The 227,691-nt window shown below is 63.7% G+C and carries 211 protein-coding genes, 4 tRNA genes, 2 pseudogenes and 2 riboswitches (1 of these 219 only partly in view); of the genes and pseudogenes, 94 read left to right on the top strand and 123 right to left on the bottom strand.

Annotated elements, in window-relative coordinates:
* On the bottom strand, window positions 1-2,808 hold the 5' portion of the coding sequence (putA, locus tag FJ936_RS13010) for a bifunctional proline dehydrogenase/L-glutamate gamma-semialdehyde dehydrogenase PutA (protein WP_140792271.1). The gene continues 801 nt to the left of window position 1, outside the view; the window shows 2,808 of its 3,609 coding nt (coding positions 1-2,808); it begins with the start codon at window positions 2,806-2,808; the stop codon falls past the left edge of the window.
* Window positions 2,809-2,971: 163 nt separating this feature from the next.
* Between putA and FJ936_RS13005 the strand changes: the two genes are divergently transcribed.
* Window positions 2,972-3,424 carry an Lrp/AsnC ligand binding domain-containing protein gene (locus tag FJ936_RS13005; RefSeq protein WP_015317477.1) on the top strand — a complete coding sequence of 151 codons (453 nt, stop codon included), beginning with the start codon at window positions 2,972-2,974 and terminating at the stop codon, window positions 3,422-3,424.
* Between the two features lies 1 nt (window position 3,425).
* Here FJ936_RS13005 and FJ936_RS13000 read toward each other — a convergent pair whose 3' ends face one another.
* Both FJ936_RS13000 and FJ936_RS12995 read right to left on the bottom strand, forming a co-directional pair.
* Complete coding sequence (locus FJ936_RS13000) at window positions 3,426-4,625, bottom strand: cytochrome c peroxidase (protein WP_140661082.1); 1,200 nt, start codon at window positions 4,623-4,625, stop codon at window positions 3,426-3,428.
* 7 nt (window positions 4,626-4,632) lie between these two features.
* Window positions 4,633-5,082 carry a FixH family protein gene (locus FJ936_RS12995; protein WP_041163818.1) on the bottom strand — a complete coding sequence of 150 codons (450 nt, stop codon included), beginning with the start codon at window positions 5,080-5,082 and terminating at the stop codon, window positions 4,633-4,635.
* Window positions 5,083-5,233: 151 nt separating this feature from the next.
* Between FJ936_RS12995 and FJ936_RS12990 the strand changes: the two genes are divergently transcribed.
* Window positions 5,234-6,157, top strand: a complete 924-nt coding sequence (locus FJ936_RS12990) for a sugar kinase (protein ID WP_140714892.1) — start codon at window positions 5,234-5,236, stop codon at window positions 6,155-6,157.
* Between the two features lie 5 nt (window positions 6,158-6,162).
* On the opposite strand, the gene FJ936_RS12985 is transcribed toward FJ936_RS12990, so the two are convergent.
* From FJ936_RS12985 to FJ936_RS12975, 3 genes are all read right to left on the bottom strand, one after another.
* Window positions 6,163-7,185 carry an aldose epimerase family protein gene (locus tag FJ936_RS12985; RefSeq protein WP_140792308.1) on the bottom strand — a complete coding sequence of 341 codons (1,023 nt, stop codon included), beginning with the start codon at window positions 7,183-7,185 and terminating at the stop codon, window positions 6,163-6,165.
* Between the two features lie 85 nt (window positions 7,186-7,270).
* On the bottom strand, window positions 7,271-8,728 hold the full coding sequence (locus FJ936_RS12980; protein ID WP_140792270.1) for an NAD-dependent succinate-semialdehyde dehydrogenase: 1,458 nt from the start codon (window positions 8,726-8,728) through the stop codon (window positions 7,271-7,273).
* A gap of 183 nt (window positions 8,729-8,911) precedes the next feature.
* Entirely contained in the window at window positions 8,912-9,862 is a 951-nt protein-coding gene (locus FJ936_RS12975; protein ID WP_140792268.1) for an AEC family transporter, read from the bottom strand.
* Window positions 9,863-10,289: 427 nt separating this feature from the next.
* Here FJ936_RS12975 and FJ936_RS12965 point away from each other — a divergent pair, with 427 nt between their 5' ends.
* From FJ936_RS12965 to FJ936_RS12925, 9 genes are all read left to right on the top strand, one after another.
* On the top strand, window positions 10,290-10,838 hold the full coding sequence (locus FJ936_RS12965) for a histidine phosphatase family protein (RefSeq protein ID WP_015317470.1): 549 nt from the start codon (window positions 10,290-10,292) through the stop codon (window positions 10,836-10,838).
* Between the two features lie 229 nt (window positions 10,839-11,067).
* Window positions 11,068-11,141 (top strand) — tRNA-Tyr (locus FJ936_RS12960).
* Window position 11,142: 1 nt separating this feature from the next.
* Window positions 11,143-11,207, top strand: a tRNA-Met gene (locus FJ936_RS12955).
* A gap of 357 nt (window positions 11,208-11,564) precedes the next feature.
* The gene (locus tag FJ936_RS12950; RefSeq protein ID WP_181171434.1) at window positions 11,565-12,707 is read left to right on the top strand and encodes a slipin family protein; all 1,143 of its coding nucleotides are present in this window, start codon (window positions 11,565-11,567) and stop codon (window positions 12,705-12,707) included.
* A gap of 175 nt (window positions 12,708-12,882) precedes the next feature.
* Window positions 12,883-13,164, top strand: coding sequence for an acyl carrier protein (locus FJ936_RS12945; protein WP_010909964.1), 282 nt, complete (start codon window positions 12,883-12,885; stop codon window positions 13,162-13,164).
* 55 nt (window positions 13,165-13,219) lie between these two features.
* Window positions 13,220-14,410 (top strand): beta-ketoacyl-ACP synthase, encoded by a 1,191-nt coding sequence (locus FJ936_RS12940; RefSeq protein ID WP_140792266.1) that lies wholly within the window; start codon window positions 13,220-13,222, stop codon window positions 14,408-14,410.
* A 44-nt stretch (window positions 14,411-14,454) separates the two neighbouring features.
* On the top strand, window positions 14,455-15,726 hold the full coding sequence (locus tag FJ936_RS12935) for a beta-ketoacyl-ACP synthase (RefSeq protein WP_140714886.1): 1,272 nt from the start codon (window positions 14,455-14,457) through the stop codon (window positions 15,724-15,726).
* Window positions 15,727-15,762: 36 nt separating this feature from the next.
* The gene (locus FJ936_RS12930) at window positions 15,763-16,791 is read left to right on the top strand and encodes a zinc-binding dehydrogenase (RefSeq protein WP_141906639.1); all 1,029 of its coding nucleotides are present in this window, start codon (window positions 15,763-15,765) and stop codon (window positions 16,789-16,791) included.
* 126 nt (window positions 16,792-16,917) lie between these two features.
* Entirely contained in the window at window positions 16,918-17,901 is a 984-nt protein-coding gene (locus FJ936_RS12925) for a lipid A biosynthesis lauroyl acyltransferase (protein ID WP_181763131.1), read from the top strand.
* 71 nt (window positions 17,902-17,972) lie between these two features.
* On the opposite strand, the gene FJ936_RS12920 is transcribed toward FJ936_RS12925, so the two are convergent.
* The gene (locus FJ936_RS12920; protein ID WP_140714882.1) at window positions 17,973-18,401 is read right to left on the bottom strand and encodes a L,D-transpeptidase; all 429 of its coding nucleotides are present in this window, start codon (window positions 18,399-18,401) and stop codon (window positions 17,973-17,975) included.
* Window positions 18,402-18,616: 215 nt separating this feature from the next.
* Here FJ936_RS12920 and FJ936_RS12915 point away from each other — a divergent pair.
* The 5 genes and pseudogenes from FJ936_RS12915 to FJ936_RS12895 all read left to right on the top strand — a co-directional run bounded on the left by FJ936_RS12915 (window position 18,617) and on the right by FJ936_RS12895 (window position 25,004).
* Window positions 18,617-19,896 (top strand): annotated as a pseudogene (locus tag FJ936_RS12915) (acetylornithine deacetylase/succinyl-diaminopimelate desuccinylase family protein).
* Between the two features lie 162 nt (window positions 19,897-20,058).
* The gene (locus FJ936_RS12910) at window positions 20,059-21,537 is read left to right on the top strand and encodes an ABC transporter substrate-binding protein (RefSeq protein ID WP_140791785.1); all 1,479 of its coding nucleotides are present in this window, start codon (window positions 20,059-20,061) and stop codon (window positions 21,535-21,537) included.
* 34 nt (window positions 21,538-21,571) lie between these two features.
* Window positions 21,572-22,519 carry an ABC transporter permease gene (locus FJ936_RS12905; protein ID WP_140791784.1) on the top strand — a complete coding sequence of 316 codons (948 nt, stop codon included), beginning with the start codon at window positions 21,572-21,574 and terminating at the stop codon, window positions 22,517-22,519.
* Window positions 22,516-23,385, top strand: a complete 870-nt coding sequence (locus FJ936_RS12900) for an ABC transporter permease (protein ID WP_140791783.1) — start codon at window positions 22,516-22,518, stop codon at window positions 23,383-23,385. The genes FJ936_RS12905 and FJ936_RS12900 overlap by 4 nt, the downstream gene beginning before the upstream one ends.
* Window positions 23,382-25,004 (top strand): dipeptide ABC transporter ATP-binding protein, encoded by a 1,623-nt coding sequence (locus FJ936_RS12895; RefSeq protein ID WP_141906637.1) that lies wholly within the window; start codon window positions 23,382-23,384, stop codon window positions 25,002-25,004. Before FJ936_RS12900 ends, FJ936_RS12895 begins: the two co-directional genes overlap by 4 nt.
* Window positions 25,005-25,020: 16 nt before the next feature.
* On the opposite strand, the gene FJ936_RS12890 is transcribed toward FJ936_RS12895, so the two are convergent.
* The gene (locus FJ936_RS12890) at window positions 25,021-25,452 is read right to left on the bottom strand and encodes a TerB family tellurite resistance protein (RefSeq protein WP_015317458.1); all 432 of its coding nucleotides are present in this window, start codon (window positions 25,450-25,452) and stop codon (window positions 25,021-25,023) included.
* Window positions 25,453-25,566: 114 nt separating this feature from the next.
* Here FJ936_RS12890 and FJ936_RS12885 point away from each other — a divergent pair, with 114 nt between their 5' ends.
* Together FJ936_RS12885 and FJ936_RS12880 are read left to right on the top strand one after the other, a co-directional pair.
* On the top strand, window positions 25,567-26,352 hold the full coding sequence (locus FJ936_RS12885; RefSeq protein WP_015317457.1) for a TSUP family transporter: 786 nt from the start codon (window positions 25,567-25,569) through the stop codon (window positions 26,350-26,352).
* A gap of 51 nt (window positions 26,353-26,403) precedes the next feature.
* Complete coding sequence (locus FJ936_RS12880; protein ID WP_023769888.1) at window positions 26,404-26,574, top strand: hypothetical protein; 171 nt, start codon at window positions 26,404-26,406, stop codon at window positions 26,572-26,574.
* A 167-nt stretch (window positions 26,575-26,741) separates the two neighbouring features.
* On the opposite strand, the gene FJ936_RS12875 is transcribed toward FJ936_RS12880, so the two are convergent.
* A complete protein-coding gene (locus FJ936_RS12875; RefSeq protein ID WP_141906636.1) occupies window positions 26,742-28,217 on the bottom strand; it encodes a cobyric acid synthase in 1,476 nt (491 codons plus the stop codon).
* Window positions 28,217-28,831 carry a dimethylsulfonioproprionate lyase family protein gene (locus FJ936_RS12870; RefSeq protein ID WP_140615972.1) on the bottom strand — a complete coding sequence of 205 codons (615 nt, stop codon included), beginning with the start codon at window positions 28,829-28,831 and terminating at the stop codon, window positions 28,217-28,219. The genes FJ936_RS12875 and FJ936_RS12870 overlap by 1 nt, the downstream gene beginning before the upstream one ends.
* 144 nt (window positions 28,832-28,975) lie before the next feature.
* Here FJ936_RS12870 and FJ936_RS12865 point away from each other — a divergent pair, with 144 nt between their 5' ends.
* Together FJ936_RS12865 and mmsB are read left to right on the top strand one after the other, a co-directional pair.
* Entirely contained in the window at window positions 28,976-30,142 is a 1,167-nt protein-coding gene (locus FJ936_RS12865; RefSeq protein ID WP_141906635.1) for an isobutyryl-CoA dehydrogenase, read from the top strand.
* A gap of 26 nt (window positions 30,143-30,168) precedes the next feature.
* Window positions 30,169-31,053 carry a 3-hydroxyisobutyrate dehydrogenase gene (gene mmsB, locus FJ936_RS12860; protein ID WP_140791778.1) on the top strand — a complete coding sequence of 295 codons (885 nt, stop codon included), beginning with the start codon at window positions 30,169-30,171 and terminating at the stop codon, window positions 31,051-31,053.
* Between the two features lie 281 nt (window positions 31,054-31,334).
* Here the strand turns inward: mmsB and FJ936_RS12855 are convergent, their stop codons facing one another.
* The 7 genes from FJ936_RS12855 to FJ936_RS12820 all read right to left on the bottom strand — a co-directional run bounded on the left by FJ936_RS12855 (window position 31,335) and on the right by FJ936_RS12820 (window position 40,862).
* On the bottom strand, window positions 31,335-31,979 hold the full coding sequence (locus tag FJ936_RS12855) for a cytochrome c oxidase assembly factor Coa1 family protein (RefSeq protein ID WP_140791776.1): 645 nt from the start codon (window positions 31,977-31,979) through the stop codon (window positions 31,335-31,337).
* 81 nt (window positions 31,980-32,060) lie between these two features.
* Entirely contained in the window at window positions 32,061-32,426 is a 366-nt protein-coding gene (locus FJ936_RS12850) for a hypothetical protein (protein ID WP_015317450.1), read from the bottom strand.
* A 134-nt stretch (window positions 32,427-32,560) separates the two neighbouring features.
* Window positions 32,561-33,940, bottom strand: a complete 1,380-nt coding sequence (locus FJ936_RS12845) for an aspartate aminotransferase family protein (RefSeq protein WP_140791774.1) — start codon at window positions 33,938-33,940, stop codon at window positions 32,561-32,563.
* 244 nt (window positions 33,941-34,184) lie between these two features.
* Window positions 34,185-36,254, bottom strand: a complete 2,070-nt coding sequence (locus tag FJ936_RS12835; RefSeq protein WP_140791772.1) for a prolyl oligopeptidase family protein — start codon at window positions 36,252-36,254, stop codon at window positions 34,185-34,187.
* Window positions 36,255-36,352: 98 nt separating this feature from the next.
* Window positions 36,353-37,513, bottom strand: coding sequence for an MFS transporter (locus FJ936_RS12830; RefSeq protein ID WP_015317447.1), 1,161 nt, complete (start codon window positions 37,511-37,513; stop codon window positions 36,353-36,355).
* A 96-nt stretch (window positions 37,514-37,609) separates the two neighbouring features.
* The gene (locus FJ936_RS12825; RefSeq protein WP_015317446.1) at window positions 37,610-38,785 is read right to left on the bottom strand and encodes an MFS transporter; all 1,176 of its coding nucleotides are present in this window, start codon (window positions 38,783-38,785) and stop codon (window positions 37,610-37,612) included.
* A 169-nt stretch (window positions 38,786-38,954) separates the two neighbouring features.
* Window positions 38,955-40,862, bottom strand: a complete 1,908-nt coding sequence (locus FJ936_RS12820) for a phospholipase D-like domain-containing protein (protein WP_140791770.1) — start codon at window positions 40,860-40,862, stop codon at window positions 38,955-38,957.
* A 260-nt stretch (window positions 40,863-41,122) separates the two neighbouring features.
* Between FJ936_RS12820 and FJ936_RS12815 the strand changes: the two genes are divergently transcribed.
* From FJ936_RS12815 to FJ936_RS12800, 4 genes are all read left to right on the top strand, one after another.
* Window positions 41,123-42,700, top strand: a complete 1,578-nt coding sequence (locus FJ936_RS12815) for a trimethylamine methyltransferase family protein (protein WP_015317444.1) — start codon at window positions 41,123-41,125, stop codon at window positions 42,698-42,700.
* A 167-nt stretch (window positions 42,701-42,867) separates the two neighbouring features.
* The gene (locus tag FJ936_RS12810; RefSeq protein ID WP_015317443.1) at window positions 42,868-43,353 is read left to right on the top strand and encodes a DUF559 domain-containing protein; all 486 of its coding nucleotides are present in this window, start codon (window positions 42,868-42,870) and stop codon (window positions 43,351-43,353) included.
* On the top strand, window positions 43,350-45,920 hold the full coding sequence (locus tag FJ936_RS12805) for an FAD-dependent oxidoreductase (RefSeq protein ID WP_140791768.1): 2,571 nt from the start codon (window positions 43,350-43,352) through the stop codon (window positions 45,918-45,920). Before FJ936_RS12810 ends, FJ936_RS12805 begins: the two co-directional genes overlap by 4 nt.
* 7 nt (window positions 45,921-45,927) lie before the next feature.
* Window positions 45,928-47,283: a Xaa-Pro peptidase family protein gene (locus tag FJ936_RS12800; RefSeq protein WP_140791766.1), complete on the top strand. Its 1,356-nt coding sequence runs from the start codon at window positions 45,928-45,930 to the stop codon at window positions 47,281-47,283.
* On the opposite strand, the gene FJ936_RS12795 is transcribed toward FJ936_RS12800, so the two are convergent.
* Both FJ936_RS12795 and FJ936_RS12790 read right to left on the bottom strand, forming a co-directional pair.
* Window positions 47,248-48,075 (bottom strand): PhnD/SsuA/transferrin family substrate-binding protein, encoded by an 828-nt coding sequence (locus FJ936_RS12795; protein WP_140791764.1) that lies wholly within the window; start codon window positions 48,073-48,075, stop codon window positions 47,248-47,250. The two genes, FJ936_RS12800 and FJ936_RS12795, sit on opposite strands and share 36 nt — an antisense overlap.
* Before the next feature lie 94 nt (window positions 48,076-48,169).
* The gene (locus FJ936_RS12790) at window positions 48,170-49,180 is read right to left on the bottom strand and encodes a fatty acid desaturase (protein WP_181166283.1); all 1,011 of its coding nucleotides are present in this window, start codon (window positions 49,178-49,180) and stop codon (window positions 48,170-48,172) included.
* 228 nt (window positions 49,181-49,408) lie between these two features.
* Between FJ936_RS12790 and FJ936_RS12785 the strand changes: the two genes are divergently transcribed.
* On the top strand, window positions 49,409-50,266 hold the full coding sequence (locus FJ936_RS12785; protein ID WP_140714851.1) for a helix-turn-helix transcriptional regulator: 858 nt from the start codon (window positions 49,409-49,411) through the stop codon (window positions 50,264-50,266).
* Window positions 50,267-50,361: 95 nt separating this feature from the next.
* On the top strand, window positions 50,362-51,384 hold the full coding sequence (bmt, locus tag FJ936_RS12780) for a betaine--homocysteine S-methyltransferase (protein WP_015317437.1): 1,023 nt from the start codon (window positions 50,362-50,364) through the stop codon (window positions 51,382-51,384).
* Between the two features lie 17 nt (window positions 51,385-51,401).
* Here bmt and FJ936_RS30505 read toward each other — a convergent pair whose 3' ends face one another.
* From FJ936_RS30505 to FJ936_RS12745, 7 genes are all read right to left on the bottom strand, one after another.
* Window positions 51,402-51,671 carry a hypothetical protein gene (locus FJ936_RS30505; protein ID WP_181171379.1) on the bottom strand — a complete coding sequence of 90 codons (270 nt, stop codon included), beginning with the start codon at window positions 51,669-51,671 and terminating at the stop codon, window positions 51,402-51,404.
* 352 nt (window positions 51,672-52,023) lie between these two features.
* A complete protein-coding gene (locus tag FJ936_RS12770; protein WP_140714849.1) occupies window positions 52,024-54,210 on the bottom strand; it encodes a VWA domain-containing protein in 2,187 nt (728 codons plus the stop codon).
* A gap of 2 nt (window positions 54,211-54,212) precedes the next feature.
* Window positions 54,213-54,773 carry an RNA polymerase sigma factor gene (locus tag FJ936_RS12765; protein WP_141906634.1) on the bottom strand — a complete coding sequence of 187 codons (561 nt, stop codon included), beginning with the start codon at window positions 54,771-54,773 and terminating at the stop codon, window positions 54,213-54,215.
* Between the two features lie 120 nt (window positions 54,774-54,893).
* Window positions 54,894-56,072 carry an NAD(P)/FAD-dependent oxidoreductase gene (locus tag FJ936_RS12760; protein ID WP_140791788.1) on the bottom strand — a complete coding sequence of 393 codons (1,179 nt, stop codon included), beginning with the start codon at window positions 56,070-56,072 and terminating at the stop codon, window positions 54,894-54,896.
* Between the two features lie 100 nt (window positions 56,073-56,172).
* A complete protein-coding gene (locus FJ936_RS12755; protein ID WP_140791760.1) occupies window positions 56,173-56,910 on the bottom strand; it encodes a dienelactone hydrolase family protein in 738 nt (245 codons plus the stop codon).
* A 106-nt stretch (window positions 56,911-57,016) separates the two neighbouring features.
* Window positions 57,017-57,697 carry a 4Fe-4S dicluster domain-containing protein gene (locus FJ936_RS12750; protein WP_181171377.1) on the bottom strand — a complete coding sequence of 227 codons (681 nt, stop codon included), beginning with the start codon at window positions 57,695-57,697 and terminating at the stop codon, window positions 57,017-57,019.
* Between the two features lie 97 nt (window positions 57,698-57,794).
* Window positions 57,795-59,369, bottom strand: coding sequence for a trimethylamine methyltransferase family protein (locus tag FJ936_RS12745; protein ID WP_140615930.1), 1,575 nt, complete (start codon window positions 59,367-59,369; stop codon window positions 57,795-57,797).
* A 287-nt stretch (window positions 59,370-59,656) separates the two neighbouring features.
* Here FJ936_RS12745 and FJ936_RS12740 point away from each other — a divergent pair, with 287 nt between their 5' ends.
* Window positions 59,657-60,355, top strand: a complete 699-nt coding sequence (locus FJ936_RS12740; protein WP_015317429.1) for a B12-binding domain-containing protein — start codon at window positions 59,657-59,659, stop codon at window positions 60,353-60,355.
* A gap of 82 nt (window positions 60,356-60,437) precedes the next feature.
* Here the strand turns inward: FJ936_RS12740 and FJ936_RS12735 are convergent, their stop codons facing one another.
* On the bottom strand, window positions 60,438-60,575 hold the full coding sequence (locus tag FJ936_RS12735; protein ID WP_015317428.1) for an entericidin A/B family lipoprotein: 138 nt from the start codon (window positions 60,573-60,575) through the stop codon (window positions 60,438-60,440).
* Window positions 60,576-60,630: 55 nt separating this feature from the next.
* Between FJ936_RS12735 and FJ936_RS12730 the strand changes: the two genes are divergently transcribed.
* A complete protein-coding gene (locus FJ936_RS12730) occupies window positions 60,631-61,260 on the top strand; it encodes a DUF1638 domain-containing protein (RefSeq protein WP_140661054.1) in 630 nt (209 codons plus the stop codon).
* Between the two features lie 5 nt (window positions 61,261-61,265).
* Here the strand turns inward: FJ936_RS12730 and FJ936_RS12725 are convergent, their stop codons facing one another.
* Window positions 61,266-62,186: an NAD(P)-dependent oxidoreductase gene (locus tag FJ936_RS12725; RefSeq protein ID WP_140661053.1), complete on the bottom strand. Its 921-nt coding sequence runs from the start codon at window positions 62,184-62,186 to the stop codon at window positions 61,266-61,268.
* Window positions 62,187-62,306: 120 nt separating this feature from the next.
* Between FJ936_RS12725 and FJ936_RS12720 the strand changes: the two genes are divergently transcribed.
* The 9 genes from FJ936_RS12720 (at window position 62,307) to FJ936_RS12680 (ending at window position 70,725) form a co-directional block, all read left to right on the top strand.
* Complete coding sequence (locus FJ936_RS12720; RefSeq protein ID WP_140791758.1) at window positions 62,307-62,882, top strand: DUF4893 domain-containing protein; 576 nt, start codon at window positions 62,307-62,309, stop codon at window positions 62,880-62,882.
* Window positions 62,883-63,004: 122 nt separating this feature from the next.
* Complete coding sequence (locus FJ936_RS12715) at window positions 63,005-63,787, top strand: formyl transferase (protein WP_015317424.1); 783 nt, start codon at window positions 63,005-63,007, stop codon at window positions 63,785-63,787.
* Between the two features lie 202 nt (window positions 63,788-63,989).
* The gene (locus FJ936_RS12710; RefSeq protein ID WP_015317423.1) at window positions 63,990-64,292 is read left to right on the top strand and encodes a virulence factor; all 303 of its coding nucleotides are present in this window, start codon (window positions 63,990-63,992) and stop codon (window positions 64,290-64,292) included.
* Entirely contained in the window at window positions 64,285-64,899 is a 615-nt protein-coding gene (locus tag FJ936_RS12705; protein ID WP_140791756.1) for a methylenetetrahydrofolate reductase C-terminal domain-containing protein, read from the top strand. Before FJ936_RS12710 ends, FJ936_RS12705 begins: the two co-directional genes overlap by 8 nt.
* Window positions 64,896-65,987 (top strand): methylenetetrahydrofolate reductase, encoded by a 1,092-nt coding sequence (locus FJ936_RS12700; protein ID WP_015317421.1) that lies wholly within the window; start codon window positions 64,896-64,898, stop codon window positions 65,985-65,987. Before FJ936_RS12705 ends, FJ936_RS12700 begins: the two co-directional genes overlap by 4 nt.
* A gap of 81 nt (window positions 65,988-66,068) precedes the next feature.
* Complete coding sequence (locus FJ936_RS12695) at window positions 66,069-67,043, top strand: methyltetrahydrofolate cobalamin methyltransferase (protein WP_140723911.1); 975 nt, start codon at window positions 66,069-66,071, stop codon at window positions 67,041-67,043.
* Window positions 66,994-69,123, top strand: coding sequence for an ASKHA domain-containing protein (locus tag FJ936_RS12690; protein WP_140791754.1), 2,130 nt, complete (start codon window positions 66,994-66,996; stop codon window positions 69,121-69,123). The genes FJ936_RS12695 and FJ936_RS12690 overlap by 50 nt, the downstream gene beginning before the upstream one ends.
* 177 nt (window positions 69,124-69,300) lie before the next feature.
* A complete protein-coding gene (locus FJ936_RS12685) occupies window positions 69,301-69,486 on the top strand; it encodes a hypothetical protein (protein ID WP_140615922.1) in 186 nt (61 codons plus the stop codon).
* A 228-nt stretch (window positions 69,487-69,714) separates the two neighbouring features.
* The gene (locus FJ936_RS12680) at window positions 69,715-70,725 is read left to right on the top strand and encodes an alpha/beta hydrolase (RefSeq protein WP_140615920.1); all 1,011 of its coding nucleotides are present in this window, start codon (window positions 69,715-69,717) and stop codon (window positions 70,723-70,725) included.
* Window positions 70,726-70,746: 21 nt separating this feature from the next.
* Here FJ936_RS12680 and FJ936_RS12675 read toward each other — a convergent pair whose 3' ends face one another.
* Window positions 70,747-71,646 carry a LysR substrate-binding domain-containing protein gene (locus FJ936_RS12675; protein WP_015317416.1) on the bottom strand — a complete coding sequence of 300 codons (900 nt, stop codon included), beginning with the start codon at window positions 71,644-71,646 and terminating at the stop codon, window positions 70,747-70,749.
* A 219-nt stretch (window positions 71,647-71,865) separates the two neighbouring features.
* On the opposite strand from FJ936_RS12675, the gene FJ936_RS12670 reads away from it, so the two are divergent.
* The 3 genes from FJ936_RS12670 (at window position 71,866) to FJ936_RS12655 (ending at window position 73,979) form a co-directional block, all read left to right on the top strand.
* Complete coding sequence (locus FJ936_RS12670; protein WP_023769849.1) at window positions 71,866-72,051, top strand: hypothetical protein; 186 nt, start codon at window positions 71,866-71,868, stop codon at window positions 72,049-72,051.
* Window positions 72,052-72,502: 451 nt separating this feature from the next.
* Complete coding sequence (locus tag FJ936_RS31155; RefSeq protein ID WP_013894968.1) at window positions 72,503-72,637, top strand: hypothetical protein; 135 nt, start codon at window positions 72,503-72,505, stop codon at window positions 72,635-72,637.
* 403 nt (window positions 72,638-73,040) lie between these two features.
* Window positions 73,041-73,979, top strand: a complete 939-nt coding sequence (locus tag FJ936_RS12655) for a GlxA family transcriptional regulator (protein ID WP_263485819.1) — start codon at window positions 73,041-73,043, stop codon at window positions 73,977-73,979.
* A 6-nt stretch (window positions 73,980-73,985) separates the two neighbouring features.
* Here FJ936_RS12655 and FJ936_RS12650 read toward each other — a convergent pair whose 3' ends face one another.
* The 14 genes from FJ936_RS12650 to FJ936_RS12585 all read right to left on the bottom strand — a co-directional run bounded on the left by FJ936_RS12650 (window position 73,986) and on the right by FJ936_RS12585 (window position 91,439).
* Window positions 73,986-74,783 carry an ABC transporter ATP-binding protein gene (locus FJ936_RS12650; RefSeq protein ID WP_140615914.1) on the bottom strand — a complete coding sequence of 266 codons (798 nt, stop codon included), beginning with the start codon at window positions 74,781-74,783 and terminating at the stop codon, window positions 73,986-73,988.
* Window positions 74,780-75,553: an ABC transporter permease gene (locus tag FJ936_RS12645; protein WP_015317412.1), complete on the bottom strand. Its 774-nt coding sequence runs from the start codon at window positions 75,551-75,553 to the stop codon at window positions 74,780-74,782. The genes FJ936_RS12650 and FJ936_RS12645 overlap by 4 nt, the downstream gene beginning before the upstream one ends.
* A 68-nt stretch (window positions 75,554-75,621) precedes the next feature.
* Entirely contained in the window at window positions 75,622-76,590 is a 969-nt protein-coding gene (locus tag FJ936_RS12640) for an ABC transporter substrate-binding protein (RefSeq protein ID WP_140791752.1), read from the bottom strand.
* 114 nt (window positions 76,591-76,704) lie between these two features.
* Window positions 76,705-77,553 carry a DUF1194 domain-containing protein gene (locus FJ936_RS12635; protein WP_140791750.1) on the bottom strand — a complete coding sequence of 283 codons (849 nt, stop codon included), beginning with the start codon at window positions 77,551-77,553 and terminating at the stop codon, window positions 76,705-76,707.
* A gap of 94 nt (window positions 77,554-77,647) precedes the next feature.
* The gene (locus FJ936_RS12630) at window positions 77,648-80,209 is read right to left on the bottom strand and encodes an FAD-dependent oxidoreductase (RefSeq protein WP_141906633.1); all 2,562 of its coding nucleotides are present in this window, start codon (window positions 80,207-80,209) and stop codon (window positions 77,648-77,650) included.
* 152 nt (window positions 80,210-80,361) lie between these two features.
* Entirely contained in the window at window positions 80,362-81,120 is a 759-nt protein-coding gene (locus FJ936_RS12625) for an FkbM family methyltransferase (RefSeq protein ID WP_141906632.1), read from the bottom strand.
* Window positions 81,117-82,349, bottom strand: a complete 1,233-nt coding sequence (locus FJ936_RS12620; RefSeq protein ID WP_141906631.1) for a hypothetical protein — start codon at window positions 82,347-82,349, stop codon at window positions 81,117-81,119. Before FJ936_RS12620 ends, FJ936_RS12625 begins: the two co-directional genes overlap by 4 nt.
* 22 nt (window positions 82,350-82,371) lie before the next feature.
* The gene (locus FJ936_RS12615) at window positions 82,372-83,844 is read right to left on the bottom strand and encodes an aspartate aminotransferase family protein (protein ID WP_141906630.1); all 1,473 of its coding nucleotides are present in this window, start codon (window positions 83,842-83,844) and stop codon (window positions 82,372-82,374) included.
* Between the two features lie 60 nt (window positions 83,845-83,904).
* Entirely contained in the window at window positions 83,905-84,912 is a 1,008-nt protein-coding gene (locus FJ936_RS12610; protein ID WP_141906629.1) for an NAD(P)-dependent oxidoreductase, read from the bottom strand.
* Window positions 84,909-85,343 (bottom strand): EamA family transporter, encoded by a 435-nt coding sequence (locus FJ936_RS12605; protein ID WP_141906628.1) that lies wholly within the window; start codon window positions 85,341-85,343, stop codon window positions 84,909-84,911. The genes FJ936_RS12610 and FJ936_RS12605 overlap by 4 nt, the downstream gene beginning before the upstream one ends.
* A gap of 122 nt (window positions 85,344-85,465) precedes the next feature.
* Complete coding sequence (locus tag FJ936_RS12600) at window positions 85,466-86,815, bottom strand: FAD-binding oxidoreductase (RefSeq protein ID WP_141906627.1); 1,350 nt, start codon at window positions 86,813-86,815, stop codon at window positions 85,466-85,468.
* 2 nt (window positions 86,816-86,817) lie between these two features.
* A complete protein-coding gene (locus FJ936_RS12595) occupies window positions 86,818-88,251 on the bottom strand; it encodes a UbiA family prenyltransferase (protein WP_141906626.1) in 1,434 nt (477 codons plus the stop codon).
* Window positions 88,252-88,474: 223 nt separating this feature from the next.
* Window positions 88,475-88,738, bottom strand: a complete 264-nt coding sequence (locus FJ936_RS12590) for a hypothetical protein (protein WP_015317401.1) — start codon at window positions 88,736-88,738, stop codon at window positions 88,475-88,477.
* A gap of 214 nt (window positions 88,739-88,952) precedes the next feature.
* Window positions 88,953-91,439, bottom strand: coding sequence for a mechanosensitive ion channel family protein (locus FJ936_RS12585; RefSeq protein WP_141906625.1), 2,487 nt, complete (start codon window positions 91,437-91,439; stop codon window positions 88,953-88,955).
* Window positions 91,440-91,635: 196 nt separating this feature from the next.
* On the opposite strand from FJ936_RS12585, the gene FJ936_RS12580 reads away from it, so the two are divergent.
* The 5 genes from FJ936_RS12580 to FJ936_RS12560 all read left to right on the top strand — a co-directional run bounded on the left by FJ936_RS12580 (window position 91,636) and on the right by FJ936_RS12560 (window position 98,389).
* Window positions 91,636-92,895: a sarcosine oxidase subunit beta gene (locus FJ936_RS12580; protein WP_141906624.1), complete on the top strand. Its 1,260-nt coding sequence runs from the start codon at window positions 91,636-91,638 to the stop codon at window positions 92,893-92,895.
* A 24-nt stretch (window positions 92,896-92,919) separates the two neighbouring features.
* Window positions 92,920-93,216: a sarcosine oxidase subunit delta gene (locus FJ936_RS12575; protein WP_141906623.1), complete on the top strand. Its 297-nt coding sequence runs from the start codon at window positions 92,920-92,922 to the stop codon at window positions 93,214-93,216.
* Window positions 93,213-96,206 carry a sarcosine oxidase subunit alpha gene (locus FJ936_RS12570; RefSeq protein ID WP_141906622.1) on the top strand — a complete coding sequence of 998 codons (2,994 nt, stop codon included), beginning with the start codon at window positions 93,213-93,215 and terminating at the stop codon, window positions 96,204-96,206. Before FJ936_RS12575 ends, FJ936_RS12570 begins: the two co-directional genes overlap by 4 nt.
* Window positions 96,199-96,786 (top strand): sarcosine oxidase subunit gamma, encoded by a 588-nt coding sequence (locus FJ936_RS12565; protein ID WP_140714808.1) that lies wholly within the window; start codon window positions 96,199-96,201, stop codon window positions 96,784-96,786. The genes FJ936_RS12570 and FJ936_RS12565 overlap by 8 nt, the downstream gene beginning before the upstream one ends.
* A 160-nt stretch (window positions 96,787-96,946) precedes the next feature.
* The gene (locus FJ936_RS12560) at window positions 96,947-98,389 is read left to right on the top strand and encodes an MFS transporter (RefSeq protein WP_140661032.1); all 1,443 of its coding nucleotides are present in this window, start codon (window positions 96,947-96,949) and stop codon (window positions 98,387-98,389) included.
* Window positions 98,390-98,411: 22 nt separating this feature from the next.
* On the opposite strand, the gene FJ936_RS12555 is transcribed toward FJ936_RS12560, so the two are convergent.
* Window positions 98,412-99,116, bottom strand: coding sequence for a nitroreductase (locus tag FJ936_RS12555; protein WP_041163815.1), 705 nt, complete (start codon window positions 99,114-99,116; stop codon window positions 98,412-98,414).
* A gap of 225 nt (window positions 99,117-99,341) precedes the next feature.
* On the opposite strand from FJ936_RS12555, the gene FJ936_RS12550 reads away from it, so the two are divergent.
* The 5 genes from FJ936_RS12550 (at window position 99,342) to FJ936_RS12530 (ending at window position 106,946) form a co-directional block, all read left to right on the top strand.
* Entirely contained in the window at window positions 99,342-99,884 is a 543-nt protein-coding gene (locus FJ936_RS12550) for an XRE family transcriptional regulator (protein ID WP_023769828.1), read from the top strand.
* Between the two features lie 70 nt (window positions 99,885-99,954).
* Window positions 99,955-102,408: an FAD-dependent oxidoreductase gene (locus FJ936_RS12545; protein WP_140788641.1), complete on the top strand. Its 2,454-nt coding sequence runs from the start codon at window positions 99,955-99,957 to the stop codon at window positions 102,406-102,408.
* The gene (locus tag FJ936_RS12540) at window positions 102,405-103,310 is read left to right on the top strand and encodes a homocysteine S-methyltransferase family protein (protein ID WP_140788643.1); all 906 of its coding nucleotides are present in this window, start codon (window positions 102,405-102,407) and stop codon (window positions 103,308-103,310) included. The genes FJ936_RS12545 and FJ936_RS12540 overlap by 4 nt, the downstream gene beginning before the upstream one ends.
* Window positions 103,303-104,484, top strand: coding sequence for a pyridoxal phosphate-dependent aminotransferase (locus FJ936_RS12535; protein WP_140714798.1), 1,182 nt, complete (start codon window positions 103,303-103,305; stop codon window positions 104,482-104,484). The genes FJ936_RS12540 and FJ936_RS12535 overlap by 8 nt, the downstream gene beginning before the upstream one ends.
* Window positions 104,481-106,946, top strand: a complete 2,466-nt coding sequence (locus tag FJ936_RS12530; protein WP_140788645.1) for an FAD-dependent oxidoreductase — start codon at window positions 104,481-104,483, stop codon at window positions 106,944-106,946. Before FJ936_RS12535 ends, FJ936_RS12530 begins: the two co-directional genes overlap by 4 nt.
* Before the next feature lie 48 nt (window positions 106,947-106,994).
* On the opposite strand, the gene FJ936_RS12525 is transcribed toward FJ936_RS12530, so the two are convergent.
* Genes FJ936_RS12525 through FJ936_RS12495 form a run of 7 tightly spaced genes read right to left on the bottom strand, consistent with a single transcriptional unit; the run spans window position 106,995 to window position 113,546 of the window.
* Window positions 106,995-107,582: an NAD(P)H-dependent oxidoreductase gene (locus FJ936_RS12525; RefSeq protein WP_140788647.1), complete on the bottom strand. Its 588-nt coding sequence runs from the start codon at window positions 107,580-107,582 to the stop codon at window positions 106,995-106,997.
* Window positions 107,582-108,163 (bottom strand): NAD(P)H-dependent oxidoreductase, encoded by a 582-nt coding sequence (locus FJ936_RS12520; RefSeq protein WP_141906621.1) that lies wholly within the window; start codon window positions 108,161-108,163, stop codon window positions 107,582-107,584. Before FJ936_RS12520 ends, FJ936_RS12525 begins: the two co-directional genes overlap by 1 nt.
* On the bottom strand, window positions 108,163-109,566 hold the full coding sequence (locus FJ936_RS12515) for an FAD-binding oxidoreductase (protein ID WP_140788784.1): 1,404 nt from the start codon (window positions 109,564-109,566) through the stop codon (window positions 108,163-108,165). The genes FJ936_RS12520 and FJ936_RS12515 overlap by 1 nt, the downstream gene beginning before the upstream one ends.
* Window positions 109,566-110,867, bottom strand: a complete 1,302-nt coding sequence (locus FJ936_RS12510; protein ID WP_141906620.1) for a cytosine deaminase — start codon at window positions 110,865-110,867, stop codon at window positions 109,566-109,568. Before FJ936_RS12510 ends, FJ936_RS12515 begins: the two co-directional genes overlap by 1 nt.
* Before the next feature lie 3 nt (window positions 110,868-110,870).
* Window positions 110,871-111,719 carry an ABC transporter permease gene (locus FJ936_RS12505; RefSeq protein WP_015317384.1) on the bottom strand — a complete coding sequence of 283 codons (849 nt, stop codon included), beginning with the start codon at window positions 111,717-111,719 and terminating at the stop codon, window positions 110,871-110,873.
* Entirely contained in the window at window positions 111,706-112,530 is an 825-nt protein-coding gene (locus FJ936_RS12500; protein ID WP_140788651.1) for an ABC transporter ATP-binding protein, read from the bottom strand. The genes FJ936_RS12505 and FJ936_RS12500 overlap by 14 nt, the downstream gene beginning before the upstream one ends.
* A gap of 11 nt (window positions 112,531-112,541) precedes the next feature.
* Window positions 112,542-113,546 (bottom strand): ABC transporter substrate-binding protein, encoded by a 1,005-nt coding sequence (locus FJ936_RS12495; protein WP_015317382.1) that lies wholly within the window; start codon window positions 113,544-113,546, stop codon window positions 112,542-112,544.
* A 267-nt stretch (window positions 113,547-113,813) separates the two neighbouring features.
* Between FJ936_RS12495 and FJ936_RS12490 the strand changes: the two genes are divergently transcribed.
* Both FJ936_RS12490 and FJ936_RS12485 read left to right on the top strand, forming a co-directional pair.
* On the top strand, window positions 113,814-114,197 hold the full coding sequence (locus tag FJ936_RS12490; RefSeq protein WP_140615865.1) for a RidA family protein: 384 nt from the start codon (window positions 113,814-113,816) through the stop codon (window positions 114,195-114,197).
* A 56-nt stretch (window positions 114,198-114,253) separates the two neighbouring features.
* Window positions 114,254-115,057, top strand: a complete 804-nt coding sequence (locus FJ936_RS12485; RefSeq protein WP_140788652.1) for a creatininase family protein — start codon at window positions 114,254-114,256, stop codon at window positions 115,055-115,057.
* Here the strand turns inward: FJ936_RS12485 and FJ936_RS12480 are convergent, their stop codons facing one another.
* Complete coding sequence (locus FJ936_RS12480) at window positions 115,058-115,567, bottom strand: tyrosine phosphatase family protein (RefSeq protein WP_140788654.1); 510 nt, start codon at window positions 115,565-115,567, stop codon at window positions 115,058-115,060. It abuts the gene before it with no gap.
* Entirely contained in the window at window positions 115,564-116,610 is a 1,047-nt protein-coding gene (gene cobD, locus FJ936_RS12475; protein ID WP_140788656.1) for a threonine-phosphate decarboxylase CobD, read from the bottom strand. The genes FJ936_RS12480 and cobD overlap by 4 nt, the downstream gene beginning before the upstream one ends.
* On the opposite strand from cobD, the gene cbiB reads away from it, so the two are divergent.
* The gene (cbiB, locus tag FJ936_RS12470; RefSeq protein ID WP_140788658.1) at window positions 116,609-117,583 is read left to right on the top strand and encodes an adenosylcobinamide-phosphate synthase CbiB; all 975 of its coding nucleotides are present in this window, start codon (window positions 116,609-116,611) and stop codon (window positions 117,581-117,583) included. The genes cobD and cbiB overlap by 2 nt on opposite strands.
* On the opposite strand, the gene cobO is transcribed toward cbiB, so the two are convergent.
* The 4 genes from cobO to FJ936_RS12450 are packed head-to-tail and all read right to left on the bottom strand — an operon-like array spanning window position 117,580 to window position 119,702.
* Window positions 117,580-118,194, bottom strand: coding sequence for a cob(I)yrinic acid a,c-diamide adenosyltransferase (gene cobO, locus FJ936_RS12465; RefSeq protein WP_140788660.1), 615 nt, complete (start codon window positions 118,192-118,194; stop codon window positions 117,580-117,582). The genes cbiB and cobO overlap by 4 nt on opposite strands.
* A 1-nt stretch (window position 118,195) precedes the next feature.
* Complete coding sequence (cobU, locus tag FJ936_RS12460) at window positions 118,196-118,711, bottom strand: bifunctional adenosylcobinamide kinase/adenosylcobinamide-phosphate guanylyltransferase (RefSeq protein WP_140788662.1); 516 nt, start codon at window positions 118,709-118,711, stop codon at window positions 118,196-118,198.
* Window positions 118,704-119,507: a CbtA family protein gene (locus FJ936_RS12455; RefSeq protein ID WP_141906619.1), complete on the bottom strand. Its 804-nt coding sequence runs from the start codon at window positions 119,505-119,507 to the stop codon at window positions 118,704-118,706. The genes cobU and FJ936_RS12455 overlap by 8 nt, the downstream gene beginning before the upstream one ends.
* Window positions 119,508-119,522: 15 nt before the next feature.
* Window positions 119,523-119,702 carry a CbtB domain-containing protein gene (locus FJ936_RS12450; protein WP_015317373.1) on the bottom strand — a complete coding sequence of 60 codons (180 nt, stop codon included), beginning with the start codon at window positions 119,700-119,702 and terminating at the stop codon, window positions 119,523-119,525.
* Window positions 119,703-119,737: 35 nt separating this feature from the next.
* A riboswitch (cobalamin riboswitch) is annotated at window positions 119,738-119,937 on the bottom strand.
* 143 nt (window positions 119,938-120,080) lie between these two features.
* Between FJ936_RS12450 and FJ936_RS12445 the strand changes: the two genes are divergently transcribed.
* On the top strand, window positions 120,081-121,256 hold the full coding sequence (locus FJ936_RS12445) for an aromatic ring-hydroxylating dioxygenase subunit alpha (protein WP_141906618.1): 1,176 nt from the start codon (window positions 120,081-120,083) through the stop codon (window positions 121,254-121,256).
* A 3-nt stretch (window positions 121,257-121,259) separates the two neighbouring features.
* Here the strand turns inward: FJ936_RS12445 and FJ936_RS12440 are convergent, their stop codons facing one another.
* Window positions 121,260-122,459: an MFS transporter gene (locus FJ936_RS12440; RefSeq protein WP_141906617.1), complete on the bottom strand. Its 1,200-nt coding sequence runs from the start codon at window positions 122,457-122,459 to the stop codon at window positions 121,260-121,262.
* A gap of 236 nt (window positions 122,460-122,695) precedes the next feature.
* Between FJ936_RS12440 and FJ936_RS12435 the strand changes: the two genes are divergently transcribed.
* Entirely contained in the window at window positions 122,696-123,694 is a 999-nt protein-coding gene (locus tag FJ936_RS12435) for a DUF1624 domain-containing protein (RefSeq protein ID WP_140788668.1), read from the top strand.
* Complete coding sequence (locus FJ936_RS12430) at window positions 123,691-124,197, top strand: isoprenylcysteine carboxylmethyltransferase family protein (protein ID WP_140788670.1); 507 nt, start codon at window positions 123,691-123,693, stop codon at window positions 124,195-124,197. Before FJ936_RS12435 ends, FJ936_RS12430 begins: the two co-directional genes overlap by 4 nt.
* Window positions 124,198-124,203: 6 nt before the next feature.
* On the opposite strand, the gene FJ936_RS12425 is transcribed toward FJ936_RS12430, so the two are convergent.
* Together FJ936_RS12425 and mgtE are read right to left on the bottom strand one after the other, a co-directional pair.
* Window positions 124,204-124,590 carry a MerR family DNA-binding transcriptional regulator gene (locus FJ936_RS12425; RefSeq protein ID WP_006203215.1) on the bottom strand — a complete coding sequence of 129 codons (387 nt, stop codon included), beginning with the start codon at window positions 124,588-124,590 and terminating at the stop codon, window positions 124,204-124,206.
* Window positions 124,591-124,729: 139 nt separating this feature from the next.
* Window positions 124,730-126,148 (bottom strand): magnesium transporter, encoded by a 1,419-nt coding sequence (gene mgtE, locus FJ936_RS12420; protein WP_140788672.1) that lies wholly within the window; start codon window positions 126,146-126,148, stop codon window positions 124,730-124,732.
* Window positions 126,149-126,534: 386 nt separating this feature from the next.
* Between mgtE and FJ936_RS12415 the strand changes: the two genes are divergently transcribed.
* The 7 genes from FJ936_RS12415 to lipB all read left to right on the top strand — a co-directional run bounded on the left by FJ936_RS12415 (window position 126,535) and on the right by lipB (window position 132,772).
* On the top strand, window positions 126,535-127,203 hold the full coding sequence (locus tag FJ936_RS12415; protein WP_140661014.1) for a response regulator transcription factor: 669 nt from the start codon (window positions 126,535-126,537) through the stop codon (window positions 127,201-127,203).
* Window positions 127,204-127,326: 123 nt separating this feature from the next.
* Window positions 127,327-128,517, top strand: a complete 1,191-nt coding sequence (locus tag FJ936_RS12410; protein WP_140723999.1) for an aminotransferase class V-fold PLP-dependent enzyme — start codon at window positions 127,327-127,329, stop codon at window positions 128,515-128,517.
* A gap of 11 nt (window positions 128,518-128,528) precedes the next feature.
* Window positions 128,529-129,491 carry a CoA ester lyase gene (locus FJ936_RS12405; protein WP_140788676.1) on the top strand — a complete coding sequence of 321 codons (963 nt, stop codon included), beginning with the start codon at window positions 128,529-128,531 and terminating at the stop codon, window positions 129,489-129,491.
* 21 nt (window positions 129,492-129,512) lie between these two features.
* Window positions 129,513-130,697: a malate--CoA ligase subunit beta gene (locus tag FJ936_RS12400; protein ID WP_015317364.1), complete on the top strand. Its 1,185-nt coding sequence runs from the start codon at window positions 129,513-129,515 to the stop codon at window positions 130,695-130,697.
* A gap of 14 nt (window positions 130,698-130,711) precedes the next feature.
* Complete coding sequence (gene sucD, locus FJ936_RS12395; RefSeq protein WP_015317363.1) at window positions 130,712-131,611, top strand: succinate--CoA ligase subunit alpha; 900 nt, start codon at window positions 130,712-130,714, stop codon at window positions 131,609-131,611.
* 189 nt (window positions 131,612-131,800) lie between these two features.
* Window positions 131,801-131,885, top strand: a tRNA-Leu gene (locus FJ936_RS12390).
* 143 nt (window positions 131,886-132,028) lie between these two features.
* Window positions 132,029-132,772 (top strand): lipoyl(octanoyl) transferase LipB, encoded by a 744-nt coding sequence (gene lipB / locus FJ936_RS12385; protein WP_141906616.1) that lies wholly within the window; start codon window positions 132,029-132,031, stop codon window positions 132,770-132,772.
* Window positions 132,773-132,792: 20 nt separating this feature from the next.
* On the opposite strand, the gene FJ936_RS12380 is transcribed toward lipB, so the two are convergent.
* From FJ936_RS12380 to mce, 6 genes are all read right to left on the bottom strand, one after another.
* Window positions 132,793-134,043 (bottom strand): site-2 protease family protein, encoded by a 1,251-nt coding sequence (locus tag FJ936_RS12380; RefSeq protein ID WP_140615838.1) that lies wholly within the window; start codon window positions 134,041-134,043, stop codon window positions 132,793-132,795.
* Window positions 134,044-134,689: 646 nt separating this feature from the next.
* A complete protein-coding gene (locus FJ936_RS12375; RefSeq protein WP_174361970.1) occupies window positions 134,690-135,418 on the bottom strand; it encodes an ABC transporter ATP-binding protein in 729 nt (242 codons plus the stop codon).
* A complete protein-coding gene (locus tag FJ936_RS12370) occupies window positions 135,370-136,656 on the bottom strand; it encodes a lipoprotein-releasing ABC transporter permease subunit (RefSeq protein ID WP_140788682.1) in 1,287 nt (428 codons plus the stop codon). The genes FJ936_RS12375 and FJ936_RS12370 overlap by 49 nt, the downstream gene beginning before the upstream one ends.
* Window positions 136,653-137,981 carry a proline--tRNA ligase gene (proS, locus tag FJ936_RS12365; RefSeq protein ID WP_015317358.1) on the bottom strand — a complete coding sequence of 443 codons (1,329 nt, stop codon included), beginning with the start codon at window positions 137,979-137,981 and terminating at the stop codon, window positions 136,653-136,655. The genes FJ936_RS12370 and proS overlap by 4 nt, the downstream gene beginning before the upstream one ends.
* A gap of 652 nt (window positions 137,982-138,633) precedes the next feature.
* Entirely contained in the window at window positions 138,634-138,918 is a 285-nt protein-coding gene (locus tag FJ936_RS12360; RefSeq protein WP_023769792.1) for a DUF1467 family protein, read from the bottom strand.
* Window positions 138,915-139,319 (bottom strand): methylmalonyl-CoA epimerase, encoded by a 405-nt coding sequence (gene mce / locus FJ936_RS12355; protein WP_015317355.1) that lies wholly within the window; start codon window positions 139,317-139,319, stop codon window positions 138,915-138,917. The genes FJ936_RS12360 and mce overlap by 4 nt, the downstream gene beginning before the upstream one ends.
* A 126-nt stretch (window positions 139,320-139,445) precedes the next feature.
* Here mce and FJ936_RS12350 point away from each other — a divergent pair, with 126 nt between their 5' ends.
* Window positions 139,446-140,336: an MBL fold metallo-hydrolase gene (locus FJ936_RS12350; protein WP_140615834.1), complete on the top strand. Its 891-nt coding sequence runs from the start codon at window positions 139,446-139,448 to the stop codon at window positions 140,334-140,336.
* On the opposite strand, the gene FJ936_RS12345 is transcribed toward FJ936_RS12350, so the two are convergent.
* From FJ936_RS12345 to FJ936_RS12260, 18 genes and pseudogenes are all read right to left on the bottom strand, one after another.
* Window positions 140,326-141,996 carry a ribonuclease J gene (locus FJ936_RS12345; RefSeq protein ID WP_140615832.1) on the bottom strand — a complete coding sequence of 557 codons (1,671 nt, stop codon included), beginning with the start codon at window positions 141,994-141,996 and terminating at the stop codon, window positions 140,326-140,328. The two genes, FJ936_RS12350 and FJ936_RS12345, sit on opposite strands and share 11 nt — an antisense overlap.
* A 91-nt stretch (window positions 141,997-142,087) precedes the next feature.
* Window positions 142,088-142,909 (bottom strand): biotin--[acetyl-CoA-carboxylase] ligase, encoded by an 822-nt coding sequence (locus tag FJ936_RS12340; protein ID WP_140615830.1) that lies wholly within the window; start codon window positions 142,907-142,909, stop codon window positions 142,088-142,090.
* A 4-nt stretch (window positions 142,910-142,913) separates the two neighbouring features.
* Window positions 142,914-144,350 (bottom strand): NADH-quinone oxidoreductase subunit NuoN, encoded by a 1,437-nt coding sequence (gene nuoN, locus FJ936_RS12335; protein WP_140788684.1) that lies wholly within the window; start codon window positions 144,348-144,350, stop codon window positions 142,914-142,916.
* A gap of 19 nt (window positions 144,351-144,369) precedes the next feature.
* Entirely contained in the window at window positions 144,370-145,875 is a 1,506-nt protein-coding gene (locus FJ936_RS12330) for an NADH-quinone oxidoreductase subunit M (RefSeq protein WP_141906615.1), read from the bottom strand.
* Window positions 145,875-147,848: an NADH-quinone oxidoreductase subunit L gene (gene nuoL / locus FJ936_RS12325; protein WP_140788689.1), complete on the bottom strand. Its 1,974-nt coding sequence runs from the start codon at window positions 147,846-147,848 to the stop codon at window positions 145,875-145,877. The genes FJ936_RS12330 and nuoL overlap by 1 nt, the downstream gene beginning before the upstream one ends.
* A 10-nt stretch (window positions 147,849-147,858) precedes the next feature.
* Entirely contained in the window at window positions 147,859-148,167 is a 309-nt protein-coding gene (nuoK, locus tag FJ936_RS12320) for an NADH-quinone oxidoreductase subunit NuoK (RefSeq protein WP_023798863.1), read from the bottom strand.
* Window position 148,168: 1 nt separating this feature from the next.
* Window positions 148,169-148,789 (bottom strand): NADH-quinone oxidoreductase subunit J, encoded by a 621-nt coding sequence (locus FJ936_RS12315; RefSeq protein WP_015317347.1) that lies wholly within the window; start codon window positions 148,787-148,789, stop codon window positions 148,169-148,171.
* Window positions 148,790-149,025: 236 nt separating this feature from the next.
* Window positions 149,026-149,517, bottom strand: a complete 492-nt coding sequence (nuoI, locus tag FJ936_RS12310) for an NADH-quinone oxidoreductase subunit NuoI (RefSeq protein ID WP_015317346.1) — start codon at window positions 149,515-149,517, stop codon at window positions 149,026-149,028.
* Window positions 149,517-150,560 (bottom strand): NADH-quinone oxidoreductase subunit NuoH, encoded by a 1,044-nt coding sequence (gene nuoH, locus FJ936_RS12305; RefSeq protein WP_015317345.1) that lies wholly within the window; start codon window positions 150,558-150,560, stop codon window positions 149,517-149,519. The genes nuoI and nuoH overlap by 1 nt, the downstream gene beginning before the upstream one ends.
* 2 nt (window positions 150,561-150,562) lie before the next feature.
* Window positions 150,563-152,644, bottom strand: coding sequence for an NADH-quinone oxidoreductase subunit NuoG (nuoG, locus tag FJ936_RS12300; protein WP_140788691.1), 2,082 nt, complete (start codon window positions 152,642-152,644; stop codon window positions 150,563-150,565).
* Window positions 152,645-152,717: 73 nt separating this feature from the next.
* Window positions 152,718-153,413 (bottom strand): NADH-ubiquinone dehydrogenase, encoded by a 696-nt coding sequence (locus tag FJ936_RS12295; RefSeq protein ID WP_140714751.1) that lies wholly within the window; start codon window positions 153,411-153,413, stop codon window positions 152,718-152,720.
* Between the two features lie 65 nt (window positions 153,414-153,478).
* Window positions 153,479-154,783, bottom strand: coding sequence for an NADH-quinone oxidoreductase subunit NuoF (gene nuoF, locus FJ936_RS12290; protein ID WP_140788693.1), 1,305 nt, complete (start codon window positions 154,781-154,783; stop codon window positions 153,479-153,481).
* Window positions 154,784-154,805: 22 nt separating this feature from the next.
* Window positions 154,806-155,807: pseudogene (gene nuoE / locus FJ936_RS12285) on the bottom strand (NADH-quinone oxidoreductase subunit NuoE); the annotation flags it as partial.
* Window positions 155,808-156,998 (bottom strand): NADH-quinone oxidoreductase subunit D, encoded by a 1,191-nt coding sequence (locus FJ936_RS12280; protein ID WP_015317340.1) that lies wholly within the window; start codon window positions 156,996-156,998, stop codon window positions 155,808-155,810.
* Window positions 156,999-157,064: 66 nt separating this feature from the next.
* Entirely contained in the window at window positions 157,065-157,442 is a 378-nt protein-coding gene (locus tag FJ936_RS12275) for a four helix bundle protein (RefSeq protein WP_140714747.1), read from the bottom strand.
* A gap of 34 nt (window positions 157,443-157,476) precedes the next feature.
* Window positions 157,477-158,079, bottom strand: coding sequence for an NADH-quinone oxidoreductase subunit C (locus FJ936_RS12270; RefSeq protein WP_140661000.1), 603 nt, complete (start codon window positions 158,077-158,079; stop codon window positions 157,477-157,479).
* A gap of 4 nt (window positions 158,080-158,083) precedes the next feature.
* Window positions 158,084-158,665: an NADH-quinone oxidoreductase subunit B gene (locus FJ936_RS12265; RefSeq protein ID WP_015317338.1), complete on the bottom strand. Its 582-nt coding sequence runs from the start codon at window positions 158,663-158,665 to the stop codon at window positions 158,084-158,086.
* Window positions 158,656-159,021 carry an NADH-quinone oxidoreductase subunit A gene (locus FJ936_RS12260; RefSeq protein ID WP_010910112.1) on the bottom strand — a complete coding sequence of 122 codons (366 nt, stop codon included), beginning with the start codon at window positions 159,019-159,021 and terminating at the stop codon, window positions 158,656-158,658. The genes FJ936_RS12265 and FJ936_RS12260 overlap by 10 nt, the downstream gene beginning before the upstream one ends.
* A 335-nt stretch (window positions 159,022-159,356) precedes the next feature.
* Between FJ936_RS12260 and FJ936_RS12255 the strand changes: the two genes are divergently transcribed.
* The 8 genes from FJ936_RS12255 to FJ936_RS12220 all read left to right on the top strand — a co-directional run bounded on the left by FJ936_RS12255 (window position 159,357) and on the right by FJ936_RS12220 (window position 169,343).
* Window positions 159,357-160,556, top strand: coding sequence for a winged helix-turn-helix domain-containing protein (locus tag FJ936_RS12255; RefSeq protein ID WP_140714745.1), 1,200 nt, complete (start codon window positions 159,357-159,359; stop codon window positions 160,554-160,556).
* Window positions 160,557-160,585: 29 nt separating this feature from the next.
* Window positions 160,586-160,793, top strand: a riboswitch (cobalamin riboswitch).
* Between the two features lie 37 nt (window positions 160,794-160,830).
* On the top strand, window positions 160,831-161,265 hold the full coding sequence (locus FJ936_RS12250; protein WP_140724204.1) for a DUF1636 family protein: 435 nt from the start codon (window positions 160,831-160,833) through the stop codon (window positions 161,263-161,265).
* Window positions 161,262-162,299, top strand: a complete 1,038-nt coding sequence (cobW, locus tag FJ936_RS12245; RefSeq protein ID WP_140788695.1) for a cobalamin biosynthesis protein CobW — start codon at window positions 161,262-161,264, stop codon at window positions 162,297-162,299. Before FJ936_RS12250 ends, cobW begins: the two co-directional genes overlap by 4 nt.
* 19 nt (window positions 162,300-162,318) lie before the next feature.
* Window positions 162,319-165,858 carry a cobaltochelatase subunit CobN gene (locus FJ936_RS12240; protein ID WP_141906614.1) on the top strand — a complete coding sequence of 1,180 codons (3,540 nt, stop codon included), beginning with the start codon at window positions 162,319-162,321 and terminating at the stop codon, window positions 165,856-165,858.
* Window positions 165,855-167,192 carry a precorrin-3B synthase gene (cobG, locus tag FJ936_RS12235; protein WP_140788699.1) on the top strand — a complete coding sequence of 446 codons (1,338 nt, stop codon included), beginning with the start codon at window positions 165,855-165,857 and terminating at the stop codon, window positions 167,190-167,192. Before FJ936_RS12240 ends, cobG begins: the two co-directional genes overlap by 4 nt.
* Before the next feature lie 2 nt (window positions 167,193-167,194).
* A complete protein-coding gene (locus FJ936_RS12230; RefSeq protein ID WP_140788701.1) occupies window positions 167,195-167,827 on the top strand; it encodes a precorrin-8X methylmutase in 633 nt (210 codons plus the stop codon).
* The gene (locus FJ936_RS12225) at window positions 167,824-168,582 is read left to right on the top strand and encodes a precorrin-2 C(20)-methyltransferase (RefSeq protein WP_140660994.1); all 759 of its coding nucleotides are present in this window, start codon (window positions 167,824-167,826) and stop codon (window positions 168,580-168,582) included. The genes FJ936_RS12230 and FJ936_RS12225 overlap by 4 nt, the downstream gene beginning before the upstream one ends.
* Entirely contained in the window at window positions 168,579-169,343 is a 765-nt protein-coding gene (locus FJ936_RS12220; RefSeq protein ID WP_140788703.1) for a precorrin-3B C(17)-methyltransferase, read from the top strand. The genes FJ936_RS12225 and FJ936_RS12220 overlap by 4 nt, the downstream gene beginning before the upstream one ends.
* Here the strand turns inward: FJ936_RS12220 and FJ936_RS12215 are convergent.
* Entirely contained in the window at window positions 169,307-170,074 is a 768-nt protein-coding gene (locus FJ936_RS12215; RefSeq protein WP_140788705.1) for a cobalt-precorrin-6A reductase, read from the bottom strand. The two genes, FJ936_RS12220 and FJ936_RS12215, sit on opposite strands and share 37 nt — an antisense overlap.
* A 1-nt stretch (window position 170,075) precedes the next feature.
* Between FJ936_RS12215 and cbiE the strand changes: the two genes are divergently transcribed.
* The 8 genes from cbiE to FJ936_RS12175 all read left to right on the top strand — a co-directional run bounded on the left by cbiE (window position 170,076) and on the right by FJ936_RS12175 (window position 176,901).
* On the top strand, window positions 170,076-171,317 hold the full coding sequence (gene cbiE / locus FJ936_RS12210) for a precorrin-6y C5,15-methyltransferase (decarboxylating) subunit CbiE (RefSeq protein WP_140788707.1): 1,242 nt from the start codon (window positions 170,076-170,078) through the stop codon (window positions 171,315-171,317).
* The gene (locus tag FJ936_RS12205; protein WP_140660991.1) at window positions 171,314-171,700 is read left to right on the top strand and encodes a cobalamin biosynthesis protein; all 387 of its coding nucleotides are present in this window, start codon (window positions 171,314-171,316) and stop codon (window positions 171,698-171,700) included. The genes cbiE and FJ936_RS12205 overlap by 4 nt, the downstream gene beginning before the upstream one ends.
* Window positions 171,697-172,461 (top strand): precorrin-4 C(11)-methyltransferase, encoded by a 765-nt coding sequence (gene cobM, locus FJ936_RS12200; protein WP_140788709.1) that lies wholly within the window; start codon window positions 171,697-171,699, stop codon window positions 172,459-172,461. The genes FJ936_RS12205 and cobM overlap by 4 nt, the downstream gene beginning before the upstream one ends.
* Entirely contained in the window at window positions 172,458-173,276 is an 819-nt protein-coding gene (gene cobA / locus FJ936_RS12195; protein WP_140788711.1) for a uroporphyrinogen-III C-methyltransferase, read from the top strand. The genes cobM and cobA overlap by 4 nt, the downstream gene beginning before the upstream one ends.
* Entirely contained in the window at window positions 173,273-174,586 is a 1,314-nt protein-coding gene (locus FJ936_RS12190) for a cobyrinate a,c-diamide synthase (protein ID WP_140788713.1), read from the top strand. Before cobA ends, FJ936_RS12190 begins: the two co-directional genes overlap by 4 nt.
* Window positions 174,587-174,590: 4 nt before the next feature.
* Window positions 174,591-175,367, top strand: a complete 777-nt coding sequence (gene cobS / locus FJ936_RS12185) for an adenosylcobinamide-GDP ribazoletransferase (RefSeq protein WP_140788715.1) — start codon at window positions 174,591-174,593, stop codon at window positions 175,365-175,367.
* Between the two features lie 38 nt (window positions 175,368-175,405).
* Window positions 175,406-176,416, top strand: coding sequence for a nicotinate-nucleotide--dimethylbenzimidazole phosphoribosyltransferase (gene cobT, locus FJ936_RS12180; RefSeq protein ID WP_140788717.1), 1,011 nt, complete (start codon window positions 175,406-175,408; stop codon window positions 176,414-176,416).
* Between the two features lie 86 nt (window positions 176,417-176,502).
* Window positions 176,503-176,901: a hypothetical protein gene (locus tag FJ936_RS12175; protein ID WP_140788719.1), complete on the top strand. Its 399-nt coding sequence runs from the start codon at window positions 176,503-176,505 to the stop codon at window positions 176,899-176,901.
* A gap of 73 nt (window positions 176,902-176,974) precedes the next feature.
* Here the strand turns inward: FJ936_RS12175 and FJ936_RS12170 are convergent.
* Window positions 176,975-177,050: transfer RNA gene (locus tag FJ936_RS12170), tRNA-Lys, on the bottom strand.
* A gap of 106 nt (window positions 177,051-177,156) precedes the next feature.
* Window positions 177,157-178,065, bottom strand: coding sequence for a PhzF family phenazine biosynthesis protein (locus FJ936_RS12165; protein WP_140788724.1), 909 nt, complete (start codon window positions 178,063-178,065; stop codon window positions 177,157-177,159).
* Window positions 178,066-178,166: 101 nt separating this feature from the next.
* On the opposite strand from FJ936_RS12165, the gene FJ936_RS12160 reads away from it, so the two are divergent.
* The 4 genes from FJ936_RS12160 (at window position 178,167) to FJ936_RS12145 (ending at window position 181,751) form a co-directional block, all read left to right on the top strand.
* Window positions 178,167-179,453 carry an efflux RND transporter periplasmic adaptor subunit gene (locus FJ936_RS12160; protein ID WP_140660983.1) on the top strand — a complete coding sequence of 429 codons (1,287 nt, stop codon included), beginning with the start codon at window positions 178,167-178,169 and terminating at the stop codon, window positions 179,451-179,453.
* A 4-nt stretch (window positions 179,454-179,457) separates the two neighbouring features.
* The gene (locus tag FJ936_RS12155; protein WP_015317319.1) at window positions 179,458-180,165 is read left to right on the top strand and encodes an ABC transporter ATP-binding protein; all 708 of its coding nucleotides are present in this window, start codon (window positions 179,458-179,460) and stop codon (window positions 180,163-180,165) included.
* On the top strand, window positions 180,162-181,379 hold the full coding sequence (locus FJ936_RS12150) for an ABC transporter permease (protein ID WP_140615782.1): 1,218 nt from the start codon (window positions 180,162-180,164) through the stop codon (window positions 181,377-181,379). The genes FJ936_RS12155 and FJ936_RS12150 overlap by 4 nt, the downstream gene beginning before the upstream one ends.
* 132 nt (window positions 181,380-181,511) lie before the next feature.
* The gene (locus tag FJ936_RS12145) at window positions 181,512-181,751 is read left to right on the top strand and encodes a hypothetical protein (protein ID WP_140615780.1); all 240 of its coding nucleotides are present in this window, start codon (window positions 181,512-181,514) and stop codon (window positions 181,749-181,751) included.
* Between the two features lie 60 nt (window positions 181,752-181,811).
* Here the strand turns inward: FJ936_RS12145 and FJ936_RS12140 are convergent, their stop codons facing one another.
* The 4 genes from FJ936_RS12140 to FJ936_RS12125 all read right to left on the bottom strand — a co-directional run bounded on the left by FJ936_RS12140 (window position 181,812) and on the right by FJ936_RS12125 (window position 184,405).
* Entirely contained in the window at window positions 181,812-182,237 is a 426-nt protein-coding gene (locus FJ936_RS12140; protein ID WP_140788731.1) for a type II toxin-antitoxin system VapC family toxin, read from the bottom strand.
* Window positions 182,234-182,488: a plasmid stabilization protein gene (locus FJ936_RS12135; protein WP_140615778.1), complete on the bottom strand. Its 255-nt coding sequence runs from the start codon at window positions 182,486-182,488 to the stop codon at window positions 182,234-182,236. Before FJ936_RS12135 ends, FJ936_RS12140 begins: the two co-directional genes overlap by 4 nt.
* Window positions 182,489-182,569: 81 nt before the next feature.
* On the bottom strand, window positions 182,570-183,286 hold the full coding sequence (locus tag FJ936_RS12130) for a hypothetical protein (protein ID WP_140788737.1): 717 nt from the start codon (window positions 183,284-183,286) through the stop codon (window positions 182,570-182,572).
* A 6-nt stretch (window positions 183,287-183,292) separates the two neighbouring features.
* Window positions 183,293-184,405: an endonuclease/exonuclease/phosphatase family protein gene (locus FJ936_RS12125; protein WP_015317313.1), complete on the bottom strand. Its 1,113-nt coding sequence runs from the start codon at window positions 184,403-184,405 to the stop codon at window positions 183,293-183,295.
* Window positions 184,406-184,594: 189 nt separating this feature from the next.
* Here FJ936_RS12125 and FJ936_RS12120 point away from each other — a divergent pair, with 189 nt between their 5' ends.
* Complete coding sequence (locus FJ936_RS12120; protein WP_140788739.1) at window positions 184,595-185,176, top strand: BA14K family protein; 582 nt, start codon at window positions 184,595-184,597, stop codon at window positions 185,174-185,176.
* Window positions 185,177-185,249: 73 nt separating this feature from the next.
* Here the strand turns inward: FJ936_RS12120 and ilvC are convergent, their stop codons facing one another.
* From ilvC to FJ936_RS12105, 3 genes are all read right to left on the bottom strand, one after another.
* A complete protein-coding gene (gene ilvC, locus FJ936_RS12115; protein WP_140788742.1) occupies window positions 185,250-186,269 on the bottom strand; it encodes a ketol-acid reductoisomerase in 1,020 nt (339 codons plus the stop codon).
* Window positions 186,270-186,293: 24 nt separating this feature from the next.
* Window positions 186,294-186,947, bottom strand: a complete 654-nt coding sequence (locus FJ936_RS12110) for a TetR/AcrR family transcriptional regulator (RefSeq protein ID WP_181171142.1) — start codon at window positions 186,945-186,947, stop codon at window positions 186,294-186,296.
* Between the two features lie 148 nt (window positions 186,948-187,095).
* Window positions 187,096-187,554, bottom strand: coding sequence for a MarR family winged helix-turn-helix transcriptional regulator (locus FJ936_RS12105; RefSeq protein WP_140788746.1), 459 nt, complete (start codon window positions 187,552-187,554; stop codon window positions 187,096-187,098).
* Window positions 187,555-187,654: 100 nt separating this feature from the next.
* Here FJ936_RS12105 and FJ936_RS12100 point away from each other — a divergent pair, with 100 nt between their 5' ends.
* The gene (locus tag FJ936_RS12100; protein WP_140788748.1) at window positions 187,655-188,392 is read left to right on the top strand and encodes a glutathione S-transferase family protein; all 738 of its coding nucleotides are present in this window, start codon (window positions 187,655-187,657) and stop codon (window positions 188,390-188,392) included.
* On the opposite strand, the gene FJ936_RS12095 is transcribed toward FJ936_RS12100, so the two are convergent.
* Together FJ936_RS12095 and FJ936_RS12090 are read right to left on the bottom strand one after the other, a co-directional pair.
* Entirely contained in the window at window positions 188,340-189,605 is a 1,266-nt protein-coding gene (locus FJ936_RS12095; protein WP_141906613.1) for an NAD(P)/FAD-dependent oxidoreductase, read from the bottom strand. The genes FJ936_RS12100 and FJ936_RS12095 overlap by 53 nt on opposite strands.
* A gap of 53 nt (window positions 189,606-189,658) precedes the next feature.
* On the bottom strand, window positions 189,659-190,069 hold the full coding sequence (locus FJ936_RS12090; protein WP_015317307.1) for a helix-turn-helix domain-containing protein: 411 nt from the start codon (window positions 190,067-190,069) through the stop codon (window positions 189,659-189,661).
* A 135-nt stretch (window positions 190,070-190,204) separates the two neighbouring features.
* Between FJ936_RS12090 and FJ936_RS12085 the strand changes: the two genes are divergently transcribed.
* On the top strand, window positions 190,205-191,095 hold the full coding sequence (locus FJ936_RS12085; RefSeq protein WP_140788752.1) for an SDR family oxidoreductase: 891 nt from the start codon (window positions 190,205-190,207) through the stop codon (window positions 191,093-191,095).
* A 35-nt stretch (window positions 191,096-191,130) separates the two neighbouring features.
* Here the strand turns inward: FJ936_RS12085 and FJ936_RS12080 are convergent, their stop codons facing one another.
* From FJ936_RS12080 to FJ936_RS12060, 4 genes are all read right to left on the bottom strand, one after another.
* Window positions 191,131-192,171 carry an aldehyde reductase gene (locus tag FJ936_RS12080; protein WP_141906612.1) on the bottom strand — a complete coding sequence of 347 codons (1,041 nt, stop codon included), beginning with the start codon at window positions 192,169-192,171 and terminating at the stop codon, window positions 191,131-191,133.
* A 36-nt stretch (window positions 192,172-192,207) separates the two neighbouring features.
* Window positions 192,208-194,127, bottom strand: a complete 1,920-nt coding sequence (locus tag FJ936_RS12075) for a potassium transporter Kup (RefSeq protein ID WP_140714697.1) — start codon at window positions 194,125-194,127, stop codon at window positions 192,208-192,210.
* Window positions 194,128-194,322: 195 nt separating this feature from the next.
* Window positions 194,323-196,236: a potassium transporter Kup gene (locus FJ936_RS12070; RefSeq protein ID WP_015317303.1), complete on the bottom strand. Its 1,914-nt coding sequence runs from the start codon at window positions 196,234-196,236 to the stop codon at window positions 194,323-194,325.
* A gap of 96 nt (window positions 196,237-196,332) precedes the next feature.
* Window positions 196,333-197,073 (bottom strand): pyridoxine 5'-phosphate synthase, encoded by a 741-nt coding sequence (locus FJ936_RS12060; protein ID WP_140788756.1) that lies wholly within the window; start codon window positions 197,071-197,073, stop codon window positions 196,333-196,335.
* A 160-nt stretch (window positions 197,074-197,233) separates the two neighbouring features.
* Between FJ936_RS12060 and FJ936_RS12055 the strand changes: the two genes are divergently transcribed.
* On the top strand, window positions 197,234-197,662 hold the full coding sequence (locus FJ936_RS12055; RefSeq protein ID WP_140714695.1) for an STAS/SEC14 domain-containing protein: 429 nt from the start codon (window positions 197,234-197,236) through the stop codon (window positions 197,660-197,662).
* A 30-nt stretch (window positions 197,663-197,692) separates the two neighbouring features.
* Here the strand turns inward: FJ936_RS12055 and FJ936_RS12050 are convergent, their stop codons facing one another.
* The 9 genes from FJ936_RS12050 to FJ936_RS12010 form a co-directional block, all read right to left on the bottom strand.
* A complete protein-coding gene (locus FJ936_RS12050) occupies window positions 197,693-198,820 on the bottom strand; it encodes an ATP-dependent RecD-like DNA helicase (RefSeq protein WP_140714693.1) in 1,128 nt (375 codons plus the stop codon).
* Window positions 198,821-198,946: 126 nt separating this feature from the next.
* The gene (locus tag FJ936_RS12045) at window positions 198,947-199,312 is read right to left on the bottom strand and encodes a nitrile hydratase accessory protein (protein ID WP_181171144.1); all 366 of its coding nucleotides are present in this window, start codon (window positions 199,310-199,312) and stop codon (window positions 198,947-198,949) included.
* Complete coding sequence (gene nthB, locus FJ936_RS12040) at window positions 199,299-199,958, bottom strand: nitrile hydratase subunit beta (protein ID WP_140788758.1); 660 nt, start codon at window positions 199,956-199,958, stop codon at window positions 199,299-199,301. The genes FJ936_RS12045 and nthB overlap by 14 nt, the downstream gene beginning before the upstream one ends.
* Window positions 199,955-200,560, bottom strand: a complete 606-nt coding sequence (nthA, locus tag FJ936_RS12035; RefSeq protein ID WP_140788760.1) for a nitrile hydratase subunit alpha — start codon at window positions 200,558-200,560, stop codon at window positions 199,955-199,957. The genes nthB and nthA overlap by 4 nt, the downstream gene beginning before the upstream one ends.
* A gap of 77 nt (window positions 200,561-200,637) precedes the next feature.
* The gene (locus FJ936_RS12030; RefSeq protein WP_141906611.1) at window positions 200,638-203,799 is read right to left on the bottom strand and encodes an efflux RND transporter permease subunit; all 3,162 of its coding nucleotides are present in this window, start codon (window positions 203,797-203,799) and stop codon (window positions 200,638-200,640) included.
* The gene (locus FJ936_RS12025) at window positions 203,796-205,058 is read right to left on the bottom strand and encodes an efflux RND transporter periplasmic adaptor subunit (RefSeq protein WP_140788764.1); all 1,263 of its coding nucleotides are present in this window, start codon (window positions 205,056-205,058) and stop codon (window positions 203,796-203,798) included. Before FJ936_RS12025 ends, FJ936_RS12030 begins: the two co-directional genes overlap by 4 nt.
* Window positions 205,059-205,293: 235 nt before the next feature.
* Window positions 205,294-205,890, bottom strand: a complete 597-nt coding sequence (locus FJ936_RS12020; protein ID WP_140788766.1) for a LysE family translocator — start codon at window positions 205,888-205,890, stop codon at window positions 205,294-205,296.
* 423 nt (window positions 205,891-206,313) lie between these two features.
* Window positions 206,314-206,889 carry an acetolactate synthase small subunit gene (ilvN, locus tag FJ936_RS12015; protein ID WP_013894763.1) on the bottom strand — a complete coding sequence of 192 codons (576 nt, stop codon included), beginning with the start codon at window positions 206,887-206,889 and terminating at the stop codon, window positions 206,314-206,316.
* Between the two features lie 79 nt (window positions 206,890-206,968).
* Window positions 206,969-208,765 carry an acetolactate synthase 3 large subunit gene (locus FJ936_RS12010; RefSeq protein ID WP_141906610.1) on the bottom strand — a complete coding sequence of 599 codons (1,797 nt, stop codon included), beginning with the start codon at window positions 208,763-208,765 and terminating at the stop codon, window positions 206,969-206,971.
* 445 nt (window positions 208,766-209,210) lie between these two features.
* Between FJ936_RS12010 and FJ936_RS12000 the strand changes: the two genes are divergently transcribed.
* On the top strand, window positions 209,211-211,019 hold the full coding sequence (locus FJ936_RS12000) for an NAD(P)/FAD-dependent oxidoreductase (RefSeq protein WP_141906609.1): 1,809 nt from the start codon (window positions 209,211-209,213) through the stop codon (window positions 211,017-211,019).
* On the opposite strand, the gene FJ936_RS11995 is transcribed toward FJ936_RS12000, so the two are convergent.
* Genes FJ936_RS11995 through FJ936_RS11985 form a run of 3 tightly spaced genes read right to left on the bottom strand, consistent with a single transcriptional unit; the run spans window position 211,007 to window position 212,962 of the window.
* Window positions 211,007-211,201, bottom strand: a complete 195-nt coding sequence (locus FJ936_RS11995) for a hypothetical protein (RefSeq protein ID WP_140724120.1) — start codon at window positions 211,199-211,201, stop codon at window positions 211,007-211,009. The genes FJ936_RS12000 and FJ936_RS11995 overlap by 13 nt on opposite strands.
* Window positions 211,202-211,229: 28 nt before the next feature.
* Entirely contained in the window at window positions 211,230-211,814 is a 585-nt protein-coding gene (locus FJ936_RS11990) for an HD domain-containing protein (protein WP_140788772.1), read from the bottom strand.
* Window positions 211,811-212,962 (bottom strand): gamma-butyrobetaine dioxygenase, encoded by a 1,152-nt coding sequence (locus FJ936_RS11985; protein WP_140788774.1) that lies wholly within the window; start codon window positions 212,960-212,962, stop codon window positions 211,811-211,813. The genes FJ936_RS11990 and FJ936_RS11985 overlap by 4 nt, the downstream gene beginning before the upstream one ends.
* A gap of 118 nt (window positions 212,963-213,080) precedes the next feature.
* On the opposite strand from FJ936_RS11985, the gene FJ936_RS11980 reads away from it, so the two are divergent.
* Window positions 213,081-213,962, top strand: coding sequence for a LysR substrate-binding domain-containing protein (locus FJ936_RS11980; RefSeq protein WP_140788776.1), 882 nt, complete (start codon window positions 213,081-213,083; stop codon window positions 213,960-213,962).
* An 11-nt stretch (window positions 213,963-213,973) separates the two neighbouring features.
* On the opposite strand, the gene FJ936_RS11975 is transcribed toward FJ936_RS11980, so the two are convergent.
* The 3 genes from FJ936_RS11975 to FJ936_RS11965 are packed head-to-tail and all read right to left on the bottom strand — an operon-like array spanning window position 213,974 to window position 215,422.
* Window positions 213,974-214,504, bottom strand: coding sequence for a GNAT family N-acetyltransferase (locus tag FJ936_RS11975; protein ID WP_140788778.1), 531 nt, complete (start codon window positions 214,502-214,504; stop codon window positions 213,974-213,976).
* A gap of 41 nt (window positions 214,505-214,545) precedes the next feature.
* Entirely contained in the window at window positions 214,546-214,854 is a 309-nt protein-coding gene (locus FJ936_RS11970; protein WP_015317285.1) for a hypothetical protein, read from the bottom strand.
* 4 nt (window positions 214,855-214,858) lie between these two features.
* The gene (locus FJ936_RS11965) at window positions 214,859-215,422 is read right to left on the bottom strand and encodes an XRE family transcriptional regulator (RefSeq protein WP_140788780.1); all 564 of its coding nucleotides are present in this window, start codon (window positions 215,420-215,422) and stop codon (window positions 214,859-214,861) included.
* A gap of 154 nt (window positions 215,423-215,576) precedes the next feature.
* Between FJ936_RS11965 and FJ936_RS11960 the strand changes: the two genes are divergently transcribed.
* Window positions 215,577-217,409 (top strand): ATP-binding protein, encoded by a 1,833-nt coding sequence (locus tag FJ936_RS11960; protein WP_140615730.1) that lies wholly within the window; start codon window positions 215,577-215,579, stop codon window positions 217,407-217,409.
* Between the two features lie 252 nt (window positions 217,410-217,661).
* Here FJ936_RS11960 and FJ936_RS11955 read toward each other — a convergent pair whose 3' ends face one another.
* Entirely contained in the window at window positions 217,662-218,456 is a 795-nt protein-coding gene (locus tag FJ936_RS11955; protein ID WP_041163809.1) for a GGDEF domain-containing protein, read from the bottom strand.
* A 105-nt stretch (window positions 218,457-218,561) separates the two neighbouring features.
* A complete protein-coding gene (miaA, locus tag FJ936_RS11950; protein WP_140788793.1) occupies window positions 218,562-219,527 on the bottom strand; it encodes a tRNA (adenosine(37)-N6)-dimethylallyltransferase MiaA in 966 nt (321 codons plus the stop codon).
* Between miaA and serB the strand changes: the two genes are divergently transcribed.
* Entirely contained in the window at window positions 219,517-220,404 is an 888-nt protein-coding gene (serB, locus tag FJ936_RS11945; RefSeq protein WP_015317280.1) for a phosphoserine phosphatase SerB, read from the top strand. The genes miaA and serB overlap by 11 nt on opposite strands.
* A complete protein-coding gene (locus FJ936_RS11940) occupies window positions 220,401-220,973 on the top strand; it encodes a GNAT family N-acetyltransferase (RefSeq protein ID WP_140714668.1) in 573 nt (190 codons plus the stop codon). The genes serB and FJ936_RS11940 overlap by 4 nt, the downstream gene beginning before the upstream one ends.
* Before the next feature lie 41 nt (window positions 220,974-221,014).
* On the opposite strand, the gene FJ936_RS11935 is transcribed toward FJ936_RS11940, so the two are convergent.
* From FJ936_RS11935 to FJ936_RS11910, 6 genes are all read right to left on the bottom strand, one after another.
* Complete coding sequence (locus FJ936_RS11935; protein ID WP_140788782.1) at window positions 221,015-222,532, bottom strand: DegQ family serine endoprotease; 1,518 nt, start codon at window positions 222,530-222,532, stop codon at window positions 221,015-221,017.
* A 144-nt stretch (window positions 222,533-222,676) separates the two neighbouring features.
* Complete coding sequence (locus tag FJ936_RS11930) at window positions 222,677-222,865, bottom strand: DUF2065 domain-containing protein (protein ID WP_015317277.1); 189 nt, start codon at window positions 222,863-222,865, stop codon at window positions 222,677-222,679.
* 6 nt (window positions 222,866-222,871) lie between these two features.
* Window positions 222,872-223,825 (bottom strand): protease modulator HflC, encoded by a 954-nt coding sequence (locus FJ936_RS11925; protein WP_140615721.1) that lies wholly within the window; start codon window positions 223,823-223,825, stop codon window positions 222,872-222,874.
* Entirely contained in the window at window positions 223,825-224,940 is a 1,116-nt protein-coding gene (gene hflK / locus FJ936_RS11920; RefSeq protein ID WP_140660953.1) for an FtsH protease activity modulator HflK, read from the bottom strand. The genes FJ936_RS11925 and hflK overlap by 1 nt, the downstream gene beginning before the upstream one ends.
* A gap of 149 nt (window positions 224,941-225,089) precedes the next feature.
* Window positions 225,090-225,614 carry a dihydrofolate reductase gene (locus FJ936_RS11915; protein WP_140794164.1) on the bottom strand — a complete coding sequence of 175 codons (525 nt, stop codon included), beginning with the start codon at window positions 225,612-225,614 and terminating at the stop codon, window positions 225,090-225,092.
* On the bottom strand, window positions 225,614-226,627 hold the full coding sequence (locus FJ936_RS11910) for a DUF4424 domain-containing protein (protein ID WP_140794162.1): 1,014 nt from the start codon (window positions 226,625-226,627) through the stop codon (window positions 225,614-225,616). The genes FJ936_RS11915 and FJ936_RS11910 overlap by 1 nt, the downstream gene beginning before the upstream one ends.
* Before the next feature lie 164 nt (window positions 226,628-226,791).
* Here FJ936_RS11910 and cobF point away from each other — a divergent pair, with 164 nt between their 5' ends.
* Entirely contained in the window at window positions 226,792-227,553 is a 762-nt protein-coding gene (gene cobF / locus FJ936_RS11905; RefSeq protein WP_140794160.1) for a precorrin-6A synthase (deacetylating), read from the top strand.
* Window positions 227,554-227,691: the final 138 nt, after the last annotated feature.

The following is a 227,691-nucleotide window of genomic DNA, read 5'->3' as shown; positions in this document are numbered from 1 at the left end:
GTGCAGGCCGAAGGTCAGGCCGTAGCCCTTGCGGTTGATGGCGGCGATGACGCTGTCGATCTGGTCGGCGTCGAAGGTCGCGACGTGCAGCACCGGACCGAACACTTCGCGCTCCATCTCCTCGATGCCCTTGACCCGGAAGACATGCGGCGCGACGAAGCGGCCATCCTTGGGCGCCTCAAGTTTAGCGATCAGCCGGCCCTGCAGGCCCATCGTCGTGCAATAATCGCGGATCGAACTTTGCGCGTCATCGTCGATCACCGGACCGACATCGGTCGAAATCCGCCAGGGATCGCCGACATTGAGCGCCTCCATGGCGCCTTTCAGCATCTCCAGCATCTTCTTCTCGACGTCTTTCTGGACATAGAGCACGCGCAACGCCGAGCAGCGCTGGCCGGCACTCTGGAAGGCCGACGCGAGGATGTCACGCACCGCCTGCTCAGGAAGTGCCGTGGAATCGACGATCATGGCATTGAGGCCGCCGGTCTCGGCGATCAGCATGGCGTCCGGCGCCGCGGTCTCGGCCAATTGCTTTTCGATCAGCTTGGCGACCTCGGTCGAGCCGGTGAAGCAGACGCCGGCAATACGCGGGTCCGCTGTCAGCGGACCACCGACCGACGGGCCGTCCCCGGGCAGGAGTTGGATGACGTCTTCCGGCACGCCGGCCTCGCGCAGCATCTCGACGGCGCGGAAGGCGATCAGCGGGGTCTGCTCGGCTGGCTTGGCGATCACTGAATTGCCAGTGACAAGTGCTGCCGCGATCTGGCCGGTGAAGATGGCGAGCGGGAAATTCCACGGCGAGATGCAGACGATGGCGCCGCGCGCTTGCGTGCCCGTTTCGGCGTTCGCCGCCTCGGTGGCGTAATAGCGCAGGAAGTCGACCGCCTCGCGCACTTCGGCGACGCCGTCGGCCAGCGATTTGCCGGCCTCGCGCGTGGCGAGCGCGAAGAACTCGACGGCATTGGCCTCGTAAAGATCGGCGGCACGGTTGAGGATAGCGGCACGCTCGGCGACCGGGCGTTTTGCCCACGCCGGCTGCGCCTCGACAGCGATGCGCACGGCGGTTGCGACCTGCTTGGCGGCGGCCTCGTGAACCGTGCCGACCACCTCGGAAGGCTTTGCCGGATTGAGGATCGGGCGCTGCTTGCCGTAGCCGGCGGCGCGCGTGATCGGCTTGGCGTGCCAGCGATCGGGACCCGCAAATGCCGCTCTGGCCTGCTCGATCGCCGCCAGCGTCACCGTGTCGGTGATGTCGAATCCCTTCGAGTTGCGGCGCCCGATCCCAAAGATCTGGGAAGGCCGGGCAATCGCCGGATTGGCGGCGGGACCCTGGCTTTCAACCGTTTCCAGCGGATCGCGTGCGATATCCTCCGGCTCGACCTCCTCGTCGGTCAATTGGTGCACGAAGGAGGAGTTGGCGCCGTTTTCCAGGAGCCGGCGGACCAGATAGGCCAGCAGGTCCGAATGCGCGCCGACCGGCGCATAGATACGGCAACGCGTGCCTTCGGCCTTGCGCACCGTTTCGTGCAAAGCCTCGCCCATGCCATGCAGGCGCTGGAATTCGAAGGTGTCGCGACTGTCAGCCATCGACAGGATGGCGGCGACGGTGTGCGCGTTATGGGTGGCGAACTGCGGATAGATGCGGTCGGTCATGCCAAGCAGCTTTTTCGCGCAAGCCATGTAGGAGACGTCGGTGTTGGCCTTGCGCGTGAACACGGGATAACCGGCAAGCCCGAGTGTCTGCGCCCGCTTGATCTCCGTGTCCCAATAGGCACCCTTGACCAGCCGGACCATGATGTTGCGATTATGCTTGTTGGCCAGGGCATAGAGCCAATCGATGGTGAAAGCCGCGCGCGGACCATAGGCCTGCACGACGACGCCAAAGCCGTTCCAGCCGGCGAGTTCCGGCTCGGCCAGCACCCGCTCGATCACGTCGAGCGACAGGTCGAGACGATCCGCCTCCTCGGCGTCGATGTTGAGCCCCATCCGCGAATGCCGTGCGGCCAGGGCCAGCGACAACAGCCGCTCGGCCATCACAGGCAGCATCTCTTCCTTTTGCGCTTCTTCGTAGCGGGGATGCAGTGCCGAAAGCTTGACGGAGATGCCATGGTTCTGGCGGATATCTGGCCCGTTCGAGCCAGCATCGAGCGAGGAGATGGCGTCGGCATAGGCCTTGTGATAGCGCAGCGCGTCCGCCTCGGTGCGGGCCGCCTCGCCCAGCATGTCGAAGGAGTAGAGGTAACCCTTCTGCGTCATTGGCCGGCCGCGCTTGACGGCTTCCGCGATCGTGCGGCCAAGCACGAACTGCTCGCCCATCTCGCGCATGGCTGCGGCCACTGCCTTGCGGATGACCGGTTCGCCCAGCCGGCGCACCATCGAACGCAGCGTGCCTTCGATACCGCCCTCACCTTCATCGAGCACGCGGCCGGTTAGCATCAGCGCCCAGGTCGAGGCGTTGACGAAGATCGAACTCGAACCGCCCGAATGCGCCGACCAGTCGTGCGGCGCGATCTTATCGGCGATGAGATCGTCCATCGTCTCTGTGTCGGGTACGCGCAGCAGCGCCTCGGCCAGGCACATCAGCGCCACGCCTTCCTTGGTGGAGAGGCCGTAGGCCGAGAGGAAGACTTCCATCAGCCGGGGATCGGACGAACCGCGCACCGCCCGCACCAGGTCGGCCGCACGCGCCGAGATCGCCTTACGGTCTCCGGCCGAAAGCCCGGCCGCCTCGGCTAATCGCTTAACCGCTGCGTCTTCGTCGGGCAAATAATTGGCGCGGATCTGCTGGCGGATGGCGTCGAGCGGCATGGCGGTCCTATGAGCAAGCACAAGGGAACGGGCCGGCGGTCACCGGACCGAATGGCGCAAGCTAGCACAAGTGCCAGATTTCAGGCGGTCTGAAAAAATCGACAGGGCAGCTCAATTGATCTATCATGTTGCCGAAAAATTGCTCATTCGGGCTGCAGTTTCGATGACAGAAGATCAATTGGACCGCATCGACAGGAACATCCTGTCGGCACTGGCCGGCAATGGCCGGCTTTCCATGTCGGAACTGGCGGTCAAGGTCGGCCTGTCGAAGACACCGGTGCAGGCGCGGGTGAAGCGGCTGGAGAAGGACGGCTATATCAGGGGATACCAGGCGATCATCGACCGCGAACGCATGGGCGAAGGCCATGTCGCCTTCGTGCAGGTGAAATTATCGGACACCCGATCCGCCGCGCTCGATGCCTTCAACCGCTCCGTACAAGCCGTGCCGGAAATCGAGCAGTGCCACATGATGGCGTCGAGCTTCGACTATCTCCTTAAGGTCCGCACGAAGGACATCGCCGCCTATCGCCGCGTGCTCGGTGAGCGCATCTCCGCCCTGCCCCACGTCGCCCAGACCTCGACCTTCGTGGCGATGGAGACGGTCAAGGACAGGTAACCTATTCCGATAGCGTCTTCAGGAACGCCACCAGTGCGGCGCGCTCGCGGTCCGAGAGCTCCAGCGGGTGAATTTCAGAACTGCCCTCGACGCTTGGCGCAGCCTTGGCATAGTGAGCGACGACCTCGTCGAGCGATGAAAACTGCCCGGCGTGCATGTAAGGCGGCCGCGTCGCCGCACCGCGCAGCGACGGCGTCTTGTAGGCGCGCACAAGTTCCGGCGCATCCTTGACCATGAAGCGCAGCTCGCCGCAGGCACTGGCCTCGCCATCGCGATAGGCTCCGAAGCAGTTGAACGGGTCGGCCTCGACCTGGGCCACCGCATCGACGCGCCCACGATCCGCCGGCAGGCCGGCAGCAGGCGGTACACCCGTGTTGTGAAAACCGTTGTCGCTGAAGCGCGGGCCGTTGTGGCAGCTCACGCAATTGGCCTTGCCGACGAACAGTTTCAACCCAAGGATTTCCTCCGTGGAAAAGACGGCATCGCCTTTCGGCTCGGCGCCTGTCGCAAGGTCCAGCGCAAAGCGGTCAAAGCGTGTCGGTGCCGGCTCGATCGAGCGTTCGAAAGCGGCGATCGCCTTGCCGATATTGGCATAGACGCCGTTGATTGCGTCGCGCTGCGCATCGCTCATCGCGTTCCAGGCGGTTTTTTCGGCATCGCTTCCAAGCGGGCTGGCATTTGGCGGAATGCTGGACAAATCAGGCAATGGCCCGAAGATGCGCTCATAGCGTTCGCCGAAACGCGCCTTCATGTAATGCGCGTAGGCAGCACGGTTTCCCGCCTGTTCCAACGGGTTTTCGAGCGGTGTCAGCGCCTGCGCCCACAGGCTGTCGCGCCGTCCATCCCAGAAGAACCAGGGGTCGCGCGCCACGCCGGCCAGCGGCATGGTGCGCCGGTTGGTGTGGCCGACTCCGACCGCCTGCGGCAGGTCGTCCTGGAACTGCCGGTCGATCTTGTGGCAGGTCGAGCAGGACACCGTACCGTCGCGGCTCATCCCGACGTCGAAGAACAGCGTCGAGCCGAGCGCCGCCGCGGCCGGCTCATCGGCGAAGCGGTTGGTGGTATCAGGCTTCAGCGCCGGCAGCGTATTCAGCGCGAGCGATGCAATCGTCTTCTTCTCGGCATCGGAAAAATCCGGCTTGCCACAACCGGCAAGGATGGCTGCCACCGTCAGTGCCAAAAAGCAGAAAAAGCGCCTCATCGACCGCTCACAGCACCACGTTGAACAGCACAGTGTCGGAGCCCGCGCCGGACGATATGGCGAAACGCAGTTGCCACCAGCCGCTCATGGTGAATTTCACCCCTTCGATGCGGTAGCGTCCCTCGCCTAGATAGTCGGTCGCCTGCGGGCTGGTCGGCAGACCGTGATTGTGTTGCGGCATGCCACCGGAGATGGCAATCGCGGCTCGCTCCACCGAGGCCCCCGTCTTTGTCTTCAGCGTCAGAAGCCAGGATTCCAGTTCGCCCTGCCGCACGACGCCCCGTTCCGGCACGAAACTCGCTACGTACAACCCGTTGTCGGTTTTTTTCGTCCGCGAGACATCCGGGCCGGCGGGCTGTGCCGAATGCGGCGCGGTCAGATAAACGGCCGCGAGAACGCCGACCAGCAAAGCAGCCAGACCAAGACCTGCCAGGAGATAACGCCATAACGATGCCAAACCGGTTCCTCTTTCGCAGATAACGTCCTGCCGGGCGGATCGCATCCCGCCAGCCTGTGGGAAAACGCTGTGGCGGAAAAAAGCCTGCTTGCCAAGCATGGCGCTGCGTTCGGCAAAAAGCTACAGCACCGAAAGCACTGGAGGATTGCAGATGGTGGGAAACGGCGTCGCCTCGATCGGCGAATGCATGCTGGAACTGTCGGGCCAGACCGGGCCGAACTGGCGCATGGGCTTTGCCGGCGACACGTTCAACACGCTGTGGGCGCTGCATGCCCTAAGCGCTGACCGGCCGGCAACCTATGTCTCGGCCTTCGGCGACGACCCTTTCTCGCAGGGCCAGATCGACTTCTTAGCCGAAAACGGCATCGGCATCGGCTCCAGTCCGGTCATACCGGGCGCGCGCCCCGGCCTCTATGCCATCGCGCTGACCGGCGCCGAGCGCTCCTTCACCTACTGGCGCGGCGACGCCGCCGCCAGGCAGCTCGCCTCGGACCCGGCGGCACTGGCGAAAAACCTGGAAAATCAGGCGCTTGTGTACTTCTCCGGAATCACTTTGGCAATTCTCGATGAGGCCGCGCGCCAGACGCTGCTGGCCGCAGTGGCAAAGGCGCGCGCGGCGGGCTCGCTGATTGCCTTCGATCCCAACTATCGGCCGCGGCTCTGGCGTAACCGCGAGGACGCGCAAGCAGCGATTGCCCGGGCGCTTGCGGTTACCGACATCGCGCTGCCGACGTTCCCGGACGAGCAGATGCTGTTCGGCGATGACACACCGCAGGCGACCGCCGAGCGCCTCGGGCAATTGGTCAAGGAGGTCGTGGTCAAGAACGGCGAGGCACCGGCGTTGATTGGCAAGGGTGGAGCGCTGCGGGAGGTCGCCGCAATCCACGTGCCTGCGCCCGTGGACACGACCGGTGCCGGCGATTCCTTCAACGGCGGCTATCTCGCCGCACGGCTTGGCGGGATTGCCCCGGCGGACGCTGTCCAGCGTGCGCACCGCGTCGCCGCCGCCGTCGTGCAGGTCCGCGGCGCATTGGCGCCGTTCGAGACGCTACGGGCGGCGTTCGGCCAGTCCTGAAAAAGTCAGCCCTGCCGGAACCGATATTCCGTCACGTGGTGGTAGATCGCGCCAGGCCATAGCGTCGCCTGCGGGAAATACGGCCGGTTCGGCGCGTCGGGCCATATCTGCGGCTCCAGACAGAAGCCGCTGAAGGCCTTGTAACCCCGCCCTTCCAGGCCGGTGCGTGGCGTCACATATTGCCCGGTATAAAGCTGGACGCCGGGCTCGGTGGTCCAGACTTCCATCTCGATGCCGGAACTCGCCCCTTGCACCCAAGCTGCCTGCTTGAGCGGACCGCGCGCCGCGGCCAGGCAGAAATTCTGGTCGTAGGGTAACTGTTCGCCCTCGGTCTCCATGCGCAGCGGCCGCGCCTGGCGAAAATCGAAGGGCGTGCCGTCGACCGGCTTGACCACGCCGGTCGGGATCATGTCGCCGTCGACAGGCAGATAGGCGCCGGCGTTCAGCATCATCCTATGGTCGAGAATGTCGCCGGCACCGCCATCGTCGAGGTTGAAATAGGAATGCTGGGTGAGATTGCACGGCGTCGGCTCCTCGCAGGTCGCCGTCAGTTCGACGCTGAGCGTGCCGGGAATTTTCAGCCGGTAGGTGCAGGTAACGTCGAGCGCTCCGGGAAAGCCCATCGCGCCATCGGGATCATGCAGCGTCAGCGTGACGAAGTCCCTGCCATGCAGCGAAACCGTCCATGGCCGGTGGGAATAGCCTTGCGAGCCGCCATGCAGCATATGCTTGTCCAGGAAGTTGCGCTCGGTTTGATAGCGGTTGCCGCCAATTGTGAAACGAGCGTCGCCGATGCGGTTGGCGTAGCGCCCAACCACCGCCCCGAAGAAGGCAGTATCGGTCTCATACGCTTCCAGAGTGCTGTAGCCGAGAACCAGCGGCGCGTCATGCCCGGCCAGGCGCAGGTCCTGGACGATGGCGCCGAGCCCGATGATGTTGGCGGTGAGGCCGCCGCCCCTGATCGTGAAGCGGCGGACCGGTTCGCCTGCCTGCGTCGTGCCGAAAACCTCGCCGTCCTTCATCATCATGCCCGCAAACGTCAGTGGATCCAAGGACTTCGGCTGGTTCTTCAGCCTCGAGGCAGGTTTACGAGCCTGCCTCCGGACTAGCCTATCAGAGGCCGAGGCCGCCGATGCACACATATTTGGTATCGAGGTAATCCTCGATGCCCTGATGTCCGCCTTCCTTGCCAAGTCCGGATTCCTTGACGCCGCCGAACGGTGCTTCAGGTGTGGTGATCAGCCCTTCATTGACGCCAACCATGCCGTATTTCAGGCCTTCCATGACCCGGAAGGCGCGGCCGAGATCGCCGGTGTAGAAGTAGCAGGCAAGGCCGAACTCCGTGTCGTTGGCGAGCGCCACGGCCTCTTCCTCGGTCTCGAACTTGAACACGGGAGCGACCGGCCCGAAAATCTCTTCCTTCATAAAGCGCATTTTCGGCGTCGCGTTGGCGATGACCGTCGGCTGGAAGAACGAACCGCCGAGCGCGTGGCGCTTGCCCCCGGCGACGACCTTGCCGCCCTTCGCCGTGGCGTCGGCAATCAGCTCCTCGACCTTCTCGACCGCTTTCTCGTCGATCAGCGGCCCCTGCTGGACGCCCTCTTCCAGGCCGGAACCGACCTTCAGCCCGTTGCTGGCCGCGGCGAGTTTCTCGACGAACTTGTCATAGACGCCGGCCTGGACCAGGAAGCGGTTGGTGCAGACGCAGGTCTGGCCGGAATTGCGATATTTGGCAGTGATCGCGCCGGCCGCGGCACGCTCGATATCGGCGTCGTCGAAAACGATGAACGGCGCATTGCCGCCGAGTTCCATCGATACCTTCTTGACGGTCACCGACGATTTCTGGATCAGGATCTTGCCGACTTCGGTCGAGCCGGTGAAGGTGATCTTCTTGACCAGCGGATTGGCGCAAATCTCGTCGCCGATCTCGCCGGCGGCGCCGGTCAGGATGTTGACGACGCCCTTGGGAAAGCCGACTTCCTCGGCAAGCGCCCCCCAGGCAAGGCCGGAATACGGCGTCTGCGAGGCCGGCTTGACGACAGCGGTGCAGCCCGCGGCAAGTGCGGGACCGAGCTTGCGGGCCAGCATCGAGGAGGGGAAATTCCACGGCGTGATGGCGGCGATGACACCGACTGGTTCTTTCGTCACCAGGATGCGGCGGTCCGCCCATGGCGAGGGCACGACATCGCCATAAGTGCGGCGGCCTTCTTCGGCGAACCACAGGATGTAGGCGGCAGCCGAACCGATCTCGCCCTTGGATTCGAACAGCGACTTGCCCTGCTCGATGGTAAGCAGTTCGGCCAGCACGTCCTGATTGTCCATCATCGCGTCATGTAGCTTGCGCAGCAGTTTCGAGCGCTCGAGCGCGGTCGTCTTGCGCCAGGTTTTGAAAGCTTCATCGGCGGCCTCGATGGCGCGGCGAGTTTCTGCCTTGCCCGACTTCGGTACGGTGCCGATCTTGAGGCCTGTAGCCGGATTGTTCACATCGACCGTCTGGCCGCTGTCGGCCTGCACCCATTCGCCGTTGATGAGATTGGCCTGCCGCATGAAATGGCTGGTTTTCTGAAGCATGGTCTAGCCTCCGTTCGGCGCTCACGGGCCGCTATCTGGATGTCTTCGGTAAAGCGCAGGCAGGGCCGCGCGCTGGAGCCATTGCTCTTAACCTAGGGAAAGCCCCGCAAGCAATCGCAAGATGGCATATAGGGGTTGGACCAGCACAAGACGAGAGCGCGTTGGCGTACGGCGTCGCCAACCTTATCCGAAAACATGCAGGACAACCGTCAGCCAGAAAGCGGTGGTGATCGCCGCGCAGGCCGTGGCGATGGTCATCTGGTTCGATGCCAGCGCCTGGCCGGTGTTGAACTGCACCGCGATGAGATAGGAATTGATGCCGGAGGGCAGCGCCGCCACCACGACCGCCACCTTGGCGGTCAGTGGCGGCAGGCCGAGCAGCCAGACGAAGGCAAGAACCAGTGCCGGCATCAGGAACAGTTTGAGCGCCGAAAGCGCCAGCGCCGGCCGGACATTGCCTGATATCCCGAAGCGGCGCAGGCTGAGCCCCATGGCAAACAGCGCCACCGGCCCGGCCGTATCGGCCAATGCATCCACCAGGCGCATGGCGAGACCAGGCAGCGGGACGCCGCTGAGCCGCCATGCCAGCCCCAGGACAATGCCGATGATCAGCGGATTCATGAACAGCCGCCTGAGGAAACTTCTGATAACGCGCAAGGGATGCACGTGTTCGCCGCTGCCGCGCCCGAACATCTCGAACAGCACGATCGAAGCCATCATCATGATCGGCAGATGCACCGAGACCAGCAGCGACAGCACTTCAAAGCCGCTCGGACCGAATATGCTAAGGATGAAGGGAGCGCCGAGCAGCACGACGTTGGAGTAGGCAGACGACACCCCGCCGACGACCCCGGCGCGCGCATCGCGACCGAAGATCCGCGTGGTGACGACATGGCCGACGGCCCAGGTGATCGCCACGGCGGTGAAATAGGCCCCCCATAGCGGCCATGGCGCCACGCCATGAAAATCCGCCGTCACCATGGTCTGGAAGAGAAGCAGCGGCATGGCCACGCTGACGGCAAAGTCGGATATCCCCTCGCCGCTCGCCGGTCTCAAATAGCCCGTGAGCCCGGCGAGATAGCCGAGCGCGACAAGACTGAAGACGAACAGGACGGTTTCGGTAAGCGGAGACATTTTTCAGGGATAGGCGAGCCACGGTCGCTGCGCAATCGCACCCTCGATGCCTGCCGCACCAATCCGTTTCCTGCCGATGCCATGGGTGCGGCGTGCGCCAACCCACTCGGCCGAGCCGATCGGAACTGGCGGGCTGGAACCGCAAGGCCAATGCGAGCCTCGGCACGGTGATCGGCTTCGCCGCGGAACCGACCGTTCGGCGATGTATGGCGTCGCTGGTGAAAACAGCCCTACGCGGCGGCTCTGCCGCATCATCTCGCGGCGATGAAGAGTACCGAGTTCCGCTCGGTGATCGATCTGGTGAAGCAGCAGCTCGCTAAAAAGTGAGGCGTGAGACGTGGCTGACGCCCGGCTTGTCTTTGTGCCTGCTTTCCAATCCTTATATGCGAATGGTTGGAGCCCGACACGGGAGCATGGAAGGGTGGCGATGATCCGGTTAGCCTTGGCGTTGTTCCTGCTTGTCGTCCCCGCCGCCGCGCACGCGACGGACGCCGGCTGGGCGCTGCTGCGCGATGGCGGCCATGTCGTGCTGCTGCGCCACGCTATGGTCACCGGCACCACCGACCCGGCCAATTTCGACATCGGCAATTGCGCCACCCAGGTCAATCTGTCGGCGCGCGGCAAGCAGCAGGCAAGCAAGATCGGCGCCCTGTTTGCCGCCCGCGCGGCTCCCATCGAGCGCATTTTGTCCAGCCGCTATTGCCGCTGCCTCGACACCGCGCGCACCGCTTTCGAAGCCGAGCCGGAGCTGTTCGCACCGCTCGATCTCCTGAAGGGTGACGATGCGCAGAAAGCAGCGCAGATCGCCGCCATCATGAAGGAAATCCGCGCCTATTCCGGCTCCGACAATCTGGTCCTGGTCACCCATCTCGAAAACATCGTGGCGCTGACCGGCGTGTCGCCGCGCGAAGGCGAAGCAGTGGTGGTCGAGCCGCAAGGCGACGGCTTGCGCGTACTCGGCCGCGTCACCTTCTGAGACAACTGCTCCCGAACGCGGGCGCGGCAATGAGTGTTGCCGAAATGCCACCGCCGAAAGAAGCCGCGAATTCGGCACGACAATGTCGCTTGCGACAACCCGTCGCAGGGGCTATAGGCGCGCTCCCGGTCACGAAAACCGAAGCGAGCACAACGGTTGGAGCTTTCGTCTCCGCCCGTGCAGACGGCTTTGCCGCCCTGTATACGGCGCCGCTTTGGGGATTGGGATCGCGGATGTAGCTCAACTGGGAGAGCGCCGGACATAATCCGGAGGTTGTGGGTTCGAGTCCCGTCGTCTGCACCACGGATAGCTCAGTTGGTAGAGCATCAGACTCATAATCTGATTGTCGAAGGTTCGATTCCTTCTCCATTGGCTCGATAAGCCAGCACCCTGCCAGGTGTTATCTGAAACGGTCCGGGGACTGGAATGCTGAAGACGTGACGGACGGCCGAAGCCTTCGGGCCAGGACGTATCGAAAGGTCCGATGCCATCGGCTCGCGGCCAGGCTCGCGGTGATGGTCAAGGCGCAGTGTCGCCGGCAAGGGAGGCTCGCCTCCGGCGCCCGCTTCGCTGCCCCGCGATCCGCTCCCGCAGGCCCGCCGCGCATCGATGCCACCAGTCCCCGGATCATTCGTGTCCGGAATTGGAAGTGAAACGAGAAACGAAGGGAAGATCGACGCATGACGTGACGCCTCGCATGGGGCCATGCCCGACAGGAGTAAGACAATGACTATTCTCGATACAGTTCTTGGGCGCGAGCGGGTCCTCGTTAGGGAAAACGAACGTGCCCTCACTCTCTACAAGGGAGAGATCAAGGCTGTCCTGCTGCCGGGTGAGCACTGGCTCGCCAACCGGAACCAGAGCCTTGAGGTGTCCCGGCACGATCTGAAGAGCCCGGAATTCGTTTCGGCGTACGAGAAGGCGTTGTTCGACAAGCTCCCGGACGTGGCCGCGCGTCATTTCACCGTCGTGCGCACCGGGCGCACGGAAGTTGCCGTCATCGAGCGTGACGGCAACCTGCATTCCGTGCAGGCCCCCGACCGTAAGCTGGTACTGTGGACCGATGCCGGACCGTGGAAGGTGACGGTGATCGACACCTCGGCCGATCTTGCCATCGATCCGGCTGTCATGCGCCGGCTCGGCCAGGCTCGGAAGGCGGAATTGATGTCCGTTCACCCGGTTGTCGACGGCCAGGCCGGGCTGCTGTTCATCGACGGTGTCCTTGTGCGGACGCTTGCCGCTGGCGTGCACGGCTTCTGGAACGTCGGACGGATGGTGCAGATCAAGGTCGTCGACCTCAAGCGCCAGTCGCTCGATGTCGCCGGGCAGGAAGTGCTGACCAGGGATCGCGTCACGATCCGCGTCAACATCGCGGCCGAATACCGGGTCATCGACCCGGTCAAGGCGGTGAGTGCGGTGAAGGACTTCTCCGAGGCCCTCTACCGCGCCCTGCAGTACGCGTTCCGCAAGACGCTGGGCGCGCTCACGCTCGACCAGATCCTCGAAAAGAAGGTGACGGTCGACGAGGAAGCGGCGGCCAAGGTCCGTGCCGACATGGCCGAGATCGGGGTCGAGGTCAGCGATATCGCGCTCAAGGATGTCATCCTGCCGGGTGAGATGCGCGAGATCCTCAACCAGGTGGTTTCGGCCGAAAAGCAGGCCGAGGCCAACGTCATCCGCCGCCGCGAGGAGACGAACGCCACGCGTTCCCTGCTCAACACGGCCAAGGTGATGGCGGAGAACCCGGTGATGCTGCGGCTGAAGGAGCTCGAGGCTCTGGAAACCATCGCCGGCAAGGTCGAGCGGCTGACCGTCCACAACGGAACGGTCGGGCTGCTGAACGACCTTGTCAAGCTCCGCGACAGCTGAGCTTACGTAGCGTCAACGGAAGGGCCGCCGAGTCGACCGGCGGCCCTTCTTGCGTTTCCTGGGCATCCTACCCATCTGCGCCCGGCTTAACAGGCCTTTTCCTGCCGGGAAAAACCGATTAGACAGCGCCCAAACGAATGCGGACAGATTCCGCCCGCAAAGAAGGAAAAGCCCCTTGTCTACAACGTTCGACAAAGTCGCCAAGATCATTGCCGACACCAGCGAGATCGATATCGACACCATCACGCCCGAGAGCCACACCATTGACGATCTCGGCATCGACAGCCTCGACTTCCTGGACATCGTGTTCGCCATCGACAAGGAATTCGGCATCAAGGTGCCGCTGGAAAAGTGGACCCAGGAAGTCAATGACGGCAAGGCTTCGACCGACGATTACTTCGTCATGAAGAACCTGTGCGCCAAGATCGACGCGCTGGTTGCCGCCAAGACCGCCTGAGGTCATCAGGGCGCGTGACTTGACGCGCTCCGTCACCTGACCCACAAAGCCGCTCATGAGCAGCCCCCACCACGTCGTCATCACAGGTATCGGCCTTGTTTCCTCGCTGGGGGAAGGTCCCGACGCCCATTGGCAAAAGCTGGCGCAACCGGGCCGGGAGCCGGTGCTCGAGGCCGGGCGCTTCGCGCCCTACACGGTTCATCCACTACCCGAGATCGACTGGAACCTGCAGATCGCCAAGCGCGGCGATCAGCGGCAGATGGAGACATGGCAGAGGCTCGGCACCTATGCGGCGGGCCTCGCGCTCGACGACGCCGGCATCAAGGGCAATGACGAACTCTGCACCACCATGGACATGGTTGTGGCGGCCGGCGGCGGCGAGCGCGACGAAGCGGTCGACGCCGACATTCTAGCCGCTTCGGAAAACCGCAACGACCGCGACGTGCTGCTCAACGAGAAGCTGACCACCGAATTGCGACCGACGCTTTTCCTGGCGCAGCTTTCCAATCTGCTCGCCGGCAACATCTCCATCGTCCACAAGGTGACCGGCTCGTCCAGGACCTTCATGGGCGAGGAAGGCGCTGGCGTCGCCGCCGTCGAGACGGCAGCCGCGCGCATTCGCTCCGGCCAGTCGACGCACATCCTGGTCGGCGGCGCCTTCCAGACGGAACATTCCGACATGCTGCTCGGCTACGAGCTGGCCGGTTACCTGCATCGCGGCCCGTGGAAGCCCGTCTGGCAAAGGCAGGGCGCCGAGGGCGGCGGCGTGGTCTCAGGTTCCGGCGGTGCCTTCCTGGTGCTTGAGCAGCGCGAACACGCGGCAAGCCGCGGACGCAAGATCTACGCTGAACTCGGCCCCGTCGTCTCCGGCCGCGCCAGGCGCGCGCGCGGAGAACTCGACGCCGAGATCGCTCTCCTGCTCAAACAGGCGCTGCCGCTGAACGGCAAGCTGCTCGCCATGTCGGGAGCATCAGGCGCGCATGCGGCAACATCAGCCGAAAAGGCGGCGCTCGACGCCAATCCGGCGATATCGGCGCGCGGTTTTGCAACGTTGACCGGGCACATGAAGGAAGCGCAGTTTCCCTTCGCCGTGGCGCTGGCGGCACTGGCGGTCGACCGCAAGGCCGCCTACCCTGTCTTTGACGCCACGGCCGAAAAGCCATTCGAAGGCATTCCCGCGAGCGTCCTTGCAACGGCGATCGGCTATCACCAATTCGAGGGCATGGCGCTGGTCAACGCCGCTTGAGGCGGCGTCTGGCGAACGCACTGCAGAGATAAGAGGGCTCCCGGATGGCCAATTTCAGAGATCACATGGGCAGGCCCGTCGTTGCCGTTACCGGTATCGGGGTGGTGACCTCGCTCGGCGTCGGCAAATCAGACAATTGGGGCGCGCTGACCTCGGGCAAGTCGGGCATCCACCCGATCACCCGCTTCCCGGTCGATCACCTCAACACACGGATCTCCGGCATGGTCGATTTTCTGCCGTCGAGCTCCAAGGGAGCAAGCCTCCTCACCTATGAACTGGCGGAAACCGCGGCGCAGGAGGCTGTTGGCGAAGCCGGCCTGAATTCCGGCGATTTCGGCGGCCCTCTCTTCCTCGCCTCGCCGCCGGTCGAACTCGACTGGCACGACCGCTTTTCGCTCTATAATTCCGACAAGCAGGATTCCGGCGCCGAAAGGCTGCTGCGCGTGGCGCGCGGCCTGAAGGAACTCGATCTCTTCGAAACCACCCAGTTCGGCTCGATCGCCGACCGGCTCGCCGACCGGTTCGGCACGCGTGGCCTGCCGATCACGCTCTCGACGGCTTGCGCCTCCGGCGCCACCGCCATCCAGCTCGGCGTCGAGGCGATCCGCCGTGGCGAATGCGACCGCGCGCTGTCGATCGGCGCCGACGGCTCGGCGACCGCCGAGGCGCTGATCCGCTTCTCGCTGCTGTCGGCGCTTTCCACCCACAACGACAATCCGGAAAAGGCTTCCAAGCCGTTTTCCAAGGACCGTGACGGCTTCGTGTTGGCCGAGGGATCCGGCGCTCTGGTACTGGAATCGCTGGAGGCGGCGCTTGCCCGTGGGGCCGCCGTTCTCGGCATCCTCAGCGGCTGTGGCGAAAAGGCCGACGATTTCCATCGCACACGCTCCAAGCCGGATGGATCGCCGGCGATTGCCGCTGTCCGGGCCGCACTTGCGGATGCGGGTCTCGGCGAAGACGAGATCGACTATGTCAACGCACACGGCACCTCGACGCCGGAAAACGACAAGATGGAGCACCTGTCGCTGTCGACGGTGTTTGGCGAGCGCATCGGCTCAATGCCGATCTCGTCCAACAAGTCGATGATCGGCCACACGCTGTCGGCGGCGGGCGCGGTCGAAGCGGCGTTTTCGCTGATGACGATGCGCGAAAGCGTCATTCCTCCGACCATCAACTATGACAATCCTGACCCGGCGATCGTGCTCGACGTCGTGCCGAACAAGAAGCGCGATGCGCAGGTTCGCTCCGTTCTGTCGAACTCCTTCGGCTTTGGCGGCCAGAACACTTGCCTTGTCATGGCGCGGGAACCGGTCTAAGCGAGCCCTTTCCGCTTAACAGAACCAACAGGCTCCATGCGCGCACTGCAACTTATCGAGGACCGCCGCCTTGAAACGGTGGACCTGCCACCCCCGCCGCCTCCCGCGGTTGGCGAAGTGACGCTGCGCATCAAGGCGGTGGCGCTGAACCACATCGACGTCTGGGGCTGGCGCGGCATGGCCTTCGCCAAGCGCAAGCTGCCGCTGGTCGTCGGCGCCGAGGCCTCCGGCGAGGTAGAGGCGGTCGGTCCCGGCGTTTCCAGCCTGCTGCCCGGACAATTGGTATCGATCTACGGCGCACGCACCTGCGGCCTCTGTCGTGCCTGCCGCGAAGGCCGCGACAATCTGTGCGAGCATGTTTCGGGCGTTCACGGCTTCCATCTCGACGGTTTCGCGCAGGAGAAGATCAACCTGCCGGCGCGCCTGCTGGTCCCCGCCCCGCCCGGTGTGACCGACATCGGGGCCGCCGTGGCGCCCGTTACCTTCGGCACCGTCGAGCACATGCTGTTCGACAATGCCAGGCTGCAGCCCGGTGAGACGATCCTCGTCCATGCCGGCGGATCCGGCATCGGCTCGGCGGCCATCCAGTTGGCCAAGCGGATGGGCTGCACGATCATCACCACAGTCGGCTCCAACGACAAGATCGACAAGGCCAAGGCGCTCGGCGCCGACCATGTCATCAACTACCGCGACGATCGTTTCGAGGGCGTCGTGCGCAAGCTGACGAAGAAGAAAGGCGTCGACGTGGTGTTCGAGCATGTCGGCACCGACACCTTTGCCGGTTCGATGCTGTGCCTGAAGCGCGGCGGTCGCCTGGTGACCTGCGGTTCGACCTCCGGCGTGTCGACTCAGATCAACCTGATGCAGCTCTTCCAGCAGCAGTTGAAACTGCTCGGATCCTTCGGTTGCCGGATGGAGAACATGGCCAACGCCATGCAGAAGATGGCCGCTGGACAGGTCGCTCCGGTGATCGACACCGAGGTCGGCTTCGACGATATCGATGCCGCGCTGAAGCGCATGGAAGGCCGCGACGTCTTCGGCAAGATCATCCTGCGCGTCGCCTAGAGTCGTATGATTTCAGGTCGAATCGACCTGAAATCTGAATCCGCCTCTAAATCAAGGAATAGAGCATGATGTCATCCGAAAACCGCTTCACACTTTTCGGCATCATGCTCTAGAGCCTCGATTTCCGTGCTCAAGAAGCTTCGCCGCGATCTGAAATTTCGCTATGGCAGACAATTGCGCCAGGTGAATTACTGGTTTGTTGCGCGTCTCGCGATGGTCATCATGTCGCTGCTGCGCCTGCTGCCGGTCGACAGCGCGCTGAATTTTGCCGATCGCACCGCACGCCTCATCGGTCCAAGGGTCGGACGCCACCAGGTCGCCCTCGACAATCTGCGCAAGGCCTATCCGGAAAAGAGCGAGGACGAAATCCGGGCCATCGCCTCCGACATGTGGGGCAACATGGCCCGCCTTGCCGCCGAATACATCTTCCTCGACGCCCTGTTCGACTATGATCCAGCCGCCGGAAAGTCCGGCCGTATCGAGGTCAAGGGAACAGAGCATTTCGTGGAGATCGCGGCCGAGAAGCAGCCACACATCGTCTTCACCGGCCATCTCGGCAATTTCGAGCTGCTGCCGGTGGCGGCCGCGACCTTCGGCATGAACATCACGGCGCTGTTTCGGCCGCCCAACAACCCCTACCTCGCCGACTACATCCTTTCGACAAGGCGATCGACCATGGGAGGCTTGCTGCCTTCGATGGCCGGTGCCTCGTTCGCGCTGGCGGGGGTGTTGGAGAATGGCGGCAATATCGGCGTTCTCGTCGACCAGAAATTCTCCAACGGCCTGGACACGACCTTCTTCGGCCGTCCCTGCCAGAGCAACCGCGTGCTCGGCACCCTTGCCCGCCACTATGACTGCGACGTCTATCCGGCGCGTTGTATCAGGTTGCCGGGCAACCGCTTCCGGCTCGAGATCGAGGACAAGCTGGTTCTGCCGCGCACCGCCGACGGCAGCGTCGATGTCCACGCCACCACCCAGATGCTGAATGACGTCGTCGAGCGCTGGGTCCGAGAGGATCCAGGCCAATGGATGTGGTTCCACAAAAGGTGGGAGATCAGCAACTGGCGGCGAAAAAACCGCACCAAGCCGGCTCCCGTCTCAAACACCTGAGCAAGCCGCTGGCGGGAACGTGCGTTCCTCCGCCAGCAAGCAAAGCCCAGTATCAACAAATCGCCAATTGCCTAATTGGTGACGACAATGCGCGTATTGCCGAAGCCCACTTCGCGGACCATCGAATAGAAGGCCGCGGCATTGGCCGTATGCAGCCTTACGCAGCCATGCGAAGCCGGACGGCCGAGCTGCCTGACGGCGCCCGTTCCATGGATGGCATAGCCGCCACGGAAGAACACCGAGTACGGCATCGGCGACATGTCGTACTTGCGCGAATACCACATCCGCGCCGTGCGCTGCGGCCGGTAGGTGCCGCGCGGCGTGAAATAGCCCGGACGGGCGGTCGAGACAGCCCACCGATAGACAGAATCGCCATAACGAACCGTCATCGTCTGCGACGACACGTCGATGTTCGCCACCAATGTGGCCGCCTGACTTGCCGCCGATGCGCCAAACAGCGCAACGACCAATACTGCTGCCTTGAGAAATGACATTTTCATGCGATCAAACCCCTTTGATTGCCCTTGCCTGCTCGCCATCACGTTGTTTTTCACCTTTTTAATGGCGGTGAACAGATAACACACAGTCTTTGACCAATTCGCCAATCCAAAGCAGTGAATTTGAACGATTTCCCGCGATAGTTGCCACAACGACACGTTGCACGGGTTTGATCACGGGCTTGCAAAACCACTGGGATCGCTGCTCAACTCGCGGCATGAACGGGCGACTCCTCAAGGCAATCGACATCAGGCGCGACGAGTTGGTGGCGCTGACCGCCGACCTGATCCGCTTTCCGACCATAAATCCACCCGGCGAAGCCTACGGGCCATGCGCCGACTATATCGGTGCGCGGCTAAGGAAGAGCGGCTTCGAGACCGAGTTCATCCGCGCCGACGGCACGCCCGGCGACACCGATCGCTATCCGCGCATCAATGTCGTTGCGCGGTTTGATGGACGGTCACCTGGTGCCTGCGTCCATTTCAATTCGCATATCGACGTTGTCGAAGCCGGCGACGGCTGGACCGTCGATCCGTTCGCCGGCATCGTCAGGGATGGCAAGGTCTATGGACGCGGCGCCTGCGACATGAAGGGGGCCTCGCCGCCTCCATCATCGCTGTCGAAGCCTTTTTGGAAGTCTTTCCCGATTTTCCCGGCGCCATCGAGATCTCGGGAACGGTCGATGAGGAATCCGGCGGCTTCGGCGGCGTCGCCCATCTGGCCGGGCTCGGCTATTTCTCGAAACCCAGGGTCGATCACGTCATCATTCCCGAGCCTCTCAACAAGGACCGCATCTGCCTCGGCCATCGCGGCGTCTGGTGGGCGGAGATCGAGACCAAGGGTGAAATCGCGCACGGCTCGATGCCGTTTCTCGGCGACAATGCGGTGCGCCATATGGGCGCGGTGCTGCAGGCATTCGAGGACGAACTGTTCCCGGCACTCGACCTCAAGGTCACGCGCATGCCAGTGGTGCCGGAAGGCGCCAGGCGCTCGACCATGAACATCAATTCCATTCACGGCGGCCAGACCGAGGATTTCCGCCCCGGCCTGCCCTCCCCCAACGTGCCCGATTCCTGCCGTCTGACCATCGACCGCCGCTTCCTTCTCGAGGAGGATCTGACCACGGTCAAAGCCGAAGTGACCGGCATTCTCGACCGGCTGAAGCGCGAGCGCAAAAAATTCGACTACCAGATCCGCGATCTGATGGAAGTACTGCCGCTGATGACCGAGTGCGACGCGCCCGTCGTCAAGGCGGTGGCGCAAGGCATTCATGCGATCTTCGACCGCGAGCCCGACTACGTCATTTCGCCCGGCACCTACGACCAGAAGCACATCGCCCGCATCGGACATATCCACGACTGCATCGCCTATGGCCCGGGCATTCTCGACCTCGCCCATCGGCCGGACGAGTGGGTCGGCATATCGGACATGGTGGAATCGGCCAAGGTGATGGCGATCGGGCTCAACGTGCTGCTGCGCGGCACGGCCACGGGATAACCCCTGCATCGCGATAAGCTTCGGCCCGCCGACAGGGCTGGCACGACAAAAACATTCCCAGCCATCCTGCCTGGCAGCACGAAACGCAATTTACTCCCACGCGAAATCACGCTTCTATCGCCCGGCTTGAGCACGTGTCCTGAACGCATGGGGAGTTGCACGATGAGATTGTGGAAAACCATTCTGGCCGCCGCGGTTCTCGCATTGGCCGCTGGAACCTCCGCCTTTGCGGCCCGAACCGACCTGGTCATCGGCATTCCGCTCGAACCGCCGCATCTCGACCCAACCGCTGGTGCCGCTGCGGCGATCAAGGAAGTGCTCTACGCCAATGTCTTCGAGGGCCTGACCCGGATCGGACCCAATGGCGAAGTGCTGCCGGATCTGGCGGAAAGCTGGACCATTTCCGATGACGGCAAGGTCTACACCTTCAAGCTGCACACCGGCGTCAAATTCCACGACGGCGCCGATTTCAGCGCCGATGACGTGAAATTCTCGCTCGACCGTGCCCGCGCCGACAATTCGGTCAACGCGCAGAAGGGCCTGTTCGCGGCCATCGACAAGGTCGATGTCATCGATCCGGCGACGGTGAACGTCACGCTGAAAAACCCGCAAGGATCCTTCCTTTACAATATGGGCTGGGGCGACGCGGTGATGGTGTCGCCGAAATCCGCCGCCACCAACAAGGAAAACCCGGTTGGCACCGGCCCGTTCAAGTTCCAGAACTGGGCCAAGGGATCATCGATCACGCTGGTCAAATCTGGCCATTACTGGGGCGCTCCGGTGTTCCTCGACAAGGTCGAGTTCCGCATCGTGCCCGATGCCGCGGCCTATGTGCCGGCCCTTTTGTCCGGCGACATCCAGGCCTTCCCCTTCTTCGATCCCGACAGCCTCGCACAGGTCAAGGACGATCCGCGTTTCAAGGTGGTGATCGGTTCGACCGAAGGCGAGACCATCCTCTCGATCAACAACAAGAAGCCACCTTTCGACAAGCTGCAGGTCAGGCAGGCGATCTCCTACGCGCTCGACCGCAAGGCGATCATCGACGGCGCCTCGGCCAGCCTTGGCCTGCCGATCGGCTCGCATATGTCGCCGGCCAACAAGGATTATGTCGACCTCACCGGCCTCTATCCGCACAATGTCGACAAGGCCAAGGAACTGCTGAAGGAGGCCGGGCTGGAGAACGGCTTCAAGGCAACGCTGAAACTGCCGCCGCCCAGCTATGCACGGCTCGGTGGCGAGATCATCGCCTCGCAACTTCGCGATGTCGGCATCAACCTGGAGATTATCCCGGTCGAATGGGCGCAGTGGCTGGACCAGGTGTTCACCAAGAAGGATTACGACCTGACCATCGTCTCCCATACCGAGCCCAACGACATCGATATCTATGCGCGCAAGGACTATTACTTCAACTACGACAATCCGACCTTCGACAAGGTGATCGCCGACCTCAACCTCACCTCCGACGAGGCCAAGCGCAAGCAACTGCTTGGCGAGGCCCAGAAGATCCTGGCCGACGACGCCGTGGTCGGCTTCCTCTACGAATTGCCTAAGGTCGGTGTCTGGGACGCCAAGCTGCAAGGCCTGTGGGAAAATGCGCCGATCCAGGCCAATGACCTGACCAAGGTGAAGTGGAGCGAGTGAGGTTCGTGGTGCGCGCGCCACTCCCTCGCCTTCCATGAACGCCTACCTCCTCAAGCGCCTCGCCGTCGCCTTTGCCACGCTGGTGCTTGCCTCGATGGTGGTGTTCGCCGTGCTGGAGATCCTCCCCGGCGATCCGGCGCGGCTGATGCTGGGCATGAACGCCAGTGCCGACCAAGTGGAGCTCTTGCGCAACCAGATGGGCCTCAACGCGCCGATCGTCCTGCGCTATCTGCACTGGGCCGGCGGCTTGCTCACCCTCGATTTCGGCCGCTCCTATACCTACTCGGTCCCGGTCATCGATCTCGTGCGTGAACGGCTGGCCGTCTCGCTGCCGCTGGCGCTGATCGCGCTCGCGCTCTCCACCTTGATCGCCATTCCGGTCGGCCTGTTTTCGGCCAGCCGGCGCGGACGGGCCGGCGATACGATTTCAATGGGCGTCGCGCAGCTTGGCGTTGCCGTGCCCAATTTCTGGTTCGCGCTGATGCTGATCTATGTCTTCGCCGTCTGGCTGCGTCTGGTCCCGGCCGGTGGTTTTCCTGGTTGGGGCGCCGGCGCCTGGCCGGCACTGAAATCGCTGCTGTTGCCGGCGGTGGCGCTTGCCTTGCCGCAAGCGGCGATCCTGGCGCGCGTCACCCGCTCGGCGCTGATCGAGGTGCTCAACGAGGATTACATCCGCACCGCCCGCGCCAAGGGCCTGCCCTATCGAGCCGTGCTGTGGCGGCACGCGCTGCGCAACGCCATGATCCCGGTGCTGACCATCCTTGGCCTGCAGTTCGCCTTCCTGCTCGCCGGCACCATCCTCATCGAAAATGTCTTCTATTTGCCCGGGCTCGGCCGGCTGGTGTTCCAGGCGATCACCCAGCGCGACCTGATCGTCGTCGAGAGCGTCGCCATGCTGCTGGTCGCCGCCGTCGTTGCCGTTAACCTCGTCGTCGACCTTTCCTATGCGGTGGTCGATCCCCGCCTGAGGACCCGGCAATGACGCTGCGCATCGACATCCCCGACGAGACGTTCCGCGGCGTCATGGCCAAGGCGTTTGGGAATACCGCTTTCGTTACCGGTTTCGTCATCACCGTGCTGATCCTGGCGATGGCGGTCGTCTCCTATGTCTGGACACCCTACGATGTGACGAGGCTGGTCATTGCGGACAAGACGCAAGGTCCCTCGCTGGCGCACTGGTTCGGCACCGACCATTTCGGCCGCGATATCCTGTCGATGATCATGGTTGGCGCCCGCAACTCGATCGCCGTGGCGCTGGTCGCCGTCGGGATCGGCATGGGTGTCGGCGTGCCGCTTGGCGCCTTCGCCGCCGCGCGCGGCGGCCTCGTCGACGAGGCGCTGATGCGCATCAACGACCTCGTCTTCGCGTTCCCCGCGCTGCTGTCGGCCATCATGATAACAGCCATCTTCGGGCCGGGCGCCGTCAATGCCATCATCGCCATCGGTATCTTCAACATTCCGGTGTTCGCCCGCGTCGCCCGCGCCGGCGCGCTGGCCGTCTGGCCGCGTGAATTCATCCTTGCCGCGCGCGCCGCCGGCAAGAGCAGCACGCAGATATCGATCGAACACGTGCTGCCCAACATCGCCACGCTGCTCCTAGTGCAAGGCACAATCCAGTTCGCGCTGGGCATCCTGGCCGAAGCCGGGCTTTCCTATCTCGGCCTCGGCGCTCAGCCGCCGATGCCGAGCTGGGGCCGCATGCTGTTCGACGCCCAGACGCGCATGGTGGTGGCGCCGTGGATGGCGATCTTCCCCGGCATGGCGATCGTCGTCACCGTGCTCGGCCTGAATCTTCTGGGCGACGGCATCGCCGACATTATCGACCCGAAATCGCGGCGGCGGCGATGAGCCTGCTCGAAGTCGATAATCTGTCGCTGGTCATCGGCGACACACAGATCCTGAAAGACATGGAGCTCTCCGTCGCGCCCGGCGAAGTGATGGGGCTGGTCGGCGAATCCGGCTCCGGCAAATCGATGACCGCGCTGACGGTGATGCGGCTCCTGCCCCATGCCGCACGCGCCACCGGGCGCATTACATTCGACGGCATCGATATTCTCGGCGCGACCGAGGACCAGATGTGTGCCTTGCGCGGCGACGACATCGGCATGGTTTTCCAGGAGCCGATGACGGCGCTCAATCCGGTCAAGACGATCGGCGAACAAGTCGCCGAAGGCATACGCTGGCACACCAGGGCAAGCCGTGCCGACGCCGAGGAGCGGGCGCGAAAAATGCTCGACCGCGTCGGCCTGCCCGAAGCGAAATTCCCGCTGTCGCGCTATCCGCACGAATTGTCGGGCGGCCAGCGCCAGCGCGTCGTCATCGCCATCGCCTGCGCGCTGAAGCCGAAGCTGCTGATCGCCGACGAGCCGACGACGGCGCTCGACGTGGTGCTGCAGGCACAGATCCTCGACCTCCTGCGCGATCTCGTGACGGAGAACCGCATGGGCCTGCTGCTCATCTCGCATGATCTCGCTGTCGTGACAGAGATGGCCGACCGCATTACCATCCTGCGCCATGGCGAGGTGATGGACGCCGGCGACACGGCCCGCACGCTCTCGGAACAGTTCCATCCCTATACGCGCCAGCTGGCGCAGGCCTCGATGCATGTTCCGGCGCGCGCCAAGCCTCATCGTGTCGGGATGGACCAACCCTTGCTGCAGGTTGAGGGCGTCAGCCGCGACTACCCCGGCCGCCGCATCGCGCTGTTCAGGCGCGCGCCCGACATACGTGCGGTCGACGATGTCTCCCTGTCGATGGCGCCGGGCCAGTCGGTGGCGCTGGTCGGCCGCTCCGGCTGCGGCAAGTCGACCCTTGCCCGCATGATCCTGGCGTTGGACCGGCCGAGTTCGGGCGTGATCCGCTTTCGCGGCGAACCCATCACCGGCAGGAGCGAGGCCGAGCTGAAGCCGGCCAGGCGCGATATGCAGGTTGTCTTCCAGGACCCCTACGGCTCCTTCGATCCGCGCCAGAAGGTCGAAAAACTGGTCGCCGAACCCCTGCATGTCCTGGAGAAAAAACCGACGCGCGCCGAGCGCCGCGAGATGGTGGCGCATGCGCTGCACGAGGTCGGCCTCGACCAACGCGACATGCACAAATATCCGCACGAATTTTCCGGCGGCCAGCGCCAACGCCTGTCGATCGCCCGCGCCATCATCACGCGCCCCAAGCTTGTCGTCGCCGACGAGCCGGTCTCGGCGCTCGATGTTTCGATTCGTGCACAGATCCTGGACCTCTTCGCCGGACTCAACCGGAAACTCGGCATCGCCTATCTCTTCATCACTCATGACCTGGCCGTCGCCCGCGCCATCACGGATGAGGTGCTTGTCATGCATGACGGCGAGATCGTCGAGCGCGGCAGGACGAGCGAAGTGCTCGATCAGCCACAATCAGAGGCGGCCAAGGCGCTTGTCGCTGCGGCGCCGGATCTGCGCCGGGCGATCGCGAAACGGATGCAGGAACAGGGGTGAGTTGCCGATCCGCCTGCTACTCTTCCGGCTTCACCACATCGACCGGGCTGATGTCGAGCAAATCGAGCGTGCGGCGCAACAGGCGCACCTCGGTCTCGGCCAGTTGCGAATCCGCCTTGGCGATTTCCGCCATGTGCTGCGCCAATTGCTTGCGCCGCCCGACGTCGAGGTCGCGAAACAGCGCGATCGCCTGCGAGCCGTTGGTCTCGTAGCCGAATTCGTTGAGATATTCGATGACCGCGTCGATGCTGGTTTCCGGAATGCCGAAAGCATCCTTGCAGATGCGCCGGAAGGCGATCATCTCGCTCTCGCTCACCGTACCATCGGCCAGGATCATCCGGAACAGCATCAGCAGTTCCGCCGACAGGACGGGATCGTCCGCGACCTTGCGCACGCCCGGGTCGCCGTCGAAGATCGAGCGTATCTGGTCCAGCAATGCGAATGCCATGAACGGCCCCTTTCCGATTCCTCGTCAACAGAATTAGCGCGGAATCGGCCTTGCGCAAACGGGGTGGCCGTGGTCGAACGCGCGCTGCAGCCGACGGACATCTCGACGTATCAGATGATCGACCTCACCGCCCAGACCATCGCCATGCTCGCTTTCGCCGCCTTTGCCGCGGGCTTTGTCGATTCGATTGCCGGCGGCGGCGGGCTGATCACCATTCCGGCGCTGCTGCTTGCCGGTTTTTCGCCGGTCGAGGCGCTTGGAACCAACAAGCTGCAAGGCATGTTCGGCTCCGGGTCGGCGACGATCCACTATGCCTCGAAAGGCCATGTCGACCTGCGCCGGCAGTTGCCATCGGCGCTGCTTGCCCTCGCTGGCGGCGCCATCGGCGCACTGCTGGCCACGATCGTGCCCGGCGACCTGTTACGCGCGGCCCTGCCGCTGGTGCTGATTGCCATTGCGCTCTACTTCGCGCTCAAGCCCAACATGAACGATGTCGACCGGGCCGAGCGCCTGTCGCCCTTCCTGTTCGGCGTGACCGTGGTGCCGGCCATCGGCTTCTATGATGGCGTATTCGGGCCGGGCGCCGGTTCCTTCTACATGCTGGCTTTCGTGACGCTCGCCGGCTACGGCGTGCTCAAGGCAACGGCGCACACCAAACTGCTCAATTTCGCCTCCAACATCGGCGGCTTCATCATCTTCGCCGCCGTCGGCGTCATATCTTGGAAGATTGGCCTGATGATGGGCGTCGCCCAGTTCCTCGGTGCCCGCGTCGGCGCGAGCTTGGCCATGCGCATCGGCGCCAAGCTGATCAAGCCGCTGCTGGTCATCGTCTGCGTGGCTCTGGCGGTGAAGCTGCTTGCCGATCCGGCCAACCCGTTGCGCGTCATGATTGGTCTGTAATCACGCGCCTGTTACAATGCTGATGTTCGAATCATGTTGGAGGAGCCAGACATGAATCTCAGCGCGCCTACCCAGATTGTTTTCATCATCTCCGTTGTCATCGCCATCATCGGCATTCTTGCCGCGCTTGGCGTCCTTGCGTTCATTCCGATCGCATCGGTGTGGATTGTGCTTATCGCCTACATCGTGCTGGCCGCCGGCTGCCTGATGCGCGGCGCCTGACAAGTTTCCCTCGACAAGCGGGGACTGAGAGCGCCCGGCCAAGCCGGGCGTTTTTGATTCTAATGCGGGCTCTGCTAGATTCGCTTGGCGGAAGGATGGGCAATGCCAATCGAGATGTCTGGTCGTTCGGCACGTACTGGCCGAAGGCCAGCGAGAAGGCCTGACCTTCAACGCGCCAGCGAAAAAATCGCGTCGCAGTCGAGATGGGTCTCCAGCTCGGCCGCGACTTCGTCCAGCGCCCGCTCGACTTCGGCACGATAGTCGAGGTCACCGCCCTTGATGCCTAGGCTTTCGAGGAATTTCCCGCGAAAGCCGTCGGCGCCGAACAGGCCATGCATGTAAGTGCCGATCACCTTGCCGTCTGCCGAGATCGCGCCATCCTCGGCGCCATTGATGATCGCCGACGGCCGCCTGGTGTCGGGGCCCGTGGTGCGGCCGAGATGGATTTCGTAGCCTTCGAGCGGCAGGTCGAATTGGATCGAGCGCGCGCTGACATTGCGCACCGTCTTTTCGGGCTCCATCACCGTCTCGACATCGAGCAGGCCGAGCCCCTCGGCTTCCATGACGGAGCCTTCGATGCCGTCGGGATCGCGTACCATGCGGCCGAGCATCTGGAACCCGCCGCAGATGCCGACGACATGGCCGCCGCGCTTGCGGTGCGCCGCAAGATCCCGATCCCAACCATTCTCGCGAAACTTCAGGAGATCGCCGATCGTCGACTTGGAGCCGGGAATGACCACCAGCCCGGCATCGGGCGGCAGCTTCTTTCCCGGCGGCACGAACACCACTTCGACCTGCGGTTCGGCCTTGAGCGGGTCGAGATCGTCGAAATTCGCAATGCGGCCAAGCATCGGCACCGCCACTTTGAGCGCGCGCGCCTCGCCGGATGCCAGCCGCTCCAGCACCACGGAATCTTCCGAGGGTAGCCGTGCCGCGGCCTTCAGCCACGGCACGACGCCGAAACAGCGCCAGTCGGTGAACTTCTCGATCGCCTTGATGCCGTCATCGAACAGCGAGACATCGCCCCGGAACTTGTTGATGAGATAGCCGACGATCATGCGCCGGTCTTCTTCCGGCAGGATCAGATGCGTGCCCGCGACCGAGGCGATGACGCCACCGCGATCGATGTCGCCGACCAGCACCACCGGCACATCGGCGCGCGTGGCAAAGCCCATATTGGCGATATCGCGGCTGCGGAGGTTGATTTCGGCCGGCGAGCCGGCGCCCTCCACGATGACGAGGTCGGCGCCCTCGCCGACCTTGCCCCAGGACTCCAGCACTGCATCCATCAGCCGGCCCTTCAGCGCCTGGTAGTCGCGCGCCCGCGCCTCGCCGAACACCTTGCCCTGGACGATGACCTGCGCGCCGACATCGGTCTGCGGCTTGAGCAGCACCGGGTTCATATGCACCGATGGCGGCACGCCGCAGGCGATCGCCTGCAGCCATTGCGCGCGGCCGATCTCGCCGCCACCGTGGTTGTTGTCGCCGGGGATATCGGCGACGGCGGCGTTGTTCGACATGTTCTGCGGCTTGAATGGCCGCACCTTCAGGCCACGCTTTTTCGCGGCGCGGCAAAGGCCTGCGACCAGCACCGTCTTGCCGACATCCGACCCTGTGCCTTGCAGCATGATTGCCCTGGCCATCAGCCTCTGACCTGCGTCGCGGTGCCGGTGATCGTGGATTTTTGCGCCAACGGCCCGCCGCGCCAGATATAGAGCGCCAGCAGCGGCTCCTTGCCCGTTCGCATGGCATGGTTGACGTTGGAGGCATGGTGGACGACCTCGCCGGCCTCCCGCCTGCGAAAACCGCTTTCGCCCATGCGCCATTCCGTACCGCCGGTCAGCGGAATATAGATTTCCTCGGCGACGTGATGATGGTCGGGGTAGACGATCCCGGGTCCAAGAATCAGCAGCCCGGCGGCAGCCTCTTCGTTGACGAAGTGCCCACGCGTGCCGAAGATTTCCAGCCAGCCGTAATTGTCGATGAAGGCCCTGCCGAAATCAGCCTCGGTGTAGGTCTGTCCCCAATGCAGTTCGTTGCGCTGCTCGGCCAGCAATCGCACCAGCGGCCTCGCATCCGGCGGTGCCAGTCCGGCCCCGCGATCAAGATGGCGCAGGCAGCCAAGCGCATGCGGCTCCAACTTTCGGGCCGGCATGTCCCAACCTATGCGTGCCACGGCGTCGCGCACCAGAGCGTCATCGACGGAAGCGAGATAGGCGTGGAACTTTTCCAGCAGCTCATCGAATTTTGTCGTCACATCTTGCTCCGGGCATGCATTGGTGCACAGCCGCTCCGCGATAGGTCGGGTTGCGCGGCGGCATCATTGGTCTAGATTGATGCGCGCGCAAAGCCAAAAACGACAGGCCAGCGGGCTAGCTGGCCAGCCTACAGGGAGCACGCCATGGACGCCGCGGTCGATGCGAGCACCAGCCAGTTCGAACTCAATGAGGAACAGCGTGCCATCCAGGAGATGGCGCGGGCCTTCGCCGCCGATCGCGTGGCGCCCAATGCGCTCGACTGGGACCGCAGGCGACATTTCCCCGCCGATGTGATTCGCGAGACGGGGCCGCTCGGCCTCGGCGGCATCTATGTCAGGGACGATGTCGGCGGTTCCGCGCTCGGCCGGCTCGACGCCGTACTGATCTTCGAGGCGCTGTCGCACGCCGACCCGGCCTTTTCCTCCTTCATCTCGATCCACAACATGGTGGCCTCGATGATCGACCGGTTCGGCAATGATGAGCAGCGCCAGCGCTTCCTGCCGAAGCTCACCTCCATGGAATGGCTGGCGAGCTATTGCCTGACCGAGCCTGGCTCGGGTTCGGATGCGGCGGCGCTGAAGACGCGCGCGGCGAAAAGCGGCGGCGATTACATCCTCAACGGCGCCAAGCAGTTCATCTCCGGCGCCGGCGACAGCGATGTCTATGCCGTCATGGTGCGCACCGGCGCCGACGGCCCGAAAGGCATCTCCACCATCGTCGTGCCCAAGGATGCGCCCGGCCTCTCCTTCGGCGCCAATGAGCACAAGATGGGCTGGCACATGCAATCGACCCGCCAGGTCATCTTCGAGGATTGCAAGGTGCCGGCGGAGAACCTCTTGTCGGGCGAAGGCGCCGGCTTCGGCATCGCCATGGCCGGGCTCGACGGCGGCCGGCTGAACATCGCCGCCTGTTCGCTGGGCGGCGCCCAGTCGGCGCTCGACAAGGCGCTGTCCTATACCGCCGAGCGCAAGGCATTCGGCTCGAAGATCAACCAGTTCCAGGCGCTGCAGTTCAGGCTGGCCGACATGGAGACAGAGTTGCAGGCGGCGCGCATCTTCCTCTATGCGGCGGCCTCCAAACTCGACCGCAAGGCGGCGGACGCCGGCAAATGGTCGGCAATGGCCAAGCGCTTCGTCACCGACACCGGCTTCAACGTCGCCAACGACGCGCTGCAACTGCTCGGCGGCTACGGCTACCTGCATGATTACGGCATCGAGAAGCTGGTGCGCGATCTCAGGGTGCACCAGATCCTCGAAGGCACCAACGAAATCATGCGCGTCATCATCGCGCGCGCCCTGATCGGCCGCTGACGCCAGCAAACTCCGGGAGAGAGACTATGACGACGATCGCCTTCATCGGCCTCGGCAATATGGGCAATCCGATGGCCGCAAACCTGGTCAAGGCTGGGCATGCCGTGCACGGTTTCGACCTGATGCCGGAAAACCTCGCGGTCGCGCGCGAACATGGCGTCGTCGTTATGGCCAATGCGCTCGCGGCGGTGAAGGATGCCGACGTGGTCATCACCATGCTGCCGGCCGGCAAGCACGTGCTGTCGGTCTATGGGGACATTGCTCCCAAGGCCAGGAACGGCGCGCTGTTCATCGATTCCTCGACGATCGACGTCGAATCGGCGCGCAAGGCGCATGCGATCGCAGCAAAGCACGGCCTGCTGTCGATCGACGCGCCGGTTTCGGGCGGCACCGGTGGTGCCACGGCCGGTACATTGACCTTCATGGCTGGGGGAGCCGACGATGCCTTCTCGGCCGCCGAGCCGATCCTGAAGCCGATGGCCGGCCGCATCGTCCATTGCGGCGGTGACGGCGCCGGACAGGCGGCGAAGATCTGCAACAACATGATCCTCGGCATTTCGATGATCGGCGTCGCCGAGGCGTTCGTGCTGGCGGAAAAACTCGGCCTGTCGCATCAGGCGCTGTTCGACGTCGCCTCGACCTCGTCGGGCCAGTGCTGGTCGCTGACCACCTATTGCCCCGTGCCTGGCCCGGTTCCCACTTCGCCCGCCAACAGGGATTACAAGCCCGGATTTGCGGCGGCTCTTATGCTGAAAGACCTGAAATTGTCGCAGGAAGCAGCGCTTGGCGCGGGCGCGGTGACACCGCTTGGCGCAGAAGCGGCGCAGCTCTATGCCCTTTTCAACGCCCAGGGCCATGGCGGCGCCGATTTCTCCGGCATAATAAATTTTCTGCGCGGCAACTCGGCGTAAGCAGCGGATTTGGTTTAGTTTTTTTCGGGTTCTTCGGACCAAGGGCCGCAAATTTAGATTTGCTTAAGCTCTCGATAACTCCGCGGTAACGATGTCCCTATAAAACAGATTGCGAGGCGGACATATCGCATCCGCCCGGCGCTCCGGATCAGGTCTCGCGTACCGGAGCCCGTAAGTTTCGCAAGTGTCTTCGTAGCGAAACGCCATGCGTATCTGGCAAAGCCGCGTTCCCGATGGGGCGCGGTTTTTGCGTTCCGACCCCTTTATTACCGACGATCCGTCTATATGCCGATCGCCGCACCCGGGATCGGCACATGGTCTTCATTGGTCAGCACGATCGGTGCATCGACGCCGTCGACGCGGACCACGAGCAGGCGCGTACTCCATGTGCCGGCATTGCGAACCAGATGGGAATATACGGTGCCCTTGCCCTTGGCGCCGTGGACGGGAATGCTGAACTGGGCGTCGCCCGCGCCATTCGCATTGACGTTGAGATGACCGCCGACCCAGAAATTGTCGGCCAAATCGTCGCCGATGGCGGCCTTGACCCGACCATCGGCGCGGACGGCGTCCATGGTCATGCGGTAGGCGTCGCTGCCTTTGAGCACGAAAGGGATGCTGCCGACCATCGTCGCACAACCGCCGATACTGACCACCCATACGGCAAGGCCGGCAATCGCCCAATTGCGCTGCGTCTTGCGGAACTGCTCGGCGTCGCGCCAAGCCCGGTTTTGCCAAGCCCAGCGGCTGCCGCGCGCGCCAAGCACGAAGATCATGATGAGGTTGACGACCGGGATCAGCGCCAGCAGCGCGATGAAGGTGCTGTTGCCGATGCCCCAAATCCAGTTGAGGAAGAAGGCGCCCCAGTTCCAGCGATCGAGTTCGGCTGGAATTTCAGCCGGTTGGTTGAGCGGTTGTCCGGCCATGTTGTTCCCCATCGGCGTGTATGCCGATTGGTTCTAGCGCAAGACTTCGACGATGCGCAAAAAAGTTCCGGGGCTTCCGCCTCAACCCTTTGTGGAAAGGCGGCGAAAATTTGCCCTCACCGCGCGGCCGGCCGGCTTCAGCGCTGCGCTGATCGACCGTTCGGCCGCGACGCCGTTGAACAGCGACGGCGTTCGACCCGAGAGAACCTCCGGCCAGAAACGTGACGCCGATTGCAGGAAAGACATTTGCGCCGCAAGCGCGCCCTCGGCCATGGCGACGGTCTTCTCGCTGACAGCCATTGCCGTCTCCGCGCTCCAGGGCTCGCCGCTTCGCGCCTCCATGGCCATCAGCGGCAGCCGCATCATCACCACCAGCGGCGCCAGCATCAGGTCCGCGCCAAGGCTGGCCGCCTCTTGCACGCGTCGGCTTTTGCCGGTCTTTCTCATGTGGGCAATCCCCTGTCGCGGCCGGATCGGCCGCCCCTTACATTACGCGCCGAAGGCGAAATTCGTTCCCGCTCATAGCGCATATTTCCGGGATTGGGCGTTTCTTCGCAAAAACGCCCAATCGAGGTTTGCTCCTATCGCTTGCGCAGGTCCGCCTGTGCCAGGTCGAGCGCCTTGCCGATGCGCTCGCAAGCCATGTCGATCGTATCGCGGGTCCAGATCAGCGGCGGCGACAGGATCATCGTGTCGCCGGTGGCGCGCAGCATCATGCCGTTGGCGATCGCGTGGTCGCGCACCGTCACCGCGGCACTCCCCGACGGCAGGAAGCGCTCCTTCGTCGCCTTGTCCTTGACGATCTCGATCGCGCCCATCAGGCCGATCGAGCGCACCTCGCCGACCAGATCATGCCCGGCAATACGCTCCTGCAACGCGCTAGCGAAATAAGGTCCGGTGTCGTTCCTGACACGGTCGACCAGCCCTTCCCTCTCGATGATCTCCAGGTTCTTCAAGGCCACGGCGCAAGCCACTGGATGCCCCGAATAGGTGTAGCCATGGTTGAACTCGCCGCCCTTCTCGACCAGCGTCGAGGCAATGCGGTCGCCAACCAGCAGCGCCGAAAGAGGCTGATAGCCCGAGGTCAGCGCCTTGGCCGTGGTGATGGTGTCCGCTTCGATGCCGAAGGTCTGCGCCGCGAACCACTCACCTGTGCGGCCATAGCCGGTAATGACCTCGTCCAGCATCAAAAGCACATCGTATTTGCGGCAGATGCGCTGCACTTCGGGCCAGTAGCTCGCCGGCGGTATCTTGACGCCGCCCGCGCCCATCACCGGCTCGCCGATGAAGGCCGCGACCTTGTCGACGCCGGCCTCGAGGATGGCGTCCTCGACGGACTTTGCCGCGCGCAGGCCGAAATCGTGGTCGCTTTCGGCCGGCAGAGCCAGCTCGTAGGCATAGGGCATCATCACATGGACGATGTTGGGCACCGCACCGTTGAGCTGCTTGTGCATGGCATCCATGCCACCGAGCGAAGTGCCGGCAATGGTCGAGCCGTGATAGGCCATCTTGCGCGAGATGACGCGGTTCTTCTCCGGCTTGCCCTCAAGCACCCAGTAATGGCGCACTAGGCGCAAGGCGGTGTCGTTGGCCTCCGAACCGGACGAGCCGTAAAACACCTGGTTCACGTTGCGTGGTGCGATCTCGGCCAGCTTCTTCGACAACAGCACCGGCGTCGGCGTGGAGCATTTGAAGAAGGAATTGTAGTAAGGCAGTTCCTTCATCTGTGCATAGGCGGCCTCGGCCAGCTCGTCGCGGCCGTAGCCGATATTGACGCACCACAGGCCGGCCATACCGTCCAGCAGTTCCGTCCCTTCGGAATCGTAGATGAACGGGCCATTGGCGCGGGTGATGACGCGGGCGCCTGCCTCACGCAGCTCCTTATGATCGGTGAAGGGATGCAGGTGATGCGCGGCGTCGATCTGCTGAAGCTGCTTCAGCGAATAATTCTGATAGGTCATTGATCTGGTCTTTCCTCTGAAATCATTCCGGCGGTGCCGGGGCGAATTCGTCAGAGGACGGCAGGCGGCGAATAGCCGATGCGGGCGCACAGCCGCAAAAGCTCGGCGCGCAGCGTGCGTGACGACGGTGTCACCGCGACCCGGAATGCGCGAGCTGATAGTCTAGCGAGAGCCATGAAGGTACCTTAGAGCAAAGGGCGGTCGAGGTGAACCACCCTTTGCTCAGGGGTGCCATGGAATGAGGTCAGGCTTTTCCGCCCAGTGCCCGCTGCAGGAAGACATACTTCATCGCCGTCTGCGCCGCCTGCGGCCGGCGGTCGCCGCGCCCGCCATGTCCGCCCTCGGTCTCCTCGAAGAACAGCGTCCTGCCGTGTCCTGCCTCCTGCAGGCGGGCCGCCATCTTGCGCGCATGGCCGGGATGGACCCGGTCGTCGGCGGTCGAGGTCGTCAAGAGCACCGGCGGATAGGCGGCATCAGCCTTGACATGTTGATAGGGCGAATAGGCGGAAAGCCACTTGGCGTCTTCCGGCTTTGACGGGTCGCCATATTCGGCCATCCACGAAGCGCCCGGCGGCAATTCGGTGTAGCGCAGCATGTCGAGCAGCGGCACCTCGATGATGACGGCGCCGAAAAGCTCGGGATGCTGCGTCAGGGAAGCGCCGGTCAGCAGGCCGCCATTGGAGCCGCCTTGGATGCCGAGCGATTGAGCCGTGGCAATACCGCGCCTGACGACATCTTCGGCCACCGCCGAGAAGTCGTCGAAGCCGTTCTGGCGCTTGCCTTTCAGCGCCGCCTGGTGCCAGGCCGGTCCGAACTCGCCGCCGCCGCGAATGCAGGCCTGCACATAGGCATTGCCTTTCTCCAGCCACAGCCTGCCGCGCACGCCGGCATAGCCGGGCAACAGCGGCACTTCGAAACCTCCATAGCCGTAGAGTAGCGTCGGCACCGGACCGTTCTGGTCGCGCCGCCTGACGACGAAATATGGGATCATCGTGCCGTCCTTCGAGCGCGCCTCGAACTGTTCCGAGATCAGTGGCGAGGGATCGAAGCGGGCCGGCTGCGATTTCACGGTCGCCAGCGTCTCGCCATTGTCATCGGACCAGATGATCGAGCTTGGCGTCAGGAAATCGGTGAAGGAAAAGGAGACGGTGGAGCCGAAATGCTCGGCATGGCTGATACCGACAGTGCCGTTTTCAGGCAGCACGAGGGGTTTCAGCGACCAGGCACCGCGCTCGCGCTCGCAGACGAGAACCTTGCCGCGCACATTGTCCATCAAGCTGATGAACAGGCGGTCCTGCGTTCTGGCGAGCCCGGCAATGGAAACCCGGTGCGCCGGCGCCAACAAGGTTTCGATGGCGCCAAAACCGCCGGTTTCGATCCAATGCGCGAAGTCGAAGGAGTAAAGCCCGTCCGGCTGGCATGCGGTGCCGTCCGGTGCTGTCCATGGCGTGCGCACTCCGAACACCAGTTGATCCCTAAAGAGCGAGGTGTCAGTGACGTCGTCGGGCAGCGGGATGCGGCGGTTCTCGCCCGAAGGCAGGCGCAGGAAACTGTGTGATGCGAAGAAGTTGAGTGTCCTCGCTAGAAACAGGTGACGCTTCTCGCCGTCGAACTCGACACCGGCGCCAACGGCAAGATCCTCGATCTCTCCCGCGAAGATCGGGGTCGCCTCTTCCAGCCTGGTGCCCCGCTTCCAGAGCTTGACCACACGCGGATATCCGGACTCTGTCTTGTCGGCCTCTTCGAAAGCGGCCGAGACGATGACCGTATCCTCGTCCAGCCAGCCGAAGCCCGATTTCGACGCCGGCGCCTGAAAACCGCCTTCCACGAAGGACTTGGCCGCGATGTCGAACTCGCGCATCGCGCTGGCGTCACCGCCATCGGGCGACATCGAGACCAGGCAGCGGTTGAAATCGGGGTAGAGCCTGACGGCGCCGCCGAACACCCATTTTATCCCCTCCCTCGCAGCCAGCTGGTCGAAGTCGATGATTGTCTCCCAGTCGGGCTTGTCGGTCTTGTAGGAAGCGACTGTCGTGCGGCGCCACAGGCCGAGCGCATTGGTCTTGTCCTGCCAGAAATTGTAGACATGACCGGCGATCGCCGCGCCAACCGCGATATTGTCCTCGGCCGTCATCAGGTCGAGCGCCGTCTGGAACGACGCCTGATAGGATGGATCGCCCTGCAATTCCGCCACCGTGACCTCGTTCTGGCGATGCACCCAGTCGAGCGATTCCTTGCTTGTCCTGTCCTCCAGCCAGAGGAACGGATCGCCGGTCTTCTGAAAGGGCTGGGCTCTGGTTGTCGAAGCGGTCATGCAGGTCTCCGGGATTTTGAACGGCTTCGCCTACATTGCGTTGGCGGCGCTGACATTCAAGGTGCGATACGGCCTTTCGCGGCCCTTGCGGCGTTGCTTCACCGCACCCGCCGACGGATAATCGTCGCCAACGCAAGCGCGGCGCAGATCGCGCCGAGCGTCAGCGGCAGGCCGCTCGCACCGGTCACATCCATTATGCCGCCCGCTAGCGGCGGGACGACAATGCCGCCGACACCCCACATCAGGGAGAATGCCGCATTGCCGGCAACCAGCGCCGAACCGGTGAAGCGCTCGCCAAGTTCGATGATGGACATCGTGTAGATGCCGTAGGACACAGCTCCCCAGACGAAGACGCAAGGCCAGATCAGCGGCGTTTCGATCAGCATCGGCAAAAGCACGCAGCCAAACAGCGTCAGCAGGACGCAGATGAAGCGCACGAAACGGGCCGTCAGCCGCTCGGCCAGCAGGCCAAGCGGAACCTGCATGGCGATGTTGCCGGCGATCATGACCGATAGCAGCGCCGACATGCGAGCCTCCGCGATGCCATAATGCGTGCCGTAGACGGGCAGCAGCGCCAGCACCGCCTGCTCGAAGCCCGCGGCTACGACCACCGCCGACAGAAGCAGCCAGGCGAGCGGCATGAAACCCATCACCGAAACCTGATGCCCGGCCTCGTCTACTCTGGGCAGCCGTGGCAGAACCGACGCCAGGCAGATGCCGCAGAGCACGAAGGCGCCAATGCCGACAAGGAACGGCGGCCAGCCTTCTGTGCCAACGGCGAGCAGACAAAGCGGACCGGTCGCGAAGCCGGCGGAAATGATCGTCGAATAGAGGCCCATGATGCGGCCGCGCCGGGCCGGCGGCGCCAGCGCGATTACCCAGATTTCGCTGAGCACATAGAGCGGGTTGGTCACGACGCCGATCAGCAAGCGCAGCGGAAACCAGAGATAGACGTTCTGCGTCCAGCCGATCAGCGCCAGCACGACAGCCGAAAGCGCCGCGCAAGTCAGAGCCGTGCGCCCTGCTCCGAACCGCCTCGCCAGCGCTGGAATAATTGGCGACGAGACGATGAACCCGATCGGCGTCATCGCCGCCGACAGGCCGATCATCGCGGGCGAGACACCCTGGCGCTGCAGGATGAAGCTCAGCAGCGGATAGGACAGGCCCTGCGCGATGGCGAAAACGGACACGGTCGCGATCACACCGGTGATCGCTGCCCATTGCATCGTCTCGTCGCTTCTCGTATCCACCAGGTCCATGATCCATAACGCTGTCGCGGTTGCAGACTTAGCGGTTCGGCCCGGCGGCGGTAAGCCCCGCGGCCCGGACGGATGCCCGGCTCCAGCCAGACCCTGTCAGGACCCTCCGCGGTTGGCCGATCTATAAAGCGCGAACGCGACCAGCAAAGCGTCGAGGCCAATGATCACGGTTGGCAAACCCACCGGCCCGATCGCCTGCATCAGCAGGCCCGCGCCCGGCGGACCAACGATACCGCCGACACCCCATAGCAAGGCGAACGCCGCATTGCCGGTGACCAGCAGCGAACCCCTGAAGCGGCTGCCGAGTTCGACCAGCGCCATCGTATAGACACCGTAGCCCACCGCGCCCATCACCAGAAGCACGCCCCAGATCAGCGGTGTGGTAATCAGCAGCGGGAGCAGAACAGCGCAAACGGTCGTCGCCACCGCGCAGGCCAGGATCATCGGTCGGCCACCGAAGCGTTCGGCGAGCAGGCCGAGCGGGATCTGCAGAAGGATGTTGCCCAGCGACAGCGACATCACCAGCGCGGCGAGCACCGCCTCCGGCAAGCCATAGCCGGCCCCAAACACGGGAACCAGGGCATAGGTGCTTTGCTGGACGGCGGCCGAGACCAGCACCGCCAGCAGCAGCGCCGGCGCCAACCGGGCAAAACCGACAAAGCTGCCGGCAGGCTGGCCGTCATCTTCGAAACCGGCGAGCTTCGAGGAGACAAGGCGCAAAATGACGGCGCAAAGCACAAACCCGCCAATGCCGACACTGAAAGGTGCCCAGCCCTCGATACCGACCAGAGTGAGCGTAAAGGGGCCGGCGGCATAGCCGGCGCCCATCAGTGTGTTGAACACGCCCATCACTCGCCCGCGCCGCGACGGCGGCGCCAGCGACAGCGCCCAGACTTCGCCCAGCACATAGAGCGGGTTGATGACGATGCCGATGATGAATCGGATGACGTACCAGGCAACCCAGTCTTGCAGACAGAAGATGGCCAGGAAGCACATCGCCCCAATCAGCGAGCAGCCAACCGCCAGGTTTCGCGCCCCGACCAGCCGCACGGCAGCCGGCACGAAAGAGGCCGAAAGAATCAGGCCAACCGGCATCATCGCCGCCGACAAGCCGATCAGGGCGGGCGACATGCCTTGCTTCTGCATCAGGAGCGTGAACAGCGGCGAGCTCAACCCTTGCGCCGCTCCGAACATGGCTAATGCGGCGGTGACGCCCGCGAGCGCCGCCCATTGCGTTCCCGCTTCGCCTTCGCTCGAGCCGGTCGCGACCATGCCGTCATCCATGTCAGTGCGGCCACCGGCCAGCAAGCACGACTAGCTACTGGTTCGACCAGAGGAAAGGAAGAGCCGAACCGGAGATCCGCTTGCACCACGGAAATCGACCGGCCGACCGACGCCAATCGGCCTCGAATGAACGAACCTGCGATGCAGGACGCGACGGCTATGGGAAGTAGCGGGCGATTGCACCTTTCTTGCCGTCCGCATAGGGCTTCAGCCACTTGTCGTTGATGGCAATCCCGTCCGCGTCGGAAGGCCCCTTGCCGATCGTCCTGCGCCAGGCCCGGAACTTATAGTGGTCGAAGACGTCGAGCATGTGCACGGCATAGGCCGCGGCAAAGGTCTTGTCGCCTTCCACGATGACCAAATTCTCGTCGTTTTCGTAGGACGCCTTGTAACCGAGGTTGTGGCTGCCGGTGATGACGGTGGCGTTGTCCTCCATCGGATCGATGATAACGATCTTGTCGTGCACGATCGCGTGGCCGACGGTGAGCACTTCGGCCTGGAAATCCGTCGCGATCGTGGCCCCGGTCAGGTTCGCCGCCCGTACGATGGAGACATTCGGGGCCTCCCAGACCTTCTCCGGATAGACAAAGGGCGACTTGCCGTCCTTGTTCGACTTGTGGGTGACCGGATCCCTAGTCGAAGCGACATAGTTGGGCATGGCCGTCTCGTCGCTGATCGCGCCCTGCACGATGAGGTTCGGATCGGCTTTCGCCGCCGCAACCGCCTGGTCTACGATCGAATTTTCGCCGAGCAGCGAAGGGTTGAACACCAGGAACAGAACGGCGCGCTTCGCCGCTTTGATGCGGCCAAAGACGTCTTGGAGGTCGACCGGACGTACCGAAATGTCCTTCTTGTTGCGGTTCGGGTCGTTGGGCGAAAACCACACCGTCATGCCGTCCAACACCGCCGAGGCGCCGTTGAGCGGGTTTCGCATGTGGTTCTCCTTGCGGAACGGCACGCCCTGCGTCTGCGCGACGTGGCCGGCAGCACTTTCCGAAGCCGGTGGCGGAAACCCATCGGCTTTCATGCGTTCCCAATAGCCGTCGAACACCTCCGCCATCGCCGGATCGTCGCGGACAAAAGCGTTGTTGGACTGGCCGCATATGCCGGTCGACGTCCAGTTGGTACTGCCGGTCATGACCGCTTGCGGGTTGCCCTGGATGTCGCGGTAGACGGCGAACTTGTTGTGGCCGATATGGTTGTTGTTGAACAGGCGGTCCGTCACCACGACGCCCGCATCGTGCAAACGCTTCCTGTAGGGTGCGTTGCCGGCATCCCAGGCCTTGGTCTGGTCATCCCTGCCCGAATTGGAGAGGATGACTTCGACTACATCCCTGGCCGCGATGATGGCGTCGCACAATTCGTCGTCGCCGAGCTCATAGAGCGCAAGCCTGACCGTACCGCCTTCGGCCTTGGCCCGTTTCAACAGGCTGGTCAGCACGTCAGGCACGTCGCCATGCAGATAGGCGCGGATCTTGCTGGTCGGGTCTTGCAGCACCGCCCTGATCTTGTCGCGCTGGCCGACCTTGATGCCGGCTTCCGCCAGCGCATGCGACATCCATTGCGTCGAAAGCACGCCGTTGGTGAAGGCAACGCGTGCCTTGCCGAACATTTGGCCCAGGAAGATTGGCGGACTGACCGCGCCCTGCCCAAGATAGCCAAGGGGCCGCGCCGGTCCGGTATAGGCGGGTTTGCCGTCGACGACCTGATCGGGGCGCACCGGCACGGGATCGAGGCCCGCCTTCATGTCGCCAACGGGACGCACGCGGTAGGCGATCATTTCGCCGTCCGGCCTGACGTCTATGCTGTCGCGGCGGCGCCTGACAGTCAGATCGCGCCAGAATGTCTTCTGCACCGGCCAGACACCGGTATCCTGAGGAATCCATCGGGGATTGCGCTGACCCTTGAAGGGCACCCAGGACGCAAGGCAACGCTCCTCGCCTGTATCGGGATAGAGGCGCACGATCTCGAAACCGAGGCAGCCTGGGATCATCCCGTCAAGATCCCAGGAAAGGAACGCGACTTCGTTGTTTGTCGCGGCACGCACTTTGACGACGTCAGGCATGGCGTCCCTCCAAAAACAGTTCAACGCGCAAGTATGTCAGAAGTAAAAGACGGTACTGTAACGCCTCTTTAAATCTGCACCATCCGACGGCCTCACTCAGACGCCTGCCGGCGCGCCGGCGTGGCCAGGGCGGATGTCGCGCCCACCTGGCTGCCGTTCCGGCATGTCGCTTCCCTCGCTCTAGTGGTCGCCGCCTCCGCAATGGCCGGAGGGGCGCCGGTCCATTATGCCGCCCGTTATCGCATCCTACGAGGACCATCATGACCGCCGCCCTACAACCCTCAGAACCGGCATTGGCGCCCGACCGTGCCCGCCGCGGCGGTCGCGCCGGCAAGCGCGCCGGTGGCTCGGCCGCGTTCGAGCAGCCGGCTTTCCGCCAACTGAAAAATCCGCTGACGCCGACCAAGCTGGTGTCCGAGGACGAGCTGGAATCGATCCACCTCGCCTCCTTGCGGGTGTTGCGCGAGATTGGCGTAGACGTCCTGCACGACGAAGCCCGCAGCATCATGAAGGCTCATGGCGCCGACGTACGCGAGGGCTCGGAGCGCGTGCGCTTCGACAGCGACATGATCCTGGAGCTGGTGTCGAACTGCCCGTCCGAATTCACCATCCATGCCCGCAACCCCGAGCACAATGTGCGCTTTGGCGGTGACAATCTGATCATCTCGATGATGGCCTCGGCGCCCAATTGCTCCGACATCGATCGTGGCCGCCGGCCCGGCAACCAGCAGGATTATCGCAATTTCCTGCGGCTGGCGCAGATGCACAACATCCTGAATTGCACGGGCGGCTATCCAGTCGAGCCGACCGACATCCACCCGTCGGTGCGCCATCTCGAATGCATCCGCGACCTCGCCACGCTGACCGATAAGGTGTTCCACATCTATTCGCTCGGGAAGGAGCGCAATGTCGACGGCATCGAGATCACCCGCATCGCGCGCGGCATCAGCCATGAGCAATTGCTCGCGGAACCGTCCGTCTTCACCATCATCAATACCAATTCGCCGCTCAAGCTCGACGTGCCGATGATGGAAGGCATCATCCAGATGTCGAGCAAGGGCCAGGTCGTTATCGTCACGCCCTTCACCCTCTCGGGCGCCATGGCGCCCGTCACCATCGCCGGCGCGCTGGTGCAGCAGAATGCCGAGGCGCTGTCCGGCATTGCCTTCGCCCAGATGGTCAGGAAGGGGGCGCCGGTCGGCTATGGCGGCTTCACCTCCAATGTCGACATGAAATCCGGCTCACCGGCCTTCGGCACGCCCGAATACATGAAGGCACAGCTCGTCGGCGGCCAGCTCGCCCGCCGCTACAACATCCCCTACCGCACCTCCAACACCTGCGCCGCCAACACCGTCGATGCGCAGGCAGCCTATGAAAGCGTGTTCTCTCTGTGGGGCGCCGTCCAGGGCGGCGGCAACCTGATGATGCATGCGGCCGGCTGGCTGGAAGGCGGCCTGCGCTGCTCCTACGAGAAGACCATTCTGGATATCGACCTGTTGCAGATGGTGGCCGAATTCCTGACCCCGCTTGACCTTTCCGATGAAGCGCTCGGCTTCGACGCCATCCAGTCGGTCGGCCCCGGCGGCCACTTCTTCGGCACCCAGCACACGCAGGACCGCTACAAGACCGCGTTTTATTCGCCCATCCTTTCGGACTGGCGCAATTTCGAGACCTGGGCGGAAGCCGGCTCGCCAACGGCAATGGAAAAGGCCAACAAGGTGTGGAAGGAGCGGCTGGCCTCCTATGACGAGCCCTACATGGATCCCGCCATCCGCGAGGAGCTCAACGCCTTTGTTGCGAAGCGCACAGCCGAAGGCGGCGCGCCGACCGATTTTTGAGCGGCAGTGTTCGTTTTGATGAGCCGATCATTCGTATGGATTCGATGAATAGTCGACCCCCACTCCGTCGAGCTTCGCTCGACACCTCTCCCCCGATCGACGGGGGAGAGGAAAAGCGCGAGCCTAGCCCAGTTGGCTCCCTTCCTCTCCCTCCGGAGGGGGGAGAGGTGGCGCTGCGAAGCAGCGACGGAGTGGGGGAAGGCGCTCCTCAAACGCGCAGTCGCCGAAAAACAGGCACAACCCAGAGAGCCAGAAAACTCAGGCAAGGCGACAATCAAGCGGAAGCACTGCTTTGGCTCGAACTAAAAGCCCGCAAGCTTGGCGGCTACAAGTTCACGCGACAGTTCTCTATCGAACCCTACTACGCTGACTTCGCCTGCCGCGAAAAATGGCTTGTTGTCGAAGTCGACGGACACCAGCATGCGGACAGTCCCTATGACCGCCGCCGCGACGACTTCATGCGCGCTCAGGGCTATTCGATCCTGCGCCTTTGGAGCCATGACGTCGTGAAACATCGCACTTCCGTCTGTGAAACCATCCTTGCCGCGCTTGACGGCAAGCTGATCGAAAACATCGCTGTATCCGACCTCCGCTTTGTCTTCGTGTCCCATTCCTCCGATTCAATCTCTTCAAAAACGGAACTATCCTCATGAAATCCCATGCAAAAGCGGTTGTCATTGGCGGCGGTGTCGTCGGCTGCTCGGTGCTCTACCACCTGGCCAAGGCCGGCTGGACCGACATCATGCTGATCGAGCGCTCGGAGCTCACCTCCGGCTCGTCCTGGCATGCGGCCGGCGGCTTCCACACGCTGAACGGCGATCCGAACGTCGCCAAGCTGCAGGCCTATACGGTCCAGCTTTACAAGGAGATCGAGGAGATTTCGGGCCAGTCCTGCTCGCTGCACCTGACCGGCGGCGTGATGTTGGCCGATACGCCCGAGCGCATGGACTTCCTGCGCCTTGCCCACGCCAAAGGCCGCTATCTCGGCATGGACACCGAACTGATCACGCCGTCCGAGGCCAAGGCGATGTTCCCGCTGATGGACGAGACCAATTTCGTCGGCGCCATGTGGGATCCGGTCGAAGGCCATCTCGACCCCTCCGGGACCACCATTGCCTATTCCAAGGCGGCCAAAAAACTCGGCGCCGAAATCGTGCTGCGCAACCGCGTCGTCGACCTGACACAGCAGCCGGACGGCACCTGGAACGTCGTCACCGAACAAGGCACGGTTCACGCCGAACATGTCGTCAACTGCGGCGGCCTGTGGGCGCGCGAGATTGGCCGCATGGTCGGCGTCGAGCTGCCGGTGCTGGCCATGGAGCACATGTATCTCTTGACCGAGCCGATGCCGGAGGTCGAGGAGTTCAACAAGTCGACCGGCCGCGAAATGATCGGTGTGCTCGACTTCAAGGGCGAGATCTACACCCGCCAGGAGCGCAACGGCATCCTGCTCGGCACCTATGAAAAGGCCTGCAAGCCGTGGTCGCCGGTCAACACGCCGTGGGACTTCGGCCATGAACTGCTGCCGCCCGATCTCGACCGCATCGCGCCGTCGCTGGAAATCGGCTTCAAGCATTTCCCCGGCATCGAAAAGGCCGGCATCAAGCAGATCATCAACGGCCCCTTCACCTTCGCGCTCGACGGCAATCCGCTGGTCGGCCCGGTGCAGGGCCTGACCAATTTCTGGTGCGCCTGCGCCGTCATGGCCGGCTTCAGCCAAGGCGGCGGCGTCGGCCTGGCGTTGTCCAACTGGATGGTGCATGGCGATCCGGGCTTCGACGTCTGGGGCATGGATGTCGCCCGCTTCGGCGAATGGGCTGGGCTGCGCTACACCAACGCCAAGGTGCGCGAAAACTATTCGCGCCGCTTCTCGATCCGCTTCCCCAACGAGGAACTGCCGGCTGCCCGCCCGGCGCAGACGACGCCGCTCTACGACACCATGCTCGCCAACAATGCCGTGATGGGCGACTCTTGGGGTCTCGAAACCCCGCTCTGGTTCGCGCCTAAGGGCAGCGAGCCGAAAGACGTCGTCTCCTTCCACCGCTCCAACGACTTTGGACCGATCGGTGAGGAAGTGCGCGCCACGCGCGAGCGCATCGGCGTCACCGAGATCGCCAACTTCGCCAAATACGAAGTGTCGGGGCCGGGCGCGGAAGAGTTCCTCAACCGGCTGATGACCAACCGCATGCCGAAGACCGGCCGCATCGTGCTGACACCGATGATCAATGAGTTCGGCAAGCTGATCGGCGACTTCACCATCGCCAAGGCCGGTGAAGACCGCTTCATGATCTGGGGCTCTTCGGCAGCGCAGAAATACCACATGCGCTGGTTCGAAAAGCACCTGCCCAAGGATGGTTCGGTGCGCATCCACCGTTTCGACCAGACACTCGTCGGCCTGTCGATCGCCGGCCCGAAATCGCGCGACCTCCTGCAGAAGCTGGTCGATATCGACATCTCGACCAAGGCTTTCCGCTTCATGGATTTCCGCGAGATGGCGGTCGGCGGCGCGCCCTGTATGGTCAACCGCATCACCTATACCGGTGACCTCGGCTACGAGATCTGGATGGCGCCAGCCTATGAGCGCCTAGTCTACAAGGCGATCAAGGACGCCGGCGAGGAATTCGGAATCGTCGATTTCGGCATGCGCGCCTTGCTGTCGATGCGCCTGGAAAAGAATTTCCCGACCTGGTTCCGCGAGTTGAGGCCGATCTACGGGCCGTTCGAAGGCTCCATGGACCGCTTCATCAAGCTCGAGAAGAACGACTTCATCGGCCGTGAAGCCGCCGCCAAGGAACAGGCGCAAGGGCCGAAACTGCGCCGCGTCTCCTTCATCGTCGATGCCGCCGATGCCGACGTGATGGGCGACGAGCCGATCTGGGCCAAGGTCGACAAGGATTACGGCACGGTTGAAAAGCCGCATGGCTACGGCGCGCCGCGCTTCGACACGTCAGGCAAGGAAATACGTGGCTCGAAGGCCGCCGAAGGTGCGTCGGCCGTGCGCGGCATCGTCGACGGCGACTGGCGCGTGGTCGGCTGGGTGACATCGGGCGGCTATGCGCACTACGTGCAAAAGTCGATGGCGCAAGGCTATGTGCCGGCCGCCCTTGCCGAGGATGAAAGCGCGGGGCTGTTCGAGATCGAGATTCTTGGGTCTCGGCGTCCGGCCCGCATCAATGTCGAGGCACCCTTCGACCCAAGCGGCGAGAAGATGCGGACCTGAGGACGGGATGGACAGCGGGGCGCCAAAGGGAAGCTTCGGCCGACACCGCAAGATCATGCCGTTTGTATCAGGCTCGATCGAGGCGCTGCGCGACGCCTCCCGCGAGAAGGCGGCTTCGCTCAACCAGCATGTGCTGGGCTATGGCGCGCAAGCCGAAGCGGAATGGGCGGCGGCGGGTGTTAGCGCGCCCGACCTGCCGACAATGCGAAAATACCGGCTCGAGCGCATCCGCGCCGAGCTGAAGCGCCGCGGCTACGCCGGCGCCTTGCTCTATGATCCCGTCAACATCCGCTATGCGACCGACTCGACCAACATGCAGCTCTGGGTCGCGCACAATCCGACGCGGCATTGCTTCGTCGCCACCGAGGGTCCGGTGGTGCTGTTCGACTACTTTTCCTGCGAGCACCTGTCCGATCATTCCGGCATCGTCGACGAAGTTCGGCCGGCCGTGTCGTGGATGTATCTTTATGGCGGCGAGCTGACCGAGCAGAAAGTCCGCCGTTGGGCCGCCGGTATCGCCGATTTGATCAGGGAGCATGGCGGCGGCAACAACCGCATCGCCGTCGATCACATCAACCCGGAAGGCGTTGAAGAACTCCACCGCCTCGGCATTTCCATCGGCAATGGCGAGGCGGTGATGGAAAACGCGCGGCTGATCAAATCGCCTGATGAAATCCTTGCCATGCGCCGCGCCATCGTCGCTTGCGAGGCGGCGATGGGCGAGATGGAACAGGCGCTCAAGCCCGGTATCTCCGAAAACGAATTGTGGGCGCAACTCCATCGCGGCAACATCGCGCGCGGCGGCGAATGGATCGAGACGCGGTTGCTGACGTCGGGACCGCGCACCAATCCGTGGTTCCAGGAATGCTCGTCGCGGATCATGGAGGCCGGCGATCTCGTCGCCTTCGATACCGATTTGATCGGCCCCTACGGCTTCTGCGCCGATCTCTCGCGCACCTGGCTCTGTGGCGATACAAAGCCGACCAACGAACAGCGCGACCTGTTCCGCATCGCCGCCGACCAGATCGAGTACAACACCGCTTTGATGCAGCCCGGCGTTTCGTTCCGCGATCTGGTCGAACGCTCGGCTGTACCGCCTGGAGACTGCTTCCCAACTCGCTACGGCGTGCTCTACCACGGCGTCGGACTGGCCGACGAATATCCGACCTTGCCGCATGCCAGCGACTGGACATCCGATACACCCGACGGCCTGCTGGAACCGGGCATGGTGCTGTGTGTGGAGAGCTATATCGGCCGGCTTGGCGGGCGTGAGGGTGTCAAGATCGAGGAACAGATCCTGATCACCGACACCGGCAACGAAAAGCTTTCAACCTACCCGTTGGATTCGAGGCTGCTCGGCTAGCCCGGCAAGCGCTTCGCGCATCGCGCGCACGGTCTTTTCCGGCGTCGTCCTGGCGGTGATGTAGGGCAAGCCTTTGCGTCGCGCCGTCCAGCCGACGATCACGATCTTGCGCGCCGCCGGCTCGAAACGCCGTGCCAGCGCCCAGCTTTCGCAATCGATCGCGGCGACGTCCGCTTTGCCTTCGGCGACCGTCACGATCGAGTCGCGATGGCCGCCGCTTTCGCTGTGCGATGAAAATATGTCCAGGTTTTCGCCGGCCGCTTTCAGGTCGCGCGTCAGCGCGATGATGCCCGACATGGAATCGAGGCTGTTGAAGGTGAAGCGCCTGCCCCGGATGAGATCGAGCGGCAGCAAGGCCTTGCCATCGGTGGGCGACCGAACCTCCGGCCCCTCGCCCGACCGCATCACCAGCGCGCTCGAATAAAGTTCGCCCTGCCCGCCTTCATAGGCGTCATAGCTTGGCTGACCGACCACCTGCACATGCCGGGACAGACCGAGTTCCATCGGCCCCCAGCAGGTCTGCGCGAACAGCAGCGCCGGATGCATCCAGAGCTTGTGGAAATCGAGGTCGTCCGGCGGCAGCGTCGCCGGATCGGGCGCGACGAGTTTACCTTCGCCGTCCCGAATGCCGCCCGGCACCGGCGGCAGGTCGCCATTGCGGCGCACGATGGATTGCGGCGCATCGATACCCCTTCGCCGGAATGAATCGCGCAACGACGCCCATTGCGCGTCGACCTCGTCGCGCGCCTCCGGCCAGTCATACATCGGCAACGCCGCAATCAATTCGCTCATGCCGATATCAAACCACCATGCCGGGACAAAGGATCGCAAAAACGCGGCGCCCAATCAGAATTGGCCGACACGTTATCCACTCTACACGCGGATACTATTCCTTGGGCGGTTCGGCGGGAACCGGCGCGCTGCCAAGCCCACTGATGCTGCGCGCCCTGACGCGCGGCTTGAACGCCCTGCCCGGCTCGGGCGCGCGCCGCAGAACCGGATGCACGATCGGCTCCTTGGCCTTGAAGGCATAGGATCTGAGCAGCGCGAAATAGTTCGGATAGGCATAGCCATTGTTCATCCGCAGCCATTCCTCACGCCGGTCACGAAACAGCTTCGGCAGCCGGTACCAGGCGATGGTCGGGCTCTTGTGATGGACGAAGTGCAGATTGTTGTTGAGGAACAGGAACGACAGCGGCGAGCGCTCGACAATCACCGTGCGGCCTTCCGGATGCTCCGACCACTGGTGCTCGGCATAGGTGCGGATCGAGATCAGCGACTGGCCGAGCCAGACCGGCACCAGCACATAGAGCCAAACCGGCATGCCGAAGCCGAACTGCACGACCGGCAGCACCACGGCAAGGCCTATCGCATGCAGCAGCCAGGCCTTGCGGATCGCCTTGTCTCCGGCAATCACGTGCTTGGCGTCATCGATGAAGAAGCCGATGCAGGACAGCCATGGCCCCAGGACGAGGCGACCGGCCATGGTATTGTTGACCTTCAGCACGAATTTCATCAGCGGCGGCATTTCTTCGTGCATCCAGAGCGCCTGGTAATAGCTCTCGGGATCGTCGAGCGGATCGGTCAGCCGCTCGTCCGCGTGGTGGCGCAGGTGAATGGTCTTGAAACGGCGGAACGGCCAGGCAAGGCCGATCGGCAGGAAGACGAAAGCTTCATTGACGAGGCCGTTGCGGGTCGGGTGACCATGCAGCACCTCGTGCATAATAGAGGATTGCAAAGCCAGCGTGACGGCCATGACGATCAGTGCAGCTATGGGATATGACGGCCAGAGGAAGAAGCCGGCGGCCAACCATGTGCCGTAGCAGAAGAAAGCGAGAACCACGGTCGGCCATTCGATGGCCGATCTGCTGCTTCGACGGATGCTCTTGCCAGTCATGCTATCGACCACTGTCCTCAGTCGCCGGAACCCCAACCGGTTCCTGACAGCATTGTGTCAGGAGATATGATTCCACTCAACGCGACAAAGTGCACAAAATGTTGCGTCTGCGCATTCTTGGCTGCATATGTTATACATTGTAAACAGTCTTAGGGATTCGTTTACGCCTGAAGCGCTTCTTCGGCCGCTTCGGCGAAAAATTTTCCTCCCGATCCAAGGAGTGAGATGATGGACAAGCGCGACTTGTCGGCAATCTTCCGGGAGCGTCTGAAGCTCCTCCTGACACGCTCCGACCTCAACCAATCGGCTTTCGCGTCAGCAGTCGGCATCGACAGGTCGGCGCTGTCGCAACTGATGTCAGGTGCCTCGACCCGCCTGCCGCGCGCCGAAACCTTGCTCAACATCGCCGCCGAATTCAAAGTGTCGCTAGACTGGCTGCTTGGTCTTAGCCAGGACGAGGGCGTGACCGGCGAAATCCGCGAGAGCCTGGAGATCGAGGAAGCGCCCGACGGTTTCGACCGCACGCTGCTCGCCAAATGGTTCGCGGAAGCGGCGGGCACCAAGATCCGCTATGTGCCGGCTGGCATTCCCGATCTCCTGCGCACCCACGCGCTCGTCGACTACGAAGCCAACATCACCAACAGGAGCCGACTGGCGCAGGCCAGCGAAACGCAATACCGCATCGAGTACAACCGGCGGCCGGAAACCGACATGGAAGTCTGCATGCCGCGCCACACGCTGGAGATCTTCGCCCGCGGCCTCGGTGTGTGGGACCGTTTCCCGGCGGCCGACCGCCAGCAGCAGCTTGCCCATATGGCGACGCTGCTCGACGACCTCTACCCGACCTTCCGCCTGTTCCTTTATGATGGCCGCATGCGCTATTCGATCCCGCTGACCATATTCGGCCCCTATCGCGCGGCGATCTATGTCGGCGACATGTATGTGGTGCTGAACGCCACCCAGCCGGTCCAGGCCCTGACCCAACATTTCGACAATCTGATCCGCGCCGCCGACATCAATCCGCACGAAGCGGCCGCCTTCGCGCGCAACCTGGCCGGCATGTCGTTCGCATCAGGCTCTACCTGAGCGCTCAGCACCGCATTTTCATTGACTAGACATAAAGACTTCTTTATATCCTTATTCGAATTCTAAGACATGTTCAGGACACGAAAGCCAATCCGATGACGACGAGCAATCCGATCGATGCGCTGCTGGCTGAAAAGGGTGTGCTGCTGGCCGATGGCGCCACGGGCACCAATTTGTTCGCCATGGGTCTGGAGGCCGGCGAGGCGCCGGAACTGCTGAACGAAACCGCGCCCGACACCATCACCAGCCTGCACCAGAATTTCGTCGACGCCGGCGCCGACATCATCCTGACCAACTCGTTCGGCGGCACCCGCCACCGGCTGAAACTGCACCATGCGCAGGACCGCGTGCACGCGCTGAACAAGCGCGCAGCCGAGATCGCCCGCGCTGTCGCCGACAAGGCCGGCCGCAAGGTGATCGTCGCCGGCTCGGTCGGTCCGACAGGGGAATTGCTGGTGCCGCTTGGCGCCATGACCTATGACGAAGCGGTCGACGCCTTTGCCGAGCAGATCGAGGGTCTCAAGGAAGGTGGCGCCGAAGTCGCCTGGATCGAGACGATGTCGGCGCCCGACGAGATCCGCGCGGCGGCCGAAGCCGCCATCCGCGTTGGCCTGCCCTACACCTATACCGGCTCGTTCGACACCGCCGGCCGCACCATGATGGGCCTGCTGCCGAAAGACATCCACGGCGTCGCCGACGGCCTGTCGCAAGCGCCGCTCGGGGTTGGCGCCAATTGTGGCGTCGGCGCTTCCGACATCCTGGCCTCGCTGCTCGACATGACCGAGGCCAAGCCGGAGGCGACTGTCATCGTCAAGGGCAATTGCGGCATTCCCGAATTCCGTGGCACCGAGATCCACTATTCCGGTACGCCGGAACTGATGGCCGATTATGTCCGGCTCGCCGTGGATGGCGGAGCCAAGATCATCGGTGGCTGCTGCGGCACCTCGTTCCAGCATCTGGCCGCGATGCGCAAGGCGCTCGACGCCCACACCAGGGCGGATCGTCCGACCGTCGAAAAAATCGTCGAGCGCATTGGCCCGATGCGCAACAAGGTGGCGACGGCAAACACCGCCGAGACCAGCGAAGCCCGCCGCGAGCGGCGGCGCAGCCGCGCCTGACGCGATTCTTTTTGCGGTTATTCACTATTGTCGGCGTAGCTTGACTGCGCCGACTTGAAATCGACCACGTTGTCGCCGCGCATTGTTGCCAGCGCACCGGATGCGCTCGGATCAGAAATCTGCTCCAGCATGACACGGAAGCGGTCATTGGTCAGCGCCGACATGGCGGTGTGGCGCGCCTGCGCGACATCGTCGCTGATGCGTCTGGATTCGGCTGACGGGGCTGATAAACCCGCCGAAGCATCACGTGCCGGCGGAGTCGGGTTGGCGATGGTTGTGATTTTCAATTCCGGCTCCCTCAAGCCTTAGACATGACCGGTGTAGCGAGAGGAAATTGCGATCCGGTACCGGAAATGCCGAGCAATTTAACGATCCTGCGCGCTGCTCCTGGATCGGTTGAGATTCAGGTCAGGCCGAGCCGAAAACAGTGACTTCCGAGAACCGGAGCGGAGCGTACTTAAGTACGTGAGCACCGGAAGCGCAGGAAGCCACTGTTTGCAGGCCGGTCTCACCTGATTATCGAACCGATCCGAAAAAAGGCCGGCAAGGGCAAAGATCCCTCGCCGGCCTGCCTCACCCGCCCGTGGGCCGGTTATCAGAACGATCCCATCATCTGAAAGAAACCGGCCGTCATCGCCACTACCGGTTGCCGCCCAGCGCCGAGGCAAGGCGCACAAGCGAAAGGAACTCGGACCTGTACCCAAACGGGTCGGCTCCTCGGGCGGCAGTGGCAATCTCCATGATCTTGTCGTAGCCGAACTTCGCGGTCGCATCCTCGTCGCGCAGCTTCTGGCCGAAGGCCGCGACGGCGACGGAGAAACGCTGGTCGGTACTGGCCTGATCGAAGGACGCGACCTCGTTGGCCGAGGTCACCGGCGTGGTGATCAGCTTTGAGACGTCCTCGTTGGGCAGCTTGTAGCGGATCTTGACGAAGGCATATTCGTCCGCATTGGCGACGCCGCCATTGTTGACCGTCGCCTGGCCGTAGCGCAGCGGATCGATCTGCTCGCCGCCACCGCCTTTGGACGTGATCTCGTAGATCGCGGTGACCGAATGGCCCGAGCCGATATCGCCGGCATCGACGCGGTCATTGTTGAAATCCTCGCGGTTGAGCGCCCGGGTCTCGTAGCCGATCAGCCGGTATTCCGACACCTTGTCCGGGTTGAACTCGACCTGGATCTTGACGTCCTTGGCGATGGTGAACAGCGTCGAGGAGGCATCTTCGACCAGCACCTTCTCGGCCTCGGCCAGCGTGTCGATATAGGCGGCGGTGCCGTTGCCGTTCTGGGCAATGGTCTGCATCATTTCATCGTTCAGATTGCCGCGGCCGAAGCCGAACACCGACAGGAACACGCCGGTCTTGCGTTCGCTCTCGATCAGCCGCTTCAGGTCGTCATCATCGGTCTGGCCGACATTGAAGTCGCCGTCAGTGGCAAGCATCACTCGGTTGACGCCATCCTTGATGAAGGACTGCTGGGCAAGCTTGTAGGCTTCCTTGATGCCGGCCTCGCCTGCCGTCGAGCCACCGGGCTGCAGATTGTCGATGGCATTGAGGATCTTGTCCTTCTCGGCAACCTTTGTCGGCATCAGCACGGTGCCGGCATCGCCCGCATAGGTGACGATCGAGATGGTGTCGTCGGCCTTCAGCTTGCTGACCAGCAGCCGGAACGCCGACTTGAGCAGCGGCAGCTTGTCCGGTTCGTCCATCGAGCCCGACACGTCGATCAGGAAGACCAGATTGGCCTTCGGCTGCTCGGTCGGCTTGATGTCGAAACCCTTGATGGCGACGTGCATCAGCTTGGTGTGCGCGTTCCACGGCGTCGGCATGACGCTGACGGTCGAGTTGAACGGCGTTGAGGCCGATTCCGGCCCCTTCCAGTCATAAGGGAAGTAATTGATCATCTCCTCGACGCGGACCGCGTCGGCTTGCGGCAGGTAGCCCTGCTTCAGCGAGCCGCGCACGAAGGAATAGGACGCGGTGTCGACATCGATCGAGAAGGTCGAGACCGGGTCTTGCAGTGCCGCATGCACGGGATTGGTCTTGAAATCCTGGACGCGATCGCGGTTTTCCTCCTGCGGCGCGATCTGGTCGGCCGGGATGGCCGCCGGCTGCTGCGGGGCCATAAGCTTGGGCTCGGCAGCCTGGACGCGACTGGCCCGCGCGGCATTAGGCGCGTTTGGCATGAGGCCGGCACTCTCCCGTGAAACCTCACCACTGGGTGCGGGGGCCGGCCTGGAGGTTGGCAAAGTTCCATACTCCACCTCCTTGCCGCTGTAGGTCTTTAGGTCAAACCTCGACGATACAGTGGGGCTCACCGGCGCGCCCGGTTGTGCTGCGCCACCGGCGGCATCCGATTCGGAGTTCGGCGGTGCGGCCGGCGCAAGAGCATTGCTGGCGTCGCGGCTTTCCACATCCAAGTCTGCCTTCTTGTCCTTCTCCAGCGCCGTGGGAGCCTGTTTCGGCTCGGCGACGGTTGGCTTCTGCGTCGCCGGCTTGTCGGCCAGCGTCTCGGTGATCTTCTCGTCGCCGCCGAACGGCGACGGCTGTTCCCTCAGCAAATGGAAGGTGGCGTACCCAGCGATCGGCAGGGCGACGAGCCCGGCAAGGGCCGGCGTGGCAATGAGTTTCTTTTGCATGATCTCGCTCCAGAGCTTTTGTGCTCGCTCCGTGAGACGAAGGCCGCCAACCGATCCTTGGGTGACGGCGGAAATATTTTCCTGATCATAGGCGCGCAGGGCAGCTTCGAAGGCGCGTGCCTTCGCGCTCTCGCCCGGCGCCGGTACCGCTGCATTGCGCAGCTTTCTGAGTTCGTTGTCGTCGACCATGGTCACACTTCCCCGGCTGAACGCATCAACGTCTTCAGCCGTTTCTTCGCTTCATGGATGTGCCAGGAAACCGTCGTCTCCGAGATCGCCATCGCCTCGGCGGCGGCCGCGTGGCTCAAGCCTTCGCCATAGACAAGCATTACGGCACCGCGCTGCTTGTCCGGCAATTGCCGCACCGCCGCCCACAACGCCTCGGTCGGGTCTTCACCCTCGGCCGGGCCTTCGCTCGAAATCAGCGCGTGGACGCCATAGGCCTCGGTCTTGACCGTCTCGCGCTGGGTGTTGCGCATCGTGTCGCGCGCGGCGTTCATCGTCATGGTGTAGAGCCATGTCGTGAATGCGGCGCCGCCGCGATAATCGCGGATCGCCTTGCCCAGCCTGACACAGACTTCCTGGGCGATGTCTTCGGCATCGGCCTTCCTGCCGCACCAGCGATAGGCGGCGCGATAGACGAAGTCGTAGTGACGCTCCAGCAATTTGCCGAAGGCCCCCCTGTCTCCGCCCTTCGCCCGCCCGATCAGTTCGGCGTCGGAGGCTTCGCTCTCATCCAGCATCATCGCCATCATTTGCCTGTTGGACGAAGGCTAATGGCTAATCCTTGGGGTGATGGAAAGATTTTTCTCGAATTTGGACGTTCGCGTGTAGGGCGTGGCGAGTGAGGTCAGGCCGGTCTCACCTGAACGTCAACACGCCTGGCCCGCAGCCCAGCCAGACGACCACGCCCATTGGAAATTATAGCCGCCGAGCCAGCCGGTGACGTCGACGACCTCGCCGATGAAGAACAGGCCCGGCACCAGCTTCGCCTGCATCGTCTTCTGGTCGAGGCCGTTGGTGTCTACCCCGCCGAGCGTCACTTCGGCCGTCCGGTAGCCCTCCGAACCGGCTGGCTTGATGCGCCAGTCGTTGACCGCGGCCTCGACGGTTTTGATCTGGGCCTCGGAAAGATCGGCGAGGTTACCGTCCAGCCCGGTTCGCTCGGCTATCGCCTGTGCCAGCCGTTTCGGCAAATGGTTTGCCAGCACGGTCTGCACCGCTTGCCGGCCATTGCCACGCCTGGCAGCGCGGATGAGTTCAGCCACATCCATGCCCGGCAGCATGGCGATGCGGATCTCATCGCCCTCGCGCCAATAGGAGGAGATCTGCAGGACGGATGGCCCGCTGACGCCGCGATGCGTGAACAGCATCGCCTCGGAAAACCGCGTCTTGCCGCAGGCAATCTCGGCGTCGACCGCGTTTCCGGCCAGGGGCGAAAACCGCTCAAGCGTTTTTGCGTCGAAGGTCAGCGGCACCAGGGCAGGCCGTGTTTCGACGACGGCAAGGCCATACCGTTCCGCAAGCTCGTAGCCGAAGCCCGTCGCGCCCATCTTGGGGATCGACTTGCCGCCACAGGCCACGACCAGGGACTGGCAGGAAACCGAGCCCGTGGAGAGAGCGAGTTCAAACCCTTCCTCGGTTCTGCCGATAGCCTCGACGCGGGTCGACAATACCAGCTCGGCGCCCCTGCTCCGCATTTCCGAGACCAGCATATCGATGATCTGGCGCGCGGAGCCGTCGCAGAACAGCTGCCCCAATGTCTTCTCGTGGTAGGCAATGCCGTGGCGTTCGACCAGCGCAATGAAGTCGCGCTGCGTATAGCGGCTGAGCGCCGAGATGCAGAAATGCGGATTCCTCGAGATGAAATTCTTCGGGCTCGCATGGATGTTGGTGAAATTGCACCGGCCACCGCCGGAGATGCGGATCTTTTCGCCGGGTGCCGCCGCGTGATCGAGGATCAGCACCGAACGGCCGCGCTTGGCGGCTTCCACGGCGCACATCATTCCGGCGGCGCCGGCGCCGATGATCACGACATCATAGGATTGCATCAGGTTGATCGTTCCCGCGCGGCTCCCGCTCATTCAGCGAGACCGCCCTGATACCGCGAACGGATCGGGCAGCCAACAGGCGGGAATAGCCGCGCGAGACTCAGGTCAGTGTCTCGGCAAACAGCGCCGTCAGCCGTTTCCAGTGACGCTCGGCTCCCCCTTCGTTGTAGACACTGTGGTCGGGCACGCACCAGCCATGCGCCATGCCGACATAATTCTCCAGCAGATGGTCGACTCCCGCCGTCCTCAGCGCCTCGGCCAGCTTGGTCGACTGCTCCGGTGGGAAACTCCGGTCGACGCCCGCCATGCCGACATACACACGCGCCTTGATGGAGGCCGCCTTGCGGTGCGGGCTGTCGGCGGCATCGCTGGCGAGGTTGCCGCCATGGAAACTGGCGGCGGCCTTGACCCTGTCGGGGTAGGTTACAGCGGCGTTGAGCGCCCGCGCCCCGCCCATGCAATAGCCGACAGTGCCGATCGGTCCCGTGACGCCTTCGCCGGCGAGCGCGTCGACAAAGGCGGCGCTGTCGCTGATGGTCATTTCCTGCGTCGTGCCGGTGACCAGCGCCATCAGCGGCGCCCTGGTCCTTTCTTCGACAAAAGCGGTCTTGGCGTCGAACGGGCCATAAGGAGCATTGCGGTAGAAGAGATCGGGCACCAGCACCGCATAGCCCTCGCCCGCCAGCCGTTCCGCCATCAGGTCAAGCGCCGGGCGCGGACCGAAGGCGTCCTGGTAGAGAATGACGCCAGCCTTGGCTGAAGAAACCTTGGCCGAGCGGAACAGGCCTGCCTTCGCCACACCGTCACGGGTCTTGATGTGAAGGTCCTGCTTCATCATTGCGTGCTCCGTTTGCCAGATGCGCGATACATATCCGCGCAAGCCGCCACGGCAAGGCGTTCCCTGAGCCAGGCGGTCAACATTTCGTGCGGGATCGCGTGATGCGCTAAAGACCAGCGAACGCAGCCATGTGGAAGGCCTGGACCTCCGGCGGATAGCGATAGGACGCGCCATAGGGGCAGGCATTGCGATCGAGGCAACCGCCACTGCGGCACGGCTCGCCATTCGCCCCCCGCACATGCGCCAAGCAGGCCTGGTAGGCGAAACCATCCGTCGAATAAGCGGCGACCGGACAGGATTTCAGACAAGGTTTGTCGACGCAGGTGTCGCAAAGATGGATCGTCTCCCGAAATTCCGGAAGCGTTATCTCGTCCTCGAACAGCAGCGCGCCGCGATAAGCATGCCAAAGCCCGTATTGCGGATGCATGAGGATGCCGAGCGGCGACGGCCTCAGCCCTTCCGCCCGAACAGCCCATTGCTGGAACGGCAGGTAAGGTTTGTCCGACGGCGAAACGACGCGGGCACCAAACTCTTGCGCCACCTCGCCGATGACCTCCCGCGACCAGGTGTCGAGCGGATCGGCGATCGCCTGTGGCTGCTGGTCCCGCCAGCGCAGGAAATGCGGCCAAGTCGCGGCGCCCGCCTGCCCTACCAGCAGGACAGACTTTGCCGGCTCACCCGAGGCGCCATCAGGGCCACCCTCGTCATCGGGAAAGAGAAAGCCGCCACGCAGGATGAGGCCGTTGGCGCCAAGCGCGGCCGTGATCTCGTCGATCATGCCGCGCACGCAATCATCCCTTCTTGTCCGGATCGGAGAAGGCGCTCCGCCAGACTTCCTTGTGGATGATGTTGGCGACTTTAGCCCCGCCTGACTCGGGCTCCTTTCAGGTGAAGGCGTCGGGCATCGACCCCTTCTTCTTGGCGATGAAATCCTTCAAGGCTTCATCGATGCCTTCATCAAGGTGCGGCGCTTCGTAAGCCTCCAGCCAGCGCCGCGCCAGATCGTTGGCGCGCTGCGGTGCGGTCTTCTGGCCCTCGGCCAGCCACTGCTCGTAGGAGTTGTTGTCGGCGATCGACGAGCGGTAGAAGGCGGTCTGGAAATTGGCCTGGGTATGGTCGCAGCCGAGATAGTGGCTGCCTGGGCCGACCTGGCGGATGGCGTCCATCGCCTGGCCGTTCTCCGACAGGTCGACGCCCTCGGAGAATTTCTGGGTCATGCCGAGCTGGTCGATATCCATCATGAATTTTTCATAGCAGGAGGCCAGCCCGCCTTCGAGCCAGCCTGCCGAATGCAGGACGAAATTGGTGCCGGCGAGAATGGTCGAGTTCAGCGTGTTGGCGCTCTCATAGGCTGCCTGTGCGTCCGGAACTTTCGAAGCGCAAAGCGAGCCGCCGGTACGGAACGGCAGGCCGAGCCGGCGGGCCAGTTGTGCAGCGCCATAGGAGACCAGCGACGGCTCCGGCGTGCCGAAGGTCGGCGCGCCCGACTGCATCGAGATCGACGAGGCGAAGGTGCCGAACAGCACCGGCGCGCCCGGACGGATCAGCTGCGTGAACGAGGCGCCGGCCAGCACTTCGGCCAGGACCTGCGTCAGCGTGCCGGCGACCGTCACCGGGCTCATCGCGCCGGCCAGGATGAACGGCGTGACGATGCAGGCCTGGTTATGACGCGAATAGACCTTCAGGGCGCCAAGCATGGTCTCGTCGAACACCATCGGCGAGTTGGCGTTGATCAGGCTGGTCAGCACCGTGTTGTTCTCGACGAAGTCGTCGCCGAAGACGAGCTTGGCCATCGCCACCGTGTCCTCGGCGCGCTCCGGTGCGGTCACCGAACCCATGAACGGCTTGTCGGAATATTTGATGTGCGCGTAGACCATGTCGAGATGACGCTTGTTGACCGGCACGTCGACCGGCTCGCACACCGTGCCGCCCGAATGGTGGATCGACGGCGCCATATAGGCAAGCTTCACGAAATTCTGGAAATCCTCGATCGTCGCGTAGCGCCTGACGCCGTCGAGATCGCGCACGAAGGGCGGACCATAGACCGGCGCGAACACCGTCGCATTGCCGCCGATCTGCACCGAGCGTTCTGAATTGCGGGCATGCTGGGTGTAGATGGGCGGCGCGGTCTTCAAGAGCGAACGGCAGAGCCCCTTGGGAAAATGCACGCGCTCGCCCTTGACGTCGGCGCCGGCCTCTTTCCAGAGCTGCAGTGCTTCGGCGTCATCGCGAAAAATGATGCCGATCTCTTCCAGCACCGTGTCGGTGTTCTTCTCGATCAGCGCCAGGCCTTCCTCGTTCAGCACCTCGTAGACGTTGATCTTGCGCTTGATATAGGTGAGCTGGGTGCCGGGGCCGCCGCCTGAGCGCGCCGCACGCCTGGCCGCCGCTCCGCCACTGGCGCCGCGCCCACGCCGCGCGTTTGACGCTTCCTGGTCGACTGCCGCGTGTTCACTCATGATAGCTCTTCCCTGAATATGGCCCGCCTGACTATGGCTGGTCCGTAACCGTTGCGGCCGCATGACGCGGCTTGCCCGGATCGTAGCCATGCACCCTATTCGAAACGGCCCGTCCGCGCCAACGCCTGTCGCAAAATCGACAAGAAAACCGATAGATTTTCCAGTCGCTTTCCTTTTGCGGGAAGTCGCAAATCAGCTATGGATACCCGCCCGTTGCGGGTTAGGTATGAACACCATTATTTTGTGCCTTGCGACACAGTCGCGATGCCGTGAGGAGCTGGATAAAAATGTCCGACGACGAGATCATCCTTTCCGAGCTTTCCGACGACGAGCTGGTGCAGCAGATGCACGACGATCTCTATGACGGGCTGAAGGAAGAGATCGAGGAAGGCACCAACATCCTCCTCGAGCGCGGCTGGGCGCCCTACAAGGTGCTTACCGAGGCGCTGGTCGAAGGCATGCGTATCGTCGGCGAGGATTTTCGCGACGGCATCCTGTTCGTGCCGGAAGTGCTTTTGTCCGCCAACGCCATGAAGGCTGGCATGTTCATCCTGCGTCCGCTGCTCGCCGCCACCGGCGCGCCGAAACAGGGCAAGATGGTGATCGGCACCGTCAAGGGCGACATCCACGACATCGGCAAGAACCTCGTCGGCATGATGATGGAGGGTGCTGGCTTCGACGTCATCGATCTCGGCATCAACAACGCGGTCGAGAAGTATCTCGACGCGATTGAAAAGCACCAGCCCGACATCATCGGCATGTCGGCACTGCTCACCACCACCATGCCCTACATGAAGGTCGTCATCGACACGATGAAGGAAAAGGGCATTCGCGACGACTACGTCGTGCTGGTCGGCGGCGCGCCGCTCAACGAGGAATTTGGCAAGGCCGTCGGCGCCGACGCTTATTGCCGCGACGCGGCGGTAGCGGTCGAGACCGCCAAGGATTTCATGAAGCGCAAGCACAACGTGCGTGCTTCGGCCTGATCCAAGGCATCAGGGCGACGAAAAAGAAAAGCCGCGCCTTGCAGCGCGGCTTTTTTGTCCCCAGATGAGAGACGGCCGCCGATCAATTGGCGACGGTGTCCTTGACCGCCCTCGCCGTCGATTTGACATCCTTGCCGACACCCCGAACGGTGTTGGCGCAGGCCGTAAGTGCAAGAGCGCAGGCAAGGATAGCCATCGGCGCTATGCGTAGCAGTTTCATGGACGGTGTCTCCCTCGACAGATAAATTAGCCCCACAGCGAAAAGCCGGCTCGACTTGGTCAAGACGAAAAAAACAAAACCGAATCAGACAGACAGGCTGCTCGTCATCGCCTGCGGGATGATTGCGCGCGAGGTGTTGGCCGTCAAGGAACAGCTCGGGCTGGATCACCTCGAATTGACGTGTTTGCCGGCGGAGTTTCATTTCCATCCCGACCGCATCGCGCCGGCCATGGAAAAGGCGATCGAGAAGGCCAGGGCGGAAGGCTATGAACACATCTTCGTCGGCTATGCCGATTGCGGCACTGGCGGCCTGCTTGACCGCGTGTTGGAGAAGCATGGCGTCGAACGCATGGCCGGCCCGCATTGCTTCGCGTTCTATCAAGGCATGGACGCCTATGGGAAGGTCGCCGACGACGACATGATGTCCTTCTACATGACGGACTTCCTGTGCCGCCAGTTCGATGCCTTCTTCATGAAGCCGCTCGGGCTGGATAAGCACCCGGAGCTGATCAAGGACTATTTCGGCAATTACGAGAAGCTGATCTATCTGGCGCAGACCGATGATCCGGAGCTCGACAAGGTCGCGGAAAAGGCCGCCGCCCTGCTCGGCCTCGCCTATGAGCGCCGCTCCACCGGTTTTGGCGACCTGACGCCAGGCCTGGCGCGGGCGGCCGCGAACGCCTGACGGCTTCAGGCCGGGTCTTCGGCTGCCAGCGCCGCCAGCACGTCGGCAAAGCTCGTCCTGCAGGCAAAACCCAGCCTGTCCCTCGCCCGCGACGCGTCATAGATCCGGTCGATCGAGGAAAACATCGTCCAGCCCTTCCTCGCGTAGAGAGCGGGAAATTCAGGAAAATACCGCGCCACCACGGACGGCGCGTCCCTGATCAACGCCTCGCAATCTTCGGGTTGGAACGGCGTCGGCGCACAGATGATGAAGGTGTCGAAGCCGAGCTCCGGTGCCTTCTCCAAGGCGGCGACATGCGCCTGCGCCGCGTCCTCTACCATCAGCCGCCGAAACAGCAGTTCGTTCGCCTTGGTGTTGGCGTCCGACTGCTCGATGGCATGCGCCATGTCGTCGGCCTCGGGGAAGAAACGTGCCGTGCGCAGCACCACCACCGGCAGGCCGTGCTGGAGGTGGTAGAGACGGCAGAGATGCTCGGCGGATAGCTTGGTGACGCCATAGATGTTGCGCGGCTCGGGCGACATCGCTTCCGTCAGCCACGCCGCCTTGCGCGCACCGCCCTTGAAGCCGTCGCGTATCGCCTGCGAGATCATCAGCGAGGTCGTTGACGTGAAGACGAAGCGTTGCACATTGGCCGCCACCGCCGCGTCGAGCAGGTTTAGCGTGCCTTGCACGTTGGCCGCGATGAAATCGCTGTTGGCGTGGCTGTCTATGTTGGGCTTGTGCAGCGCGCCGCTGTGAATAATGGCCTCTATCCGGTTTTCTCCGACGGCACGCATGACGAGGTCACGGTCGGCAATCGAACCGACGATCCGCGTTTCGGCCGATGGAACGGGATCGAGGCCGGTCACGTCATGTCCAAGCTCACGCAGGAGTGGCGCCAGCGCGCTGCCCAGCCAACCCGACGATCCCGTAAGCAAGATTCGCATGCGTCACACCATGAGTTTTGACCGAGACGCTGTTAAGCACGGATGACAGGCGCCAGCGACCCGGTAAGTTATGCGCCAGGCGGCGGCAGCGCCGTTCCAGACAAAACAGGGAATTCTTTGATGATCCTTCGCTCATTGATCGCCGCCCTTGGTCTCCTCTGCTGTACTTTGCCCGCCCTTGCCGACGGACAAGTGCAAAAACTGATCACGCCTGCCGATAAGGCGCGGCTCGACAAATATGGCGACATCCGCAAGGCGGCGCTCGCCGAAGCAAAGGCGGGCAACCCCGCCGAGCTCAAGCAGCTCGACACGCTGTTAGCCAAGCCGCTGGTCGCCTTCTCCGATAAGGATCTCACGGGCAACTGGCGGTGCCGCACGATCAAGGCCGGCGGACTGAGCCCGCTCGTTGTCTATGGCTGGTTCAAATGCAGGGTCACCGATGATGGCTCCGGCTGGCGGCTGGAAAAGATCAGCGGTTCTCAGCGCACCCAGGGCCGCTTCTTCGACGACGGCGACAAGCGCTCGATCTATCTTGGCTCCGGCTCCGTCAACGACGATCGGGCAAAGCCCTATGGCAGCGGCCCGCAGACCGACCAGGTTGGTTACGCCTTCCGAAACAGCGCCAAGGAATGGCGCATCGAGTTCCCCGCGCCCTACTATGAATCGAAGCTCGACATCATGGAGTTCAAGCGCTGACCAAGTCTTCATGCGCTGACCGGGGTCTTCATGGGTTGGTAAGGCTTCCGGCATACCAAGGATTAACCCGCCCGCCCTAAGGTCCGGCCACATCAGCCGGTCCTTGGAGCACGGAAAGATCAATGGCAGCGTCGCAACCAAATCCGCGACCTATTGTGGTCGTCACCGGTGGCGGCGCGCATGTCTGGGCCATGATCAACGACCTCGCCGACCGCGTCGGCCCTGTCAGCGTCGTCCTCGAAATCCCTGAATCTAAAAAGCAATTGCTGCGCGGCCGCGCCCGACGCCAGGGCTGGATCTCTGCCATCGGCCAGCTCGGCACTATGGTGCTGAGCAGGCTCGGCAAACGGCTTAATGTCAAACACGCCGCCCGGTTGATTGCCGAGGAGAAGCTTGAAACGGAACCGCGGCAAGGCCAGGTCATCATCCATGTGGCATCCGCCAACGGGCCGGAATGTCTGCAGGCAATCGAGACGATCAAGCCCGGCGTCGTGCTGCTGAACGGCTGCCGGCTGATTTCCAGGGAGATGCTGGCCAAAATGCCGTGTCCGGTGCTCAACTATCATGCCGGCATCACCCCGAAATATCGCGGCATGAATGGCGGCTATTGGGCGTTGACGTCAGGCGATCCGCAGAATTTCGGCACCACCGTCCATCTGGTCGATGCGGGCGTCGACACTGGTGGCGTGCTGAAGCAGGTGCGCGGCGAGCCGAAACAAGGTGACACCATCTCAAGTTATGCGCTGCGCCAGGCGGCGTTTTCGCGCGACATCTGCGTCGAGGCGGTCAGCGACGCGCTGGCCGGTAAACTCGCAACGTTCGATCCAGGACTGCCATCGAAGCTGTGGTACCACCCGACGATCTGGTTCTACGTCTGGACAGGGCTGAGAACCGGCATCTGGTAACGCATCCAGCGTCCGGAACAGCGCAAATTCCACCGCCATTGCCGCTGCAGTGACCCCGTCGCGGCATGGGGCGCAAACGAATAAACGCACCTTTCATTTTACGACATCCGAATGCGTCGCTTTTGAATGCGCGCGCGTCGTCCCATAACAAGCGGGCCAACTGCGCTTGCGGCAATGCTCGGGGATCGAGGAGCGAGAATTCATGGCCGATCTTATCGTCGTCTACTGGCGCGACATTCCTGCCCAGGTCATCGTCAAGAAGGGCCGGCAGAACGCCAAGCGCGAACTACCGTTGCGCTTCACCGAGGCGATCGACATGTGCGCCATGCGCACCGGCGCCGGCGGCACGGACGACTATCTGGCCGAATGGCGCAAGGCTGATCCAGTTCCGGTCGGTGACGATCTCGAAGCCGAGGTCGAAAAGGCCTTCAACGAGATCGACGCGAAATATGACCGCGAGCGGCTGGTCGCTCTGGTCAAGGCCGGCGGCAAAGAAAATGTCTGAAACCACTCCCGTGAGCAAGGAAAGCGTGGCCATTACGCAGGCCACTCAGGTCAAGAAGGCGGCGCCGAAGTCCGACTACAAGCCGGCCGATGTCTCGCCGCAGCGGCGCGTACAGCGCTCCTTCGCGATACGGCTGTGGTCGATCAGGCATTCGCGCTTGCTCGAATGGTTCTACGCCCGCTTCGCCGACACCTTCTTGCTGCTGCACCCCTTGTGGAAGGGTATCGGCTATGGCCGTGTCGAGGCTCCAATCAAGTTCGTCGAAAAGCGCGTAAAAGGCTTCATGTTCGACTGCCGCATGTGCGGTCAGTGCATCCTGTCCTCGACCGGCATGTCTTGCCCGATGAACTGCCCCAAGCAGTTGCGCAACGGCCCTTGCGGCGGGGTGCGCGCCAACGGCAATTGCGAGGTCGAACCCGATATGCCCTGCGTCTGGGTCAAGGCCTGGGAAGGTTCGCAGAACATGGTCAACTCCGACAGGATCCTCACCGTGCAGAAGCCGGTCGATCAGTCGTTGCGCGAAACCTCTGCCTGGCTGCGGGTGACCGCGCAGGCCGCGGCAGCCCGTGAAGCCGCCGCTGCCGCGAAGACCGGAGCGTCCGCGTGACCGGCCGCCAGCTCGACGAAAATCCGGCCGGCATCCATTTGCCGCTCGATCCCCTGCCCGGCCACACCTCGCGCGGCCGGCTGGAGCGCGTGCTCAGGCGCGGCGAGTTCGCGGTGACGACCGAACTGAACCCGCCCGACAGCGCCGATCCGGAGGATGTCTACAACCGTGCGAAGATCTTCGACGGCTGGGTCGACGCCATCAACGCCGTCGATGCGTCCGGCGCCAATTGCCATATGTCGTCGGTCGGCATCTGTGCGCTTCTGACCCGCATGGGCTACGCCCCGATCATGCAGATCGCCTGCCGCGACAAGAACCGCATCGCCATCCAGGGCGACGTGCTGGGCGGCGCCGCGATGGGCGTCGCCAACATGCTGTGCCTGACCGGCGACGGCGTGCAGGCCGGCGACCAGCCGGGCGCCAAGCCGGTGTTCGACCTCGATTCCATGTCGCTGTTGGAGACCTGCCGCATCATGCGAGACAACGGCAAGTTTCTGTCCGGCCGCAAGCTGACGACGCCGCCGCAGCTGTTCCTGGGCGCTGCCGTCAATCCGTTCGCGCCGCCTTTCGACTTTCGCCCGATCCATCTCGGCAAGAAGATCGCCGCCGGCGCGCAATTCGTGCAGACGCAGTATTGCTTCGACGTGCCGATGTTCAAGACCTTCATGCAGAAGGCACGTGATCTCGGCCACACCGAGAAAGTGTTCATCCTGTGTGGCGTCGGCCCTCTCGCTTCCGCCAAGACGGCAAAATGGATCCGCTCCAACGTGCCGGGCATCCATATCCCTGACGCTATCATCAAGCGGCTGGAGGGTGCCCAGGACCAGAAGAAGGAAGGCAAGCAGCTCTGCACCGACATCATCAACGAGGTGAAGGAAATTCCCGGTGTCTCCGGCATCCATGTGATGGCCTATCGCCAGGAGGAATATGTCGCCGAGATCGTCGATGAATCGGGCGTGCTGAAGGGCCGCCAGCCGTGGAAGCGCGAGATCCGCCGCGACGACCAGATGGTCGCCGACCGGCTGGACCGCATCCTGCACGACGACATTACCGAAACCCAGGTGGACATGGTGAAGACCGCGCATTGACTTGCGCGGAGAGCGACCATTCGCTTGATCGACAAGAGATAACGATATAAAGAACTCTTTATATCACGACGGAGAGATTTCATGACCCGGACCATCGTCGCCTCGGCGACACGAGAAATCATCATCGGCTTCGACCAGCCTTTCTGCGTGATTGGCGAACGCATCAACCCGACCGGCCGCAAGAAGCTCGCCGCCGAAATGGTGGTTGGCAATTTCGAGACCGTCATCAAGGACGCGCTGGAGCAGGCCGCCTGCGGCGCCACCATGCTCGACGTCAATGCCGGCGTCACCTCGGTCAACCCGAACGAAACCGAACCTGGCCTTCTGGTGCAGACGCTGGAGATCGTCCAGGGCCTGGTCGATCTGCCGCTGTCGATCGACAGTTCCGTCACCGCCGCGATCGAAGCCGCGCTGAAAGTCGCCAAGGGCCGCCCGTTGGTCAATTCCGTCACCGGCGAGGAGGAAAAGCTCGAGGCCATCCTGCCGCTGATCAAGAAATACAATGTGCCGGTCGTCGCTATCTCCAACGACGAGACTGGCATTTCAATGGATCCGGATGTGCGCTTTGCCGTCGCCAAGAAGATCGTGCAGCGCTGCGCCGATTTCGGCATCCCGGCGCATGACGTCGTCGTCGATCCGCTGGTGATGCCGATCGGCGCGCTGGGCGATGCCGGCCGCCAGGTGTTCGCCCTGCTGCGTCGGCTCCGCGAAGAGCTCAAGGTCAACACCACCTGCGGCCTGTCCAACATCTCCTTCGGCCTGCCGCACCGCCACGGCATCAACGCCGCCTTCATCCCGATGGTGATCGGCGCCGGCATGACCTCGGCGATCATGAACCCGGTGCGCCCGCAGGAAATGGAAGCGGTGCGCGGCGCCAACGTGCTGAACGGCACCGACGAGAACTGCACCAAATGGATCAAGACCTACAAGGATTATAAGCCGGCCGAAGGCGGCCAGGCGGTGGCGGCGCCGACAGCGGTCAATGCGCCGGGCGAAGGCGGCGGCAATGGCGGCCGCCGACGCGGTGGCCGTGAAGCCCGCATGGGCCGGGGATAAGCGCGCAATCGTGAACTCGCCTGCAAACATAACCGATCCGCTCGTGCTGTTCATGCCGTCAGGCAAGCGCGGGCGGTTCCCTGTCGGCACGCCCGTGCTCGACGCCGCGCGCCAGCTCGGCGTCTATGTCGAGAGCGTGTGCGGCGGACGCGCCACTTGCGGACGCTGCCAGATCGAGGTGCAGGAAGGCAATTTCGCCAAGCACAAGATCACCTCCTCAAACGACCACATATCGCCCAAAGGCCCTAAGGAAGAGCGCTATGAACGTGTGCGCGGCCTGCCTGAGCGGCGCCGCCTCTCCTGCTCCGCCCAGATTCTCGGCGATCTCGTCATTGACGTGCCGCAGGACACGGTCATCAACGCCCAGACCATCCGCAAGGATGCCGACACCAGGGTCATCGCCCGCGATTCCGCGATCCGCATGTGCTACGTCGAGATCGAAGAACCAGACATGCACAAGCCGCTTGGCGATCTCGACCGCCTGAAGATCGCCCTGATGAAGGACTGGAACCTCAAAAGCCTGGACTTCGATTTTTATCTGCTGCCGCAGGTGCAAGGTATTTTGCGCAAGGGCAACTGGGCGGCGACCGCCGCCATCTACAAGGATACGGACACCGAGACAGCGCGCGTCATCGCGCTGTGGCCGGGCCTCAAGAACGAGGCCTATGGCCTGGCCTGCGACATCGGCTCGACCACCATCGCCATGCACCTTGTGTCGCTGCTGTCGGGCCGCGTCGCCGCCTCGTCCGGAACGTCGAACCCGCAGATCCGCTTCGGCGAGGATCTGATGAGCCGCGTCTCCTATGTGATGATGAACCCGGATGGCCGCGAAGGCATGACGGTTGCTGTCCGCGAGGCAATCTCCGGCCTCGTCGATAAGGTTTGCGCGGAAGGCAATGTCCAGCGCAACGACATCCTGGATTCCGTCTTCGTCGGCAATCCGATCATGCATCACCTGTTCCTCGGCATCGATCCGACCGAACTCGGTGGCGCGCCCTTCGCGCTTGCCGTCTCGGGCGCCGTTCGCATCAAGGCCTCCGACATCGGGCTGAAGCTCAACCAGGGCGCACGGCTCTATATGTTGCCTTGCATCGCCGGTCATGTCGGCGCCGACGCGGCGGCCGTGACCCTGTCCGAAGGTCCGCACCGCCAGGACGAAATGATGCTGATCGTGGACGTCGGCACCAATGCCGAGATCGTACTCGGAAACCGCACACGGGTCGTCGCTGCCTCCTCGCCGACCGGTCCGGCCTTCGAAGGCGCCGAAATCTCCGGTGGCCAGCGGGCCGCGCCCGGCGCCATCGAGCGCGTGCGCATCGATCCAGACACGCTGGAGCCGAAATACCGCGTCATCGGCTCGGAACTGTGGTCCGACGAGCCCGGCTTCCTCGACAGCGTGCAGGCGACCGGCGTCACCGGCATCTGCGGCTCCGGCATCATCGAGATCGTCGCCGAAATGTATCTCGCCGGCGTCATCTCCGAGGATGGCGTCGTCGACGGATCGCTTGCCGCGCGCTCGCCGCGCGTCGTTGCCAACGGCCGCACCTTCTCCTACGTGCTGAAGGAAGGCGAACCCAAGATCACCATCACCCAGACAGACGTGCGTGCCATTCAGTTGGCCAAGGCGGCGCTCTATGCCGGCACCAAGCTGTTGATGGAAAAACAGAACACCGAGCATGTCGACCGCATCCACTTCGCCGGTGCCTTCGGCTCCTTCATCGATCCGAAATACGCCATGGTGCTAGGTCTCATCCCCGATTGCGACCTCGACAAGGTCTCGGCCGTGGGCAACGCCGCCGGCGCGGGTGCTCGCATGGCGCTGCTCAATCGCGGCTATCGCCGCGAGATCGAGGAGACGGTGAGCCAGATCGAAAAGATCGAGACGGCGCTCGAGCCGAAATTCCAGGAGCACTTCGTCTACGCCATGGCGCTGCCCAACAAGGTCGACCCGTTCCCGAAACTGGCGGCGGCGGTGAAGCTGCCGCCGCGCAAGACGGTGAGCGAGGATGGCATCGCCGGAGATGCAGCACCGCGCCGACGCTCCCGCGAAGGTCATGCTGCTCGGCGCAGCCGCGAATAGACGCGCCGGCCACTCCCTCGATTTATTTGTATGCAAATGTTTCCGGATCGTCCGATCCGGAAACCGAAACGCTGTTTTCGCGAAATCCAGCAGATACATGCACAGCGCATTTACCCGCACATCGAACGGCGGCTGAGGACAGCCCTTGGCCATCGCCGTTCTTCAAGGGAGATGACAATGACGATGTTCGAAAATTTCGGCCGCTTGGGTGTGGCCATCAGGCAAGCCCACGCCAGGAACAAATCGATCCGCGCGCTGAACAGCTTGCCGGCGCATGTCCAGAAGGACATCGGCTGGCCGGCATCGCCGCCGAACGATCCGCAGGCCTCACTCGCCTCGCTGCTGCTAGGCTCTACGCGGTGACGACGTTCGCCGACAAATACAAATTGCTCGCCGTCCACCGGGGATCCCACACATCCCCGATGGCCACCAGCAACCGATTGCGCACGGCACTTTTGCCGCGGCGCCGACGACGCGCGGATCACACCAGCGTGTGGGCACGCCGTAAATCTTGACATTCTCGGCCAAGGCACGATCTTCGTTACAAGGGGAGTTCTCTTAGTCGGCTGCAGCCGAAGTTCGTGTATTCGCATGCCAAGTTTGAAAAGCCACGTTGTGTCCTTCGTGCTCAGGCACAGCCGCAAGCAAGCCTTTTCCAGCCCGGAAAACCTGCAGCGCTGGATCGTCGCCGCGCGCAAGAGGGAGGATCACCATCCGCCGGCCGCGCTGCATCAGCGTTTCGAAATCCAGACGCGCAGCGTGGACGGTTTTCCGGTCTACGAAATCGCCCCCAAGGCCGGAGAGCACAAGCGGATACTCTACCTGCATGGCGGCGCTTATGTCTTTGAGATCACGCCTTATCACTGGTATCTGATCGCCGACATGGCCGACCGGCTGGGCTACGGCATCACCGTGCCGATCTACCCCATCGCCCCGGAACACGATTTCCACGCCATGTTCGGCATGGTCGGCGCTGTCTACCGCCAGATGCTCGATGAGACAGAGGCGGAAGATATCGTCTTCATGGGCGATTCCGCCGGCGGCAACATGGCCGTGGTGCTGACCATGATGGCGGCGGACGAGGGTTTGCCGGTGCCGTCGCGCCATGTGCTGATTTCACCCGGCCTCGACGTCTCGCTCGCGAACCCCGAAGTGTTTGAGGCGGAGCGGAATGATCCATGGTTGGGCATCGCCGGCGGGCGTGAGGCAATCCGGCTCTATAGTGCCGGATTGGATCCGACAGACTGGCGTATCAGCCCGGTCTATGGCGATCTGTCGATATTGCCGAAGACACTGCTCCTGACGGGCTCCCGCGATCTTCTCACGCCCGACAATCTCATCTTTGCACAAAAAGCCAGCGCCGCCGGTGTCGAGGTGGAGCTGATCTACGAGGAAGGCATGTTCCACGTCTGGCCGCTGATTGACATGCCGGAAGCGCGGCGCGCGCGTCAGCACATCGTCGCGTTTCTCACGGACGACACCTACACTCGGGCTGAAAGGGAAACGGTCAAGTCGTCGACCAAAGCTTCATCCCAGTACACCAACCATTTCGGCCAGACGATCAATCGGCTCGGCGAACGTGACGAGATCGCCGAGCATTGAAACTCGGCCCCACGACATCGATCAGAACTTGCCGGTTTCCCTGAACACTTCGAAGGTCGCGCGGATGTGGTCGGCGACGGCCTTGACCGGCGCGCTGGCGTCCGGCGCCACCACCATGGCAAGATTGTAAGTGCCGATATCGGGCATTCCGTCCTTAGGGCAGAGTTCGACCATGTCGTTGCCCAGGAACGATCTCGGCAGCGGCGCGACCGCGAGGTCGGCCATGATCGCGGCGCGCTGGCCTGCGGTATGGGCACTCATATAAGCGACGCGATAGTTGCGGCCCTCGCGGCCCAATGCCTCGAGCGCGCCGGCCCGCCAGGCACAGCCCTCTTCCCAAAGCGAAACCGGCAGCGGTTCGCGCAGATGCGCGCAGCCGCCCTTGGCGCCGGCCCACACGATCGGCTCGGTCAACAGCACCTCGGCGCCGAGCGCGCTGGTCTTGTACGAATTGGTCAACAGCGTGATGTCGAGCGCCCGGTCATCCATGCGCCGGCGCAGATTGCTGCTCTGGTCGATGGTGACGTCGACGGCGATCGAGGGATGCGACTGCGCGAAACGCTTCAACACATGCGGCAGCACGCGCTCGCCATAGTCGTCAGGTGAGCCGAGCCGCACCACCCCGACAATATCGGGGATGATGAACTTCGACACCACCTCGCGGTTGATCGACAAAAGCCGCCGGGCATAGCCGAGCAGCATTTCGCCGTCCGTGGTCAGCGTCACCGAACGCGCGTCGCGCGCGAACACCGAGCGGCCGAGAATATCCTCCAGCTTCTTGATCTGCATGGAGACGGCCGACGGCGTCCGGAACACCGCATTGGCCGCGGTGGTGAAGCTGCCGGTCTCGGCAATCGCCACGAAGGTGCGCAAAACGTCGAGGTCGAGCAGCGGCAGCGGGTGATTGAGTGGGGCGTTCATGACGATCGACCTTCAATTTTTCTGATACAAAACATCATTCCATTTCGTTTGATTGAACATCAGACCGGGAGCATAGTCAACTCCATCGAAGCAGCATGCTGCCAAAAGCGGCCACGAAACGACCACGGCGCAGACCTGCATTCGACGTGAAATGAAGCTGAAACAGACCTGACGTAACGCATTGCCGGCGCCTGCCGTGCCGTAGCAAAGGAGATCGAAATGTCTATCCTATCGTCCCTCGGCCGCATCGCGACCGAATTCAACGCGGCCCGCGCCCGCTACCAGACCGAACGCGCCATCCGTTCACTGCCGATCGAGCTGCAGAAGGATATCGGCTGGCCGGAAGCTTCCGACGCCAAGACCGGCATTCGCAGCGGCGTCGGATCCTGGGCTGGAGCAAAGTAAATCGTGTGTACCCCGTGCTGAAGGCCTGCCGCGCAGCCCGCCCGGCAGGCCTTCTCTATTTTATTTGTATTCAAACGAATTCATGAGCCATGCCGCCGCTGCATGGCGCATATGAGCAAGCCGCATAGCAGCTCGATTTTTTGATTAACTCTCTGTAAATATTCATAAATCCTAGGCATATTGCTCGTAGCTTGCCAAAATATGTCGCATCCGGTGTCGCTTTTCATATCAAGCGCTTCGCTTTTGCGATTTAGTTCCTGCTCACACAAGCCTATATCACCGTCAGCAAACGAGCTGCCCCACTCCATCAAGCGAAGGCGACCCGTTTAGAGCGACGTGCGTCCTATTGGACGCACAAAGTACGCTCTAACACTTTGAGTCTGCGCATCGTGCTTTCCGAAAATCAATTCGATTTTCGGGCCAATGCGCGAGCAACCGATTGGAGATGATCATGAAGCTTTTTGCCCGCCTCTTCGCCCGCCGCGAAATGAACCTGACCACCGCTCTCGAGCGTCAGCGTCTTGCCAACACCATGCCCGGCCAGACCGGCGCCATGGCCGCGGCACGTCTCGGCTTCGTCGCCTGAACGAGCGCGGTTCCAGGAAAACCGTATTTTCCCGGCCGGAACTGCGTAGAAATCGAAAATACAAGACACCTCCAGAGCCGCGCCCCTGCCGCGGCTTCAGGGTTGACTGCCGCCGCCTCGGTCCGCCGAGGCGGCGTTTATTTTGTTGCGCTTCCATCGCCTTTCACAACCTGACGGTGGCCTGGTTCGAGCAGCACCGCGCGGCGATTGCCCATTTGCGACCCATGTCGCAAATTTAATCTTCCCAAAGCCGTCTAGACGATTGACAGGAATGGTTTTTCCTGATGACGCTATGCTATTCGCGACATCCTGTTCGCGTCATGGCCAGATGAGGTTCCCCGTGAACGCCGTCAAGCATCCGATCAAGCGATCGTTTGTGTTCTTCCTTATCCCCGATTTCACCATGATCGCTTTTGCGACAGCGCTCGACCCGCTGCGCTCGGCCAATCGGATGCTCGGCTACGAGGCCTATCGCTGGCGCCTCGCCAGCATCGACGGCAAGCCGGTGCGCGCCTCGAACGGCGTCGAGTGTGCGGTCAACACCTCGCTGGAGGAGGAACGCAAGAAGATGGCGGGGCCGGATCGCCCCAATATGGCCATCGTCTGCAGCGGCACCAATGTCGAGCGCTACCAGAACAAGTCCGCCTTTGCCTGGCTGCGCGAGGAATACAATCGCGGCGTCGCCGTCGGCGGCCTGTGCACCGGTGCACATATCCTCGCCGCCGCCGGGCTCCTGTCCAACAAGCGCTGTGCCATCCATTGGGAAAACCTGCCCGGTTTTTCCGAAGCGTTCCCGAAGGCCAATGTCTTTGCCGACCTGTTCGAGATCGACCAGAACATCTACACCTGCGCCGGCGGCACCGCCGCGCTCGACATGATGCTGAAGCTGATCGGCGACGATTTCGACGAGAACCTCGTCAACCGCGTGTGCGAGCAGGTGCTGACCGATCGTGTGCGCAGTCCGACCGACCGCCAGCGCCTGCCGCTGCGCGCCCGCCTCGGCGTGCAGAACTCGAAAGTGCTGACCATCATCGAGCTGATGGAGGCCAATCTGTCCGAGCCGCTGTCGCTGATCGAGATCGCCGACCATGTCGACCTGTCGCGCCGCCAGATCGAGCGCCTGTTCCGCACCGAGATGGGACGGTCGCCTGCCCGTTACTACCTCGAAATCCGCCTCGACCGCGCCCGGCATCTCTTGATCCAATCGTCGCTGCCGGTGGTCGAGGTGGCGGTCGCCTGCGGCTTCGTCTCGGCCTCGCATTTCTCGAAATGTTACCGCGAGCTCTACGCCCGCTCGCCGCAGCAGGAACGCGTCGACCGCAAGCAATTGCTGGCAGCCTGATCCCGATCAGGTCTCGGCCGACCGCACTTGCGCCGTCCGCATCGCCTCGACGCGGATGTCCTCGGTCAGCCGCGCCTTCAACGCCGAGAATTCGGCACTGGTCTTCAGCGTGTAGTGCCTAGGATGCGGCAGGTCGATGGAGACATCCGACTTGATGCGGCCGGGCCGCGCCGTCATCACGATCACGCGCGAGGCCATGAAGATCGCCTCCTCAATGTCGTGGGTGACGAACAGCACCGTTTTCTTGCGCCGTTCCCATATGCCGAGCAGCAATTCCTGCATCAGCCCGCGTGTCTGGTTGTCCAGCGCCCCGAACGGCTCGTCCAGCAACAGGATTTCGGGATCGTTGGCTAGCGCCCGGGCAATCGCCGTGCGTTGCTGCATGCCCCCTGAAAGCTGTTTCGGCCAATGGTTCTCGAACCCCTTCAGCCCGACGAGATCGACATAGGAAGCGACAATGTCGTCCCGCTCCTTTTCGGCCATCCCCCGTTCGCGCAGGCCGAAGCCGATGTTTTCGGCGACCGTCAGCCATGGAAACAGCGTGTAGGACTGGAAGACCATACCGCGGTCCGGCCCGGGCCGCGTCACCGTCTTGCCGTCTAGCAGAACTCGGCCTTCGCTTGGCGCCTCCAAGCCGGCGACGATCCTCAACAGTGTCGACTTTCCGCAACCTGACGGTCCCAAAACGGTGATGAAGTCGTTGGCCGCCACCGCCAGGTCGATTGGCATCAGCGCCTTGACGGGTTCTCCACCCCGCACGCCGGCAAAGGTTCGCGAGACACCCTCGATAAGAAGCTTGCTCACGCCAGGCTCCATGGAAAGAGCCAGCGGTTGAACGCCTTGAACGCAAAATCGGACAACAGCCCGATCAGGCCGATGACGATGATGCCGAAGATGATCTGCCCGGTCGCCAGCCGCGACTGGCTGTTGATGATCATGTAACCGATGCCCGACGATGAGCCGATCAATTCGGCCACGATGACATAGGTCCATGCCCAGCCGAGCACCAGCCGTAGCGTCTCGGCGATCTCGGGCGCATTGGCCGGCATGATGACCCGCCTGACGATGCCATTGTTGGTCGAGCCCAGCGTATAAGCGGCCTCGACCAGGTCGCGCCGCGTGGCCCCAACCTTGACGGCAATGATCAGGATGATCTGGAACACCGAGCCGACGAAGATGACGAGCAGTTTTTCCAGCTCGCCAATGCCGGCCCAAAGGATGAGCAGCGGAATGAAGGCCGACGCCGGCAGATAGCGGGCGAAGGAGACGAAGGGCTCCAGAAACGCTTCCACCGGCTTCCAGGCGCCCATGGCGATGCCGAGCGGCACCGCGACGACCGAGGCCAGTACAAAGCCGCCGAAGACCCGCCAGATGGTGATCAGTATGTCGAGCCAGAAACGATCCTCGACCAGCAGCCGCCAGCCATCCCGCAGCATCGACAGCGGATCGGCGAGGAAGATGCGGTTGACGTGGCCGCCAAGCGTGATCCAGGCCCAGAAGGCCACGAACAGCACGAAGAAGGAGATACCGAGCACTGTTCGCAGGCTCGGAGAGACAGGATGCAAGGGGCGCATCTTCGTCCTTTGTCAGCGGCAAGGCGGCGGCGCTCTGCGCCACCGCACGGTGCCCAAGGGTTGAACCGTCAATTCGCCACGGCGCTGGTGTCGGCCAGAGTGGCGACGTCGGGTGCCTCCTTGATCAGCCCCATTTGCAGCAGCAGATCGCCGGCGGTCTTGGAAAAGTCCTGGAATTCCTTGGTGAAGAACTGCTTGTTCTCGGCCTTGTCGGCCCATTTCAGGTACTTTGCCGAATCCTCGAATTCCTTGGCCGACTGTTTCACGTCGGCGCCCATGATCTCGTAGGATTTCTGCGGCTCCTTCTTGATCATGTCGAGGGCGTCGAAATAGCTGTCGGCAAGCGCCTTGGCGGCGTCGGGATTGGCCTTGAGGAATTCGGGCGTGCAGCCGACCGTGTCGAGAACCATCGGGTAGTCGAGCGTGGTCGCCAGGATATGCCCCTGGTCGGCCTTGTCGCGCACGGCCGAGATGAAGGGCTCGTAGGTGACGGCCGCATCGTTCTGGCCGGCGAGGAAGGCTTGCGCCGCCGCGTCGGGTTCGAGATTGACGACCGTGACATCCTTGGTCGACATGCCGTTCTTGTTCAGCACCCAAGCCAGCAGGAAGTAGGGCGACGTTCCAGGCGCCGAGGAAGCGACGGTCTTGCCCTTGAGATCGGCGACTGTCTTGATGTCGTTGCGCACCACAATGCCGTCGGCGCCATAGGATTTGTCGAGCTGGAAAATCTGCTTGGTGGTCACCCCGCTGGCGTTCCAGACCAGCCACGTCTCGACCGTGGTGGCGGCGCATTGCAGGTCGCCGCTGGCGATGGCGAGCGGACGGCTGGCCTGCGGCACCTTCTTCAAGGTCACATCGAGCCCATGCTTCTCGAACAGCCCTGCCTGCTTGGCGAGTGTCAGCGGTGCGAATCCGGTCCATCCGCTGATGCCGATGGTGAGCGATGTGGCGGCCATCGCCGGCGCGGACAAGCCCGCGGCAAGTGTCAATGTCGCGGCAAGTGTCAATGTCGCGGCAAGGACGGTTATTCTGTTCATATCGGTTCCCCTTTTGTTTTTCTGCGGGAAATTGTTCACAGAGGCCGATGGGCTTGTCAATCAACAGGACCGTGTTTGCGCGCAAAGCAGCCGGCAATCCGGTTTGGGATAGCGCTATCTGGCGTCGGGCATCCAGTTGCGGTTGCGCCACATTTTCTCGCCGACCTGGCAGTCGGCGATGGGCTTGTCCTGCGCCAGCACCACTGGCGGATGATCCGCCTCCTCCGCCGCCCATTGCCGTGACGCCGGGCCGGCAAGCTCCAGCACCAGCTTGCGGCGGATGGCTTCGGGAAATTGCGTCCAGTCGTTGACCGGGATCATGAAGGCGCCGGGACCGCCGATGACGCAGTCGCTGTAGTAGCGATCGAGATCGTTGACGTCATAGACGCCGGAAAAGCCGCCTCGGGTCATCAGCGGCAGGCCGTTGATGACTATGCCTTGCCTGACCACCCCGTCGCGGGCGAGATTGACCGGCGCGCCCTGGTTGTTTGGCCCGTCGCCCGAAATGTCGATGACGCGCTTGGTTCCCTGGTAGCCGCTTTCGGCGAAAAGGTCGCTGCCGAACTCCAGCGCGCCGGAGATCGAGGTGCGCCGCGCGCTGTTGGGCGGCTGAGCCGACAATTGCGCCACCACCCGCTCCGCATCGGCCCGGGTCGCGATCGCTGTCCACGGCACGATGACGCGTTGCCAGTTGGTGCCGGCCCATTCGACATAGGTGACGGCGATCTTGCCATAGGCGCCATCGGTAATCGCCTGCAGCACATTGTCGTGCGTCAGCGCCGCCGCGTAGCCATGACGCTGGATCTCGAGCTCGTCGGCTGACATCGATAGCGACACGTCCACCGCCAGCACCAGTTCGACGTCGACCGGCTCGTCTGCGCGAGACATTGTCGTCGGCCAGAGCGTCAGCGCCAGTGCGACGGCGCTCGAAAGCAGATGTCTTGCAGTGCCAAAACCAGACATGCCGCAAGGGTAAGCCAGAATCGACAGCTGAAAAAGAGAAAAGCCCGACCTGGGCCGGGCTCATCCGAACACGCGGGAAATTCTTGGCGAAGGCTCAGCTCCGCGGCTTGAGATTCTCCGCGTCGTAAAGCGGCTTGTAGCCGACGCTGGCGACCTCGACCGGATAGGTCTCGCCAAAATACTCCACGTCGAGCTTGCGGCCTTCCTGGGCATAGGCCCAGGGCAGATAGGCGAGCGCGATGTTCTTGCCGATGGTCGGGCCATAGGCGACCGATGTCGTGAAGGAGCGGCGGCCGAGTTCGTCGACCAGTGTTTCCCCGCTCTCGGGGTCCATCACCGGCATGATGCCGACCGGATAGCGGGCGACACCCCTGGAATCCCTGTTCTCGGTCATCACCAGCGTGCATAGCATCGCCGGCTGGTGCGCGCGCTCACGATACTCCAAGTGCTTGGCCTTGCCGCAGAAATCGTTCTCCTTGACCTTCGGGCGGGCGAGATCGGCTTCCAGCAGATTATACTCGGTCAAGAGGTCGGCGTTCTGCAGCCGCAGGCTCTTCTCCATGCGGCGCGTATTGGCGTAGGTCTCGACGCCGAATGGCATGACACCGGTCGAGCGCAGCGCGTCCCAGACGGCGAGACCATCCTCGTAGCGCATATGCAGTTCCCAGCCCTGCTCGCCGACATAGGAAATACGGAACGCCGTAACGTCCTTGCCGCCGATCCGGACCGGCTTGATCGCCGCGAACGGAAAATTCTCCGGCGAAAGCCCATCCGGGTTCTCGACCACCTTTTGCAACGTCGTGCGGGCATTCGGCCCCCAGATGCCGATGGTGACGTACTTCTCGGTCACGTCGGTGATGGTGACGTCGAACCCTTTGTCCTGGGCCGTGCGGCGCATGTACTGGTAGTCGCGCGGCCCGGCGTCGGCGCCGTCGATCAGCCGACAGCGGTCGGCCATGCGGATCACCGTGAAGTCGGCGCGCACCATGCCTTGCTCATCGAGGAAGTGGGTGTAGATGCCCTTGCCGATGTTGTTGTCGCCGCCGATCTTGGCCGCGCACAGCCATTCCAGCAGCGCGACATGGTCGGGTCCTTCGATGTCATACATCGAGAAATGCGAGAGGTTGACGATACCGCAATCCTCGCTCATCGCCAGATGCTCGGCGTTGGAGACGCGCCAGAAATGGCGGTTGTCCCATTCGTTCTCGCGCACCGGCACGCGGTTTCCATACTTCTCAAGCAGATGCTCGTTGGCGGCATAGCCGTGCGCACGCTCCCAGCCGCCCAGCTCCATGAAATAACCGCCGAGTTCCTTTTCACGCTCCCAGAACGGCGAGCGCCTGATGTTGCGGGCCTTGGAGAAGGGTTCACGCGGATGCACCGCCGGGTTGTAGACCTTCATCGCCGTCTCGGTGCAGCGATCCCAGATGAATTGTTCCTTGGTCTGGTGCGGATAGAAGCGCGCATAGTCGATGGCGTGGTGGTCGATCGCGGTGCGGCCATCCGTCATCCAGTCGGCGATCAGCTTGCCCATGCCGGGACCGTCCTTGACCCAGATGGCGACGGCGTACCACAGGCCCCTCACCTTCTGGCTCTCGCCCATGGACGGGCCGCCATCGGCCGTCACCTGCAGCAGGCCGTTGAAGGAATGGCTTTCGTTATAGCCGAGCTCGCCCAGGATCGGCGTCAGTTCCATGGCGCGCTCGAGCGGCGCCAGGATCTGCTCCATGTCGAGATCGCGCTGCGACGGCGACAGCCGTGCCTGGTCCTTCTCCAGCAGGTCGCGCGGATGGCAGAGGCGCGGATTGGTCTCTTCGTAGTAACCCCATTCGATCTGGCCGCCCTCGGCGGTCTTGGGATCGCCGGTGTCGCGCATATAGGCCGAGTTGCCCTGGTCGCGCAGCAGTGGCCAACCGATCTCCTTGCCGGTGCCGGCAAACTCGGTATACGGGCCGAAGAAGGTCAGCGGATGGTCGATCGGCATGATCGGCAGGTCCTCGCCGACCATCTCGGCGATCAGCCGGCCCCAGATGCCGGCGCAGACGATGACATAGTCGGCCTCGATCGTGCCGCGGTCGGTCACCACGGCACTGATGCGGCCGTCCTTGACCACGAGCGACTTCGCCGGCGTGTTGGCGAAGGATTTGAGCTTGCCTGACGCTTCCGCCTGGTCGACCAGCTTGCCGGCAACGGTCTGCGAGCGCGGAATGACGAGGCCGGCATCCGGATCCCATAGGCCGCCCTGCACCAGATCCTGTTCGATGAGCGGGAATTTTTCCTTGATCTCGGCGGGATCGATCAAACGGGCGCGCGTGCCGAAAGCCTTCGCCGAGGCGATCTTTCGCTTGATCTCATCCATGCGGCCGTTGTCGCCGACACGGGCGACCTCGAGGCCGCCGACACGCGCGTAGTGACCCATCTTCTCGTAGAAATCGATGGAATAGAGCGTCGTCCAGCACGACAGGAAATCGTGGCTGGTGGTGTAGCAAAAGTCGGAAGCGTGCGCGGTCGAGCCGATATCGGTCGGGATGCCTGATTTGTCGATGCCGACAATGTCGTCCCAGCCGCGCTCGATCAGATGATGGGCGATCGATGCGCCGACAATGCCGCCGAGGCCAATGATGACGACCTTCGCCTTTTTCGGAAACTCTGCCATTGCCCGCGACTCCAGAATGCTGTTGCGGGCGGCGTCGGCGCCCGTCTGATCGGCGCACAATATGCAGGCGACGGGGACGGCGCTACCGCCTGTTTGCGACACGCCTCGGATGCCGCGCGACCCCTCCCCAAATCAGGAAAAACATCTACCCGTCAGGCGAAAGCCCAGACGTCCTCGGCCTGGAAGCCGACCTGATAGCCCGCCGTCTTCAGCTTGACCACGACCTGTCCGATCTCCGGCGCGGGCAGCGCACCAACCTCGACCTTGATCATGCCGGGACGATAGCGCTTGAGGTCGAGCTGCTCGAACACGATCCAGTCGGCGCCTTCACAATCGACGAGGAAGGCGTCGATATGGGTGATGCCGTTGCGGTCGAGCAATGTCTGCAAGGTCTCCGACGGCACCTCGATGTCTTTCAGATGCGGCGCGAACTTGTTGAAATTGGCGTCGGCCTCGCCCCAGGCATTCTTGCCCGACATCAGGTTGGTGTCGGTCACCGACGAGCAGCCGATGAACTCGATCGGCAGCGTGCCGGCTTCGAGTGCGGCAGCGTCAAAGGTGTGGACGGTGATCGTGCCTTTTGTTCTCGTCACCGCGACGGGTTCGATGACGAAGCGGCCCGCGTCAGGGTAATTGGCGCGCAGCCGTTTCTGGTTGTACGGGATCGGCTCGACCAGCATGGCGCGGGCCTTTGGAATGCGGTGCAGCCAAGGCGTCACGTCATCGAACAGCGCGCCATCGCAGGCGCCGACATTGACCATCTGGAATGGCCGGCCGCTATCACTGAAGCGTGCCTTCAGCGCGGCCTTGGCGAGGAACTTGGTGCCGCGCAGCGACGGCCCGCGATCGAGCAGGCCGGCGGGAAGGCCGAGCGACAGGGCAATGCGCGCCAGGTTGGAAACTGAACTCATGATTTGTCTCCTGGTATGACGTGCAGGGCGGCGCGGTGCTGGCCGCCGGTGACCGCCGCCCACAACGCCATGAAGGGGGGTGCCAGCAGCAGGAATGGCGGGATCAGATGCGGGAAATAAATGCGCGTGTCGTGGATCGGGAAGACGCTGAATTTGGCGAGCGCACCGAGCACCAGCGCAGCAAACAGAATGCCCGCGCGGCGGCCGAGCCTGAAGCCGGCGCGGTCGGCCGCAAACCACCCGGCCAGCGCCAGAACCGAGACCCCGACCCAGCTGTTCAGGTTGACGGCGCGCAGCAGCGAGGCGGCAAACGCCCGGAGATAGGCGATGACGGAAAAAGCCGGCTCGAACCCGTCCATACTATAGTGCTGCCCGATGCTGGAAAACCACAGATGCGGCCACCAGCCGGGATGATGGGCCCAGTGCGAAATGGCAAAATACGCGGCGAGCGAAGCGGCAAACCCGACCAGCACGCCCCAGGCCTTCTGCCGGAACGGGACCAGCAGCACAGCGAAAACGGCGAGGAAAACTATGTTGTCCGGCCGCACCATGAAGGCGAGGAAGAGGAGGATCGCCGTGGCCACCTCGCGGCCTCGGACATAAGCGAAGAGACCGCCTAGCAGCAGCGCCGAGGTAAGCAGGTCCGGTGTCGAAGCGCGCGCGGCGTCGCCGAAATCGGCCATGATCAGCACCGCGCCGACCACCGGTGCCAACGCCAGTGCCTTTTCCGCACGCAGCCAGAGCAGCGTGATCGCGCCGAACAGCAGGACCGAAAACACCTGCACCAGCCGCATCGCCTCGACCGGCGACATGACGGAACTCAGCGTCGACAGGATTTCGGCATAGAGGAACTTGATCCGGTACATGCCGAGCAACGAATGGAAGTCGGCGGCGTTCTGCGTCATGTGGCTGCGGAAGCCACCGCCATCGTCGGTCAGCGCCTTGTAGTCGGCCGCCGAGACACTCGATTTGACGGTGCTGTAGGCATAATCATGCAGTGCCTGCGCATCGGGGTAGGTGCCCTCCTCCGATATGGCGAGATAGGGCAGCATGTCCCAGTTGGCGTCGGGCATCACCCAGGCCGTGAACGCCGTCAAAAGCATATAGAGGGCGAAGGCAGCCGCACCGATCGGAGCCGCCAGCCGCGCATAGGTCCCCTCGCCCCACGCCAGACCGGCCTCGGCGAGCCGGTCGAGTGGACTTTGCGGAGCGGGCGACTTGGTCAGCATGTCTTCTCGGCGAACGTTCGTTTCAACGGACTTGGCTTTTGACGAAATCCTTCACGATCGCCACGATGCCGCGCGACAAGAGACTGTCGAAGGCATCGACGAAGCGATCGACATGCTCGCGCTGGCAGATCAGCGGCGGCTCGAGCCGGATGACGTTGCGGTTGTATTCGGTGAAGGCGACGAGCACATCGTAGTCGCGCAGCAGCAGCGCGCCGACGAAACCGGACAGCGAACCCTTCAGCTTGTCGTCGAGCACGCTGACGATAGGGCGCAGCACCATCGGCAAGGTCTGCGAGAAGTCGTGAAACTCCAGCCCGACCATAAAACCCTTGCCGCGCACGTCCTTGATGATCTTCGGGTATTTTTCCCTGAGTGCCTGCAGCCGCTGCAGCAGGTACTCGCCGGTGACGGCGGCGTTGTCGATCAGCCCCTCGTCGTAAAGCACGTTAATGCCCTCGATCGCCGTGGCACACGCCTCGCCCATGCCGCCGAAAGTGGCCATTGCATGGATCATCGCCGTCTTCGGCGTGCCGTAGGCCTTCATGTAGATTTCGCGGCGCGCAATCATCGCGCCGACAGCGGCCTTGCCGGCACCCAGCGATTTGGCCAGTGCCGTCACATCGGGCACGACGCCATGATGCTCGAAGGCATAGAAGCGGCCCGAGCGGCCATAGCCGCACTGCACTTCGTCGGCGACCCACAGCACGCCATACTGGTCGCACAGCGCCCGCAGCTTCTGCCAGTATTCAGTCGGCGCCTGAATGATGCCACCGCCGCCCTGGATGGTTTCCAGCACGATGACGCCGATCTCCGGATCGGAGCGGAACAGGCGCTCGACGGCCTCGATATCGGCAAAGGGAATGCGCACCGTGTTGTCGGCCATCCTGAAGTCGGCGCGGTAGAGCTGGCCGTCGGTGATGCCCAGCACACCCTTGGTCTTGCCGTGGAATGAATTCTCGGCATAGACGATTTTCGGCCGCTTCGGGCCGGCGGCACGCTCGGCAAGCTTCACCGCCGCTTCCATCGCTTCCGAGCCCGACGAGCCCAAAAACACCATGTCGAGATCGCCAGGCGAACATTTGGCGATGTTGTGCGCCAACGCGGCGGCATATTGCGACATGAAGGCGATGGCGATTTCCTGCCGCTTTTCCTCCTGGAATTTCTTGCGCACTTCCAGAATGCGCGGATGGTTGTGGCCGAAGGCCAGCGACCCGAAGCCGCCGAAGAAATCGAGGATCTTGCGGCCGTTCTGGTCGATGTAGAACATGCCCTCTGCACGTTCGATCTTGATCTTGTGGAAGCCGAGCAGCTTCATGAAATGCAGCTGGCCGGGGTTGAGATGCGCCTTGAACAGGCCGGTCATCCCCGCGACATCCATCGCCTTGGCCTGCTCGACGCTGATCAGGTCGGGCTTGGCGGTGGTGGCGGGCGACAGTGTCGGCGCGCTGACCAGGGTGCGCGTATTCGTCTGTTCCGGCTTGGCCATGACGGTCATTTCAATCTCCTGTTCGCGCCCGCGACTGGCGTCGTGCGCAATAAACTGTTCGGCGCGCCCCTATTCGGCGGGGACATGTTTGGTGGCGACGGCGGGCCCGGCCTTCTTGGCGCGGTATTCGCTGTAGGCGGCGATCAGCATGTCTTCGTCGCGGTATTGCGGCACCCAGCCGAGCTGCCGTTCGGCCTTGGACACGTCGAGCACACAGTCCTCGTCGGCGATCAGATATTGCTCCGGATCCATGATCGGCATGTTGAAGAGGTCGAGCAGGTCGAGCGTGCGCTTGACCGCCCAGCCCGGGGTAGGCATCAGGATCGACTTCGAGCCGGCATGCCGGATCAGGTCCCCAAGCAATTTCTTCACCGGCGGCGGATTGAGCGACCCGAGATTATAGGCCTCGTTGGGCACACCGGCCTTCCACGCGGCGCGCGCCGCCTCCGCGCAGTCGAACACCGAGATGAACTGATAAGGGTTGCGGCCCGAACCGATCATCGGCACGGGAAAGTTCCAGTCGATCAGCTTGAACAGCTTTTCGAGGATGCCGAGCCGGCCGGGGCCGATGATCAGGCGCGGGCGAAACAGCGAGATCGACATGCCGCGCTTGCGCCATTCGCCGGCCAGTTCCTCGGTCTTCTGCTTCGACCAGCCATATTCGCCGAGCGGCGCGACCGGGTGCTCCTCGGTCATCGGCTGGGTGACGGTGTGACCATAGATCATGTCGGTCGTATAGTGGACGAGCCTGCGGGCACCAGCCTTGTCCATGGCCTGCAGGATGTGCTCGGTGCCGTGGAAATTGACCGGAAAGAAGAAGTCGTGCCGCTTCGCCCGCACCTGGATCGGTGACAGCATCTTGGCCGACAAATTGTAGACCATGTCGTCGGCCTTCAGCCCGACCGCGGCAACCGAGCCTTGGTCGGTGACGTCGCACTTGATGAAGCGGACAGTGCGGTAATGCGCAAGGTCGCTCCTGACGATGTCGGCGACGACAATCTCTTCACCGTCGGCCACAAGCTTCGGCGCTAGGTGACGGCCAACAAAGCCGTCACCCCCGAAAATCACATGTCTCATCGAACGATCTCGTTTGCTTGTATCTTGTCGGGCGTGATGGAAGCGCTCTGATCTTCATGCCCTCGCCCACTTTGCGCGATCAGCACCGTGCCGACGCAGATGCAGGCAATGCCGGCGATGCGCCAGCCATTCAGGTCTTCTCGGAAGACGAAATAGGCAAAGATCGCGACCGCGACGTAAGCCAGGCTCAGAAACGGATAGGCGAAGGAAAGCTCGACCTTGGAAAGCACGTAGAGGTGCGAGGCCATCGAAATGACGAAGGTGCACAGGCCAAGGAAGACCCAGGGGCTGAAGACGATCTGCAACAGCTTGATCAGCGGATTGGTGCCCTCGAATGAAATCGGTTCGAGCGACATCATGCCTTGCTTCAGCATCAGCTGCGCAGCGGCATTTGTCATGACCGTAAACAAAATGAAGACGATATATTTCATGTAGCCCGCCACCCCGTGATATTAGGTAATACAAATCTGAAAAGATTTCGTGAACCCACAAGACATTTTTGGGTAAATCTGGATGTTAAACTTTCGTAAACCACGATTCATTCTAAGTTTACCTATTCGGCTGCCTCTGCATCGCGCCGCCGCGGGTCGACAATCCCGGCCGTGCGCGCCCAGAAGTCGGACATGAAGGCGGGATCGCGCAGCGCTTCCAGCCTCGGCCACTCCGGGAACGAAGCAACGAAGGTTGCAGCACTCATGCGCGCATCCTTGTAAGGGTTGACCGCCCCACCAGCCGCGATCGTCATGCGGTCGAGTTCGTCGAGCAGGGCAAGTGTCGCCGCTCCCCTGTTGGGGAAGTCCAGCGTCAGCGTGTAACCCGGACGAGGGAACGACAGCAGCGCCGGCGAGCGGACCCCACCGAAGCGCTTCAAGACTGTGAGGAACGACCCCTGCCCGGCCTGCCTGGCCGCCGCGAGCAGTGCCGGCACGATTGCGCGGGCGGCCTCTTCCGGGACCACGCTCTGATGCTGGAACAGCCCCTTCGGTCCATAGAGCCTGTTCCAGTCGCGCGCACCGTCGAGAGGGAAGAAGAAGCCCTGGTATTCGACCTGGCGCGGCACCTTGGCCTGCCCCTTTTTCCACCTGTAGGCGGCGTTGAAAGCGGTCAGGAACGGCCGGCTGAGCACGTTGAAAGGCGGCTGGAGCGGAACGGAGAATTTCGCGCTCGCACGCGCGGCCGCGTGCGAGCCGTGCTCGGCGTGGTTGCCGGTAAACAGCAGCCCCCGTCCGCTGTTGCGGCCACCGGCGAGCTGGTCGATCCAGGCGACGGCATATTCATTGGCCTGGTCCGCCGCTTCGGCAAGGTCGAAATATTCGCGGAGGTCGCGAAACCGCGTCGTCTTTTCCACGATATCGAGCGACGGAATCCGCATCAGCCGGATCGAAGCCGAGAGGATCAGGCCGGTGAGCCCCATGCCGCCGATGGTCGCCCGAAACAGGCGCGGATTGTCGGTCGCAGAGCAGCGATAGCTGTGTCCATCCGACCGAAGCAGCGTGAAACTTTCCACATGGCAACCGAACGTACCGCGCCGGTGATGGTTCTTGCCATGGACATCGTTGGCAATGGCGCCGCCGAGCGTGACGAATTGTGTGCCGGGCACCACCGCCGGGAAGAAGCCATGAGGCGCGGCATGTGCAATGACATCCGCGAGCAGCACCCCGGCATCCGCTTCGAGCAGACCGCTCTCGGCGTTGAAGCCGCGAATGCGGTTCAGGGGCCGCATGTCGATGACGGTGCCGAGCTGGTTCTGGCAGGAATCGCCGTAGGATCGGCCGTTGCCATAGGCAAGCAGCGACGCTTGCCTGGCCTGGCCGCCCTTCAGCAGCGCAATGGCGTCATCGGCGTGGATCGCCCTTGCCGCTGGCGGCGTGGCAAGGCCAAAGCTCTGGAAGCGTTCCGCCATGCCTACCAGCCTCCGATGACCAGCAGCACCGCGCCGATCGCCACCACGATCTGGCTGCGCCAGTCGCGAATGATGAAGACGACCGGGTCGTCGTGCATTTCGTCGCGGCGCGCCAGGATCCAGACACGCATGGTGAGATAAAGCACGATCGGCGCCAGCGGCCAGATCAGCCAGGGATGCGGATAGAGTTCGCGCACCGCGACGCTGTCCATGTAGAGCGCCAACACCAGCGCCGAGGAGAACGCCGAAGCCATGCCGGCCTGGGCGACAATCTCCTGGTCTTCGGTGCGATAGCCGCGGCCGGCAATGCGTTCGCCGGGCGGAATGGCTGTGGTGCGCAATTCGACAAAGCGCTTCACCAGTGCCAGCGACAGGAAGAAGAAGATCGAGAAAGCGAGCAGCCAGAACGAGACGTCGACGCCCGTGGCGGCCGCGCCGGCCAGCACACGAATGGTGTAGAGGCCGGCAAGCGTCAGCACGTCGACCAGAAGCATGCGCTTGAACGACAGCGAATAGGCCGTGGTAACGACCATGTAGCCGCCGAGCACAGCCAGGAATTCAAGCGACAGGAACAACCCGGTGCCGACGCCGATCGCCAGCAGCACCGCGATTGCGCCAAGGCCGAACGGAATAGACAGCGCACCGCTGGCGAACGGCCTGTTGCGCTTGGTCAGATGCTTGCGATCGAGCGCAAGGTCGAAGAAATCATTGAGGATATAGATCGCCGACGCCACCGCGCTGAACGAGATGAACGCCAGCAGGCATTCCCAGATCATGTTGGAATTGAAATATTCGTGCGACAGCATCATCGGCACGGCGATCAGCGAATTCTTCAGCCACTGGTGGACGCGCAGCATCTTGACGATGGTCCGCAATGTCGGCTTGGGCGCCGGCATCGTTTCGGCGCCATGCGCCGCCTGCCAGCGCGCGGCATGACGGTCCGGCGCCACCACGATCGCGCTGCGTGCCGCGTCGAAGACCTGGAGGTCGTGGCGGCTGTTGCCGGCATAGTCGAAACCGGCATCGCCATAGGCCGCAAGGAGCGAGGCTCGCTTCTTTCCCGAAGTGAGATTGTCGAGACCCTCGGTGGCCAGTACCCGGTCGAAAATGCCGAGATGGACAGCAATGGCGTCGGCGAACTTACGCGGCGTGCCGGTGGCCAGCACGAGCTTGCGGCCCTCGGCGTGCTCGGTGCGGAGCCGGTCGAGCAGGGGCGCCCGATAGGGCAGCGAGGCGGGGTCGATGTCGATGCGTTGGGCGATCGCCTGCTTCAGCCGCGCCGGTCCGCCGGCCGCCCAGAAAGGCACCAGGAAGAAATAGAGTGGGTTCTTCTTGAGGAGGATGAACAATCCTTCCCACAAAAGGTCCGTCGCGATCAGCGTGCCGTCGAGATCGACCGCAAGCGGTATTGCGTTCCTGTCCGACCGCGCGTCCATGCCCGTCCTGCCCTGCCAGCGTCTGATCCGGAAACCCGAACCCGTTGAGCGCCGTATTTCGGCGTCTTGATGCTGGTATAGCGGGGATCGCCTAGCGAACATTAAAACGTACGGTTGCAAAGGGCTGCCGCCGCGGTATTTCCATCGTCATTGTTAAACAACAGCTACCGGAAACAATAAAAGGCCGAGCAAACGCCCGGCCTTTCCAATCATCACACCGAGATTACTTGATGCGGGCGACGCCGCCTGAAATCTCGACGGTTTCCGAACCGGTCAGGGCTTCAAGGTCGCCATTGGGCAAGGTGACAAAACAGCCGCTCTGGCAGAACTCGACGGTTTCACCGCCAGCCAGCGCAAGCTCGGTCTTGCTGCCGCCCTCGGTCACGACCAGCGTGCGCGTCTCGGCGTCCTTGTTGACCGCGCTGGCGGCATGGGCCGAGCCGCTCACGGCGAGCAAGGCCACGGCAGCGACGAGAGACTTCCACATTTGCAATATCGGTGTTCCCACCGCCTCTGTTGCATTTCCACAAGGCATTCTCGCCTTTGCATGGGAGCTTATATGAGATGGAAGCTGAACCGCAACTGAATGCCGCATTCATGCCGCAATTGGCTTTGGCTTTCGCACATACCCACCCTGTCAATCTGGCCGCGCGGCAATGCGGTGCTCTCGGCAATGGCAGCCCGGCAGGAGGATCCAGAGCCTAGTCCGGATCGGGTTTCTTCGACTTGCGCTGCTTCGGCAGCTTTTTCGCTTCGGCCCCGGCTTGCGCCTTGGCCTCTTCCCGTTCGGCGAAATCGGCCTCGATCTTGTCGTCGTCGGTCGGCCATGCCACGTGCTTCTTGGCCTCGACGACCGCGCGCGGCGTGGACGGGATTTCGATGTGCTGGTCGTCGAATCTTTCCAGCACGGTGAAGCGGACGTCGTTCTGCACGACGTTGCCGTTCATCACATCGGCCAGGAACACGCGGATCTCGAATTCGAGCGCGGCGGGTCCAAAATTGGAAAACAAGACGAAAGGCTCGGGGTTCTTCAGCACCAGCGGATGGCTGCGCGCGATGTCTAGCAGCACCGCGTGGACCTGCTTGACGTCGCTGCCATAGGCGACGCCCACCTTGATGTCGATGCGGCCGAGCTTGTTGCGGTGCGTCCAGTTGCCGACGGCGTTGTTGATCAGGTTCGAATTGGGCAGGATCACCGACTGCCGCTGAAAAGTCTCGATCTCCGTGGCACGCACGCTGATCTTCTTGACCGTGCCGCTGACGTCGCCGGCCACGATCCAGTCGCCGACCTTGAACGGCCGCTCGGCCAGAAGGATCAGGCCGGAGACGAAATTCGACACCACATTCTGCAGGCCAAAGCCGATACCGAGGGAAAGCGCACCCGCGACCAGCGCCAGGCTGGAGAGGTCGATGCCGGCCGCAGAGATGCCGACCAGCGCGGCGAGCGCAACGCCGGCATAGCCGACCGCCAGCCGGATCGAGTTGCGCACTCCGGTGTCGACCTTGCCGCGCGCCATGACCGAGCCGTCGAGCCAGCCCTGGAACCAGCGCGTCAGGAAATAGCCGATGACGAAGACGACGATGCCCGAAAGGATGCCGGTGACCGAAATGGTCACCGAACCGATATTGATTCCGGTTGCGAGCTTGTACGCCCACGCCTCGATATCGCCGGGCTGGAAGCCCCACATCAAAAGGATCAACGGCAGAAACACCAGCACGATCATCACGTTGATGGCGATGCTGACGACAAGACCGAGCTGGTCGAGTGCGGTATCTTCATAGCTGGAATTGGCCGACAGCCAACGCCCGACCGAGGTGTTGGCGAAAGCGCCCTCCTCGCCGATCGCCTGCGCCGACAGGAAGCCGATATAGGCCGTTATCAGCGCGGTGCCGGTGACCACGACTTGCAGCGAGACGAACAGGGCAAGGCCGATATAACCGAGCAGCGCCGCGACGATGGTGAAAAGCCCCAGCCCGAGCGAGGTGTAGCGCAGCCAGGCCGGCCACGGGCGCCAGCTTCCGTCACGCGCCCTGAACGGCCTCAGCATCGCCATCAGGATCAGGATGACGCCGACGATGATGGTGGCCACGAAACTGCGCGCGATGGTCAGCGACAGCGGCGACCCCATCTTGTCGTTGACGACCGACAGGAAGGTGTTGAAGCTGATGACTACGGCCATGGCGGTGGTCAGGCGGACCAGCCAGCGCGCCGGCCCGGTTTCGACGGGGATGAGCCGCCAGTTGGGCAAACGCGGCTCGAGTGCCGCGTTGGTCAGCCGATTGACACAGAACACCACGCCGATGACGGTGGCCAACGCATTGAGGAAGAGGCCGATATCGCCGCGCAACACGTTGTAATAATTGAAAAAGAAGATCGTCGAGCCGAGAAAGGCGGCGACCGCCAGCGTCGGCAGCAAGGTCGACCAGAAGGCCACCGACAGGCGGCTGAGATAGGATGGGTCCTCATTGGTCGGATCGGCCTCGAACACCCGCCCGAACAGGCGCCTCCCGCCGACCAGCAGCACCAGCGCCAGGCCGAGCGCCACGAAGGTGGCGGCCAGGATAGCCTGGAACTTGAACTTGATGGCGAAGCTCAGCCAGGACGACACCGCCTTGTAGAAATTGCCGAACTCGTCGCGCGCGTCGGAAAACACCTGCGGGCTCAGCGCGTCCGAGAGCACGTAGCGCTTGGTCAAAAGATTGCGGAACAGCGCGCTGCGCATGTTGCCGATCTTGTCGATCAGCCCGCTGATGCGGATCGACAAGGATTGAGCTTGCGCAATGACCGCGTTGATCTCGGCCTTTTCGGACGTCAGCCCCTCGCGTTCGGCGCTGACGATGTCGGGCTCAGCCGGTTGGCCGGCGGCGGGTGGCGGCCCGAGCTGTTCGAGCCTGCTGTTGATTTCGCCTAGGCGTGTGCGGAACGCCAGCGCGCTGGTCAGCGATTGCCGTGACAATTCCTCAAGTTGGAGGCGGATGTCGACAAGGTTGCTGTCGTCCTCGCCATCCTGCTGTATCTGCTTCTCGAAATTGTCGGCCTTGGTCGTAAGGCCCTGGATGATTTTCTGCTGGTCGGCGACCAGTCCGGCGGGCGCCTGGCCAACGCCTTGCGCCGCCGCCTCGAACGACAGTGGCGCCGAAACGACAAGCGCCAGGACCAGGATGAGGCGAAGCAATCGAAAAAACATGATGGATTGGCGACTCGCGGGCGGCAAAGGCATTCAAAAAGCCTGTCCTTGATAAAGACGGCCATATCATGGGGCAAGTCACCGCGACGATCGCGCTCATCAAGCGTCGGCCAGTCGAAAGGCGATGGCGCAATATTGGCTTTGTATCAGCCCCCTGCTCTATAGTCTGCCGCATCGCCCGAACCGGATGACAATGATGGCAGAGTACTCGGCCTTTTCGCTGCTTGCGAACGCGCTCAAGGGAAACAAGGACTGGAAGCCGGCCTGGCGCAAGCCGGATCCGAAGGCATCCTACGACGTCATCATCATCGGCGGCGGCGGGCATGGACTGGCGACCGCCTACTATCTAGCCAAGGAACACGGCATCACCAATGTCGCGGTGCTGGAGAAAGGCTGGCTGGGCTCCGGCAATGTCGGCCGCAACACCACGGCCGTTCGCTCAAATTACCTGCTGCCCGCCAACACCCGCTTCTACGAACATTCGATGAAGCTGTGGGAAAACCTGTCGCACGAGCTCAATTACAACGTCATGTTCTCGCAGCGCGGCTGCCTGAACCTGGCGCATACGCCGGCTCAGTTCGACGACTACGCAAGACGCGGCAACGCGATGCGCCATCTCGGCGTCGATGCGGAATTGATGACACCAGCCGAGATCAAGCGCCTGATCCCGGCGCTCGACATCTCCGACGGTGCACGCTTTCCCGTGGTCGGCGGCCTGATGCAGCGGCGGGCCGGCACCGCCCGGCACGACGCCGTCGCCTGGGGCTATGCCCGCGGCGCCGACCGGCGCGGCGTCGACATCATCGAGAATTGCGAGGTCACCGGCTTCCTGCGCGAGGGCGACCGGGTTACCGGCGTTGCCACCTCGCGCGGCGATATCAGGGCCAAGAAGGTAGCGGTCGCGGTGGCTGGCAGCACCGGACGGGTCATGCAACTGGCCGGCGTCGAGACGATGCCGATCGAAAGCCATGTGCTGCAGGCCTTCGTCACCGAATCGCTGAAACCCTTCATCGACACGGTCGTGACCTTCGGCATGGGCCATTTCTACATGTCGCAGTCCGACAAGGGCGGCCTTGTCTATGGCGGCGACATCGACGGTTACAACAGCTACGCCCAGCGCGGAAACCTGCCCATCGTTGACGAGGTGATGAGCGAGATGCTGGCGCTTTTCCCGGGCCTTGCGCGTGTGCGCATGCTGCGCTCCTGGGGCGGCGTCTGCGACATGTCGATGGACGGCTCGCCGATCATCACCATGGGTCCCCTGCCCGGCATGTATCTCAATTGCGGCTGGTGCTATGGCGGCTTCAAGGCAACGCCCGCTTCCGGCTGGTGCTTTGCCTGGACCATCGCCAAGGATCAGCCTCACGATTTCAACGCCCCGTTCACGCTGGAGCGCTTTCATCGCGGGCTGGTGATCGACGACAAGGGCCAGGGTGCAAACCCGAGGCTTCACTAGACAAGGCTTCATTAGGAACATTCCGTGCTGATCACTTGCCCCTATTGCGGCCCGCGCGATGTCATCGAGTTCACCTATCAGGGTGACGGCAACCGCGAACGTCCCGACCCCGCCTCGCAGAATTTCGAGGCCTGGAATGCCTATGTCTACGACCGGCTGAACCCGGCCGGCGACCACAATGAGATCTGGCAGCATTCCGGCGGCTGCCGCGCGCATCTCAGGGTCGTGCGCAACACGCTGACGCATGAGATTTCCAGTGTCGCCTTCGCGCACGGCGACCACGGCTCGGCCGCGCGCCGCAAGGCGGAGGACAAGCCATGAGCCCGCGCCGCACCGATACCGGCGGCCGCATAGACCGGCTGAAGACGATCCGCTTCACCTTCGACGGCGTTGCCTATGCCGGGCATGGCGGCGACACGCTGGCGTCCGCGCTGCTGGCCAATGGCGTCACCCTGTTCGGGCGTTCTTTCAAATACCATCGGCCGCGCGGCCTGCTGAGCGCGGGCGTCGAGGAGCCCAACGCGCTGGTCACGGTGCTGAAGGGCGAAGTGCGCGAACCCAACATCCCGGCGACCATGGTCGAGATCCATGACGGGCTGGTCGCCGTCAGCCAGAACCGTTTCCCCTCGCTTGCCTTCGACATCCATGCCGTCAACCAGCTCGGCGGAAAACTGCTGTCGGCCGGGTTTTACTACAAGACCTTCATGGGACCGGTTGTCGGCCCGCTGAAAGGCACGCGCTTCTGGATGTTCTGCGAGCATTTCATCCGCCGCGCCGCCGGCCTCGGCAGCGCCGGATCGGCGAAGGACCCGGCCCGCTACGAGCGCATGAACGCCTTTTGCGACGTGCTTGTGGTCGGCTCAGGACCGGCCGGCCTGATGGCCGCCAAGGCAGCCGCCGATCAGGGCGCCCGCGTCATCCTGGCCGATCTCGAGCCGCGCTTCGGCGGTTCGGCCAACTGGTCCGGCGAAACCATCGATGGCGCGCCCGCCGCTGATTGGGTGCGACGCACCGTGGCCCAGCTTGAGGCGCGAGACAATGTCCGGCTTCTGCCGCGCACCACCGTCTGGGGCTACTACGATAACAATACGCTTGCCGCGCTCGAGCGGGTCAGCGATCACAAGGCGCAGCCCGCCAAGGGGGAGCCGCGCCATCGCTACTGGGCGATCCGCGCCGGCTCCGTCGTGCTGGCCACCGGCGCCTTCGAAAGGCCGCTGGTGTTTCCCGGCAATGACCGGCCCGGCGTGATGCTGGCGCATGCGGCGGAGCGCTACGCCAACGAATTCGGCGTGCTGCCGGGGCAGCGGATCGTGCTGTTCACCAACAATGACAGCGCCTACCGCTCGGCGCTGGCGCTGAAGCAGGCAGGTGCGGCGATCGTTGCCATCGTCGACGTGCGCCCGCAACCATCCGCCGAGATGGGCGCGCTGGCCGGCGAAGCCGAGGCGGAACTGCTTTCCGGCCATGCGGTGGTCGCCACGGAAGGCGGCAAGGCCTTGTCCGGCCTCAAGGTTCAGCGCTTCGACATGGTCGCGGGCGCGCTGAGCGGCGACGCGCGCAGCATCCATGCCGATTGCCTGTTGATGTCCGGCGGCTGGTCGCCGACCATCCATCTGGCCAGCCAGGCCGGCGCCAAGGCTGAATGGAACGCGGCCCGGCAGGCCTTCCTGCCCCCCAAGCCGACGCAAAGCTGGATCGGCGCCGGCGCGTTCACCGGCAGCTTTTCGACGGGAGAGGCAATCGCCGAAGGGCGCGCCGCAGGCCTTGCCGCGAGTGGCGGCACCGCCACGCCGACGGCGCTGCCCACTGTCGAGGCAGCTCCCGGAGATCCAGATCCCGCGCCTGTGTTCGAAATCAAGGGCAGCGGCAAGAGCTTCGTCGACTTCCAGCACGACGTCACGGCGGAGGATGTCCGCCTGGCGCATCGCGAAGGCTTCGTCTCGGTCGAGCACCTGAAGCGCTACACCACACTCGGCATGGCCACCGACCAGGGCAAGAGCTCCAACGTCCCCGGCCTCGCCATCATGGCGGTAGCGCTGGGCAAACCGATCCCGGAAGTCGGCACCACCCGTTTCCGGCCACCTTTCGCGCCGGTGTCGGTCGGCTCGCTGGCAGCGGAGCGCTTCGGCGATCTCAAGCCCGAGCGGCTGACACCGATGCATGACTGGCATGTCGGCAATGGCGCGACCATGTACTCCGCCGGCCTCTGGTACCGGCCGATGATCTACGGGCTTTCGGGCGAAACCGTCGAACAGGCCTATGTGCGCGAAGCCAAGGCGACGCGCGAAAGCGCGGGCATCGTCGATGTCTCGACGCTGGGCAAGATCGCCGTGCAGGGTCCCGACGCCGCGGCGTTCCTCGACCGTGTCTACACCAACATGTTCTCGACGCTCGCCGTCGGCAAGGCGCGCTACGGGCTGATGCTGCGCGAGGACGGCTTTGCCTTCGATGACGGCACCACATGGCGCCTGGGCGAACAGGATTTCCTGATGACCACCACCACGGCCAATGCCGGCAAGGTGATGCAGCATCTGGAATATTTCCTCGACGTGATCTGGCCGGAACTCAAGGTCCACGTCACCTCGGTGACCGACGAATGGGCGGGAGCCGCCATCGGCGGGCCGAAAGCGCGGCAGATTTTGGCCGCCTGCGTCACCGGCACTGCCGTGGACAATGCCACCTTGCCCTTCATGGGCATCGTCCACGGCGAGATCGCAGGCGTTCCGGTGATGATTTGCCGGCTTTCCTTCTCCGGCGAAATGGCCTTCGAGGTTTATTCCGGCGCCGGCCACGGCACCCATGTCTGGGAAGCACTGGTCGAAGCCGGCAAGCCGTTCGGGCTGGTCACTTACGGCCTCGAGGCGCTGGGCACGATGCGCATCGAGAAAGGCCATGTCACCGGCGCCGAGATTGATGGCCGCACCACGGCGCGCGACCTGCATCTCGACTGGATGCTGTCGAAGAAGAAGCCGTTCATCGGCTCCGCGATGATGGATCGGGAAGGTCTCGTCGCGTCCGAGCGGCTGGAACTGGTCGGCCTGATCGCGCTCGACAACCGGCCGCTCAATGGCGGCGCGCACATTGTCGAGGACGTCGACGAAGCCAATCCGCACGGCTCGATCGGGCACATCACCGCCTGCTGCTATTCGCCGGCGCTCGGCAAGCATATCGCGCTGGCGCTGGTCAAGGGCGGCAAGGCCAGGCACGGCACGCGTGCGCATGTCTCCGATCCCTTGCGCAACCGCTTCGGGCCCGTGGAGATCGTCTCCAACCACTTCTACGATCCGGAAGGGACCCGCATGCATGGCTGAGCGTCAATCGCCCCTCGAGCCGGAGTTCCATGTCGGCTCGCACGGCAATTTCGAACATGGCGTCGAGATCCTGCTCACCGAAACCAGGCCGGGCTCGATCGTGCAACTCGCGGCATGGCCAGGCGAGGAGAAGAAACTGATGGAGGCCATCCGCACCGTCACCGGGCTTGCTCTGCCCGATGGCGCCGGCGGCGGCTCGAGCGACGGCGTGAAAGCGGTATTCGGCTTCGCGCCGGGAAAATTCACGGTGACCGATGAAGCCGAAGGACTGGCCCTAGCATTGACCAAGGCGGTAACGCCGGCGATCGGCACGGTGACGGACCTGTCGCATGGCCGCACCGCGATCCGCATTGCCGGGCCGAAAGCCGAATGGGTGCTGTCGAAATTCTTCGCCATCGACTTCGCCCTGCCTGCCTTTCCGGTCGGCGCCGGCCGCTCGACAACGCATCACGATGTCTTCGCCCAGATCCAGCGCACCGGCACCGACCAGTTCGACATCTATGTCTTTCGCTCCTTCGCGCGCTCGTTCTGGAAGGCGCTCTGCCACGCCAGCGAGGAAGTCGGTTACGAGGTGCAGTAGGCATGCGGTCTTAGAGCCGCGGCCTCTGGCCTCAATGCCGGCTGGTTCTGCCGCTAGAGAATCCTGCCGAAGGCGCCCAAGGTGGAAAACGTGGTCGTCCAACCGGCCCGAGGGGTGAAAATCCCGGTTTAGAGTCGGCATATTTGGTTCGAACATCCCCATGACCGCTGAACTATCCACCGGCGCTACCGATCGCGCCGATGTGCCGGCCAGAGCCGTGCTCCTGCTGCCGCTGACGGTCGCCTGCGGCGTGTTCATGACCAGCCTCGACCAGAATGTCGTGGTGACGGCGCTGCCGGGCATCAGCGAAAGCCTTGGCCGTCCGCCAAGCCAGCTCGGCCTGCTGATCACCGTCTACGTCGCCAGCCTGATCATCTCGATGCCGCTCGGCGGCTGGGCGGCCGACCGTTTCGGCCTGCGCAACGTCTATTGCTTTGCCTTGCTGGTGTTTGCCGCTTCTTCGGCCATGTGCGGGCTCTCGAACGACCTCTGGATGCTGGTTAGCGCCCGCGCGCTGCAGGGCTTCGGCGGCGCGCTGATGGGAACGCTCGGCCAGGTCGTCATCCTGTCGACCTTCCCGCGCAGCCGGACCTTGAAGATCAACATGTACATCTCGCTGGCCGGCCAGTCCGGACCGCTGGTCGGTCCGCTCGTCGGCGGCGCGCTGACCACCTACATCTCCTGGCGCTGGATCTTCTTCATCAACGTGCCGTTCGCGCTCGCGGCCGCAATTCTTGCCGCCTCGCTGTTCCCGACAATGACCAAGCCGGTGCGCACGCGGTTCGATTTTCCAGGCTTTTTGCTGGTCGGCAGCGGCATGGTGCTGCTGGTCTTCGGCATGGACTCGCTGGCGGCGAAAGACGCCGCCGGCGGCATGATCGCGGCCGAGCTTGCGCTGGCGCTCATCATCCTGACGGCCGCCTCCTTCTACTGCCTTCGCGTGCGCAATCCGCTGCTCGATCTCAAGCTCCTGCGCATCCGCACCTTCCGCATCTCGTTTCTTACCGGCGGCGGCCTTGACACGATCGGTCTCAGCTCCGTCGTCTTCCTGCTGCCGCTGATGTTCCAGCTCGGCTTCGGCATGAGCGCGGTGCAGGCGGGATCGCTGACCTTCGTGGCGGCGGTCGGTTCGGTGGGTATGCGTATCTTCATGCCACGCCTCCTCAACCGTTTCGGTTTTCGCCGCGTGCTGGTCTTCAACACGCCCGTCGTTGCAGCCATGGTCGCGGGCTTCGCCTTGGTGCAGGCAACGACCCCGGTCTGGATCACGCTCACCTATATCTTCGTCTTCGGCGTCTTCCGCTCGGTGCAATGGGCCTCAACCGGCAACCTCGCCTATTCCGACATCGCGCCCGAACAGCTCGCCCGTTTCAGCGCGCTCTACTATATCCTGTGGCAACTGGCGGTCGCCATCAGCGTCGGGCTGGCGGCTGCGATGCTGTCGTTTCTCGCCGGCGGCGGGCCGGCCGTCGCCAGCGACTTCCGGATCCTGTTCGTGATCGAAGGCGTCATCACGCTCTGCGCGCTATCAGCCTATCTCAAGCTGACGCCGCAGGACGGCGCCCATGTCAGTGGCCACGGCGCGCACATGAATACGGAATAGCGGGCTTGCGCCGGACGGGAGCCTATTCGCTGAACGTCACCCATTCCTCGAGCGGCTCACGCTCGGTGCGGAAGGCGTTCTCGGGCTTGGAAGTGTCTTCATAGCCGAGCGCCATGCCGCAGACGACGATCTCCTCGTCGGGAATGCCGAGCACCGGCCGGATCTGCCGGTGATAGGGCGCGAAGGCCGCTTGCGGACAGGTATGCAGACCCCTGCCCCGCGCCGCGACCATGATGTTTTGCAGGAACATGCCGTAATCGATCCACGAACCCTGGTTGAGCCGGCGGTCGATGGTGAAGATCATGCCGACCGGAGCGTCGAAGAAAACGAAGTTGCGGTCGTGCTGGGCGCGCATCTTGTCGACTTCCCTACGGCCTATGCCGAGCGCGCCATAGAGGCCGAACCCGTTGGCCCGGCGGCGGGTGAGATAAGGCTCGAAGAACTGGGTGGGATAATAGCGATATTCGTCCCAGTCGGCTTTTTCCGCGCGGATTCCGGAATTCATGATGGCATCCGTGATCCGCTGCTTGCTCCCGCCCTTGGTAACGTAGACGCGCCACGGCTGCATGTTGGTGCCGGAAGGAGCGCGCGCCGCAACAGTCAGTATGTCACGGATCGTCTCGTCGTCGATCATGTCGGGCAGAAATGCGCGCACCGAACGGCGCGACATGATCGCATCGTCGACGATTTCGGCGTCAACCGCGATTCGAGCCTTCTTTTCCAGCATGGGCCGTCCCTTAGCCGTGTTCTCGATCGGACGTCCCCACTCGCCGCTCGCGGCGGAGGCTTTGCATGAACCGTCAAAATCCTGCAAGCAAATCTTGAGCATTGGTGAAAATCTACTTGATTTTTTCATGAGCTTCATTTCTCATGAAATTCGCCTGAAAATTTTCATGAAGTGAGCGATTTGGCCTCCCCTACCGCACGAACATTGCAGGGACCTGGCGAACGAGTGCTGGCCGGCGACATCAGGGCGTTGCGCCGGGTGCGCGGGCTTACGCTGGCCGAGATCGCGCTGAAGCTGGGCCGTTCGGTCGGCTGGGTCAGCCAGGTCGAGCGCGGTCTGTCGACGCCGTCGCTCAGCGATCTCAGGGCCTTCGCCGAGTTGTTCGGCGTGCCGATCAGCCTCTTCTTCAGCCATGACGTGCCCGTGGAAAGCGAGCGCGGCGTCGTGGTACGCGCCGGCAAGCGCCGCACGCTTGGCACCAGCGAATCCGGCCTCGTGGAGGAGCTTCTGTCACCGGACCTCGGTGGTACCTTCGAGATGGTGCGGTCTGTCTTCGCGCCGGGCGCGGAGTTGAAGAACGAGGCCCGCCGGCCGACCGAGGAGGCCGGATACATCGCGTCCGGGCAGTTCGACATCGAGATTGCGGGCGTCTGGCACCGGCTTGGCGAAGGCGACTCCTTCCGCTTCGAAGGCAAGCCTTACCGCTGGCGCAATCCAGGCAGCGAACCGGCGGTTGTCATCTGGGTGGTGTCGCCACCGGTCTATTGATGCATGTCGCCGACGACATGCATCCATAAAGCAAAAGAAGCGCGGCGCGCTTGAAGATTGGGAGAAGAACATGGCGGGTTTGCCGAGCACGGCGCGCGTGGTGATCATCGGAGGTGGCGTTGTCGGCACCTCGTCGCTCTATCACCTGGCCAAGGCCGGCTGGACCGACTGCGTGCTCCTGGAAAAGAACGAGCTGACCTCCGGCTCGACCTGGCATGCGGCCGGCAATGTGCCCACCTTCTCCTCCTCCTGGTCGCTGATGAACATGCAGCGCTATTCGACCGAGCTCTATCGCGGCTTGGCCGACGCCGTCGACTATCCCATGAACTACCATGTCACCGGCTCGCTCAGGCTCGCCCACACAAAGGAACGCATCCAGGAATTCCAGCGCGCCAAGGGCATGGGCCGTTACCAAGGCATGGACATAGACGTGATCGGGCTCGACGAGATCAAGCGCCGCTACCCCTTCCTCGAAACGCATGAGTTGAAGGGCGCGCTGTACGATCCGAGCGACGGCGACATCGACCCGGCACAGCTGACGCAGGCGCTGGCCAAGGGCGCGCGCGACATGGGTGCGAAAATCATCCGGTTCTGCCCCGTGACAGGCGTGCGCCGCGAAAAGGACGAGTGGGTGGTCGAGACACCGCAAGGCGAGATCCGCTGCGAGATCGTCGTCAATGCAGCCGGCTACCGTGCCGCCGAAGTCGGCAGGATGTTCGGCCGCGAAGTGCCGATGATGGTGATGAGCCACCAGTACATTTTGTTCGAGGAAATCCCCGAACTCGCCGCCTGGTCGAAGGAACAGGGCAAGAAGCTGCCGCTGCTGCGCGACGTCGATATTTCCTATTATCTGCGCCAGGAAAAGGCGGGCATGAATCTCGGCCCCTATGAGCGCAATTGCCGCGCGCATTGGGCCACCCACAACGACCCCATGCCGGACGACTTTTCCTTCCAGCTCTTCCCCGACGACCTCGACCGGCTGGAACATTATCTGGCCGACGCCGTCGCCCGTGTGCCGATCCTCGGCACCGCCGGCCTCTCCAAGGTCATCAACGGCCCGATCCCTTATGCGCCGGATGGCAATCCGCTGATCGGGCCGATGCCCGGCGTTCCCAACGCCTTCGAGGCTTGCGTCTTCACTTTCGGCATCGCCCAGGGCGGCGGTGCCGGCAAGGTGCTGGCCGAATGGGTGACGCAAGGCCAGACCGAATGGGACATGTGGTCGTGCGATCCGCGCCGCTTCACCTCCTTTGCTTCCGCGCCGGACTATTGCGTGGCCAAGGGCATGGAGATCTATGGCAACGAATACGCCATCCAGTTCCCGCGCCATGCCTGGCCGGAAGGACGTGACAGGAAACTGTCGCCGATCCACGATCGCATCAAGGCGCTGGGTGCCCGTTTCGACGCCTACAATGGCTGGGAACGCGCCACCTGGTACGCGCGGGACGGCGACGACGTCTCCGAGGAAGCCACGCTGACCTTCCGCCGCGACGGGCCTTGGCAGCAGCGCGTGCGCGAAGAGTGCCTGGCTGTCCGCGACGCTGCCGGCATCCTCGACCTGCCCGGCTTCTCGCGCTTCAATCTCGAAGGCCCTGGTGCCGCCGAATGGCTGAGCCGGCAGGTGACCGGCCTGGTGCCGAAGCCCGGCCGCATCGGCCTCGTCTATTTCTCCGATGACAAGGGCCGCATCGTCACCGAAATGTCGGTGGTGCGCCATGGCGAGGAGTCCATGACGCTGATCACCGCGGCGGTGGCACAGTGGCATGACTTCGAATGGCTGAAATCGCACATGCCCGGGGATGCGGCGTTCAAGCTGATCGACCGGACGGAAGAATTCTCCACGCAGATCCTGGCCGGTCCCAACTCGCGAAAAATCCTTGCCGACGTCTGTGACGCCGACCTGACCTTGCCTTGGCTGACGCATCAGGAAACCAGGATTGCCGGGCGCTGGGCCAGGCTGGTCCGCGTCTCCTTCGCCGGCGAGCTCGGCTGGGAGATCCACACCAGGGTCGACGACACTGCCGCGATCTTCGATACGATCTGCGCTGCCGGGCAGAATCATGGGCTGAAGCCGTTTGGCATGTACGCACTGGATTCGCTGCGGCTCGAAAAAGGCTACCGCACCTGGAAGGGCGACCTGTCGACCGACTATTCGATCCTGCAGGGCGGTCTGGAGCGCTTCGTCAAATGGGAAAAGCCCGATTTCCGCGGCAAGGCGGCCCTCCAGAACGAAAAACAGCAAGGCGTGAAGAAGCGCTTCGTCACGCTGGTGGTCGAAGATCCCGGCGACTGCGACGCACCTTACATGTCGACGCTCTGGCACGACGGCCAGATCGTCGGCGAGACGACGTCGGGGGGCTGGGGCCATCGCGTCGACAAGTCGATCGCGCTCGGCATGCTGCGCGCCGACCTGACCGAACCCGGCACATCAGTGGAGGTCGAGATCTTCGGCGATCGCTTCACGGCGGTCGTGCAACAGGACGAGCCATTGTGGGATCCCAGGAACGAAAGACTGCGTGCATGAAGAACGTTGTCCTCACCGATGGCGGCATGGGCCAGGAGCTGGTGCGGCGCAGCCAGTCCGAGCCGACACCGCTGTGGTCGGCCAGGGTGCTGATCGACGAACCGGACCTTGTGCGCGGCCTGCATGCTGAATTCATCAACGCCGGCGCCCGCGTCATCACCATCAACACCTATTCGGCGACGCCCGAACGCCTGGCGCGCGAAGGTGCGGAAGACCTGTTCAAGCCATTGCAGAAGCGTGGCATCGAGCTCGCCAGGCAAGCGCGCGACGAGGCCGGCGACGCGGCGATCGCCGGCTGCCTGTCGCCGCTCTTCGGCAGCTACGCGCCGGCGCTGACGATCTCCTACCAGGAGACGCTCGACATCTACCGCCGCATCGTCGCCGAGCAGGCGGACGGTGTCGACCTGTTCCTTTGCGAGACCATGGCGTCGTCGGAGGAAGCGCGCGCGGCGGTCACCGCCGCATCGGAAAGCGGCAAGCCTGTCTGGGTGTCATGGACGCTGGCCGATCACGGCACGCCGCGCTTGCGCAGCGGCGAGACGATTGCGTCGTCGGCCGATGCGCTCGGAAATCTGCCGGTGGCGGCGCGACTGCTCAACTGCTGCCGCCCCGAGGCGATCGCGGCGGCCTTGCCTGAACTGATCGAGCTCGGCGGCCCGGTCGGTGCCTATGCCAATGGCTTCACGTCCACCGAAGCGCTCAAGCATGGCGGCACGGTGGATGTACTGCATGCCCGCCACGACCTCGGTCCGGATGCCTACGCCGACCAGGCCATCGGCTGGGTGGAAGCGGGTGCGGACATCGTCGGCGGTTGCTGCGAGGTCGGTCCTGCCCATATCGCCGCCTTGCGCGACCGGCTGCAACAGGACGGCTACGCGATCACGGGAGTCTCACATGCCTAAACCATCATCGCGCATCACCGGCATTGTTCCATCGGGCAAGGACGGCTGGGAAGTTCATTTCGCCGCCTGGGCCCGCAAGGAAGCCGGCGAGGACATTATCATGCTGTCGGTCGGCGACCACGATTTCGACACGCCGTCGGAGACGATCGAAGCCTGCGTTGCGGCGGTTCGCGGCAGCAACCATCACTACACGCCGCTGCCCGGCCTGCCGCGCCTGCGCAAGGCGATGGCGGCGGCCTCCAGCGCCTGCACCGGTGTCGAGACGACGCCGGAAGAGGTCATCGCCACGCCGGGCGGCCAGGCAGCACTTTACGCGGCCGTGCAGGCCGTTCTCGACCCGGGCGACCACGCCATCGTGGTTGCCCCCTACTATGCCACCTATCCCAACACCTTCAGTGCCGCCGGTGCCAGCTTCACCGTCGTCGAGACACCGGCCGAGGATGGGTTCCAACCGCGCGCGGACATGATCCGTGCGGCACTCAAGCCCAACACGCGCGCCATACTGATCAACACGCCGAACAACCCGACCGGTGCCGTCTATTCGCGCGAGCGGCTGGAACAGCTGGCCGAAATCTGCCGCGAGCACGATCTCTGGCTGCTGTCCGATGAGGTCTATTGGACGCTGGGCGGCGGCGAGCATGTCTCGCCGCGCTCGCTGCCCGGCATGGCCGAGCGCACGCTGGTGATCAATTCGATGTCCAAGAGCCACGGCATGACTGGTTGGCGCATGGGCTGGCTGACCGGTCCGGAAAAAATGATCACACTGCTGATCAATCTCAATTTGGTGACGACCTACGGCCTGCCGGCCTTCATCTCCATCGCTTGCACCGAGGCGCTGGAGCAGCACCATGGCGTCAAGGACATCGCCGAACGCTACGCGGCGCGCCGCACCGTTCTGCTCGATGCCGTGCGCGGCATGAACGATGTCACCGTGCGCGGTTCCGAAGGCGGCATGTATGTCATGCTCGACATATCCGATGTCGAACCCGACGACGAGAAATTCGCCTTCGCCTTCCTCGACAAGGAGAAGGTCGGCGTCATGCCGGGCTCGAGTTTCGGCGAAGCCGCGGCCGGCCATATCAGAATTAGCCTGTGCCAGCCCGAACCCGTGCTCAGGGAAGCAGCCGCCCGGCTGCGCCGTTTCGTTTCCAGCTACCGTCGTGAGGCCGCATGACCGCCAGGAGCCTTCCCACGAAAGCCATCCCCACCAAGGCAAGGGCCGTCATCATCGGCGGCGGCGTCTCCGGCTGCTCGGTCGCCTACCATCTGGCCAAGCTTGGCTGGACCGACATCGTGCTTCTGGAGCGCAAGCAACTGACCTCGGGCACGACATGGCACGCCGCCGGGCTGATCGGACAGTTGCGCGGCTCGCAGAACATGACCCGGCTGGCGAAATATTCGGCCGATCTCTACGTCAAGCTGGAAGCAGAGACCGAGGTCGGCACCGGCATGCGCCAGGTCGGCTCGATCACCGTGGCGCTGACCGAAGAGCGCAAGCACGAGATCTACCGGCAGGCGTCGCTCGCCCGCGCCTTCGACGTCGACGTGCGCGAGATTTCTCCCAATGAGGTCAAGGAGATGTACCCGCATCTCAATGTCTCGGACGTGGTCGGCGCCGTGCATCTGCCGCTCGACGGCCAGTGCGACCCGGCCAACATCGCCATGGCGCTGGCCAAGGGTGCGCGCCAACGCGGCGCCACAATCGCGGAGAATGTGAAGGTCACCAAGGTCCATACGAAAAATGGCCGCGTCTCCGGCGTGTCCTGGGCGCAAGGCGAAGGCCAGGGCACGATCGAGACCGACATCGTCATCAACTGCGCCGGCATGTGGGCGCGCGACCTCGGCGCCCAGAACGGCGTGAACATCCCACTGCACGCCTGCGAGCACTTTTATCTGGTCACCGAGCCGATCCCCGGCCTTGGCCGCCTGCCGGTGCTGCGCGTGCCGGACGAGTGCGCCTACTACAAGGAAGACGCCGGCAAGATGATGCTCGGCGCCTTCGAGCCGGTGGCCAAGCCATGGGGCATGGACGGCATCCGCGAGGATTTCTGCTTCGACCAGTTGCCGGAGGACATGGACCATTTCGAACCGATCCTCGAAATGGGCGTTAGCCGCATGCCGATGCTGGCGACCGCCGGCATCCACACTTTCTTCAACGGGCCTGAAAGTTTCACCCCTGACGACCGCTATTATCTCGGCGAGGCGCCGGAGTTGCGCGGCTACTGGATGGCGACCGGCTACAATTCGATCGGCATCGTCTCGTCGGGCGGCGCCGGCATGGCGCTGGCGCAGTGGATCAACGATGGCGAAGCCCCGTTCGACCTGTGGGAAGTCGACATCCGCCGCACTCAACCCTTCCAGAAGAACCGCCGCTATCTCAAGGAACGCGTCTCCGAAACGCTCGGCCTGCTTTATGCCGACCATTTCCCCTATCGCCAGATGGCAACCTCGCGTGGTGTGCGCCGCTCGCCCCTGCACGAGCATCTGAAGGCGCGCGGCGCCGTGTTCGGCGAAGTCGCCGGCTGGGAGCGTGCCAACTGGTTCGCCCGCGAAGGCCAGGAGCGCGAATATCGCTATTCCTGGAAACGGCAGAACTGGTTCGACAACCAGCGCGAGGAGCATCTGGCGGTCCGCGACAAGGTCGGCCTGTTCGACATGACGTCGTTCGGCAAGATCCGCGTCGAGGGCCGCGACGCCTGTACCTTCCTGCAAAGGCTCTGCGCCAACGACATGGATGTGGCGCCGGGCAGGATCGTCTACACGCAAATGCTCAACCAGCGCGGCGGCATAGAGAGCGACCTCACCGTGTCGCGGCTTTCGGATACGGCCTATTTCCTCGTCGTGCCGGGCGCCACGCTGCAGCGCGACCTCGCCTGGCTGCGGCGGCATGTCGGCGACCAGTTCGTCATCATCACGGACGTAACCGCCGCTGAAAGCGTGCTCTGCGTGATGGGCCCGGATGCGCGAAAACTGATCCAGAAGGTCAGCCCCAACGACTTCTCCAACGAGAACAATCCGTTCGGCACGTTCCAGGAGATCGAAATCGGCATGGGCCTCGCCCGGGCGCACCGCGTCACCTATGTCGGAGAGCTCGGCTGGGAGCTTTACATCTCGACCGAACAGGCCGCCCATGTCTTCGAGGCCATCGATGAGGCCGGCGCCGATGTCGGGCTAAAGCTCTGTGGACTGCACACGCTGGATTCCTGCCGCATAGAAAAGGCTTTCCGCCATTTCGGACACGACATCACCGATGAGGACAATGTGTTGGAGGCGGGCCTCGGCTTCGCGGTGAAGACGGCCAAGGGCGATTTCATCGGCCGCGATGCCGTGCTGAAGAAGAAGGAGGCCGGATTGGACCGCCGCCTGGTCCAGTTCCGCCTCAAGGACCCGCAGCCCCTGCTCTTCCACAACGAAGCGATCCTGCGCGACGGCAAGATCATCGGTCCGATCACTTCGGGCAATTACGGCCACCATCTCGGCGGAGCGATCGGGCTGGGCTATGTGCCGTGCCAAGGGCAGAGCGAGGCGGATGTGCTCGCCTCGACTTATGAAATCGAGATCGCCGGCGAACGGTTTGCGGCTGAGGCATCGCTGAAACCGATGTACGATCCGAAGTCGGAACGGACGAAGGTGTAGCGGCGCTTTTTCCTTCTCCCTCGTTCACGGGGAGAAGGTGCTAATCTTTCAAAACCGCTCCAACTTCGCCCGCACCTTGACCAGAAACGCCGCTCGCGTCTTCGGCGTCGAGGCGTCCATCAAATAATGCGCCAGGAAGAACGTCTTGCAGCGCCTGGCACACAGCGCCCGCATGCCGCGCAGCAAGGTCTTGCGCCCGGGCTGGCCGACGACGACGCTCCACCAGGTCGGCGCGCCGCAAGTGGTGATGACGCCGACCTTGGTGACATGCGTCATCAGCGACTTGATCCCTCCCCTGCCCGCCGGTAGCTTGAAGGCGACATCGGTCGCCCACACCCGGTCGAGCCAGCCCTTCAGCATCGCCGGCAGTCCGTACCACCAGGTCGGGTAGACGAACAGGATCGCTTCGGCCCAGTTGAGCAGTTCGAAATGCGGTTTCAGCGCCGGGTCCTGCGGCGCCTGACTATTGTAGGTACGCCGCTCCTGGCAGCTCATCACCGGATCGAACTTTTCGGCGTAGAGGTCGAGCAGCCGCACGTCCCAGCCTCGCCGCGTCAGCACATCCACGGCGGTGTCGCGAATGGCGGCGCAGAAGCTCTCCGGCACCGGATGGCAATAGACGACAAGCGCCCGCATCAGAACGCATCCATGCTGGCCGCGACCTTCACCGTGAAGGACTTCCGGGTTTCATCGGTCGACAGGTTCATCGCGTAATGCGCGAGGTAGGTCACCGGTGCGCCCGGCTTTACGGTGGCGCGCAACATGCGCTTGATCAGTTTTCGCGGCGGGTCGCCCATCAGAAAGGCGCGGAACCGGCTGCCGCCATAGGTGGTGACCGCCGCGACCTTTCTTATGTTGTGCAGCGACGGCTGCACCTTGCCGTCGACCAGCTTGAACGACACGCCCGGCAGGAAGACGCGATCGAAAAACCCTTTCAGGATCGCCGGAAAACCGTAATTCCAGACCGGATAGGAAAGCACCAGCGCATCGGCCCGCAACAGGCGCTCGACGTATGGCGCCGCAGGATCCCCGGGACCGCGGAAATTGTGATAATCCAGCCTCTCCCTGCGCGTCAGACGCGGATCGAAATCCTCGCCATAGAGATCGCAGTCATCGATCGAATGGCCAGCCATCGTGAGCCGCTCGACGATCATCCGGTGCAGGCCGGCATTGAAGCTGGTCTCGACCGGATGGGCATAGAGGACGAGGATGTTCATTACCCAGCCTTTTGCAGCCCCTTGAACAGAAAAGTCCGGCCCGAACGGTAGTCATAGTCCGGGTTTTCCCAGGCGATCATCTTGCCGGGATTGAGCAGGCCTTGCGGGTCGGTCTCGCGCTTGAACGCGAGTTGCACCGCGTCGGTCTGCTTCATGCCGCCCTCTTCCAGCGTGTAGCGGTGCGGGTTGAAGATCGGGCAGCCATTTTCCTCATGCAGGCGGATGATCTCGTTAAGCCGCGCCTCGGTGGTGAACTTGACCAGCGGCAGGCCGAAGCAGGTGATGTTGCCATCCAGCCGCACGAATTCGAGATGCGAGAACACTTCGCCGGGAAACATCGCATCCATTTTCTCTACCAGCGCCAGCTGGTTGGGAAAGGGATAGAGCGACTGCAGGTAGGTGACGGCGGGGTCGACGCGCAGCGCCCGGAGCGTCGTGTGGTTCCAGGCCAGCTCATAGGCCGGCGGCAGGCCCTTTTTCTCCTCCGGCGTCGCCGTGGTGGCGTTGTAGATCACCTCACCCCCGGCGCGGCGCGTAAAGGCCAGAAAAGCATCCAGCCCATGTTGCGCCACCATGACGACGCAGATGCTTTGACCTTCCCTGAAGAATTTCTGGTGCCGCTTGAAATAAAGCTGCGGCACGGGTGCCGCGATCGGCGTGATCAGCTTGGTCAGGATGCCGTCCTGGCAGGCCAGCGCATTGCCATAGCGCGCCGCATCCATGAATTGGTCGAAGCCGACGATGACGTCGATCCAGTCATAGGCCGCCGTCAGCGGCATCTCGACTTCCGAGATGATGCCATTGGTGCCATAGGCGTGGGTCACCTTGTGCAGGTCTTCGCCGGTGAGTTCGAGCACCCTCGGCTCGGCCTCCATCGTCACCACGCGCAGGCGCAGCACATTGCCGAAATCACGCAATCCGCCGAAATTGATCGAGCCGACACCGCCGGAGCCGCCGGCGATGAAACCGCCGATCGAGGCGGTGTTGTAGGTGGAGGGCGACAGTCGCAGCTCCTGCCCGGAATGCGCGCGCGTCGCCTTGTCGATGTCGGACAGGACCGCGCCCGGTCCGGTCACCACGCGCCCCGGCGCGATCGACTTGATCTCGTTCATCTCGGCGAGATTAAGCACCACACCGCCCGAAAGCGGCATTGCCTGGCCATAATTGCCGGTGCCGCTGCCGCGCGGCGTCACCGGCACGCCATGGCGATGACAGGCGGCAAGCACGCGGATCAGTTCGGCCTCGGTCTTCGGCGTCACGATGAGGTCGCCGGTGACATGGTCGAGCTGTTGTTTCAGCACCGGACTGTACCAATAGAAGTCGCGGCTCTTCTGCTGGACGATGGCCGGATTGTCGTCGAGTTTTATCCCGTCGAGATCGCGTTTGAGCGCCGAAACATCCATCATTCCACCATCAGTCCGTCGAGTTCGGCATAGTCGGGCAATTGCCGGTCTATCGCTCGCCCCGCACGCACGACGATGCGATCCGATTCGGGGCGCGACAGCAATTCCGTCCAGCTTCGACCTTTGAACAGCACGAAGTCGGCATCGCCTCCGGCGGTGAGCGTGCCGAAGCCATCGAGCCGCATCACCTGGGCCGGCGTCGCGGTGACCGCCTGCGGCCAGTCGCCGACCGGGTGATCGAAATGCAGGATGCGCGTCGCCATGCGGTAGACCTCCAGCATGTCGAGATCGCCATAGGCATGGAAGGGATCGCGCGTGTTGTCCGAAGCGACGGCCACGGGAATGCCCCTCGCCTTCATCTCGTGCAGCAGCGTCACGCCACGCCAGCGCGGTGTGGTCTGGTCAGCGCGACGGTCCTGCAAATAGAGATTGCACATCGGCAGCGACACGATTGCCAGCCCAGCCTTCGCCACCTTGTCCAGCGTGTCCAGCACCTCGAGATCGGGCTGGCGCGCCAGCGAGCAGCAATGGCCGACGAGGATGTTGCCCTCGAAGCCGTTCCACAGCGCCGCCTCGGCGATCTTTTTCAGCGAGATCGCGGCGATGTCGTCGGTCTCGTCGGCATGGAAATCAAGGTCGAGCCCGTGCTTGATTGCCTGCGCGAAAACGTGGTCGAGCAGCTCTTCCAGGTCCGGCACCATATAGGTGACGACGCCCAGCACGCCCTTGGCGGCGGCCACGCGTTTGGCCAGCCTGTCGAACCATTTCTTGTCGCGCACGCCCTCGATGCCGAGCAGGCAGGCACCTTGCAATTCGATGCGGCCACGCCATGCCTCGCGCATCGTCTCGAACACGGGCCAGGAGATTTCCTCCTGCGGCGCGACGCTGTCGATATGAGTTCTGAGCGCCCTGGTGCCATGCGCGTAGGCCGAGCGCAGCGAGAAATCCATGCGGCGCGCCACATCCTCGGCGGTCCAGCGCGCCACACGGTCGGCGCCCGTGGCGTTCAGAGCGCCCATGAAGCTGCCGTCTGGATTGGGCTTTCGTGGCCAGATATGGCCCTTGTCGATATGCGTGTGGCAGTCGACGAAACACGGCAGCACGATACGGCCGGCAAGGTCGATGACGCCCGCCGGTACCTTCGATGCGGCCTGCGCGGCGATGCTGGAAATCTTGCCGTTCGCGACGGTAATGTCGGCAAGGGCGAAACCGTCGCTGTCGAAGGTCGCAGCCAGACCAAGCGTGACAGATTGATGAACACGCGCGTTGGCAAGGCGGTAGGAGCCAGAGGCTGGTATCAAGGTCTACCGCTCCTGCTTCAGCGCGCTTTCGTGCCAGCGCCGCAAAATGAGATGCGAAATCAGCGACAGCACGAGAAAGATCAGGATGCCTGTCAGCGATATCAGAAACAGCGCCGCGAACAGCCTTGGCGCGTTGAGCCGGTAACCCGCTTCGATGATGCGCGAGGCAAGCCCGGACGACTGGCCGGTGGCGCCGGCGACGAACTCGGCCACCACGGCGCCGATCAGCGACAGGCCGCCCGCAATCTTCAGCCCGCCGAGAAAATACGGCATGGCCGCCGGCAGCCTGAGATAGCGCAGTTGCTGCCAGCGCGTCGCGCCGTTGAGCTTGAACAGGTCGCGCAGGTTGCGGTCGACCGAGTTGAGGCCGAGCGTGGTGTTGGACAGGATCGGGAAGAAGGCGACGATCCAGGCGCAGAGCAGGAGCTTGGTCGTCTGGTTGTCGACATAGATGTTGATCAGTGGAAAGATCGCTACGATCGGTGTCACCTGCAGCACGATGGCGAAGGGGAAGAACGACATCTCCACCCATTTCGACTGCGCGAACAAGACCGCCAGGCCGACGCCACCGACCACCGCCAGCAGCAGGCTGAGGAAGGTGATGCGCAAGGTGACCAGCAGTGCGGAAAACAGCAGGCCGGCATCGTTGTAGAGCGTTGTCAGCACAACGCCGGGGCGCGGCAGGATGTATTGCGGGATCTCGTTCCACACGCAAATGCGGTCCCACAGCCAGATCGCCAGGATCATGATCGCCAGCGGCAGAACCCAGCGGCCGATCCGCTCAAACCGCTCCTGGCGCACGCGGCGCGCTTCCTCGGGGTCGAGTTTCAACGTGCCGTCAATGGCCGTCATGATGCGAGCCCACTGTTGAATTGATGGCATTGACCAGCACATCCGAGGCTTGCCGGCAAAGGGCCGCATAGCCAGGCGAGGTGCGAAACGCATCATCGCGCGGATAGGAGGCCTCGATCGCGAGTTCGTCGAACACCCGCCCCGGCCGAGCCGCCATGACGACGACGCGGTTGGAGAGAAACACGCTTTCGAACACACTGTGGGTGACGAAGACGACGGTGAAGCGCTCGTCTTGCCACAGTTCCAGCAGGTCGTTGTTGAGCTTGAAGCGGGTGATCTCGTCGAGTGCCGCGAACGGCTCGTCCATCAACAGCACGCGTGGCTTGGTCACCATGGCGCGCGCGATCGAGACGCGCATCTTCATGCCGCCGGAGAGTTCGCGCGGCACGGCGTCCTCGAAGCCGGTTAGGTGCACCCGCGCCAGCATCTCCGTTATCGCCGGGGCGGCCTTGGCGCGGGAAATGCCTTTCAGCCTGAGCGGCAGCCAGACATTGTCGAAGACGCTGGCCCAGGGCAGCAGCGTCGGCTCCTGGAAGACGAAGCCGATATTGGCACGGTCGAGCGAGCCGCCGCCGCGCCAGTCGAGCACGCCGGATGTCGGCGTGGACAGGCCGGCAATCAGCCGCAGCGCCGTCGACTTGCCGCAGCCCGACGGTCCGAGCAGGCTGAGGAAATCGCCTTCCCGGATCGTCAGGTCGACATCACTGAGCGCCGTCACGCCGTTGGAAAAGACCTTGCCGACGCCACGCAGCGCCAGCAAGGTCGGAGCCATGTCCGAGGCGGGCGTTTGCGCCACCTGTTCCCGCATCATGCCGGGCCGGCCTATTTCTTCAGCTCGAGCCCGACCCCCTTGTTAATGAAGGCCAGCGTGTAGGCTTTCGTGATGTCGATGCCTTCAGGCGTGACCTTGGCCTTGACCATCTTGTCGTAGAAGCTCTTGATCCGTTCTTCCTTCATGGCGCCGATGCCGAGCTTCTCGGTGTCGCCGGAATCGGCCAGGCCGAACTTCTTCATCTGCTCGATCGAGAAGGCGATCTGCTCGTCGCTCATGTCAGGATTGTCTTTCTTGATCATGTCGTTGGCGGCCTTGTTGTCGCCGTAGAGGTACTTGTACCAGCCCTTGGCCGAGCCATCGACGAAGCACTGGACCACCTCAGGCTTCTTGTCGATCGTCTCCTGCATCACCTCGATCGTAGTCGAATAGGTGTCCCAGCCGTAGTCGGCGAGCAGGAACTGGTTCGGCACGAAGCCGCCTTCCTTCTTGACCGCGAACGGCTCCGAGGTGACGTAGCCCTGCTGGATCGACTTCTTGTTGGCGAGGAAAGGGGCGGTGTTGTAGGTGTAGGGGACGCGCTTTGAAGCGTCGAAACCGAGCTCGATGACCATCCACTGGAAGAAGGTCTGCACGCCTTCGTCACCCAGAATGTACTGCTCGGCGTTCTTCAGGTCTTCCCATTTGTCGAGCCCCTCGCCGGGGTGGGACATGATGACCTGCGGGTCCTTCTGGAAGTCGGCTGCCACCACACGCATCGGAATGCCTTGCTGGACGGCGTCGAAGGCCGACAGCAGATTGCCGCCCATGTAGAAATCGATCTTGCCGGCGAGCAGCATCGGCCGGCCGCTGACCTGCGGGCCGCCCTGCATGATGGTGACGTCGAGACCGCAGGCGGCGTAGGTGCCATCGGCCACGGCCTGGTAATAGCCGCCATGTTCCGGCTCGGCGAGCCAGTTGGTGCCGAAAGTGACTTTTTCATTCGCCGCCGCGCCCAGCGTGCTGGCCGCAAGCAGGGCCACCACCGCGGCCGAAATCTTCTGTTTCACGTACATTGACACCGCCCTTTATTTGCACCGGCGCGTTGCGCGCCGTGCTTGACACCAAAGATTCAAGAAGCAAGACACATGCCACCGGCGTCGCGCGCCGGGACCCGCCCGCCTGCACCACAGCCATCTGCGAAAGCCGGAAAGGTCGTGCTGCACCGAAGGGCATCGTGCCTATTTTTTGAACGCCTGTCCACAATCGCACCGGCGACATGCACCACCATCTTGATGGTGCAATGCATCCGGCCTTAGGCTGGCGATATCCAGGAGATTGCCATGTTCAAATTCCTTACCCCTAAGTCGATCAAGCCACCCTTTGCCCGCTACAGCCACGGCGTCGAGGTGCCGGCCGGCAAGCGTCTGGTGCTGTGCTCGGGTCAGGTCGCCATCACGGCGGACGACCAGATACCGGAAGATGCCGGCGCGCAGGCCGAACTCTGCTTCAGGAACATCGCGGCGGTTCTGGGCGAAGCCGGGCTGGGACTTGGCGACATCGTTCGCATCAACGCCTATGTCACCGACCGCGCGCATCTGCGGCCCTATATGGAGGTTCGCGACCGGCTGTTTTCGAGCCCGGCGCCAGCCTCGACGCTGATGATCGTTTCCGGCTTTGCCCGGCCCGAATTCAAGGTCGAGGTCGAGGCCATCGCGGCCGGGTGATCGACAGGCCGGCCGCACCGCGCTAGGTCTGACCTGATCATTTGAAGAGGCGTGACATGACTGCTGGCAAGAAACGCGTATGGTGGGGCGACTACCGGACCACCGAATACGCCTCGATCGATCCCGAGGCGACGATCGCGGTGCTGCCGCTGGCGGCGATCGAGCAGCATGGACCGCATCTGCCCGTCTCAACCGACACTTCGATCATGAACGGCATGCTCGACACGGTGATTTCACGTTTGCCCCACGATCTCGATATCCGCATCCTGCCGGTCCAGGCGGTGGGCAAGTCGAACGAGCATCTGCACGCGCCGGGCACATTGACCCTGCCGGCAACGACGCTGGTCGACGCCTGGACCGAGCTTGGCCTGTCGATCGCGCGCGCCGGCGTGCGCAAGCTCATAGTCGTCAATTCGCATGGCGGCAATGAGGAGATCATGGGCATCGTCACGCGCGAATTGCGCGTGCGCGAAAAGATGCTGGCGGTGAAGACCAGTTGGCAGCGCTTTGGCCGCCCGGCCGGCATGTACACCGAACTCGAGGATCGTCACGGCATTCATGGCGGCGATGTCGAGACATCGCTGATGCTGCATTTCCGGCCCGATCTCGTCGACATGGGCAAGGCCGACAACTTCGTTTCCAACGTCGCCAAGGCCGAGAAGGAATTCTCGCTGTTGCGCCACACAGGCACCCACGCCTTCGCCTGGATCGCCGGGGATCTCAACCCGAACGGCGTGGTCGGCGACGCCAGCATCGCGACAGCCGAGAAAGGCCGGCTGACCGCGGAATATCAGGCTGACGGGTTCATCAACCTGGTGCGGGATGTGCGCAAGGCCAAGCTCGCGGAGTGGCTGAAATAGCTAGCCGTCGATCTTGAGGGCGAACGGCGTGCCTTCAAAGGCGTCGGCGCCGCGCCCGATCGACTCGATCGCCTCGATCATGCGGCCGCTGCGCTCGAGCAGCGCGTCGGCCACCGCGATCAGCCGCGGATTGGGCGTCGCCGAAGGCGACAGCGCTCGCAGCGTCCGCGCCAGTTCCTCCTCGTTGCGTTTCGGCGCCAAAGCCGCGGCGATGATATAAGCCGAGGCGGTCGAACGGCTGATGCCAGCATAGCAGTGCACCAGCATTGGTTTCGCCCGGTCCCAGCGGCGTGCGAAATCGAGCAGGTTACGGACATGCTCCTCGCCCGGCATGGTCATGCCGTCCTGCGCCACGGCGATGTCGTGCATGACCAGGTGCAGATGGTTTTTCCTTGGGATCGAGGCCGGTCGGACTACGTCCGTTCCGACGGCGAGCAGCGACAGCATGCGGTCGGCGCCGGTCCTGGCCACCACTTCCTCGATTTTCGCCAATGAGCAGACATGGATCATTGTTTGAAACCTTTCGAACGATCCTCGCGCCGCGACGCCCAAACGGCAAGGGCGGATTCGAGCCTGCGCCATTCCTCCTCGCTCCCCGGCAGTCCGGCGCGCAAGGCATGCGGCCGTTCGGAGAAATGCCGCAGCAGGATACCGCTCTGGCCAAGCCCGGAAAACAGGCCGCCGGCATCGGGCAGGCTGAGATAGCGGAACAGCGTGGTGCCGCCCGCGACGGGAACACCGAAACGGCTAAACAGCGCATCGAGCCGCACCGTCGCTTCCGCCAGCGAGGCCCGCATCGCATCCTGCCAATCGAGATCGGCGAGCGCGCGGATGCCATATTCCAGGGCCGGTCCTGCGACAGCCCACGGCCCGAACTGCATGTCCAGCCGTTCAGCCGTCGGCGCGTCGGCAAGCGCGAACCCGAGCCGCAGGCCGGCCAAACCAAAGAACTTGCCGAAGGAACGCAGCACGACGATGCCGCCCTGGCCGACATCGCCGGCGAGGCTGTGCTCGCGTGGACCGACATCCATGAACGCCTCGTCGACGACCAGCAGCCCGCCCTTGGCGCGAAGTCCAGCGGCCAGCACCAGCAACCGGTCGCGCTCGACGACGCGCCCATCGGGATTGTTCGGATTGACTATGATGGCGAGGTCGGCTTCCGCCAGCGCCGCGAAATCGCTGACCTCGACCACGTCGTGCCCGGCAATCGCCGCCGCCCGGGCGTGTTCGGCATAGGTCGGCCCCAGCACCATTGCCTTGCCGGGCCTCACCAGCGAGGCGACGCGCGGCAACAGGATCTGTGTGCCAGGGGCCGCCACAACGCTTGCTGGGGAAGGCGCGCCATAGGTGTTGGCCGCAATCTCTATCAGTTCGCGCCCACGCGCGGCCTCTGGCAATCGCCACAGCGAGGTGGCGGGCAGGTCGAAAAGCGGGTAGGAGTGCGGATTGATACCGGTCGAGAGGTCGACGAAAGGCAGCACGGCATTGGGGAAAAGCGCCCTTGCCCGGCCAAGACTTCCACCATGGTCCACCGCTCCTTCAAGAAGCTTCATGTCAGTCCTGATCGCTTTCCTGTCATTAATTGCCGAATTCGCCCTTGGTTATCCCGACTGGCTGTTTCGCGCCATCGGCCATCCGGTGACATGGTTCGGCAGGCTGATATCCTTTCTCGACTTGCGGCTCAACCGCGCCACTGATCCCGACGCGTTGCGTCGCCAACGTGGTGTCCAGGCGCTTCTGGTCATTGTGCTGGTGCCGGCGATAGCAGGCCTTGGCGTGCAGCTTGTTCTGCTCTGGTTCGTCCCCCTGGGATGGATCATTGCCGTCTTTCTGGCGACATCGCTTCTGTCGCAGAAAAGCCTTTACGAGCATGTCGAAGCCGTCGCCGACGCGCTCGACAGCGGAGGCCTCGACATGGGCCGGGCCGCCGTTTCGCGGATCGTCGGCCGTGATCCCGAGATGCTCGACCGCGCCGGCGTCTGCCGCGCCGCGATCGAGAGCCTGGCGGAAAATTTTTCCGACGGCATCGTCGCCCCCGCCTTCTGGACCGGGGTCGGAGGGCTCGCCGGCGGCGCGGCCTACAAGGCGGCCAACACCGCCGATTCGATGGTCGGCCACCGGACTCCGCGCCATGAGGCCTTCGGCTGGGCGGCGGCGCGCTTCGACGACTGGATCAACCTGCCTGCATCGCGGCTGACGGCGCTGCTGATCGTGCTCGCTTCCCTCCTGGTCGAGGACGCCGACCCCCGCGACGCCTGGAAGGCGGTACGGCGCGACGCGAAAAAACACCGCTCGCCCAATGCCGGCTGGCCGGAAGCGGCCATGGCCGGCGCGCTCGGGCTCGCGCTCGCCGGACCACGCAGCTATGGCGGTGTCATGGTCGACGACATCTTCATGGGCGAAGGCGGCCGCCGCGATGTCGACAGCGGCGATATCAGGCGGGCGCTCAAGCTTTACCGGGTCGCGGACTACCTGCTGATCGGCTTGTTCGGCCTGGTCGCGCTGATCGCCGTTCTGGTTTTCTAGAACTCGATGCCTTGCTGCGCTTTCACGCCCGCCGAGAAATGGTGCTTTGTCACCCCCATCTCGGTGACCAGGTCCGCCGCCTCGATCAGTGCCGGCTTGGCGTTGCGGCCGGTGACGACGACATGCAGGCCTTCGCGGCGAGCCTTGAGCGCCGCAACCACCTTGTCGAGAGCGAGATAGTCGTAGCGCAAGGCAATGTTGAGCTCGTCGAGCACGACAAGGCTGATCGAAGGATCGCCGATCAATTCCAGAGCCTTGGCCCAGGCGGCCTCGGCGGCAGCGATGTCGCGCTTCAGGTCCTGCGTCTCCCAGGTGAAACCCTCGCCCATTGCGTGCCAGACGACACGGTCGCCAAAGACGGCAAAGGCGTCCTTCTCGCCGGTGTGCCACTTGCCCTTGATGAACTGGACGACGCCGACGCGCTTGCCGTAGCCGAGCATGCGCAGCGCGAGACCGAAGGCGGCCGTGGTCTTGCCCTTGCCGGGACCGGTGTTGACGATCAGCAACCCCTTCTCGATCGTCTTGCCCGCAACCTCGGCGTCCTGCACCGCCTTGCGCTTGGCCATCTTGGCGCGATGGCGTTCTTCATCCTTGTCGTCGATATCGGTCATTTCACTTCACCTTGAGCGGTAGCCCCGCCACCATGAGCAGCACCGTGTCGGCAATCGCGGCGACCCGCTGGTTGAGCCGGCCGGCATCGTCACGAAACCGACGCGCCAGTGCGTTGTCGGGCACGATGCCTTGCCCGACCTCGTTCGTTACCACGAACCACGGTCCGCGCGGCCGCGACAGCACGTCCGCCAGCCGCCGGCACGCGGCCTCGACGTCGTGATCGGCCAGCATGTGATTGGTCAGCCACAGCGTCACGCAGTCGGCAAGCACCGGCTGCCCGTCTGGCAACGCCTCCAGCGCTTCGGCGAGGTCGAGTGGCGCATCGATGGTCGACCAGCCCTCACCGCGCCGCGAGCGGTGCAGCGCGATCCGCTCGCGCATCTCGTCGTCATGGGCTTGCGCCGTGGCGATATAGGCCCATGGCGAGGGCAATGCCGTCATCAGGGTTTCGGCGTGCGCGCTCTTGCCGGAGCGCGCACCACCGATGATGAAGGTCAGCCTGCCGCGATCAGGCAAAGCTGTCGCGCAGGCTGGTCGCCATGCCGGTGAAGCGCCTGCGCACCACGCCCACGATCGCGCCGAGCACCAGCCAGAACACCAGATTGGTCACCGTCACCGCCACCACGAACTGATGGTGTAGGCCTTCCGGGATCGGTGTTTCGAAACTGTCGGGCTGCGGCGCGCCGACGACATGTGGCGCGACGATCAGCAAGACGGCGAGGATGGTCAATGGCAACGATCTGCGAAACACGATCAGGCCCAGGCCGGTCGCGGTCGCGGCCGCCGTCGCCGTCCACCAGATCTGGCGCGGCAGAAGATCGGCCGCCGGCATTGCCGGCAGTTCCGGCTGCAGTCCGAGACCCGGTGCCAGTGTGAACACGGCAAAGCCGGCCAGGCCCCAGAACACACCCTGGCGCCAGTTGCCGACGCCGCCGAAGAACTCGGAAACCGCGACCAGGACCAGCGCGAAGCCGATCCCGGTGACGATGTTGGCAACCACGCTAAAGGCGAAACGCTCGAAACCGTCGGCTGGCGCCCAGCCTTCGTCTTCCTCCGCCGGTGTCACGGCATCGGTGCCCGCGGGCGCGGCAGAGCTCATGGCATTCCCAGCGGGCGCCACCGTGCTCATGGCATCATCGGTCGCCGCTGGTGCGGCCGCGTGATCATGGTGGTGGCCGCCGCCGGCCTTTTCGTAGACTTCCGCCTTGAGGATCAGCGGCACGGTGGCATAGGCCTGCATGCAGGCGAGAACGACACCGGCCACGAGCCCCGCGATCGCCGCGACGAACACGACGTTGCGAAACAGATTCATGATGTCGGATCCTCGTTAGTGGCAGGGAAACGCCATCGAGTGGCGATAGTCGTGGGCAGCATTGTGGACCGCATCGATATGCGAGAAGCCGACAAAGCCGACGACGAAGATGCCGAGCAGCGCCGCAAGCGCGAGCTGCATGAAGCGCGACTGCGAGGAGACGGAGGCGCCGAGGGAGACGGAAGCGGTAGTCATGTCTTGTCCTTTCGCCCTCCACCCGAGGGCATCGAAGTCAGTTTCCTGTCGCCGGCAGGTCTCCTGGCTCGCGGATAAGCGCCCTTCCCCACCTTCCCGAAGAAAAATCTTCAGTGGCATATGGAGAGGACTACCGCACACAGTTGCGGGGGCAGCCACGGCATTGGGCAGGAATTCCTGCCCGCACCGCATTCCCTCTTGGCTCCAAAAAGGAACCGACGACATCGGGGACTATAGGGAAATTCGCCGCGCCCGGCAAACCAAATTCCGACAGCCGCCAGCGCAGGAGCGCCGTATCGGCGAAGCTGCCCTCATCCCGTCCCGATTGACAAACTTCATGGCCGGGTGTCGGCTGGCACCCCTCACGGGAAACCAGCCATGCAGCCCAATGCCAGCGAGTGCGTGCCCTATAACGGCCTGACTCGAACCGAGCCGACGCTGCCCTCGTCGGCCTATTGGGACCAGGACAACTATCAGCGCGATCTCGACGCCATCTGGTACAGGAACTGGCTGCTCGTCTGCCGCGAGGCCGACCTTGCCCAGCCTTTGGCGTTCCGCACCTTCCGCGTCGGTACGCAGGAAATCCTCCTGCTCCGCGACGACACCGGCGAGTTGCATGCCTTCCACAACACCTGCCGGCATCGCGGCTCGCAGCTTTGCCAGGAAAGCCAGGGCCGGCTGAAGGCGCGGCTGATCACCTGCCCGTATCACGCCTGGTCCTATTCGCTGCGTGGCGATCTGGTGCGCGTGCTGTCGAAATCGCTGCCTGACGGCTTCGACAAGGCCGATCACCCGCTTTATCGCGTCGCGCTCTCGGTGTGGCGGGGCTTCGTCTTCGTCAATCTTGCGGAAGATGCCGCCAGCTCGGCGCAATCCTCCTTCGACCCGGCCTCCGGCGACTTCGGCAACTGGCCGCTGGAAACGCTGGTATCAGGGCACGTGCTGCGCAAGGTGATGAACTGCAACTGGAAGATTTTTTGGGAAAACTTCAACGAGTGCCTGCACTGCCCGGGCGTCCACAAGGACCTGTCGCGGCTGGTGCCGATCTATGGCCGCGGCCTGATGAGCCGGCATGACGATCCCGAATGGCTCCGCCACGCCGACAATGACGCGCCGGAATTTTCCGGCGGCCTGCGCACCGGGGCTGAGACATGGTCGCGTGATGGGCAGGCGCACGGGCCGGTCTTCCCGGGCTTGACGCCGGCGGAACGAACCGCCGGTCAGACTTACGCCACCAACCTGCCGTCGATGTTCATTGTCGGCCATGTCGACTATGTCAGGACCGTGCGGCTTACGCCGCTCGGTCCCGAACAGACCGAATTGACCGCGGAATGGCTGTTCGCGCCCGAGGCGCTCGCTGAGACCAACGTCGACAACATCGTTGCCTTCGGCACACAGGTGCTGGAGGAGGACGCGGCAATCTGCGAGGTCAACCAGAAGGGCCTGCGCTCGATGCGTCATACAGCTGGCGTGCTGATGCCCGAGGAGTACGACCTTCACCGCTTCCACGATTGGGTGCGCGAACGGCACGCTGCGCGCTCACCCGAGGCCTGAAGATCACAGCGACTTCGGCAGATATCGCCAGGTCATGAAGCCGCAGAACGCGGCAAGCAGTCCGAGCGTGACGAACACCGAGCCCAGGCCGAAGAAGGCCAGCACCACCGAATAGACCAGCGGCGGCGTCAGTTCGGAAAAATCGAGATAGGTGCGGTAGACCGCCGCCATCTGCGCGCGCTCATAGGAGCGCACCGAGCGCATGAAGGCGGTCGAACCCAGCGCGTCGAGCGCGATGGTGAAGAAGGCGCCGCACAGCAGGAAGGCACCGGTGAGCAACGGCACGGTTTCGCCCACGGCACCGGCCGCCAGCAGCGTCGCCGACATGGCGAAATAGGCAAATGTCATGGTCCTGCGGCCGCCGAAGCGATTCCCCGCCTTGCCCCAGAAGATCGCCATGAACAGCAGCGCGTTGCCGGCCGAGACCAGCAGGCCGCCGGCCAATTCGCCCTCGCCGGTGATGACCATGAACAGCGGTCCATAGACGAAGAAGGTCGTCCAGAAGCAGGAACGGCCGAAGGCTATCAGCCAGGCCAATCTCAGCCTCGGCTGCGCGACGAAGCGGCCGATGTTGGCGAGCGGATTGGCCGGTCGTGTCTTGCCCGGGCGGATCGACTGGTTGTCGCTCAGCCGATAGGTCCAGAACAGCGCCAGTAAAGCCATGGCGAACACCGCCACCGCGCCATGCGCGGCATAAATGCCGAAGCGCGTATAGAGAAAAATGCCGAGCGTCGGCCCGCAGGTCCAGGCAACCATCGACCACGCCATGCGCAGCGATTCGGCCTGCATGAAATCGGTCTTGCGGATGTGATCCATGATGTAGAGGTTGAGCGTGATCGACAGCGCGCTGGCGCCCATCACCCGGCACAGCATCCCGGCCAGTTGCCCGGCGAGCGTATGGGTGACGAAGAACAGCGAGCCGATAGCGAGCAGGCAGGCGCCCGCCGTGTAGACCCAGCGCCGCGCGAAGCGGCGGATCAGCATCGGCATGAACAAGGTCACCGACAGGCCGAGCAGGGACACGGCGGTGTAAAGTATCGAGACGATCTGCTCGTTGTGGAGAATCTCGTAGGCCTGGATCGGTATGACGCTCGACACCATGGCGCGGGCGAAGGATTCGACCGCGTAAAGCGAGGCGAAGGTGCGCGCATCCGCGGCCTTGAGGGCCGGAAGCCAGATCGGATGGCGAACATGGGTGGACATTGCTTCCCCAAAGCAGAATCGCGGCGTCGAATCTGCCGTGGACATTTCAGGCCCATTAAGAGGAAACCGACGCACATCCGGCAAAAAGCGAAGCCGGTCAAAGACTTTTCCGCGCTGGCCCAACCCGGCGGCTGGCGCGGACCCCGCCGCGCGGTCCAGGCCAAGGCGACCGGTCTTCTTCTATCCGGTGCAACCGTGATAGTCGTCGTGGAGGGGCTGAATCAGATCGCGAGACCATGAGCATCCACACGCCGACCGCACCCGTCCCGCAGCCATCGAAGCGCATCGTCGCCATCGATATCTTGCGCGGCATCGCGCTGATCGCGATGGCGAGCTACCACTTCACCTGGGACCTGGAATTCTTCGGCTACACCGATCCTGGCCTCACCGCCTTCGGCTGGTGGAAGTTCTACGCCCGCTGCATCGCATCGACCTTCCTGTTCCTGGTTGGCGTCAGCCTCTATCTCGCCCATGGCCGACAGATCCGCTGGAACGGCTTCTGGAAGCGGTTCGCCATGATCGCCGGCGCGGCGGTCGCCATTTCGGTCGTCACTCGCATCGCCACGCCCGACGGGTTCATCTTCTTCGGCATCCTGCACGAGATCGCGCTCGCCAGCCTGCTCGGCCTCGCCTTCCTGCGCTTGCCGGCGTTGCTGACGCTTGCCGTCGCCGCGCTCGTCATCGCGGCACCAGTCTACCTGCGCTTCGAGGCTCTCGATCATCCCTGGCTCTGGTGGATCGGCCTGTCGGCGATCAATCCGCGCTCCAACGACTACGTTCCGCTATTCCCTTGGTTCGGCGCCGTGCTTACGGGCATTGCGGTGGCGAAATTCGCCTCCACCTCCGGCATAAGGGCACGCCTGGCGAACCTGGCGCCCGGACGCTGGTCCAACCCGCTGGTCTTCATCGGCCGCCACAGCCTGGCTTTCTACCTGATCCACCAGCCGCTGCTGATCGGCTGCGTCTGGCTGTTCTCGCAAGTGATGCCGGCGCAGGTCGAAACCCCGCAGGTCAATTTCCTGAAAACCTGCCAGCGATCGTGCGAGCAGATGCGCAACGCAACCTTCTGTTCGAGCTATTGCGGCTGCATGCTCGAAACGCTCGAAGGTGAAGCCTCTCTTGATCGGCTCTTCAACAACGACCAGACTGCGGACTTCAGGGCGCATCTGTCCGATCTTGCCGCAACGTGCACCGCCAAGACCGACGACAAGATGACGGAGGGAGGGACACAATGATCGGGCCAAAACCTGGGATCGAACCGAAGCCTGCGACCGGGCCGAAGCCTGGGCTGGTACCGTGGCCGCCGGTGATCTACGCCGCCGCCATCCTCATCAGTGTCGTGCTCGGCCTCTACATCCCGCTGCCCTGGATCGGCGATCTCCTTGGCGACATCTTGTTCGCCGCCGGCTGGGTGGCATTGTTCGCCGTGGCCGTACTCTGGTTCACAGCGATCCGCACCATGATACGGGCCAGGACCACGCTCAATCCCAACGCCGTGCCCGATCATCTCGTCACGACCGGCCCCTTCGGCGTCAGCCGCAATCCGATGTACCTGGCCAACACGCTGCTGTTGATCGGCGTCGCCTTCGTCTCGGGCATCGCCTGGTTCTTCCTGCTTGCCTTCGTCGCGGCCTTCATCACTCAGAAGGTCGCGATCGAGGGCGAGGAAAAGATATTGGCGGCGAAATTCGGCAAGAAATACCGCGACTATGCAAAACGAGTGCGGCGCTGGATTTGAGCAGGGTTAGGTGTTGACGCCGAGCTCGACCAGCCGCTCGACGCAAGACTCCTCGGCCTGATCGAGTTCGGCCAGTGTCTCCTCGAGGTCGCGACGTTTCTGCCTGAGGTCTTCGCGCTTTTCCTCGATGCGCTTGATCATCAGCTTGAGCTGCCCGACCTCGCCCGGCGGCTCCTTGTACATCTGGATGATCTCGCGGATCTCGTTGATCGAGAAGCCGAGGCGTTTTCCGCGCATGATCTGCCGGATGAGGTGGCGGTCGGAAGGGCGAAACAGGCGTGTGCGGCCGCGCCGCACCGGCTGCACCAATCCCTCGTCTTCATAGAAACGCAGCGTCCGCGTCGACACGTCGAATTCGCGGGTCAGTTCGGTGATCGAATAATATTCCCGCATTGTCACTCCCTGCCGGAATTCCAGGCGATCGCCATGCGGCGTCTCCCTTCTGTCCCGAACCAAACCCTTGCCCGCCGGAATCGACGCGGCACCCCGCACAAGCCTCGCACGGCATTTACGTAAAAGTCAATTGAGACACTTACCGGACGCCGAACCACCAGCTCGCGAGGCCGAGGAAGGCAAAGAATCCAACGACATCGGTGACCGTGGTGACGAAAACCGCCGAAGCGACCGCGGGATCCACCTTGAACCTATGGAGCAGCAGCGGGATCAGGATGCCGGCAAGGGCCGCCACGAACATGTTGATGATCATGGCCGCCGCGATGATGCCGCCGAGATTAGGGTCGCGGAACCAACTTGCGGCGACGATGCCGATCAGCACGGCGAAGACGATGCCGTTGATGAAGCCGACGCCCATCTCGCGGCGGATGATGCGGCCGGCGTTGTAGATGTCGAGATCCCTGGTCGCCAGCGCCCGCACGGTGACGGTCATGGTCTGCGAACCGGCATTGCCGCCCATGCCGGCCACGATCGGCATCAGCACGGCGAGTGCCACAATCCGCTCGATCGTGTGGTCGAACAGGCCGATCACCGATGCCGCCAGGAATGCCGTCAGCAGATTGACGAGCAGCCAGGGAACGCGCGAGCGCGAGGTCGCCAGAATGCTGTCGGAGAGCTCTTCGTCACCGACGCCGCCCATGCGCAGCAGGTCTTCCTCCGCCTCCTGCTGGATGACGTCGACGACATCGTCGATGGTCAGCACGCCGACCAGCCGTTCGTTTTCGTCGACGACCGCGGCCGACAGAAGGTCGTATTGTTCGAATTCCCGCGCCGCCTCTTCCTGGTCCATGGTGGCGGGAATGGCGTGCCGCGTCTCATGCATGACCTCCCCCACCTTGACCGCGCGCTTGGCGCGCAGGATCTGGTCGAGATCGATGGCCCCCAACAACTTGAAGGTCGGATCGATGACGAAGATCTGGCTGAAGCGGTCCGGAAGGTTCTTGTCCTCGCGCATGTAGTCGATGGTCTGGCCGATGGTCCAGAAAGGCGGCACAGCGACGAACTCGGTCTGCATGCGCCGCCCGGCGGTCTCTTCCGGGTAGTCGAGCGAGCGCCGCAGCCTGATCCGCTCGGTGAACGGCAGCTGCGACAGGATCTCGTCCTGGTCTTCCGGCTCGAGGTCTTCGAGAATGTAGACCGCGTCGTCGGAATCGAGTGCCTGCACGGCCTGCGCGATCTGCGCATTGGGCAGATTGTCGACGATATCCATGCGGATCGCCTCGTCGACTTCGGTCAGCGCGGAAAAATCGAAGTCGGCGCCCAGCAGCTCGACCAACGCGCGCCGCTGCTCGGGATGCAGCGCCTCGATGAGGTCGCCAAGTTCCGACTGGTGCAGGTCGTCGACTTCGCGCTTGAGTGTCAGCGTGTCGCGGTCGGCGATCGCCGCACCGATCTGGGCAAGGAAGGACGAAAGAACCGCGCCGTCCTCGCCATAGATGTCGGCGTGGGCGTCGTCAGCCGCCTTGGCGGAGGTCGTCTGCTTGTCCTGGCCTTCCACCAGCGTCTCCAGCCATCAGAATCCCGGAAAGGTTGCCAGTCAGGTCTAGACCATGATTCCGAAAAGTGGAAATCGGTTTTGGGTCCGACCACAAACAAGAAATTTGGAGCGGCGGCATGATTCGATTTCGCAGCCCGTCGCTCCAACGCACGGGAATTCAGCCGAAAATCCCGCTTGCGCAAAGGCGTCGTTTTCCACCGACGCGACATTGTCCGGCGTGCGCAACCTGGTCGATTCCGTCAAAAGCGGGTGTGCTTGTGGCCCGGCCACGCGACAGCGCATGTCGCTGGGGAAAGAGCACCCGTGCGCGATTGGGGCAGAATTGTCATGATGCAGGTCCAGGCATCGGCTGGACCCCCAAGCCGCAACAAAAAAGCCGGAAGCCCTTGAAGATCAGGTCGCGGACAGAAAACAAGGCAATCGACGAGCGGCGCGTTCGCGTGGTCGTGGCCGAACGCAATCCGCTCGTCATATCGGCTCTGCGCGAAATGCTGGACTGCGACGGGCGCTTCGAGCTTTTGGCCTCCGTACAAAGCGGCAGGCATTTCCTGGAGCTGGCAGCGGTCCAGGAGTTCGATGTCGCCGTGATCGGCTGGAAGCTCTCCGACATGGATGGCGCTGATGTCCTGGCCGAGGTCCAGACCCGCAAGCTCGACGTTCGCATCGCGGTCTTTTCAAACGACCATGACATCGGCATCCTGAAACAGTGCGTGCGCCTGGGGGCCCAGGGCTACTGCTTCCAGTTCGACGATCCCGCCATCATCTTCGACACGATCCTGGCTGTCGCGCACGGCCGCATCTGCATCCCCTATATTGACATCAACAAGGTCAACGATACGCCTCTATCCCGGCTTACCGTGCGCGAGCGTGAACTGCTGGCGGTATTGTCCGACGGCTGGACCAATTTGCAGATCGCCACCCGGACCGGCATCTCCGAAAACACCGTCAAGTACCATCTCAAGAATCTGTACGACAAGCTGGACGTCCGCAACCGCGCCATGGCGGTCGCGCTCTATTCACGAGAGAGGCGTAGCCAAAGGCAGCCTTTCGGGTAGGGCGACCGGGTAGGCCATACCCACCCGCATGCGGTGAGATCTTACCCGCCAAGGTGTTGTCGGCATCGGCCGTCGAAACGAAACTCCCACCACCGCTTTGCTGGATCAGGAGGAGTTCGCATCATGGCCGGTTTCACCCATCTTTTCATTCCCGGGCCGACCAATATCCCCGAGCAGGTACGCCAAGCGATGAACCTGCCGATGGAGGACATGCGCGCGGCCACCTTCCCCGACCTCACTCTGCCGCTGTTCGAGGACATCAAACGGGTCTTCAAGAACGAGACCGGCCGCGTCTTCATCTACCCGTCCTCGGGCACCGGAGCCTGGGAAGCGGCGATGACCAATGTGCTCAGCCCAGGCGACCGCGTTTTGATGTCGCGTTTCGGCCAGTTCTCGCATCTGTGGGTCGACATGGCCGAACGGCTCGGTTTCGAGGTCGACGTCATCGACTGCGAATGGGGAACCGGCGTTCCGCTGGAACTCTATGCGGAGCGGCTGAAGGCGGACAAGACGCACCGCATCAAGGCGATTTTCTGCACACAGAACGAGACGGCGACAGGCGTCACCAGCGACGTCGCCGGCTGCCGCGCCGCGCTCGACGATGCGAACCACCCTGCCCTTCTTTTCGTCGACGGCGTCTCGTCGATCGGCTCGATCGACTTTCGCCAGGAAGAATGGGGCGTCGACTGCGCCGTCAGCGGCTCGCAGAAAGGCTTCATGCTGCCGGCCGGCCTCGGCTTCTTGTCGGTGAGCAGGAAGGCGCTCGTCGCTTCGAGAACCGCCACCCACCGGCGCTGTTTCTTCTCCTTCGAGGACATGATCCGCGCCAACGATGCCGGCTATTTCCCTTACACCCCGGCTACACAATTGCTGCGCGGCCTGCGCGCCTCGCTCGACCTGATCGCCGAGGAAGGGCTGGAGACCATCTTCTCCCGCCACCATCGCCTCGCCGAAGGTGTGCGCAAGGCGGTCGACGCCTGGGGCCTGAAGCTCTGCGCCAAGGCGCCGAAATGGCATTCGGACACGGTCAGCGCCATTCTCGTGCCGGACGGCATCGACAGCGGCGACGTCGTCAAGCGCGCCTACCAGGCCTACCAGACCTCGCTGGGCGGCGGCCTCAACAAGGTGTTCGGCAAGGTTTTCCGCATTGGCCATCTCGGCTGGCTGAACGAGGTGATGGTTCTGGCCTCGCTTTCGGCGGCGGAAATGGCGCTGCTCGATTGTGGCGTCCGGCTGGCGCCGGGCTCCGGCGTCGGCGCCGCCATCCAGCATTTCCGCGCCTCGGCCGCGCTGCCGGTCGCCGAAGCCGCCTGAGGGAGTCGACGATGAGCCACACCATTAACCACCTCAAGAAACTCAGGCTGCAGCGCAGCGAACTGGCGGTTCCAGGCTCCAGCCCGGAGATGATGGACAAGGCGGCCAACAGCGCCGCCGACTTCGTCTTCCTCGACATTGAGGACGCCGTCGCGCCGCCCGACAAGGAACGCGCACGCAAGAACATCATCCAGGCCCTGAACGACATCGACTGGCGCGCCAAGGGCAAGACCGTCTCGGTGCGCATCAACGGGCTGGACACGCACTACATGTACCGCGACGTTGTCGACGTCATGGAGCAGGCCGGCGACCGGCTGGACACCATACTGGTGCCCAAGGTCGGCGTTCCGGCCGACCTCTACATGGTCGAGGCCATGGTCAACCAGATCGAGATGGCCAAGGGCTTCAAGACCCGTGTCGGCCTGGAAGCCCTGATCGAGACCGCGCTCGGCATGGCCAATGTCGAGGCTATCGCCGCCACCCCTGGACGGCTGGAAGCCATGCATTTCGGCGTTGCCGACTATGCGGCAAGCTGCAAGGCGCGGACCGTCAATATTGGCGGCCTCAATCCCGACTATCCCGGCGACCAGTGGCATTTCGCCCTGTCGCGGATGACCGTCGCCTGCCGCGCCTACGGCCTGCGCGCCATCGACGGACCGTTCGGCGATTTCTCCGACCCGGAAGGCTACAAGGCGGCCGCCAGGCGCGCCGCCGCGCTCGGCATCGAAGGCAAATGGGCGATCCATCCCTCGCAGATTGCCTTGGCCAACGACGTCTTCTCGCCGCCGGAGAAGGAAGTCACGCGCGCCCGCCGCATCCTCGAAGTGCTGAAAGAGGCGGAGGCGCAGGGCAAGGGTGCCGCCGCGCTCGACGGCAAGATGATCGACGCCGCGTCGGAACGCATGGCGCGCAACGTTCTGGTGGTCAACGACGCCATCGAACGCGCCGGCCAACAGCACGTCGCGGCACTTTGACGATTTGGGGAGGAGAAAAGAATGGACATCCACGAATACCAAGCCAAGGAACTGCTCGCCCGGCATGGGATCCATGTGCCGCGTGGCGGCCTGGCCTACAGCCCCGAACAGGCGACCTACCGGGCGCGCGAGATCGGCGGCGGCAAATGGGTGCTGAAGGCGCAGGTTCATTCCGGCGCGCGCGGCAAGGCCGGCGGCATCAAGCTCTGCGCCAATGATGAGGAAATTTCCAGCGCCGCCGAAGCCATGCTCGGACGCAAGCTGGTGACGCACCAGACCGGCCCGCGTGGCAAGCTGATCTCGCGCCTCTATCTGGAGGAAGCCGTCGACATCGCGCAGGAGCTCTATCTCGGCTTCGTGCTCGACCGCAAGGAAGAGCGCGTCATGATCGTGGCCTCGGCCGCCGGCGGCATGGAGATCGAGGAGATAGCCGAGAAGGCACCCGATTCGATCATCCGCGCCACCGTCGATCCTGGCGTCGGCATGCAGCGCTTCCAGGCGCGCGAGATCGCCTTCGGGCTCGGGCTGGAGGACAGCCTGATCGGCAAGGCGACCGAGACCATCTTCAGCTGCTACCAGGTGTTCCGCGACTACGACGCCTCGATGCTGGAGATCAATCCGCTGGTGGTGACCCGTGACGGCAGCCTGGTGGCGCTCGACGCCAAGATGTCGTTCGATGAGAACGCGCTGTTCCGGCGGCCCGAAATCTCCGAATTGCGCGACAAGAGCCAGGAAGACCCGCGCGAAACCTTCGCCAGCGATCGCGGCCTCTCCTATGTCGGCCTCGACGGCAATATTGGCTGCATCATCAATGGCGCCGGGCTCGCCATGGCGACGATGGACATGATCAAGATCGCTGGCGGCGAGCCGGCCAACTTCCTCGACATCGGCGGCGGCGCTTCGCCCGAGCGGGTCGCGAAATCCTTCCGCGCCGTGCTCGGCGACAAGAATGTCGAGACCATCCTGGTCAACATCTTTGCCGGCATCAACCGTTGCGACTGGGTCGCCGAGGGCGTCATCAAGGCGATCCGCGAGGTCGGCGTCAACGTGCCGCTGGTGGTGCGGCTGTCCGGCACCAGGGCCGAGGAAGGGCGCAAGATCCTGGCCGATTCCGGCGAGGCGGTGATCGTCGCCGACACGCTCGCCGAAGCCGCCGAAAAAGCCGTCGCCGCCTGGCGCGTGGCCACCAACAAAAAAGCAGCCTGAGGGAGGACGGAAAAATGGCAATCCTGCTCAACCGCAGCACACGCGTCATCGTGCAAGGTTTCACCGGCAAGATCGGCAGCTTCCATGCCGAGGACATGAAGCGCTACGGCACCAAGCTCGTCGGCGGCGTCACGCCCGGCAAGGGCGGCCAGACGCATCTCGGCCTGCCCGTCTTCAACACGGTCAAGGGCGCGGTGCGCGAGACCCGTGCCGAAGCTAGCATCGTCTTCGTGCCGCCGCCCTTTGCAGCCGATTCGATCATGGAGGCGGCGGATGCGGGGATAAAGCTCTGCGTCTGCATCACCGACGGCATCCCCTCGCAGGACATGATGCAGGTCAAGCGCTACATGCGCCGCTACCGCTTCGAGGACCGCATGCGGCTGGTCGGGCCGAATTGCGCCGGCATCATCACGCCGGGACAGGCGCTGATGGGCATCATGCCCGGCTCGATCTACCTGCCCGGCCGCATCGGCATCGTCGGCCGTTCGGGAACGCTGGGCTATGAAGCCGCCTCGCAGATGAAGGCGCTCGGCATCGGCGTGTCGACCAGCGTCGGCATTGGCGGCGATCCGATCAACGGCTCCTCCTTCAAGGACGTTCTGAAGCTGTTCGAGCAGGACGACGAGACCGACGCCGTGGTCATGATCGGCGAGATCGGCGGACCGCAGGAAGCCGAAGCCGCGATCTGGGCGCGCGACAATATGAGGAAGCCGCTGATCGCCTACATCGCCGGCCTGTCCGCCCCCAAAGGCCGCCGCATGGGTCATGCCGGCGCCATCATCTCGGCCTTCGGCGAGTCCGCGCAGGAAAAGGTCGAGATCCTGAAAGAGGCCGGCGTCATCATCGTGCCGACGCCGTCATCGTTTGGCGAGGTTGTGGCAGATACGCTGGCGCGGAGGAAGCAGGCGGCGTAGCCGCAGGTTCGGGCGAAAGACGGACGCGGCGACGCAGTCTCCAAGACGCGCCGCCGCCTTCGTTTCCGGGCGCGCAAAGCGATTGATCCGTTATAGCCATTCCCAGCGATTAAATACTCGTGGCGCACTTGTTTCGCTGGAAACGATTTGCTACACGCCGCGAGCCGGTCGGTTCCGGCTCTACCACGTGCGGTCGTGGCGGAATTGGTAGACGCGCAGCGTTGAGGTCGCTGTGGGGCAACCCGTGGAAGTTCGAGTCTTCTCGACCGCACCAAATCATCCTGACGACACAGCTGCGAATTGAACCAGCAAGCACTCATTGTCTTGCCGGCGCGTCGGATGCTCGGCGCCCAAGCGCACGGCGAACTGGACGTTTCCGCCTGATGTCGCCATATGGAAGGCGACAAGAGAGACGCCATGCCAGAACGCAGCCAGATTGCCACGTCGTTCCTGCCCTTGCCCGGTTCGGCCCCGGTGGAATGGCTGGTCGCGCCGGGCCTTGTCGCCTATCCCGATGCGCTTGCGTTCATGGAGACGCGCGCCGAGGCGATCCGCGGCGGGGCTGCCGGCGAAATGGTCTGGCTGGTCGAACATCCGCCGCTCTACACCGCCGGCACCAGCGCCCGCATCGAGGACCTGATCGAACCCGATCGCTTTCCGGTCTTTGCGGCCGGACGCGGCGGCGAATACACTTATCATGGGCCAGGCCAGCGGGTCGCCTATGTCATGCTCGACCTGAAGCGCCGGCGCGAGGACGTGCGCGCCTTCGTCGCGGCGCTCGAACAGTGGATCATCGGCACGCTCGCCGCCTTCAACGTGCGCGGCGAACGCCGCGAGGACCGGGTTGGTGTCTGGGTGGTACGGCCAGATCGCCCTGCTTTGCCCGACGGCTCACCTGCCGAGGACAAGATCGCGGCAATCGGCATAAGGCTGCGGCGCTGGGTGACCTTCCATGGCATTGCCATCAATGTCGAGCCGGACCTTTCCCATTTCGGCGGCATCGTGCCCTGCGGCGTCCAGGATCACGGCGTCACTAGCCTCGTCGACCTCGGCCTGCCCCTCGGCATGGCCGATCTGGATCTGGCGCTGAAATCAGCCTTCGAGGATGTTTTTGGTCCCGTGGCGGCTTTGCCGGCCGAGGCTGCCCGCAAGACGGGTTGATCCTTTCGGGCCCAACCAGCTCAGAGCAACTGCCCTGACGCCCACAACACGCCGCAGCCGTGGATGGCGAACACCGCCAGCAAGGCCCCGGCGATGACCAAACGGTCGACAGTGCCGATCGGCTCCAGTTCGTGGCGTGGCTTCACCCCGCTGCCGACGGTGAGCAGGCTTAGGATCGAAAAGACCGCACCGGCCGCGAGCAGGAAGCCCAGGGAAAAACCGGCCCGCCAGCCAAGCGCCAGAAACGCCGAAAGCAGCGAGAAGGACGCCAGCGCCAGCACGACCGGCCCCGGGCAGATCTGGCGCAGCACCTGGCCACCGTCGAACTTCCACACCGGCACCAGATTGGCGATGTTGAACAGGGCAGCGCAGCCTGCGAGTGCGGCGAGTAGCGCGGCAGCCGCCTTGTGACCCTCGCCGCCGGCAAGCACGCTGGCGGCGATGACGATCGGCACCAGGAAGGCGGAGAACCCCGCCCCCATCAACGCCACGAAGGCCACTTCGAAACGGCTGTTATAGGGCCGGCCGCCAATGGCGATGCCGCCAAGCAGCGGGATGAAGATCATCCGCGCCCTGCGATGGCCCGTCAGCCGGAACGCCGCCATGTGGCCGAGTTCGTGCAGCGCCACCACCGACGTCAGGATCGCGGCCAGCGCCAGCCCGCCGAGGTGAAGCCCGAAGAACGGCCACAGCATCAATGCCGACAGCACGGCAAAGCCGACCTGGCTCAGCGGATGCTCGAACCAGCCACCCTTGCGATACTGCCCGGTCCTTGCCCAACGCTGCAGCTTGGAGAGCTCGCGGCGCATGGCGAAATAGCGAAACACCAGGAAAGCCACGCCGCGGTACCGGTCGGTCCGGCTGAGCGTCACGCGCGTGCCGCTTCCCTCCGAAACCAGTTCGGCGGTCTCGCCATAGTCCTTCCAGAACGAGCTATCGAGCGCGGTGTCCTCGATCACCCGCATCGAGAAGCGGTTGCCCTCGACGACATCTTCAAACCGCGCCCTGCGCTCTATCGGCTTGCCATCGCGGCCTTCCCAAGAGAGCGTGATGCGGGCGACGCCCTCTTCGTCCAGCGGCTGCGCCGACAGGATCTCGCCGGACCAGCCGGCATCGCTGCCGAGCGGCCACAGCGCCTGCCACAGGCGCTGCCGGTCCATCGCCACGATGCGGCTCGACCTGACCGTGCGCAAACCAAGCGGCACGGTCATCAGGAGAAAGATCAGCCCGAGATTGCTGGCCACGAGAATGGCCGTGACGATAGGCGACACCTGGACGTTGCTCCCTGCCTTGGAGCCGCACCCTAACTTTGCTGCGGCAAGAAAAGCTTAACGGCGGGGCGGCATTGGCATCGAGAAACAGCGACGGCCGACGCCGCCAGATCACATGGCTCCGATCCAGATCGCCATGGAGACAAGAAACGCGCTCATGCAAACCAGCGAGATGACATCCTGAACCAGATCGGTCATAACTCTCTCCTGTTGTTGATATGTTTCTAATTTGTTCTAATTTTGTTCCATTGTCAACCGCTGGGAGGTATGGCCATGGGCGGGGAACTGTGCACGGTTAGCGAAACGTTAATTGGTCGCTAAGAGAGGGAGTTGGAAGCTTGCCAAGGTAGGCTTCAGCCCGGGAAGAACAAATTAGCGAGCGCTTGTATTAAATTTTGGCTGAGCCGAAAATGCCTGGGCCTGAGGCATTGCTGAGCGATCGACATGGGGAAATACGGAGGCGCAAATCAAGGTGAACGCTGGCGAAAGCGTATGCGACAAGGTCGCCGGCGGCGCCTCTCTCGCAATCTCGTAATTTGGTTGGCCATCCTGGCGACGAGCGCGATATCGTCCACTCTGATCGCAATGAGCGCTCACTGGCGGTTCTAAGCTACCCCGCGCGGTACACGTCGGGTGAGAATCGTCCTTAGAGCGGCACCACCTTGCCGTCGGCCAACGTGACGCGCCGGTCCATGCGCGATGCAAGCTCGTGATTGTGGGTGGCGATCAGCGCCGCGAGGCCCGATTGCCGCACCAGTGCCTCCAGCGCCTCGAACACGTAGGAGGCTGTGACCGGGTCGAGGTTGCCGGTGGGCTCGTCGGCGAGCAGCACCAGCGGCGCATTGGCGACCGCACGCGCGATGGCGACGCGCTGCTGCTCGCCGCCGGAAAGCTCCGACGGCCGGTGCGACGCCCGTTTGCCGATCTGCATGTAGTCGAGCAGTTGCGCCGCTCGCTCGGACGCTTCCTTGCGCGGCAGGCCCTTGATGAGCTGCGGCATCATGATGTTTTCCAGCGCGGAAAACTCCGGCAGCAAATGATGGAACTGATAGACGAAGCCGACATCGTTGCGGCGGATCGAGGTGCGCTCGTCGTCGGACAGCCGGCCACAGGCGCGTCCGGACAGGATCACGTCGCCGGCATCCGGCCGCTCCAACAGCCCGGCCGTATGCAGTAGCGTCGATTTGCCGGTGCCCGACGGGGCCACCAGCGCCACCATTTCACCGCGCCGCAGCGCGAAATCGGCGCCGTTCAGGATGGTGAGCTTGCGCGGCCCCTGGACGTAGTGCCGTTCGACGCTCTTCAGCTCGATAATGACTTCGGCCACTACTCGTACCTCAAGGCTTCGACCGGATCGAGGCGGGCCGCCCGCCATGCCGGAAACACCGTAGCCAGGAAGGACAGCGCAAGCGCCATGATGATGACATAGGTCGTCTCGCGCGGATCCATCTTGGCCGGCAACTGGCTGAGGAAATAGAGCTCGGGGTTGAACAGCACCTTGCCGGTCATCCAGGAGAAGAACTGGCGGATCGATTCGATATTGGTGCAGATCACGACGCCGAGCAGCACGCCGGCGAGCGTGCCCGTCACGCCGATCGCCGCCCCAGTCATCAGGAAGATGCGCAGGATGGCGCCGCGCGAGGCGCCCATGGTGCGCAGGATGGCGATGTCATGCCCCTTGTCCTTCACCAGCATGATCAGTCCGGAAATGATGTTGAGCGCCGCCACCAGCACGATCAGCGTCAGGATCATGAACATGACGTTGCGTTCGACCTGCAGAGCCGAAAAGAAGGTCTCGTTGCGCTGGCGCCAGTCGACCATGTCGATCGGCCGCTGCGCCGCCGCTTCCACCTTGGGTTTCAGCGCGTCGACATCGTCGGGATTGTCGACATAGATCTCGATCGTCTGCGCCCGGCCGTCCATGTTGAAGTAGAGCTGCGCTTCGGAGAACGGCATATAGACGATCGACGTGTCATATTCGGACATGCCGACCTCGAAGATCGCCGCGATCTTGTAGCCCTTCATGCGCGGCGTGGTGCCGAGCGGCGTCACATCCCCGTCCGGCGAGATCAAGGTAATCGTATCGCCGAGCGTCAGGCCGAGATTCTCGGCCATGCGCTTGCCGATGGCGACACCCTCGCCGGTATCGAAATCGGCGAGCGTGCCTTGCTTGATGTTGCTGGCCACGATGGCGATCTTGCCGAGATCCTCACCCCGGATGCCGCGCACCAGCGCGCCGGTGCCGCCGCCGACATTGCCTTGCGCGAGCACCTGGCCGTCGATCAGCGGGATGGCGTATTTGACCCCGGGTACGCCGTTGATGCGCCTGGCGACCTGGGCATAGTCCTCAAGCGGCGAATCGAGCGGCTGCACGATCAGATGGCCGTTGACGCCGAGGATGCGCGTCAAAAGCTCGGCGCGGAACCCGTTCATCACCGCCATGACCACGATCAGCGTGGCGACGCCCAGCATGATGCCGAGAAAAGAGATCGAGGCGATCACCGAGATCACCGTCTCCTTGCGCCGCGAACGCAAATAGCGCCAGGCGACCGTGCGCTCGAAGATGGAAAAAGGGCCGGCGCCCGCCGATCGCGCTGCCGCCGCCTCGCTCATGCGGCGGCACCGAAGTGTTTGGCCGCGTCGGCGATCGGCAGCGTCACGCGCTCGCCGGTCTTGCGATTCTTGATCTCGACCTCGCCGGCGGCGACACCGCGCGGCCCGACGATCACTTGCCAGGGCAGGCCGATCAGGTCGGCGGTGGCGAATTTGCCGCCCGGCCGCTGGTCGGTATCGTCGTAGAGCACATCCTTGCCGGCGGCGGTGAAGGCGGCGTTGAGTTCGTCGCAGACGCGATCGCAGTCGGCATCGCCCGCCTTCATGTTGATCAGGCCGATATCGAACGGCGCCACCGCTTCCGGCCAGATGATGCCGTTCTCGTCATGGCTGGCCTCGATGATCGCCGCGACCAGCCGCGACGGGCCGATACCGTAGGAGCCGCCCGAGGCGAAATGATCCTTGCCGTCGGGCCCCGTCACCTTGGCCCCCATCGGCTTGGAATATTTCTCGCCGAAGTGGAAGATATGGCCTACCTCGATGCCGCGCGCCGAGACCCGGTCGCCAGTCGGAACCTTCTCCCAGGCCGCCTCGTCATGCATCTCGTCGGTGGCGGCGTAAGGCGTCGTCCACGTCTTGACGATATCTGCTATCTCGCCGTCATTGGCGAAGTCGGTGTTCGCGCCGGGCACGGCAAGCGACAAGTAATCGCGATGGCAGAAGACCTGGCTTTCACCAGTGTCGGCCAGGATGATGAACTCGTGGCTGAGATCGCCGCCGATCGGACCGGTGTCGGCCCGCATCGGAATGGCCTGCAGGCCCATGCGCGTGAAGGTCCTGAGATAGGACACGAACATCCGGTTGTAGGCGGCTCTCGCGCCTTCGAAGTCGAGATCGAAGGAATAGGCGTCCTTCATCAGGAATTCGCGCGAGCGCATGACGCCGAAGCGCGGCCGCACCTCGTCACGGAACTTCCACTGTATGTGGTATAGGTTGAGCGGCAAGTCCTTGTAGGATTTGACGTAAGCGCGAAAAATCTCGGTGACCATTTCCTCGTTGGTCGGACCGTAGAGCATGTCGCGGTCTTGCCGGTCCTTGATGCGCAGCATCTCCTTGCCGTAGTCGTTGTAACGGCCGCTCTCGCGCCACAGATCGGCCGACTGGATGGTCGGCATCAGGATCTCCAGCGCACCGGCGCGGTTCTGCTCCTCGCGGATGATCTTGCAGACCTTGTCCAGCACCCGTTTGCCCAGCGGCAGCCAGGAAAAACTGCCTTGCCCCTGCTGGCGGATCATGCCGGCGCGCAGCATCAGCCGATGCGAGACGATTTCGGCCTCGCGCGGGTTTTCTTTGAGGATAGGCAGGAAATAGCGCGACAAACGCATGGACAGGTCCGTGAATGAGAATGGCCACGCCAGAATCGGCGCGGCGCAGGCTTGCTTGCCCCGGCTTCATAGCGATTTCATGACCGAATGGAAACCCGGCCGTCCCACCACGTAGGTCCCTTCCGAGCCCGAATCCCTCGCTTCCGGATCGACCCGCGCCGACAATGGAACGCACCGAACCTCTTCGGGTTTGGCCGTCAATTCTTTGCGCGCGTCAATTGCGAACATGCCGCAAAGGCTCTGTCGACCCTGACTGGACGTTTCAAAAGCAAAGCCTGCCGCACTATTGTGCAGTGCAGCACGAGATTGCCCGTTTCAAGGCAAAATTCTTCGTGACATTTTCATTTCCGTTGGGCTAATGTGCCCCGATAACCGAGAGGGCAGAAAAAAATCTGCTCTCCTACGCGGTCAAAGTCTTGGGAGGATGCGATCTAGGCGCGGTTACTCGCTGCCGCCGGATACCGGAAACAGATCGGACGCGTTTAATTGCAAGGCCTTGTGCCTTGCATTTTTTTTGTGCAATCATCTGGTTAGCGCCGCGAATTGGCAGGCTACATGACCTTGCGTCAGCAGCCAGTAGCCGCCGTACAGGGCGGCATCTCAATCCCATCCGCAGCGCTCCGACCTTATCGGAGCACCCTTGCCGCCACGTCTATTTCCCTGGTGTCGGGCTGAAATCCGGCACGATGTGCGGGATGTCGTTGAGGCTGTATCCCAGCCCGTGCGTCAGGCCGTAGAAAATGCCCATCAGGACCGCCGTTGCGATGGTGGTGCGGATCACGGCACGCAGCATATGCGGCCCGCGCGGCGCGCTCGGCACCGTGCCCAGCGTCACGTCGTGATCGTCGTCCTGCGTTCTGACGCTGAACGGCAGGACGGCAAACAGCACCACCCACCAGGTCGCGAAAAACAGCGCGGTGAACGAGACCCAGCTCATGATTGCTCCAGTTCGATCAGCGTGCCGAAGAAATCCTTCGGATGCAGGAACAGCACCGGCTTGCCGTGCGCGCCTGGTTTGGGATTGCCGTCACCAAGCACCCGGGCGCCGGCGGCCTTGAGCTGGTCGCGCGCGGCCAGGATGTCGTCGACCTCGTAGCAGAGATGATGCATGCCGCCCGACGGGTTCTTCTCGAGGAATGCCGCGATTGGGGAGCCCTCGCCAAGCGGCTCCAGCAACTCGACCTTGGTGTTGCCGACATCGACGAACACCACGGTGACGCCATGCTCCGGCAACGCCTGCGGCTCGGTCACTTCGGCGCCGAGCGTGTTGCGGTAAGCTGCAACGGCGGCGGTCAAATCCGGCACCGCAAGCGCGACATGGTTCAGCCGTCCGAGCATGTCCGAGCTTTTTCTCCCAGGTCCAACGACTGGCGTCATACGTCAAATCAGCCGAGATCAACAGCCTTTCGCGAGGAGCGCACTGTCGCACCTGTTGCAACCGGCAGCCACAAAGTACAAAGGCCAATGTCCGGAATCAGCCCTGCCCGCCCCCGCGTTTTCACCTTCGATCTCGGGTCGTTCAAAATTGCCGCTCTGCTCGATGCCGTCGATGTCAGAGACGGGCTTGCATCGGCCTTCGCGGCCGGACAGCCGCCGGCGGCCGTGCTCGAACTCGCGGTTTCGAACTTCATCGACCAGGATCGCTACGAGCATTGCTTCATCCCGACGCTGATCGATACCGGTTCCGAAAAGATCCTGTTCGACACTGGCTGCGGAGATGAACACAGTTCACTCCTGGAGTGTTTGCAAGCCCTTGGGCTCGGCCCTGATGACATCGATGTGGTGGTCATCACCCACGGGCACCCGGACCACATTGGCGGGCTTGTCCGGAATGGCGCATCCGTTTTCAGCCGCGCACGCCTGGTATTCGGCGCAGCGGAATTCGCGTTCTGGACCGAAGGAAATGCGGTGCGTCCGGCCAGGTTGGCCAATCGTGATCTCTTTAGGCGCATTTGCACCGGCTTGGCCGACCGCGCGACGTTCATAGCGCCTGGAGACGAAGTGGTGCCGGGCATCACTGCCATCGACGCGGCCGGTCACTCCGCCGGGCTTTTGGCCTTCCTTGTCGAAAGCGACGGACAGCAATTGCTGATCTGGTCGGACGCTTTCCTGCACTATGTCGTGGCGATCCAGCGTCCGCAATGGCATGCCGATTTCGACGACGACAAGGAAAAGGCGATCGAGACCCGCAAGCGGCTGCTCGGCATGGCTGCCGAGCGGCGCCTGCTCGTCGCCGGCCACCACATGCCGTTTCCGGGTCTGGGCTATGTCGAGCGGACAGACCATTCCTTTCGCTGGATTCCGGTCAGCTATCAGCTGAACATCCGAGCACCCGACGCCTCCGTCACCGGGTGACGAAAACCGTCACCAGCGGTTTCTTGCCCCACGCTTCGTTGGCCGCGCCGCGCACTGCGCGCCGCACCGCCTCCTGCACCAGGTCGAGGTCCTTGCGGCGCTGGCGGGGGATCGAATCGACCGCACCGACGGCCGCATCGATCATCAGGTCCTCGAGCATCTCGCCACGGGCGTCGGTTTCGGCGACGCCAATGGCGACCAGGTCGGGATCGCCGGCCAGCTCGTACTTGTCATCAAGCACGACATTGACCGCGACGTGACCGGCAAAGGACAGCTTGCGCCTGTCGCGAATACCCATCGCCTGATCGGTGCCGATCAGATTGCCGTCCTTGTAGACGCGGCCGAACGGCACCTGGTCGATGATCGTGGCGGGACCGGGAGCGAGCCGCAGCATGTCGCCGTCGCGCACCTGCGCCACCTGGCCGATGCCGGAGGTGGACATCAGCGAGCCCTGCGCCACCAGATGCGCCGCCTCGCCATGCACGGGAACGCCGATTTGCGGACGCACCCATTCATACATCTTGCGCAGTTCGCTGCGGCGGGGGTGGCCAGAGACATGCACCAGCGCATCGCCGTCCTCGATGATCTTGATGCCGAGATCGATGAGGCGGTTCTTGATCTCGAGGATCGCCTTCTCGTTGCCGGGAATGGTGCGCGAGGAAAACACCACCGTGTCGCCCGCCGTCAGCGACACCGATTTCATCTCGTCGCGCGACAGCTTGGCAAGTGCCGCCAACGGCTCGCCCTGGCTGCCGGTGCAGATGATGACCAGGTTCTCGCGCGGGATGAAGCCGAAATCCTCCTCGGCGATGAACTCCGGCAGGCCGTCCATGTAGCCAAGTTCGCCGGCCACATCGATGACGCGCTTCAACGAGCGGCCGAGCACAAGGCACTGGCGGCCGGCATCGCGCGCTGCCCTGGCGATGGAAACGATGCGTCCGACATTGGAGGAGAAGGTGGTGACGGCGACGCGGCCCTTGGCCGCCTGGATGACGCCTTTCAGGCCCTCGCCCACGGCCACTTCCGAAGGCGACTCGCCTTCGCGCAGCGCATTGGTCGAATCGCAGATCAGCGCCAGCACGCCCTTGTCGCCATAGGCGCGGAACCGCGCCTCGTCGGTCTTGGGACCGATCGTCGGCTCCGGATCGATCTTCCAGTCGCCGGTGTGGATGACGGTGCCGGCCGGCGAGGTGATCGCCAGCGACATGGGTTCGGGAATGGAGTGTGCAACCGGAATGGCTTCGATCTCGAAGGGGCCCACCGTGAACTTTTCGCCCGCCCGGTAGATTGTCAGCGGGATCTTCGGCGCGCCCTGCTCGCCCTGACGCTTGGCTTCCAGCAGCCCGGCGCTGAACGGCGTCATCCAGACCGGCGCCTTCAGCTTCGGCCAGATGTCGAGCAGCGCGCCGTAGTGGTCCTCATGCGCGTGGGTGATGATGATGCCGCGCAGATTGGCGAGGTTCTCCTCGATGAAGCGCGTATCGGGCAGGATCAGGTCGACGCCCGGATGCGCCGCGTCGGGAAAGGTGACGCCGACATCGATGATAATCCATTCGCGCGCGCTCGGCGGGCCATAGCCGTAGAGGGCGAAGTTCATGCCGATCTCGCCGACGCCGCCGAGCGGCACGAAGACGAGTTCGGCGTTGTCCGCTTTCGCCATGATTTTTTCCTTCCTGACCCTCGGGCCAAGCCGTTAAAGCAATTCCAGCAAGTGCCTACCGGTTTTCCGTCCGGAATTGCCCAAAAACAAATTATATCCGCGCGGACGCCACCGCGCCGAAATGCACATCGCCGGCGGCGACCGTCAGAACAGACCCGTCATCGTCGCGGATCACGAAACGGCAGTCCTCGTCAATGGTCTCGAACACGCCACGCACCACATTACCGTCAATTCTGACAGCAACCTCGCCGCCAAGGCCCGCCGCGCGGGCCAGCCAACGCTTCCTGATGGCGGCAAGGCCACGTCCTTCGTCCCACAGGCGGGCATTCTCGCTCCAGGCATCCGACAGCGCCAGAAACAGCGTTTCGGCATCGCAAGCCGCGCCCAACGCATGGAGTGATGTCGCGGGATAAGGCAAATCCCGCGGGTGCGCCACCACATTGACCCCGATGCCCACCGCCACCGCGAAGCGGCTACCGTCAAGCATCGCCGACTCCAGCAGGATGCCGGCCAGCTTGGCGCCGGAGGCGAGCACATCGTTTGGCCATTTCAGCTCGAAACGGTTCTGTCCCTGGCTCGCTCCGTCGAGGCCTATCGCGATGCGGCCCTTCGGCACCACCGCGTCGAGCGCGTCGGCCAGCGCCAGCCCCGCGACGAAGCCGAGCGTCGCGGCAAGGCGCAGTTCGCCGCCGGTGATGAGGAGCAGCGTCGCCGCCAGATTGCCTTCCGGCGTTGCCCAGGCACGGCCACGCCGCCCGCGCCCGCTTTCCTGCTTCTTGGAAACGACCCAGAGCTTGCCCGGGTCGCCCGCCCGGGCATGGTCCAGCGCCAGCGCGTTGGTGGAGCCGACACTGTCATGCGCCTCGAGCCGGAACCCTTCCGACGCCGAGGTTGGAGCCAGCCGAAATGCCATCCCGTCAGAAAAATGTCTTGGCGGCGGCTTCGGCATAGGTGCCGATCGGCCCGCCGATCAGCACGTAGAACAGCACGAAGGCGCCACTGACGCCGAGCACGACACGCAACTCGCTGGCCATCGGCACGAAGCCGCCGACCGGCTCATCGAACCACATGATCTTGATGATGCGCAGGTAGTAGTAAGCGCCAACCACGGAAGCGAGCACGCCGATGATTGCCAGCGCATAGAGATTGGCGTTGATGGCGGCGAGGAAGACGTACCACTTCCCCCAGAAGCCGGCGAGCGGCGGAATGCCGGCCAGCGAGAACATCAGGATGGTCAGGATCGTCGCCATGATAGGGTTGGTCGACGAGAGGCCGGCGAGATCGCTGATCTGCTCGACATTGCCTTCCTTGCGCCGCATGGCGAGGATGAAGGCGAAGGTGCCGAGCGTCATCACCAGGTAGATCAGCATGTAGATGGCGACGCCGCGCACGCCGGCCTGGCTATTGGCGGCAAGGCCGACCAGCGCGTAGCCCATATGGCCGATCGAGGAATAGGCCATCAGCCGCTTGATGTTGGTCTGGCCGATCGCGGCGAAGGAGCCAAGCGCCATCGAGGCGATCGAGATGAAGACGATGATCTGCTGCCAGTCGGAAGCGATCGGCTTGAACGCACCCATGGTGACGCGCACGATCAGCGCCATCGCCGCCATTTTCGGCGCTGCCGCCAGGAAGGCCGTCACCGGTGTCGGTGCGCCCTCATAGACGTCTGGCGTCCACATGTGGAACGGCACCGCCGATATCTTGAAGGCAAGCCCGGCCAGCACGAAGACGAGGCCGACGACAAGGCCAAGCTGGCGCTCGCCGCCGCCCAGCGCCGTGGCGATCTCCTGGAAGCCGGTGTTGCCGGTATAGCCGTAGACCAGGCTGATGCCGTAGAGCAGCATGCCAGACGACAGCGCGCCGAGGACGAAATATTTCAGGCCCGCTTCGGTCGAACGCAGATTGTCGCGATTGATCGCCGCCAGCACATAGATCGCGAGCGACTGCAGTTCGAGGCCGAGATAGAGACCGATCATGCCGTTGGCCGAGATCATCAGCATCATGCCGAGCGTGCAAAGCAGGATCAGCACCGGATATTCGAACTTGTCGAAACGCTCCGCCTTGGCAAAGCGCATCGACATGGTCAGCGTCACCGCCGAGCCGATCAACGCCAGCACCTTCATGAAGCGGGCGAAGGAATCCTGGATGAAGGCATTGCCATAGGCGCTGCCCTGCCCTGCGTGGAAGATCAGCCAGGCGCCTGCGATCACCAGCACGGCGACCGCAAGGCCGGTCACCGTATTGGCGGTGTTGGAACGCGAATAGGCCCCGACCATCAGCAGCGCGAGCGCGCCGATGGCAAGGATCAGCTCGGGCGTCGAGAGCGACAGGCTGGAGAGAAGGTCCGGCGTCATGGTTCGCAAAACCCCTGGGTCAGTTCGCCGCCGCGGTCTGCGCGGCGCCGATGGATGCGGTGACATTGGTGACGAGCGACTTGACCGACTGGGCCGTCGCGTCGAAGACGGGGGCGGGATAGACGCCGAAGAAGATGACCAGCACGACCAGCGGATAGATGATCGCCTTCTCGCGGGTCGACAGGTCAAGCAGCCCCTTCAGGCTGTCCTTGGTCAGCGCGCCGAAGATCACCCGGCGGTAGAGCCAAAGCGCATAGGCCGCCGACAGGATGACGCCGGTGGCGGCGAAGAACGCCACCCAGGTGTTGACCCGGAACACGCCAAGCATGGTCAGGAACTCGCCGACGAAACCTGACGTACCTGGCAGGCCGACATTGGCCATGGTGAAGATCAGGAACACGGTCGCGTATTTCGGCATGTTGTTGACGAGACCGCCATAGGCGGCAATCTCACGCGTGTGCATGCGGTCATAGATGACGCCGACGCACAGGAACAGCGCGCCCGACACCAGGCCGTGGCTGAGCATCTGGAAGATGGCGCCCTGCACGCCTTCCTGGTTCATGGCAAAGATGCCCATGGTGACGAAGCCCATATGGGCGACCGACGAATAGGCGATCAGCTTCTTCATGTCCTCCTGCATCAGCGCCACCAGCGAGGTGTAGATGATGGCGACGACCGACAGCGTGAACACCAGCGGTGCAAACATTTCGGAGGCCAGCGGGAACATCGGCAAGGAGAAGCGCAGGAAGCCGTATCCGCCCATTTTCAGCAGGATGCCGGCCAGGATGACCGAGCCCGCCGTCGGTGCCTCGACGTGGGCGTCGGGCAGCCAGGTGTGCACCGGCCACATCGGCATCTTCACCGCGAAGGAGGCGAAGAAGGCAAGCCACAGCCAGGTCTGCATGTTGGCCGGGAAGCTGTGCGTCAGAAGCGTCGGGATGTCGGTGGTGCCGGACTGGAAGAACATCGCCATGATGGCGAGCAGCATCAGCACCGAGCCGGCCAGCGTATAGAGGAAGAACTTGAACGAGGCGTAGACGCGCCGCTTGCCGCCCCATACGCCGATGATGATGAACATCGGGATCAGTCCGGCTTCGAAGAAGACGTAGAACAGCACGATGTCCAGCGCGCAGAACACGCCAATCATCAGCGTTTCCAGAAGCAGGAAGGCGATCATGTAGGCCTTGACGCGCTTCTCGATCGCTTCCCACGACGCCAGGATGCAAAGCGGCATCAGGAAGGTCGTCAGAATGACGAACAGCATGGAAATGCCGTCGACGCCCATATGGTAGGAAATGCCGGAATCGAGCCAGGCGACCTTTTCGACAAACTGGAACCCGGCCTGCGAATTGTCGAAGCCGGTCCAGATGAACAGCGACACCAGGAAGGTGAACGCCGTGGCGATGAACGCAATGGCGCGGATGTTGCGGCGCGCGTTTTCGCTGTCATCGTTGATGAACAGGATCAGCAGCACACCAACCAGCGGCAGGAAGGTGACCAGCGAGAGGATTGGCCAAGCGGTCATCAGAGCATCATCCAGGTGACGAGTGCGGCAACGCCGATCAGCATGGCGAAGGCGTAGTGATATAGATAGCCGGTCTGCAGCTTGACGACGCGGTTGGTGACGTCGACGACGCGCGCCGAAATGCCGTCAGGCCCGAGCCCATCGATGATGGTCCCATCACCGGTCTTCCACAGGAAGTGACCGAGACGCTTGGCCGGGCGAACGAACAGGAAGTCGTAAAGCTCGTCGAAATACCACTTGTTGAGCAGGAAAGCGTAAAGCCCGCGATGCTGGGCGGCCAGATTGACCGGCATCTCCGGCGAGCGGATGTAGAACTTCCAGGCCAGAGCGAAACCGATCAACATGGCGATGAAGGGCGAGAGCTCGACCCACAGCGGCAATTCGTGGATTTCGTGCAGGATATGGTTGTCCGGCAGCGTGAACAGCGACGCCTTCCAGAACTCGGCATAGCCTTCGCCGATAAAGGAATTGTGGAAGATGATACCGGCAAACAGCGCGCCGGCCGCCAGCACGAACAGCGGCACCAGCATCACCGGCGGCGATTCATGGACGTGGTGCATCACCTCGTGGCTCGCCCGCGGCTTGCCATGGAAGGTCATGAAGATCAGCCGCCAGGAATAGAAGGCGGTGAAGCAGGCGGCGATGACCAGCAGGATGAAGGCCAGGCCGGCGACCGAATTGTGGCCTGCGAAGGAGGCCTCGATGATGGCGTCCTTGGAGAAGAAGCCGGCGGTGCCGATGACGGTCACCGGAATGCCGACGCCGGTCAGCGCCAGCGTGCCGATCACCATCATCCAGTAGGTGGTCGGGATCAGCTTCCTCAGGCCGCCCATCTTGCGCATGTCCTGCTCGTCGGAAACCGCGTGGATGACCGAGCCGGAGCCGAGGAACAGAAGCGCCTTGAAGAAGGCGTGCGTGAACAAATGGAAGATCGCCGCGCCATAGGCGCCGACGCCGAGCGCCACGAACATGTAGCCGAGCTGCGAGCAGGTCGAATAGGCGATGACGCGCTTGATGTCGTTCTGGACCAGGCCGACGGTCGCCGCGAAGAAGGCGGTGAAGGCGCCGATGAAGGTGACCACCGTCAGCGCCGAGTGCGACAATTCGAACAGCGGCGAAAGCCGCGCCAGCATGAACACGCCGGCCGTCACCATGGTGGCGGCATGGATCAGCGCCGACACCGGGGTCGGGCCCTCCATGGCGTCCGGCAGCCAGGTGTGCAGCGGCACCTGCGCCGACTTGCCCATGGCGCCCATAAACAGCAGCAGGCAGACGACGGTCATTGCCGCCTGCTTGTCGAGCGCATGGCCGAGGAAGGTGAGCACGGCGGCACCCTGCGGCGCGCCTTCGGCCGGGATGAACGTCGCCGCATTGGCAAAGATCGTGCCGAGATTGACCGAGCCGAACAGCACGAAGACGCCGAAAATGCCGAGCGCGAAGCCGAAATCGCCGACGCGGTTGACGACGAAGGCCTTTATTGCCGCGGCATTGGCCGACGGCTTCTTGTACCAGAAGCCGATCAGCAGGTAGGACGCGAGGCCCACCCCTTCCCAGCCGAAGAACATCTGCACGAGGTTGTCGGCCGTGACCAGCATCAGCATGGCGAAGGTGAACAGCGACAGATAGGCGAAGAAGCGCGGCCGGTTCGGATCGTGGTGCATGTAGCCGATCGAATAGATGTGAACCAGCGCCGACACTGTGTTGACCACCACCAGCATCACCACCGTCAGCGTGTCGATCCTGAGCGCCCAGGAGACGTCCAGCCCGCCGGACTGGATCCAGTGCAGCACCGGCACGGTGAACACCTCGCCGTGGCCGAAGCCGACGGAAAAGAAGGCGACCCATGACAGCACGGCCGCAATCACCAGGAAGCCGGAGGTGATGTATTCGGATGCCTTGGCACCGAGCGCATTGCCGAACAGGCCTACGATCAGGAAGCCGAGCAGCGGAAGGAAGACGATCGCTTGATACATAGTCGCCCCGTCAACCCTTCATCATGTTCACGTCTTCGACCGCGATCGAGCCGCGGTTGCGGAAGAAGACGACGAGAATGGCAAGCCCGATGGCGGCTTCAGCCGCCGCGACCGTCAGCACGAACAGCGCGAACACCTGGCCGACCAGATCGCCGAGCGCCGCCGAAAAGGCGACGAAATTGATGTTGACCGCCAGCAGGATCAGCTCGATCGACATCAGGATGACGATGATGTTGCGGCGGTTGAGGAAGATGCCGAACACGCCGAGCGTGAACAGGATCGCCGATACGGTCAGATAATGTGCGATGCCGACGACCATCTCAGACTCCTTCGCCCGACTTGACCTTGCGGATTTCCATGCCGGTCGCCGCGGTGCGGCCGACCTGGGCTGCGATCGACTGCCGCTTGACCCCTTCCTTGTGGCGCAGCGTCAAGACGATGGCGCCGATCATGGCGACCAGCAGGATGAGGCCCGAAATCTGGAAGTAGTAGAGGTAGTCGGTATAGAGGATGTCGCCGAGCGCCGCCGTGTTCGATCGCGCGGCGAGATCCGGGATGGGCTTTGCGACCGTCGAGGCGAGCTTCGGCGCGAAGGTGTAGCCGCCCAGCACCACGATCAGCTCCGCCGCCAGGATCAGCCCGACCAGCGCGCCGATCGGCGCGTATTGCAGGGCGCCGCTCTTCAATTCGGCGAAATCGACGTCGAGCATCATGACGACGAACAGGAACAGCACCAGGACCGCGCCGACATAGACGACGAGCAGGATCATCGCCAGGAACTCGGCGCCAGTCAGCATGAACAGGCCGGCGGCGTTGAAGAAGGTCAGGATCAGGAACAGCACCGAATGCACGGGGTTGCGCGACGAAATGACCATGAACGCCGACGCCACGGCGACAAAGGCGAAGAGGTAGAAGAAGGCCGCCTCTAGTCCACTCAGCATTGGGGATCCCCCGGGTTCCTGTCCAAACAGGACGCTCGTCCTGTTTGATGTTTGCGACCGCCTCCGGTCGGCAAGTTTCGTTGTGTCCTATCGCATGTTCCGATCGGGTTGAAATACCTGATCAAAAGAAACATGCGACACTTTTGTCTTCCGGAGGATGATCTTGTCCGAAAAGTCCGCAACTTTTCGGGATCATCCCCTGGACGAGGCCCCTCGCCCCGTCCATGCGTCAGATGTCAGCGATAGGGCGAGTCCAGTGAGATGTTGCGCGCCAGTTCGCGCTCCCACCGGTCGCCATTCGCCAGCAGCCTGTCCTTGTCGTAGTAGAGTTCCTCGCGCGTTTCCGTCGCGAATTCGAAATTCGGCCCCTCGACGATGGCGTCGACCGGGCAGGCTTCCTGGCAGAAGCCGCAATAGATGCACTTCACCATGTCGATATCGTAACGCACCGTGCGGCGCGTGCCGTCATTGCGGCGCGGGCCGGCCTCGATGGTGATCGCCTGCGCCGGGCAGATCGCCTCGCATAATTTGCAGGCGATGCAGCGTTCCTCGCCATTGGGATAGCGGCGCAACGCATGCTCGCCGCGAAAGCGCGGGCTGATCGGGCCCTTCTCGTGCGGATAGTTGATCGTCTCCTTCGGCGCGAAGAACTGGCGCATCGACAGGAAGAAGGCGCTGACGAAATCCTGCAGCAGCAGCGATTTCGCGGCCTGGGACAAAGCGGACATCACGCAAACCCCGTGATCTTGAGGAAGGCCGCGGTGGCGACGACCATAAACAGCGAGATCGGCAGGAACACTTTCCAGCCCAGCCGCATCAGCTGGTCGTAGCGGTAGCGCGGCACGAAGGCCTTCACCATCGAGATGCCGAAGAACACGAAACAGACCTTCAGCACGAACCAGATGACGCCGGGCACCCAGGTGAAGGGCGCGAAGTCGAAGGGAGGCAGCCAGCCGCCGAGGAACAGGATGGTGGCCAGCGCGCACATCAGCACGATCGCGACATACTCGCCGAGGAAGAACAAAAGGAACGGCGTCGACGAATATTCGACCATGTGGCCGGCGACCAGCTCCGATTCGGCTTCGACCAGATCGAAGGGTGGACGGTTCGTCTCCGCCAACGCCGAGATGAAGAAGATGACGAACATCGGGAACAGCGCCAGCCAGTTCCAGTCGAGGAACGTGTTGGGCAGCCCGAGCCGCGTACCAAGCCCACCCTGCTGCGACAGCACGATATCGCTGAGGTTGAGCGAGCCGGCGGTGAGCAGCACGGTGACGATGACGAAGCCGATCGAAACTTCGTATGACACCATCTGCGCCGCCGAACGCAACGCGCCGAGGAACGGATATTTCGAGTTGGACGCCCAGCCGCCCATGATCACGCCATAGACCTCGAGCGAGGAGATGGCGAAGACATAGAGGATGCCGACATTGACGTTGGCGATCGCCCAACCCTGGCTGACCGGTATGACCGCCCAGGCCGAGATCGCCAGCACGGCGGAGACAAGTGGCGCCAGCAGGAAGACGCCCTTGTTGGCGCCCGACGGGATGACCGGTTCCTTGAAGACGAATTTCAGCAGGTCGGCGAAGGCCTGCAGCGTGCCCCAGGGGCCGACGACATTCGGGCCACGGCGAAGCTGCACCGCCGCCCAGATCTTGCGGTCGGCATAAAGGATGTAGGCGACGAAGATCAGCAGCACCACGATCAGCACGACCGACTTCAAGAGGATCAGCAGCGCCGGCAGCACGTAGAAGGAGAAGAAGGTGTCCATGCTTATTCCGCCGCCTGCTTGAAGCCGCTCTTGGCTAGTGCCGAGCATTCAGCCATCACGGCCGATGCGCGCGCGATCGGGTTGGTCAGGTAGAAATCCTTGACCGGCGAGGTGAAGGTTCCCTTGTTCAACCGCCCGCCGAGCTTCGCCACGCCGGCGATATCCTCGGCGTTGCCGGCCGCGACCTGGTCGATGCGGGCCAGATGCGGGTATTCGCCATAGAGCTTTGCGCGCAGCTGCGGCAGCGAATCGAACGGCAGTTTCTTGCCCAGTACGTCGGACAGCGCCCGCAAGATCGCCCAATCCTCGCGCGCGTCGCCCGGCGCGAAGCCGGCGCGGTTGGTCTGCTGCACGCGCCCTTCGGTGTTGACGTAGGTGCCGGACTTTTCGGTATAGGCAGCCGCCGGCAGGATGACATTGGCGCGATGCGCGCCGGCGTCGCCGTGCGTGCCGACATAGACGACGAAGGCGCCGCCGGTCTTGCTCATATCGATCTCGTCGGCGCCGAGCAGGAACAGGACATCCGTCTCGCCCAGCATGCCGGCGACGTTCTTGCCGCCCTCGCCCGGCACGAAGCCGAGGTCCAGGCCGCCGACGCGCGCCGCTGCGGTGTGCAGCACGGCAAAGCCATTCCAGTCGGCGCGTGCGGCATTCACGGCGGCGGAGAGCCTGGCCGCTTGGCCGAGCACGGCCGCGCCATCGGCGCGCGCCAGAGCGCCCTGACCGACGATAATAAGGGGATGCGTCGCCTTCTTCAGCGTCTGGAAGAACTTGCCGTTGCCGTCCGCCAGATCCTTCAGCGAATCCGGCCCGGCGCCCAATTGTTCGTAGTCATAGCGCGTGTCGCCGACATCGCCGATGACACCGACCGGCAGATTGCCGAGGCGCCAGCGCTTGCGGATGCGGGCGTTGAGCACCGAGGCCTCGAAGCGCGGATTGGCCCCGATGATCAGCACCGCGTCGGCCTGCTCGATGCCTTCGATGGTCGGGTTGAAGATATAGCTGGCGCGTCCGAGTGCCGGATCGAGCGCCGCGCCGTCCTGGCGGCAATCGGTGTTCTTCGAACCGAGCGAGGCCATCAGAAGCTTCAGCGCGTAGATTTCCTCGACCGCCGCGAGATCGCCCGCGATGGCGCCGATCTTGTCGGGGGCCGCCGCCGAAACCGCGCCCTTGATCGCCGCGAACGCTTCGGCCCAACTCGCCGGAACCAGCCTGCCGTCCTTGCGCACATAGGGGCGATCGAGGCGCTGCGTGCGCAGGCCGTCCCAGATGAAGCGGGTCTTGTCGGAAATCCATTCCTCGTTCACGGCTTCGTTGACGCGCGGCAGGATGCGCATCACTTCGCGCCCACGGCTATCGACGCGGATCGCCGAGCCGACGGCATCCATCACGTCGATGGATTCGGTCTTGGTCAGCTCCCACGGCCGCGCCTGGAAGGCGAAGGGCTTGGAGGTCAGCGCGCCGACCGGGCAGAGATCGATCACGTTGCCCTGCAACTCCGAGGTCATTGCCTGTTCGAGATAGGTGGTGATCTCGGCATCCTCGCCGCGGCCGATCAGGCCGAGTTCGGAAATGCCGGCAACTTCGGTGGTGAAGCGGACGCAGCGCGTGCAGTGGATGCAGCGGTTCATCACTGTCTTGACCAGCGGGCCGATATACTTGTCTTCCACCGCGCGCTTGTTCTCGTGGTAGCGCGAGGAATCGACGCCGAAGGCCATCGCCTGGTCCTGCAGGTCGCACTCGCCGCCCTGATCGCAGATCGGGCAGTCCAGCGGATGGTTGATCAGCAGGAATTCCATCACGCCTTCCCGGGCCTTCTTGACCATCGGCGTGTTGGTGAAGATTTCCGGCGGCTCGCCGTTCGGGCCGGGGCGCAGGTCGCGCACGCCCATGGCGCAGGAGGCCTGCGGCTTGGGCGGTCCGCCCTTCACCTCGATCAGGCACATGCGGCAATTGCCGGCGATCGACAGCCGCTCATGGAAGCAGAAGCGCGGCACTTCCGCGCCCGCGTCCTCGGCCGCCTGCAGCAGCGTGTAATGGTCGGGTACAGTGATTTCTTTCCCGTCGACCTTGAGCTTTGCCATTCGCCTCAAACCCCTGCGGATTTCCCGCAATCTCATTTTCCGGGCGCGACAGACGCAGCGCCCGAGATTTCATTCACTTCTTCGCGGCCAGCGCCGCCGCCTGGGCAGTCCAGTCGTCACGGCCGATGCGGCCCTTGAACGACAGATAATCGTCGACCCAGGCAATCTCCTGCGGCGACCATGCGGCGATCTGGGCAAACGTCCAGATACCGAGGCCGTTCAGCACTTTTTCCAGCTTCGGGCCGATGCCCGATATCGCCTTGAGGTCGGACGGCCTCGTCGGCTTCTCCATGGCCTTGGGCTGCCTGAAATCTTCCGGCAGCAGCACATCCGCTGCCTCGCTTGTTGCCGGAGCGGCATTGGCGGCCGGCGCGGTGGTGGCGGCTTCCCTGGCTGCGATATCGGTGACTTCCTGGGCGAAGGACTGCGCCTCGGCAATCATCGTCTTCGCGGTCGCCCGCGCCCTGATGGACGACGAGTTCGCATCCTCGAATTGCTCGACGCGTGCCTCGAAATCCTCGATCAGCGGCTGCATGAGGCGGTGTGATGCCTCGGCGGCCCCCGAAAGCGCGCCCATCCAGACGCCGAACGCATGATTGGCGAGCCCCATGCCAAGCGCCGACATCGCCGCCGCACCCGCGACAGGGTGCGCGAAAAGGTTGACGGCGCTGGCCATCTCCTTCGGCATCATCCTGGTCAGGTCCTGGTTCATCTTCTCGATCTGGTCCAAATTGGGCATCAATGGGTAGGGTGTCGAATACGGCGCCATAGAGTTCTCCTGGTCGTTTCTTCGTTCGCCCCGCCCCGTTTCTTCTCGCGTTCAAAAGTTTCTTGTTATTCCGCCGCCACCATCACCGGTTCGGCCCGGTGCGCGTTGCGCGAAAACTCGTCGATGCGCCGCTCCACCTCGCCGCGGAAATGCCGCATCAGGCCCTGGATCGGCCATGCCGCCGCATCGCCCAGCGCGCAGATCGTGTGGCCTTCGACCTGCTTGGTGACGTCGAGCAGCATGTCGATCTCGCGCTTCTGAGCCTCGCCGCGCACCAGCCGCTCCATCACCCGCCACATCCAGCCGGTGCCCTCGCGGCACGGCGTGCACTGGCCGCAGCTTTCATGCTTGTAGAAGTAGGAAAGCCGCGCGATCGCCTTCACGACATCGGTCGACTTGTCCATGACGATGACGGCGGCCGTGCCGAGGCCGGACTTGAGATCGCGCAGCGCGTCGAAATCCATCGGCGTATCGATGATCTGCTCCGCCGGCACCAGCGGCACCGAGGCGCCGCCCGGAATGACGGCGAGCAGATTGTCCCAGCCGCCGCGGATGCCGCCGCAATGGGTCTCGATCAGTTCGCGGAACGGGATCGACATCGCCTCTTCGACAGTGCACGGATTGTTGACGTGGCCGGAAACGCAGAACAGCTTGGTGCCGACATTGTTGGGCCGGCCGAAGGACGAGAACCAGGCAGCCCCCCGGCGCAGGATGGTCGGCGCCACCGCGATCGATTCGACATTGTTGACAGTGGTCGGGCAGCCATAGAGGCCGACATTGGCCGGGAATGGCGGCTTCAGCCGGGGCTGGCCCTTCTTGCCTTCGAGGCTTTCCAGCAGCGCCGTTTCCTCGCCGCAGATATAGGCGCCGGCGCCGTGATGCATGTAGATTTCAAAATCGTAGCCCGACGTGTTGTTCTTGCCGATCAGCTTGGCCTCGTAGGCCTCCTCGATCGCCCGCTGCAGCGCCTCGCGCTCGCGGATGAACTCGCCGCGCACATAGATGTAGGCGGCAATCGCGCCCATGGCGAAGCCGGCCAGGAACGCGCCCTCGACCAGCGTGTGCGGATCGTTGCGCAGGATGTCGCGGTCCTTGCAGGTGCCGGGCTCGGATTCGTCGGCGTTGATGACGAGATAGCTTGGCCGGCCGTCGCTCTGCTTGGGCATGAACGACCATTTCAGCCCGGTCGGGAAGCCGGCGCCGCCGCGTCCGCGCAGTCCCGACGCCTTCATCTCGTTGACGATCCACTCACGCCCCTTGGCGACGAGGCCGGGCGTGTTGTCCCAGGCGCCGCGCGCCATGGCGCCGGCCAGCGACTTGTCGAAGAGGCCGTATATGTTGGTGAAGATGCGGTCTTTGTCCTGAAGCATTTTTCGTCCCTCAGACCGGCTTCTTGGTCGGCTTGGCGGCAGGCTGCTTGGTCTCTGGCGCCTTGAAGGCGCTGCCCGGTTCGGCCCGGTTCTTCGGCCCATTGCGTTGTTTTGGAGTCGCCTCGACTTCAGGAGCGGCCTTGTTGGCGTTGGCGGCCGAGTGGAGGGGTGGCGCAACGCTGGCCGCGTTCTCGGTGACCGGCGCGACCTTGGCCGGCGACGGCGTCTTCAACGTCGGGTTGGTCTCTGGCGCGGCGGTCTTCGGCCTGCTGGATTTCGACGGAGCAACCGGACCAGGCGCAGCTGGGGCGGCCGGTGCCGGCACAGGCGCAGCGATGATCGCGTCGGGCGCTGCCTTCGCGGCCCTGGCCGCTTCCCGGGCTTCACGGTCGCGGGTCGACTTGAGGATCGCCTTTTCGCTCTTCAACGTGGTCAGGCCGGAGGCCGGCTCCGAGCCGGTGCGGCCGTTCTGCGGTCCCGGCGTCACCGAGGCGCCCTTGCCCGCATCGTAGAGATCGATGATTTCAGCCAGCCGTTCCGGTGTCAGATCCTCGAACGTGTCCTTGAACACCATGACCATTGGCGCGTTGACACAGGCGCCGAGGCACTCGACCTCTTCCCACGACAGCGTGCCCTTGTCGTTGGTGTGGAATTGGTCGTGATGGATCTTCGAGCGGCACACATCCATCAGCGCTTCCGAGCCGCGCAGCATGCAGGGCGTGGTACCGCAAACCTGGATGTGCGCACGGGTGCCGACGGGGTTCAACTGGTACTGCGTATAGAAGGTCGCGACCTCGAGGCCGCGGATACGCGGCATGCCGAGCATGTCGGAAATCGTCTCGATCGCCGCCTTGGTGACCCAGCCTTCCTGCTCCTGCGCTATCATCAGCAGGGGAATGATCGCCGACTGCTCGCGGCCCTTGGGATACTTCTTGATCCATTGCTTCGCCGCTGCCGCATTCGCCCGGTTGAAGGCGAAGGAGGCTGGCTGGACGCTGGCTTCTGCGAGACGGCGGACTGACATTTAGCGATCGACCTCACCAAACACGATGTCGAGGGAGCCGAGGACGGCGGTGACGTCGGCCAGCATGTGGCCGCGGCAGAGGAAATCCATGGCTTGCAGATGCGCGAAACCAGGTGCGCGCAGCTTGCAGCGATAAGGCTTGTTGGTGCCGTCGGAGACTAGGTAGACGCCGAACTCGCCCTTTGGCGCCTCGACCGCCGCATAGACCTCGCCGGCCGGGACGCGGTAGCCCTCGGTGTAGAGCTTGAAGTGATGGATGAGCGCTTCCATCGAACGCTTCATCGCCTGGCGCTTGGGCGGCACCACCTTGCCGTCGAGGTTCGACACCGGCCCGGTGCTTTCCTTGCCGAGCAGGAGATCGATGCACTGGCGCATGATCCGTGCCGACTGGCGCATTTCTTCCATGCGCACGAGGTAGCGGTCGAAACAGTCGCCGTTCTTGCCGACAGGGATGTCGAAATCCATTTCCGAATAGCATTCATAGGGCTGCGACTTGCGCAGGTCCCACGGCGAGCCCGAACCACGGACCATGACGCCCGAAAAGCCCCAGGCCCAGGCGTCGGCCAGCGAGACGATGCCGATGTCGACATTGCGCTGCTTGAAGATGCGGTTGCCGGTGAGCAGCCTGTCGAGATCGTCGAGCGATTTCAGGAACGGGTCGATCCACTTGCCGATGTCCTCGACCAGCTGGCGCGGCAGGTCCTGGTGGACGCCGCCGGGCCGGAAATAGGCCGCATGCATGCGCGAGCCGGAGGCGCGCTCATAGAACACCATCAGCTTTTCGCGCTCGACGAAGCCCCACAGCGGCGGCGTCAGCGCGCCGACGTCCATGGCTTGCGTCGTCACATTGAGGATGTGCGACATGATACGGCCGATTTCGCAATAGAGCACGCGGATCAGCTGGCCGCGCCTCGGCACCTCGATGCCGAGCAGGCGCTCGGCGGCCAGCGCGAAGGCGTGCTCCTGGTTCATCGGCGCGCAATAATCGAGCCGGTCGAGATAAGGCAGCGCCTGCAGATAGGTTTTTGCCTCGATCAGCTTCTCCGTACCGCGATGCAAGAGCCCGATATGCGGATCGACGCGGTCGACGACTTCGCCGTCCAACTCCAGCACGAGGCGCAAAACGCCGTGCGCGGCAGGGTGTTGAGGTCCGAAGTTGATGTTAAAGTTGCGGACGGAGGTTTCAGCCATTCTGGCGCCTCTGGCGAAGAGTCAGTAGTGAGTAGTGAGTAGTGATCATCAATCTCAATGCCTGCTTCATTCCGCCTGCTTGGCCTGCACCGTTCGGATAAGAGATCTCATCATTTTTCCAATCTCTTCGCATCGCAGCAGCAGTTCAATCTCATTGTCTTTTCGCAGCAAGCCGACCCGGCATGCCAGTAGTATGTGCGTTTCCAGTTCCTTCAACGAACCTTGCGCCATGCGCAAAAATTGAACGAACGAACCTCTGTTTTCGCGACCGTATCCCTCCGCGACATTCGCCGCGATCGAAACCGCCGATCGGCGCATCTGAGAGGTCATGCCGTAGATCTCTTCTTTCGGGAAGTCCTTAGTGTGGCGGTAACAGTCTTCAGCGAGCGTCATCGCTGATTGCCACACCTTCAAGTCGCGATAAGATTCGATCCGTCGCTCCAACTTTTCTCCTACTGACTACTCACTACCTCCCTACTCACTGTTTCGCTTTTTCGTCGCCGGGCAGGACATAGTCGGTTCCCTCCCAGGGGCTCAAAAAGTCAAAGTTCCTGAATTCCTGCTTCAGTTCCACCGGCTCGTAGATGACGCGCTTGGCTTCGTCGTCGTAACGCACTTCGACGAAACCGGTCAGCGGGAAATCCTTGCGCAGCGGATGGCCTTCGAAACCGTAGTCCGTCAGCAGGCGGCGCAGGTCCGGGTGGCCCGAAAACAGCACGCCATAGAGATCGTAGGTTTCGCGCTCGAACCAGTCGGCGCCAGGATAGACGCCGGTGATCGAAGGCACCATCGTCTCCTCGTCGGTCTGCACCTTGATGCGAATGCGCACATTCTGCTTCGGCGAAAGCAGGTGATAGACGACGTCGAAGCGCTTGGCCCGCGACGGGTAGTCGGCACCGCAGACATCGATGATCGAGATGAACTGGCAGCGCGCATCGTCGCGCAGGAAGGTCATCACCTCGATCAGGTTTTGAGGCTCGACGTGAACGGTGAGCTCGCCATAGGCGAATACCGCATCGCCGAAGCGGCCAGGCAGCTTCTCGCCGAGATAGGTCGACAGTTCGCTTAAGGAGGCGGCCATGGATTTACCGTTCGATCGTGCCGGTGCGGCGGATCTTCTTCTGCAGCAGAAGAATGCCATAGAGCAGGGCTTCGGCGCTCGGCGGGCAGCCGGGCACATAGATGTCGACCGGCACGACCCGGTCGCAGCCACGCACCACCGAATAGGAATAATGATAGTAGCCGCCGCCATTGGCGCAGGAGCCCATCGAGATGACGTAGCGCGGCTCCGGCATCTGGTCGTAGACCTTGCGCAGCGCCGGTGCCATCTTGTTGGTCAGCGTGCCGGCGACGATCATGATGTCGGACTGGCGCGGAGACGCGCGCGGCGCGACACCGAACCGCTCCGAATCGTAGCGCGGCATCGAGGTGTGGATCATCTCGACCGCGCAGCAAGCCAGACCGAAGGTCATGAACATCAGCGAGCCGCTGCGCGCCCAGGTGATCAGCGCCTCGGTCGAGGTGACCAGAAAGCCCTTGTCGGCAAGCTCATTGTTGATTTCGAGGAAGAAGGGATCGTCCTCCCCTACCGGCCTACCGGTGTTGGGGTCGATAATACCTTTGGGCTTCGGCGCGACGAGGGTGCCTGAACTGTCGTTCAATCCCATTCCAGCGCTCCTTTTTTCCATTCATAGGCAAAGCCGATGGTCAGCACTGCCAAAAACACCATCATTGACCAGAAACCGAGCATGCCGATCTTCGAGAAGGACACTGCCCAGGGGAAGAGGAAGGCAACTTCCAGGTCGAATATAATGAACAGGATCGACACCAGGTAGAAGCGGATGTCGAATTTCATGCGGGCATCGTCGAACGAGTTGAAACCGCACTCGTAGGCGGAAAGCTTTTCGGGATCGGGGTTGCGATACGCCACCAGGAACGGAGCCGCCAGCAGCGCCAGGCCGACGACCAGTGCCACGCCGATAAACAGGACGATGGGCAGGTACGAACTGAGAAGTGCGTTCATGCAGCGGCTTTCCGTTGGCGCCAATCCACTTTGACTACAGCACCGAACCTTAATGCGGAAGCGTGACAGATTAACCGCTGAACCGTTTTAAGGGGCCTATGCTGCAACGCGGCGAGGGTTAGCGCAGCACTTCCAGCGAAGCAAGTCAAACCTTGTTCAAAACACCGAGCTGGACGGCATTCCGGGAGAAACTGGTCCCATCCGCTCCTGTTTGATTTCCTTCGCTTTTAACTCCACTTTTGTCTCCTGACAGGGTTGCCGCCAAAACCCTGCTAGCATGGACGGGAATCACGCCGGGCAATGACGCCAGACAGGTCCATCAGGGACGCATACGCATGAAGGAAAAGATCTCGCTTGCCGCCGCCCGGCGCATCGCCCTCGCCGCCCAGGGATTTCTCGATCCCCGCCCCGCCGGCACGCCGGACCGCCGCCATTTCGCCCGCGTTCTGTCCCGCACCGGCCTGTTGCAGATCGATTCCGTCAGTGCGGTGGTGCGCGCTCATTACATGCCGCTCTATTCGCGTCTCGGCCCCTATCCCCTCGCTTTGCTCGACAACGCCGCCGTAACGCGCAAGCGCACCGTCTTCGAATATTGGGCGCATGAAGCCTCGTTCCTGCCGGTCGAGACCTACCCACTGATGCGCTGGCGCATGCAGCGCGCCGAGCAAGGCGATGAAATGTATCTGGGGCTGGCCAAATGGGGCCGCGAGCACGCCGCCTATATAGAAGAGATCTACCGCGAGGTCGTCGCGCGCGGGCCGATCGCCGCTTCGGCGCTCGAAGGCCAGAAAGGCTCCGGTGGCTGGTGGGGTTGGAGCCATGCCAAGCACGCCTTCGAATGGCTGTTCTGGGCCGGGCGCATCACCACCGCGCACCGGCGCGGCTTCGAGCGCTTTTACGACCTGCCGGAGCGCGTGCTGCCGCAGGCGATCCTCGATCTGCCGGTACCGACGCCTGAGGACGCGCACCGCGAATTGCTGCGCATTTCCGCCCGTGCCCATGGCGTGGCGACATCAGGCGACCTGCGCGATTATTTTCGGCTCTCGCCGGCCGACATGAAAGGCCGGCTGGAGGAACTGGTCGAACTCGGCGACTTGCTGCCGGTCCGTGTCGAGGGCTGGGACAAGCCGGCTTACCTTCACAAGGACGCCCGTATCCCGCGCAAGATCGAGGCCCGCGCTCTGCTGGCGCCGTTCGATCCGGTCGTCTTCGAGCGTTCGCGCTCGGAGCGGCTGTTCGACTTCCATTACCGCATCGAAATCTACACGCCGGCCGACAAGCGCCAATACGGCTACTATGTCCTGCCTTTCCTGCTCGGCGACAGGATCGTGGCGCGCGTCGACCTCAAGGCTGACCGGCCGGCCAGTGTCCTGCGTGTCCATGCGGCCTATGCGCAGGCCAATGCACCGGCGGAGACTGCGGCTCAACTCTTCGAGGAATTGAAGCAGATGCAGGGCTGGCTTGGCCTCGAGCGGATGGAAATAACGCCTGCCGGCGATCTCGGCCCGGCGCTGTCCGACATCGCGGTGTCGTAAGCTCGCGTTGACACCACTGCCCGCAAGAGCCTAAATCCCATCCAGACGGTCTCCTCTCGGCAAAGGGAGGAGCCAAGAGGGAATGCGGTGCGGGATTGAAGATCCCAAATCCGCGGCTGTCCCCGCAACTGTGAGCGAAGAGCCAAGGCCGAAAGCCACTGGGATTGTCCCGGGAAGGCGGCTACCCAAGGCGATGACCCGCGAGCCAGGAGACCTGCCGTCTGGAATGCAAGAATCCGATCGCCTGGCGGGTTTTCCGGGCAAGGAGCCTGATGTGGATCGCGACAGCAGTTTTTCGGCTGAAACAACCGACATTTCGTCCGGCGGGGATCATCCCCTGGCCGGCATCACGGTCATTGTCTGCGCTTCCTGTCGCGACGAGACCGGCTCCGACGCCCATCCCCGGGCCGGCGAACTTTTGGCCGAAGATACGCGCCAAGCCGCCTCGGGCGAGAAGATTCGCATCCGCACGGTCGAATGCCTCGGCAATTGCAAGCGCCGCCTGAGCGCCGCGGTCCTGCGCGACGGCTGCTGGAGCTATGTGTTCGGCGATCTGACCACGACCAGCGGCGCCGATCTCGTCACCGGCGCGAAACTCTTCGCCACCTCGAACGACGGCCTCATTCCCTGGCGAGGCAGACCCGATAGCCTCAAGCGCGGCCTCGTTGCCCGCATCCCTCCCCTCGACATGCTGAAAGATCGATCATGACAACATCTCTGTCCCGCGTTCCCTGCACCGTCGTCACCGGCTTCCTCGGCGCCGGCAAGACGACGCTGGTCCGCCATCTCCTGGAAAACGCCGGCGGCAAGCGGATCGCCATCATCGTCAACGAGTTCGGCGACATCGGCATCGACGGCGAGATCCTCAAGGGATGCGGCATCGACACCTGCCCAGAGGAAAACATCGTCGAACTGGCCAATGGCTGCATCTGCTGCACCGTGGCCGACGATTTTGTGCCGGCGCTCGACAAGATCCTGTCGCTGACGCCGAAGGTCGACCATATCCTGATCGAAACCTCGGGCCTCGCTCTGCCCAAACCGCTGGTCCAGGCTTTCCAGTGGCCGACGGTGAAGAGCCGCGTAACGGTCGATGGCGTCATCGCCGTGGTCGACGGTCCCGCACTGGCGGAAGGCCGCGTCGCCAATGACATGGACGCCCTGCAGGCGCAGCGCGCGCAGGACCAGAGCCTCGACCATGACGATCCGGTCGAGGAAGTGTTCGAGGACCAGATCGCCTGCGCCGACCTAATCATCCTGTCGAAGAGCGACCTAATGGACGCCGCCGGCTCGGCTCGCGCCAAGGCCATCGTCAACGAACACTCCGCCCGCGCCGTGAAGATCGTGCCGACGTCTCATGGCAAGGTCGATCCCTCGGTGCTGCTCGGGCTCGGTCTCGCCGTCGAGGACGACATCGAGAACCGCAAGTCCCACCATGACGGCGCATTCGATCACGAGCATGACGACTTCGACACGTTCATCGTCGACATTCCCTCGATCGCCAATCCCGACGAGCTGGCAAAGCGCGTCGCCGCGGCCGCCGAACAGGAAAACGTGCTGCGCGTGAAAGGCTTCGTCGAGGTCGGCGGCAAACCTATGCGGCTCCTGCTGCAAGCCGTCGGCCCGCGCGTCAATCATTACTATGACCGCGCCTGGACCGCTGGGGACGACCGCCGCTCGCGGCTCGTCGTTATTGGCCTCAAGGGGCTGAACCGCCCGGCGATCGAACGTATCCTCGCCGGCTGATTTTCAGGCCCGGGCCACGATGCACATCCTCACCACGACCTCCGCCTCGCTCGACGACCTCGCCGAGCCTGTCGATCTCAGGCAGACGCCAGCGGATATCGTGGCCCTGTCCTTCACCGACAGCGATCTCGCCGGACTGGCTGCGGCGTGGAAGGCCGATGCCGGTCGCCTGCCCTCTATGCGCTTGGCCGCACTGCGCGACCTGCGCCATCCCATGTCCGTCGACCTCTGGATAGACAGCGTCGCCCGCCACGCCAAAATCATCCTGGTGCGCATCCTCGGCGGCTACGACTGGTGGCGCTATGGCTGCGACCAACTGGCGGTGATTGCCCGCGAACGCGGCATCAAACTGGCGCTGCTTCCCGGCGAAAGCCACGACGAGGATCTTAGGCTGGTCGAAGCCTCGACGCTGCGGCGCGCCGAACTGGACGGCCTGCTCGGCTATTTCCACGAGGGCGGCCCGGCCAATATGGGCGCGCTGGTGCACAGGCTGGCAGGCTTGGCTGGACAGGATGCGCCCGTCGCCAACCCGGTCAGGGTGCCGAAGGCCGGTTACTATCAGGCTGGATTGGGGGTCGCGGAGGAGCCGGCCGGTTCCAATAGCGGCACTCCCATTATCCCGATTCTCTTCTACCGATCGATGCTGCTTGCCGCCGATGTCGCCCCGATCGATGCGCTGGCCGAGGCTTTGCGCTCCAGGGGATTGGCGCCAGTGCCGATCTTCGTTTCCAGTCTGAAGGATCCGGTGTCGCTGGCGTTCGTCGAAAATGCCATCGCATCGCTGAAACCCGCCGCGATCGTCACCGCGACCGCGTTCGCTTCCGGCGCCGAGCCCGGCGTCGAAACCCTGTTCGACCGCGCCGGCGCGCCCGTCTTCCAGGTCATCGTCGCCACCACGCGCCGTGACATCTGGGAAAACAACCAGCGCGGCCTGGCGCCCGCCGACCTTGCCATGCATGTCGTGCTGCCCGAACTCGACGGCCGCATCCTCGCCGGCGCCATTTCCTTTAAGGCCGAGAGCGATATCGATCCGGCGCTTGGCCATCGTGCGTTGGCGAACCGCCCGGAACTGGATCGGGTGGAGCAAGTGGCGGGTCGAGTCGCGGCTTTCATCCGGCTGCGGGAGACAAGACGGGAGGAGCGCAAGCTCGCGATCCTCATTCCCGATTATCCCAGCGCCCCTGGCCGCACCGGCTATGCGGTCGGGCTGGACGTGCCGTCCAGCGTGCTGGCCATGCTGCACGACTTGAGCGAACAGGGCTATGCCGTTGACGGGATTCCGCAAACGCCGCGTGAATTGCTGGATTTGCTGGAGCATAGCAACGACGGATTGGCCCTACAGGAGTATTTGAGCTTCTCGAAGGAGTTGCCGCTCGCAGCAATCGCCGCGGTAGAAGCCGCTTGGGGAAACGCAGAGGGGACAGGTTTGCGCGAGGCGCCCCCCTCTGTCCTGCCGGACATCTCCCCCTCTGGTGGGGAGATCGAACTTGCGTCGCGGCTTTCGCCAACTACCAACATTGCAGAAGGAACGTCGGCCTGCGAACTGCCAATCTCCCCCCTAGAGGGGGAGATGTCCGGCAGGACAGAGGGGGGCGTGACAGAACGCCAGCCTCGCCATGCTATCGAAAAGAATTTCCCCTTCCGCGCCGCGCATTTCGGCAATATCACCGTGGCACTCGCCCCCGACCGGGGCCGCTCGGCCGACCGTCGCGCCGACTACCACGACCCGACCCTCCCGCCGCGCCATGCCCTGATCGCCTTTGGCCTGTGGCTGCGCAAATCGCTCGGGGTTCACGCTCTCGTCCATGTCGGCGCCCACGGCACGCTGGAATGGCTGCCCGGCAAGACCGTCGCGCTGTCGCAAACCTGCTTTCCCGAGATCGTCACCGGCGCATTACCCGTCATCTATCCCTTCATCGTCTCCAACCCCGGCGAAGCAGCGCAGGCCAAACGGCGCATCGCCGCCGTCACGCTTGGCCATTTGCCGCCGCCGCTTGCAGGCGCAGGGCTGGACGAGGACCAGCACGAGCTCGAGCGACTGGTCGACGAATACGCTCAGGCCGACGGGCTCGACCGCCGTCGCCGGGACCGGCTCGCCAGGCTGATTGTCGAAACCGCGCAAAAGACCGGCCTTGCCTCGGAAGCCGGCGTCGCCAAGACCGACGCGCCCGACGAAGCGCTGCGCCGCATCGACGCCTGGCTCTGCGACCTCAAGGATTTCGCCATCAAGGACGGGCTGCACATCTACGGCCGCGTCCCCAACGACGAATCAGACTCCGTGCGCCTGCAAAGCGCGAACGCCGAGAAAGCCTCCCTGCTCGCGGCGCTCGATGGCCGTCACGTCAAGGCGGGCCCGGCCGGCGCACCCGCGCGCGGTCGTTCCGATGTTTTGCCCACTGGCCGCAACCTGTTCACCTCGGATCCGCGCACCATGCCGACGCCCACCGCATATGATCTTGGCAAAGCCGCGGCGGAAGAAGTGGTGCGCGGCTACACGCAGTCGCATGGCGACTGGCCGCGTTCGCTGGTGATCGATCTCTGGGGCTCGGCTTCGCTGCGCACCGGCGGCGAGGAGATCGCGCAGGGCCTGGCCTTGATGGGCTGCCGACCGCAATGGGACACTGCCACCGGCCGCGTCACCGGCATCGAGGTACTGCCCCCGGCGGCGCTCGGCCGCCCGCGTGTCGACGTCACCTGGCGTATATCAGGTCTGTTCCGCGACATGTTCCCGACCCAGATCGCGCTGATCGACGCCGCCGCCAAGGCCGTTGCCGCGCGCGACGAGGACGATTCGGAAAACCCGCTCGCCGCCAAAACCCGCGCCGACGGCAAGGTCAGCCCACGGATCTTCGGCACTTCGCCCGGCACGTACGGCGCCGGCGTCGAAGACATGCTGTCGAGTGGCGACTGGACGGCGCGCGAAGAGATCGGCCGCGCCTATCTCGACGCGACCTCGCATGCCTATGGCGGTGCCGGCGGCGAAGGCGTCTCGGCACCTGGAGCGTTTGAAGGCCGCATCGCCGAGGCCGATCTTCTCGTCCACACCGGCGACGACCCCGGCCGCGACATTCTCGAAGGCTCCGCCGACGTCGCTTTCATCGGCGGCTTCTCGGCCGCCTTGGCCACACTTGGCAGGAACGCCGACGTCATCGTGCTCGACACCACGGATCCGCAGAGGCCGAAACCGCGATCGGTCGCCGAGGCGGTCTCGCGCGTGGTGCGCGCCCGTGCGGTCAATTCACGTTTCATATCGGGCCAGATGCGCCACGGCCCGCGCGGCGCCTCGGAATTCGCCGAAACCGTCGACCGGCTGGTCGGCTTCGCCGAGACCACCCATGCGATTTCAGGCGCGCTGATCCAGGCTGTGCACGATGCCTATCTTGGCGACGCGGACGTCCGCGCCTTTATCCTGCGCGAAAATCCCGCTGCCGCCAAAGTCATTGCCGAGCGCTTCCTGTCGGCGCGGCGGCGCGGCCTCTGGCATCCCTTGCGCAATTCCATCGACGACGATCTCGCCGCGCTGATCGCCGAGGCCAACGCGCTCGGGGTCGCGGCATGAACGCCTTCTCGCGCCGTGGCGCCTGCCCTGCTCTGTCCGCACCGATGCAGACAGGCGACGGCCTGCTGGTGCGGCTCAACCCGGTCGCTGGAGGCCCATCTTCCGGAGGGTTGTCCCCGAAGCTCTTGATCGCCCTGGCTGAGTCCGCCTCGCGGCACGGCAACGGCATCATGGAAGTGACGGCCCGCGGCAGCCTGCAGATCCGCGGCCTGACAACGGAAAGTGCCGCGTTGCTGGCGGCGGAGGTCGATGCGCTGGGCATCGCGGTGCGCACCGGCGTACCGGTCGAGACCGGCCCGCTGGCGGGTATCGACCCACACGAGATTGCGGATCCCCGGGCGATGGCTGAGCGGATCATGGCGGCGATCGAAGATGCCGGACTGGCACCAAGGCTGGGGCCGAAGGTTTCGGTGGTCGTCGACGGCGGCGGGCAGCTGACTCTGGATGCGGTGACGGCCGATGTCAGGCTGAAGGCGGTTGGAGTCAGCGCTGGCACCCTTTGGGCCATATCAGTTGCCGGTGACCGCCAAAGTGAGAAGCGACTTGCGACGGCTGGCGAAGGTGCGGCGCGCGACATTGCTGTCGCGGCGCTTCGGATGGTCGCTGAGAAAGGTCGGGACGCACACACACGGGATTTGTCGGAGCGGCAGTTGGCCTCTCTCGCAGGTTGGCACTCTACGGCGCCCCCCTCTGAGGGGGGCGCCTCGCGCAAGCCTATCGGCCTTTTCTCCTTAGCCGGCGACATTTTCACCTTCGGCATCGGCCTTCCCTACGGCAGCATGCCGGCGGACAAGATCATCGGCCTCGCGCAAAAAGCTCTTGCCCTCGGCACGTCAGAGATCCGCCTCGCCCCTGGCCGCGCCTTGCTTTTCCTCGGCCAGCCGACGGAAGCCAATCAATCCCTTCACCACACCGCCGCCACCCTCGGCTTCGTCACCTCTCCCACCGACCCGCGCACGCGCATCGCGGCCTGCCCCGGTGCCCCGGCCTGCGCTTCCGGCCGGATCGCGACCCGCGACATCGCCGAGGCGATCGCCACCAAAAACGCCGACATCCTCGATTTCACGCTGCACGTGTCGGGCTGCGCCAAGGGCTGCGCCAATCCCGGCCCGGCAGCGCTCACAATAGTCGGCGGCGAAAATGGAGCCGGACTTGTCGTGAACGCGACGGCAAAGTCTCTTCCTGCCGGCTACAGGCCGGGCTATGACGCCCCGCGCGGCTTCAGCCGCGTCGCGGCGATGATCCGCGGCGCACGACATCAGGGCGAAACCGCCGCCGCTTGCCTCACAAGGCTTGGCACGGCAGCAATCGCCGAAATGTACCAACAGGAATGAGCATGGCCGCCTACGACTATATCCACGACGGCACGGCGATCTACGAGCGCTCCTTCGCCATCATCCGCGCCGAGGCCGATCTCTCGCGCTTTTCCGAGGCCGAGGCCGATGTCGCCATCCGCATGATCCATGCCTGCGGCCAGGTCGAGGCAGCAAGTCATTTCGTTTTCTCCCCCGATTTCGTCAGCGCCGCGCGCAAAGCCCTTGCCGCCGGCGCGCCGATCTTCTGCGACGCCGAAATGGTCTCGCATGGCGTCACCCGCGCCCGGCTGCCGGCCGGCAATGAGGTGATCTGCACCTTGCGCGACCCGCGCACGCACGACATCGCGAGGCAGATCGGCAATACCCGCTCGGCGGCCGCCATCGACCTCTGGGGCGAGCGCATCGCCGGTTCGGTGGTCGCCATCGGCAACGCACCGACCGCGCTCTTCTATCTCCTGGAGAAGTTGCGCGATGGCGCGCCGAAGCCGGCGGCCATTATCGGCATGCCGGTCGGCTTCGTCGGCGCTGCCGAATCCAAGGACGCACTGGCCGAGAATTCCTATAGCGTGCCCTATGCCATCGTGCGCGGCAGGCTTGGCGGCAGCGCCATGACCGCCGCCGCGCTCAATTCACTGGCGAGGCCGGGTCTGTGAACGCGCTCCCCAAAGGCCGTCTCGTTGGTGTCGGCACCGGTCCCGGCGACCCAGAATTGTTGACGCTGAAGGCCGCGCGGGTGCTGGCCGAGGCCGATGTCGTGGCGTATTTCGCCAAACGCGGCAACAACAGCAATGCGCGCGCCATCGTCGAGGCGCGCTTCCGGCCCGACATGCTGGAACTGCCGCTGCTCTATCCCGTGACCACCGAGATCGAGAAGGACCACGACGATTACCGGTCGCAGATCACGGGTTTCTACGAGGAGTCGGCGGAACAGGTCGCCGAGCACCTCGACGCCGGCAGGGTGGTTGCCGTGCTGTCCGAAGGCGATCCCCTGTTCTACGGGTCCTACATGCATCTGCATGTCCGCCTTGCCCATCGTTTCCCCACCGAGGTCATCCCCGGCGTCACCGCAATGTCCGGTTGCTGGTCGCAGACCGGTGTGCCGATCGTCCAGGGCGACGACGTGCTGACCGTGCTGCCCGGCACGATGAGCGAGTTCGAGCTGACGCGCCGCCTCGCCGACACCGACGCCGCCGTCATCATGAAGGTCGGCCGCAACCTGCCCAAGATCAGGCGCGCGCTTGAGGCGACCGGCAGGCTGACGCGCGCCGTCTATGTCGAGCGCGGCACGATGGCCGGGAGCGTCTCGATGAAACTTGCCGACAAGCCGGACGACAAGGCGCCCTACTTCGCCATCGTGCTGGTTGCCGGCTGGTCCGGTCGACCGGGCGCGGCTGGAGCCCAGATATGAGCGGCCGTCTCACCGTCATCGGCCTTGGGCCCGGCAATGCCGACCAGGTCACGCCGCAAGCCAGCCGCGCTATCGTCGAGGCAAAATTCTTCTACGGCTACAAGCCATATCTCGACCGGCTCGACCTGCGCCCGGACCAGACCCGTGTCGCTTCAGACAACCGCGAGGAACTCGCCCGCGCCAAGGATGCCTTGACCAAGGCCGCCGAGGGTCACGACGTCGCCGTGGTGTCGGGCGGCGATCCCGGCGTCTTCGCCATGGCCGCAGCGGTCTGCGAGGCCATCGAGGCCGGTCCGGCCGAATGGCGCGCGGTCGATGTCGCTGTCGTGCCCGGCGTCACCGCCATGCTCGCGGTCGCCGCCCGCATCGGCGCGCCGCTTGGCCACGACTTCTGCGCTATCTCGCTGTCCGACAATCTGAAGCCTTGGGATCTGATCGAACTGCGTCTTCTGGCGGCGGCCGGCGCCGGCTTCGTCATTGCGCTCTACAATCCGATCAGCAAGGCGCGTCCCTGGCAGCTTGGCCGCGCCTTCGAATGCCTGGCCGCCATCCTGCCCGGCACGACGCCGGTGATCTTCGGCCGCGCCGCCGGCCGGCCCGACGAGCGCATCGAGGTCTATCTGCTGGCCGATGTCGACGCAGAAAAGGCCGACATGGCGACCTGCATCATCATCGGCTCGCCGGAGACCCGGATCATCAGGCGCGGCGAAAAGCCGGCGCTGGTCTACACGCCGCGCTCGGCATCGGGCTCGACGAAATGACGGACCATCGCGGCCAGCGCTTCGACTGTTTCAGCCGAGGGCACATCCGGCAGGACGGGCCTGCGCACCATGATCACCTCGATGCCGAGCGTTCGCGCCGCGGCAATCTTCCCGTATGTCGCCGTGCCGCCGCTGTTCTTCGACACCACGACATCGATGCGATGCTTTTCGAGCAGCACGCGCTCGTCGGTCTCGCCAAACGGCCCGCGCGCCAGCAGATAGTCGGCATCGGGCACAACCAGCTTCGGCTCGACCGGATCGACACTGCGGATGAGGTAGTGGTGTTGGGGTGCGGCCTCGAAGGCGGTGACCTCCTGCCGGCCCAGCGCCAGAAATACACGGCGTGGCGCCGGTCCAAGCGCCCGTGCCGCCCCGGCAACGCTGTCCACCTCAAGCCAGCGGTCGCCCTGGACGACATCCCAGCCCGGACGCCGCAAGGCAAGGATCGGCACGCCAGTGGCGCGTGCCGCTTGCGCGGCATTGACGGAGATACGCGCCGCGTAGGGATGCGTGGCGTCGATCAGCAGACCAGTGCCTTTCTCCCTGAGGTAAGCGGCCAAACCGTCGGCACCCCCGAACCCTCCACTTCGCACGGGTACGCCCTGCGCGACGGGGTTTTCCGTACGGCCGGCCAGCGACAGCGTGACCGAGCAATCGGCGCGCGCCGCCAGTCTTCCGGCCAGTTGCCGGGCTTCGGTGGTGCCGCCAAGGATCAGAATGCGGTGGGTCATCATGCCTGCTGAGGGTCCGCGCGCCGCCAAGCCCAACCCGAGATGGCTCACAATCATCGGCATCGGTGAGGACGGTTTAGCGGGTCTCGGCGACGAGGCCAAGCGGCGGATCGCCGAGGCGGAGTTCATCTTCGGCGGCAAGCGGCACCTGGCGCTCGTCGCTTCCTTCGCCAAGGGCAAGCCGCGTCCCTGGCCGGTTCCTTTCGATGCGGGGATGGCCGACGTCCTGGCGCTTGCCGGTAGGAACGTCTGCGTGCTCGCCTCCGGCGACCCGTTCTTCCACGGGGTCGGCGCCACCCTCGCCCGCAAGGTCAAGCCGCGCGAGATGCACGTCATACCAGCGCCGTCGGCGTTGTCGCTGGCCGCGGCGCGGCTTGGCTGGGCGCTACAGGATATCGAGACCGTCTCACTGCACGGCCACCCGATCGACCTGATCCGCCCACTGCTGCAGCCCAACGCCCGCATCCTGGCGCTGACATCCGATGGCTTCGCTCCGGCGGCGGTTGCCCGCCTGCTCGCCGAACTCGACTTCGGCACTTCGCGGCTGACGGTGCTGGAAGCGTTGGGCGGGCCGAAGGAGACATTGCGCTCGGTTCGCGCCGATGCCTTCGACCTCGAAAACATCAATCCGCTCAATGTCCTGGCCATCGAAATTGATTCGGCCCCGCAGGCGCGCGTGCTGTCGCTCACGGCAGGCCTCGCCGACCATCTGTTTGAGCATGACGGCCAGATCACCAAGCGCGAAATCCGCGCTATCACCCTGTCGGCGCTGGCGCCGAGGCGGGGCGAATTGCTGTGGGATGTCGGCGCCGGCTCGGGCTCGATCGGCATCGAATGGATGCTCGCCCACCCTTCGCTGCGCGCCATCGCCATCGAGGTCGACCCGTCCCGCGCCGCCCGCATCGCCCATAACGCCGTCGCCTGCGGCGTTCCCGGCCTCGTCATTGTGGAAGGCAGCGCGCCCAAGGCCCTGGCCAGACTGGAGACACCTGATGCCATCTTCATCGGCGGCGGCGGCAGCGACGCCGGCGTCATGAATGCCGCCATCAGAGCCTTGCGCGCCGGCGGCCGTCTTGTCGCCAACGCGGTGACGTTGGAAATGGAAGCCCTGCTCCTCGCCCAGCACACAAAGCGCGGCGGCGACCTCACCCGCATCGGCATCTCCCGCGCTTCGCCGGTCGGCTCCATGCAGGCATGGCGGCCGGCCATGCCCGTCACGCAATGGAGCTGGGTGAAGCCATGATGGTCGCGGGCATCGGCAGCCGAAGGGGCGTCACCGTCGAGGACGTGCTCGCGGCCATAGAAACCGCACTCGAAACGCATGGCCTGGCGATGACAGCTCTTTCGGCACTGGCCACCGCGGCGCTCAAGAAGGATGAAGACGCCATCGCCGCCGCCGGTCGCAAGCTGAACCTTCCCGTCATTATCGTCGACGACGCAGCCCTTCAGGCCGCCTCGCCGGGGACGCTCAGCAGCTCCAGCCTCTCGCGGGAGCTGGCGGGCACGTCATCGGTCTCGGAAGCCTCCGCCCTTGCCGTCGCCGGCAAAGGCGCGACGCTGCTTGGGTCCCGCACCGTGCTCGGTCCGGTCACCTGCGCCATCGCCATCAGCGGAGACGCGCCATGACCGTCCATTTCATCGGCGCCGGCCCAGGTGCGGCGGACCTCATCACGCTGCGTGGCGCAAGGCTCCTGGCGAGTTGCCCGGTCTGCCTCCACGCCGGCTCCATCGTCGCGCCGGAACTGCTGCAGCATTGCGCGCCGGGAACGAAGCTGGTCGACACCGCGCCGATGTCGCTCGACGAGATCGAGGCTGAATATGTGGCAGCCCAAATGGCCGGCCATGATGTTGCCCGCCTGCATTCCGGCGACCTGTCGGTGTGGAGTGCCGTGGCCGAGCAGATCCGCCGGCTGGAAAAGCATGGCATCCCCTACACGCTGACGCCGGGCGTCCCTTCCTTCGCGGCCGCCGCCGCCGCACTTCGCCGCGAGCTGACCATCCCCGAAGTCGCGCAAAGCCTGGTGCTGACCCGCGTTTCCGGACGTGCGTCGAAAATGCCGCCGGGCGAAACCCTGGCCGGCTTCGGCCGCACCGGCGCCACGCTGGCCATCCACCTTGCCATCCACGCCATCGACCGCGTCGTCGCCGAGCTGACGCCGCACTATGGCGGCGATTGCCCGGTGGCGATCGTCTTCCGCGCCTCCTGGCCGGACGAGCGCGTGATGACCGGCACGCTGGAATCCATCGAGGCACAACTGGCGGCCGATCCGATGGAGCGCACGGCCATCATCTTCGTCGGCCGCTCGCTGGCGGCACAAGATTTCGGCGAGAGTTCATTATACGACGCCCACTATCAGCGGCGTTTTCGCGGACGGGACGGATTGTGAGCGCCAGCACTGGAAATAACCGCGAAAACGCCACACTCGAACAGGCGCTCGCGCGGCTGAACTTCAAGCCGCGTCCGCTTGAGCCGGGGCATGTCTGGCTCGCCGGCGCCGGTCCCGGCGATCCCGGCTGCCTGACGCTGGAGGTGCTGGCGGCACTGGCCGAGGCGGATGCGCTGGTCTACGACGCGCTGGTATCGCCCGATGTGGTTGCTGTTGCCGGAAGTGCCGAGCTTTTCTTTGCGGGAAAACGCGGCGGCAAGCCCTCGATGAAGCAGGACGACATCACAGCCCTGCTGGTTCGACTGGCGCGCGAAGGCCGCCGCGTCATCAGGCTGAAGGGCGGCGACCCCTATATTTTCGGCCGTGGCGGCGAAGAGGCGCTAGCGCTGGCGCGTGAGAACATCCCGTTCCGCGTCCTGCCAGGCCTCACCTCGGGTCTCAGCGCGCTCGCCGCCACCGGCATTCCCGCCACCATGCGCGGCATCAACAAGGCTGTCATTCTGGCGACCGGCCACGCCGCCGGTACCGATGACGATCTCGACTGGGCGGCGATCGCCCGTACCGGCCAGCCAGTCGTCGTCTATATGGGCATGGCAAATCTGCCTCTCATAGCAGCCGCCCTGCTCGACGGTGGACTGGCGCCATCGACACCGGCGGCCGTGATCGTCGCCGCGACGACGCCTCAGGAAAGGACCGTCATCGCCACGCTCGCCACCATTGCCGAGGCAGCGGCGGCGGCCGGGCTCGCCTCGCCGGCATTGATCGTCGTCGGCGGCATCGTCGCCATGCGCGCGGCACTGGCGGGCGGGGCATGACGGCCCGGGCGATCGTCGTCGGCGCGCCGCGCTCCGGTTCCGGCAAGACCAGCGTCACCATCGGCATCCTGCGCGCACTCACCCGGCGTGGCCTGAAAGTGCGCGGCGCCAAATCCGGCCCCGATTATATCGATCCTGGCTTCCACACCGCCGCCACCGGCCTGTCCGGCGTCAATCTTGACAGCTGGGCGATGTCGCCGCCGCTGCTCAATGCGCTGGCCGCGCAAGCGGCCGACGACGCCGATTTCGTCATCCTCGAAAGCGCCATGGGCCTGTTCGACGGCATCCCGGCCTCGCCTGGCCGCACCGGTTCGGCTGCCGATCTGGCCCGGCTCTACGGCCTGCCGGTGCTGCTGGTGCTCGACGTGTCAGGTCAGTCGACGACGGCGGCGGCCGTCGCCAAGGGTTTTGCCACCTACGACCCGGATGTGCGCATGGCCGGCGTCGTGCTCAACCGGCTGGGCAGCGAGCGCCATCGCAAGCTGTCCGGCGACGCCATCGAGGCGATCGGCCTACCCGTCGTCGGCGCTATTTTGCGCGACCCCTCGCTCAATTTGCCAGAGCGCCATCTCGGCCTCGTCCAGGCCGGCGAATATGACGACCTGATGGCGCATCTCGACCGGCTCGCCGACATGGCGGAGAAGTCGCTCGACCTCGACGCGGTCATGGCGCTGGCAACACCTCTCGTCCCCGCGGTCGGCGACTTCGCCGACGCGCTGCGGCCGCCCGGCCAACGCATCGCGCTGGCCGAGGACGCCGCCTTCACCTTCCTCTACCCGCACGTCGCCGCCTATTGGCGCAAGGCCGGCGCGGAAATCGTCCCGTTCTCGCCGCTCGCCGACGAAGCGCCCGATGAGGATTGCGACGTCTGCTGGCTGCCCGGCGGCTATCCCGAGCTTCATGCCGGCAAACTCGCGGCCGCCGTGAATTTCCATGCGGGGATGGCACGTTTCGCCACGACAAAGCCGATCCATGGCGAATGCGGTGGCTTCATGGTGCTTGGTGAAGCGATGGAGGATGCATCAGGCGAAACGCATCGCATGCTCGGCCTGCTCGGCCATTCCACCAGCTTCGCCAGGCGCAAGATGAATCTTGGCTACCGCGAGGCTCGGCTGCGTGCCGATTGCCCGCTGGGTTCGCAGGGCGCGCTGATCCGGGGTCACGAATTCCACTATGCGCAGATGACGGCCACCGGCAATGACGAGCCGCTGGCTGACCTTGCCGATGGCCAGGGCAATCCGCTCGGCGCCTCAGGCTACCGGCGCGGCCATGTCAGCGGCACCTTCTTTCATGCGATTGCGAGGAGCTAGGGTCATGAAGCTCCCGAAAATCACCCTGTCGCCCCGGCAAGTCCTCGACGACATCGCGCTTTGCCTGCTCTTCTTCACCCGCCTGCCGCTGCCCGTGTTTGATTTTCGCGGCCGCAACCTCGCCGCCGCGATCTGGGCCGCCCCCATTGCCGGCCTTGTCGTCGGCCTGATCGGCGCCATCGTTTTTGCCACGGCGGAACGCTTTGGCCTTGCCATTGGGCCGGCGGCTGCCCTTGCCCTTGTTGCAACCGTGGTTACCACGGGGTGCCTGCACGAGGATGGATTGTCGGACGTTGCCGACGGCTTCGGCGGCGGCAAGTCGCGCGGCCGCAAGCTCGAGATCATGCGCGACAGCCGCATCGGCGCTTATGGCGCCATGGCGCTGGCGCTGTCGCTGCTGATCCGCTGGAGCGCGCTGTCGCAAGTGGTGGAACCCACACAGGCTCTGTTTGCGCTCGTGGCGGCGCACGCAGCCTCGCGTGGCGTGCTCGGCGCCTTCATGCATCTCTTGCCACCGGCGCGGTCCCACGGCCTGTCGGCTGGCGCCGGCACCGTTTCGCTCGAAACGGCAATAGCCGGAGCCGTGCTCGGCGCGATACCACTGCTCCTGCTCGGGCTTGGCGGCGCCATTGCCGCGCTCATCCTGCTCGGCCTGTTCTTTGCCGCCTTCCACGCCCTTTGCCTCAACCAGATCGAGGGCCAGACCGGCGACACCGTTGGCGCCTTGCAGCAGTTGAGCGAAATCGCGGTGCTTCTCGTCGCTTCCGTCGCCCTTTCCTGACCCCCTTGACCTGATTCCCTTCCGGAGACATTGCCCCCATGCCCTTCAAATCCCTCGATGAACTGCGCGCCGCCTGCCTCGACCTGCCTGCCGGCAGCGAAGTGGCCGCCAGTGCCGTCGCTCGCCGCCAGGACACGCTGACCAAGCCGCAAGGCAGCCTCGGCAAACTCGAAGCGATCGCCGCCTGGCTGGCGCGCTGGCAAGGCCGCGACATGCCAAGGCTCGACCGCGTGAAAGTCTTCGTCTTCGCCGGCAACCACGGCGTCACCGCGCAGGGCGTGTCGGCCTACCCCTCCGAAGTCACCGTGCAGATGGTGGCGAATTTTGCCGGCGGCGGTGCCGCCATCAACCAGCTCGCCCGCATCGCCGGCGCGGAACTCGACGTCATCCCGCTTGATCTCGACCATCCCACCGGTGACTTCACGCAAGTGCCGGCAATGGATGAGAAGGCCTTCCTCGCCGCTGTCTCGGCGGGCTATGACGCCGTGACGAAAGACCTCGACCTAATCTGCTTTGGCGAAATGGGCATCGGCAACACCACGCCCGCCGCCGCCATTTCGGCTGCCTTGTTCGGCGGCGGCGCCGAAAAATGGACCGGGCGCGGCACCGGCGTCGACGACGCCGGCCTGAAGCGCAAGGTGGTCGCCATCGAAGCCGGCCTGAAGCGCCACGCCGCGGCCCTCGCCGATCCGCTGGGCATCGCTGCCGCGCTCGGCGGGCGCGAACTCGCCGCCATCTTCGGCGCCACGCTCGCCGCCCGCCATCTCGGCATACCCGTGCTGCTCGACGGCTTCGTCTGCACCGCCGCCGCCGCGCCGCTGGCGAAGCTGCACCCGACCGGCCTTGCCCATACGATCGCCGCCCACGTCTCAGCCGAATCGGGTCACCGCGGCCTCCTCGAAGCGCTCGCCCTGCCGCCGCTGCTCGATCTCGGCATGCGGCTCGGCGAAGGCTCCGGCGCATGCCTCGCCGTCAACATCGTGCGCTCGGCGCTGGAATGCCATGCAGGGATGGCAAGCTTTGCCGAGGCTGGGGTTTCGGAGAAGTAATCCGTCAAACTTTTAACGTGATTGAGCCAAAATAATAACGTCGTTCTGATACATGAGATCAGTGGATCTCATGTGGAGATCAGGCGATGTATTTGAAGGCGATACCTGCCATTGCACTGCTTTTCGGCACTGCTGCGCCAGCTTTTTCGCAGTATGTCGATGAGAACGGCCGCTTCCGGCACGCGGGCGACGATGGACTGGCCAAGGTCCAGTCCAGCCTGACCATGACCCTTCCTGTCAAGGACGAAGAGGATGTCGCCACACAGCAGCAAACCGCGCTGCGTTCGTTCTACAAGGTCGCTGCCGCCAGTTGCGCCATGGTGCTCGATACCGTCGCCGACACCTGCGAGGTAACCAGCGTGACCACGAACGTCAACGCCAGGGATCGCAGCATGGGAGGCGCTGCGGGATCGCAGATGACGGTGACCGGGCAGATCGCCATGAAGGTCAAGTTCAAGGCCAGTATTGGCAAAGCGGCGCAGTGAACGGCCATTGCGGTGCGAGACGCGCCAAACGCCTCTTGCCTTCAGGGTCTTTCCACCAAGTCTTCTAGGAATTTGGTGGGTGCGCACAGGATTGAACTGTGGACCCGCTGATTAAGAGTCAGCTGCTCTACCAACTGAGCTACGCACCCACTCGGCCGGCAAAAACCGGCGTTGGCGGGCATATAGCCGCCGATACCGGTCCTGTCCAGCCCTGCTGGAATCATTTCCCGACAAATCGACCGGGGCTCTCTCCAATCAGGCGAAAAGCTTGCCTTCCGCCACCTTGATCGCATGCCCGCCAATGCGCGCGGACGCCAGTTTTCCGCCTTGCACGGTCAGTTCGAGGCGGATGCGCGACGGCCGGCCCATCTCCAGTCCCTGTTCGATCCATAGCTGCGAAACCCCGTCCGTCGGACCGTCGAAATGCATGATGGCGCCGGCGAAGGCCGCCGCTGCCGAACCGGTCGCCGGGTCCTCATAGGAAGGCGTGCCGGGAACGATCATGCGGACATGGAAAGCGCTTTCGTGATTCACCGTCTCGCGGCAATAGACGTACGGGCTGGCGAAGGCCCATTCGCTCTTGCGCGGCGCCAGTTCCGACCATGCCTGGTTATCCAGCCGGATGCGGCCCGCCGCTTCGAGATTGGCGACAGGAATGGTCACATAGGGCACGCCGGCCGACCAGAAGGCGATGCGGTGATTCTCGAAGCCGATCTCGTGCGGCGCCAGGCCAAGGGCAGCGCCGATCGCCTCCGGATCGGCCTCCAGCTTCAGCGGCTCCGGCAATTTCGCCAGGTCGAACTCGGCGAAGGTGGCGCCATCATGCGTGCTGACCGCGCAACGCACCGGACCGATGTTCTCTTCAAGCACGAAGATGCCGGCGCCGCCCTCGCCCGCCAGTTCGGCCAACGCGATGGCCGAGCCCACCGTCGGATGGCCGGCGAATGGCATTTCATAGTCGGGCGTGAAGATGCGGATGCGGTTGCGGTGTTTGGGATTGTCCGGCGGCAACACGAAAACCGATTCGGACAGGTTGAACTCGCGCGCGATGGCCTGCATCGCGGTCGTGTCCAGACCTTTGCAATCCAACACCACCGCCAGCGGGTTGCCAGCCAGTCGCTCGGTCGTAAACACATCGTAAAGCAAGTAATTCCGGGTTTGCATCCCTGCCTCAATCCCAACATGGGCGAAATTTAATTTGATATTCGAACCGGTAAGCCTGATCTGTGCACAGACAGGGACATTACGCATCATAGGGGTCCGACGTGGACCAGATTGTCAATCTGCCAAAGACGGAATCGGATTCCGCCATCGAGACGGCGCTTGGGCTCGACCAGACCGGTCGGCGCAGGACGCGCCGGCGTGGCTGGCTCTATGCGTTGCTGACCCTCATCGTGCTTGCCGCCGGCCTTGGCCTCTATCAATGGTATGCGGGCACGCCGACCAGGATTGACTACACCACGGTGCCGGCCGCCAAGGCCGACCTCACCGTCCAGGTGTCGGCGACAGGCACGCTGCAGCCGCTCACCCAGGTCGACATATCAAGCCAGCTCTCAGGCATCATACGCTCGGTCGCGGTCAACGAGAACCAGCAGGTGAAGAAGGGCGACGTGCTGGCGGCCCTCGACACCGCCAAGCTGCAGGTCCAGATCGAACGCGCCGAAGCGTCCGCCAAGGGAGCGGCCGCCAATGTGGAGGACGCCAGGGTGACGCTCGCCGAGAACGAGAGTGCGCTTGTCCGCGCCGCGGCCCTGACCAAGCGTGGCATGGCAACCGACCAGTCGCTCGAGGCGGCGACGGCGACGCGCGACCGTTCCAAGGCGGCACTCGATAGCGCCGAGGCCAATCTCGCCATCGCCAATGCCGATCTCAAGTCGCAGCAGACCGACCTTGCCAACAGCACCATCTACGCGCCGATCGACGGCATCGTGCTGACGCGTTCGGTCGACCCCGGCCAGACGGTCGCTTCCTCGCTGCAGGCGCCGGTGCTGTTCATCATCGCCGCCGATTTGAGGAACATGGAACTGGTGGCGGCGGTCGACGAAGCCGATATCGGCGCGGTCAAGTCGGGCCAGCATGCCCGTTTCACCGTCGACGCTTTCCCGGAGCGGCCGTTCGATGCCAAAATCCGCGACATCTCCTATGCCTCGGTCACGACGGACGGCGTCGTCACCTACAATGCGCGGCTCGAAGTCGACAACAACGAGTTGCTGCTGCGGCCCGGCATGACCGCCACCGTTTCTGTGGTCACGAGGGAAGCCAAGGGCGTGCTCACCGTGCCCTCGTCCGCTTTCCGCTATCGCCCGGCGCAGCAAGCGGCGCGCGGCTGGAGCCTGAGCGACCTGTTCACCGGCCGCATGGGCCGCGGCAATCGCCAGCGCCCGGTGGCGAAGGCCCCGACCGATGGTTCCCGCACGCTCTATGTGCTGGAGAACGGCCGCCCGCATCCTGTCAACGTCAAGATCGGTTCGACCGATGGCGAGCTGACCGAGATCACCTCCGGCCTGGAGGAAGGCGCGCAGATCATCACCGCTTCGCAGTCGCGGAGCTGAGGCAGTGGCCGCGGGCGCCCCCCTCATCACCTTCGACAAGGTCTGGAAGAGCTACGGCCAGGGCGAAGCCAAGGTGCATGCGCTGGCCGGAGTCGATCTTGCCATCCGGCGCGGTGAATTCGTCGCCATCATGGGCCCATCGGGCTCCGGCAAGTCGACGGCGATGAACATCATCGGTTGCCTCGACACGCCTACGGCCGGAACCTATTCCTTCATGGGCGTCGATGCCGGCCGGCTCGACCGCAACCGCCGCGCCATGCTGCGCAACCTCTATGTCGGCTTCGTCTTCCAGGGCTACAATCTCTTGGCCCGCACCACCGCGGCCGAAAATGTGGAACTGCCGCTGATCTATCGTGGTGTCGCCGCCCGCGAGCGCCGCGACCTTGCCATGCAGGCGCTGGCCGAGGTCGGCCTTGTCGGCCGCGAGCATCACACGCCGGCCGAACTCTCCGGCGGCCAGCAGCAGCGCGTGGCGATCGCACGCGCCATCGTCACCAGGCCGACGCTGCTCGTCGCCGACGAGCCGACCGGCAATCTCGACACCGCACGCACGCATGAGATCATGGAGCTGCTGACGCGTCTGAACAAAGAGCTTGGCCTGACCGTCACCATGGTCACCCACGAAGCCGATGTCGCCGAATATGCCGAGCGTACCATCCGCTTCCTCGACGGCCATGTCGCCTCCGACACCATGAATATGGAGATGGCATGATCTGGGAAACCGTCCGCCTCTCGCTGCGCTCGATCCGCCGCAACGTGCTGCGCTCGTTCCTGACCTTGCTCGGCATCGTCATCGGCGTTGCCGCCGTCATTGCCATGCTGACCATCGGCTCCGGCACCACGCAAAAGGTCAAGTCCGACATTTCCAAGCTCGGCAGCAATCTGCTGGTCGTCCGAGCCGGGCGCCCGGCCGGCCCCGGCGGTCCGGGCGGGCTCGACCAGGCGGTGCGGCCGCTGGCGGAAAAGGATCTGGCGGCGCTGGTTGCGCATCTCACCGGCGCGCGCGCCATCTCGCCGGCCGCGCAGAAGCAGGTGCGCGTCATCTTCGGCACCGAGAGCCTGACCTCTGGCGTCACCGGCACCGACAGCGCCTATCTCGACGCACGCGACTGGAAGCTGGTGTCCGGCCGGCCGTTCAGCGATTCCGAAACTCGCTCCGGCACCGGTGTGTGCCTGATCGGCGAGACGGTGCGCCAGCAATTCTTCGGCGCCGGCGATCCCGAGGGCGAGATCATCCGCGTCAACCGCACCTCCTGCAGGATCGTCGGGCTGCTCGAGCCGAAAGGCTACACCGGCTTCGGCCAGGACCAGGACAATGTCGTGCTGATGCCCCTCGCCGCCTATCAGCGCCGCATCGCCGGCAATCGCGACATCGACAACATCTACATCGCCGCCGACGACCGCACGCCGACCACCGAATTGCAGCCGCGCGTCGAGGACATCTTGCGCGATGCGCGCCGCATCACGCCCGATCGCGAGAGCGATTTCGGCATCCGCGACATGACCCAGATCGCCGACGCCATGGCCAGCGCCACCACGACGATGACCGGCATGCTGGGCGCGGTCGCCGGTGTCAGCCTGCTGGTCGGCGGCATCGGCATCATGAACATCATGCTGGTGTCGGTCACTGAGCGCACGCGCGAGATCGGCATCAGGCTCGCCATCGGCGCGCATGAAAAGCACATCCTCATCCAGTTCCTGGTCGAGGCGACCGTGCTGTCGCTGCTTGGCGGCATCATCGGCATCCTGATTGGGCTGGCGCTGGCCGGCCTTGCCTCGGTGACGCTGACCATACCTTTCGCGCCAAGCCCGGCCGTCATTCTGCTTGCCGTCGGCTTCTCCGCGCTGATCGGCATGGTGTTCGGCTTCTTCCCGGCGCTGCGCGGCGCCAGGCTCGATCCGATCGACGCCTTGCGTCACGAGTAAAAGGGCAAGCTACGAGGGCGCCCGGCACTCCGGGCCGGTTTTACACAACCTTCGACGTTTCCGCCTTGCCCAACCCTGTCGTCACTGGGTTGGCGATGCTATGCCAAGGCATATCTGGTCGAGGAGCAGCAGATGAGCAAGAAGGCGCGCGTGATCCTGGTGATGATCATCATCGAGGCCGCCCTTGCAGGCATCTGGTGGTATCTCGCCCGCTACGGCATGACCAATCCCGATCGCGTCACCGCCGATTTCCAGGCGGTCGTTGGCCAGACGATGGGAATGGCCATGGGTGGGTTGCTGGGTATCGGCTTCATCCTGTTCTTCGTCGCCGCGCGCAACGACCGCAAGGCACTCACAAGCAAGACATCATAGGGCCTGGCCGCTCCACGACATGGTCGCGGCACCGACGTACGGTTTCAGTGGCAGGCAAGGCTACGACGCGCTTTCCCACGGATTGACGGTGTTCAAACCGGCGGCCGCGAATGGACCGGTGTCACGTGTGGCGACAGTGAGACCGTGCGCTACGGCGGTCGCCGCGATATAACCGTCGGCGTTGCCGATCGCCTTGCCTGCGGCTCTCGCCTGTACCATGAGATCGGCATAGGCGCGCGACGCGTCGAGGTCGAACGGCAGAATGCGGCCTGCAAACAACGGCAACGCGTCCTGCTCAAGACGATCATGCAGGATCGTGCGGCGCTTGCCGGAAGGCATGGCCGCGATCCCGAAACGCAACTCAGCCACTGTGACGGCCGAAAGATATAGGGTTTCGACGGCCTGGGCGTCGATCCACGCGATGACGCGAGGATCGGGTGCAGGTCTCCATGGCTCAGACATGACGCTGGTGTCGATGAGGATCATTCGAACCGCACCGGCTCGCCCGGTGTTTTGTCGCGGAGCTGCTGCAAGGTATCGACATCCTCTTGCGACAATCCGGCCTCGCGGCCGATGGCGGCGAGCAGCGAACCGAGCTTGACCCGATTGGCCGGCCGCACGGCCGTTTCCAGGATCTCACGCATTTCGGCCTCAGTGCTGCGGCCATGATGCGCAGCCCGCACCTTCAAGGCGCGGAGCGTCTCCTCTGGCAAATTGCGGATCGTGACGGCGCTCATCGATATCATTCCAATCTGCAATGATGTCACTGCTATCAGCATAGAAAATCTGCTATCAGATACAACTGGTACGCACCGATATTAGTCTGCGCGCGCGAAATGCCACTCGATCAGCGGCTTCATGTGCGGCGACAGGCCGTCCGGCAGGTCGCCGGCATGGCGGATGATCACCGGCCCCTCGATCTCCGGGTCGGCTTCGGTGGCGACGAAGGCCAAGATTTGGCGCGCGATCTCATTGGCGGGCGCGTCGACGTGATAGCGGCGGAAGATGACGGTGCCGCTTGCCGTCGACAGGGCGTGCCAGCGCACACCACGCCTGGCGTTCGACAGGTCGATGCCGGTCTCCTCGCGCACCTCGCGCATCATGTTGAAATCGACATCGACGAGACCGTCGCGGAAATCGATCGGCTCGAACGAACCGGCGGCGAAATAGACCCGGCCGGCACTGACGGTTCGCGGTCCCATGCGGATCGCCACCAGAGCGTTGTCCCCGGCCACCAGCACGGCATGGGCATAGGCGTGTTCGGCGCCGGAATTCTCGCGCCGCTTCCGCCACAGCATGAAGGTCGAGTAATTGACCGCATGGCAGCGGCCCATAAGGCTGCGGTCGCGATAGGCAAGCTCGGAAAGCAGCACCACAACGCCGTCGAACAGCGCCGGATTGGCAGCGATCTCGCGGCGCCAGTTCTCGGCAATCGCCGCGGCATTCTCCACCGCGAAGGGATGCGGGCCGGGATCGAGACGGACATCGATGGCATCGACCGGCAGGATGACATTGCGCGGAAGATCAAAACTCATGTCGGCTCAGGCCATGTCCAGCGTGATCGCCACCGGGCAATGGTCCGAGGCCTTTGGCCGGTCCCAGCCGGCGCGCGGGAAGCGCTCGACTTCCTGGCCCGCGGGAAAGATCGTGCGCCAGGGCTGGCCATTGCGGATGATGTCGGGAACTGCGGTGGCGTTCTTCGCCGCCAGCCCCTTCGACAGCAGGATATAGTCGAGCTGGCACAGATGCCGCTCTTGAGGCCCGCGTGTGTGATAGAAGGTCCAGCGGTTCATTTCCGGCCGCCGCTCGACCACATTTTCACAGAAGCCGCCCGCCGTCAGCACATTGATGCAGGACAGGTTCTCGTCGACCACCTCGAAACGGTAGCCGTCGACCTCATCGCCGGCGATCTTCACCCGCTGGCGGTAATCGTTCATGTCGCCGCAGATCGCCCAACGCTTGTCGGCCGCGTGCTCCGCCCCGAAACGCTCCTCGATGATGCGCCGCACGGCTTGCGCCTCCGCGATGCGCACCGGCATCGTCGCCTCGCGTCCGTCGAGCCCGTTGCGGGGAGAGCCCATGGACTTGAAGTGCACGAGATAGAGCGTCATCGGCGCGCCGCCCACCTTGATGTCGACCTCCAGGCAGTCGCGCCGGAAGATGCGTTCATTGGGCTGGTTGCCGAGGGCCGCCAGCTCGGGCGTATGCAACCCGAACTGCTCGTAGGTGACATAGGCGTGGCTGGTCATGCGCACGAATTCGATCGGCTGTCCCTGCGCGGTCTCGTTGCGCATCATCACCGCGACATCGATGCCGCGCGAATCATTGCCCGACGTGGTGTATTTCTGGCGGTAGCCCTGCCCCACCATCTTGAACAGATAGCCGTACTCGAAGGCCTTCAAGGCCTCGATGTTGTCGACCTCCTGCATGCAGATGATGTCGGCACGGGCGGCGGCAATCGCCAACGCCGTCAGCTGGCGCGTGTCGTCGGATTGCGCGATGGCGCGCGCCTGTTCCAGCATCTTGTATTCGGCCTCGCTCTGGATATCGAAGAGCGCCAACGTGCGATCCTCATTGAGCTGGTTGCGAAAGCCGGAAAAATCGAACCTGTTCATCAGGTTCTCGACATTGAAGGTGGCAAGGCGCAGCGACATGCGCTGACCTTTGCCTGCAAGAGCGGCGGAAAACAAGATCGCAGGACCACAAGCAGGGATCCCTTGGTCCCGGTGGGTTTCACGCCATGGTTGACGGAACCTTTCCGTTCATCCGCCGTTCAGACGCAAAGGTCCACGGTAAGCCCATTCCCAGGGTAGGCGTGGGGCCTGTTCTCTTGGAGAAGTGCAATGAACGCGCTCTTTTCTTCCACTGTCAAATCCGGGCTGATAGCGCTCGGTATTGTCTCCGGCATCACGGCGCCATCCGCTGCCGCGCCGATTCTGCAGCCGGATGTGTCGATCCCGGCCAGCACCGCCGCGCCGACGGTCATCCCGGTCCGCGAGGGCTGGGCTGGCGGAAACAACGGCGGCGATTGGAGATGGCGCCGGTCAGGCAATTGGAACGGCCGCCATTGGAATGGCGGAGGCAACTGGAGCGGCCGCCACTGGAACGGTGGCGGCAACTGGAACCGCGGCGACAACTGGCGCTGGCGCCATGGCCGCCATCATTATCGTGGCGGACGCTACTACGATGATGGCGCTGCGGCGGTCCTCGGTCTCGGCCTGGGGCTCGGCCTCGGCAGCATGTACAACAACTACAACAACTACGATTACTATGCGCCGGCGCCGCGCCGCTATTATCGCGCCGGCCGGTTGTCGAACGCGCATGTGCAATGGTGCTATAACCGCTACCGCTCGTATCGCGCCTACGACAACACGTTCCAACCCTATAACGGCCCGCGCCAGCAGTGCTGGTCGCCCTATAGTTGAGTTGCCTGAGACTAGAAATGAAAACGGCGCCACGTGGCGCCGTTTTCATGATTGACAGCGGAGCGTGGTTCGCTCAGTTCTTGGCCTTGTCGACCAGCTTGTTCTTGGAAATCCACGGCATCATGGCGCGCAGCTTGGCGCCGACTTCCTCGATCTGGTGGCCGTCGTTGTTGCGGCGGATGCCCTTGAAGCGGGACATGCCGGCGCGGTATTCCTGCATCCATTCCGAGGTGAACTTTCCCGTCTGGATGTCCTTCAGCACGCGCTTCATCTCGGCCTTGGTCTCGGCGGTGATGATGCGCGGACCCGAGACATATTCGCCCCACTCGGCGGTGTTCGAGATCGAGTAGTTCATGTTGGCGATGCCGCCTTCATAGATCAGGTCGACGATCAGCTTGACCTCGTGAAGGCACTCGAAATAGGCCATTTCCGGCGCATAGCCGGCTTCCACCAGCGTCTCGAAGCCGGCGCGGATCAGTTCGACCAGGCCGCCGCACAGCACGACCTGCTCGCCGAACAGGTCGGTCTCGCATTCCTCGCGGAAATTGGTCTCGATGATGCCCGAACGGCCGCCGCCAACGCCGCAGGCGTAGGAAAGCGCGAGATCGAGCGCGTTGCCCGAGGCGTCCTGGTTGACGGCGACCAGGCACGGCACGCCGCCGCCCTTCTGGTATTCGCCGCGCACCGTGTGGCCCGGGCCCTTTGGCGCGATCATGACGACGTCGACGGTCGACTTCGGCTCGATGAGGCCGAAATGCACGTTGAGACCGTGCGCGAAGGCGATCGCGGCACCGTCGCGGATGTTCGGCGCGATTTCGTTCTTGTAGATGTCGGCCTGCAATTCGTCGGGCGTCGCCATCATCATCAGATCGGCCCATTTGGCGGCGTCGGCGACGCTCATCACCTTGAGCCCGTCGGCCTCGACCTTCTTGGCGGTCGCCGAGCCGGCCTTGAGACCGATGGCGATCTCCTTGGCGCCGGAATCCTTGAGGTTGAGCGCATGCGCCCTGCCCTGGCTGCCATAGCCAATGATGGCGACCTTCTTGCCCTTGATCAGGTTCAGATCGGCATCACGATCGTAATAGACACGCATTTTACTTCCTTCCCGTTTTGAAGATCAAAAGCCCTGAGGCCCGTTTTTTGCTCCGAAAAGAGCGAGAAACTGCTGCGTCGCGCGGACGGCATCGCCGCCGATCGTCGCTTCAGTCAATTCCAGCCGGTCGCCGAGCAGCAGGCGGATCTGCACGTCCCGGCCAACCAGCCCGAAAAAGGTACGGAACGCCGTCTCGGCATCCGTAAATTCAAGGAGCCCGGCCTGCCGGCCGGCTTCCAGCACGGGCTTCAGCCGCTTGGCCAGCGCAAAGCGCCCATTCTCCAGCACGACGGCGCCGAGATTGTCCTTCCCCGAACCGGCATGGCCGACCGCCACCCTATTGAGGGCGATCGACGTATCGCTGGAGATCACCTTCAACCAGTCGGAGGCAAAGCGCTCCAGGCTCGCCGTGAGCGAGGCAAGGTCAAGCCCCTTGCCGTCGACCGAAGCCACCCGCACTTTCGAGGCCTGCCACTGCACGGTCGCCGTCAAGAGTCCGTCGCGATCGCCGAACCATTTGTAGAGTGTTTCCTTCGAGCAGCTCGCGCGACGCGCCACGGCGGTCATGGTCAGATGATCGCCCTCCTCAACCAGCAGCCGCAAAGCCGCGTCCAGGACGGCCTGCTGCCGCTCCGTCAGCGCCTCGCTGTTGTCGATGTCGGGCACGCTGTGCAACACGCTCTTCCCTCGGAAGGACAAGGCAGGGCGTGAATTCGACCTGCCGTACCGTACGTTACGGTTCGGCATATTGCGCAATCCGGTGAGCGGCGCAAGGGCAAAGAAGAAAAAATCCGCTGATGTCCGCGCAGCCGCGCAGTCCGCAAGCTCAGTCCGCGGTAGGCGGATGACGCAGGCGGCCCAGCAGTGCCGAGACCGTGCTCAGCTCATCCGACGACAGCTTTGCGCCAACCAACTCCTCGATCGACCTGCCATAGATCGTCCACATGCGGCGGCGCGTCTCCCGTCCCTTGGGCGTGATGCGGATGTGATGGCCACGGCCGTCGTCGGCCACCGGCAGTTTCTCGACCAGCCCGTCGGCCTCGAGCCGAGCCAATAGCCGCGAGATGTTGTACTGCGCGAACAGGGTGCGTTCGATCAGTTGAAACGGCCGCAAGCCGCCCTCGCCCGCCTCGGCAAGCTCGTGCAGCACATCGTACCAGGCGAGCGGCGGCAGGCCGCCCTCCTTCAGCGCGTCTTCGGCCCGTTCCATCAGTTGGCGCGAAACCCGCATCAGGCGGGCCCAGGCCTTGATGGCTTCAGGCGAAGGCTTGGCTTTTTCGGTCATGGCCCACCCTAGGCGATAGATGCAGATGCATCAAGCTTGACGTTCAATGCACATGCATCTACATAAATGCAATTGCATCGATATCGAAAGGCACATTCCTATGAGACCCGCCGACACCCTTGTTCTCGTCAGCCATCCGCTCTGCCCCTATGTCCAGCGCGCCGCGATTTCGCTGGCCGAGAAAGGCGTGCCGTTCGAGCGGATCGACATCGACCTTGCCGACAAACCGGACTGGTTCAAGGCGATCTCGCCGCTCGGCAAGGTGCCATTGCTGCGCGTACGGCAAAATGGCGACGAGACGATAATCTTCGAATCCGCGGTCATCCTCGAATTCCTCGAGGAAACGCAGGCCAATCCCCTCCACCCCGCCGACCCCTATGCACGCGCCCGGCACCGCGCCTGGATCGAGTATGGCTCAGCCATCCTCAACACCATCGGCCGGTTCTATTCAGCGCCGAGCGAGGCCGGCTTCCTCGCCGAAGCCAGCGCGCTGTCGGCAATGTTCGACCGTGTTGAGGCTGAACTGCCGGGCGGCGCCGGGCGGAGCGGGCCATGGTTCGCTGGCAGCCGCTTTTCCCTCGTCGATGCCGTTTACGGTCCGGTCTTCCGCTACCTCGACGCCTTCGATCGGATCGGCGATTTCGGTATTCTTGACGGCAAGCCGCTTGTCCAGGCTTGGCGCAGTGCGTTGAGTGACCGTCCGTCGATCAGGCAGGCCGTGGCGCCGGACTATCCGCAGCGCCTGCATGCCTTCCTGCGGGCGAAGGGATCATTTCTATCGAGCCTCATTCGGCAAGGCGATCCGGCCATAGCGCTTCGGCAAGCCCAGCCCGCCTGAACGGATCGATCACCGTGCCGGCGACCATGGAGGCCAGGAACCGCGGCGCCGGCGGGATCTTGGCGATCGTCGCCACCAGCCTGTCGCGGATGAAGGGCAGCGCCACCGAATCCGACTGGTAGAAGGGCGTGAACGCCAGCGACAGTGCCTGAAAGACCCTGACATGCCGGCGCCGCGCTCGCGCATAGACTTCCAGCGCTGTCTCCACGCCGTCCGCTCGCGCCAGCGCATAGCTAAGTGCCGCGGCGTCGAGCAGCGCCATGTTGGCGCCCTGGCCAAGCTGCGGGCTGGTCGAATGGGCGGCGTCGCCGATCACGGCCAGCCGCCGGCAAACCGGAAACTTCATCGTGTGATGGCCGTAGCGGGCCAGCGAGAGCTGGTCGAAACTGTCGATCTGGTTGGTGAACGCCTCGGCCTGCGGCCACAGCCGCACCACCCGCTCCTTCCAGGCATCGATGCCGAAGCTGCGGACTATATCGGCATCCGCCGGTTTCAGGCTCCAGAAGAAGGCCGCCATCCTTTCGGCGCCCGGCTCGGGCCGCCCGATCGGCAGCACGCCGATCATCACGCTGGCCATGTCGTAGCGCTGCAGAAGCGCGTGCTCGTCAAAGCCCTCGCCGCGCCAGCCGAGCGATGCCCAGAACGCGCCATAGGTGAGTGGCCGCGGCGCTTCGGCACTGCCGGCGCACCGCCGCAGCTTCGAGCGCGCGCCGCTGGCGTCGACAATTAGATCGAACGGCCCTTCCCTTCGGCCGTTGCCCCGGATCAGCGTCGCCCGCTCGCCGGTCTCCAGGGCCTCGATTTCGACGCCGGTCTCGATGGGGATCGCCTCGCGCCGGGCAGCGCGAAAGAGTACGCCGAACAGGGCGGCCCTGTGTACCGCCAGGCCGAAACGGTTGCCGCGCTGGGCATCGTAGCGGACATCGAGCACGGTGCGGCCGCTCGACGCATCGACGCCATGCAGCCGGTCGATCCTGCTGCCCAGCGCCATTATATCGTCGAGCAGGCCGAGATCGGCGAGCACCGTCAGCCCAGTCGGCTGCAGGATCAGCCCGGAGCCGACCGGCCTCGGTTCCTCGAAGCGCTCGAAGATGGTTACGCGGTGGCCGGCGCGCTTGAGATAGAGCGCCGCGGCGAGCCCGGCCGGACCAGCGCCGGCGATTGCGATACCGTAGGAAATGCCGCTGCCCCCAAGCCGAACTGGCCGGGACAATCCTTCAGCCGCCGGACGAAATCAAGTCGCGACGCCGAGCGCTAGCCTGCTGGTCAAGCTTGCGTCGAATCGAAGGCAGTCCGCGCGCCGCGCACTGCGTCATGGTTGTTTTCGGCCCACTGCAGCAGATACTGCAAAGCGTCGAACATCGATCGCCCAAGGTCGGTCAGGCTGTATTCGACACTGGGCGGCTTGGTCGGAAACACCTCGCGGCGCACATAGCCGTCGCGCTGCAGATCGTAGAGCGTCTGGGTCAACATGCGCTGCGAGATATCGGGAACCAGCCGCCGCAGCTCGCCGAAGCGATAGGGCTGCTCGGCCAGCGCCGCCGTCAGCAGCGAACTCCATTTGCCATTGAGTCCCTGGATGACATCGCGGACCGGGCAATCGGCAATGTTTCCGCCGTCGGTCATCGCTTTGTAGACTTCGAGTTTGGATTTCAGATTGACGGTCCGGCTGTCCATGGCTGGTTCCCTGCGTGTGCCTACCTCCCCAAAAACTGCCTTCTTTACGGCACCGGGTCAATTCCTATTTTAGTGCTGGTCTCTTTTTGAGACTACCACCCGAACCGCCCTTCCGGCGCAATGTCAGGATCCCCCATGACCGCAACTCTTCTCGTCACCGGCGCGTCCGGCCAGCTCGGCCGCAGCGTCATCAACCATCTGCTGGACACGTTCGAGGTGCCGGCGGCCCGGATCATCGCCACGACCCGCACGCCCGCCAATCTTGCCGACCTGTCGGCGCGCGGCGTCACCGTTCGCGAGGCGGATTTCGACGATCGGGCCTCGCTTGCCCAAGCCTTCGCGGGCGCCGACCGGGCGCTCATCATTTCGACCAACGAGCTGGCGATCCAGGGAAAGCGGCGCGAGCAGCAGCTTGCCGCCGTCGCGGCGGCCAGGCAGGCTGGCGTCGGCCACCTGCTTTACACCTCGTTGCCCAACACCGAACCCGGTTCCGCCGTGCTCTTTGCCCCCGATCACTACGACACCGAACAGGCGATCAAGGCCAGCGGCATTCCCTACACGATCTTCCGCAACGGCTGGTACGACGAGAACCTGTTCATGGCGATGCCGCAGATCCTCGCATCGGGCCAATGGTATACGTCGGCGGCCGACGGCGCGATTTCCTATGGCGCGCGTGACGACCTCGCCGCGGCCATAGCCGCGGGGCTGGCTTCGGATAACACCGAAAGCACGACTTACACGCTGACTGGCCCCGAGGCCTACACATCAGCCGAAGTCGCCGTGCTCGTCACCGAAGTCACAGGCAAGCCGATCCAGGTCGTCCAAACCTCCGATGAAGCGCTGACCGAAGGCATGAAGGCAGCCGGGCTTCCCGAGCCGATCGCCAGGCTCCTGGTGTCCTTCGACGCCGCCACGCGCGCCGGCGACCTTGGCATGGTAACGGATTCGGTCGAGACACTTTCCGGTCGGAAATCGGTACCGCTGAAGCAGTTCCTCGAGGCCAACAAGGCCGCACTGGCGGGTTGATGTCAGCGCGGCGGGAAGTTCTTTCTCCCGCCGCGCTATTTCGGGGTCTTGACCAGCCCGAGCCGGACCAGGCTTTCGGCGGTGGCGGCCAGCGCGTCCTCGCGCGAGCGCGGCGCCCAGCCGAGCATGCGCACCGCCTTGGCGTTGGTGGCGTTCTTGACCTTGCCGAGTTCCGTCACGAGTTGCGCGGCTTCCGCGTTGAACAGCCCCACCACCCGCACCAACCAATCGGGAAGCTCCCGGGTCGTGACCCGCGAGGCGGCCGCGCCGAGCCGCGTTTTCACCGTCTGGGCGATCTCCCGCACGGTCATGAAATCGCCGGCGACGGCCAGGAAGCGCTCGCCACTGGCGGCGGGATTGGTCATTGCGCGAACATGCAGGTCCGCCACGTCGCGCGCGTCGACCACGCCGAACGACAGGCGCGGCAACCCAGGCATCGCAACGTTCATCATGCGCTGAACAAATTCGGTGGAGGTCGAATGGTCGGACCCGAGCACCGGTCCGAAAATGCCGACCGGATTGACGACGGCCAACTCCAGCTTGCCACCCTCGGCGGCGATGAAATCCCAAGCCGCGCGCTCAGCGAGCGTCTTCGATTTCACATAGGCGCTGACCTTGGCCGTCGGATCGGTCCAACTCTCCTCGGTGAAAGGCCGGCCGCCGGGCGGCATCTTGCCATAGCCGATGGCGGCGAAGGACGAGGTCAGCACGACGCGTTTGACGCCAGCGTCTCGCGCCGCCCTGAGCACGCGCAACGCGCCTTCGCGAGCCGGGATGATTAGGTCGTCCTCATGCTTCGGCGCGCCGGGCGGAAATGGTGACGCGACATGCAGGACATAGTCGCAGCCGGCGACAGCGTCGGGCCAGCCGGCATCGCTCATGAGGTCGGCGATGGCAAAGGAAAGCCTTTCGCCCGGCTCGCCGCCGCCGGCCTCGAGCATGGCGATAACGTCGGCTTCACGCCTGGCGGAGCGCACCGTCGTGCGCACGCGATAGCCCGCCTTCAACAGGGCAAGAATACAGTGCGCGCCGAGGAAACCCGATCCGCCGGTGACAAGCACCAATTCGCCGCCCATGGCCACCTCTCCGTCAGGCCGAGGCGATCGACCTCGTCAGATCGCCACCTGCGTGCCGATTTCTACCACACGCCCGGTCGGGATCTGGAAATATTCGGTCGCGTCGGCCGCCGTGCGCGCCAGGCCGATGAACAGCCTGTCCTGCCACACCGGCATGCCGGAATTGGGCGAGGCTTTCAGCGACCGCCGCGACAGGAAGAAGGACGTCGTCATGATGTCGAATTTCCAGCCCTGCTTGCGGCAGATCGCCAGCGCGCGCGGGATGTTGGGCTGTTCCATGTAGCCGAAGGTCAGCGTGACCCGCATGAACAACTCGTTGACCGTCTCCATCTTGACACGCTCGCTGTCGGGCACGACGGGCTGCGGCGCGGTCACCACCGAAAGGATGACGTTCTGCTCGTGCAGCACCTTGTAGTGCTTGAGGCTGTGCATCAGGGCGGTCGGCGCGCTCAAGGGATCGCTGGTCAGGAACACCGCGGTGCCGGACACCAGCTGCGGCTTCTTCTTCAGCAGATTGCCGGCCAGGAAATCGAGCGGGATTTCGTTGCGGCGGGTCTTGTCGAAGAGATAGCGGCTGCCACGCACCCAGGTCCACATGCCTAGCACGATGGTGAAGGCCACCACCAGCGACGCCCAGCCGCCTTCGAACACCTTGACGATGTTGGAGGCGAAGAAGCCGATATCGATGAAAGCGAACAGCACGGTCAGCGGGACCGCCACCGACAGCTTCCACTTCCAGATACGGGTCATAACCACATAAAGCAGCACCGTCGTCACCAGCATGTTGCCGGTCACCGAGATGCCGTAGGCGGAGGCCAGCTTGCTGGACTCGCCGAAGCCGACCACCAGCATCATCACCACCAGCGCCAGCAGCAGGTTGACGCGCGGCATGTAGATCTGGCCGGACTGCTTTTCCGACGTGTGCAGGATTTGGAGCCTGGGCAGCATGTTGAGCTGCACCGCCTGGCGGGTCAGCGAAAAAGCCCCTGAAATGACCGCCTGGCTGGCGATGACGGTCGCCGCCGTCGCCAGCACCACCATCGGGATCAGTGCCCAACCCTCGTTCATTTCGAAGAACGGATGGCCGACCACGCCGTTCTTCGCCAGCACGAAGGCGCCCTGCCCGGCATAATTCAACAGCAGGCAGGGGAACACGATCGAAAGCCAGGCGAGCACGATGGGTTTGCGGCCGAAATGGCCGAGATCGGCGTAAAGCGCCTCCGCGCCGGTGACGGCAAGGAAGATGGCGCCGATGGTGACGAAAGCCACATCGGGCGAATGGATCAGGAAGGCGACAATATAGTGCGGGCTGACCGCCCACAGGATCTCCGGATCGGCGATGATGTGCTTGAGACCGGAAAGGCCGATGGCCAGGAACCAGATCGCGGTCACCGGGCCGAAGACCAGACCGACGCCGCCGGTGCCGAAACGCTGAACCGCGAACACCATGGCGAGGATGACCAGCGTCAATGGCACGACATAGGGCTGGAAGGTGGGGGTGACGACATTCATGCCCTCGACCGCCGACAGCACCGAAATCGCCGGCGTGATGACGGCGTCGCCGAAAAACAGCGAGGCGCCGACGATGCCGATGCCGAGCATCAGCGCCGAGCGTTTCGGAAAACTGCCGCGCGCCAGCGCCATCAGCGACAGCACTCCGCCCTCGCCGCGATTGTCGGCCCGCAGCACGAACATGATGTATTTGATGGTGACGATGATCGTCAGCGACCAGATGATCAGCGACAAAACGCCAAGAATGTCGCCACGGTCGGCAACTTGCCCGCCCGACGACGCGACCAGCGCCTCGCGGAACGCATAGATCGGGCTGGTGCCGATATCGCCATAGACCACGCCGAGCGCACCCAGCATCAACACCTTGGTGCTGTGCTGCTCGATTTCGGGATGGCTCGATTGGTCGACGGGTTCTGCCTCACTACCAGCACTGGCAAGGGCCATGTACGACACTCCGGTAAACGCGCGGTGCTCTACGCTTGCTGCACTGCAATATCAAGTGCCGTAACGTTATGGCACTCATGTTGGCAGCGCGCGGCTTCTTGTGGGCGACTTCGAGCGAATGCCGGTCAATGCGACGTCCGCGGGGCTCATGTCCGGAACCATGGCAAAACCCGCAGGCCGGCGAGCACGTGTCTGTTAAATGGCGACCTGCGTGCCGATTTCAACGACGCGGCCTGTGGGTATCTGGAAATACTCCGTCGCGTCGGCCGCCGAGCGCGCCAAGCCGATGAACAGCCGGTCCTGCCACACCGGCATGCCGGAATTGGGCGAGGCTTTCAGCGACCGCCGCGACAGGAAGAAGGACGTCGTCATGATGTCGAATTTCCAGCCCTGCTTGCGGCAGATCGCCAGCGCGCGCGGGATGTTGGGCTGTTCCATGTAGCCGAAGGTCAGCGTCACCCGCATGAACAACTCGTTGACCGTCTCCATCTTGACGCGTTCGCTGTCGGGCACGACGGGCTGCGGCGCGGTCACCACCGAAAGGATGACGTTCTGCTCGTGCAAGACCTTGTAGTGCTTCAGGCTGTGCATCAGCGCGGTTGGCGCGCTCAAGGGATCGCTGGTCAGGAACACCGCGGTGCCGGACACCAGTTGGGGTTTCTTCTTCAACAGATTGCCGGCGAGGAAATCGAGCGGGATTTCGTTGCGGCGGGTCTTGTCGAAGAGATAGCGGGTGCCGCGTATCCACGTCCACATGATCAGTCCCATCAGGCAGGCAACGGTGATCGAGACCCAGCCGCCTTCCACGATCTTCACGACATTGGCCAGGAAGAAGCCGCTGTCGATGACGCCGAACAGCAAGGTCAGCGCCAGGGCGAGCGCCAGCTTCCATTTCCACATCTTGCGCATCACCACGAACAGCAGGATCGTCGTCATCAGCATTTCGCCGGTCACCGAGATGCCGTAGGCGGACGCCAGCGAACTCGAACTGCCGAAACCGACCACCAGCAGCATCACACCCATTGCGATGAGCAGGTTGACGCGCGGCATGTAGATCTGCCCGGACTGCATTTCCGACGTATGCTGCACCTCGATGCGCGGCAGAAGATTGAGCTGCACCGCCTGGCGGGTCAGCGAAAAAGCCCCTGAAATGACCGCCTGGCTGGCAATGACCGTCGCGGCCGTTGCAAGTCCCACCATCGGCATCAGTGCCCAGTCAGGCAGCATCTGGAAGAACGGATTGGTCGGTTTTCCGTCATTGGCGAGCACAAAGGCGCCCTGCCCGAAATAGTTGAGCAGCAGGCAGGGGAAAACCACGGAAAACCATGCCAGCACGATCGGCTTGCGTCCGAAATGGCCGAGATCGACATAAAGCGCCTCGGCCCCGGTTACCGCCAGGAACACGGCGCCGACGGTGACAAAGGCGGCGGTCGGTGTGCTGGCCAGATAAATGACCGCGTAATAGGGATTGATGGCAAGCAGGATCGATGGATCGTCCATCAAGTGATAGATGCCGGCAACGCCGATGGCCAGGAACCACAGCGCCGTCACCGGCCCGAACACCGCCGCCACCTTTCCCGTGCCGAAGCGCTGCACGGAGAACAGGATGGCAAGGATGACCAGCGTGATCGGCACGACATAGGCGTCCAGCGTTGGGGTCACCACGGTGAGGCCTTCGACCGCCGACAGCACCGAGATGGCCGGGGTTATGATCGAATCGCCGAAAAACAGCGCCGCGCCGCAAAGACCGATCACCAGAATCAGTCGAGCGCCTTTGGGATAGGCGCTGCGTGCCAACGACATCAGTGACAGCGTGCCGCCTTCGCCCTTGTTGTCGGCACGAAGCACGAAGGCAACGTATTTGACCGTCACGATGATCGTCAGCGCCCAGACGATCAGCGACAGCACGCCAAGCACGTGAACGCGCGTATCGATGCCGGGCGAAGCGTGAAGCGCCTCGCGAAAGGCGTAGATCGGACTTGTGCCTATGTCGCCATAGACGACGCCGAGTGCGCCAAGCATGAGAACCTTGGTGCTGTGCTGCTCGACCCCGGCATGGCTCGATTGCTCGACGGTTTCAGCTTCGCTCCCGCTATTGGCAAGGGCCATCGACCACTCTCCGACAAGCGCGCGGTGCTTTATGCATGCTGCGATACGATATCAAATGCACGCGATGGCTGCCATACCAATACGAAGCACTACCCCCTACCAGCCGCAGGCCCTGAGGAAGCGGCCCACCGTTCCGGCCATGCCATACTCCAACGCGTCGGCTGTCAACCCATGTCCGATCGACACTTCGGCCAGTGCCGGAATGCGCCTGGCCAGCGCGGGCAGATTGGCCACCGTCAGATCGTGCCCGGCATTGACCTGGAGACCGGCGGCAAATGCCGCGTCAGCGGTTTTGCCCAATCTTTCCAATTCTTTGGCCGCCTTACCCGAATCGGAATGGTAGCTGCCATAAGGACCGGTATAGAGTTCGATACGATCGGCGCCCGTGTCGCGCGCGGCCGCCATGCCGGCGGGATCGGCATCGGAAAACAGCGAAACCCTGAAACCGCCCTTCTTCAGGCGTCTGACGATCGGCGTCAGCAACGTCGCATCGGTGACGAAGTTCCAGCCATGATCGGAGGTTGCCTGGGAGGGATCGTCGGGCACAAGCGTCACCTGTTCGGGCTGATGCTTCTCCACCAGCGCCAGGAAATCCTCGCTAGGGTAGCCCTCGATGTTGAATTCCGCGCGCGGGAACTCGTCATCGATCAGCGCCCTGATCTCGGGCAGGTCGGAATGCCTTGTGTGACGTTCGTCGGGGCGCGGATGCACCGTCAGCCCATGCGCTCCGGCGGCAAGGGCGAGGCGTCCGACACCGATCACATCGGGCCACGGCAGGTCGCGCCGGTTGCGCAGCATGGCGATGGCATTGAGGTTGACGGAAAGCTTGGCGGGCATGGTTTGGCGTCCGTGAACAGGCGATCGAAGCGCGCCACGCTCATTTCGTTCCGGCACGGCGCATTTGAGACGGCGCATCTATAGCGTCTTTGACGGGAACAGATAGGGCCTTTCCGGTGTTCCAGAAGACCAACATACTCCACGAAAGGGAGGCACCACCTTGAATTTCCTCCAATCCGTGCCGGCGATCCGACGCATCGAGACCAGCCGCGACGACCTCTTTGCCATTGATGTGGTCGGCCATGTCTCGGCCGCCGATGCCGAAAACCTGTTCGGCCTGCTGGAGGCGGCCTATTTGCTCCATCAGAAAATCGACATGGCTGTGCGCATAGTCGATCATGAGGGCGTCGACTGGGCCGACATCTCGGACGAGACCATCAAGAAGGGTGCCGTCCATGCATTGGAACATATTGGCCGTTGCGCGGCGATCGGCGCCCCTGACTGGACGCCGAACGCACGACACGCCTTGCCGGCTTCGTCACCCGTCGAATTCAGGCATTTCAAGATCGAGGACGAAGCCGCTGCCTGGGAATGGCTCGGCGCGCGGCCGACGAGTGAGGAGGCGACCGCCGCTCCAGAAAGAGGATGAAACGGTTCTCCCGGCTACCCGCCGAGCTTTCTACCTGACGATGGTCAGGCGTTCGGCGGCCCGGGTGATGGCTGTGTAAAGCCAGCGCTGGCGCGTTTCCTTGAAGGCCCAGCTCTCGTCGAACAGCACGATCTCGTTCCACTGCGAGCCCTGCGCCTTGTGCACCGTCAGCGCATAGCCATAGTCGAAATCGTCGAAGCGCTTCTTCTGCTGCCAAGGGATTTCGGCGTCCGGATCCTCGAACGCCGCCTTCAGCAACTTGATTTTCGCAACGCCGCGATCCGGATCGTCCTCCTCGGGCGAAACCAGAAGATTGATCCCGGGCTTGACCGTCTCGCGCGACGAGGTCATCACCTTCCACAGCGAGCCGTTGAGTAGGCCCTTGGCGGGATCGTTGCGCAGGCACACCAGCTTGTCGCCGGCTTGCGGATAATCGGCATTGAAGCCCTTGAGCTCGCGCAGGCGCTGGTTGTAGCGCCGCCGCGTGCGGTTGGTGCCGACCAGCACCTGGTCCGCCCTCAGCACCAGTTCCTGATTGACGTCTTCCTTGCCGATCACCTTCGCGGTGCCATAGTCGCCACGCATGAATTCGCGGCCCTCGCGCACGTCGAGCGCCAGCCGCAGGATCGGATTGTCGCGCGCCTGCCGGTGGATTTCGGTCAGCAGGAAGTCCGGCTCATGGTCGGTGAAGAAGCCGCCACCCGAGATCGGCGGCAACTGGCCGGGGTCGCCCAGCACCAGGATCGGCGTGCCGAAACTCATCAGGTCGCGGCCAAGCTGCTCATCGACCATCGAGCACTCGTCGATGACGACCAGTTTGGCGCGCGAGATCGGGCTCTGCCGGTTGAGGGAGAAGGTCGGCGACATCGAGGTCTTGCCGGTGACCTCGTCGGCCACCGATTCCTCGCCCTTGGGCCGGTAGATCAGCGAATGGATGGTGCGGGCGTTGACCGCGCCCTTGGAGCGCAGCACCTGGGCGGCCTTGCCGGTGAAGGCTGCGAACTGCACCTGGCCGTCGACATGTTCGGCGAAATAGCGCGCCAGCGTCGTCTTGCCGGTGCCGGCATAGCCAAACAGCCGGAACAGCTGCGGCGTGCCGGTCTTCAGCCAGCGGGCGACCGCTTGCAGCGCCTCATCTTGTTGGGGTGAAAATTCCATCTGATCGTGTGACCGGATTCGCGAGGCAAACACAAGATCGCCGCCACCATCATCGACACGCCGGTGGCGAACTTCCCTGCGGTTCAGGCTATCAGCCGCAAGCAAGAACGTAAAGGGAACGAAAATTCAGTTGGCAGCGTGCGGATCGTTCTCCAGCAGGATCGGCTTGCCGTGTGGCGTGGCGTGCGCGGCGCGCTCCCAGGCCCGTGCCATCGCATCGACGTCGGGCTTGGCGGCCAGCCCCTTGGAGGCGAGCAGCTCTTCCAGCGCTGCAAGCCAGTGTTCGTAATAATCATGGCCGTCCGCCGCGGCATCTGGCTTCTTCACCTCGGCTGACAGGGCTTCCGCCCATTCGTTCCACGAAAACAGGCCCTTATCGTGCAGCGCCACAGTCATGGCGAAGGCTTCGGCCTGCCATGGCTCGGCAAACACCGGTGCCTCGAAGCCGGCGGGCAAACTGGCGGCGGATTCCTGCTCTTCAGGCCGGCTCAAGATAGCTCTCCCAGGCGTCGATCGAGACGGTCAGTGTCGGGTCGGCGCCCTCGCCCCAGATTTCCGTGCCATCGAAAACCACGGTATAGACCCATTGCGGATTCTCGCCCTGCCCATGCGCGTTGCTGTCGGGAAAGACGAAGCCGTCGCGCACCGCCTCGATGGTGCCCAGCTTGTCGCGCGCATAGCGCGGCAGCCTGGTATGGCCGGTCGGGTTGAAGTTTTTCGTCCGCACCGAATCCCCGGCCTTGAAGCGCGGCGCTGTCTCCACCGGCCGATCGCAAGGACCGCCGTCGGCCAGCACAGCGGGAACGTCTTCCGCCTTCAGCACTCTTTTGGGCTTCGCCGCCGGATCGATCGCCTCGCCCGCCCCGAGGTCGCGCTCGCTGACAAAACCATGCCGCTTGAGCAGGATCTCAAGCGCCTTGATCCAGATCTGATAGTAGCTGGAGCCATAATATTCGGCCGGATGCAGGGACTCCCGTGCGTGCCGGCTCTCGTCGATGTTCCAGGCACCCATGCCGCCGGCGCAGAGCGTCACGCCGAGCGCCCGCCTCTCCCATTCGGCGTGGAAATACGGCTCGTCTCGTTCGGGCGCAACCGGCCCGAAACCCATCTGTCCGCCGAGATCCTGCGGCCCGTTCATGCCGGTTGACTCGCCAGAGCCGTGCCAATCATGGCATCGCGGCTCACCAGCTCGGACAGCCGCTCCTCGCTCCAGCCTTCGGTGCCCTCCGGTCGCATCGGCACCACGAGATAGCGCAGTTCCGCCGTCGAATCCCAGACGCGTATCTTCGTCCCCGCCGGCAGCACCAGCCCGAACTCCTCGAGCACGCCGCGCGGATCGATCACCGCGCGCGACCTGTAGGGCGGCGCCTTGTACCATACCGGCGGCAGGCCAAGCACCGACCACGGATAACACGAGCACAATGTGCAGACGACGAGGTTATGGGTATTCCCGGTGTTGAACACCGCCTGCATATGCTCGCCTTGCCGGCCGGTATAGCTCAGCGATTCGATCGCCGCCGTCGCGTCGCGCTTCAGCCACGCGGCAAAAGCGGGATCGCTCCAGGCCTTGGCCACCACCCGGGCGCCGTTGCGCGGACCGATCTTCGTCTCGTAGGTATCGACGATAACGTCGATCGCGGCCGGATCGATCAGCCCCTTGCGGGTCAGGATGGTTTCCAGCGCGCGCACCCGCGCGGCAAACGGATCGAGTTCGTTGTCGTGGTCATGATCGTGGGACATGACGGCAAACTAAAGTTCCGATCCGCCGGCCGCAAGTATCACGGCTTGGGCCAGCGGAACTCGGTGCGTGCCGCCTGCTACTCGGCGGCAGTCTTCTGCGGCTCACCGGGGATGTCGTCATTGGTGCCGAACAGCGAGGGCTGGTCGCCCTCTTCGACCAGGTGCAACTCGGCCTTGCGCTTCGGCATGAGCCTGACCAGCCAGCCCGAGAAATTCTCCATGTAGACGTAGATCACCGGTGTCACAAACAGGGTCAGCGCCTGCGAGGCGAGCAGGCCGCCGACGACGGCGACGCCCAGCGGCTGGCGCAGTTCCGCGCTGGCGCCGGTGCCGAGCGCGATCGGGAACGTGCCCATCAGTGCCGCCAGCGTCGTCATCATGATCGGCCTGAACCGCATCAAGCAGGCTTTGTGGATGGAATCGGTGGCTGACATGCCCTCTCGTCGCAGTTCGAGTGCGACGTCGACCATCATGATGCCGTTCTTCTTGACGATGCCGATCAGCATCAGGATGCCGATCACCGCGATGACGGACAGATCCATGCCGGCGAAACGCAAGGCGACAACCGCCCCGAGCACAGCCGACGGCAGGCCGGTCAAGATGGTGAGCGGGTGGATGAAGCTCTCGTACAGAATGCCGAGCACGATATAGATGGTCAGGATGGCGCCGCCGACCAGCAGGCCCTGGTTGGCAAGCGAATCCTGGAAGGTCTTGGCGGTGCCGGCGAAGGTCGTCGAGATCGCCGTCGGCATGCCGATCTGCTCTTTCAGCGCGTCGATGCGTTTCACACTGTCGCCCAGCGCCACGCCCTGCGGCAGGTTGTAGGAGATCGTCACCGCCGGAAGCTGGCCGAGCTGGTTGACCGTCAGGGCTCCGGCCGTGCGGTCGACCCGGGCGAAGGCGCCGAGCGGCACCAGGCTGCCGCTCGCCGTCCGCATCTGGATGGCGAGCATCCGCTCCGGCGACCATTCGATCTTGGGATCGAGTTCGGTGATGACTTCGTAACTGTCGGCCGAGCCGAAGATCGTTGAAACCTGGTCGGTGCCGAACCCGCCATAAAGCGCCGAGCGCAGCGTGTCGGTGTCGATGCCGAGTTGGGCGGCCTTGTCGCGGTCCACCACCAGCGTCGCCTGCAAGGCGTTGTTCTGCAGGTCGCTGGTGACGTCGGTGAAGGTCGTGTGGTCGGCCGCCATCGCGTCATTCAGTTTCTGCGCCCACTGATCCGTCAGGCCGGTATCGAGGCCCTGAACCACAAGCTGGTAGGCACTGGCCGACGAGCGTGAACCGAGCCGCAGATTCTGCACCGGCTGCATGTAGGTCTCGATGCCCGCCACGCCGGCCAGTTGCTTGCGCAGATCCGAAAGCACCGTCTCGATATCGGGACGCTGGTCCTTGCCCTTGAGCTGGACGAAGAGCTGTCCCTGGTTCAGCGCATTGTTACCGCTGCCCGCCGACCACGCCACATGGTCGACATAGGGCGACTTCGAGAACACGCTGGCCACCTGCCCTTGCAGCTTGGCCATGGCGTCGAACGAAATGTCCTGGCGCGCGATGGTGGTCACCGAAATCTGGCCGATATCTTCTTGCGGGAAGAAACCCTTCGGCGAAACCTCGATCAGCCACACCGAGGCTGCCGCGGTGCCGACGAAGACGAGGAACACCAGGAAGGTGTGCCGCAGGCAGAAGCTCAGAATCCGATCGTAGCCGCGCGTGAGGAAATCGCGCTTGTGGCCAGCACCATGTGCCTCGCGGTCGGCCTTGGTCACCGACAGCAGCCGCGAGCACAGCATCGGCGTCAGCGTCAGCGACACGAACATGGAGGCCAGGATGGCGACGGTCACCACGACGGCGAACTCGTTGAAGATGCGCCCGATCACGCCGCCCATCAGAAGCACCGGGATGAACACCGCCACCAGGGAGATCGAGATCGAGATGATGGTGAAACCGATTTCGCGCGCGCCCTTCAGCGACGCGTCGAAGGCCGACAGCCCATCCTCTTCCATATGGCGGAAGATGTTTTCGAGCATCACGATGGCATCGTCGACGACAAGGCCGACGGCGAGCGTCAGGCCCATCAGCGATATGTTGTCGATGGAAAAGCCGAACAGGAACATCGCGCCGAGCGTGGCGATCAGCGAGATCGGCACCGCCACGGCCGGGATGATGGTCGCCGTGACGCGACGCAGGAACACGAAGATCACCATCACCACCAGCGCGATGGTCAAAAGCAGCGTGAACTGCACGTCGTCGACCGCCTGGCGGATCGAGCTCGAGCGGTCGTTGAGCAGCTTGATCTGGGCTGCGGCCGGCATCTGGTCCTGGAAGGACGGCAGCATCGCCTTGACCTTGTCGACGACGTCGACCGTGTTGGCGTCCGGCTGGCGCTGCACCGCCATGATGATCGCGCGGGTACCGTCATACCAGCTTGCGGTCGTGGTGGTCTGCACTGAATCGACGACACGGGTCACCTCGCCCAGCCGCACCGGGTGGCCGTTCTTGGTAGCGATGATGAGGTTTGAGAAACCGGCCGCGTCGGTAAGCTGCGTGTTGGCGGTGATGGTGAGCTGCTGCTTGTTGTTCTGCAGCACGCCGAGCGGCGTGTTGCTGTTGGCGGACGCGACCGCCGCCTGCAGCTGATCGATCGAGATGCCGCGCGCGGCAAGCGCGGTCGGATCGATCTGGATGCGCACCGCGTATTTCTGCTGGCCGAAGATCGAGACCTGCGCGACGCCGTCGATGGTCGACAGCGACGGCGAGATGACGTTTTCGGCGAAGGCATCGAGGTCGGTCAGCGGCACCGTGTCGCTGACCAGCGACATCAAGAGGATCGGCGCATCGGCCGGATTGACCTTGCGGTAGCTCGGCGGCGAGGTCATCTGCGGCGGTAGCGATTTCTGCGTGCGCGCGATCGCCGCCTGGACGTCGGCGGCGGCCGCGTCGATGTTGCGGTTGAGCACGAACTGGATGGCGATCGAGGTCTGGCCGAGCGAGTTGGTGGTCGAAATGGAATCGATGCCGGCGATGGTCGCGAACTGCTTGATCAGCGGCGTCGCCACCGATGTGGCCATGGTTTCCGGCGAAGCGCCGGGCAGCGAGGCCGAGACGTTGACGACCGGGAATTCGGCGCTCGGCAGTGCCGCCACCGGCAGGAATTTGTAGGCGAACAGTCCGCCCAGCACGAGGGCGAACGACATCAGAAGGGTGGCGACCGGCCTGCGGATACAGAATTCGGAGATCATTGGGCCGCCTCGCCGGCGTTGGTCGCCTCGGCCACCTTCGGCGCGGCCGCCTTGCCTTCATGCACCGCGGCGCCGTTCTTCAGCCTTGTCTGGCCCTCGGTGACGACCTTCTCGCCGCTTTTCAGCCCCTGGCTGATGGCGCTGTTTGCGCCTTCGGTCAGCGCCACCTGCACCGGCCGCATCTCGACAGTGCTGTCCGGCTTGACCACGTACACGAACGGCCCCTTCTGGCTGGGCTGCACCGCCACGGTCGGAACCGAGGTCATCCGCGGCATGATGCCGGCGTCGAGCACGACATTCACATACTGGCCCGGCCAAAGGGAAAGATCGGCATTCGGAATACTTGCCCGCGTCGCGATCGTGCCCGACGCGGTGTCGACGCTGGAATCGACGAAATCGAGCGTGCCCTTGCCGATCGGCGTCGGGTCGCCGTTCTGGATCAACGTCACCGCGTTCTGCTGCGGATTGGCAAGCGCCTTGTGAAGCAGCGCAAGGTTGCTTTCCGGCAGATTGAAGTTGACCTGCAGCGGGTCCATCTGGGTGATGGTCACCAGTGGCGTCGCCGTGCTGCTGTTGCCGTTGCTGACGGTGACGAGGTCGCCGACGGCGACATTCACGGCACCCAGCCTGCCGGCGATCGGCGCGGTGATGGTGGCAAAGCCAAGCTGGACATTGTCGGCGTCGATCGTCGCCTTGTCGGCATCGACGGTCGCCGCCGCCGCCTTCTGCGCGGCAACGGCCTGGTCGTAGGTCTGCTGCGTACCGGCCTGCTTGGCGACAAGGTCCTTGGCGCGCTGAAGGTCGGAGTTCGAGCTGGCGAGCAGCGCCTGGTCCTTGGCAAGCGCTGCCTGGTCCTTGGCGAGTTGCGCCTTCAGCGCCCGGTCGTCGAGCGAGAACAGGAGGTCGCCCGCCTTCACCATCTGCCCGTCCTTGACGTCGATCGACACGATCTGGCTGGAGACGCGCGCGTTGATGTTGACTACGGCCGGAGAGGAGACGAACCCGATGGCATAGCGGCGGATCGGGAAATCCGCGGTCGTCGCCGTCGCCGAAACGATCGAGGCCGAACGGGCACCGTTGCCGCCACCCGCCGCCTTGTCCCCCGCCGCTGGCTTGTCTGTCGCTGGCTTGTCGGTCGCGGCGACCTGCTTTGCGCCGAGGATCTGCTGAGCCTTGTTCAGTGCGTCCGGCGACAGATAGAGCCAGGCCGCGCCGACACAGGCGACCGCCAGCAATGAAAGCATGACTTTTCCACGCATCGACAAAAGACCTCTCCGTCCGACACGCCATAGCCAGGTGGTCGTATTCTAGCGCAATTCCCGGCTCACTGCCGCGATTTCGCCGAATAGATAGGACGCGGGTTTGTCGGAAAAGGGCCAAAACACGGCATTACGAAGATTTAATGTGCACTGCACAATAGCTGTGCAGCCGGCTATCCTCAAAGCCGGAAGCCGGATGGGCTCCGAAATATGGCCTCCGAGAGGGCAGCCTTATCTAGCGCAGCATCGGCCAAAGCGTCGCCGCCAGCAGCACGCCCATGCCGATGTTGAACCATTTCAACCGCACCGGGTCGGACAGGAAGCCGCGTAGTGCCGTGCCGAATCCGGCCCAGACCGAGACGCTGGGAAGATTGACCACGGTGAAGGCCACGCCGATCAGAATGACGGACAAGAATGGCCGTTCGGGATTGGTATAGACGGCCATCGCGGTGATTGCCATCACCCAAGCCTTGGGGTTGACCCACTGGAAGGCCGCGGCATCGATGAATCGCATCGGCCGCGCATCCGTCTCGCCCTTGCCGCTGAGCGAGCGCGACATGGCAATCTTCCAGGCGAGATAGAGCAGATAGACGGCGCCGGCGATCTTAAGCCCGGTGTGCAGCGCGGGGAACGCGGTCAGCACCGCCCCAAGCCCGAAGCCGACGGCAAGCAAAAGGACGAGAAATCCGATGCTGATGCCGAGCATATGCGGGATAGTCCGCACGATGCCGAAATTCACGCCCGACGCCAGCAGCATAAAGTTGTTCGGGCCCGGCGTGACCGAGGTCACCAGGGCGTAGAGCAGCAGGGCAAGGAAGGCGTCGAGGGTCATGACGGCTCCAAAGGTCAGCAATACTGACTTAAATCGACCGGGCGCCGGACGCAACGTCATTCGAGTGGTCCAATGCGCGCCGCAGTGATCCGCCTGTACGGCCAGCGGCGCGTCAGTTCCGACGGCGATACTTCAGAGCCCAGAGAAGCCAACTGAAGATGACAATGGACCCCGCGTGGAAGAAGATCAGGTCCCAGAATCTGGTTGGATTGTCCGACAACCCATTCATTGCCTCGTAAGGCTGGGACTGTCATCGTCACCCAGCCGTGGGCAAGCACCCAGATCGAGTATGCGATCAGTGCGTACATCATCACATGTATCACCAGATCTTCTTGTCGTGGGGTCACGCGCCACCAAGTCTCAGTTCGCTTTTCGGATCGCCTCGCCCGACCGTGATTGCTGAACTTTAATTCCGTATGACTGCTACATCCCCTGCGGGCCGCGGTTCATGGCTGCCACGCCGGTGCGGCAGATCTCGACCAGGCCGAGCGGCTTCATGATGGCGATGAACTGGTCCAGCTTGGAGCCCTTGCCGGTGATCTCGAAGATGAAATGCTCGGTGTTGGCGTCGATGACGCTGGCGCGGAACGCGTCGGCGAGCCTGAGCGCCTCGACCCGGGCCTCGCCGGTGCCGGCAACCTTGACCAGCGCCAGTTCCCGTTCCAGCGGCCGCTCCTGTCCGAACTCGTGCGAACGCACGGTGAGATCGACCACGCGATGCACCGGCACGATGCGCTCGAGCTGATGCTTGATCTGCTCCAGCACATGCGGCGTGCCGCGCGTCACGATGGTGATGCGCGACAGGTGTTTTTCATGCTCGGTTTCCGAGACGGTCAGGCTCTCGATGTTGTAGCCACGGCCGGAAAACAGGCCGATGACCCGGGCAAGCACGCCCGGTTCGTTATCGACCAGCACGGAAAGCGTGTGGTTTTCCGGCCGTTCCGTTTCCTTGGCGATGAAGTAGGCGGAACCGGTGGGTTGAAGGTGCTGTGCGTTCATGACATGAATCTCAAATTCTTGATCTAACTATCTGTTTTCCGCACGGCTTATCTTGACAAGCCCTGCCCCGGTCCGTCGTCTACACCAGTTCCCTGCCCTTGGCGTCGATTGCATTGGCCACTACCTCGTCGGTGGCCTCGTCCGGCAACAGCATCTCGTTATGCGCCTTGCCAGACGGGATCATCGGGAAGCAGTTGGCGAGCGTCGCCACGCGGCAGTCGAACAGCACCGGTTTCCTGACCGAGATCATCTCCTTGATCGCGTCGTCCAGTTCGTCTGGCTTGTCGCAGCGAATGCCATGGCCGCCATAGGCCTCGGCCAGCTTGACGAAATCGGGCATCGCTTCGGTGTAGGAATGCGACAACCGGTTGCCGTGCAGCAGCTGCTGCCACTGGCGCACCATGCCCATATACTGGTTATTGAGGATGAAGATCTTGATCGGCGCGTCGTGCTGCACGGCCGCACTCATCTCCTGCATGGTCATCTGCACCGAAGCATCGCCGGCAATGTCCACGACCAGCGCATCGGGATGCGCGATCTGCACGCCGAGCGCGGCAGGCAGGCCGTAGCCCATCGTGCCCAGCCCGCCCGAGGTCATCCAGCGGTTCGGCTTCTCGAAATGATAATGCTGCGCCGCCCACATCTGGTGTTGGCCGACCTCGGTGGTGATGTAAGTGTCCATGTCCTTGGTCAGCTCGTACAGCCGCTGGATGGCGTATTGCGGCATGATCACGTCGTTGTTCATCTTGAAGGCGAGTGAATCGCGCCCGCGCCATTTGGCGATCTGCTCCCACCAGGGGTAGAGCGCCTCCTTGTCGGCCTTGGCGGTTGCCCGCCACAGCCGCACCATGTCTTCCAGCACGCGCCCGACATCGCCGATGATGGGCACTTCGGTGTGGACGTTCTTGTTGATCGAGGACGGATCGATATCGATGTGGATCTTGCGCGAGTTCGGCGAGAACGCATTCAGCCTGCCGGTGATACGGTCGTCGAAGCGCGCGCCGATGCAGAGCATGACGTCGCAGTCATGCATGGCCATGTTGGCTTCGTAGGTGCCGTGCATGCCGAGCATGCCGAGCCAGTTCTTGCCCGACGCCGGGTAGGCGCCGAGCCCCATCAGCGTCGAGGTGATCGGGAAACCGGTGAGGTCGACCAGTTCGCGTAAGAGATGGCTCGCTTCCGGGCCGGAATTGATGACACCGCCGCCAGAATAGATCACCGGTTTCCTGGCGCCGGCCATCAGTTCGACCGCCGCCTTGATCTTCTCCAGGTCGCCCTGGACCTTGGGCTGGTAGCTGGTGCGCGGCGCGATCTGCGGCGGCACATAAAAGCCCTTGGCGAACTGCACGTCCTTCGGGATGTCGACCACGACCGGACCGGGACGGCCGGTCGTCGCGACATGGAAGGCCTCGTGGATGGTCGCGGCGAGTTCGTTGACGTCCTTCACCAGCCAGTTGTGCTTGGTGCAGGGCCGCGTAATGCCGACCGTGTCGCATTCCTGGAACGCATCGGAGCCGATGAGCGAGGTCGGCACCTGACCGGTCAGGCAGACCAGCGGGATCGAATCCATCAGCGCATCCTGCAGCGGCGTCACCGCATTGGTGGCGCCGGGACCCGATGTCACCAGCATGACTCCGGCCTTGCCGGTCGACCGCGCATACCCCTCTGCCGCATGGCCGGCGCCCTGTTCGTGCCGCACGAGGATGTGCTCGACCTCGTCCTGCTGGAAGATCTCGTCATAGATCGGGAGAACGGCGCCGCCGGGATAACCGAAGACATGCTTGACGCCATTGTCCTTCAGCGCCTGCACCACCATTTCGGCGCCGGTCATTTCCCTACCTGCCATCTCGCGCCGCTCGTTCTGTCCATTGCTCATCGGTCTGGTCCCGTACTGTCCGCCATTGGGCGTTGCTGGTCGTTTAGTCGTGTTTCAGGCAATAAAAAAGGCCCCCGAGGGAGCCTGTGTCTGCGCATGGGGGGTTTTCGCCCGGCGGTTACACCACCTTGCCCACGCGCCTTCCTACGAGAATGAGTGCCGTTTTCATGGTGGCGGACCATAAAGGCGAAGTCGCGGGGTCGTCAATGGGGTACCGCACGAATTCACTCAGCCGTGAGATCGGCTCCGCCGCGCGCTACCATAGTACAGTTGAGCCCATCCCATCGACGCACCACTATGCCGGGCTGACGACGTGCCTGGGAGGAGACGCGTTGCCGGCGAATGGGAGTCCCATCCCCAGGCAGGGAGGTCCTGGCCGGCCGCTTGCTGTTCCAGTGGAAGCCTGAACAGGCGTTCTTGGAAACCGACAACCGGAGGAGAAACCATGCTCGAGAGAACACCCACCACGAAGGCGCAGGCCCTGCTCGACAAGCTTGGCAAGGCGCTGGAGACCGGCGACATCGACGCGGCGGTCAACTGTTTCCAGGCGGATTGCTACTGGCGCGACCTCGTCACCTTCACCTGGAATCTCCGGACGATGGAGGGCCAGGAGCAGGTCCGCGACATGCTGAAAGCGACGCTGGCTGGAACCCGGCCGAGCGACTGGAAGGTGGCCGAAGGCGAGGAGGCAACCGAGGCGGACGGCGTCACCACCGCCTGGATCACCTTCGAGACCGAGGTGGCGCGCGGCTTCGGCCTGGTGCGGTTCAAGGGCGACCTGATCTGGACCTTGCTCACCACCATGGCCGAACTCAAGGGCCATGAGGAGAAGGCCGGTTTCAATCGGCCGCTCGGCGCCAAGCACGGTCACGGCAAGGACAGGAAATCCTGGCGCGAGGAGCGTGATGACGAGATCGCCGAACTCGGCCGCGGCAAACAGCCTTATGTCGTGATCATCGGCGGTGGCCAGGGCGGCATTGCGCTCGGCGCGCGCCTGCGCCAGCTCGGCGTATCGGCCATTATCATTGAGAAGAACGAGCGTCCCGGCGATTCCTGGCGCAAGCGCTACAAGTCGCTCTGCCTGCACGATCCGGTCTGGTACGACCATCTGCCCTATATCGACTTCCCCAAGAACTGGCCGGTCTTCGCCCCGAAGGACAAGATCGGCGACTGGCTGGAGATGTACACGAAGGTGATGGAGCTGAACTACTGGTCCTCCACCTCGGCTAAATCCGCGAAATACGACGACAAGACCAAGGAATGGACCGTCGTGGTCGAACGCGACGGCGAAGAGATCGTCCTCAAGCCCAAGCAGTTGGTGCTGGCCACCGGCATGTCCGGCAAGGCGAACTGGCCGAAATACAAGGGCCAGGACATCTTCAAGGGCGAGCAGCAGCATTCCTCGACCCATCCCGGCCCCGACAAATATCGCGGCAAGAAGGTCGTGGTCATCGGCTCCAACAACTCCGCCCACGACATCTGCGCGGCTCTCTGGGAGGGTGGCGCGGACGTCACCATGGTGCAGCGCTCCTCCACCCATATCGTCAAGTCCGACACGTTGATGGATATCGGGCTCAGCGCACTCTATTCCGAGCAGGCGGTGGAGAACGGCATGACGACGCGCAAGGCCGACCTGATCTTCGCCTCCCTGCCCTATCGCATCCTGCACGAGTTCCAGATCCCGCTTTACCAGCAGATGAAGGAACGCGACGCGAAGTTCTACGCGGACCTGGAAAAGGCCGGCTTCCTGCTCGACTGGGGCGATGACGGCTCAGGCCTGTTCATGAAATATCTGCGCCGGGGTTCGGGTTACTACATCGATGTCGGCGCCTGCGACCTGGTCATAGACGGCTCGATCAAGCTCAAGAGCGGACCAGGTGCGGCGGTGCGGGAATTGACGCAAACCGGCGTCAAATTCGCCGATGGCACCGAATTGCCGGCCGATCTCGTGATCTACGCCACAGGCTACGGCTCGATGAACGGATGGGCGGCGGACCTCATCTCGCAGGAGGTGGCCGACAAGGTCGGCAAGGTCTGGGGCCTTGGCTCCAACACCGCCAAGGATCCCGGCCCCTGGGAAGGCGAGCAGCGCAACATGTGGAAGCCGACCCAGCAGGAGGCGCTGTGGTTCCATGGCGGCAACCTCCATCAGTCACGCCACTATTCGCAATATCTGGCGCTGCAGCTCAAAGCCCGGCAGGTTGGCTTGCCAACACCTGTCTATGGATTGCAGCAGGTCCATCACAAGGGATAGGTCGCTTCTCCCGCATCGACACGGTGAACCTGTCCCGCGTCGGCGACGTCGAACAAGGCGGCAGCGGCGAGTTCGCCGCTGGGGCTGGTCGGCGATGGCGTGAAAACGCCCTCGTCAGCCAAACGCTCGCGGCAGGGCCGGTATGCCGCCACCGCGCTTTCGCCGTCGAAGCAGAAGCACATGGCTGTCTCCTCCTGATCATTGGTCTCGTCAGGGCCGATTGGCGAAGTCGTGCACGACGCGCTGCAGCAACGGCACATAGTCGCGAAACGCCCGCGTCCGCATATTGGCGACCTTGCCGCCCTCGTCCCAGATGCGAACCCGCACCGCTTCCTCATGGAACGGGTTCTCGCGGAACGCAGCCACCTCGTCGGCACTCATCGGTCCACCCTGCAGCGACAAGGTATGAACCGAAGCCGGCGACAGCCTGGAGAAATAGGTCGAGTCGGTGGCGCAGAGATAGCGCTTGGCGGCAACGTGCAGCCGGACGCACTCGACGATAACAGGCGGGAAGAACGGCGCCAGCACTTCGCCGCCGGCCTCGTCATGGTGCTTGTCCTCGACATCGTCAGGCGAATAGGTGCCGAACTCGCTGGTGTAATGGCCGATGTCGTGCAGCAGCGCGGCGGCCACCAGCACGTCTGGGGCTCCATCCTGTTCCGCCAGCCAAGCCCCTTGCAGCATATGCTCGGACATCGTCACCGGCTCGCCGAGATAGGATTCGGCGCCCCGGCGCTCAAAAATGTCGGCGATGAATTCGACGATGGTGTCCGCGTTCAGATCCTGGCCGATCATTCCGCGGCCTCCTTGAAGCCGTGTTCGATCGCCGCGAGCGTCGACAACAGGCCGTCCTTGTCGGCGTAGCATCCCTGCAGCCAGCGCTTGCCGGTGCCGGAAAACGCCTTGCGGGCATGCATGACGCGGGTGTTGTCGACGATGAAGGCCTGGCCGGGCTCGAGCTTGAAGGTGACTTCGAAGGATGGATCCTCGATCAGCTCGGCGAAGCGGCGGTAGGCGGCATAATAAGCACCCATCTCGGCGAACGGCACGTCGACGGTCGGCGCCAGCGAACGGTTGTTGAAGCGGATGCAGATCAGTTCGCCGTCGGGTCCAAGCTCGATCATCGGGCGCTTCGCCTGCAGCCGCACGCCGGACGACCCCGCATATTCGAACCGCGCCGCATGGGAACTCAACAGCCGAAAACCTTCGGGATTTTCCGTTTGAAGAGCGGCCGCGACGGCAAAGCCGTCGACGACGCTGGATTCACCGCCCTCCACCGTGTTCTCGATGCAGGACAGGATCTGCAGCGTCGGCACCGGATCGCGATAGGGATTGTCGGTATGCGCCTGCAGGCCGAGATTGGTGTAGGCGAGATTGTTCGGGTTGACCTCGGCGCGCACTTCGAACCAGCGCCCGTAATTGGTCTCCCTGATATAGCCGAACAGGTCGGACACCTTGCACAGCGCCCCGGATTCGGCCGGCAGCCCGTCCATCACCGCAAAACCATAAGTCCTCACCGCCGAAAGCCATTCGCGCAGGACACCGCGGCCATGCAAGGCCGCCGGATAGCTGGCGCGCGGCACCGCGTTCTGCATCGTCGCCCTGGTCCAGCGCTGGATGACATCGCCTGTCCAACCGGGCTGGCGTGTCTCATCGCGATCATAGGCGTTCGCACGCAGCCATTGGGCGGGAAAGCTGACCGTTTTTCCCTCCGGTTCGAAGCTGATCTCCAGCGCTCCGGCCTTGATGGCGGCAGCGCCAATTCTCGTTTTAGCCGGAATGTCGAGGATGGTGATCAGGCGCTGGCCATTGCCGGCGCTGCGCGTCTTGTCGTCAAGCGCGTTGTCGCGCAGCCAGACGGCGTGGAAGCGGGTACGCTTGCCGTCTGTCCAACCAAGTTCGATTGTTCTGCCTTCATCGCCAACCAGCACGTCGGTGAGCATGGAGTCCGTCCTATCCGCCTTGTTACCCACGGTTCGTGCCGTGGTTTGGATTGCATGTTGACCTCCCAAAAGGCATAATTCCAATTATCATTTTTTGGTCAATGGCATCGATTTGATGATGGCTCGGCGAACCGTCCCTACCCTCCCTCCACTCGACTGGCTGCGCAGTTTCGAGGCTGCGGCACGGCTGTCGAACTTCACCGCGGCGGCAGCCGAACTCGGCCTGACCCAGGCGGCCGTCAGTCAGCACATCCGGCTGCTCGAGGAAAGGCTGAAGACGCGTCTGTTCTCGCGGCTGGCGCGTGGGGTCGCGCTGTCGCCGGAAGGTGCCGCCTACCTGCCCCACATCCAGTCGGCCTTCGCCACCATTGGCAGCAGCACCACGGAACTGTTCGAACCGCGCGCCGTCCAGACCGTCTCGCTCCGGGTGCCGATCTCGTTTGCGCTGCTGGCGCTGGTTCCGGCGCTGCCCGACCTCGCCGAGGCGCTGCCGCGCATCCAGCTTGATCTGGTGACGATCCATCGCCCGACCGACTACGATTTGCCAGGCTCGGCGCTCGACATCCGTTTCGGCAACGGATCCTTTCCCGGACGCGAGGCCGAGAGGTTGACCGCCGAGCGGCTTGTGCCGGTGGCAAGCCCGGCCTTGGCCAGTGCCGCCGAATGGACGTCGCTGCCGCTGCTTCTGGTGGCCGGCGCGCGCGAGATGTGGGCGGAATGGTTCGCGGCGGCCGGATTGGCCGGCCATCCCCGGCGCTCGCATCGCTTCGACAGTTTCGTCGCCGCCATGCATGCGGCGAGCGCCGGTGCCGGCGTCCTCCTTGGCTCGCGGCCCCTAATCGACGCGGCGCTCGACGGCGGAGCGCTGGTCCGGCTTTCCGATTTTGAGCTCCCCAGCACGTCAGGGCATTTCCTGACCAGGCCGTCGACCGCGCACCTGACCAGCGCCGAGCAGGATTTCAGCCATTGGCTGCTGAAGCGTCTCACCGGGAAGGCATGAGTTGACTGGCGTTACCGCGACACTGGGCCGATGCGCTTCCAGTAGATCAGCGTGCCCGTCAGCCCGCCATGTGGCTTCAGCGCATAGTCCGGAACTTCGCCGGCCAAGGTGAAGCCGAGCTTCTCATAAAGTCCCGAAGCACCCTCTTCGCTCGCCGTATCCAGAACCAGCAGCGTGCGTCCCTTCTCCGCCGCGAGGCGTTCGGCGGCTCGCATCAGGCGCGTCCCGACACCCCTGCCCCGCTGCGCGACCGATGTCATCAGCTTGGCGATCTCGGCCCGATGCGGCTGATTGGGGGGACAGTCGAGCAGCAGGGTGACGGTGCCGACCAGAGCGCCGCCGTCCCATGCCCCAAGCACCACTCTTTGCCCTCGTGCCGCCGCGGCCAGCGACGTCTCCCAGAACGCGCTGGCGACATCCAACGCCAGCGGATGCATGAAGCTGACCGATCCGCCGGCGGCAACCGTTTCGACCAGCAGATCGGTCAGTTGTGCGAGTGTTTCCCGGCTTGCGGTCAACGGCCCGATTTCTATGACGTTCATACCTGGTCCTCTGGAAACGATTGACGGTCGACAGCGCCGCTTCAGTCGAGATGGCGGACACGCCGGCGCTTGCGCGCGGCCTTGATGGCGCCGATGCGTTCGGTGTCTTCTTCCTTGAGATGCCGACCGCGCTCCAGGATCTCGAGCGTGTACTCCTCATAAGTCAGGCCCAGCCGTTCGGCCTTGTCCATCCGCATCAGCATGACTTCGCGGCTCGGCGCCTTCCATGCATTGGCGTGCGCGGCCTGCCAGGCCAGGAAGATGTATGGATCGCCCTTGCCCCATGGCGGCCCCTTGTAGTCGTCAAGAGGCGGCCCCCCATTGTGGGAGCGCTTTGGCCGTCGTGCCATGACGTCAGCTCCTGACCAGGGCGACGAGATAATCGGCGCCCGGCTCCAGCGCATGAAAGGTGCAATCCGACGGCGCTCCGAGCGCCAGGCAGTCGCCCGGTTCGAGCCTGTGCACCTGGTCACCCTCGGTGAATTCGAGTTTTCCCGAGATCAGCCAGACCTGCTGCTTGATGAAGGCGTAGGAAGCCGCCGGCAAGCTGACCTTCGCGCCCGCCGGAAGATGGACCTTGATCAGTTCGAGCGGCATGTCGCAGGCCGGCGACAAATGCCGCCTGACATAGCCTGTGTCGGGGTCGCGCCACACTGGCTGGACGGCTGCGCGCAGCAGCCCGCCACCCTGCAATTCCGCCCGTGCGATGAGGGTCGAGAGCGTCATGCCGAAGGCAGCCGCTATGCGTACCAGAAGTGCCGCCGTCGGGCTGGTCATGCCACGCTCGATCGTGCTCAGCATTGCCTTGGAAACACCGGATTGTTCGGCGAGCTCGGCCAGCGACCAGTCCCGCATGGTCCTTTCGGTATGGATACGCCTGCCGATGGTCGAGGAAATGTCGTTCGCTATATCATCCATTCGTCCATTATAACGAAACCAACAAGTGCGTGAAGAGCCATTTCAAAGCAATTTTCACCAGGACCTTAATCCTCTCTACACCATCCGACCTCATCCGACCTTAACCCCGTTCCTGTAGGGTACGGCCTCAAGGGAAATGGGGATTGGCCTGTCCATGTATGTCGAACGCGAAGCTTCGGTCGGAGAACCGACATCGCAGGAACGCCGCACAGCCGACCAGAACGACAAGCGCATCCTGGGCAATGTCGTGCAATGCGACGGTGCGCGCGCCACCATCAGCGCCTATGCCGACGACGCCGACGGCGCGATCACCGGCCTGTGGACGGTCGGCAAGATGATCTCGATCAATCTTGGCACGACGCGAACCGTCGGCCTGGTCTACGCGATCGGCAAGTCGGATCTGGCCTGGAACAGTGACGGCAAGAACGCCATCGAGGTCAGCATCGAGCTGATCGGCGAAGTCCGTGACGGCGCCGAACCCGGGGCCAGGCCGATCTTCGACCGCGGCATCACCATCTATCCGCATATCGGCGCCGTCGCGCACCGCATCCGCACCCGCGACCTGCAGGCGGTCTATGACCTGGCCGGCCGCCATTCCATCACCATCGGCTCGCTGGCGCAGGACGAGGCGATCGCCGCCAACATCGCCATCGATGACACGCTGGCGCGCCACTTCGCCATTGTCGGCACGACCGGCGTCGGCAAGTCGACAGCGGTGTCGCTGCTGCTGCGCAAGTCGATCGCGGCGCGACCGGACCTGCGCATCCTGATCCTCGATCCGCACAACGAGTTCGCGGCTTCGCTGCCAGAATATTGCGTCAGGGTCGATTCCAAGACGCTCGACCTGCCGTTCTGGATGTTCACGCTGGAGGAATTCGCCGAAGTGCTGTTTCGCGGACGCGAAACGGTGCCGGAAGAGATCGATGCCCTTCGTGACCTCATTCCGCTCGCCAAGAATCTCTATCGCAACCCCGGTTCAGGCGCCTATCTCAGGCGCGGCAGCGATGCGCTGACCGCCGATACGCCGGTGCCCTACCGCATCGCCGACCTGCTCAAGCAGATCGACGAGCGCATGGGCATGCTCGAAAGCAAGACCGATCGTCCAACCCTCAAATCGCTGAAGACACGCATCGAATCGGCGGCGGCCGATCCGCGCTACCGCTTCATGTTCAATTCGCGCCTGATCGAGGACACCATCCACGAAACGATCGGCAACATCTTCCGCGTGCCGCATCATGGCCGTCCGGTGACCTGCTTCGAGATGGCCGGCATGCCGTCGGAAGTGGTCAATTCCGTCTGCTCGGTGCTGGCGCGTCTGGCCTTCGACCTTGCTCTGTGGAGCGAAGGCAAGCTGCAGCTGTTGTTCCTATGCGAGGAAGCACACCGCTACATGCCCGCCGATGCGCGTCTCGGCTTCGCGCCGACCCGGCACGCGCTGTCGCGCATCGCCAAGGAAGGCCGCAAATATGGCTGCTATCTCGGCGTCGTCACCCAGCGCCCCGGCGAGCTGGACCCGACTATTCTCTCGCAGTGCTCGACCTTCTTCGCCATGCGGCTCGCCAACGAGCAGGACCAGGCGATCATCCGCTCGGCAATCGCCGACTCTTCTGCCTCCACGCTCGCTTTCCTGTCCTCCATGGGCCAGCGCGAAGCGATCGCCTTCGGCGAAGGCGTGGCGACGACCATGCGGCTGAAATTCGAAAGACTGCCCGCTCACCTGCTTCCGGGCACGGCCAAGCGCGAGGAAGACGTGACGTCCAAGGCCGGCGAGGTCGACCTGGTGGCGATCGTGGAGCGGCTGCGTAACGTGCCGAAACCGCAGAGCCAGGCGATGGCTTTCGCCGAGGTGGTCGATTCCGGCCGGCAGGCCGGCGACCCCGACTACCGCAAAGCGCCGGCGGCGGCGCGCGTGCAGTCGGACGAAGATTTCGACACACGCTACGGCCTCAAACCCGCCACCTTCGGCCTGCGCCCGCAGAACGATTGAGCTGAGCGTCACGCCTCCATGAATAGTCCTGAGAATCCGTGCAAGCGGCCTATCCCGTCTTCGTCGGAAAGCTTGGGCGAAGCCCGTCAGGGAGTTGGTCAGGCTGAGCCGATTGGTGTTTTGGTCCGTAGCACCGGCCTTCGCCGGCCGCAGCCTTAAAGCGCAACGTCTCATAAGTGCTTCGGCCGGCGAAGGCCGGAAGCGCAGAAGCCGGCATCAAGCGGCCAGCATCACGAATTCAGTGATGGGATCTTAGGCGCAGACGCGGTTGCGGCCTTGCCTTTTGGCTTCGTAGAGCTGGCGGTCGGCGCGGCGATAGAATTCCTCCGCCGTTTCCTTGCGATCCCAGACGGCAAGCCCGACGCTGGTGGTGATCTTGAGCCGGACATTGTTGCCGGAGAGGATCGACATGTTGGCGATCGCCTTGCGGATGCGCTCAGCGAATTTGGCCAGAAGGGCCGCCTCCATGTTGGGCGTGACCACGGCGAACTCCTCACCACCCAGGCGCGCCACCACATCGTGGAAACGTGTCATGTCCTTGAGGCATCTGGCGACAGCCTTGAGCACCTCGTCGCCGACATCGTGGCCGTGCGTGTCGTTGACCTGCTTGAAATGGTCGAGATCGAGGATCATCAGCCCGACCGGTTTTTCGATGCGCCGGAACTCCTCGAGATATTCCTTCAGCGCGTCGTCGAAATAGCGCCGGTTCTGCATGCCGGTCAGGCCGTCGGTCAGGGCGGCATGCTCGAGCGTTTCGGAGCGGGCGCTGAGCGACACCGTCATGGCGCGCAACTTGCCCTCTTCGGTCGCCTGCTTGCGGATCAGCGGATAGATGAAGAAGATGCCGAAAAACAGCGCGGTGGCGAGCAGTACGCCAGTCGCGAACAGGAGCTTGTTGAGGTAGATGACCTTGTCCAGGCCGGAGGCCGTATGGAGTTCAGTGGCGAAGGATTGCAGTTGCCCATAGGCGTGCAGGGTCACCAGGCCAGCAGCCAGGATCACGAAGATAAAGACGAAAAAAGCGGATTCCGCTTTGTGGAAACGCATCTGCTCCCCGATGGAAAAATACCCCATGACCTTATCGCAGGGACCGACTTACGGAGCGTTAATTCCGACAACTTCGGCGAGAACCCTTCCCTCAGGGGCAACTTTTTAAGTTGCATTAGCAACAAGTGTTTGGATCGTGGTTTCGAGATCGTCACCGGGGCGAAGTCTCTGCCATTCCGGCCCCAGCTGATGGCGAAACCAGGTGGCTTGCCGCTTGGCATATTGCCTTGTCGCGATCTTGGCGCGCTCGATCGCCTCGGGAAAGCTCGACTGCCCTGAGATCGCGGCCTGGAGCTCGCGAACCCCGATCGCCTTCATCGCCGGCAGGTCTGGATCCAGACGAAGGGCCGCAAGCTGCTTGACTTCCTCCAGCGCGCCCTTGTCCAGCATCTGGTCGAAACGCCTTTCGATGCGGTCAACCAATGCTGCCCGATCCGGCTCGACGACCAGGAAATGCGCGCTCGGCCTGTCGATGAGCGGCAGGCCGCGCTCTGCCTGCCAGTCCAGGATCGACCGGCCGGAGGCGTCGAGCACCTCGAGCGCCCGCACGATGCGCTGGCTGTCGGTTGGCTTCAACTGCATGGCGACGCTCGAATCCTCGCGCAGCAGCAAGGCATGCAGCTTGACCGCGCCTTGCTCCTTCAATTCGTAGCGCCAGCGGTCGCGTATCCGTTGTGGAATATCAGGCATTTCCGAAATCCCTTCCGCCAGCGCACGAAAGTACAGGCCAGTGCCACCGACGAAGATTGGCCGCCGCGAGAGCGTCCCGTCATCAATGAGTTTCATAACGTCGCGCAGCCAGGCGCCGGTCGAGTAGGCGGTGCCGGGATGGACATGCCCATAGAGAAAATGCGGCGCTCGTGCGAGTTCGGCCGCCTGCGGCCGGGCCGTCAGCACGTCGAGAACCGCATAGCCCTGCATGGAATCGGTGTTGACGATGACGCCGCCTGTGCGTTCGGCCAGTTCAAGCGCCAGCGCCGACTTGCCGCTGGCGGTCGGCCCGGCTATCAGGATCGCGTTCTTCACGCGGCCTTCGTCCGCATCCGTGCCGGAATTCTCGATGCCGCTCATTGCCACGCTTGTTTCCCGTCCCGCCGATCGCGCTCTGTCGCCATCGCTTGCGAATATGGCCTCACGGTCGGTGGGCGCAAGCGCTGTCGTATGGCTGGCCGAAGGCATTGCCTGTGACATTGCCCTGCCGCCAGCGGCGCAGGCTGATGAAACGACCGCGAGCCTTCGTACCGCACTGGCCGCTGAGCCCGTCGACGTGATCGTCCAGCAGGCTGAAACACGCCGCAAGAAAATCCTTCTCGCCGACATGGATTCGACCATGATCGACCAGGAGTGCATCGACGAGCTGGCCGACGAGATCGGCGTCAAGGATCATGTCGCGGCGATCACCGCACGGTCGATGAACGGCGAGATCGCCTTCGAGCCGGCGCTGCGCGAGCGCGTGGCGCTCCTCAAGGGGCTCGATGCCGCCGTCGTCGACCATATCGTCGCCAATCGGCTGACCTTGGCCTCGGGCGGCCGCGCGCTGGTCCAGACCATGCGCGCCAACGGCGCCTGGACGGCGCTCGTCTCGGGTGGGTTCGAGGTTTTCACCACGCGCATCGCTGCGATGCTTGGCTTTCAGGAAGACCGCGCCAACCGCCTTCTCGACCAAGACGGACGCTTCACCGGGCTGGTCGGCGAGCCGATCCTCGGCCGCGCCGCCAAGGCCGAGGCGCTGCTCGAAATCTGTGCCCGTCTTGGCCTGACGCCGGCCGATGCCATCGCCGTCGGCGACGGCGCCAACGATCTCGACATGATCCGCCTGGCCGGAACCGGTGTCGCGCTGCATGCCAAGCCTTCCGTCGCGGCGCAGGCAAAAGTCCGGATCGACCATGCCGACCTCACTGCGCTGCTCTATCTGCAGGGCTACCGGCAGGAAGAATTCGTCCAATGAAGCCAATCCGTACCGAACGCCTGATCCTGCGCAATTGGGAGGATCGCGACCGCGAATTGTTCCATCGCATCAATTCCGATGATCGCGTGATGGAGTTCTTCCCGTTTCGCCGCGACCGTGCCGCCGCCGACGCCAAGATGGATGAGTTCCGCGCCTGGGTCGATGAGGACGGCTACGGCTTCGCCGCGGCCGAGATTGCCGCGACCGGCGAATGCATCGGTTTCGTCGGCCTCCTCGCGACCGATGATGTGCCATCGCTGCCGGCCGACACAATCGAGATCGGCTGGCGGTTGGCTCCCGAATTCTGGGGCAAGGGCTATGTCACCGAGGCCTCGGAGGCATGGCTGGCCTACGGCTTCGAGACACTGGCCGTCGACGAGATCGTTTCCTTCGCCGTGGCGGAAAACCACCGCTCGACCGCCGTTATGAAACGCCTCGGCATGACCGCCGACCCATCGAGCGATTTCGACCACCCCAGCATTCCGGACAGCCATCCCGCGCTCAAGCGGCATGTGCTCTACCGGCTGTCGCGCGAGGACTGGCAGGCAAGAAAAAGGGCGGCTCTCTAACCGCCCTTCCATCAAAATCAGATTTCTGCCGGCGTACTGGATCAATCCATCCGGATCGTAACGAAGCGCAACTCACCGGTCTTCGACGCCAGCATCAAGAGCGCGTTCTTGCGGCCCTGCTCCTTCAGCGCGCCGATCCGGTCCATGACGTCCTTGGGCGTGGCGACCGACTCCTGCGCGATCTCGGTGATCACCTCGCCAGGCTGGATACCGCGTTCCGCGGCGGCGGAGTCCTTGGCCACGTCGGTGATGACGACGCCGGAGACATCGCCGGCGATGCTGAACTTCTTGCGCGTCTCGTCGTTGAGTTCACCGACCGTCATGCCAAGCACCGAGGCGGTCGAGACGGCCGGAGCCTTGTCAGCGCCCTTGTCCTGGTCGGTATTGCCATTCTCGCCGCTGGCCAGCTTCTCGCCATCCTCGAGCCGGCCGAGCGTCACCTTCACCGTCTGCTCGACACCCTTGCGCACGATCAGCACGTCGACGGCCTTGCCCACCGGGCTTTCGGCGACGACGCGCGGCAGGTCGCGCATTTCATGGATGTCCTTGCCGTCGAACTTGATGATGACGTCGCCGGCCTGGATGGTGCCGTTGTCGACTGGTCCGCCCTTGATGACGCCGGCCACCAGCGCGCCCTTGGCGGTCGCCATGCCGAGGCTTTCCGCGATGTCGTCCGTCACCGGCTGGATGCGCACGCCGAGCCAGCCGCGCCGCGTCTCGCCATATTGGCGCAACTGCTCGACGACGCCAGAGGCGAGCTGCGAGGGAATGGAGAAGCCGATGCCGATCGAGCCGCCGGACGGCGAAATGATCGCCGTGTTCATGCCGATGACCTCGCCGGCGCTGTTGAACAGCGGTCCGCCGGAATTGCCGCGGTTGATCGCCGCGTCGGTCTGGATGAAGTCGTCATAGGGGCCTGAATTGATGTCGCGGTTGCGTGCCGAGACGATGCCGACCGTGACCGTGCCGCCGAGGCCGAACGGATTGCCGACCGCCATCACCCAGTCGCCGACGCGCATCTTGGTGGAATCGCCGAATTTCACCGCTGTCAGCTTGTGGCCTTTCGGATCGACCTTCAGCACCGCGACGTCGGTCTTGGTGTCGGTGCCGACCAGCGTCGCCTTCAAGGTCACGCCATCGGAGAAATTGACCTCGATGTCGTCGGCATCGGCGATCACGTGGTTGTTGGTGACGACGATGCCTTGTTCGGCGTCGATGACGAAACCCGAACCGAGCGACTGCACCTTCTGTGAGCCGCCATCCTTTTCGCCACCGCGGTTCTTGAAGAAATCGTCGAAGAAATCCTGGAACGGCGAGCCTTCGGGCAGTTGCGGCATCGGCACCGCGCCCGGCCCTTCCGTGCCCTTCACCGTCTGCGAGGTCGAGATGTTGACCACCGCGCCAAGTACGCCTTGCGCCAGGTCGGCGACCGAGGCCGGTCCGTCGGCGGCGAATGTCGGGGTCACGAAGGACGGAACGGCGACGGCGCCCAGGACCAGCGCTGCCGCGCCGGCGACCAATGTCCGTCGAGCGGCGTCCAAAAGGGTGTTGGATGTCATCGAGAAGCCTCCCGGCATTTCTAAAAGAGAAAAGCGCTTCGACGAAAACGTCGTGTCGCGCCATGATGGCAAGAAATACGGCACGTTTGGGGCTATGACTATCGGTGGAGTGTAAATCGAGCGTTATTCCGCAAACCGCCGCCTCTACACGCCCCGCACCAGCCAGACGACGCCAACACCAATGGCGATCGCCGCCAGCCCGCCGATCCGCAACGCATTCTCCGGCATCGACAGCACTTCGCCCGCGAGCTTCTTCGCAAGGCGGGGAAAGCCGCCATAGACCAGGCCCTCTATGACGAGGACCAGGCCTATCGCCGCGAAGAAATCCTGCACCGGCCGTTACTGGCCGGTGCTGGGTTGTGTCGTCGGCGCGGCAGGTGCCGCAGCCGGCGCCGTCGGTTTCGCCGGTCCTTCCTTGCCGTCGGGATCGCGGAAGTAGCGGAAGAACTCCGAACTCGGCGACAGCACCATGGTCGTCCCGGTGTTGTCCAGCGCGGTGCCATAGGCATTCATCGACCGGTAGAAGTCGAAGAAGGCGGGATCGCGCTTGTAGGCATCGGCGAAGGTGGCGCTGCGCTGCGCCTCGCCCTCACCGCGCAGGATCTCGGACTCCTTCTGCGCTTCGGCAACGATCTCGACCACTTCACGATCGGCGCGCGCCGTGATGCGCTGTGCCGCTTCGTTGCCGCGTGCCCGCAGCCGCGCAGCCTCCGCCAGGCGTTCCGCCTTCATGCGGTCGTAGGTCTGCTGTGAAACTTCGGCCGTCAGGTCGGTGCGGCGGATGCGAACATCCTCGATCTGCAAGCCGAGCGACGTGGCGTCGGGCCTGAGCTGATCGCGCACTTCGCGCATCATCACGGCACGCTCTTCGGAAAGCGCGGCCTCGAAATCGCGCAGACCGTAGACGCGGCGCAGGGCAGCGTCGAGACGCGTCCTGAGCCGCGCTTCGGCCAGTTCGATCTGACCGGACACGGCGGCCCGGAAGACGCGCGGATCCGAGATGCGATAGGCGATGAAGGCATCGACCTCATAGAACTTGCCGCCGGAGACCTGGACGCGGATGTTGTCGAGGTCGAAGCGCAGCACCCTGTTTTCGATCAGTTGCACCGTATCGGCGTCGAAGAACGAGAACGGCGCCTTGAAGTAGATGCCGGGCTCGCTCTTGACGTCGACGATCTCACCGAAGCGGAGCACCAGCGCCTGCTGGCGCGCATTGACCACGAAGACCGAGGAATAGATCAGGAACAGGACGACCGCCGCCACGGCGACGACGATGGGAAGACGGTTGGCCATCACTTGGTACCTCCCGTGTTCGCGGCGGGCGCGGCCGGTGCTGGCGGTTTCGGCTGCAATGCGGGCAGCGGCAGATAAGGCACGACACCCTGTCCGTTGCCCTGCTCGACGATGACCTTGCTCGAGTCCTTCAGAACCCTCTCCATGGTTTCCAGATAAAGGCGCTTGCGCGTGACATCGGGGGCTTTGGCATATTCGTCGTAGACCGAGATGAAGCGCTGCGCCTCACCTTCGGCTTCCTGCACCACACGGTTTTTGTAGGCGGCCGCGTCTTCGCGGACCTGGGCTGCCTCGCCGCGTGCCTGGCCGAGTTTCTGGTTGGAATACTGATTGGCCTGCTCGACGAACTTGTCCTCGTCCTGCTCGGCGCGCTGCACCTCGTCGAACGCATCTGCCACCTCGCGTGGCGGTGCCGCATCCTCGATGGAGACGGCGTTGACGTTGAGACCGGCCTTGTAGCCGTCCAGCGTCGTCTGGATGATCTCGCGCACCGAGGCCGCGATGCCCTGGCGATCGTCGCGGAAAATGTCCTGCGCCGGCCGGCGGCCGACGGCTTCGCGCATGGCGCTCTCGGCAACCTGCCGCAGCATGCCGTCCGGGTCGGAGACGTCGAACAGGTAAGCGCGGGGATCGGAGACCTGGTAGGCCACGGAGAACTGCACATTGACGATGTTCTGGTCGCCCGAGAGCATCAGCCCGTTGCCGCTGGTGTTGCCGCCGCCAATGTCGACGAGCTGCTCTGAAATCTTGGCCGTCTCGACGGTCTCGAGGGGCCACCAGTGGAAATGCAGGCCTGGCTGGGAAAGCTCGGCCTTCGGCTTGCCGAAGCGCAGTTCGACCGCGACCTCGTCGGGCTGCACGGTATAGACCGCCTGGAAGGCCCACAGAACGACCAGCACCGCGGCAATCAGGCCGAACACCGCCGGACTGGCGCCACCGCCGCCGGGCAGCGCGCGCCGCAGCCGATCCTGGCCACGGCGAATGATGTCCTCGAGGTCGGGAGGCGACCCCTGCGGGCCGCTTGGCCCCTTCGGTCCCTGCCCCCAGGGTCCCTGATTGTTACCGCCGCCACCCCACGGGCCGCCGCCTCCGCCACCTTTGTCGTTCCAGGGCATGAATGTCCTTTCGCTTGGAATTCCCTCAAGCACCGCGGTTACGGCGCAAATCCAGTGTCGTTCTTCTATAGGGACGCCACGGCGCGCTTTCAACGCGATGCGCCGCCGACTTCATCCGTTTTGGGCCGGTAGCGACCCTTTGTCGTCCTTTATCTTCGAACTATCTCGCGGCGGCGCTCATAAACCGTATAGCGCGTCGCATGGCTGTCCTTTTCTCCTGACGCAATCTCCCGCGAACTGACCACTTGCCATGCATCAGGGTCGATCGGCGGGAAATGCGCGTCGCCATCGACGGCGGCCAGCACATGGGTCACGTGCAGGCGCTCGGCCAGCGGCAGCGCCTGGGCATAGATTTCGCCGCCGCCGATGATGCAGACCTCGTCGACGCCCGTCATGCGGCGTCCGCGCATGGTTGCCCGCTGGATCGCGGCTTCGAGCGTATGCGCCACCTCGACGCCCTCGGCACGCCAGGCCTTGTCGCGGGTGACGACGATGTTCAGCCTGCCCGGCAGCGGCCGGCCGATGCCTTCATAGGTCTTGCGGCCCATGATGATGGGCTTGCCCATCGTGTCGGCCTTGAACCGCTTGAGGTCGGTGGAGAGCCGCCAGGGCAACCCGCCGTCCCGCCCGATCACGCCGTTCTCGGCAATGGCGACATAGATGGCGACATGCATCAGTTTGCGTCCCCGCCATTGCTGTCCGACGGGACGAGCAGGAGGATGTCGATGTCGTGCTCGGGATAGAAATCGTTCGCCTTCATCTCGAAACGCGTCGGCCCGACCTTTTTGACGTTGTCGCCGCAGAACGAAACCAGGGCTTTCGGATTGCCCTTGTCGACGGTCAGCTTGAACTTGCCGATGGTGCCCGCAGCCCAGTTGCCGCCGGTGGTCAGGATATAGGCGATGCGGCTTTCGTAGAATTTGGGGTAGCCGTCCGGATTGTCCTTCGCCGCCTTGCGCACCGCATTCTCGAATGTGTCGTCCATGCAGTAGCGGCTCTTGTAGGACGCGTATGAGTTCTGGAACTGGCCTTCATTGAAGAAACTGACCGAGGATGTGCCGCCCACGCTGGGCTTGTAGCGGTGCGAGACGTGAACGTCCTTGTTGGCCGGAAAGGCCGCGCGCCACCAATAGGTCGAGCGCAATTGCCAGAACGGCGAATAGACCGGTTTTTGGCCACTGTCGGCTGTGGAATCCCCGATGATGATGCCGCGGTTGACCCAGTCGTCAGCCACCCCTTGCGGCAGCTTCGCCAGCGCCGCCTTGGCCGCGCCGCCGAACGGGTTGAAGGGCACGTTTTGCGCCTTGAGGTCGGCGCCGATGTCGATGCCGAGCGCGAGCACCTTCTGCTCGAGTTGGGGCTTGGCCGCGACGCCGTCGATCGTCACCTCGAAGCCGAGGAAATTATCGCTCTGGTTTTCCGGGATCGCCGGCATCTCTTCGGGATCGCCCGAAATGTCGGGCATCGGGAAGGCGACGATCGCGTCGACATCCCTGTCGGTGTTGTTGTGGAAGATGTAGTCCACCGTCACCTTCTCGGGCGAGATGAAAAGATCCTCGCTTTGCATCGCCACGGCATCGCTGCGCGACAGGATCAGGCCGCCGGTGCCAAGCTCGGCAACCGAATCATTGGCCATTGCAGGCGCCGCCGAAAGCGCCAACGCTAAAGCCAGAACAGATCGCAACATCGAAGCCCCCTCGGCTGGAATGCCTGAATGACCCTAGCCGTTTCAATGCGGCGTTTCAAAGCCCTTCCGCTTGCTGGGCGTGCGTGACCGGTCTGGACACGCAGGCGGTCTGGACACGCAGGCGGTCTGGACTAACAGGTTCCGATGGGGCAGGAGTTCGCGCCATGCGCAAGCTTCTCGTCATCGGCATCGGCGCCGGCAATCCCGACCACATGACTGTCCAGGCCATAGCAGGCCTGAACAGGGCGGACGTCCTGTTTATTCCCGACAAGGGCACCGACAAGACCGACCTTGCCAACCTGCGGCGCGGCATCTGCGACCGCTTCGTCACCAACCCGGCCTCACGCCGGGTCGAGTTCGACGTGCCGGTGCGTGCCGAACCAACCTCTTCCTATCGTTCGACCGTCGACGACTGGCATGAAGCCATCGCCGCCATCTACGAGGCACTGATCCGCGACGAGATCTCCGGTGATGGCTGCGGCGCCTTCCTGATTTGGGGCGATCCTTCGCTCTATGACAGCGCTCTGCGCATCCTCGAGCGCGTGCGCCTGAGGGGCAATGTTGCATTCGACCTGGAAGTCATCCCCGGTATAACGGCCGTCCAGGCGCTGGCAGCCAGCCACAAAACGGCGCTGAACCGCATCGGCGATCCCGTGCTGATCACCACCGGCCGCCGCCTGACCGAGGAAGGCATGCCGGACAATGCCGGCAGCGCCGTCGTCATGCTCGACGGCAAATGCGCCTTCAACACGCTGGCTGACCAGGACCTTTTCATCCAATGGGGCGCCTACCTAGGCACGCCCGACGAGATCATCATCTCCGGCCGCCTTGGCGATGTCGGCGCCGAGATCGAAAAGCGCCGCGACGAAGCCCGCCGGAAGAAAGGCTGGATCATGGATACGTATTTGCTGCGAAAGCCGGAGTAGTGGAATAGTGAGTAGTAAATAGTGAGTAGTCAGTAGTCAGTGAGGACTAGGCTGTACTCACTACTCACTACTCACTACTCACTACTCACTACTCACTACTCACTACTCACTACTCACTACTCACTACTCACTACTCAC

This window comes from Mesorhizobium sp. B2-4-13, assembly GCF_006658535.1.
Classification (GTDB): domain Bacteria; phylum Pseudomonadota; class Alphaproteobacteria; order Rhizobiales; family Rhizobiaceae; genus Mesorhizobium; species Mesorhizobium australicum.
The sequence above is the reverse complement of the archived record's forward strand: the minus strand, read 5'-3'. Positions and strand labels throughout refer to the sequence as shown.

Coding starts and splice junctions, on each gene's coding strand:
- FJ936_RS12485 (WP_140788652.1), top strand. CDS start 114,254: ATGACTGCTGGCAAGAAACGCGTATGGTGGGGCGACTACCGGACCACC.
- FJ936_RS12220 (WP_140788703.1), top strand. CDS start 168,579: ATGAGCGGCCGTCTCACCGTCATCGGCCTTGGGCCCGGCAATGCCGAC.
- cobT (WP_140788717.1), top strand. CDS start 175,406: ATGCCCTTCAAATCCCTCGATGAACTGCGCGCCGCCTGCCTCGACCTG.
- FJ936_RS12855 (WP_140791776.1), bottom strand. CDS start 31,979: ATGGCCGGACAACCGCTCAACCAACCGGCTGAAATTCCAGCCGAACTC.
- FJ936_RS12940 (WP_140792266.1), top strand. CDS start 13,220: ATGAGCAGCCCCCACCACGTCGTCATCACAGGTATCGGCCTTGTTTCC.
- FJ936_RS12815 (WP_015317444.1), top strand. CDS start 41,123: ATGACCGCCGCCCTACAACCCTCAGAACCGGCATTGGCGCCCGACCGT.
- serB (WP_015317280.1), top strand. CDS start 219,517: ATGCCGCTCATTGCCACGCTTGTTTCCCGTCCCGCCGATCGCGCTCTG.
- FJ936_RS12825 (WP_015317446.1), bottom strand. CDS start 38,785: ATGGTCGCGACCGGCTCGAGCGAAGGCGAAGCGGGAACGCAATGGGCG.
- FJ936_RS11925 (WP_140615721.1), bottom strand. CDS start 223,825: ATGGCCAACCGTCTTCCCATCGTCGTCGCCGTGGCGGCGGTCGTCCTG.
- FJ936_RS12435 (WP_140788668.1), top strand. CDS start 122,696: ATGAGCATCCACACGCCGACCGCACCCGTCCCGCAGCCATCGAAGCGC.
- FJ936_RS11915 (WP_140794164.1), bottom strand. CDS start 225,614: ATGCATGTCGCCATCTATGTCGCCATTGCCGAGAACGGCGTGATCGGG.
- FJ936_RS12720 (WP_140791758.1), top strand. CDS start 62,307: ATGATCCTTCGCTCATTGATCGCCGCCCTTGGTCTCCTCTGCTGTACT.
- FJ936_RS12455 (WP_141906619.1), bottom strand. CDS start 119,507: ATGAATCTGTTTCGCAACGTCGTGTTCGTCGCGGCGATCGCGGGGCTC.
- cobS (WP_140788715.1), top strand. CDS start 174,591: ATGAAGCTCCCGAAAATCACCCTGTCGCCCCGGCAAGTCCTCGACGAC.
- FJ936_RS13000 (WP_140661082.1), bottom strand. CDS start 4,625: ATGAGGCGCTTTTTCTGCTTTTTGGCACTGACGGTGGCAGCCATCCTT.
- FJ936_RS12000 (WP_141906609.1), top strand. CDS start 209,211: ATGCTCGAGAGAACACCCACCACGAAGGCGCAGGCCCTGCTCGACAAG.
- proS (WP_015317358.1), bottom strand. CDS start 137,981: ATGCGTTTGTCGCGCTATTTCCTGCCTATCCTCAAAGAAAACCCGCGC.
- FJ936_RS13005 (WP_015317477.1), top strand. CDS start 2,972: ATGACAGAAGATCAATTGGACCGCATCGACAGGAACATCCTGTCGGCA.
- FJ936_RS12585 (WP_141906625.1), bottom strand. CDS start 91,439: ATGTTTTTTCGATTGCTTCGCCTCATCCTGGTCCTGGCGCTTGTCGTT.
- FJ936_RS12710 (WP_015317423.1), top strand. CDS start 63,990: ATGGCCGATCTTATCGTCGTCTACTGGCGCGACATTCCTGCCCAGGTC.
- FJ936_RS12600 (WP_141906627.1), bottom strand. CDS start 86,815: ATGGCGGAACGCTTCCAGAGCTTTGGCCTTGCCACGCCGCCAGCGGCA.
- FJ936_RS12100 (WP_140788748.1), top strand. CDS start 187,655: ATGAGACCCGCCGACACCCTTGTTCTCGTCAGCCATCCGCTCTGCCCC.
- FJ936_RS11960 (WP_140615730.1), top strand. CDS start 215,577: ATGTATGTCGAACGCGAAGCTTCGGTCGGAGAACCGACATCGCAGGAA.
- FJ936_RS12885 (WP_015317457.1), top strand. CDS start 25,567: ATGATCGACCTCACCGCCCAGACCATCGCCATGCTCGCTTTCGCCGCC.
- FJ936_RS11955 (WP_041163809.1), bottom strand. CDS start 218,456: ATGCGTTTCCACAAAGCGGAATCCGCTTTTTTCGTCTTTATCTTCGTG.
- FJ936_RS12685 (WP_140615922.1), top strand. CDS start 69,301: ATGACGATGTTCGAAAATTTCGGCCGCTTGGGTGTGGCCATCAGGCAA.
- FJ936_RS12615 (WP_141906630.1), bottom strand. CDS start 83,844: ATGACCGTCATGGCCAAGCCGGAACAGACGAATACGCGCACCCTGGTC.
- FJ936_RS12105 (WP_140788746.1), bottom strand. CDS start 187,554: ATGACCGAAAAAGCCAAGCCTTCGCCTGAAGCCATCAAGGCCTGGGCC.
- FJ936_RS11975 (WP_140788778.1), bottom strand. CDS start 214,504: ATGAACGTCATAGAAATCGGGCCGTTGACCGCAAGCCGGGAAACACTC.
- FJ936_RS11995 (WP_140724120.1), bottom strand. CDS start 211,201: ATGTGCTTCTGCTTCGACGGCGAAAGCGCGGTGGCGGCATACCGGCCC.
- miaA (WP_140788793.1), bottom strand. CDS start 219,527: ATGAGCGGCATCGAGAATTCCGGCACGGATGCGGACGAAGGCCGCGTG.
- FJ936_RS12590 (WP_015317401.1), bottom strand. CDS start 88,738: ATGTGGAAGTCTCTCGTCGCTGCCGTGGCCTTGCTCGCCGTGAGCGGC.
- FJ936_RS11940 (WP_140714668.1), top strand. CDS start 220,401: ATGAAGCCAATCCGTACCGAACGCCTGATCCTGCGCAATTGGGAGGAT.
- cbiE (WP_140788707.1), top strand. CDS start 170,076: ATGCCTGCTGAGGGTCCGCGCGCCGCCAAGCCCAACCCGAGATGGCTC.
- FJ936_RS12950 (WP_181171434.1), top strand. CDS start 11,565: ATGACTATTCTCGATACAGTTCTTGGGCGCGAGCGGGTCCTCGTTAGG.
- FJ936_RS12690 (WP_140791754.1), top strand. CDS start 66,994: ATGGCGGCCGCCGACGCGGTGGCCGTGAAGCCCGCATGGGCCGGGGAT.
- FJ936_RS12370 (WP_140788682.1), bottom strand. CDS start 136,656: ATGAGCGAGGCGGCGGCAGCGCGATCGGCGGGCGCCGGCCCTTTTTCC.
- FJ936_RS12880 (WP_023769888.1), top strand. CDS start 26,404: ATGAATCTCAGCGCGCCTACCCAGATTGTTTTCATCATCTCCGTTGTC.
- ilvC (WP_140788742.1), bottom strand. CDS start 186,269: ATGCGTGTCTATTACGATCGTGATGCCGATCTGAACCTGATCAAGGGC.
- cobM (WP_140788709.1), top strand. CDS start 171,697: ATGACCGTCCATTTCATCGGCGCCGGCCCAGGTGCGGCGGACCTCATC.
- sucD (WP_015317363.1), top strand. CDS start 130,712: ATGGCAATCCTGCTCAACCGCAGCACACGCGTCATCGTGCAAGGTTTC.
- FJ936_RS12060 (WP_140788756.1), bottom strand. CDS start 197,073: ATGCCCGCCAAGCTTTCCGTCAACCTCAATGCCATCGCCATGCTGCGC.
- FJ936_RS12265 (WP_015317338.1), bottom strand. CDS start 158,665: ATGGGATTGAACGACAGTTCAGGCACCCTCGTCGCGCCGAAGCCCAAA.
- FJ936_RS12405 (WP_140788676.1), top strand. CDS start 128,529: ATGAGCCACACCATTAACCACCTCAAGAAACTCAGGCTGCAGCGCAGC.
- FJ936_RS12025 (WP_140788764.1), bottom strand. CDS start 205,058: ATGCGTGGAAAAGTCATGCTTTCATTGCTGGCGGTCGCCTGTGTCGGC.
- FJ936_RS12570 (WP_141906622.1), top strand. CDS start 93,213: ATGAGCCCGCGCCGCACCGATACCGGCGGCCGCATAGACCGGCTGAAG.
- FJ936_RS12425 (WP_006203215.1), bottom strand. CDS start 124,590: ATGCGGGAATATTATTCGATCACCGAACTGACCCGCGAATTCGACGTG.
- FJ936_RS12410 (WP_140723999.1), top strand. CDS start 127,327: ATGGCCGGTTTCACCCATCTTTTCATTCCCGGGCCGACCAATATCCCC.
- FJ936_RS12345 (WP_140615832.1), bottom strand. CDS start 141,996: ATGGCGAAAGCGGACAACGCCGAACTCGTCTTCGTGCCGCTCGGCGGC.
- FJ936_RS12230 (WP_140788701.1), top strand. CDS start 167,195: ATGGCCGCCTACGACTATATCCACGACGGCACGGCGATCTACGAGCGC.
- nuoG (WP_140788691.1), bottom strand. CDS start 152,644: ATGGCAAAGCTCAAGGTCGACGGGAAAGAAATCACTGTACCCGACCAT.
- FJ936_RS12120 (WP_140788739.1), top strand. CDS start 184,595: ATGAACGCGCTCTTTTCTTCCACTGTCAAATCCGGGCTGATAGCGCTC.
- FJ936_RS12350 (WP_140615834.1), top strand. CDS start 139,446: ATGTCCGGAATCAGCCCTGCCCGCCCCCGCGTTTTCACCTTCGATCTC.
- nuoN (WP_140788684.1), bottom strand. CDS start 144,350: ATGACGCCGGACCTTCTCTCCAGCCTGTCGCTCTCGACGCCCGAGCTG.
- FJ936_RS12330 (WP_141906615.1), bottom strand. CDS start 145,875: ATGACCGCTTGGCCAATCCTCTCGCTGGTCACCTTCCTGCCGCTGGTT.
- mce (WP_015317355.1), bottom strand. CDS start 139,319: ATGCTCGGACGGCTGAACCATGTCGCGCTTGCGGTGCCGGATTTGACC.
- FJ936_RS12075 (WP_140714697.1), bottom strand. CDS start 194,127: ATGGCCCTTGCCAGTGCTGGTAGTGAGGCAGAACCCGTCGACCAATCG.
- ilvN (WP_013894763.1), bottom strand. CDS start 206,889: ATGAACGCACAGCACCTTCAACCCACCGGTTCCGCCTACTTCATCGCC.
- FJ936_RS12505 (WP_015317384.1), bottom strand. CDS start 111,719: ATGACGGCCATTGACGGCACGTTGAAACTCGACCCCGAGGAAGCGCGC.
- FJ936_RS12540 (WP_140788643.1), top strand. CDS start 102,405: ATGAAGAACGTTGTCCTCACCGATGGCGGCATGGGCCAGGAGCTGGTG.
- FJ936_RS12480 (WP_140788654.1), bottom strand. CDS start 115,567: ATGATCCATGTCTGCTCATTGGCGAAAATCGAGGAAGTGGTGGCCAGG.
- FJ936_RS12135 (WP_140615778.1), bottom strand. CDS start 182,488: ATGAGCGCCGTCACGATCCGCAATTTGCCAGAGGAGACGCTCCGCGCC.
- FJ936_RS12520 (WP_141906621.1), bottom strand. CDS start 108,163: ATGAACATCCTCGTCCTCTATGCCCATCCGGTCGAGACCAGCTTCAAT.
- nuoI (WP_015317346.1), bottom strand. CDS start 149,517: ATGTCCGCTTTGTCCCAGGCCGCGAAATCGCTGCTGCTGCAGGATTTC.
- nuoH (WP_015317345.1), bottom strand. CDS start 150,560: ATGGACACCTTCTTCTCCTTCTACGTGCTGCCGGCGCTGCTGATCCTC.
- FJ936_RS12625 (WP_141906632.1), bottom strand. CDS start 81,120: ATGAGTTCAGTTTCCAACCTGGCGCGCATTGCCCTGTCGCTCGGCCTT.
- FJ936_RS12875 (WP_141906636.1), bottom strand. CDS start 28,217: ATGGCCAGGGCAATCATGCTGCAAGGCACAGGGTCGGATGTCGGCAAG.
- FJ936_RS12215 (WP_140788705.1), bottom strand. CDS start 170,074: ATGACCCACCGCATTCTGATCCTTGGCGGCACCACCGAAGCCCGGCAA.
- nthB (WP_140788758.1), bottom strand. CDS start 199,958: ATGAACGGGCCGCAGGATCTCGGCGGACAGATGGGTTTCGGGCCGGTT.
- FJ936_RS12605 (WP_141906628.1), bottom strand. CDS start 85,343: ATGAAATATATCGTCTTCATTTTGTTTACGGTCATGACAAATGCCGCT.
- FJ936_RS12315 (WP_015317347.1), bottom strand. CDS start 148,789: ATGCTGAGTGGACTAGAGGCGGCCTTCTTCTACCTCTTCGCCTTTGTC.
- FJ936_RS12555 (WP_041163815.1), bottom strand. CDS start 99,116: ATGCTGGAAAAGAAGGCTCGAATCGCGGTTGACGCCGAAATCGTCGAC.
- FJ936_RS12580 (WP_141906624.1), top strand. CDS start 91,636: ATGGCAGAGTACTCGGCCTTTTCGCTGCTTGCGAACGCGCTCAAGGGA.
- FJ936_RS12865 (WP_141906635.1), top strand. CDS start 28,976: ATGGACGCCGCGGTCGATGCGAGCACCAGCCAGTTCGAACTCAATGAG.
- FJ936_RS11985 (WP_140788774.1), bottom strand. CDS start 212,962: ATGCTCACCGACGTGCTGGTTGGCGATGAAGGCAGAACAATCGAACTT.
- cobW (WP_140788695.1), top strand. CDS start 161,262: ATGACAACATCTCTGTCCCGCGTTCCCTGCACCGTCGTCACCGGCTTC.
- cobO (WP_140788660.1), bottom strand. CDS start 118,194: ATGACCGATATCGACGACAAGGATGAAGAACGCCATCGCGCCAAGATG.
- FJ936_RS12260 (WP_010910112.1), bottom strand. CDS start 159,021: ATGAACGCACTTCTCAGTTCGTACCTGCCCATCGTCCTGTTTATCGGC.
- FJ936_RS12635 (WP_140791750.1), bottom strand. CDS start 77,553: ATGTCTGGTTTTGGCACTGCAAGACATCTGCTTTCGAGCGCCGTCGCA.
- FJ936_RS12670 (WP_023769849.1), top strand. CDS start 71,866: ATGTCTATCCTATCGTCCCTCGGCCGCATCGCGACCGAATTCAACGCG.
- FJ936_RS12500 (WP_140788651.1), bottom strand. CDS start 112,530: ATGATGCGGGAACAGGTGGCGCAAACGCCCGCCTCGGACATGGCTCCG.
- FJ936_RS31155 (WP_013894968.1), top strand. CDS start 72,503: ATGAAGCTTTTTGCCCGCCTCTTCGCCCGCCGCGAAATGAACCTGACC.
- FJ936_RS12830 (WP_015317447.1), bottom strand. CDS start 37,513: ATGGACCTGGTGGATACGAGAAGCGACGAGACGATGCAATGGGCAGCG.
- FJ936_RS12655 (WP_263485819.1), top strand. CDS start 73,041: ATGATCGCTTTTGCGACAGCGCTCGACCCGCTGCGCTCGGCCAATCGG.
- FJ936_RS12085 (WP_140788752.1), top strand. CDS start 190,205: ATGACCGCAACTCTTCTCGTCACCGGCGCGTCCGGCCAGCTCGGCCGC.
- FJ936_RS12450 (WP_015317373.1), bottom strand. CDS start 119,702: ATGACTACCGCTTCCGTCTCCCTCGGCGCCTCCGTCTCCTCGCAGTCG.
- FJ936_RS12905 (WP_140791784.1), top strand. CDS start 21,572: ATGAACGCCTACCTCCTCAAGCGCCTCGCCGTCGCCTTTGCCACGCTG.
- FJ936_RS12920 (WP_140714882.1), bottom strand. CDS start 18,401: ATGAAAATGTCATTTCTCAAGGCAGCAGTATTGGTCGTTGCGCTGTTT.
- FJ936_RS12130 (WP_140788737.1), bottom strand. CDS start 183,286: ATGAGTTTTGATCTTCCGCGCAATGTCATCCTGCCGGTCGATGCCATC.
- FJ936_RS12010 (WP_141906610.1), bottom strand. CDS start 208,765: ATGAGCAATGGACAGAACGAGCGGCGCGAGATGGCAGGTAGGGAAATG.
- FJ936_RS12755 (WP_140791760.1), bottom strand. CDS start 56,910: ATGATGAAGCAGGACCTTCACATCAAGACCCGTGACGGTGTGGCGAAG.
- bmt (WP_015317437.1), top strand. CDS start 50,362: ATGACGACGAGCAATCCGATCGATGCGCTGCTGGCTGAAAAGGGTGTG.
- FJ936_RS12440 (WP_141906617.1), bottom strand. CDS start 122,459: ATGTCCACCCATGTTCGCCATCCGATCTGGCTTCCGGCCCTCAAGGCC.
- cobF (WP_140794160.1), top strand. CDS start 226,792: ATGCGCAAGCTTCTCGTCATCGGCATCGGCGCCGGCAATCCCGACCAC.
- mmsB (WP_140791778.1), top strand. CDS start 30,169: ATGACGACGATCGCCTTCATCGGCCTCGGCAATATGGGCAATCCGATG.
- FJ936_RS12565 (WP_140714808.1), top strand. CDS start 96,199: ATGGCTGAGCGTCAATCGCCCCTCGAGCCGGAGTTCCATGTCGGCTCG.
- FJ936_RS12150 (WP_140615782.1), top strand. CDS start 180,162: ATGATCTGGGAAACCGTCCGCCTCTCGCTGCGCTCGATCCGCCGCAAC.
- FJ936_RS12070 (WP_015317303.1), bottom strand. CDS start 196,236: ATGGCCCTTGCCAATAGCGGGAGCGAAGCTGAAACCGTCGAGCAATCG.
- cobG (WP_140788699.1), top strand. CDS start 165,855: ATGAACGCCTTCTCGCGCCGTGGCGCCTGCCCTGCTCTGTCCGCACCG.
- FJ936_RS12645 (WP_015317412.1), bottom strand. CDS start 75,553: ATGCGCCCCTTGCATCCTGTCTCTCCGAGCCTGCGAACAGTGCTCGGT.
- FJ936_RS12895 (WP_141906637.1), top strand. CDS start 23,382: ATGAGCCTGCTCGAAGTCGATAATCTGTCGCTGGTCATCGGCGACACA.
- FJ936_RS12175 (WP_140788719.1), top strand. CDS start 176,503: ATGTATTTGAAGGCGATACCTGCCATTGCACTGCTTTTCGGCACTGCT.
- FJ936_RS12125 (WP_015317313.1), bottom strand. CDS start 184,405: ATGTCGCTGCGCCTTGCCACCTTCAATGTCGAGAACCTGATGAACAGG.
- FJ936_RS12890 (WP_015317458.1), bottom strand. CDS start 25,452: ATGGCATTCGCATTGCTGGACCAGATACGCTCGATCTTCGACGGCGAC.
- FJ936_RS12910 (WP_140791785.1), top strand. CDS start 20,059: ATGAGATTGTGGAAAACCATTCTGGCCGCCGCGGTTCTCGCATTGGCC.
- FJ936_RS12205 (WP_140660991.1), top strand. CDS start 171,314: ATGATGGTCGCGGGCATCGGCAGCCGAAGGGGCGTCACCGTCGAGGAC.
- FJ936_RS12535 (WP_140714798.1), top strand. CDS start 103,303: ATGCCTAAACCATCATCGCGCATCACCGGCATTGTTCCATCGGGCAAG.
- FJ936_RS12845 (WP_140791774.1), bottom strand. CDS start 33,940: ATGACCTATCAGAATTATTCGCTGAAGCAGCTTCAGCAGATCGACGCC.
- FJ936_RS12975 (WP_140792268.1), bottom strand. CDS start 9,862: ATGTCTCCGCTTACCGAAACCGTCCTGTTCGTCTTCAGTCTTGTCGCG.
- FJ936_RS12430 (WP_140788670.1), top strand. CDS start 123,691: ATGATCGGGCCAAAACCTGGGATCGAACCGAAGCCTGCGACCGGGCCG.
- FJ936_RS12050 (WP_140714693.1), bottom strand. CDS start 198,820: ATGGAATTTTCACCCCAACAAGATGAGGCGCTGCAAGCGGTCGCCCGC.
- FJ936_RS12930 (WP_141906639.1), top strand. CDS start 15,763: ATGCGCGCACTGCAACTTATCGAGGACCGCCGCCTTGAAACGGTGGAC.
- FJ936_RS12770 (WP_140714849.1), bottom strand. CDS start 54,210: ATGGTCGACGACAACGAACTCAGAAAGCTGCGCAATGCAGCGGTACCG.
- FJ936_RS12525 (WP_140788647.1), bottom strand. CDS start 107,582: ATGCGGGCGCTTGTCGTCTATTGCCATCCGGTGCCGGAGAGCTTCTGC.
- FJ936_RS12620 (WP_141906631.1), bottom strand. CDS start 82,349: ATGCTGACCAAGTCGCCCGCTCCGCAAAGTCCACTCGACCGGCTCGCC.
- FJ936_RS12745 (WP_140615930.1), bottom strand. CDS start 59,369: ATGAGTGAACACGCGGCAGTCGACCAGGAAGCGTCAAACGCGCGGCGT.
- FJ936_RS12545 (WP_140788641.1), top strand. CDS start 99,955: ATGGCGGGTTTGCCGAGCACGGCGCGCGTGGTGATCATCGGAGGTGGC.
- FJ936_RS12560 (WP_140661032.1), top strand. CDS start 96,947: ATGACCGCTGAACTATCCACCGGCGCTACCGATCGCGCCGATGTGCCG.
- FJ936_RS12900 (WP_140791783.1), top strand. CDS start 22,516: ATGACGCTGCGCATCGACATCCCCGACGAGACGTTCCGCGGCGTCATG.
- FJ936_RS12140 (WP_140788731.1), bottom strand. CDS start 182,237: ATGATCCTCATCGACACCAGCGTCATGTCTGAGCCATGGAGACCTGCA.
- FJ936_RS12725 (WP_140661053.1), bottom strand. CDS start 62,186: ATGCGAATCTTGCTTACGGGATCGTCGGGTTGGCTGGGCAGCGCGCTG.
- lipB (WP_141906616.1), top strand. CDS start 132,029: ATGCCAGAACGCAGCCAGATTGCCACGTCGTTCCTGCCCTTGCCCGGT.
- FJ936_RS11965 (WP_140788780.1), bottom strand. CDS start 215,422: ATGGATGATATAGCGAACGACATTTCCTCGACCATCGGCAGGCGTATC.
- FJ936_RS12785 (WP_140714851.1), top strand. CDS start 49,409: ATGGACAAGCGCGACTTGTCGGCAATCTTCCGGGAGCGTCTGAAGCTC.
- FJ936_RS11980 (WP_140788776.1), top strand. CDS start 213,081: ATGGCTCGGCGAACCGTCCCTACCCTCCCTCCACTCGACTGGCTGCGC.
- cobD (WP_140788656.1), bottom strand. CDS start 116,610: ATGAAGCTTCTTGAAGGAGCGGTGGACCATGGTGGAAGTCTTGGCCGG.
- FJ936_RS12400 (WP_015317364.1), top strand. CDS start 129,513: ATGGACATCCACGAATACCAAGCCAAGGAACTGCTCGCCCGGCATGGG.
- FJ936_RS11970 (WP_015317285.1), bottom strand. CDS start 214,854: ATGGCACGACGGCCAAAGCGCTCCCACAATGGGGGGCCGCCTCTTGAC.
- hflK (WP_140660953.1), bottom strand. CDS start 224,940: ATGCCCTGGAACGACAAAGGTGGCGGAGGCGGCGGCCCGTGGGGTGGC.
- FJ936_RS12445 (WP_141906618.1), top strand. CDS start 120,081: ATGCAGCCCAATGCCAGCGAGTGCGTGCCCTATAACGGCCTGACTCGA.
- FJ936_RS12935 (WP_140714886.1), top strand. CDS start 14,455: ATGGCCAATTTCAGAGATCACATGGGCAGGCCCGTCGTTGCCGTTACC.
- FJ936_RS12735 (WP_015317428.1), bottom strand. CDS start 60,575: ATGAAACTGCTACGCATAGCGCCGATGGCTATCCTTGCCTGCGCTCTT.
- FJ936_RS12765 (WP_141906634.1), bottom strand. CDS start 54,773: ATGGCGATGATGCTGGATGAGAGCGAAGCCTCCGACGCCGAACTGATC.
- FJ936_RS12595 (WP_141906626.1), bottom strand. CDS start 88,251: ATGGACGCGCGGTCGGACAGGAACGCAATACCGCTTGCGGTCGATCTC.
- FJ936_RS11935 (WP_140788782.1), bottom strand. CDS start 222,532: ATGACATCCAACACCCTTTTGGACGCCGCTCGACGGACATTGGTCGCC.
- FJ936_RS12240 (WP_141906614.1), top strand. CDS start 162,319: ATGCACATCCTCACCACGACCTCCGCCTCGCTCGACGACCTCGCCGAG.
- FJ936_RS12760 (WP_140791788.1), bottom strand. CDS start 56,072: ATGCAATCCTATGATGTCGTGATCATCGGCGCCGGCGCCGCCGGAATG.
- FJ936_RS11910 (WP_140794162.1), bottom strand. CDS start 226,627: ATGTTGCGATCTGTTCTGGCTTTAGCGTTGGCGCTTTCGGCGGCGCCT.
- FJ936_RS12680 (WP_140615920.1), top strand. CDS start 69,715: ATGCCAAGTTTGAAAAGCCACGTTGTGTCCTTCGTGCTCAGGCACAGC.
- FJ936_RS12490 (WP_140615865.1), top strand. CDS start 113,814: ATGTTCAAATTCCTTACCCCTAAGTCGATCAAGCCACCCTTTGCCCGC.
- FJ936_RS12795 (WP_140791764.1), bottom strand. CDS start 48,075: ATGAGCGAATTGATTGCGGCGTTGCCGATGTATGACTGGCCGGAGGCG.
- FJ936_RS12790 (WP_181166283.1), bottom strand. CDS start 49,180: ATGACTGGCAAGAGCATCCGTCGAAGCAGCAGATCGGCCATCGAATGG.
- nuoF (WP_140788693.1), bottom strand. CDS start 154,783: ATGCTTCAGGACAAAGACCGCATCTTCACCAACATATACGGCCTCTTC.
- FJ936_RS12255 (WP_140714745.1), top strand. CDS start 159,357: ATGAAGGAAAAGATCTCGCTTGCCGCCGCCCGGCGCATCGCCCTCGCC.
- FJ936_RS12850 (WP_015317450.1), bottom strand. CDS start 32,426: ATGAGAAAGACCGGCAAAAGCCGACGCGTGCAAGAGGCGGCCAGCCTT.
- FJ936_RS12190 (WP_140788713.1), top strand. CDS start 173,273: ATGACGGCCCGGGCGATCGTCGTCGGCGCGCCGCGCTCCGGTTCCGGC.
- FJ936_RS12715 (WP_015317424.1), top strand. CDS start 63,005: ATGGCAGCGTCGCAACCAAATCCGCGACCTATTGTGGTCGTCACCGGT.
- FJ936_RS12820 (WP_140791770.1), bottom strand. CDS start 40,862: ATGCCTGACGTCGTCAAAGTGCGTGCCGCGACAAACAACGAAGTCGCG.
- FJ936_RS12340 (WP_140615830.1), bottom strand. CDS start 142,909: ATGGCATTTCGGCTGGCTCCAACCTCGGCGTCGGAAGGGTTCCGGCTC.
- FJ936_RS12360 (WP_023769792.1), bottom strand. CDS start 138,918: ATGAGCTGGGTCTCGTTCACCGCGCTGTTTTTCGCGACCTGGTGGGTG.
- FJ936_RS12640 (WP_140791752.1), bottom strand. CDS start 76,590: ATGAACAGAATAACCGTCCTTGCCGCGACATTGACACTTGCCGCGACA.
- cbiB (WP_140788658.1), top strand. CDS start 116,609: ATGTCAGTCCTGATCGCTTTCCTGTCATTAATTGCCGAATTCGCCCTT.
- FJ936_RS12530 (WP_140788645.1), top strand. CDS start 104,481: ATGACCGCCAGGAGCCTTCCCACGAAAGCCATCCCCACCAAGGCAAGG.
- nuoL (WP_140788689.1), bottom strand. CDS start 147,848: ATGTATCAAGCGATCGTCTTCCTTCCGCTGCTCGGCTTCCTGATCGTA.
- FJ936_RS12295 (WP_140714751.1), bottom strand. CDS start 153,413: ATGGCGCCGTATTCGACACCCTACCCATTGATGCCCAATTTGGACCAG.
- FJ936_RS12020 (WP_140788766.1), bottom strand. CDS start 205,890: ATGACCCTCGACGCCTTCCTTGCCCTGCTGCTCTACGCCCTGGTGACC.
- FJ936_RS12610 (WP_141906629.1), bottom strand. CDS start 84,912: ATGAGACATGTGATTTTCGGGGGTGACGGCTTTGTTGGCCGTCACCTA.
- FJ936_RS12165 (WP_140788724.1), bottom strand. CDS start 178,065: ATGCAAACCCGGAATTACTTGCTTTACGATGTGTTTACGACCGAGCGA.
- FJ936_RS12630 (WP_141906633.1), bottom strand. CDS start 80,209: ATGGCAGAGTTTCCGAAAAAGGCGAAGGTCGTCATCATTGGCCTCGGC.
- FJ936_RS12800 (WP_140791766.1), top strand. CDS start 45,928: ATGGACAGCGGGGCGCCAAAGGGAAGCTTCGGCCGACACCGCAAGATC.
- FJ936_RS12675 (WP_015317416.1), bottom strand. CDS start 71,646: ATGAACGCCCCACTCAATCACCCGCTGCCGCTGCTCGACCTCGACGTT.
- FJ936_RS12835 (WP_140791772.1), bottom strand. CDS start 36,254: ATGACCGCTTCGACAACCAGAGCCCAGCCCTTTCAGAAGACCGGCGAT.
- FJ936_RS12990 (WP_140714892.1), top strand. CDS start 5,234: ATGGTGGGAAACGGCGTCGCCTCGATCGGCGAATGCATGCTGGAACTG.
- FJ936_RS12090 (WP_015317307.1), bottom strand. CDS start 190,069: ATGGACAGCCGGACCGTCAATCTGAAATCCAAACTCGAAGTCTACAAA.
- nuoK (WP_023798863.1), bottom strand. CDS start 148,167: ATGGTCGTCGGCATCGCACATTATCTGACCGTATCGGCGATCCTGTTC.
- nthA (WP_140788760.1), bottom strand. CDS start 200,560: ATGTCCCACGATCATGACCACGACAACGAACTCGATCCGTTTGCCGCG.
- FJ936_RS12270 (WP_140661000.1), bottom strand. CDS start 158,079: ATGGCCGCCTCCTTAAGCGAACTGTCGACCTATCTCGGCGAGAAGCTG.
- FJ936_RS12495 (WP_015317382.1), bottom strand. CDS start 113,546: ATGTACGTGAAACAGAAGATTTCGGCCGCGGTGGTGGCCCTGCTTGCG.
- FJ936_RS12980 (WP_140792270.1), bottom strand. CDS start 8,728: ATGCTTCAGAAAACCAGCCATTTCATGCGGCAGGCCAATCTCATCAAC.
- FJ936_RS12705 (WP_140791756.1), top strand. CDS start 64,285: ATGTCTGAAACCACTCCCGTGAGCAAGGAAAGCGTGGCCATTACGCAG.
- FJ936_RS12145 (WP_140615780.1), top strand. CDS start 181,512: ATGAGCAAGAAGGCGCGCGTGATCCTGGTGATGATCATCATCGAGGCC.
- FJ936_RS12965 (WP_015317470.1), top strand. CDS start 10,290: ATGATCCGGTTAGCCTTGGCGTTGTTCCTGCTTGTCGTCCCCGCCGCC.
- FJ936_RS12515 (WP_140788784.1), bottom strand. CDS start 109,566: ATGGATGTTTCGGCGCTCAAACGCGATCTCGACGGGATAAAACTCGAC.
- FJ936_RS12805 (WP_140791768.1), top strand. CDS start 43,350: ATGAAATCCCATGCAAAAGCGGTTGTCATTGGCGGCGGTGTCGTCGGC.
- FJ936_RS12695 (WP_140723911.1), top strand. CDS start 66,069: ATGACCCGGACCATCGTCGCCTCGGCGACACGAGAAATCATCATCGGC.
- FJ936_RS12740 (WP_015317429.1), top strand. CDS start 59,657: ATGTCCGACGACGAGATCATCCTTTCCGAGCTTTCCGACGACGAGCTG.
- FJ936_RS12280 (WP_015317340.1), bottom strand. CDS start 156,998: ATGGCTGAAACCTCCGTCCGCAACTTTAACATCAACTTCGGACCTCAA.
- FJ936_RS12080 (WP_141906612.1), bottom strand. CDS start 192,171: ATGGGCGGCGAATTGGTGCTTGTCACCGGCGGATCGGGTTTCCTCGGC.
- FJ936_RS12375 (WP_174361970.1), bottom strand. CDS start 135,418: ATGGCGGGCGGCCCGCCTCGATCCGGTCGAAGCCTTGAGGTACGAGTA.
- FJ936_RS12985 (WP_140792308.1), bottom strand. CDS start 7,185: ATGATGATGAAGGACGGCGAGGTTTTCGGCACGACGCAGGCAGGCGAA.
- FJ936_RS12030 (WP_141906611.1), bottom strand. CDS start 203,799: ATGATCTCCGAATTCTGTATCCGCAGGCCGGTCGCCACCCTTCTGATG.
- FJ936_RS11990 (WP_140788772.1), bottom strand. CDS start 211,814: ATGATCGGCCAGGATCTGAACGCGGACACCATCGTCGAATTCATCGCC.